The organism is Salinicola halophilus (genome assembly GCF_003206155.1).
Classification (GTDB): domain Bacteria; phylum Pseudomonadota; class Gammaproteobacteria; order Pseudomonadales; family Halomonadaceae; genus Salinicola; species Salinicola halophilus.
The window spans coordinates 742,612-973,297 of the sequence record NZ_PZJV01000001.1 but is presented as its reverse complement, the minus strand read 5'-3'; the positions used below and the strand labels follow the sequence as shown (position 1 = coordinate 973,297).

At 65.0% G+C, this 230,686-nt stretch carries 199 protein-coding genes, 7 tRNA genes and 1 riboswitch (2 of these 207 running past the window's edge); of the genes, 121 read left to right on the top strand and 85 right to left on the bottom strand.

Features of this window, described 5'->3' with window-relative positions; translation table 11 throughout:
• Together sucC and sucD are read left to right on the top strand one after the other, a co-directional pair.
• Window positions 1–39 carry the 3' end of an ADP-forming succinate--CoA ligase subunit beta gene (gene sucC, locus DOM33_RS04355; RefSeq protein ID WP_110666130.1) on the top strand. 1,128 nt of this gene lie to the left of the window's left edge, so 39 of the gene's 1,167 nt are visible here — the last part of the coding sequence; its start codon lies beyond the left edge, outside the window; the stop codon is at window positions 37–39.
• Entirely contained in the window at window positions 39–911 is an 873-nt protein-coding gene (sucD, locus tag DOM33_RS04350; RefSeq protein ID WP_110666128.1) for a succinate--CoA ligase subunit alpha, read from the top strand. Before sucC ends, sucD begins: the two co-directional genes overlap by 1 nt.
• Before the next feature lie 222 nt (window positions 912–1,133).
• Here sucD and DOM33_RS04345 read toward each other — a convergent pair whose 3' ends face one another.
• From DOM33_RS04345 to DOM33_RS04330, 4 genes are all read right to left on the bottom strand, one after another.
• Window positions 1,134–2,132 (bottom strand): glucosaminyl phosphatidylglycerol flippase, encoded by a 999-nt coding sequence (locus tag DOM33_RS04345; RefSeq protein WP_110666126.1) that lies wholly within the window; start codon window positions 2,130–2,132, stop codon window positions 1,134–1,136.
• Window positions 2,129–2,926 carry an N-acetylglucosaminyl phosphatidylglycerol deacetylase gene (locus DOM33_RS04340; RefSeq protein WP_110666124.1) on the bottom strand — a complete coding sequence of 266 codons (798 nt, stop codon included), beginning with the start codon at window positions 2,924–2,926 and terminating at the stop codon, window positions 2,129–2,131. The genes DOM33_RS04345 and DOM33_RS04340 overlap by 4 nt, the downstream gene beginning before the upstream one ends.
• Complete coding sequence (locus DOM33_RS04335) at window positions 2,919–4,052, bottom strand: N-acetylglucosaminyl phosphatidylglycerol synthase (RefSeq protein ID WP_110666122.1); 1,134 nt, start codon at window positions 4,050–4,052, stop codon at window positions 2,919–2,921. Before DOM33_RS04335 ends, DOM33_RS04340 begins: the two co-directional genes overlap by 8 nt.
• A gap of 199 nt (window positions 4,053–4,251) precedes the next feature.
• Window positions 4,252–6,192 carry an exoribonuclease II gene (locus tag DOM33_RS04330; RefSeq protein WP_110667526.1) on the bottom strand — a complete coding sequence of 647 codons (1,941 nt, stop codon included), beginning with the start codon at window positions 6,190–6,192 and terminating at the stop codon, window positions 4,252–4,254.
• Between the two features lie 348 nt (window positions 6,193–6,540).
• Here DOM33_RS04330 and DOM33_RS04325 point away from each other — a divergent pair, with 348 nt between their 5' ends.
• From DOM33_RS04325 to DOM33_RS04290, 8 genes are all read left to right on the top strand, one after another.
• On the top strand, window positions 6,541–7,269 hold the full coding sequence (locus DOM33_RS04325) for a GntR family transcriptional regulator (RefSeq protein WP_110666120.1): 729 nt from the start codon (window positions 6,541–6,543) through the stop codon (window positions 7,267–7,269).
• Window positions 7,270–7,354: 85 nt separating this feature from the next.
• Window positions 7,355–8,500, top strand: coding sequence for an N-acetylglucosamine-6-phosphate deacetylase (gene nagA, locus DOM33_RS04320; RefSeq protein WP_110666118.1), 1,146 nt, complete (start codon window positions 7,355–7,357; stop codon window positions 8,498–8,500).
• Complete coding sequence (locus DOM33_RS04315) at window positions 8,500–9,519, top strand: SIS domain-containing protein (RefSeq protein ID WP_110666115.1); 1,020 nt, start codon at window positions 8,500–8,502, stop codon at window positions 9,517–9,519. The genes nagA and DOM33_RS04315 overlap by 1 nt, the downstream gene beginning before the upstream one ends.
• 63 nt (window positions 9,520–9,582) lie before the next feature.
• Complete coding sequence (ptsP, locus tag DOM33_RS04310; RefSeq protein ID WP_110666113.1) at window positions 9,583–12,165, top strand: phosphoenolpyruvate--protein phosphotransferase; 2,583 nt, start codon at window positions 9,583–9,585, stop codon at window positions 12,163–12,165.
• 19 nt (window positions 12,166–12,184) lie between these two features.
• Window positions 12,185–13,882: an N-acetylglucosamine-specific PTS transporter subunit IIBC gene (gene nagE / locus DOM33_RS04305; RefSeq protein ID WP_110666111.1), complete on the top strand. Its 1,698-nt coding sequence runs from the start codon at window positions 12,185–12,187 to the stop codon at window positions 13,880–13,882.
• 223 nt (window positions 13,883–14,105) lie between these two features.
• Entirely contained in the window at window positions 14,106–15,440 is a 1,335-nt protein-coding gene (locus DOM33_RS04300; RefSeq protein WP_110666109.1) for an ATP-grasp domain-containing protein, read from the top strand.
• Window positions 15,441–15,464: 24 nt separating this feature from the next.
• Entirely contained in the window at window positions 15,465–17,492 is a 2,028-nt protein-coding gene (locus DOM33_RS04295) for a CocE/NonD family hydrolase (RefSeq protein WP_110666107.1), read from the top strand.
• Window positions 17,493–17,688: 196 nt separating this feature from the next.
• Window positions 17,689–18,492, top strand: a complete 804-nt coding sequence (locus tag DOM33_RS04290; RefSeq protein ID WP_110666105.1) for a Cof-type HAD-IIB family hydrolase — start codon at window positions 17,689–17,691, stop codon at window positions 18,490–18,492.
• Window positions 18,493–18,538: 46 nt separating this feature from the next.
• Here the strand turns inward: DOM33_RS04290 and DOM33_RS04285 are convergent, their stop codons facing one another.
• From DOM33_RS04285 to DOM33_RS04275, 3 genes are all read right to left on the bottom strand, one after another.
• A complete protein-coding gene (locus DOM33_RS04285) occupies window positions 18,539–19,579 on the bottom strand; it encodes a YcjF family protein (protein ID WP_110666103.1) in 1,041 nt (346 codons plus the stop codon).
• A complete protein-coding gene (locus DOM33_RS04280) occupies window positions 19,576–20,970 on the bottom strand; it encodes a YcjX family GTP-binding protein (RefSeq protein WP_110666101.1) in 1,395 nt (464 codons plus the stop codon). The genes DOM33_RS04285 and DOM33_RS04280 overlap by 4 nt, the downstream gene beginning before the upstream one ends.
• Window positions 20,971–21,148: 178 nt before the next feature.
• Window positions 21,149–22,744, bottom strand: coding sequence for a solute:sodium symporter family transporter (locus DOM33_RS04275; RefSeq protein WP_110666099.1), 1,596 nt, complete (start codon window positions 22,742–22,744; stop codon window positions 21,149–21,151).
• Window positions 22,745–23,702: 958 nt separating this feature from the next.
• On the opposite strand from DOM33_RS04275, the gene DOM33_RS04270 reads away from it, so the two are divergent.
• The 6 genes from DOM33_RS04270 to DOM33_RS04245 all read left to right on the top strand — a co-directional run bounded on the left by DOM33_RS04270 (window position 23,703) and on the right by DOM33_RS04245 (window position 32,989).
• Window positions 23,703–25,289, top strand: a complete 1,587-nt coding sequence (locus DOM33_RS04270; protein ID WP_239495262.1) for a glucan biosynthesis protein G — start codon at window positions 23,703–23,705, stop codon at window positions 25,287–25,289.
• On the top strand, window positions 25,282–27,777 hold the full coding sequence (gene mdoH / locus DOM33_RS04265; protein WP_110666095.1) for a glucans biosynthesis glucosyltransferase MdoH: 2,496 nt from the start codon (window positions 25,282–25,284) through the stop codon (window positions 27,775–27,777). The genes DOM33_RS04270 and mdoH overlap by 8 nt, the downstream gene beginning before the upstream one ends.
• A 128-nt stretch (window positions 27,778–27,905) precedes the next feature.
• Window positions 27,906–28,148, top strand: coding sequence for a GlsB/YeaQ/YmgE family stress response membrane protein (locus DOM33_RS04260; protein WP_110666093.1), 243 nt, complete (start codon window positions 27,906–27,908; stop codon window positions 28,146–28,148).
• 133 nt (window positions 28,149–28,281) lie between these two features.
• Complete coding sequence (locus DOM33_RS04255; protein ID WP_110666091.1) at window positions 28,282–29,574, top strand: acyltransferase family protein; 1,293 nt, start codon at window positions 28,282–28,284, stop codon at window positions 29,572–29,574.
• Window positions 29,575–29,683: 109 nt separating this feature from the next.
• The gene (locus DOM33_RS04250) at window positions 29,684–32,095 is read left to right on the top strand and encodes a DUF1266 domain-containing protein (RefSeq protein WP_239495261.1); all 2,412 of its coding nucleotides are present in this window, start codon (window positions 29,684–29,686) and stop codon (window positions 32,093–32,095) included.
• Window positions 32,096–32,503: 408 nt separating this feature from the next.
• Window positions 32,504–32,989: a C40 family peptidase gene (locus tag DOM33_RS04245; protein ID WP_338053822.1), complete on the top strand. Its 486-nt coding sequence runs from the start codon at window positions 32,504–32,506 to the stop codon at window positions 32,987–32,989.
• A 116-nt stretch (window positions 32,990–33,105) separates the two neighbouring features.
• Here the strand turns inward: DOM33_RS04245 and slyD are convergent, their stop codons facing one another.
• Window positions 33,106–33,588, bottom strand: a complete 483-nt coding sequence (slyD, locus tag DOM33_RS04240; RefSeq protein ID WP_110666085.1) for a peptidylprolyl isomerase — start codon at window positions 33,586–33,588, stop codon at window positions 33,106–33,108.
• Window positions 33,589–33,751: 163 nt separating this feature from the next.
• Between slyD and DOM33_RS04235 the strand changes: the two genes are divergently transcribed.
• Window positions 33,752–34,039: a hypothetical protein gene (locus DOM33_RS04235; RefSeq protein WP_110666083.1), complete on the top strand. Its 288-nt coding sequence runs from the start codon at window positions 33,752–33,754 to the stop codon at window positions 34,037–34,039.
• Window positions 34,040–34,154: 115 nt separating this feature from the next.
• On the opposite strand, the gene DOM33_RS04230 is transcribed toward DOM33_RS04235, so the two are convergent.
• From DOM33_RS04230 to DOM33_RS04195, 8 genes are all read right to left on the bottom strand, one after another.
• A complete protein-coding gene (locus tag DOM33_RS04230) occupies window positions 34,155–35,099 on the bottom strand; it encodes a lipid A deacylase LpxR family protein (RefSeq protein ID WP_239495260.1) in 945 nt (314 codons plus the stop codon).
• A 182-nt stretch (window positions 35,100–35,281) separates the two neighbouring features.
• Window positions 35,282–35,749 (bottom strand): outer membrane lipoprotein, encoded by a 468-nt coding sequence (locus DOM33_RS04225; RefSeq protein ID WP_110666082.1) that lies wholly within the window; start codon window positions 35,747–35,749, stop codon window positions 35,282–35,284.
• Window positions 35,750–35,956: 207 nt separating this feature from the next.
• Window positions 35,957–37,135, bottom strand: a complete 1,179-nt coding sequence (locus DOM33_RS04220) for a cupin domain-containing protein (RefSeq protein WP_110666080.1) — start codon at window positions 37,133–37,135, stop codon at window positions 35,957–35,959.
• Between the two features lie 68 nt (window positions 37,136–37,203).
• Window positions 37,204–38,568, bottom strand: coding sequence for an adenylosuccinate lyase (purB, locus tag DOM33_RS04215; RefSeq protein ID WP_110667522.1), 1,365 nt, complete (start codon window positions 38,566–38,568; stop codon window positions 37,204–37,206).
• 82 nt (window positions 38,569–38,650) lie between these two features.
• Window positions 38,651–39,295, bottom strand: a complete 645-nt coding sequence (hflD, locus tag DOM33_RS04210) for a high frequency lysogenization protein HflD (protein WP_110666078.1) — start codon at window positions 39,293–39,295, stop codon at window positions 38,651–38,653.
• A complete protein-coding gene (gene mnmA / locus DOM33_RS04205; protein ID WP_110666076.1) occupies window positions 39,292–40,464 on the bottom strand; it encodes a tRNA 2-thiouridine(34) synthase MnmA in 1,173 nt (390 codons plus the stop codon). Before mnmA ends, hflD begins: the two co-directional genes overlap by 4 nt.
• 144 nt (window positions 40,465–40,608) lie before the next feature.
• On the bottom strand, window positions 40,609–41,058 hold the full coding sequence (locus DOM33_RS04200) for an NUDIX domain-containing protein (protein ID WP_110666074.1): 450 nt from the start codon (window positions 41,056–41,058) through the stop codon (window positions 40,609–40,611).
• A gap of 120 nt (window positions 41,059–41,178) precedes the next feature.
• Window positions 41,179–41,775: a pseudouridine synthase gene (locus DOM33_RS04195; protein ID WP_110666072.1), complete on the bottom strand. Its 597-nt coding sequence runs from the start codon at window positions 41,773–41,775 to the stop codon at window positions 41,179–41,181.
• Between the two features lie 342 nt (window positions 41,776–42,117).
• On the opposite strand from DOM33_RS04195, the gene clpS reads away from it, so the two are divergent.
• A complete protein-coding gene (gene clpS / locus DOM33_RS04190) occupies window positions 42,118–42,447 on the top strand; it encodes an ATP-dependent Clp protease adapter ClpS (protein WP_110667520.1) in 330 nt (109 codons plus the stop codon).
• Between the two features lie 109 nt (window positions 42,448–42,556).
• Window positions 42,557–44,824: an ATP-dependent Clp protease ATP-binding subunit ClpA gene (clpA, locus tag DOM33_RS04185; RefSeq protein ID WP_110666070.1), complete on the top strand. Its 2,268-nt coding sequence runs from the start codon at window positions 42,557–42,559 to the stop codon at window positions 44,822–44,824.
• 148 nt (window positions 44,825–44,972) lie between these two features.
• On the opposite strand, the gene infA is transcribed toward clpA, so the two are convergent.
• The 3 genes from infA to aat form a co-directional block, all read right to left on the bottom strand.
• The gene (gene infA / locus DOM33_RS04180; RefSeq protein ID WP_013332816.1) at window positions 44,973–45,191 is read right to left on the bottom strand and encodes a translation initiation factor IF-1; all 219 of its coding nucleotides are present in this window, start codon (window positions 45,189–45,191) and stop codon (window positions 44,973–44,975) included.
• Window positions 45,192–45,363: 172 nt separating this feature from the next.
• On the bottom strand, window positions 45,364–46,086 hold the full coding sequence (locus DOM33_RS04175) for an arginyltransferase (RefSeq protein ID WP_110667518.1): 723 nt from the start codon (window positions 46,084–46,086) through the stop codon (window positions 45,364–45,366).
• Window positions 46,087–46,205: 119 nt separating this feature from the next.
• Window positions 46,206–46,895, bottom strand: a complete 690-nt coding sequence (gene aat, locus DOM33_RS04170) for a leucyl/phenylalanyl-tRNA--protein transferase (RefSeq protein ID WP_110666068.1) — start codon at window positions 46,893–46,895, stop codon at window positions 46,206–46,208.
• 159 nt (window positions 46,896–47,054) lie between these two features.
• On the opposite strand from aat, the gene DOM33_RS04165 reads away from it, so the two are divergent.
• The 3 genes from DOM33_RS04165 to lolA all read left to right on the top strand — a co-directional run bounded on the left by DOM33_RS04165 (window position 47,055) and on the right by lolA (window position 54,236).
• The gene (locus DOM33_RS04165; RefSeq protein ID WP_110666066.1) at window positions 47,055–49,076 is read left to right on the top strand and encodes a methyl-accepting chemotaxis protein; all 2,022 of its coding nucleotides are present in this window, start codon (window positions 47,055–47,057) and stop codon (window positions 49,074–49,076) included.
• A gap of 211 nt (window positions 49,077–49,287) precedes the next feature.
• Entirely contained in the window at window positions 49,288–53,457 is a 4,170-nt protein-coding gene (locus DOM33_RS16410) for a DNA translocase FtsK (RefSeq protein WP_275425791.1), read from the top strand.
• 131 nt (window positions 53,458–53,588) lie between these two features.
• Window positions 53,589–54,236, top strand: a complete 648-nt coding sequence (lolA, locus tag DOM33_RS04150) for an outer membrane lipoprotein periplasmic chaperone LolA (protein WP_110667513.1) — start codon at window positions 53,589–53,591, stop codon at window positions 54,234–54,236.
• Window positions 54,237–54,339: 103 nt separating this feature from the next.
• Here lolA and DOM33_RS04145 read toward each other — a convergent pair whose 3' ends face one another.
• Window positions 54,340–55,674, bottom strand: a complete 1,335-nt coding sequence (locus tag DOM33_RS04145; protein WP_110666064.1) for a replication-associated recombination protein A — start codon at window positions 55,672–55,674, stop codon at window positions 54,340–54,342.
• A 294-nt stretch (window positions 55,675–55,968) separates the two neighbouring features.
• Here DOM33_RS04145 and DOM33_RS04140 point away from each other — a divergent pair, with 294 nt between their 5' ends.
• The 7 genes from DOM33_RS04140 (at window position 55,969) to DOM33_RS04110 (ending at window position 67,360) form a co-directional block, all read left to right on the top strand.
• A complete protein-coding gene (locus DOM33_RS04140) occupies window positions 55,969–56,517 on the top strand; it encodes a hemerythrin domain-containing protein (protein WP_110667511.1) in 549 nt (182 codons plus the stop codon).
• 336 nt (window positions 56,518–56,853) lie between these two features.
• A complete protein-coding gene (locus DOM33_RS04135; protein ID WP_110666062.1) occupies window positions 56,854–57,807 on the top strand; it encodes a LysR family transcriptional regulator in 954 nt (317 codons plus the stop codon).
• A complete protein-coding gene (gene murI, locus DOM33_RS04130) occupies window positions 57,800–58,672 on the top strand; it encodes a glutamate racemase (RefSeq protein ID WP_110667509.1) in 873 nt (290 codons plus the stop codon). Before DOM33_RS04135 ends, murI begins: the two co-directional genes overlap by 8 nt.
• A gap of 1 nt (window position 58,673) precedes the next feature.
• Window positions 58,674–59,798 carry a tRNA (uridine(54)-C5)-methyltransferase TrmA gene (trmA, locus tag DOM33_RS04125; protein ID WP_110666060.1) on the top strand — a complete coding sequence of 375 codons (1,125 nt, stop codon included), beginning with the start codon at window positions 58,674–58,676 and terminating at the stop codon, window positions 59,796–59,798.
• Window positions 59,799–60,015: 217 nt separating this feature from the next.
• On the top strand, window positions 60,016–64,848 hold the full coding sequence (locus tag DOM33_RS04120; RefSeq protein WP_110666058.1) for an NAD-glutamate dehydrogenase: 4,833 nt from the start codon (window positions 60,016–60,018) through the stop codon (window positions 64,846–64,848).
• Window positions 64,849–65,010: 162 nt separating this feature from the next.
• Window positions 65,011–66,150 (top strand): hypothetical protein, encoded by a 1,140-nt coding sequence (locus DOM33_RS04115; protein WP_110666056.1) that lies wholly within the window; start codon window positions 65,011–65,013, stop codon window positions 66,148–66,150.
• Between the two features lie 169 nt (window positions 66,151–66,319).
• Entirely contained in the window at window positions 66,320–67,360 is a 1,041-nt protein-coding gene (locus tag DOM33_RS04110; protein ID WP_110666054.1) for a quinone-dependent dihydroorotate dehydrogenase, read from the top strand.
• Between the two features lie 235 nt (window positions 67,361–67,595).
• On the opposite strand, the gene rmf is transcribed toward DOM33_RS04110, so the two are convergent.
• Window positions 67,596–67,805: a ribosome modulation factor gene (gene rmf / locus DOM33_RS04105; protein ID WP_110666052.1), complete on the bottom strand. Its 210-nt coding sequence runs from the start codon at window positions 67,803–67,805 to the stop codon at window positions 67,596–67,598.
• 249 nt (window positions 67,806–68,054) lie between these two features.
• Between rmf and rlmKL the strand changes: the two genes are divergently transcribed.
• The gene (gene rlmKL, locus DOM33_RS04100; protein WP_110666050.1) at window positions 68,055–70,313 is read left to right on the top strand and encodes a bifunctional 23S rRNA (guanine(2069)-N(7))-methyltransferase RlmK/23S rRNA (guanine(2445)-N(2))-methyltransferase RlmL; all 2,259 of its coding nucleotides are present in this window, start codon (window positions 68,055–68,057) and stop codon (window positions 70,311–70,313) included.
• Window positions 70,314–70,334: 21 nt separating this feature from the next.
• On the opposite strand, the gene DOM33_RS04095 is transcribed toward rlmKL, so the two are convergent.
• Complete coding sequence (locus tag DOM33_RS04095) at window positions 70,335–70,610, bottom strand: hypothetical protein (protein WP_110666048.1); 276 nt, start codon at window positions 70,608–70,610, stop codon at window positions 70,335–70,337.
• Window positions 70,611–70,851: 241 nt separating this feature from the next.
• Between DOM33_RS04095 and pdxB the strand changes: the two genes are divergently transcribed.
• Window positions 70,852–71,997 carry a 4-phosphoerythronate dehydrogenase PdxB gene (gene pdxB / locus DOM33_RS04090; RefSeq protein WP_110666046.1) on the top strand — a complete coding sequence of 382 codons (1,146 nt, stop codon included), beginning with the start codon at window positions 70,852–70,854 and terminating at the stop codon, window positions 71,995–71,997.
• Window positions 71,998–72,065: 68 nt separating this feature from the next.
• Here pdxB and DOM33_RS04085 read toward each other — a convergent pair whose 3' ends face one another.
• The 10 genes from DOM33_RS04085 to msrB form a co-directional block, all read right to left on the bottom strand.
• Window positions 72,066–72,821, bottom strand: a complete 756-nt coding sequence (locus DOM33_RS04085) for a siderophore-interacting protein (protein WP_110666044.1) — start codon at window positions 72,819–72,821, stop codon at window positions 72,066–72,068.
• A gap of 12 nt (window positions 72,822–72,833) precedes the next feature.
• Entirely contained in the window at window positions 72,834–73,259 is a 426-nt protein-coding gene (locus tag DOM33_RS04080; RefSeq protein ID WP_110666042.1) for a MarR family winged helix-turn-helix transcriptional regulator, read from the bottom strand.
• Between the two features lie 131 nt (window positions 73,260–73,390).
• Window positions 73,391–74,155: an anti-sigma factor gene (locus tag DOM33_RS04075; RefSeq protein ID WP_110666040.1), complete on the bottom strand. Its 765-nt coding sequence runs from the start codon at window positions 74,153–74,155 to the stop codon at window positions 73,391–73,393.
• Window positions 74,152–74,715 (bottom strand): sigma-70 family RNA polymerase sigma factor, encoded by a 564-nt coding sequence (locus DOM33_RS04070; protein WP_239495258.1) that lies wholly within the window; start codon window positions 74,713–74,715, stop codon window positions 74,152–74,154. The genes DOM33_RS04075 and DOM33_RS04070 overlap by 4 nt, the downstream gene beginning before the upstream one ends.
• A 107-nt stretch (window positions 74,716–74,822) precedes the next feature.
• Entirely contained in the window at window positions 74,823–75,344 is a 522-nt protein-coding gene (locus DOM33_RS04065; RefSeq protein WP_110666036.1) for a DUF3455 domain-containing protein, read from the bottom strand.
• 156 nt (window positions 75,345–75,500) lie between these two features.
• Entirely contained in the window at window positions 75,501–76,802 is a 1,302-nt protein-coding gene (codB, locus tag DOM33_RS04060; RefSeq protein WP_110666034.1) for a cytosine permease, read from the bottom strand.
• Window positions 76,803–77,039: 237 nt separating this feature from the next.
• Window positions 77,040–77,942: a protease HtpX gene (gene htpX, locus DOM33_RS04055; protein ID WP_110666032.1), complete on the bottom strand. Its 903-nt coding sequence runs from the start codon at window positions 77,940–77,942 to the stop codon at window positions 77,040–77,042.
• A gap of 197 nt (window positions 77,943–78,139) precedes the next feature.
• The gene (locus DOM33_RS04050; protein ID WP_110666030.1) at window positions 78,140–79,366 is read right to left on the bottom strand and encodes a pyridoxal phosphate-dependent aminotransferase; all 1,227 of its coding nucleotides are present in this window, start codon (window positions 79,364–79,366) and stop codon (window positions 78,140–78,142) included.
• A gap of 120 nt (window positions 79,367–79,486) precedes the next feature.
• Window positions 79,487–80,467: a ribosome biogenesis GTPase YlqF gene (gene ylqF / locus DOM33_RS04045; RefSeq protein ID WP_110666028.1), complete on the bottom strand. Its 981-nt coding sequence runs from the start codon at window positions 80,465–80,467 to the stop codon at window positions 79,487–79,489.
• A gap of 160 nt (window positions 80,468–80,627) precedes the next feature.
• Window positions 80,628–81,026 (bottom strand): peptide-methionine (R)-S-oxide reductase MsrB, encoded by a 399-nt coding sequence (msrB, locus tag DOM33_RS04040; RefSeq protein ID WP_110666026.1) that lies wholly within the window; start codon window positions 81,024–81,026, stop codon window positions 80,628–80,630.
• 379 nt (window positions 81,027–81,405) lie between these two features.
• Here msrB and DOM33_RS04035 point away from each other — a divergent pair.
• The 10 genes from DOM33_RS04035 to DOM33_RS03990 all read left to right on the top strand — a co-directional run bounded on the left by DOM33_RS04035 (window position 81,406) and on the right by DOM33_RS03990 (window position 85,675).
• A tRNA-Glu gene (locus DOM33_RS04035) sits at window positions 81,406–81,481 on the top strand.
• Between the two features lie 49 nt (window positions 81,482–81,530).
• Window positions 81,531–81,605: transfer RNA gene (locus tag DOM33_RS04030), tRNA-Gly, on the top strand.
• Window positions 81,606–81,762: 157 nt separating this feature from the next.
• Window positions 81,763–81,838, top strand: a tRNA-Glu gene (locus tag DOM33_RS04025).
• Window positions 81,839–81,886: 48 nt separating this feature from the next.
• Window positions 81,887–81,961: transfer RNA gene (locus tag DOM33_RS04020), tRNA-Gly, on the top strand.
• A gap of 70 nt (window positions 81,962–82,031) precedes the next feature.
• Window positions 82,032–82,107, top strand: a tRNA-Glu gene (locus DOM33_RS04015).
• Between the two features lie 162 nt (window positions 82,108–82,269).
• A complete protein-coding gene (locus tag DOM33_RS04010) occupies window positions 82,270–83,247 on the top strand; it encodes an ABC transporter ATP-binding protein (RefSeq protein WP_110666024.1) in 978 nt (325 codons plus the stop codon).
• Window positions 83,244–84,017 (top strand): ABC transporter permease, encoded by a 774-nt coding sequence (locus DOM33_RS04005; RefSeq protein ID WP_110666022.1) that lies wholly within the window; start codon window positions 83,244–83,246, stop codon window positions 84,015–84,017. Before DOM33_RS04010 ends, DOM33_RS04005 begins: the two co-directional genes overlap by 4 nt.
• Window positions 84,014–84,853, top strand: a complete 840-nt coding sequence (gene queF / locus DOM33_RS04000; protein ID WP_110666020.1) for an NADPH-dependent 7-cyano-7-deazaguanine reductase QueF — start codon at window positions 84,014–84,016, stop codon at window positions 84,851–84,853. Before DOM33_RS04005 ends, queF begins: the two co-directional genes overlap by 4 nt.
• A 62-nt stretch (window positions 84,854–84,915) precedes the next feature.
• Window positions 84,916–85,479, top strand: a complete 564-nt coding sequence (locus tag DOM33_RS03995) for a nitroreductase family protein (protein WP_110666018.1) — start codon at window positions 84,916–84,918, stop codon at window positions 85,477–85,479.
• A 108-nt stretch (window positions 85,480–85,587) separates the two neighbouring features.
• Window positions 85,588–85,675 (top strand) — tRNA-Ser (locus tag DOM33_RS03990).
• Window positions 85,676–86,052: 377 nt separating this feature from the next.
• Here DOM33_RS03990 and DOM33_RS03985 read toward each other — a convergent pair.
• Complete coding sequence (locus tag DOM33_RS03985; protein ID WP_110666016.1) at window positions 86,053–86,439, bottom strand: carboxymuconolactone decarboxylase family protein; 387 nt, start codon at window positions 86,437–86,439, stop codon at window positions 86,053–86,055.
• The gene (locus tag DOM33_RS03980; RefSeq protein WP_110666013.1) at window positions 86,436–87,419 is read right to left on the bottom strand and encodes an aldo/keto reductase; all 984 of its coding nucleotides are present in this window, start codon (window positions 87,417–87,419) and stop codon (window positions 86,436–86,438) included. Before DOM33_RS03980 ends, DOM33_RS03985 begins: the two co-directional genes overlap by 4 nt.
• A gap of 110 nt (window positions 87,420–87,529) precedes the next feature.
• Here DOM33_RS03980 and DOM33_RS03975 point away from each other — a divergent pair, with 110 nt between their 5' ends.
• Complete coding sequence (locus DOM33_RS03975; protein ID WP_110666011.1) at window positions 87,530–88,438, top strand: LysR family transcriptional regulator; 909 nt, start codon at window positions 87,530–87,532, stop codon at window positions 88,436–88,438.
• Window positions 88,439–88,670: 232 nt separating this feature from the next.
• On the opposite strand, the gene DOM33_RS16445 is transcribed toward DOM33_RS03975, so the two are convergent.
• Window positions 88,671–88,880 carry a DUF4236 domain-containing protein gene (locus DOM33_RS16445; RefSeq protein WP_110666009.1) on the bottom strand — a complete coding sequence of 70 codons (210 nt, stop codon included), beginning with the start codon at window positions 88,878–88,880 and terminating at the stop codon, window positions 88,671–88,673.
• Window positions 88,881–89,673: 793 nt separating this feature from the next.
• Between DOM33_RS16445 and DOM33_RS03960 the strand changes: the two genes are divergently transcribed.
• From DOM33_RS03960 to DOM33_RS03950, 3 genes are all read left to right on the top strand, one after another.
• Window positions 89,674–89,747, top strand: a tRNA-Gly gene (locus DOM33_RS03960).
• A gap of 260 nt (window positions 89,748–90,007) precedes the next feature.
• Entirely contained in the window at window positions 90,008–90,538 is a 531-nt protein-coding gene (gene dps, locus DOM33_RS03955) for a DNA starvation/stationary phase protection protein Dps (protein ID WP_110666006.1), read from the top strand.
• A 149-nt stretch (window positions 90,539–90,687) separates the two neighbouring features.
• Window positions 90,688–91,017, top strand: coding sequence for a YnfA family protein (locus DOM33_RS03950; RefSeq protein ID WP_204352601.1), 330 nt, complete (start codon window positions 90,688–90,690; stop codon window positions 91,015–91,017).
• 620 nt (window positions 91,018–91,637) lie between these two features.
• On the opposite strand, the gene DOM33_RS16275 is transcribed toward DOM33_RS03950, so the two are convergent.
• The 3 genes from DOM33_RS16275 to DOM33_RS03935 all read right to left on the bottom strand — a co-directional run bounded on the left by DOM33_RS16275 (window position 91,638) and on the right by DOM33_RS03935 (window position 92,531).
• Window positions 91,638–91,784: a hypothetical protein gene (locus tag DOM33_RS16275; protein ID WP_204352600.1), complete on the bottom strand. Its 147-nt coding sequence runs from the start codon at window positions 91,782–91,784 to the stop codon at window positions 91,638–91,640.
• Between the two features lie 74 nt (window positions 91,785–91,858).
• The gene (locus DOM33_RS03940) at window positions 91,859–92,056 is read right to left on the bottom strand and encodes a hypothetical protein (protein WP_162617887.1); all 198 of its coding nucleotides are present in this window, start codon (window positions 92,054–92,056) and stop codon (window positions 91,859–91,861) included.
• Window positions 92,057–92,213: 157 nt separating this feature from the next.
• Window positions 92,214–92,531: a hypothetical protein gene (locus DOM33_RS03935; RefSeq protein WP_110666000.1), complete on the bottom strand. Its 318-nt coding sequence runs from the start codon at window positions 92,529–92,531 to the stop codon at window positions 92,214–92,216.
• A gap of 272 nt (window positions 92,532–92,803) precedes the next feature.
• Here DOM33_RS03935 and DOM33_RS03930 point away from each other — a divergent pair, with 272 nt between their 5' ends.
• Both DOM33_RS03930 and DOM33_RS03925 read left to right on the top strand, forming a co-directional pair.
• Window positions 92,804–93,052 carry a hypothetical protein gene (locus tag DOM33_RS03930; protein WP_110665998.1) on the top strand — a complete coding sequence of 83 codons (249 nt, stop codon included), beginning with the start codon at window positions 92,804–92,806 and terminating at the stop codon, window positions 93,050–93,052.
• A gap of 173 nt (window positions 93,053–93,225) precedes the next feature.
• Entirely contained in the window at window positions 93,226–93,384 is a 159-nt protein-coding gene (locus DOM33_RS03925) for a YqaE/Pmp3 family membrane protein (protein ID WP_110665996.1), read from the top strand.
• A gap of 160 nt (window positions 93,385–93,544) precedes the next feature.
• Here the strand turns inward: DOM33_RS03925 and DOM33_RS16440 are convergent, their stop codons facing one another.
• Window positions 93,545–93,997 carry a DUF6314 family protein gene (locus tag DOM33_RS16440; RefSeq protein ID WP_110665994.1) on the bottom strand — a complete coding sequence of 151 codons (453 nt, stop codon included), beginning with the start codon at window positions 93,995–93,997 and terminating at the stop codon, window positions 93,545–93,547.
• A gap of 28 nt (window positions 93,998–94,025) precedes the next feature.
• Here DOM33_RS16440 and DOM33_RS03915 point away from each other — a divergent pair, with 28 nt between their 5' ends.
• A complete protein-coding gene (locus DOM33_RS03915) occupies window positions 94,026–94,946 on the top strand; it encodes a DMT family transporter (protein ID WP_110665992.1) in 921 nt (306 codons plus the stop codon).
• Here the strand turns inward: DOM33_RS03915 and DOM33_RS03910 are convergent.
• The 3 genes from DOM33_RS03910 to hmuQ all read right to left on the bottom strand — a co-directional run bounded on the left by DOM33_RS03910 (window position 94,885) and on the right by hmuQ (window position 96,924).
• Window positions 94,885–95,916: a DUF1853 family protein gene (locus DOM33_RS03910; protein WP_162617886.1), complete on the bottom strand. Its 1,032-nt coding sequence runs from the start codon at window positions 95,914–95,916 to the stop codon at window positions 94,885–94,887. The genes DOM33_RS03915 and DOM33_RS03910 overlap by 62 nt on opposite strands.
• Before the next feature lie 34 nt (window positions 95,917–95,950).
• Window positions 95,951–96,523: a cell wall hydrolase gene (locus DOM33_RS03905; RefSeq protein WP_110667505.1), complete on the bottom strand. Its 573-nt coding sequence runs from the start codon at window positions 96,521–96,523 to the stop codon at window positions 95,951–95,953.
• 74 nt (window positions 96,524–96,597) lie between these two features.
• Window positions 96,598–96,924, bottom strand: coding sequence for a heme-degrading protein HmuQ (gene hmuQ / locus DOM33_RS03900; RefSeq protein ID WP_110665988.1), 327 nt, complete (start codon window positions 96,922–96,924; stop codon window positions 96,598–96,600).
• Window positions 96,925–97,090: 166 nt separating this feature from the next.
• Here hmuQ and DOM33_RS03895 point away from each other — a divergent pair, with 166 nt between their 5' ends.
• Window positions 97,091–98,008, top strand: coding sequence for a LysR family transcriptional regulator (locus tag DOM33_RS03895; protein ID WP_110665986.1), 918 nt, complete (start codon window positions 97,091–97,093; stop codon window positions 98,006–98,008).
• Window positions 98,009–98,025: 17 nt separating this feature from the next.
• On the opposite strand, the gene DOM33_RS03890 is transcribed toward DOM33_RS03895, so the two are convergent.
• From DOM33_RS03890 to DOM33_RS03860, 7 genes are all read right to left on the bottom strand, one after another.
• On the bottom strand, window positions 98,026–98,901 hold the full coding sequence (locus tag DOM33_RS03890; protein ID WP_110665984.1) for a VOC family protein: 876 nt from the start codon (window positions 98,899–98,901) through the stop codon (window positions 98,026–98,028).
• A 141-nt stretch (window positions 98,902–99,042) separates the two neighbouring features.
• Window positions 99,043–100,602 carry an aldehyde dehydrogenase family protein gene (locus DOM33_RS03885; RefSeq protein ID WP_110665981.1) on the bottom strand — a complete coding sequence of 520 codons (1,560 nt, stop codon included), beginning with the start codon at window positions 100,600–100,602 and terminating at the stop codon, window positions 99,043–99,045.
• Complete coding sequence (locus tag DOM33_RS03880; RefSeq protein ID WP_110665979.1) at window positions 100,599–101,510, bottom strand: NAD(P)-dependent oxidoreductase; 912 nt, start codon at window positions 101,508–101,510, stop codon at window positions 100,599–100,601. Before DOM33_RS03880 ends, DOM33_RS03885 begins: the two co-directional genes overlap by 4 nt.
• A gap of 84 nt (window positions 101,511–101,594) precedes the next feature.
• A complete protein-coding gene (locus DOM33_RS03875; RefSeq protein ID WP_110665977.1) occupies window positions 101,595–102,770 on the bottom strand; it encodes a M20 aminoacylase family protein in 1,176 nt (391 codons plus the stop codon).
• 115 nt (window positions 102,771–102,885) lie between these two features.
• Window positions 102,886–104,196, bottom strand: a complete 1,311-nt coding sequence (locus DOM33_RS16325) for a DUF3100 domain-containing protein (protein ID WP_110665975.1) — start codon at window positions 104,194–104,196, stop codon at window positions 102,886–102,888.
• A gap of 214 nt (window positions 104,197–104,410) precedes the next feature.
• The gene (locus tag DOM33_RS03865) at window positions 104,411–106,588 is read right to left on the bottom strand and encodes a pyrroloquinoline quinone-dependent dehydrogenase (RefSeq protein ID WP_239495257.1); all 2,178 of its coding nucleotides are present in this window, start codon (window positions 106,586–106,588) and stop codon (window positions 104,411–104,413) included.
• A 10-nt stretch (window positions 106,589–106,598) separates the two neighbouring features.
• A complete protein-coding gene (locus tag DOM33_RS03860; protein ID WP_110665971.1) occupies window positions 106,599–106,964 on the bottom strand; it encodes a hypothetical protein in 366 nt (121 codons plus the stop codon).
• Window positions 106,965–107,257: 293 nt separating this feature from the next.
• On the opposite strand from DOM33_RS03860, the gene DOM33_RS03855 reads away from it, so the two are divergent.
• The 5 genes from DOM33_RS03855 to DOM33_RS03835 all read left to right on the top strand — a co-directional run bounded on the left by DOM33_RS03855 (window position 107,258) and on the right by DOM33_RS03835 (window position 111,589).
• Complete coding sequence (locus DOM33_RS03855) at window positions 107,258–108,139, top strand: NAD(+) kinase (protein WP_110665969.1); 882 nt, start codon at window positions 107,258–107,260, stop codon at window positions 108,137–108,139.
• Window position 108,140: 1 nt separating this feature from the next.
• Window positions 108,141–109,094, top strand: coding sequence for a metallophosphoesterase (locus DOM33_RS03850; RefSeq protein ID WP_110665967.1), 954 nt, complete (start codon window positions 108,141–108,143; stop codon window positions 109,092–109,094).
• Between the two features lie 433 nt (window positions 109,095–109,527).
• A complete protein-coding gene (locus tag DOM33_RS03845; protein WP_110665965.1) occupies window positions 109,528–110,379 on the top strand; it encodes a rhomboid family intramembrane serine protease in 852 nt (283 codons plus the stop codon).
• An 81-nt stretch (window positions 110,380–110,460) separates the two neighbouring features.
• A complete protein-coding gene (locus DOM33_RS03840) occupies window positions 110,461–110,727 on the top strand; it encodes a YeaC family protein (RefSeq protein ID WP_110665963.1) in 267 nt (88 codons plus the stop codon).
• A 7-nt stretch (window positions 110,728–110,734) separates the two neighbouring features.
• Window positions 110,735–111,589, top strand: a complete 855-nt coding sequence (locus DOM33_RS03835; protein ID WP_110665961.1) for a DUF2797 domain-containing protein — start codon at window positions 110,735–110,737, stop codon at window positions 111,587–111,589.
• A 17-nt stretch (window positions 111,590–111,606) separates the two neighbouring features.
• Here DOM33_RS03835 and DOM33_RS03830 read toward each other — a convergent pair whose 3' ends face one another.
• Window positions 111,607–113,157: a RimK family protein gene (locus tag DOM33_RS03830; protein WP_110665959.1), complete on the bottom strand. Its 1,551-nt coding sequence runs from the start codon at window positions 113,155–113,157 to the stop codon at window positions 111,607–111,609.
• Between the two features lie 230 nt (window positions 113,158–113,387).
• Here DOM33_RS03830 and DOM33_RS03825 point away from each other — a divergent pair, with 230 nt between their 5' ends.
• Window positions 113,388–113,870: a GNAT family N-acetyltransferase gene (locus DOM33_RS03825; RefSeq protein WP_110665957.1), complete on the top strand. Its 483-nt coding sequence runs from the start codon at window positions 113,388–113,390 to the stop codon at window positions 113,868–113,870.
• A 43-nt stretch (window positions 113,871–113,913) separates the two neighbouring features.
• On the top strand, window positions 113,914–114,399 hold the full coding sequence (locus DOM33_RS03820) for a YajQ family cyclic di-GMP-binding protein (RefSeq protein WP_110665955.1): 486 nt from the start codon (window positions 113,914–113,916) through the stop codon (window positions 114,397–114,399).
• Window positions 114,400–114,539: 140 nt separating this feature from the next.
• On the opposite strand, the gene DOM33_RS03815 is transcribed toward DOM33_RS03820, so the two are convergent.
• Window positions 114,540–115,337 carry a DODA-type extradiol aromatic ring-opening family dioxygenase gene (locus DOM33_RS03815; RefSeq protein WP_110665953.1) on the bottom strand — a complete coding sequence of 266 codons (798 nt, stop codon included), beginning with the start codon at window positions 115,335–115,337 and terminating at the stop codon, window positions 114,540–114,542.
• A gap of 286 nt (window positions 115,338–115,623) precedes the next feature.
• Here DOM33_RS03815 and DOM33_RS03810 point away from each other — a divergent pair, with 286 nt between their 5' ends.
• The gene (locus DOM33_RS03810; protein WP_239495256.1) at window positions 115,624–116,037 is read left to right on the top strand and encodes a YbaN family protein; all 414 of its coding nucleotides are present in this window, start codon (window positions 115,624–115,626) and stop codon (window positions 116,035–116,037) included.
• A gap of 275 nt (window positions 116,038–116,312) precedes the next feature.
• Entirely contained in the window at window positions 116,313–118,964 is a 2,652-nt protein-coding gene (gene pepN / locus DOM33_RS03805) for an aminopeptidase N (RefSeq protein WP_110665950.1), read from the top strand.
• Between the two features lie 125 nt (window positions 118,965–119,089).
• Here the strand turns inward: pepN and aldA are convergent, their stop codons facing one another.
• The 3 genes from aldA to nfo form a co-directional block, all read right to left on the bottom strand.
• A complete protein-coding gene (gene aldA, locus DOM33_RS03800) occupies window positions 119,090–120,565 on the bottom strand; it encodes an aldehyde dehydrogenase (RefSeq protein ID WP_239495255.1) in 1,476 nt (491 codons plus the stop codon).
• A 385-nt stretch (window positions 120,566–120,950) separates the two neighbouring features.
• The gene (locus DOM33_RS03795; RefSeq protein ID WP_110665947.1) at window positions 120,951–121,238 is read right to left on the bottom strand and encodes a hypothetical protein; all 288 of its coding nucleotides are present in this window, start codon (window positions 121,236–121,238) and stop codon (window positions 120,951–120,953) included.
• Window positions 121,239–121,378: 140 nt separating this feature from the next.
• Complete coding sequence (gene nfo, locus DOM33_RS03790; protein ID WP_110665945.1) at window positions 121,379–122,233, bottom strand: deoxyribonuclease IV; 855 nt, start codon at window positions 122,231–122,233, stop codon at window positions 121,379–121,381.
• A gap of 198 nt (window positions 122,234–122,431) precedes the next feature.
• Between nfo and DOM33_RS03785 the strand changes: the two genes are divergently transcribed.
• The 3 genes from DOM33_RS03785 to DOM33_RS16115 all read left to right on the top strand — a co-directional run bounded on the left by DOM33_RS03785 (window position 122,432) and on the right by DOM33_RS16115 (window position 125,445).
• Window positions 122,432–124,015, top strand: coding sequence for a methyl-accepting chemotaxis protein (locus tag DOM33_RS03785; RefSeq protein ID WP_110665943.1), 1,584 nt, complete (start codon window positions 122,432–122,434; stop codon window positions 124,013–124,015).
• Between the two features lie 131 nt (window positions 124,016–124,146).
• Window positions 124,147–124,350, top strand: a complete 204-nt coding sequence (locus DOM33_RS03780) for a putative motility protein (protein WP_110665941.1) — start codon at window positions 124,147–124,149, stop codon at window positions 124,348–124,350.
• Between the two features lie 792 nt (window positions 124,351–125,142).
• Window positions 125,143–125,445: a hypothetical protein gene (locus DOM33_RS16115; protein ID WP_162617885.1), complete on the top strand. Its 303-nt coding sequence runs from the start codon at window positions 125,143–125,145 to the stop codon at window positions 125,443–125,445.
• A 108-nt stretch (window positions 125,446–125,553) separates the two neighbouring features.
• Here DOM33_RS16115 and DOM33_RS03775 read toward each other — a convergent pair whose 3' ends face one another.
• From DOM33_RS03775 to DOM33_RS03765, 3 genes are all read right to left on the bottom strand, one after another.
• The gene (locus DOM33_RS03775; protein ID WP_110667499.1) at window positions 125,554–126,354 is read right to left on the bottom strand and encodes an HpcH/HpaI aldolase family protein; all 801 of its coding nucleotides are present in this window, start codon (window positions 126,352–126,354) and stop codon (window positions 125,554–125,556) included.
• 71 nt (window positions 126,355–126,425) lie between these two features.
• Window positions 126,426–127,394 carry a tripartite tricarboxylate transporter substrate binding protein gene (locus DOM33_RS03770; protein WP_110665939.1) on the bottom strand — a complete coding sequence of 323 codons (969 nt, stop codon included), beginning with the start codon at window positions 127,392–127,394 and terminating at the stop codon, window positions 126,426–126,428.
• 155 nt (window positions 127,395–127,549) lie between these two features.
• The gene (locus tag DOM33_RS03765) at window positions 127,550–128,041 is read right to left on the bottom strand and encodes an Lrp/AsnC family transcriptional regulator (RefSeq protein ID WP_110667497.1); all 492 of its coding nucleotides are present in this window, start codon (window positions 128,039–128,041) and stop codon (window positions 127,550–127,552) included.
• A gap of 220 nt (window positions 128,042–128,261) precedes the next feature.
• On the opposite strand from DOM33_RS03765, the gene DOM33_RS03760 reads away from it, so the two are divergent.
• The gene (locus tag DOM33_RS03760; protein ID WP_110665937.1) at window positions 128,262–129,962 is read left to right on the top strand and encodes a 2-isopropylmalate synthase; all 1,701 of its coding nucleotides are present in this window, start codon (window positions 128,262–128,264) and stop codon (window positions 129,960–129,962) included.
• A gap of 183 nt (window positions 129,963–130,145) precedes the next feature.
• Here DOM33_RS03760 and DOM33_RS03755 read toward each other — a convergent pair whose 3' ends face one another.
• Complete coding sequence (locus DOM33_RS03755; RefSeq protein WP_239495254.1) at window positions 130,146–130,988, bottom strand: formate/nitrite transporter family protein; 843 nt, start codon at window positions 130,986–130,988, stop codon at window positions 130,146–130,148.
• Window positions 130,989–131,358: 370 nt separating this feature from the next.
• Here DOM33_RS03755 and DOM33_RS03750 point away from each other — a divergent pair, with 370 nt between their 5' ends.
• From DOM33_RS03750 to DOM33_RS03740, 3 genes are all read left to right on the top strand, one after another.
• A complete protein-coding gene (locus DOM33_RS03750) occupies window positions 131,359–132,543 on the top strand; it encodes a multidrug effflux MFS transporter (RefSeq protein ID WP_239495253.1) in 1,185 nt (394 codons plus the stop codon).
• A 224-nt stretch (window positions 132,544–132,767) separates the two neighbouring features.
• On the top strand, window positions 132,768–133,658 hold the full coding sequence (gene yegS / locus DOM33_RS03745; protein ID WP_338053817.1) for a lipid kinase YegS: 891 nt from the start codon (window positions 132,768–132,770) through the stop codon (window positions 133,656–133,658).
• A 33-nt stretch (window positions 133,659–133,691) separates the two neighbouring features.
• Complete coding sequence (locus DOM33_RS03740; protein ID WP_110665930.1) at window positions 133,692–134,132, top strand: nucleoside deaminase; 441 nt, start codon at window positions 133,692–133,694, stop codon at window positions 134,130–134,132.
• Window positions 134,133–134,309: 177 nt separating this feature from the next.
• Here DOM33_RS03740 and DOM33_RS03735 read toward each other — a convergent pair whose 3' ends face one another.
• A complete protein-coding gene (locus tag DOM33_RS03735; protein ID WP_110665928.1) occupies window positions 134,310–134,516 on the bottom strand; it encodes a cold-shock protein in 207 nt (68 codons plus the stop codon).
• Window positions 134,517–135,034: 518 nt separating this feature from the next.
• Here DOM33_RS03735 and DOM33_RS03730 point away from each other — a divergent pair.
• Together DOM33_RS03730 and DOM33_RS03725 are read left to right on the top strand one after the other, a co-directional pair.
• Window positions 135,035–135,451: an NINE protein gene (locus DOM33_RS03730; protein WP_110665926.1), complete on the top strand. Its 417-nt coding sequence runs from the start codon at window positions 135,035–135,037 to the stop codon at window positions 135,449–135,451.
• A 61-nt stretch (window positions 135,452–135,512) separates the two neighbouring features.
• Window positions 135,513–136,091 (top strand): exopolysaccharide biosynthesis protein, encoded by a 579-nt coding sequence (locus DOM33_RS03725; RefSeq protein ID WP_110665924.1) that lies wholly within the window; start codon window positions 135,513–135,515, stop codon window positions 136,089–136,091.
• Window positions 136,092–136,245: 154 nt separating this feature from the next.
• On the opposite strand, the gene DOM33_RS03720 is transcribed toward DOM33_RS03725, so the two are convergent.
• Window positions 136,246–138,231 carry a transglycosylase SLT domain-containing protein gene (locus DOM33_RS03720; RefSeq protein ID WP_239495252.1) on the bottom strand — a complete coding sequence of 662 codons (1,986 nt, stop codon included), beginning with the start codon at window positions 138,229–138,231 and terminating at the stop codon, window positions 136,246–136,248.
• 282 nt (window positions 138,232–138,513) lie between these two features.
• Between DOM33_RS03720 and DOM33_RS03715 the strand changes: the two genes are divergently transcribed.
• The 19 genes from DOM33_RS03715 to DOM33_RS03625 all read left to right on the top strand — a co-directional run bounded on the left by DOM33_RS03715 (window position 138,514) and on the right by DOM33_RS03625 (window position 160,649).
• Entirely contained in the window at window positions 138,514–138,864 is a 351-nt protein-coding gene (locus DOM33_RS03715) for a YkvA family protein (RefSeq protein WP_110665922.1), read from the top strand.
• Window positions 138,865–139,055: 191 nt separating this feature from the next.
• A complete protein-coding gene (gene htpG, locus DOM33_RS03710; RefSeq protein ID WP_110665920.1) occupies window positions 139,056–140,957 on the top strand; it encodes a molecular chaperone HtpG in 1,902 nt (633 codons plus the stop codon).
• Between the two features lie 182 nt (window positions 140,958–141,139).
• A complete protein-coding gene (locus tag DOM33_RS03705) occupies window positions 141,140–142,042 on the top strand; it encodes a glucosaminidase domain-containing protein (protein WP_110665918.1) in 903 nt (300 codons plus the stop codon).
• A 140-nt stretch (window positions 142,043–142,182) separates the two neighbouring features.
• Complete coding sequence (locus DOM33_RS03700) at window positions 142,183–143,643, top strand: protein adenylyltransferase SelO (RefSeq protein WP_110665916.1); 1,461 nt, start codon at window positions 142,183–142,185, stop codon at window positions 143,641–143,643.
• 459 nt (window positions 143,644–144,102) lie between these two features.
• A complete protein-coding gene (locus tag DOM33_RS03695; protein ID WP_110665914.1) occupies window positions 144,103–145,674 on the top strand; it encodes a Re/Si-specific NAD(P)(+) transhydrogenase subunit alpha in 1,572 nt (523 codons plus the stop codon).
• 16 nt (window positions 145,675–145,690) lie between these two features.
• Entirely contained in the window at window positions 145,691–147,133 is a 1,443-nt protein-coding gene (locus DOM33_RS03690; protein WP_110665912.1) for an NAD(P)(+) transhydrogenase (Re/Si-specific) subunit beta, read from the top strand.
• 189 nt (window positions 147,134–147,322) lie between these two features.
• The gene (locus tag DOM33_RS03685) at window positions 147,323–148,411 is read left to right on the top strand and encodes an NAD(P)H-dependent glycerol-3-phosphate dehydrogenase (RefSeq protein ID WP_239495251.1); all 1,089 of its coding nucleotides are present in this window, start codon (window positions 147,323–147,325) and stop codon (window positions 148,409–148,411) included.
• Window positions 148,408–148,902, top strand: a complete 495-nt coding sequence (gene sixA / locus DOM33_RS03680; RefSeq protein WP_110665908.1) for a phosphohistidine phosphatase SixA — start codon at window positions 148,408–148,410, stop codon at window positions 148,900–148,902. Before DOM33_RS03685 ends, sixA begins: the two co-directional genes overlap by 4 nt.
• The gene (locus DOM33_RS03675; RefSeq protein ID WP_204352598.1) at window positions 148,899–149,930 is read left to right on the top strand and encodes a LacI family DNA-binding transcriptional regulator; all 1,032 of its coding nucleotides are present in this window, start codon (window positions 148,899–148,901) and stop codon (window positions 149,928–149,930) included. The genes sixA and DOM33_RS03675 overlap by 4 nt, the downstream gene beginning before the upstream one ends.
• A gap of 243 nt (window positions 149,931–150,173) precedes the next feature.
• Complete coding sequence (locus tag DOM33_RS03670; protein WP_110665906.1) at window positions 150,174–151,304, top strand: L-talarate/galactarate dehydratase; 1,131 nt, start codon at window positions 150,174–150,176, stop codon at window positions 151,302–151,304.
• A gap of 36 nt (window positions 151,305–151,340) precedes the next feature.
• Complete coding sequence (locus tag DOM33_RS03665; RefSeq protein ID WP_110665904.1) at window positions 151,341–152,669, top strand: enolase C-terminal domain-like protein; 1,329 nt, start codon at window positions 151,341–151,343, stop codon at window positions 152,667–152,669.
• A gap of 206 nt (window positions 152,670–152,875) precedes the next feature.
• A complete protein-coding gene (locus DOM33_RS03660) occupies window positions 152,876–153,835 on the top strand; it encodes a Bug family tripartite tricarboxylate transporter substrate binding protein (protein WP_110665902.1) in 960 nt (319 codons plus the stop codon).
• Window positions 153,836–153,850: 15 nt separating this feature from the next.
• On the top strand, window positions 153,851–154,330 hold the full coding sequence (locus tag DOM33_RS03655; protein WP_110665900.1) for a tripartite tricarboxylate transporter TctB family protein: 480 nt from the start codon (window positions 153,851–153,853) through the stop codon (window positions 154,328–154,330).
• Between the two features lie 14 nt (window positions 154,331–154,344).
• Entirely contained in the window at window positions 154,345–155,820 is a 1,476-nt protein-coding gene (locus DOM33_RS03650; protein WP_110665898.1) for a tripartite tricarboxylate transporter permease, read from the top strand.
• 228 nt (window positions 155,821–156,048) lie between these two features.
• Entirely contained in the window at window positions 156,049–157,071 is a 1,023-nt protein-coding gene (locus DOM33_RS03645; RefSeq protein WP_110665896.1) for a TRAP transporter substrate-binding protein, read from the top strand.
• Window positions 157,072–157,135: 64 nt separating this feature from the next.
• The gene (locus DOM33_RS03640) at window positions 157,136–157,672 is read left to right on the top strand and encodes a TRAP transporter small permease (RefSeq protein ID WP_239495250.1); all 537 of its coding nucleotides are present in this window, start codon (window positions 157,136–157,138) and stop codon (window positions 157,670–157,672) included.
• 2 nt (window positions 157,673–157,674) lie between these two features.
• A complete protein-coding gene (locus DOM33_RS03635; protein WP_110665892.1) occupies window positions 157,675–158,958 on the top strand; it encodes a TRAP transporter large permease in 1,284 nt (427 codons plus the stop codon).
• Window positions 158,959–159,009: 51 nt separating this feature from the next.
• Window positions 159,010–159,810, top strand: coding sequence for an NAD-dependent epimerase/dehydratase family protein (locus tag DOM33_RS03630; protein ID WP_110665891.1), 801 nt, complete (start codon window positions 159,010–159,012; stop codon window positions 159,808–159,810).
• A 134-nt stretch (window positions 159,811–159,944) separates the two neighbouring features.
• A complete protein-coding gene (locus DOM33_RS03625; RefSeq protein ID WP_239495249.1) occupies window positions 159,945–160,649 on the top strand; it encodes a FadR/GntR family transcriptional regulator in 705 nt (234 codons plus the stop codon).
• Between the two features lie 43 nt (window positions 160,650–160,692).
• Here DOM33_RS03625 and DOM33_RS03620 read toward each other — a convergent pair whose 3' ends face one another.
• The gene (locus DOM33_RS03620; RefSeq protein ID WP_110665889.1) at window positions 160,693–161,640 is read right to left on the bottom strand and encodes an AEC family transporter; all 948 of its coding nucleotides are present in this window, start codon (window positions 161,638–161,640) and stop codon (window positions 160,693–160,695) included.
• A gap of 249 nt (window positions 161,641–161,889) precedes the next feature.
• Here DOM33_RS03620 and DOM33_RS03615 point away from each other — a divergent pair, with 249 nt between their 5' ends.
• Both DOM33_RS03615 and DOM33_RS03610 read left to right on the top strand, forming a co-directional pair.
• Complete coding sequence (locus DOM33_RS03615) at window positions 161,890–162,690, top strand: alpha/beta hydrolase (protein WP_110665886.1); 801 nt, start codon at window positions 161,890–161,892, stop codon at window positions 162,688–162,690.
• The gene (locus tag DOM33_RS03610) at window positions 162,680–163,549 is read left to right on the top strand and encodes an alpha/beta fold hydrolase (protein ID WP_110665884.1); all 870 of its coding nucleotides are present in this window, start codon (window positions 162,680–162,682) and stop codon (window positions 163,547–163,549) included. The genes DOM33_RS03615 and DOM33_RS03610 overlap by 11 nt, the downstream gene beginning before the upstream one ends.
• 66 nt (window positions 163,550–163,615) lie before the next feature.
• On the opposite strand, the gene DOM33_RS03605 is transcribed toward DOM33_RS03610, so the two are convergent.
• Window positions 163,616–164,194, bottom strand: a complete 579-nt coding sequence (locus DOM33_RS03605; RefSeq protein ID WP_110665882.1) for a Smr/MutS family protein — start codon at window positions 164,192–164,194, stop codon at window positions 163,616–163,618.
• A gap of 290 nt (window positions 164,195–164,484) precedes the next feature.
• On the opposite strand from DOM33_RS03605, the gene prmB reads away from it, so the two are divergent.
• Together prmB and aroC are read left to right on the top strand one after the other, a co-directional pair.
• Window positions 164,485–165,435: a 50S ribosomal protein L3 N(5)-glutamine methyltransferase gene (gene prmB, locus DOM33_RS03600; RefSeq protein WP_110665880.1), complete on the top strand. Its 951-nt coding sequence runs from the start codon at window positions 164,485–164,487 to the stop codon at window positions 165,433–165,435.
• An 87-nt stretch (window positions 165,436–165,522) separates the two neighbouring features.
• The gene (gene aroC, locus DOM33_RS03595; protein WP_110665878.1) at window positions 165,523–166,614 is read left to right on the top strand and encodes a chorismate synthase; all 1,092 of its coding nucleotides are present in this window, start codon (window positions 165,523–165,525) and stop codon (window positions 166,612–166,614) included.
• Between the two features lie 197 nt (window positions 166,615–166,811).
• Here the strand turns inward: aroC and DOM33_RS03590 are convergent, their stop codons facing one another.
• The gene (locus DOM33_RS03590) at window positions 166,812–167,693 is read right to left on the bottom strand and encodes a LysR family transcriptional regulator (protein WP_110665876.1); all 882 of its coding nucleotides are present in this window, start codon (window positions 167,691–167,693) and stop codon (window positions 166,812–166,814) included.
• Window positions 167,694–168,016: 323 nt separating this feature from the next.
• Here DOM33_RS03590 and leuC point away from each other — a divergent pair, with 323 nt between their 5' ends.
• The 5 genes from leuC to asd all read left to right on the top strand — a co-directional run bounded on the left by leuC (window position 168,017) and on the right by asd (window position 173,215).
• Window positions 168,017–169,465 (top strand): 3-isopropylmalate dehydratase large subunit, encoded by a 1,449-nt coding sequence (gene leuC / locus DOM33_RS03585; protein WP_110665874.1) that lies wholly within the window; start codon window positions 168,017–168,019, stop codon window positions 169,463–169,465.
• 11 nt (window positions 169,466–169,476) lie between these two features.
• The gene (gene leuD / locus DOM33_RS03580) at window positions 169,477–170,121 is read left to right on the top strand and encodes a 3-isopropylmalate dehydratase small subunit (RefSeq protein WP_110665872.1); all 645 of its coding nucleotides are present in this window, start codon (window positions 169,477–169,479) and stop codon (window positions 170,119–170,121) included.
• Complete coding sequence (locus tag DOM33_RS03575) at window positions 170,114–170,899, top strand: class I SAM-dependent methyltransferase (protein ID WP_110665870.1); 786 nt, start codon at window positions 170,114–170,116, stop codon at window positions 170,897–170,899. Before leuD ends, DOM33_RS03575 begins: the two co-directional genes overlap by 8 nt.
• A gap of 9 nt (window positions 170,900–170,908) precedes the next feature.
• The gene (gene leuB / locus DOM33_RS03570) at window positions 170,909–171,988 is read left to right on the top strand and encodes a 3-isopropylmalate dehydrogenase (protein ID WP_110665868.1); all 1,080 of its coding nucleotides are present in this window, start codon (window positions 170,909–170,911) and stop codon (window positions 171,986–171,988) included.
• A 111-nt stretch (window positions 171,989–172,099) separates the two neighbouring features.
• Complete coding sequence (gene asd, locus DOM33_RS03565) at window positions 172,100–173,215, top strand: aspartate-semialdehyde dehydrogenase (protein ID WP_110665866.1); 1,116 nt, start codon at window positions 172,100–172,102, stop codon at window positions 173,213–173,215.
• Window positions 173,216–173,393: 178 nt separating this feature from the next.
• On the opposite strand, the gene DOM33_RS03560 is transcribed toward asd, so the two are convergent.
• From DOM33_RS03560 to DOM33_RS03540, 5 genes are all read right to left on the bottom strand, one after another.
• A complete protein-coding gene (locus tag DOM33_RS03560) occupies window positions 173,394–174,323 on the bottom strand; it encodes an energy transducer TonB (RefSeq protein WP_162617884.1) in 930 nt (309 codons plus the stop codon).
• A 2-nt stretch (window positions 174,324–174,325) separates the two neighbouring features.
• Window positions 174,326–174,778 carry a protein TolR gene (tolR, locus tag DOM33_RS03555; protein WP_239495248.1) on the bottom strand — a complete coding sequence of 151 codons (453 nt, stop codon included), beginning with the start codon at window positions 174,776–174,778 and terminating at the stop codon, window positions 174,326–174,328.
• A gap of 1 nt (window position 174,779) precedes the next feature.
• Window positions 174,780–175,481 (bottom strand): protein TolQ, encoded by a 702-nt coding sequence (gene tolQ / locus DOM33_RS03550; protein WP_110665862.1) that lies wholly within the window; start codon window positions 175,479–175,481, stop codon window positions 174,780–174,782.
• Window positions 175,482–175,566: 85 nt separating this feature from the next.
• On the bottom strand, window positions 175,567–177,483 hold the full coding sequence (locus DOM33_RS03545) for a phytase (protein ID WP_110665860.1): 1,917 nt from the start codon (window positions 177,481–177,483) through the stop codon (window positions 175,567–175,569).
• Window positions 177,484–177,538: 55 nt separating this feature from the next.
• Window positions 177,539–180,031, bottom strand: coding sequence for a TonB-dependent receptor (locus tag DOM33_RS03540; RefSeq protein ID WP_110665859.1), 2,493 nt, complete (start codon window positions 180,029–180,031; stop codon window positions 177,539–177,541).
• A 335-nt stretch (window positions 180,032–180,366) separates the two neighbouring features.
• Between DOM33_RS03540 and DOM33_RS03535 the strand changes: the two genes are divergently transcribed.
• The 15 genes from DOM33_RS03535 to DOM33_RS03465 all read left to right on the top strand — a co-directional run bounded on the left by DOM33_RS03535 (window position 180,367) and on the right by DOM33_RS03465 (window position 196,723).
• Window positions 180,367–181,284, top strand: a complete 918-nt coding sequence (locus DOM33_RS03535) for a GGDEF domain-containing protein (protein ID WP_204352597.1) — start codon at window positions 180,367–180,369, stop codon at window positions 181,282–181,284.
• Between the two features lie 76 nt (window positions 181,285–181,360).
• Complete coding sequence (locus tag DOM33_RS03530; protein WP_204352596.1) at window positions 181,361–182,329, top strand: AraC family transcriptional regulator; 969 nt, start codon at window positions 181,361–181,363, stop codon at window positions 182,327–182,329.
• 89 nt (window positions 182,330–182,418) lie between these two features.
• Window positions 182,419–184,833 (top strand): type IV pilus assembly protein FimV, encoded by a 2,415-nt coding sequence (locus DOM33_RS03525; RefSeq protein ID WP_110665853.1) that lies wholly within the window; start codon window positions 182,419–182,421, stop codon window positions 184,831–184,833.
• Between the two features lie 41 nt (window positions 184,834–184,874).
• Window positions 184,875–185,843 (top strand): tRNA pseudouridine(38-40) synthase TruA, encoded by a 969-nt coding sequence (gene truA, locus DOM33_RS03520; protein WP_239495247.1) that lies wholly within the window; start codon window positions 184,875–184,877, stop codon window positions 185,841–185,843.
• On the top strand, window positions 185,840–186,499 hold the full coding sequence (locus DOM33_RS03515) for a phosphoribosylanthranilate isomerase (RefSeq protein ID WP_275425789.1): 660 nt from the start codon (window positions 185,840–185,842) through the stop codon (window positions 186,497–186,499). The genes truA and DOM33_RS03515 overlap by 4 nt, the downstream gene beginning before the upstream one ends.
• 10 nt (window positions 186,500–186,509) lie before the next feature.
• Window positions 186,510–187,724: a tryptophan synthase subunit beta gene (gene trpB / locus DOM33_RS03510; RefSeq protein WP_110665851.1), complete on the top strand. Its 1,215-nt coding sequence runs from the start codon at window positions 186,510–186,512 to the stop codon at window positions 187,722–187,724.
• Between the two features lie 13 nt (window positions 187,725–187,737).
• Window positions 187,738–188,562 carry a tryptophan synthase subunit alpha gene (trpA, locus tag DOM33_RS03505; RefSeq protein ID WP_110665848.1) on the top strand — a complete coding sequence of 275 codons (825 nt, stop codon included), beginning with the start codon at window positions 187,738–187,740 and terminating at the stop codon, window positions 188,560–188,562.
• Between the two features lie 223 nt (window positions 188,563–188,785).
• Entirely contained in the window at window positions 188,786–189,721 is a 936-nt protein-coding gene (gene accD, locus DOM33_RS03500) for an acetyl-CoA carboxylase, carboxyltransferase subunit beta (RefSeq protein WP_110665846.1), read from the top strand.
• Between the two features lie 23 nt (window positions 189,722–189,744).
• Window positions 189,745–191,070, top strand: a complete 1,326-nt coding sequence (locus tag DOM33_RS03495) for a bifunctional folylpolyglutamate synthase/dihydrofolate synthase (protein ID WP_110665844.1) — start codon at window positions 189,745–189,747, stop codon at window positions 191,068–191,070.
• Window positions 191,071–191,122: 52 nt separating this feature from the next.
• The gene (locus DOM33_RS03490; protein WP_110665841.1) at window positions 191,123–191,839 is read left to right on the top strand and encodes an SPOR domain-containing protein; all 717 of its coding nucleotides are present in this window, start codon (window positions 191,123–191,125) and stop codon (window positions 191,837–191,839) included.
• Window positions 191,839–192,441, top strand: a complete 603-nt coding sequence (locus tag DOM33_RS03485) for a CvpA family protein (RefSeq protein WP_110665839.1) — start codon at window positions 191,839–191,841, stop codon at window positions 192,439–192,441. Before DOM33_RS03490 ends, DOM33_RS03485 begins: the two co-directional genes overlap by 1 nt.
• A 28-nt stretch (window positions 192,442–192,469) precedes the next feature.
• Window positions 192,470–193,984, top strand: a complete 1,515-nt coding sequence (gene purF / locus DOM33_RS03480) for an amidophosphoribosyltransferase (RefSeq protein ID WP_110665836.1) — start codon at window positions 192,470–192,472, stop codon at window positions 193,982–193,984.
• A 66-nt stretch (window positions 193,985–194,050) separates the two neighbouring features.
• Window positions 194,051–195,259, top strand: a complete 1,209-nt coding sequence (locus tag DOM33_RS03475) for an O-succinylhomoserine sulfhydrylase (RefSeq protein WP_110665834.1) — start codon at window positions 194,051–194,053, stop codon at window positions 195,257–195,259.
• A gap of 260 nt (window positions 195,260–195,519) precedes the next feature.
• Window positions 195,520–196,074: a cytochrome b gene (locus tag DOM33_RS03470; RefSeq protein WP_110665832.1), complete on the top strand. Its 555-nt coding sequence runs from the start codon at window positions 195,520–195,522 to the stop codon at window positions 196,072–196,074.
• A gap of 67 nt (window positions 196,075–196,141) precedes the next feature.
• Window positions 196,142–196,723 carry a YceI family protein gene (locus DOM33_RS03465; RefSeq protein ID WP_110665830.1) on the top strand — a complete coding sequence of 194 codons (582 nt, stop codon included), beginning with the start codon at window positions 196,142–196,144 and terminating at the stop codon, window positions 196,721–196,723.
• Between the two features lie 164 nt (window positions 196,724–196,887).
• Here the strand turns inward: DOM33_RS03465 and DOM33_RS03460 are convergent, their stop codons facing one another.
• Window positions 196,888–198,024 (bottom strand): NAD(P)/FAD-dependent oxidoreductase, encoded by a 1,137-nt coding sequence (locus DOM33_RS03460; RefSeq protein ID WP_162617883.1) that lies wholly within the window; start codon window positions 198,022–198,024, stop codon window positions 196,888–196,890.
• A 122-nt stretch (window positions 198,025–198,146) separates the two neighbouring features.
• Between DOM33_RS03460 and dkgB the strand changes: the two genes are divergently transcribed.
• Window positions 198,147–198,959 (top strand): 2,5-didehydrogluconate reductase DkgB, encoded by an 813-nt coding sequence (dkgB, locus tag DOM33_RS03455; protein ID WP_110665826.1) that lies wholly within the window; start codon window positions 198,147–198,149, stop codon window positions 198,957–198,959.
• Between the two features lie 78 nt (window positions 198,960–199,037).
• Window positions 199,038–199,484, top strand: coding sequence for a hypothetical protein (locus DOM33_RS03450; RefSeq protein ID WP_110665824.1), 447 nt, complete (start codon window positions 199,038–199,040; stop codon window positions 199,482–199,484).
• Window positions 199,485–199,589: 105 nt separating this feature from the next.
• Here DOM33_RS03450 and DOM33_RS03445 read toward each other — a convergent pair whose 3' ends face one another.
• Genes DOM33_RS03445 through DOM33_RS03435 form a run of 3 tightly spaced genes read right to left on the bottom strand, consistent with a single transcriptional unit; the run spans window position 199,590 to window position 202,196 of the window.
• Complete coding sequence (locus tag DOM33_RS03445; protein ID WP_110665822.1) at window positions 199,590–200,780, bottom strand: amino acid aminotransferase; 1,191 nt, start codon at window positions 200,778–200,780, stop codon at window positions 199,590–199,592.
• 8 nt (window positions 200,781–200,788) lie between these two features.
• Window positions 200,789–201,172, bottom strand: coding sequence for a 4a-hydroxytetrahydrobiopterin dehydratase (locus DOM33_RS03440; RefSeq protein WP_110665820.1), 384 nt, complete (start codon window positions 201,170–201,172; stop codon window positions 200,789–200,791).
• A gap of 37 nt (window positions 201,173–201,209) precedes the next feature.
• Window positions 201,210–202,196: an aldo/keto reductase gene (locus tag DOM33_RS03435; protein ID WP_110665817.1), complete on the bottom strand. Its 987-nt coding sequence runs from the start codon at window positions 202,194–202,196 to the stop codon at window positions 201,210–201,212.
• 222 nt (window positions 202,197–202,418) lie between these two features.
• On the opposite strand from DOM33_RS03435, the gene DOM33_RS03430 reads away from it, so the two are divergent.
• Genes DOM33_RS03430 through DOM33_RS03420 form a run of 3 tightly spaced genes read left to right on the top strand, consistent with a single transcriptional unit; the run spans window position 202,419 to window position 209,838 of the window.
• Complete coding sequence (locus DOM33_RS03430) at window positions 202,419–203,846, top strand: hypothetical protein (RefSeq protein WP_110665815.1); 1,428 nt, start codon at window positions 202,419–202,421, stop codon at window positions 203,844–203,846.
• A complete protein-coding gene (locus DOM33_RS03425; protein WP_239495246.1) occupies window positions 203,843–204,868 on the top strand; it encodes a hypothetical protein in 1,026 nt (341 codons plus the stop codon). Before DOM33_RS03430 ends, DOM33_RS03425 begins: the two co-directional genes overlap by 4 nt.
• Window positions 204,865–209,838: a coiled-coil domain-containing protein gene (locus DOM33_RS03420; RefSeq protein ID WP_110665813.1), complete on the top strand. Its 4,974-nt coding sequence runs from the start codon at window positions 204,865–204,867 to the stop codon at window positions 209,836–209,838. The genes DOM33_RS03425 and DOM33_RS03420 overlap by 4 nt, the downstream gene beginning before the upstream one ends.
• Window positions 209,839–210,043: 205 nt before the next feature.
• Here DOM33_RS03420 and cfa read toward each other — a convergent pair whose 3' ends face one another.
• On the bottom strand, window positions 210,044–211,195 hold the full coding sequence (cfa, locus tag DOM33_RS03415; protein WP_110667480.1) for a cyclopropane fatty acyl phospholipid synthase: 1,152 nt from the start codon (window positions 211,193–211,195) through the stop codon (window positions 210,044–210,046).
• A gap of 326 nt (window positions 211,196–211,521) precedes the next feature.
• Between cfa and DOM33_RS03410 the strand changes: the two genes are divergently transcribed.
• Complete coding sequence (locus DOM33_RS03410) at window positions 211,522–211,824, top strand: MTH1187 family thiamine-binding protein (protein WP_110665811.1); 303 nt, start codon at window positions 211,522–211,524, stop codon at window positions 211,822–211,824.
• A 90-nt stretch (window positions 211,825–211,914) separates the two neighbouring features.
• Here the strand turns inward: DOM33_RS03410 and DOM33_RS03405 are convergent, their stop codons facing one another.
• A complete protein-coding gene (locus tag DOM33_RS03405; RefSeq protein WP_110665808.1) occupies window positions 211,915–212,292 on the bottom strand; it encodes a hypothetical protein in 378 nt (125 codons plus the stop codon).
• Between the two features lie 152 nt (window positions 212,293–212,444).
• On the bottom strand, window positions 212,445–213,338 hold the full coding sequence (locus tag DOM33_RS03400; RefSeq protein WP_110665806.1) for a LysR family transcriptional regulator ArgP: 894 nt from the start codon (window positions 213,336–213,338) through the stop codon (window positions 212,445–212,447).
• Between the two features lie 111 nt (window positions 213,339–213,449).
• On the opposite strand from DOM33_RS03400, the gene DOM33_RS03395 reads away from it, so the two are divergent.
• Window positions 213,450–214,049: a LysE/ArgO family amino acid transporter gene (locus DOM33_RS03395; RefSeq protein ID WP_204352595.1), complete on the top strand. Its 600-nt coding sequence runs from the start codon at window positions 213,450–213,452 to the stop codon at window positions 214,047–214,049.
• Between the two features lie 9 nt (window positions 214,050–214,058).
• Here DOM33_RS03395 and DOM33_RS03390 read toward each other — a convergent pair whose 3' ends face one another.
• Both DOM33_RS03390 and DOM33_RS03385 read right to left on the bottom strand, forming a co-directional pair.
• On the bottom strand, window positions 214,059–215,426 hold the full coding sequence (locus DOM33_RS03390) for a TrkH family potassium uptake protein (RefSeq protein WP_110665804.1): 1,368 nt from the start codon (window positions 215,424–215,426) through the stop codon (window positions 214,059–214,061).
• Window positions 215,427–215,493: 67 nt separating this feature from the next.
• Window positions 215,494–216,150 (bottom strand): potassium channel family protein, encoded by a 657-nt coding sequence (locus DOM33_RS03385; RefSeq protein ID WP_110665802.1) that lies wholly within the window; start codon window positions 216,148–216,150, stop codon window positions 215,494–215,496.
• Window positions 216,151–216,464: 314 nt separating this feature from the next.
• On the opposite strand from DOM33_RS03385, the gene DOM33_RS03380 reads away from it, so the two are divergent.
• Complete coding sequence (locus DOM33_RS03380) at window positions 216,465–217,925, top strand: sodium-dependent transporter (protein ID WP_110667476.1); 1,461 nt, start codon at window positions 216,465–216,467, stop codon at window positions 217,923–217,925.
• A 91-nt stretch (window positions 217,926–218,016) separates the two neighbouring features.
• Here the strand turns inward: DOM33_RS03380 and DOM33_RS03375 are convergent, their stop codons facing one another.
• Window positions 218,017–218,784, bottom strand: coding sequence for an SIMPL domain-containing protein (locus tag DOM33_RS03375; RefSeq protein ID WP_110665800.1), 768 nt, complete (start codon window positions 218,782–218,784; stop codon window positions 218,017–218,019).
• Window positions 218,785–218,924: 140 nt separating this feature from the next.
• On the opposite strand from DOM33_RS03375, the gene DOM33_RS03370 reads away from it, so the two are divergent.
• On the top strand, window positions 218,925–219,992 hold the full coding sequence (locus DOM33_RS03370; protein ID WP_162617882.1) for a cobalamin-binding protein: 1,068 nt from the start codon (window positions 218,925–218,927) through the stop codon (window positions 219,990–219,992).
• On the opposite strand, the gene cobO is transcribed toward DOM33_RS03370, so the two are convergent.
• Together cobO and DOM33_RS03360 are read right to left on the bottom strand one after the other, a co-directional pair.
• A complete protein-coding gene (gene cobO, locus DOM33_RS03365) occupies window positions 219,989–220,618 on the bottom strand; it encodes a cob(I)yrinic acid a,c-diamide adenosyltransferase (protein WP_275425788.1) in 630 nt (209 codons plus the stop codon). The two genes, DOM33_RS03370 and cobO, sit on opposite strands and share 4 nt — an antisense overlap.
• A 91-nt stretch (window positions 220,619–220,709) precedes the next feature.
• The gene (locus DOM33_RS03360; RefSeq protein WP_110665796.1) at window positions 220,710–221,027 is read right to left on the bottom strand and encodes a winged helix-turn-helix domain-containing protein; all 318 of its coding nucleotides are present in this window, start codon (window positions 221,025–221,027) and stop codon (window positions 220,710–220,712) included.
• A gap of 541 nt (window positions 221,028–221,568) precedes the next feature.
• On the opposite strand from DOM33_RS03360, the gene DOM33_RS03355 reads away from it, so the two are divergent.
• Entirely contained in the window at window positions 221,569–222,984 is a 1,416-nt protein-coding gene (locus tag DOM33_RS03355; protein WP_162617881.1) for a hypothetical protein, read from the top strand.
• 470 nt (window positions 222,985–223,454) lie between these two features.
• Here the strand turns inward: DOM33_RS03355 and DOM33_RS03350 are convergent, their stop codons facing one another.
• Window positions 223,455–224,522 (bottom strand): PA0069 family radical SAM protein, encoded by a 1,068-nt coding sequence (locus DOM33_RS03350; protein WP_110665792.1) that lies wholly within the window; start codon window positions 224,520–224,522, stop codon window positions 223,455–223,457.
• A 270-nt stretch (window positions 224,523–224,792) separates the two neighbouring features.
• Between DOM33_RS03350 and DOM33_RS03345 the strand changes: the two genes are divergently transcribed.
• Window positions 224,793–225,914, top strand: a complete 1,122-nt coding sequence (locus DOM33_RS03345; RefSeq protein ID WP_162617880.1) for a glycosyltransferase family 61 protein — start codon at window positions 224,793–224,795, stop codon at window positions 225,912–225,914.
• Window positions 225,915–225,974: 60 nt separating this feature from the next.
• Here DOM33_RS03345 and DOM33_RS03340 read toward each other — a convergent pair whose 3' ends face one another.
• The 4 genes from DOM33_RS03340 to DOM33_RS03325 all read right to left on the bottom strand — a co-directional run.
• On the bottom strand, window positions 225,975–227,900 hold the full coding sequence (locus DOM33_RS03340) for a TonB-dependent receptor domain-containing protein (protein WP_162617879.1): 1,926 nt from the start codon (window positions 227,898–227,900) through the stop codon (window positions 225,975–225,977).
• Between the two features lie 200 nt (window positions 227,901–228,100).
• Window positions 228,101–228,330: riboswitch (cobalamin riboswitch) on the bottom strand.
• A 42-nt stretch (window positions 228,331–228,372) separates the two neighbouring features.
• Window positions 228,373–229,320: an OmpA family protein gene (locus tag DOM33_RS03335; RefSeq protein WP_239495245.1), complete on the bottom strand. Its 948-nt coding sequence runs from the start codon at window positions 229,318–229,320 to the stop codon at window positions 228,373–228,375.
• Window positions 229,317–230,165, bottom strand: a complete 849-nt coding sequence (locus DOM33_RS03330; protein ID WP_110665786.1) for a motility protein A — start codon at window positions 230,163–230,165, stop codon at window positions 229,317–229,319. The genes DOM33_RS03335 and DOM33_RS03330 overlap by 4 nt, the downstream gene beginning before the upstream one ends.
• A 92-nt stretch (window positions 230,166–230,257) precedes the next feature.
• On the bottom strand, window positions 230,258–230,686 hold the 3' portion of the coding sequence (locus DOM33_RS03325; RefSeq protein ID WP_110667471.1) for a glycerophosphodiester phosphodiesterase family protein. 360 nt of this gene lie beyond the right edge of the window; 429 of the gene's 789 nt are visible here — the last part of the coding sequence; its start codon lies beyond the right edge, outside the window; it ends in the stop codon at window positions 230,258–230,260.

Here is a 230,686-nt window from a genome sequence, read left to right as displayed (position 1 = left end):
GCGGCTCAGCAGGTCGTCAAAGCGGCGGAGGGCAAGTAATGAGTATCCTGATCGACAAGAACACCAAGGTCATCTGCCAGGGTTTCACTGGCGGCCAGGGGACCTTCCACTCCGAGCAGGCAATCGCCTACGGCACCAACATGGTCGGCGGCGTGACGCCGGGCAAGGGTGGCCAGGAGCATCTGGGCCTGCCGGTGTTCGACACCGTCAAAGAAGCCGTGGAGAAGACAGGTGCCGAAGCGTCCGTCATCTACGTGCCCGCCGCGTTTTGCAAGGATTCCGTCCTTGAAGCCGCCAATGCCGGCATCAAGCTGATCGTCTGCATCACTGAAGGCATCCCGACGCTCGACATGCTCGACGTCAAGGTGAAGTGCGACGAGCTGGGTGTGCGTCTGATCGGTCCGAACTGCCCGGGTGTCATCACGCCGGGTGAGACCAAGATCGGCATCATGCCGGGGCACATCCACAAGCCGGGCCGCGTCGGTATCGTCTCGCGTTCGGGCACCCTGACCTATGAAGCGGTCAAGCAGACCACCGATCACGGCTTCGGCCAGTCCACCTGCGTGGGCATCGGCGGCGACCCGATCCCGGGATCCACCTTCATCGACATCCTCGAGATGTTCGAGAAGGACCCGCAGACCGAAGCGATCGTGATGATCGGTGAGATCGGCGGTACCGCCGAAGAAGAAGCGGCAGCCTACATCAAGGCCAACGTTTCCAAGCCGGTGGTCTCCTACATCGCGGGTGTCACCGCACCCCCGGGCAAGCGTATGGGCCACGCAGGCGCGATCATCGCCGGTGGCAAGGGTACGGCTGACGAGAAGTTCCAGGCGCTGGAAGACGCCGGCGTCAAGACCGTGCGTTCGCTGGCCGAAATCGGCGATGCGCTGAAGGCCGCTACCGGCTGGTAAGCGTCAGCCTCGCTGAGGCGAGGCTCAGGCCTCGAAAAACGCCCCGCCAGACACTGTCTGGCGGGGCGTTGTCGTTTCGACGCTGCCGCCTCGAGCTCAACGGCAAGCAGGGCGAACCGTTTGAGGAAGGGGCGGCCGGTTGCGAAATTGGACGGGACCATGAGCCCGTCTCGGCCGCCTGCTAAAAAGGCGGGGCGAGAGGGGGCGAGATCCTGACGGCACTCAGTTCTGGCTGCGTTTGCTCATCATGCGCAAAAACGTTCGTCCCGCCGTCGCCAGGAAGATCGGGAAACCGGCGAGCAGGTAGAAGTAGTAGGTGACGAAGCGCCAGATCAGCACCGCCGCCGCCGCGCTTTGAGCGCCGATCAGCGGCGTCAGCATCGCCGACGAAGTCAGCTCCGCACCGCCGGCGCCACCGGGGAGAAAGCTCAGCTGCCCGGCGGCCATCGAGACCATCTGCACCAGAAAGGTCCACGCCCAGTCGATGTGCTGACCGAGACCCTGCACCACGAGATACAGAATGCTGTAGCGGATCAGCCAGTGGGCGCAGCAGAGCAGGAATACCGTCAGCAAAAGCCAGCGTGGCAGTCGCAGGGTTTCGACCAGGGAGTTGCGAAAATGCAGCAGCCGTCGGGCCAGGCCAAAACGCGAGCGGCGTTTGACGTTGAGCTTTTCGAGCCAGCGACCGGTGATCTGCATGACGCGCGCGTAGTTCGTGAGGGTCAGCCAGAGCAACCCCAGAGCCGTCACCAGGAGCAGCGTGGGCAGCCCGACGAGCCAGCCGAGGTTGAGATCCACCGCCTCGATCAACACGTAGATCGCCACGCCAACGAGGCCGGAGAGGAAGAACAGTAGATCGGTCAGCTGATCGACGGCAAAGATCGCCGAGGCCTGCGCCGGGCGCACGCCTCGCCGCGACAGCAGGCCCAGTAGCGTCAGTGGCCCGCCGGTGCCGCCTGGCGTGGCGCAGATCGCGAACTCGGTCGCCATGATGATCGAGAACGCCCGCGTCTGGGATAGCCGTCCGGCGCGCCCCGCGAGCAGCAGGCGCAGGCGCAGCGCGTTGATGTTCCAGCAGACGAAGACCATGCCGAGCATGATCATCAGCTGCGACGTAGGAAAGCCTCGAAGCTCGGTGACGATGCCGCGACCGCCAACCAGCAGCGGTATCGCCAGCGCCGCGACGAGCCCCAGTGCCAGAAACCAGAGGATGCGTTTCATGCCGTCGAACGGCCCCCAGACACTGTGTCGGTCGTCGGCGCCACGGTATCGAGCCAGTCTCGTTTGGTGATGGGCCGGCGATCGCTTGCGAGCAGCTGCTCGACCAGATTCAGCCAGTAATCGCGAGACACGCGATGGCGCATGTCGACCGGATGCAGCGCTAGACGGATGAGGGGGGCCGATTCGGCGCGGCGATACTGCAGCGTGCTGACGACGCGTGACATACCACGGCGCCAGGCGCTACGTGCGCTCCAGACGATGCTCGGGGCATCGATCGCCGTGAAATCGGGGAGGCGATAGAGGCGCTTGGGATCGCTGGTGTAGTGAAAGGCCCGCTCGGCCAGCGCCTCGCGGGTACCCTGGCTCATCAGCCAGGCCGGCGCGACGAAACCGCCATGCGGCCAGCCGCACGCCTCGAACTGTGCCATGCCGCGATCGAGCAGATCGCCCGCGGCTGCCCGGTCGAGCGCATAGAACTCGCCCTCCCACGTGTAGAGGCGGCGCATGTAGAACTCCCGGGGCGTTCGCGGCGCGGGCGCATCGTCGCGGTGGTAATAGCCGTGCAGCACCAGCTCGTCATCGAGCGCTAGGCGAGAGTCGAGCACCTGGCGTAGCCTAGCGCTGGCGCGGCACTCACCCCGCCCGTGAAAGTCCGGCACGACCAGCCAGGTGATGGGGATGCGGCGACCGTGGCGTGCGCCCAACGCATCCACGGCGGCGACGAACGTGCGATAGTCATCCCACGTTTCCGGCGCGATGTCGTGCAGCACCAGGGAAAAATGACGCTCAGCCATGCTGCGGGCCCTGCTGTGCTTCCCGGGTGCCGACGCTCGAGTGGGTCAGGCGTCGATAGTGCGAGCACAGCCCGTCGATGACGATGTCCCAGTCATGATGGCGCTCGACGTAGCGACGCGCGTGTCGACCGGTGCTCGCGGCATCGTGATTGTCGAAAAGCTCGCGAATCGCGCGGGCCATGTCCGTCGGCGAGTGTGGCTCGCTGAGCAGCCCGCAGCCGAGCGGAACGTTTTCGGTCAGCGCGCCGGCACGGGCCGCGACCACCGGAATGCCGCAGGCCATCGCCTCCAGTGCCACCAGCCCGAAGGTCTCCTGCGTCCCCGCATGGACGAGCACGTCGCTGCTGGCGAGCCAGCCCGCCACTTCTTCGGTCGGCGTGTAACGATCGATGACGCTGACGTTATCGGGTACCTGATGCGGCATGTTGGGGCCGACCAGCAGCAGGTGGTATCCCTTGCCGAGCTGACGCGCCATCGTCAGCAGATCGTGCAGGTTCTTCTCCCGCGAACCGCGACCGACGAAGATCATCAGCCTGGTGTCATCGTCGAGGCCCAGACGCGTACGCAGCTCGGGGTCCCGGTAGCGGGGATGGAAGCTCTCGAGGTCGACCCCCAGCGGCTGCACGGCAACGCGCTCGACGCCGATTCGCGCCAGCCGCTCGGCCATCACACGGCTCGGCGCGAGCACCTGGTCGAACTGGCGATAGAGTCTTCGCACGTAGCGGCCCACCAGCCGGTCACTGCCGAGTCCGACACGGTTGCTGATGAGCCGAGGCAGATCGGAGTGGTAAAAACCGACCACCGGGACGTCGAGTCGGCGTCCGGCGTCGAGCGCCGCCCAGCCCGTCACGTAGGGGTCGCCCGCCTCGATGATATCGGGGGCAAGACGCACGAGTTCACGCTCCCAACCACGTTTTCGCAGGGGAAAGCGGTAGCCCTGGCTGAACGGCAGGGGTGGGGAGGGAACCTGGTAGATGCCTTCGTCGGTGAAGGGCTGTGGCCCGGGAATCAACAGGCTACAGGTCGTACCGGGCCGGTTGGCCAGACGCCGATGCTTGGCGTCGAGATAAGTGCGGACCCCGCCGCTAGCGGGGGCATAGAACATCGTAACGTCGGCAATATGCAACGAGCCGCTCCTCTTAGAAACCGTCCCTGTCGATACGGCGCATTCCGAAAATGGTGCAGAGCGTCAGCGTGTCGGATGACCGCGAACCCACGCGATACCCGCGCCGTATAGGTCGAGGAGTATATCGCGTCACTGTCACGGGGTGTTCACACCATGGTGGTAGCCGCCGCTCGAGACGAGAGCGGCGGCCAAGGGCTCTTCAATCGGCAGGCGTGGCGACCAGTGAACGCGTGGCTTCCCGCGCTTCCACCAGCTTCACCCGAATGGCGTCGCCGAGCTTGTAGCGGGGCTCGTCGGCAATCTGGATGCGTCCCTCTTTGTCGTCGATGACGACCTGATTGCGGTCGCTGTGGATCAGCGGCGCGGGGACGAAAGCCGTGGCGCCGTTGGCGGTCAGGCGTACGCGCATCCCGCCGCGGCGAATGTCCATGATCTCGGCATCGAAAACCGTGCCGTCATCGAGGGAGGCGCCGAGGTAGCGCACGTAGAGCCAATCCTTCACGTCGCGCTCGGCCAAGCGGTTGAGTCGTCGGCGTTCGGTCAACTGCTCGGTGAGCTTCTGGCTCGCTTCTTCCGGCGCGGTCTCGGACTTGAGCACGCGCTTGATCAAGCGGTGGTTGACCATGTCGCCGTACTTGCGGATCGGCGAGGTCCAGGTGGCGTACGCGGGGAGCCCCAGGCCGAAGTGCGGGCCGGGCTTGGCCGACATGTTGGTATAGCCCTGGAAGCGGCGTAGACGCACGTCGAGCCAGGCATCCTCACGCGCATCCAGCGCCCGGCGAAACTCGCGGTAGCGGGGCAGCTCCGAGAGCTGTTCGCGCTCCACCTCGATGTCCTGACCGGCAAGAAACTCCATCGCCTGATCGATCTTCTCCGGCTCGAAAGCGTAATGGACGTTGAAGATGCCGTGACCGACCTCGCTTGCGAGCAGATCCGCGCAGCAGGCGTTGGCGACGATCATCGACTCCTCGATCATGCGCTGGGCGATGCGACGCTCTTCGGTGCGGATCGCCAGCACGTTGCCGGCGTCGTCGAGATCGAAGACGTAGTCGGGACGATCCTTGAACACCAGGGTGTTCGCCTCGCGCCAGGCGGCGCGCGCCTGGGTGAGCGCTTCCAGTGTCTTGAGCTGCTCGGCGATCGGCTCGGCGGGCGCGGCGGCGCCGGAGGCGTCTTCCAGCCAGTCGGAGACAGCGTCGTAGACCAGCCGGGATTGGGAGCGGATGTTGGCGGCAAAGAAACGATACTCGCCCAGCGAGCCGTCGGCGTGAACGTGCAGCCGACAGGCCAGCACCGGGCGCTCGACGTCCGGCTTCAGCGAGCAGAGATCATCGGCCAGCGCTTCCGGCAGCATGGTGATGTTCTGTCCCGGCAGATAGACGGTGAAGGCGCGGGTGCGCGCTTCCAGATCCGCCGGGTGCGACTCGTCGACGTAGGCCGTCGGGTCGGCGATCGCTACCGTCAGCATCCAGCCATCGTCGGCGGCTTCGATGCGCAGAGCATCGTCCATGTCCCGCGTCTTCTCACCGTCGATGGTGAAGAAGGGCTCATGGGTCAGGTCTTCGCGAGTCAGGCCTTCGTCGGCCAGCGGCCAGGACTCCGCAGCGGGCGGGCACTCCTGCTCGAGTGCGTGACGAGCGAGGGTGACGCGCCACGGCACTGCCGGGTCGTCGCTCTTGACCACCAACTCGTCGATCTGAGCGAAGAAACCGCGATCGTCCGGGCGCAGCGGGTGGCGGATCAGACGCGCCACCACCCAGTCGCCGTCGGCAATGGCGTCTTCCTCGAGCGAGCGCTTGAGTCGCGCCTTGAGCGCCAGGTTGATCGACGGATGGTCGGGCACGACGGCGAGGCGGCCTTCGCGTTTCTGAACCCGGGCGACGAAGCGTTCGAGCGAGGCTTCGAGCAGCGTCTCGGGTTCGGCCTGTTTCTTGTCGCCGTCCTCCTTGATCGTCGCTTCGATACGATCGCCGTGAAGAACGCGCTTCATTGCGGGCGGTGGAATGAAGTAAGAGCTGCCATCTTCGGACTCGAGAAAGCCGAAACCCTTCTCTGTGGCCTTGATGGTGCCCTGAACGCGGGGCGTGTTGGCACGAATCTCTTGTTTGAGCTGAGCCAGAAGATCGTTGTTCTGCAGCATCGGATCGAATCGGTCGGTGGACGAGAGCGCCACTATACGGATTCCGTCAGGGCCACGCCAATGACCGTCCTTCCGCCAGTGAAAGGCGCGCGGGCCTGCGAGGGTCAGGGGGCGCCGACGCACGCGACCGGCGCGTGAAGCGCGAACGCCGTGAACGAGAAAGTGCATGACGACACGCCACCCATCGGATGAGAGGCACGGCGCAAGGGAGAGCACCGAACGAAGCCAGGCGAATAGAACGAAGGGTCAGCGACGGCAACTGGGAAATTGGTATGCAAGTGGTTATGTTGGTGGCTGTCGGTCGTTGCCCTCGATCCACCGGTTTACTGCTGAGAGCCCACTATCGTCATGAACGCTTTCGAACTTCCCCTCGACCCGAGTCACGCCACGCCGCTCTATCTGCAGCTGGCCGAGCGCCTCGTCGAGGCGATCGACAGCGGGCAGTGGCGAACGGGCCAGGCGCTGCCCTCCGAGCGCGCCCTCGCCGAACGGCTGGGCGTATCGCGCATTACCGCGCGCAAGGCGCTGGACCGATTGGTCGCGCGAGGGCAGGCACGACGCGCGCGCGGCTCGGGCACTTTCGTCGCGCCCCGCGTCGATCCTTCGCTGTCACGGCTGACCAGCTTCACGGAACTGCTGATTCAACGCGGCCACCGGCCCAGCTCCCGCTGGCTGGGCCGTGAGACAGGCTCGGCGAGTTCGGATGAGCGGGACCGGCTCGATCTTACCGCCGGGGCGACGGTCTGCCGACTCAAGCGCCTGCGCCTGGCCGACGACGTCGTGGTCGCAATGGAGGAGAGCTGCCTGCCATCCAGCGTGCTCGCCGAGCCACAGTCGGTGACGCACTCGCTCTATGCGACGCTTGCCGCGCTGGGTACGCCGATCGTCAGAGCGCGCCAGCACGTCTCCGCGATCAACGCCACGCCGGCGCTCGCCCGGCTCGCCGAGGTCGAGGCCGGGCAGGCGCTACTCATGATGACCCGCGTCGGCTACCTCGCCGACGGCCGCCCGGCGGAGCTGACGGTGACCTACTGCCGCACCGACTATTACGACTTCCAGGTAGTGCTGACCCCATGATGCCCTGTGCGAGCGTCGCCGACGGTCGCGCTAGATCGCCATTCAACACTGCCATTCAAGACCGTCATTCGAGACAGGAACGCCCATGCTCTACGGCAACATACTCACCCCCGACGGCTGGCGACTCGGCAGCCTGAACTGGCAGGCGGGGCGGATCAGCGTCATCGACGGCGAGGCCGTGGACCCCAAGACCAATGCCTATCCACGCATCCTGCCGGGCTTCGTCGATCTGCACGTTCACGGCGGCGGCGGGGCGGACGCGATGGAGGGGGGCGACGCCGCGACGACGCTGGCGCGAACCCACGCGCGCTTCGGCACCACCAGCCTGCTGGTGACCACCATGACCGCGCCGCTCGACGACATCCGCCGCGTTCTTGCCGAGACGGCGCAGGTAGTGAGCGCTGGCCCCGACCAGGGCGCACGCGTGCTCGGCGTGCATCTGGAGGGGCCCTACCTCAACCCGGACAAGCTCGGCGCCCAGCCGCCCCACGCCCGGCCGGGCACGATCGAGGCGATGGAGGCGCTGCTCGCGCTGGCGCCGATCCGGCTGGTCACGCTCGCCCCGGAGCTGCAGGGTCACGCCGCGCTGATCCGCCATCTCGCCGATCGCGGCGTGCGTGTGCAGCTCGGGCATACGCTCGCCAGCTACGAGGAGGGGGTCGCGGCCCTCGGCCACGGCGCCAGCGGTTTCACCCATCTGTTCAACGCCATGACCGGGCTGCATCACCGCGAGCCGGGCGTGGTAGGGGCGGCGCTGGCCCACGCCGAATATGCCGAGATCATCCCGGATCTGCTTCACGTCCACCCGGGGGCCATCCGTGCGGCGCTGCGGAGCATTCCGCGGCTCTATGCGGTGACCGACTCCACCTCGGCGGCGGGCATGCCGGACGGCGACTATCGTCTCGGCGAGCAGCACGTCGTCAAGTGTCTCGGTGGCGTCCGCCTCGCCGACGGCACTCTGGCCGGCAGTACGCTGACCATGGATCAGGCCCTGCGCAATTTCGTCGAGATCGGCCTCGATCTCGCCGAGGCCTCGGATCGGCTCTCCCGATTTCCCGCCGAGTTTCTGGGGGAGACCGACGTCGGCCGGCTGGCCCCCGGTGCCCACGCGGATATCGCGGTTTTCTCGCCGGCGCTCGAGCTCGAGGCGGTCTATGTCGGCGGCGAACGGCTCGACTCCGTCGCCGGCGATCACGCAACCCCATTACCCACCTCTGAGGAGTCGGTCTGATGTCACTCATGTTGCAGGAGGCGCAGAGCGCCCCGGCTCAGCTTGCCCGCCAGTGGTCCGCCAACGCCGAGCGCGTCGTCGAGATCGGCCATCGTCTACGCGAAGCCGACCCCCGCGGTGCGCTCACCGTGGCCCGGGGTAGCTCGGACCACGCTGCGGCCTACTTCGGCTATCTCGGGATGAAGCGCCTGGGACTGCCGGTGGCATCGATCCCGCCGTCGCTGGGGACCGTCTCGCCGGCACCGTGGCGGGTTCGGGGTCAGCTGGCAGTGGCCATCTCTCAGTCCGGCGCGAGCCCGGATCTGCTCGCCGCCCAGCGGGCGCTCGCCGACGGCGGCGCGCGCACGCTGGCGCTGGTCAATACGCCCGACTCGCCGCTCGGCGAGGCCAGCGACGAGACGCTGCTGCTGCACGCCGGCGCCGAGAAGAGCGTCGCGGCGACCAAGAGCTATCTGGCCACGCTCGCCGCCGGCGCGCATCTCGTCGGCGCCTGGCAAGCCGATGGTGAGCTGCTCGCCGCCCTCGAGCGACTCCCCGAGCGTCTCGAGCGAGCGGCCGCGTTCAGCTGGCAGCCGGCGATCGAGGCCCTGCAGGGCGTGGACCGCATGATGGTGATCGGCCGCGGCGTCGGGCTGGGGATCGCCCAGGAGGCGGCGCTCAAGTTCAAGGAGACCTGTGGCATTCAGGCCGAGGCGTTCAGCGCCGCCGAAGTGCGTCACGGACCGATGGCGCTGGTCGGTTCGGGCTATCCCGTGCTGGTGTTCGCGCCCCCCGGGCCGGAGCAGGCGGGACTGCTCGAACTGGCCGCCTGGCTCGAAAGCGTTGGGGCTCGGGTGCTGCTGGCGGCGGATGACGGCGTCGCTTCGCGTCAGCTCGATCTGGTCGATGCCGGTCACGACGACCTCCAGCCGCTGTCGACGATCCAGAGCTTCTACCCGATGGCGGCGGCGCTCGCCGTGGCGCGGGGTGGCGACCCCGACCGGCCGCCGCACCTCAAGAAGGTGACGCGTACCCTTTGACCATCCCAGGGCGCTGACCGCCCGGCGGTCAGCCATCCACCCGGTTCGAACGAGAGTCTTTGCATGCAAGCTTCAACACAGACACTGCTCGCCCCGATGCGGGGCGTCGTCGTCCCGCTCGACGAAGTCCCGGACCCCGTCTTCGCCGGCGCTGCCATGGGCCCCGGCATCGCCATCGATCCGCTCGATGACACCCTTCACGCCCCCTGCGAGGGGGAGATCGTCCACTGTGCGCGCACCCATCATGCGCTGACCCTTCGCGGCACTGACGGCAGCGAGTGGCTGATGCACATCGGCCTGGATACCGTCGATCTCAATGGCAAGGGCTTCGAGATGAGGGTGACGGAGGGCGATCGCGTCGCGGCCGGGCAGGCGCTGTGCCGTTTCGATGTGGACCGTCTGGCCCAGGACGCCACCGCGTTGATCACCCCGCTGGTGCTGACCAACGCCGACGGTCGCCAGATCGAGTGGCGCGCAGCGCCGGGCACGATCGTCGAACTCGGTGCCGAGCTGCTGGCGGTGACGCTCGCCGCCGATGCCAGCGAGGCGTCCCCCTCGGTCGACGCAGACACGACGGCTCCCGCCGCCGCTGATGCGTCGACCCGGGAGGCGAGGGTGGCGGCGAGCAGCGGTCTGCATGCCCGCCCCGCGGCGAGACTGCGAGCGCTGGCGGCCGAGTTCGCGGTGGAGATGACGCTGTCACACGGCGAGCGCGAAGCCAGCGTCGCCAGTCTCAGCGGGCTGCTCGGGCTCGGTCTGGTACAGCACGATCGTGTCAGTGTGGTCGTCCGGGGCGCGCGGGCCGAGGCCGCCGCCGAGGCGGCAGTCGAGCTGCTCGAGCGCGCGGAGCCCGGCGAGGCGGCCCGGCCGTCGACGGATGGCAGGGGAAGCGATCACCAGAACGAGACGGTACGGCAAACGGCGCCCGGTACGCTCAGTGGCCTGCCGGCGAGTCCGGGGCTGGCAGTGGGGCGGCTGCGTCATTTCCAACGCGCGTTGCCGACGGTCGCTAGGGACGCCGACGACGGCGCCGAGGAGCGTCGGGCGCTGGAGGCCGCGCTTCTGCAAGTCGCGGAGGCGCTGGACCAGTCGCAGCGCCGCGCCCGGGTGCGCCAGCAGAGCGCCGAGGCGGAGATATTCGAGGCGCACCGGGCGTGGCTGGACGATCCTGAGCTGAAAATCGCCGCCGAGGCGCGTATCGATGCCGGACGCAGTGCCGGGCGGGCCTGGTTCGAGGCGCTCGAGAGCGAGATCACGCGACTCGAGGCCTCGAAAAGCGCCGTGCTGGCGGCCCGCGCCTCGGATCTGCGCGATCTGCAGCGTCAGGTCATGCAGGCGCTGTCCGTCGACGGCGAGGCCGTGGATGAGGATGTGGTCGGGGCGATCCTGGTCGCCCGTGAACTGACGCCCTCCGAGTTCGTCGCCGTTGCCGAGCGCATCGCCGGGCTCTGTCTGGCCGCAGGCGGAACCACCTCCCACGTGGCGATTCTGGCCCGGGCCCGCGGCGTACCCTGCGTGGTGGCGCTGGGCGAGTCGCTGATGACCCTCGAGGCCGGCGAGGTGTGTCTCGATGCCGACCGCGCGACGCTGGAATTCACCCCGGACGCCGAGCGCCTGGCGGCCTTTCGCGCCGAGCGCACGCGGCGGGAGCAGACCGAGCGCGAGGCGCGGGAGAACGCCGATGCCCCGGCGATCACGCAAGACGGTCGCCACGTTCACGTGCTCGCCAACGTCGGCTCGGCCGCCGAGGCCGTCACCGCCGCCGAAGCCGGCGCCGAGGGCGTGGGGCTGATGCGCAGCGAGTTTCTGTTTCTCGCCGGCGACGAGGCGCCGAGCCAGCAAGCGCAGCGCGAGGTGTACGCGGCCACCGTCGAGGCCTTCGGCGGTCGCCCGGTCACCGTGCGGCTGCTGGATATCGGTGCCGACAAGCAGCTCGGCTACGTGACCTTGCCGTCGGTACCCAATCCGGCGCTCGGCGAGCGCGGCGTCAGGCTCTGGCACACATTACCCGCGCTCTTCGAGACTCAGCTCGACGCGCTGCTTGAAGCCGCCGAGGCGGGCGCCCGCAACGCCGAGGGCGTGCCGGCACTGCGGCTGATGGTGCCGATGGTGAGCGACGCCACCGAGCTGCGTTTCGTCCGCGAGCGCCTGCGCGAGCGTGCCGAGCGGCTGGGCATCACCCAGCTGCCGCTGCTGGGGGCGATGGTGGAGGTGCCGAGCGCGGCGCTCGGTGCGGCGAGCCTCGCCCGCGAGGCGGACTTTCTCTCCATCGGCACCAACGATCTCACCCAGTACGCGCTGGCGATGGACCGAGAGGCGACGGCGCTGGCGGCGCGCTGCGACGTTCTGCATCCCGGCGTGTTGAAGCTGATCGAGCTCTGCGTGCAGGGGGCGGCGGGGCAGTGCCCGGTCGGCGTCTGCGGCGCGGCGGCGGGGGATCCTCTCGCCGCTGCCGTGCTGGTCGCGCTGGGCGTCGACGAGCTGTCGGTGGAACCCGCCCGCGTTGCCGGCGTAAAGGCCGAGCTGCGCAAGCTCGACGTCGCCGGCGTGCGTGAGGCACTGCCGTCGCTGATGGCACGCGACGATGCCGCAGGCGTGCGCGCGACGCTGGCCGCGCTGGCGTCACAATCGACTGCCACTCCATAACAAGAATTCGGAGTTATCCATGATCAAGACCTTCGGTTCCCGACTGATGGGCGGGCTGCAAAAGCTCGGACGCTCGCTGATGCTGCCGATCGCGGTGCTGCCGGTGGCGGGGCTGCTGCTGCGACTCGGCCAGCCCGACCTGCTGGACATCGCCTTCATCGCCAACGCCGGCAACGCGATCTTTGCCAACCTGGCGCTGATCTTCGCCATCGGTGTCGCGGTGGGCTTCGCCGACGACGACAACGGTGCCGCGGGCATGGCAGGCGTCGTCGGCTATCTGGTCCTCAACGGCGTGCTGGAGACGCTCAACCCCGAGATCAACATGGGGGTGCTCTCCGGCATCATCATCGGCAGCGTGGCGGGGCTGCTCTACAACCGCTACAAGGCGATCAAGCTGCCGGACTATCTGGCGTTCTTCGGCGGGCGGCGCTTCATTCCCATCGCAACCGGCTTGGCGGCGGTGGCGCTCGGCGGGCTCTTCGGCATCATCTGGCCGCCGATCCAGCACGGTATCGACCAGCTCGGGCAGTGGCTGATCGATGCCGGCAATCTGGGGCTCTTCGTCTACGGCGTGCTCAACCGCGTGCTGATCGTCACCGGCCTGCACCACGTGCTCAACAGCTTCATCTGGTTCATCTTCGGCACCTTCGAGGGCGCCACCGGCGATCTCAACCGCTTCTTTGCTGGCGACCCCAGCGCGGGCAGTTTCATGGCGGGCTTCTTCCCGGTGATGATGTTCGGTCTGCCGGCGGCGGCGCTGGCGATGTACCACACGGCAGCGAAGTCGCGCCGGGCGCAGGTCGGCGGGCTACTGCTGTCGCTGGCACTGACGGCGTTCCTGACCGGGGTGACGGAGCCGATCGAGTTCTCCTTCATGTTCCTGGCGCCGGCCCTCTATGCGCTGCACGCGGTGCTCACCGGGGTGTCGATGGCGGTGATGAACCTGCTCGACGTCAAGCTTGGCTTCACCTTCTCCGCCGGCGCGTTCGACTACGCGCTCTCCTACGGGCTCTCGACCAATGGCTGGCTGATGATTCCCGTAGGGCTGGTCTATTTCGCGCTCTACTACGTCGTCTTTCGCTGGGCGATTCTGCGCTTCGATCTGCCGACACCGGGGCGGGAGCCGGAAACGGCAGGCAGTGTCGCGACGCCGAACGCCGAGGGCGATGCTCGCGGTGGCGCCTTCGTGACCGCGCTCGGCGGCGCGGGCAATCTCATCAGCGTGGGTGCCTGTACTACCCGGCTGCGGCTGGTGCTCGAGGATGACGAACGCATCGACGAGCCGGCACTCAAGGCGCTCGGCGCCCGCGGCGTGCTGCATCTGCGCGGCGGCGGACTGCAGGTGATACTCGGTCCCATCGCCGATGGCGTGGCCGACGAGATTCGCGTCAGCGTGCGCGAGCACGGCCAGACGTTGAAGACGGCACCGACGCCGGCAAGCGACGAAGGCCTGGCCCATGCAAGGCTCGACGACGCCTCCCGTGAGGCCTGGCTCGCGGCCTTGGGCGGTCGCGACAACTTGCGTGAGCTCTCGGCCGTCGCGACCACGCGGCTGCGTCTGACGCTCGCCGATGCGTCCCACCTCGACGAGAGGGCGCTCGAGTCACTGGGCACGCTCGGCATTCAGCGCCTCGAGGGCGGCCTGATCCATCTGGTGGTCGGGCGTCAGGCGGTGGCGATCGCCGAGTCGTTGGCGGCCCCCGCTCCCGGCGCGTGACGTCTTGAGCGATCTTGCCCGAGACCCGCACGATGCCGGTGCTCCAGACCGCCCGCCTCAGTGCGGGCGGTCTTCATCTCGCCGCACGCGGAGAAGCCGTGGTCTGCGGCAATAGTCCAATGGCGTGCGCCTGCCGGCAAAACGTCGCTAAGCTGAAACCGAAGTCGAATGGAAGGAGGTTGGCTGTCTCGACCCGCTTTTTCTAAGAAAAAGGGTAATAACGATGAAGAGTGCAAACGTTAGTTCCGATGCGCGCGACGGCAAGCGCAACGTTTTCGTCGTGGGGCTCAACGATTTCAATCGGGCTCGTCTGGCTCGGCTGAGAGGTGCCGAGCAGTGCCATTTTCTCGGCGTCATCGACCCCGCCGAGGTGTACGACACCGAGATCTTTCCCATCGAGGAGATGGTCGAGCGCGCCGGCGCCACGCTCGAGGCGTTCGATGAGCGTATCGATGCCATCGTCGGCTACATGGATTTTCCCGTCTCCACCATGCTGCCGCTACTCTGCGAGCGCTTCCATACCCGCACCACGAGCCTCGAGAGCCTGCTCAAGTGCGAGCACAAGTACTGGAGCCGGCTGCTCCAGCGTGAGGTGATCGGCAACTACATCCCGCGTTTCACCGCCTTCGACCCGTTCGACGATGACGCGCTGGCAACGATCGGTAGTGCCGGGCTCTACTTCCCGTTCTTCATCAAGCCGATCAAGTCGTCGGGGTCGCGGCTCGGGTTCCGTATCGATCAGCCCGAGGACTTCACCTCCGCCATCGCGCAGCTACGCGAGCAGATCGGCTCGATCTCGGCGCCGTTCAATTTCATCCTCGATCAGGCCGACGTCCCCGACGAAGTGCGAGCGGTGGACGGGGGGTTCTGCATGGCCGAGGAGATCATCGGCGGCTGGCAGTGCACGGTGGAGGGCTACGTTCACGAGGGGCGAGTCGAGCCCTACGGTATCGTCGACTCGCTGCGCTATCCCCACGTGCTCAGCTTCCTCTGCTACCACTACCCCTCGACGCTGCCCGAGCCGATCCAGGCAAAAATGCGCGAGCTGACCGTCACCGTTCTCGAGCACATCGGCTTCGACAACGCCGCCTTCAACGTCGAATTCTTCTGGGATGAAGTGCAGAACCGGATCTGGCTGCTCGAAATCAACACGCGTATCTCTCAGTCCCACTGCGACATTTTCGAGAAGGTCGACGGCGTCAGCCACCAGCAGGTGACCGTCGATCTCGCGCTCGGTCGATCGCCCGACATGCCGCACCGCGAGGGCGAATTCCCCGTGGCCGGCAAGTTCTTCTACCGCGTGTTCTTCGGCGATGCCGTGGTCAGCCAGGTGCCGAGCGAAGAGGCGCTGGCAGCGCTTTGCCAAGACTTTCCCGGCACCGTCATCGATCTGCAGGTCACTGCCGGGCAGCGCCTCTCCTCGCTGCCCGAGCAGGACAGCTACAGCTATGCGCTGGCCTACGTCTGGATGGGGGCGGCAGACAGCGAAACGCTGGCGGCGAACTACCGACGTCTCGCCGACCGGCTTCATTTCGAGTTCACCGATGTGACGAGCTGAGGGCTCGCCGTTCTGGGGGTAGGCATGCAGATCATCAACGATTTTCCCCATCCGGTCCTCGAAGAGGAGACCTGGATCGAATTGGCGGACGGCACCCGACTGGCGGCGCGCATCCGACGGCCGGCCGAGGGGCCGCCGGTGCCGGCGATTCTCGAGTACCTGCCGTATCGCAAGCGCGATCTCACCGCCCAGCGCGACGCCGGCATGCATCACTACTGGGCCGGGCACGGCTACGCCGGCGTGCGCGTGGATATCCGCGGCACCGGCGAGTCCGACGGCGTGCTCGAGGACGAGTACCTGCAGAGCGAGCTCGACGACGGCGTGGCGGTCATCGAATGGCTGGCGCGCCAGAGCTGGTGCGACGGCAGCGTCGGCATGGTGGGGATCTCCTGGGGCGGCTTCAACGGGCTGCAGATCGCCGCACTGCAGCCGCCGGCACTCAAGGCGGTCATTACCCTGTGCTCCACCGACGACCGCTACGCGGATGACGTCCACCACATGGGCGGCTGCCTGCTGGTGGACAATCTCTCCTGGGCCTCGACCATGCTCGACGGCAACGCCTGCCCGCCGGACCCGGCGCTGGTGGGGGAGCGCTGGCGCGAGATGTGGCACCAGCGGCTGGCGGGCAGCGGTCTGTGGCTCGAGAAATGGCTCCAGCATCAGCGCCGCGACGACTACTGGAAGCACGGCTCGGTGTGCGAGGACTTCAGCGCCATTCGCTGCCCGGTCTACGCCATCAGCGGCTGGGCCGACGGCTACTGCAACGCGGTCTTCCGGCTGCTGGCCGGGCTGTCGTCGCCCTGCAAGGGGCTGGTCGGGCCGTGGTCGCACAAGTATCCGCACCTTGGCGTACCCGGGCCGGCGATCGGTTTCCTGCAGGAATCGTTGCGCTGGTGGGACTACTGGCTCAAGGGGATCGACACCGGGATCATGCAGGAGCCGGCGCTCAGGGTCTGGATGCAGGAGTCCGCGCCGCCCTCGACCCGCTACGACGAGCGCCCTGGGCGCTGGGTCGCGGAGCCGAGCTGGCCCTCCGCCAACATCGAGATGCAGCACTTTCGGCTGACGCCGGGTCACGATCTGATACCCGAGGACGATCGCGCGCCGCCACCGCTGGACCGACCACTGACGCTGCGCTCCCCGCTATCGGTCGGGCTGCACTCCGGCAAGTGGTGCTCCTATAACGCGCCGCCGGATCTGCCCCACGATCAGCGCGAGGAGGACGGCGGGGCGCTGGTCTTCCAGACCGAATCGCTGGAGATGCCGCTGGAAATCTGCGGCCAGCCCTGGCTGGAACTCTCCCTGTCGGCCGATCAGCCGGTGGCAATGGTCGCGGTACGCCTGATCGACATTCATCCCGACGACAAGGCGACCCGCGTCTCCTGGGGCCTGCTCAACCTGACCCATCGTGACGGCCACGAGCACCCCGAGCCGCTCAAGCCCGGCGAGACCTATCGCGTCCGGGTGTCGCTCAAGCACATCGCCCAGCAGTTTCCCGCCGGCCATGCGATACGGATCTCCGTGTCGACCAGCTACTGGCCGCTGGCCTGGCCCGCGCCGGTACCGGTCCGCCTGACACTGCATCCGGCAGACTGCCGGCTGCATCTACCGGTGCGCGCCCCGCGTCCGGCGGAGGAGGCCGCACTGCTCGACTTCGGTCCGCCGCAGGCGGCGACGCCGCTCGCGACCACGGTACTCGAGCCGCCCACGGAAGCGTGGCGCGCGATTCGCGATCTCGCCTCTCACCTCAACACGCTGGAGGTGATCAACGACGAGGGGCGCTACCGCTTCGATGAGATCGATCTCGAGATCGCCGCCCGGGTCACCGAGCGCTACAGCTATGCCTATGGCGACTACGATAGCGTCGAGGGCACGACGCTGTGGGAGCGAGAATTTCGCCGCGGCGACTGGCACGTGCGCCTGGTCAGCCATACGCGCCTGACCTCGAATCGCGAAGCGTTTCGTATCCAGGCGACGCTCGACGCCTGGGAAGGGGAGTCGCGGGTGTATTCCCAGAGCTGGGACGATCACGTGCCACGAGACCTGGTTTAGGCACGCCAGACGCCTGCCTCGACAGGTTCCAATCGCAGGGCGGGAAGCGGCAGAAAACGCATCGAAAGGGGCGCGAGACGAGAGAGCCGTCTCGCCGCTGGCGCGCCCATGGCCTAAGGTCGGTTATCGAGCGTCAGAGAACGACCATGAGTCACCAACGAACACGCTCGTTTCCCCTTTCCGACAAGGAGTCTGCATGCGCCAGCATCTGATCGTCAGCGATCTCGACAGCACACTGCTCGATGGCGAGCATCGTATCGACGACCTCACCCGCGACACCCTGCGCGAACTCTCGGCCCAGGGCCATGTGATTGCGCTGGCTTCGGGGCGACACTACCGCGACATCGCGACGTTTCGCCGGCTGCTCGACATTCCCGCCTGGCTCATCAGCAGCAACGGCGCCTACGTCCACGATCCCGAAGACAACGTCGTCGGCGAGGCGCTGGTGCCGGCAGCGCGGGCCGAGGCGCTCACCCAGCTGCCGCGCCCCGACGACGTCCGGCTCAATCTCTACACCCGGGACCGCTGGCTGATCGACGCCGAGGCGCCCGCGCTCCTGAAACTTCACCAGACCACGGGGTTCACCTACGAGGTGACGGATCTCGCGGCCGCCGCGGTCGACGAGCCGGTGGGCAAGGTGCTCTACATCGGCGAGCCGGCGGCACTGTCGCCGATCGAAAGAACGCTACGGGAGCGTTTCGAGGCGTCGCTGCACGTGACCTACTCCGCCGCGGATTCGCTGGAGATCATGGGGCAGGGGGTCAACAAGGCATCGGCGCTCGAACGTGTGCTCGCCGCGCTCGACATGGACCCGTCGCAGACGCTTGCCTTCGGCGACAACTTCAACGACGTCGAGATGCTGACGCTGGCAGGCCACGCCTTCGTCGTCGACAACGCCCATCCAGAGGTCGTCGAGCGGTTGCCGCGAGCGACGCGTATCGGGTCGCATCGCGAGGCGGGCGTCGCACGCCGGCTGCGAGCGTTCTTCCGCCTCGACTGACGCGCGACGGTTTACCCCACGGCGCCAAGCATGCCGCCGAGGGTCGTTACGGCTTCTTTGACCCGTCCTCGAGCCGGCGCAGCCGATGCCAGACTTCGCGTCTCAGGTCGGCCAGGCGCGGGCGTTCGTCGGGCTCGAAGGCGATGGGGCGGGTCGTGGCGATGGCGCGAAGGCCGAGCCGCGCCGTCAGCAGGCCGGCGCCCAGGCCCTGACCGGCGCGCGCGGAGAGTTTGCCAGCGACGTTCATCGAGAGCATGTCCATGCCGGCGTCGGTAGCGATCTCGCTGGCCCCGGCGAAGGCCATGTTGCGCAGCACGTCACGAAAGAGCCGCAGCCGGCTGGCGTAGCCGAGCTGTAGCCCGTAGAGCGCGGCGATGCGATCGAGCATGGCGATGTTGCGCCACGCCATCAGTGACATGTCGATCAGCGTCAGCGGACTGATCGCGACCATGACCGCCGTTTCCCCGGACATCCGGGTCACCAGGCGTCGCGCTGCCCGATCCCGGGGGTGCAGCAGGTGATGGGCGATGAGCTCGCGGGTCTCGAAGGCGCTGTGGTGGGGCTGATGCGCCTGCACGAACGACTGCCAGTGCGGATGTGCCGTCGAGAGTCCCATCTGGCTGCGGAGCTCGTCGGCGAGCGCCATCGGGTCGTGCGCCGAGGTGTCGGCGTCGGGCTGCATCCATTCTTCGTCGAGGCGCGCGCGCAGCCGCGCGTGACGGCGCAGCTTGCGCAGTCGCCAGAGCTCGCCCAGCAGCGCCTTGCCGCCAAGGCCGAGGGCGAGAAGGCCGACCAGGCTCCAGGCGCCGGCGAGCCAGTCGCCGCCGAGGGTGGCGTAGTAGAGCGTCTCGCCGGCCTGGGCGATACCCAGCCCCAGCGTCGAGCCCAGCACGAGGAGAAGGCCCCAGCGGCGTTTGCGCGGGGGCGCGAGTGCGGCGTCCAGTGTCGGCGCCGCGGCGCTCTCTTCGTCACTGAGCGGCTCGGACGCCTGCGCGGGGAGATAGGTCCGGGCGCTTTCCAGGCTGTCGGCGAGATCCGGACTCGGTTCGTCCAGACGATAGTGGCGGCCGGGTCGAGGATCGCTCATCGCAGTTTGTCTCCCAACAGCCACTCGAGCGCGGCATCCATGCGGATGTGCGGCAGTGCACTGGCACCGTCACTGGCCGGTGGCCGAAAGCCGGTAAAGGTAAAGCCCTGGCGCTGCCAGAAATCTCGTGGGGGTAGCGTTGGCGGGACGTCACCCGGATAGATCAGCAGCGGCTGATCGTCGAGGCCGTGGCCCCGCAGCACCGGCTGGCGTCGGCCGTCGTCCTCGATCTCCCGCGCCTGGGTAGCGCGAATGGCGGCCAACGACAAAGCCCGGACCGGGACATCGGCGTAGCGCAGATCCTTGATCGGCTCGGCCAGCAGCGCCTCGAGCAGCGCGACCAGGTTGGCGTGCTGATCCGGGGTCACGTGATCGGCCTTGGTCGCGGCGATGGCGAGTCGATCGATGCGCGGCGCAAACAGCCGATTGATCAGGCTGCGCTTGCCGTAATCGAAGCTTCTCATCAGGGTCGACAGCGCCAGCGACAGATCCTCGAAGCGTTCGGGCCCGGCGTTGAGCGCGCCGAGCACGTCGACCAGCACGATCTGACGATCGAAACGACGAAAATGCTCGCGGTAGAAGGGTTTGACCACGTGCTGCTGGTAGTAGCGAAAGCGCCGGGCGAGGGTCTGGTAGAGACTCGTCGACGGTAGCGCCTCCAGCGTGGCGCGGTCGCTCTCCTGGACGCCGGGCAGCGGGAAGAACTGCAGCACCGGCGCGCCCTGCAGATCGCCCGGTAGCAGAAAGCGCCCCGGCTGGAGATGTGAAAATCCGGCTTCGCGCGCGTCGCTCAAGGAGGCGGCATAGCGCTCGGCGAGCGCGGCGAGCCGTGACTCATCGACGACGTCCTGGGGGGTGAGGGCCGACATGGCCGACTGCCAGTCGTGGGCGTAGCGCTGGCGCTCCGGGCCCATCGCCTTGAGCTGGGCTTCGCTCCAGCTGAGAAAATCGTGCTCCAGCAGTGGCAGGTCGAGCAGCCACTCGCCGGGGTAGTCGATCAGATCGAGGGTGAGGGTGGCGGTATCGCCGAGCAGCCCGTGGGCGCGCCGGGTTCGATAGCGCAGCGTCAGGCGCAGCTCGCTGATGCCGCGGGTGGGCTCCGGCCAGCGCGGCGGTGTCGTTGCCAGCGAATGCATCGCTTCATCGAAGGGAAAGCGAGGGATGCCGAGATCCGGCTGGGAGACGCGCTGCGCGCCGAGCAGGCGCTCCTCGCGCGCCGCCTTGAGCAGATCGAGCCGGGCATCGATGCCGGCGTGACGGAGCTGGTTGACCAGCGAGGTGAGAAAGGCCGTCTTGCCGGCGCGGGATAGCCCGGTCACGGCGAGACGGAGCTGACGATCGCGGCCGCGGTCGATCAGATTCTGGATTTCCTGCGTCAGTGCGCGGCGCATCGCCAATGTCTTGCGTCCTTGATCCTGGAGTTACCCGCAATGTGCGGGCAAACCGGCAGCGTGACAAGGCGTCAAGGGAGCGATGAAGACGAGAACGCCCCGCAGTGGCGGGGCGTTCGATGCTCGATGAAGACGGCGAAAGCGCCGAACGCTTTCGCCGGGGCCAGTCGGCCCAGCCTCAGCCGGCGAAGGCGAAGTAGATCGCGAACACCAGTACCAGCAGCACGATGCCGACGGGAACGGCGCCTTTCCACGGCGTGAGGTCGACGGCCTTGACGTCCTCGTGGACCCAGGCTTCGCGACGCGGCGCGATCTTGCCGATCAGCAGCATCCCCAGAATCAGCAGCACGAAGACGCCGGCGACGAAGTGGTACTGATTGGTGATCTCGAGGATGGCGTTGAACGGCGGCACGAAGTAGCCCAGCGCGATCAGCACGATACCGCCGACCAGGCCGAAAATGGCGGCGCTCTCGGGTACGCGCTTGGTCAGCAGACCCACGATCACCACCGCCAGAATGGGAATGAAGTAGATCGCATTCATCGTCTGGAGGTAGTCGAACAGGCTGTCCTGACCGGCCAGCAGCGGGGCGATCGCCATCGAGGCAACCGCCATGATCCAGCCGAATACCTTGCCGACGTTGACGACCTGCTGCTCGGTGGCGTCCTTGCGCATCACGCCCTTGTAGATCCCGAGGCTGAACAGGGTCGTGGTGCTGTTCAGCGCCGAGTTGAACGACGACAGGATGGCGCCGACCATCACCGCGGCGAAGAAGCCGGTGAGCCACGGCGGCAGCAGATTGAAGACCAGATGGCCGTAGGCCTGGTCGGGAGAGATGCCGTCGGCGGCGTAGAGCTGGTAGGCGATGATGCCGGGAAGCACCAGATAGAGCGGGCCGAGCAGTTTGAAGAAGCCGGTCAGCAGCACGCCTTTCTGGCCCTCGGAGAGGCTCTTGGCGGCAAAGGTACGCTGGATGATCTGCTGGTTCGTCGACCAGTAGAAGAGGTTGATCAGAAAGACACCGGTGAACAGCGTCGGCCAGGGCACCTGCTGGTCCGGGCCGCCCAGCGAGTTCATGCGCTCCGGCTGGGACTCCTGGATCGCCTGCCAGCCAGCGGCGACGCCGTTGTGGTCGCCGACCGCATCCAGACCCAGGTAGACGATGACGAAGCCGCCGATCAGCAGGCCCGCGGCGTTGAGGGTGTCGGAGACGGCAACGGTACGCAGGCCACCGAAGAGCGCGTAGATCGCCCCGATGATGCCGACGCCCCAGACAGTGAGCCACAGCAGCGTGGTGCTCGACTCGATCCCCGTCAGCACCGGGAGATCGAGCATGCCCTGCAGGCCTACCGCGCCTGAGTAGAGAATGATCGGCAGCAGGATGACGGCGTACGCAACCAGAAAGATGACGTTACAGATCAGCTGCGTGGTGGGGCCGAAACGCGCCTGCAACAGCTGCGGTACCGTGGCGATGCCGCTTCTGAGAAAGCGCGGCAGAAAGAACAGCGCCAGCAGGACCAGGGCGACCACGGCGACGACTTCCCACGCCATGACGCTCAGGCCGTCGGCGAAGGCGGAGCCATTGAGACCGACCATCTGCTCGGTCGAGAGGTTGGTCATTAGCAGCGAGCCCGCGATCAGCGGAAAGCTGAGGCTGCGTCCGGCGAGAAAGTAGCCTTGGGTGTTGCTGAGATCGTCGCGATGAGTGATGCGCCATGTGATCAGGGCGACCAATCCCGTGAAGAAGAGAAACGAGATCAGAGTCCAAGCATGCATGAGTGTGTCCTTGTCGAATGCATCCCGGTGGCGACGTGAAAAGCCCTTCGAACGGGTCTCGTGGCGTCGTCGCCACATTACCGGCGGCAGTGTTAGTCAACTAACGACAAACCGCCATTCTCCATTTGTCTGACATAGCTTATCGAATGTGTAGGCGTTTGTGCGCGTCAACGGTTCAATCGCCCTGCATCGGTCATGGCGGGAGCGCCTTGCGAGAGTCAGCGTGGCGGACGATGACGAGGCTGCGTCGGGGCGAGCGGCGGCGTGAACCCGGGGGCTGGTTCCGGCTCTGCCCGAGGTGACGACGTTTCAGCGAGTTGGCTATCGCGAGTTGGCTATCGCGAGTTGGCTATCGCGAGTTGGCCATCGAGAGTGCCATGAGCAGCGTGCCCCCCCGGGCTGAGCAGAAAACGGGGAAAAATCGCGTTCGAAAGTCGCGGCATGAGTCGGCACGAGAAGGGAGTTTTCCGGCTCTGCGAGGGGGCCGATTTTGACGCTAGGGATAGAAAAATTCAGTGGCGGGCGGCGGCGGCCGCTGATTCGGCAAGGCGATGTAGGGGTAGCTGAATACCCTCGAATACGCCATTATCTGCCGCCATCGGCGGTGCCGGAGAATCGCCGCGGGTCGGGAAGCCATCCACGAATAGGCACGACGCGTCGAATGATCCCAACGGCGCTTCGCTCGTTGTCGTGGGTGATAAATGTTGTAACGCAGCCTTACCTTTTTGCCGAGAACGCCTGTGCTAGACTGCCGCACTGCGGGGCACGGAAGCTTCGTTATCTCGTCACACCCGTCACGAATCACGATCGAGAGATCGTCCGGCGCCAGCCTCGTTCGCGTTTTTATTGGCATGAATCGCCGTTCTCGCGCGGCGCCCAAAGCTTCGAACGTTTTGAACTTGTCGACCGCGTCGCGCGCGTCGCCAGCGGCCAAGCTAGTCATGACAGGAGTAAGAGTGTGAGTGAATCGAATCGGCGAAGTCACTTCGAAAGACGTAAATCGCTGCTACCGATAGCGGCCCTGGCGGGCTTGCTACTCGGCGGCGTTGCGCAGAACGTGCTGGCCTTCAGTTTCGACGATGTCGCCGAGAAGGCGCGATCGCTGTCAGAGCAGGGCTACAGCGAGCCGGAGCACAATCTTCCCGAAGAGCTGCGCAATCTGGACTTCGGCCAGTACGAGCAGATCCAGTTCAAGCGCGATCGCGATGTCTGGAGTGGCGACGATGTGCCCTTCACGCTGAGTTTCTTCCATGAAGGCATGCACTACGACAGCGCCATCGATCTTCACAGTGTGGACGAGCAGGGCAACGTCCGGGACTTTGCCTTCAACTCCAACGACTACACCTACGGCGATCTGGATCTCTCGGACGACGTCAAGAACAGTGACGATCTAGGTATCGCCGGGTTCAAGATCAACTACGACTTGAACGACAGCGAGCGCAACGACGAGACCATGGTCTTTCTCGGCGCGAGCTACTTTCGCGTGGTGGGAGAAAATCAGGTCTACGGCGTTTCCGGACGCGGGCTCGCCGTCGATACCGGTCTGACCTCGGGTGAAGAGTTCCCCCGGTTTCGCGAATTCTGGGTCGTGAAACCCACCAAGAGCAGTCAATATCTGACCGTTTTCGCGCTGCTCGACTCCGCCAGCGTCACCGGTGCCTACCGTTTCGTGCTCCGGCCGGGCAGCGATACCGTCGTCGACGTGAAGTCCCGGCTCTTCCTGCGTCGGCCGATCGAGAAGCTCGGCGTGGCGCCGCTCACCAGCATGTATCTCTTCGGCGCGGCACAGCCGTCGTCCAGCACCAACTATCGCCCGGCGATTCATGACTCCAACGGTTTGCTGGTCAGCGACTCGCAGAACGGCTGGATCTGGCGTCCGCTATCCAACCCGTCGAAGCTGATGATCAACGAGCAGGCGACGCCGCGGCTACGGGGTTTCGGCCTGATGCAGCGTGGTCACCAGTTCGCGGACTATCAGGATATCGACAACCGTTACGATCTGCGCCCGAGCGCCTGGGTCGAGCCACAGAACGAATGGGGCGCGGGTAAGATCGAGCTGATCCAGATTCCGACGCCCAACGAGACCAACGACAACATCGTCTCGATGTGGCTGCCGGAGACATCGCCGGATCCCGAAACCCCCGTCGACTTCGATTACCGGTTCACCGTCACCAAGAACGAGAGCCGTTATTTCGATGCCTCTCTCGCTTGGGTCGAACAGACCCGTCGCTCGCAGGGCGAGGTGATGAAGGACAATCTGGTGCGGGAATCCGACGGCACGACCGCTTTCGTGGTGGATTTTCAGGGACCGTCGCTGGCGGGGCTGAATGCCGATGCCAACGTCGCCGTACAGGCGAGCGTCGGCGACAATGGCGAGCTGGTCTCCACGCGTGCGGTGCCCAACCCGGCGACCGGCGGCTGGCGGCTGTTCGTCAAGATCAACCGCAATGACGACAATGCGCCGCTCGATATCCGGGCGCATCTGAGTCAGAACAACAAGCGCCTGACCGAAACCTGGTACTACAGGCTCCCGGCGAATGGCTGAAGTGAAATCTCCCTCGTACAGCACCGCCGCCGACCTCTATCTCGAGCGTCTGGCGCTCGAGGCGCAGGATCGCGAGGAGCGTCGCCGGCTGTTGGCGAGCGATCTCGACGCCCACGACATGGCTTCACTCCACGCGGCACTCGGCGGCCACGAGCCGGACGCCGAGGATCCCGCGGGGCAGTCCGTGGGCCGGCGTCTCGCGTTGGCCTATGCCGAGCCGCCGCTGGCGCCGCCGGAGGTGTTGACCACCGACGATGACGGCGTCACGCGGCTCCAAACGGCGCCGCCCATGAAGCGAACGGCGCTGGCGCCCGAGGCGTGGTCGACCAACCCGTTCGTGCGTGGCGGGCAGCGATTCCGAAGCTGGATGGGGCGTGGCTTCCGGCGGCGCGAGCGCGAATCGCGTCCGACGCCGCGCTGGCAGTGGGTGGCATCGATACGCCGGTGGGTGTTGCTGGTACTGATCTTCGGTCAGAGCATCCTGGCGGCGAACCAGATGCGAACCGTGTTGCCGGGGCAGGGGCAGCAGTGGCTCGAACTGGCCATTCTGGGGCTCTTCGTGCTGCTGTTCTCCTGGGTGTCGGCGGGTTTCTGGACCGCGCTCATGGGGTTCTTCCAGCTGCTGCGCGGGCGGGATCGCTACGCCATCGATTCCGACGTCGGTGACGAGCCCATCGCCGAGGAGGCGCGAACCGCGCTGCTAGTGCCGATCTGTAACGAGGACGTTTCCCGCGTCTTTGCCGGCGTGCGGGCGACTCTCGAGTCGCTGCGCGAAAGCGGCAACGGTCAGCACTTCGATGTCTTCATCCTGAGCGATACCTACGACCCCGACGTCGCCATCGAAGAGACGCATGCCTGGCTTGCGCTCTGTCGCGATCTGGAAGCGTTCGGTCAGGTCTTCTACCGTCGCCGGCAGCGCCGGGTCAAACGCAAGAGCGGCAACCTGGATGACTTCTGCCGCCGCTGGGGCGCGCTCTACCGCTATATGTTGGTACTCGATGCCGACAGCGTCATGAGCGGGGCCTGTCTCACGCGTCTGGTACAGATGATGGAGGCGCATCCCGATGCAGGCATCGTGCAGACGGCGCCGCGGGCCTCGGGTCGTCTCAACCTCTACGCACGCATGCAGCAGTTCGCGACGAGGGTCTATGGACCGCTGTTCACCGCGGGCCTCCACTTCTGGCAGCTCGGCGAATCCCACTACTGGGGGCACAACGCCATCATTCGCATGGCGCCTTTCATGCGCCACTGCATGCTGGCGCCGCTCCCCGGCAAGGGCTCGATGTCGGGCGAGATCCTTTCGCACGACTTCGTCGAAGCGGCGCTGATGCGGCGCGCCGGCTGGGGTGTCTGGATCGCCTACGAGCTGGAAGGAAGTTACGAGGAGATGCCGCCCAATCTCCTCGAAGAGCTCGGTCGCGACCGTCGCTGGTGCCACGGCAACCTGATGAACTTCCGGCTGTTTCTCTCCAAGGGGATTCATCCGGTCCATCGGGCGGTCTTTCTCACCGGGCTGATGTCCTACATCTCCGCACCGCTGTGGTTCCTGTTCCTGGTGCTGTCGACGGCTTTGCTGGCGGTGCATACGCTGAGCACGCCCAACTATTTCCCTGAACCCGGCATGATGTTCCCGGTCTGGCCGCAGTGGGATCCCTCGCTGGCGGTAGGGCTTTTCGGGGCGACGGCCACGCTGCTGTTCTTGCCCAAGGTGCTCAGCGTCATTCTGATCTGGGTCCAGGGCAGTCGTCAGTTCGGCGGTCCGTTCAAGGTGCTGGTCAGCATGGTGCTGGAGTCGCTCTTTTCGATGGCGCTGGCGCCGGTGCGCATGCTCTTTCATACCCGCTTCGTGCTGACCTCGATCCTGGGGTGGGCGATTCAGTGGCGCTCCCCGTCTCGCGAGAACAGCGATACCACCTGGGGAGACGCCATTCGCAATCACTGGACCCAGGCCCTGCTGGGCGCGGTCTGGGCGGTAGGCGTCTACCTGATGGAACCGACGTTCCTGTGGTGGATGTCGCCGATCGTCGGCGCGATGATGCTGTCGATTCCGGTGTCGGCACTATCGAGTCGAGTGTCGCTAGGCAGCGCCTGTCTGCGCGCGCGGCTGTTTCGGATTCCGGAAGAGTCTCATCCGCCGCGGGTGCTTCGACGAATGGTTCGCCATCTCGGACGCATGAACGCTGCGGCACCGACGCCGAGTTTCGTCCAGGTCGTTGTCGATCCGGTCTCCAACGCACTGGCCACGGCGCTGGCGATCTCTCGTCACGCCAGCGCGGCGCCGCTACAGCGACGCCGCACGGAGCGGGTCGATGCGGCGGTCTCTCAGGGCCCGGATGCGATGAGCAACCTGGAACAGCTGGCCTTTCTGGACGACCCGGTCATGATGTCGCAGTTACACTTTCGGGTCTGGGAAGATCCGAAAGCGCATGCCAGCTGGCACGCGAAAGGGTTGCCGGCTCGCGAGTCGCTGCGGGTGCCCAGTTTCTAGTCCGGATTCAATGTCGTTAGCCTTCAGAGCTTCTAGCATGAAGAATCGGGCAATGATGACTATCCTCAAGGCTGTAACGTTGCTTGCCGAGAACGGTGAGTCCCCAATGAGAATCAAGGAGTGAATCGATGGGCTTTATTCTATGGCTGATAATCGGCGGTATCGCGGGCTGGATCGCGGGCAAGGTCATGCGCGGTGGCGGCTTCGGCATCCTGGGTAACATCGTGGTCGGTATCGTCGGTGCCGTACTCGGTGGCCTGCTCTTCAGTCTGCTGGGGCTTTCCTCCAATGGCTTCATCGGCTCGCTGGTCGTGGCGACCGTCGGTGCAATCCTGCTGCTGTGGATCGTGTCGAAGGTCAAAAAGGCCTGACGCGGTTCGCTTCGAGCACCGCGATAAACTCAGAAGCCGCGCGCCAGCGCGGCTTCTTTGCGTCCGGTAGTCGCTTTCATTCTCATCGAATCGGGTACACTAGCGGCCCTTTCGTTGGTTAGAGATCGTCAGAATGCCTGGTTCGACGCCCGTCGGGGGCAAGGAGCGATTCATTGGACTCGAGTGGTTACGCTTTCTACTCGGCCTTTACATCGTCATCTTTCATACCCTGCACAGCTACCCCTCGATCAGTGCCTGGTCACACTACGTCACCGATATCGGTTTCTTCTCGACCAGCGCTTTCTTCGTGCTTTCCGGATTTTTGCTGACGCACGTCTACCTGGACGAGCAGCATCGCATGCGCGAACCGGCCAAGAGTTTCTGGCTGAAGCGCTTCTCCAATCTCTATCCGATCCACATCGGCGCGCTGGTCCTGGCCATGAGCGTCTCGGCGCTGGTGGGGTATCTGATGATCGCCCCCGGGGATGGCGACATCTCGCTGCGCTTCGTGGTCTACGACGTGAATAACGATATCGGCCAGACGGACTGGGAGAGCCTCAATCACACCATGACGCCGGTCGAGACCGGGATCAATCTGGTGCTGAATTTCACGCTGCTTCATGCCTGGAATCCGCTGTATCTCACGTTCAACCCGCCTTCCTGGTCGATCTCGGCGCTATTCTTCTTCTACCTGACTTTCCCGTGGCTGGCACCGCGTCTGCGACGCGTGCTCAAGCCGCGTCGTGCGATTCTGCTGCTCAACCTGCTGTACCTCTTGCCGCCGTTGATCGTGATTGCGACGACCAACTACGGCGTTCCCGAGACGGGCATCCTGCATCGCAATCCGATCATCCGCCTGCCGGAGTTCGCCGCCGGGATTCTTCTGTATACCTTTTACGCTCGGCGTCGCGAGCAGCAGCGCAAATTCACGTTCGGGCAGTGTCTCGGCGCGCTTGCAGGAATCGCGCTGTGCGTCGCCGCCGCGCTGTATCTGCTGGGGCGCGGGCACGCCTGGTATTACCTGCTACACAACGGCTTGCTGCTGCCGGCACAGCTGATGCTGATCTATGCAGCGGCGCAGTGGGGCGAGCCGCGCAGTGAGCGCGTGAGGCGCTGGGCGGCGCGGCTGGGGGGCGCATCGCTACCCATGTTCGCCCTTCATGTCCCGCTTTTCGCCGTTTTCTCGCGCGTCGAGAGGGTGCTTTCGGGCGACCCGGCGCTCTGTCGGACCGATGTCTCCGGCTGTCTACAGGCAGCCGGTGAGCTTCATCTCTGGCTCTATCCGGTGTTCCTGATGATGACGGTCGCCTACTGCGTCGTGTTCCAGGAGCGCTTCGTGGTTCGCGTGCGCCGTTTTCTGCTGGCGCATCTACTGCACCGAACACCGCGCTCTCACACCGACAAGCTCGCTCAGCGCTCGCAGTAGCCGTTGCCTTGCCCCGTCGGCGACCGCGGGGCTTTAAGGTATACTGGCCCGCCGCGTCGGCGGGCCTTGCTGGTCCGCCAGACGTCGTTTTCGGTCCATGAGGTTTTTCTTGCACGACATCCTTCTCCAGTGGTGGGCGCAGCAGCTCAAGCTCTGCGGCTGGCCGCCCGTTGCCGATCCCCGAACCGGCTTATCCGCCGAGACCGCGAGAGACCGCCTCGCCGCGCTAAGCATCGAGGATGCCGACGAGTTCGCTTGGCGCCTTTGGGAAAGTGCCACCGATCCGCGTGATCCGGCGCTGGCCGGTCTGGCAGCGCTCGAGCTATTGGCGCTGGGGGAGCGTGCGGGCTGGGTCGCCCCGAGCATTGCCGCGAGCTGGTTCGTGCGTGTCGCCCACGGCATCGTCGCTGACAACCCGACATTACGCGCGTGGTGTCGGCGGCTAGGCGCGCTGGGGGATCCGGAAATCGACCGCCTCTCAGGTGAGATGCTGCGTCAGGAGCGGCAGGGTCGCGGGCCTCGCTGGGAGAACGTGGCGAGTCGGCTCGCGCAGCTTGAACCGGTTTTGCATCTGCCCTGGGCCGACGATCTCTGGCGCGCCAGGGCCGCGATAGCGCCGGCGCTCGCGTGGCCGTTCTCGACGCAACCCGAGGAGCGCCAGGCTCATCGCCAAAGGCTCAAGGCCGAGGACGCCGTGACCAACCGGGTACAGCTGCTCGAGACGATCGAGTGGCTGACCGTACAGGGCGACCGCTACGGCTGGGAGATGGATGGCTGGCGGCTGCAGCGCGAAGGCGCAGAGAGCGCTCAGGCCTGGCTCGCCTCACTCGGAGAACAGGGTGACTACGGTGCGACGCTGCTGACCTTCGTGAGGCGCGAGGAACCCCTCGAGTGGGCGGCGTGGGACTGGCTGCGCGCGCTGGATCAGGCTTGGACGGGGTTTGGTGCCGGCTGGCTCTCGCAGGCGGAATCGGAAACGATTGCGGCACGGGTCGTGGACCTGCTGCAGGCGCGCTATGACGATTGGGAAGCGGTGGCACGCGCCTACCAGCGCGGTCGCAGTCTCAGTGAGGGGCGCGATCTGCTCGGCGAGTTCGAGCGGGAATGGCACCAACTGCTCAACTCGACCGATAGCCCCTGGGTGATCGGGCTTCACGAGACGCTCGACGAGGCACGGCGGCAAGAATCCCGCCGCGAGCTCAAGGCGCGTCACGCCACGCCCGATGCTTGGATACTCGCTATTGCCAGTGTGCGAGAACCCGAGCTCGCCGCCCGCCAGCATCTGCAGCAGCCGGTTGACGAGGCGCGACAGCGTGACGCCGAACACTATCTCGCCAACGTCCTCGGCCTCGCCGCGGATGAGGGTATTGCCGGTCTTGCCCGTTTCTGGTTGCCGGCGCAGTCGCACCACCTCAATCAGCTGGCCGCGGATGCGCGTCACGGGGCGGCGTCGATGAAGCGCCAGACTCGCGTGCGCTTATCGGCCTGCGCCGACCACGCCGCCACGATCGCCATGGCGGAAAAATACGCCTTCTATCTGGTAATGGCTTCGGACAGCGGGCGCTACGCATCGTCTGACATTCAGGAGTTGGCGGCGTCGCTGACGCAGGTGCTGACGAGTTTCTACCTCGACGTATCGGCCTTGCTTGCGGCCTGGTCCGCTTGGAGTCCGCTATTGAGCGACGGCGAATCGGCGGAGGAAAGCGCACTGCGCGACGATCTGGCCTGGCATCGCCGCGATCCGGGCTCGCGTTTTCATTGGCTCGGCTCAATGACGGCGAGGGCCTGGCGAGAACCGGGGCCGCGTCCGCAACTCGCAAGTTTCACGGCGCTGTCGCTGGCCGGGCCTCTGAACGAAGCCGCCTGGCGCATGCCGCAATATGCCGGTCGCGATGAGCGTCGTTCGCTACGCGAATGGGTCGAGCAGCAGTACGGCTTTCAGAGCGCGGGCGATCTGACCGAGTTTCTCGATTTTCTTCTCGAAGCGGGAGATCGTCAGGAGTACGAGATCAACTACGCGCCCTATACGCTCAACCGTACTCGACTCGATTCCGAAATCGACACGCTCGCGTCCGGCGAGTGCAGCGAGGAGGATCGAGTCCATCTCGCGCGGCTGCGGCGTGTGCGGGACAACGCCTGCCACTGTAACGATGAGGACATGACCGCCTGGGATGTCGCCCAGCTGGTGGATCTGGCGACGACCGGACGCGAACTCGGCTGGGTCGATGATGCGAAGCTCGGCGACTGCCTGGACGCGGCGCTGCGCCTGGCGCGCGCACACTACGCTAGCTGGCGTGCGTACGCGGAAGGACTCTACAGCGGCTTTGGCTTCTTCATGGACGATACCCCCGAGAGGGCGTCGTTTCTCGAGAGCTTCAGAGAAGCGCTCAACGCCTGGTTGACCGCGGAACCGCTACTCGCCGGGCCCTGGGCGAGTCTGGATTTCACCGGTCGCGAAGGAGGGCGCTGGACGCCAACCCACGTCGACGTATTGATCGGCGAGCCGCAACGCATGCACTGAGTTTTTGTGCTACCGGGGTCGTCAAAGCCCATTCAATGACATATGATCCCGCCTGTGCTACGCCCCTTCGATGACGGGCGGCTTGGCGCTCTTGTACTTTCGCTTTCCATAAAACGATCGACGATTCGAGCCGAATGCAGGCCGTTTTGGCGGTGACACCCTGAATGCGAGTGTCACCACCACAGCGACTCAATTTGTCCGATGAGAGAGGCGATGTTTGCTCTTTCTCGCCGACGGAGTAGGGCGTCAGCGCCGGCTCGTAGGTGAATGAGGTTGCGCTGAATGTTCAAACGTATGACTGTGGGGCTGGCAGCTGCCTTGGTTCTGGCGGGCTGTTCCGCTTCACCACAACAACAACGCGTCAACGCGCAGTATTCGCTTCCGCTCGTCGCCCAGCAGACACAGTCGATGTCGCCCGTCTCTTCGCGACGTCCGACGAGCCAAGTGGTCCACAATTTCAAGCTTGCCCAGGTCTCTCCCGTCGTCATTCGTGAAGCGCTGCTCGACGAACACGAGCGCTGGATCGGTACGCCCTATACCTTGGGGGGAACGTCTCGTCACGGCGTCGACTGTTCATCGCTGATGCAGCATGTCTTCACCGAAGCCTTTTCGTTGAATCTGCCACGAACGACGGAAGAGCAGGTTCAGGAAGGCGACTGGGTATCCCGCAGTGATCTCAAGGCCGGGGATCTGGTTTTTTTCCAACCTCCCGGGCCCTACAGGCATGTAGGCGTCTATGTGGGGGACGGCTACTTCCTGCACGCTTCCTCGTCGCAGGGCGTCAAGCTTTCGCGTCTGGATAACGTCTACTGGGGTCGTTACTACTGGCAGGCACGCCGCCCGATGGAACGGACTCAGCTGGCCCAGCGTGTGACGCTGGCTCGCGAGGGCTGAGCGATCGCCCTGAAGCGCCTCTCGGGCGCGGTTGGGACATGAAAAAGGGGCNNGGCTGCCCCTTTTTCGATTCCGATTCGAACCGGAGGCTTTCGGCCCCCGGCAGGAAACCTGGCTCAGTGCTCGTGACCGCCTTCGCCATGCACGTGGCCGTGAGAGACTTCTTCTTCCGTGGCTTCACGAACTTCGGTGATTTCCACGTCGAAGTTGAGTTTCTCGCCCGCCAGCGGATGGTTGCCGTCGACGGTGACCGTGTCGCCTTCGACCTTGGTGACTGTGACCATCAGCGGGCCTTCCTGAGTCTGCGCCTGGAACTGCATGCCCGGCTGGACTTCGTCGACACCCTGGAAGGCATCGCGCGGCACTTCCTGAACGAGCGCCGGCTGGACTTCACCGTAACCTTCCGTCGGCTCGACGGCGACTTTCAGCTTGTCGCCGCTGTTGCAGCCTTCGAGCTCTTTCTCGAGACCCGGAATGATGTTGCCGGAACCATGCAGGTAGGTCAGCGGATCGCGACCATCGGAACTGTCCAGCACTTCGCCTGCATCGTTGGTCAGCGTGTAATGGAACGCAACCACGGAATTCTGTGCAATCTGCATCTGACAACCTTCATATTTGAGCGTGTTGCCTCATTTTAACGTGCCATCCGGGATCTGTCAGGTGCGTGCCCGCGAGCCGTTCGGCAGTTGCGCCGCCAGTGGGCGGTGAGTACCCTTCGAGTCAGTAAAGCTACCGTGGCTGTTGGCGTGAGGAGAGCGCGTAATGACCGTTTTGATAGTCTGGCTGATCGTATTCGTCGTCGTACTGGCGCTGGCGCTGAAAGGCTGGGAAGGCATGCTGGGGCGAGTGGCGACGCGATGGTTGCCGGCGCCGCTGCGAAGCGGTGACGACCAGGATCGCTGGGTCGTGTCACTGGCGCTGGCCGTGCTGGCGGCGACATTCATCGTCGCGCCCATATCCATGATACTGACGCTGATTCTCATTGCGCTGCTGATCTGGATCGCTCTGCGAGTGGGCCCCTGGGTGATGAAGAAGGTCAAGCTTCATTAAAGCCGGCATCGGCTGCCGGCCACTGGGATCCTGAACGTTCGACGCCGACGGGCGCTGTCATTGGCAGCGTCCGTCGGCTTGTCGAGGATGTGGATCCGTCTTGGCAGTACGTCGGCTAGAGCCAGGTGGAGAGGGTCACCGACCCGAAGCGGTCGGCGTTGTCCTGGCCATCGAATTCCCGCGTTCGCCACAGGGCGCTGTAGGTGACCTGCCAGCGGTCCCAGGAGAGGGCGACTCCGGCTTGGGCATCGCCTACCCAGTGACGTCGATCGACTGAGTGGCTGTCCTCGAAACTGTTGCCGTCGAGCAGCATGTTCTGAAACATGCGGCGGCCTTCGACATTGGCGAACAGGTACCAGTTGAAGCCGCTGTCCTTGTCGAAGAACACCCGGGTGCCTTGAGACGGGGCTACGGCCGGGATGCCGAAGCTTTCTTCTAGCCCCTCCCCCAGGCGTATGCCTAGCCCAGCAGCGGCATAGGTGTAGAGGTTGCCGGCGGCGAACCCGGCCGACGGCCCGTACTCCGTTTCCCACCCGTTCAGTCGAGCCTGCTTCCACCATGTCTTGCGAAAGGCGACATTGATGAAGGGCTCGTTGTTCAGCTGATTGTGCCAGCCTTCGGGCTCTTCACTACCGATGAGTTGGTGGAAATTCTTCTGCACGTCCTTGCCGCCGGCGCCCGGGCCCACGAGACCGGCATCCAGATAGAGGCCACTGGTATAGCGCCAGCCAGCCGCCTGCTCGTCGCTGAAGAGCGTCATGCCCGCGTAGAGTAAACCGGCATAGGGGCGGTCGTCTTCGATGCGGTCGGAAACATCGATGTCTTCGGGGGTGTATATCTGCTGGCCAAAGCGGTAGCTCGCCGCACTGAGCGAGTCCCGATCCCAGCCCGGGACGATGTCGGCGACGTTGCGCGTCCAGTGATCCCGAGCGGGTCGGAAAGTCCAGCTTGCCTCGAAGCCGTTGGTATAGTGGCCGTCGCCGCCACTGGCGAAAATGTCATTGTCGGACTTGAGGGTGAGAATGCCGTCGGCGCTCGCACTCCCAGCGATGAATGCCAACGCGAGCCCGAGACCTGCGCGCGATAAGCCGAGTCCTTTCATCATTTGGTAACGTTCCCTGTTGTGACCACGTCATGCGAACATACAATAGCGTATGTAAACGAGCGGGAATAGTCACAATTAGTATCGGGCTAACGAAAAACGGCGCCCGAGGGCGCCGTTTTCCATGTCGCTCGTCGGGCTCAGTAGGGCGCGACGCTGACACTCGAGCCGCTGGCGATCAGGCGGACCCGTTGACCCACTTGCCAGTCGCGGTCGGCCTTCTGTACGACGACGACGTTCTGGCCGCTGTCCTGGCGGATTTCCAGTTCGTAGCCGTCCACGCGGTCGGTCGCCTGCTCGACCTTGCTACCTGCGATCGTGCCTCCGATAGCGCCAGCGGCCGTTGCGATGGTGCGGCCCGAGCCGCCACCCACCTGGTTGCCCAGCAGGCCGCCGATCACGGCGCCGCCCAGACTCCCCAGGACGCCTTGACCTTCGCCACCCTGGATCTGAACGGGGCGAACCGACTGGATCGTGCCGTAAGTCACGGTCTGTGCCGTTCCTGCCTGATTGCCACGGTAGACGTCACCCGAATAGGTGGACGTGTTGGTGCAGCCCGCCAGCGCCAGAAAGCTCATGGTGAGGGCAGGTAGAAGAAGTCGTTTCATGTCGAGAGTCCTTGTGACAAGAGCGATGGCTTGATATCGAAATAGTAGAACAGTGTTTCGTAACGCGTCCAGTCCGACTTCCTTCAGCGGTGTTCCGGGCGCTTCGATTCTACGGCGCTGCCTGAGTGGCGTCGTTGGATACCAGTGTAGGAAACCGGGACACCGGGCGCTCGAAGATCGATATCCGCAATCGTCGATGAATCGCGCTCAGTGATCTTGCGTGTCCTCCCAGCCCAGGCTGCCTCGGTCGACCAGCGTTGCCAGCACTTCCGCAGCCTGGGAGAACGTGAGTAGCGAGGCATCCAGGCGAGTCGCATCGCAGAGCGCCCGTGCAAGCGCCGGATCACACTCGAGGGTGTCGCCATCGCTGAACAGCGTCGCTCGATCGTCGTCGAGCCGACGCCAGGCGAAGCGCGACCCCAGCGAGCGTTGAAGCTCGGCACCGTCCGTGAGCATCGTGCGAACCGCTTCCGGCGCCGTCGGCGTCTCTGCGGCGGCGAGCTGGTCGAGATACTTGGGCTGCGTCATGGCGCGCCCGAACCATTGAGCGATCTGCTCCGGTCGGTCGATCGCATCGAGCAGCAGTCTGCGAACCCGCTCGACGGCGACATCGTCCATCTCACTCGAATGCGCCGGCGGTGCCAGGTCGGCGTCGCCGTAGCGCTTCGTTTCGCCGATCTGCTCGCCGACGTAGTCCGCGAAGGCGGTCACGATCTCGTCTGCCGACGGGGCGCGAAAGCCGACGGAGTAGGTCAGGCAGTCGTCGGAAGCACTGACGCCATGGTGGGCGACCCCAGGCGGCAAATAGAGCATGTCGCCGGGCTCGAGCACCCAGTCCTGGTCCGATTCGACGGTGAAATCCTCGAGGATGCGCAGATCGATGCCGGGAATGAGCTTCGCCTCGCTGCCGAGGCTTCCGCCCAGTTGCCAGTGACGACGACCGCTTCCCTGGAGCAGGAAAACGTCGTACTGATCGACGTGCGGTCCGACGCTGCCGCCGGTGGGGGCGTAGCTGACCATGACGTCATCGAGGCGCCAGCGGGGGATGAAGTCGAAGGATTCGAGCAGCTCGCCGACCTCGGGCACGTAATGATCGACTGCCTGGACCAGCAGCGACCAGCCGTGCTGGGGAAGTCGCGCGAAGGTGGCTTCGTCGAAGGGGCCATGGCTCACCTGCCACGCCTTGTCAGGGCCCTTTTCTTCCACCAGGCGTGACTCGATCCCCTCCTCGCAGGCGAGGCCGGCAAGATCGTCCGGATCCAGCGGCGAGGCGAAACCGGGGAAGGCGCCGCGGATCAGCAGCGGCGACTTCTGCCAGTGCTGGCTCAGGAACTGCTCGGCCGTGAGGCCACCCAGCAAGGCGCGCGGCGTATTGGCGGACGTCATGACTCTCTCCTCAGGCGCCGCCGACGCCGAGAAAGGCGTCGGCGATCGAATTCTCGGTGCGTGTGGCCCTAGAGGGCTTTGGCTTGTGCCGCTGCGTTGCCGGTATAGGTCGCGGGCGTGAGCGCCTTCAGCTCGTCCTTGACGCTGTCGGGCAGCGCGAGGGTGTCGATAAAGGCGGCAAATCCGGCCTGATCGATCCGCTTGCCCCGAGTCAGGGTCTTGAGCTTTTCGTAGGGCTTTTCGATGCCGTAGCGACGCATGACGGTCTGGATCGGTTCGGCCAGGACCTCCCAGCTGTGATCGAGATCCTCCTCGAGGCGAGTCGGATTGGCCTCGAGCTTACCGATGCCCTTGAGCGCCGCTTCGTAGGCGATCAGGCCATAGGCGAGACCCACGCCGAGATTGCGCAGCACGGTGGAGTCCGTCAGATCCCGCTGCCAGCGAGAGATCGGCAGCTTGCGCGCGAGATGGTCGAGCAGGGCGTTGGCGAGGCCCAGGTTGCCCTCAGAGTTCTCGAAGTCGATCGGATTGATCTTGTGCGGCATGGTCGACGAGCCGATTTCGCCCTCGACCGTGCGCTGCTTGAAGTACCCCAGCGAGATGTAGCCCCATACGTCGCGGTCGAAGTCGATCAGGATGGTATTGAATCGGCTGATCGCATCGAACAGCTCCGCCACGTAGTCGTGGGGTTCGATCTGCGTGGTATAGGGGTTGAAGGTCAGTCCCAGTGATTCGACGAAGATGTAAGCGTTCTCGGCCCAGTCGATTTCGGGGTAGGTCGTCAGGTGGGCGTTGTAGTTGCCCACGGCACCGTTGATCTTGCCCATCAGTTCGACCGATTCGATCTGCTTGAGCTGGCGCGCCAGACGATAGGCGACGTTGGCCATCTCCTTGCCAAGGGTCGTCGGGCTCGCGGTCTGACCGTGGGTGCGCGACAGCATCGGCTGCTCGGCGTGGGCGTGGGCGAGTTCGGCGATCGCGTCATGCACTCGCTGCATCGTCGGCAGCAGGGCATTCAGTCCGTCCCGCATCATCAGCGCGTAGGAGAGGTTGTTGATGTCTTCAGAGGTGCAGGCGAAGTGAACGAATTCGGTAATCGCGTGCAGCTCTGCCTGGTCGGCGATCGCCTCCTTGATGAAGTACTCCACCGCCTTGACGTCATGATTGGTCGTGCGCTCGATCGTCTTGATTCGCGCTGCATCATCCAGCGAAAAGTCGGCGATCAGTCGGTCGAGAAAGGTCTGCGCCTCGGTCGACAGCGCCGGAACTTCCGGAATGCCGGGGTGAGCGGCCAACCGCTCCAGCCAGCGCACCTCGACGGTGACCCGGGCGCGAATGAGGCCGAATTCGCTGAAGTGTTCCCGAAGCGGTTCGGCCTTGGAAGCGTAGCGCCCGTCGACGGGGGAGAGGGCAGTCAGCGCGGAGAGTTCGATCATCGTGGAGTCCCGGAACGTCTTGCGCGAGCAGCGGCTCGCGCCTTGGCAGAGAAAAAGTGTCAGGTGTCGACGCTCGCGTTCAGCGAGCGTCCAGGTCGCGCAGAGCGCGCTTGATCGCGCCGCGCTGGAGTATCAGTCGCCAGCGTCGTCCGCCCTGCTGATGCCAGAGCAGAGCGAAACGCACGCCGCTGAGCAGGGCGGTACGGATGCGCTCCGGCATCATACGGCTTTGCAGCAGGCTCGGTTCGCCCTGAACCACGATGCGATAGCGAAACGTCGATAGCGTTTCCTGATAGAGCTCGCCCAGGCTCGCGACGACGTTTTCATGCGTTTCGCCGAAATGCTCGCCCTGGCCCTGCACGCGTTTGAGCCGCTCGCCGACGCTCTGCATCATCTCGCTGTTCTGTCGCAGCTTCTGCATCAATAGCACCATCGAGAAGCCGTAACGCATGACCTCGGGTTGAACCTGCTGGCGTGACATCACGCTGGTCAGCGTGTCGATGCCCAGGCGCAGGTTGTTGTGGTGGCCACCATAGACCGCCTCGAAGGTGGACGGATTGGTCTCGAGCGTGGCCCGCACCAGCGTGGTCCAGGCGCGCTCATCGCACTGGCCGGTGCGCCCGAGCTGGTCGACCACTGCGGCGGCTTGAAAGACGCCGGCCAGAGCGATGGCTTGGCGCGTCGTGGCGTCGCCGGGGGCAGATTGTATGGGGGTAGTGCTCATGCCGGTTGCGAACTCCCGCTCAGCGGCGCCGCGGCAGAGGCCGCGAGGGTGACGGCGTCGCGGATCACCGCGCCGCCCAGACAGACGTCGTCAGCGTAGAGCACCAGCGACTGACCCGGGGTCACGGCGCGCTGGGGCTCGTCGAAGCGCACCGTCAGGCCGCCGTCGTCCTGCACCTCGATCTCGCACGTCACGTCCTGCTGGCGGTAGCGGGTCTTGGCGTGAAGGCGACTCTCGGTCGGCGCCGTACCGGCAACCCAGCTCGCCGGTTCGCAGTAGACCGTTTCGCTGTAGAGCAGCGGGTGCTCACCCTGAGCGACAGTCAGCACGTTGCGCTCGAGATCCTTGGCGGCGACGAACCACGGGTCTTCGCTGTGATGCTTCAATCCGCCGATGCCCAGTCCGCGGCGCTGGCCGAGGGTGTAGTACATCAGCCCCATGTGTTCGCCGATGTCTTCGCCTTCGGGAGTCTCGATCCGCCCGGGCTGAGCCGGCAGATACTGCTTGAGAAAGTCGCTGAAACGGCGCTCACCGATGAAGCAGATCCCCGTGGAGTCCTTCTTGCGGGCTGTCGCCAGCCCGTGACGTTCGGCGATGGCGCGAACCTCGGGCTTGTCGAGTTCGCCGACGGGAAAGAGCGTGCGGGCGATGGCGTCCCCCGGCACGGCGTGCAGGAAGTAGCTCTGATCCTTATTGGTATCGAGACCCTTGAGCAGCTGCGCCTGGCCGTGTGAATCGATTCGTCGACGCACGTAGTGGCCAGTGGCGATCAAGTCGGCGCCGAGCATTTCGGCGTAGTCGAGAAAGACTTTGAACTTGATCTCGCGGTTGCAGAGGATATCCGGATTGGGTGTGCGCCCGGCCTGGTATTCGGCGAGAAAGTGCTCGAACACGTTGTCCCAGTACTCGGCGGCAAAGTTGGCCGTGTGGAGTTTGATGTTCAACGTGTCGGCGACCGCCTCGGCATCGGCCAGATCCGCCATGGCCGTGCAGTATTCGGTGCCGTCGTCTTCATCCCAGTTCTTCATGAACAGGCCTTCGACGCGATAGCCCTGCTCGATGAGCAGCAGGGCCGTCACGGAGGAGTCGACGCCGCCGGACATGCCGACGATCACTTTGGGCGCCTCGCTTGGAGAAGCGGCCCCGGGGGAGGCGTTAACGAGCGTCATGACGTTCTCTGCAGATAGAAGATGCGCCGGCCATGGTGGAATACCCACGGGCGCGAACTGCCTGGATAAATGACCGGCGATTATAGCCGAAACGCCGTGGCCGCATCGAGTCCGAGCCGTATCGCCGATACGTGAGCCTCGGGTTCAGCGTTCGCGGATCACGTCGAGCGGGTAGTGATGGCCGTCGCGAGCATCGCGCAGGCGTTGCATGACGACGGCGCTGCGCAAGCGGTCCATGCGGTCGAGATCGTCGATCTCATCGAAGGTCAGCCAGTGCGCAGCGCGTATGCCGCTATCCAGAGGGTTGCCCAGGTGCGCGAGCGCCAGACCGATGAAGCCATGGCTGTGAAAGACGATTCCCTCCGGCGTGCGGTGAACGTAAAGCCCGAGGTAATCGGTGATCGCGACCTGCCAGGCAGCCTCTTCGCGGGTCTCGCGCTCGGCGGCGGCGGTGAGTCGCTCGCCGCGCTCCAGGTGGCCGGCCGGCTGATTGAACAGGCTGAACGGCCCGCCGCGATCCTCTTCCACCATGAGATAGCGACCGGCGCGTTCGATAACGACGGCAACGGTCACGCGAGGCGTCCAGCGGTCCATGACATCTCTCTCCTGAAACGGGCCAGCGGCGTAGCCGAATCTCGGCTTGTACCACCGGCGAAGCTTGCGATCATACGCCCTTGCGCCGGCTTCGGCAGGCGGTGAAGCGGCGCTGACCCGCTAACGTCTGCGACGCCGTGAAGCGGCGTGCTTGGGCTTGGCGGGCGCTTTGGGCGCATTCAGCGTCTCCGATCGCCAGGCGCCGGAGGCGAGCGAGCTCAGCGTCCACGGGCCGATAGCGGCGCGAATCAGGCGAAGCGTGGGGTGGCCGATGTGGGCGGTCATGCGGCGGACCTGGCGGTTGCGCCCCTCGCGCAGTTCGATCTCGAGCCAAGTGGTGGGTATGGTCTCGCGGTGACGCACGGGCGGGTCGCGGGGCGTCGGTTCCGGTCCTTCCAGACGGCGTACCTTCGCCGGTGCCGTAGGGCCGTCGTTGAGCGTCACGCCATCCCGTAGCGCGCGCATCGCCGTAGCATCGGGTTCGCCTTCGACCTGTACCCAGTAAGTCTTGGCCAGTTTGTGGCGCGGATCGCTGATGCGGTGGATCAAGGCGCCGTCGTCGGTGAGCAGCAGCAGGCCCTCGGAGTCATAGTCGAGTCGGCCAGCGGCATAGACGTCAGGGATATCGAGATAGTCGGCGAGCGTCCGGCGCCCCCGGGGGTCGGTGAACTGACAAAGTACCCGGTACGGTTTGTGAAGAAGGTAAATCCGGCTCATGGCATGCATCCGGGGGTTGGGCGAAGGCGTAAGTCGAAGCAGACGGTGAAGAGGTGCCGCGTGCGCGCCGACGGGGGAGCGGGTCGTGGCGCGAGAGAGTAAAATGGTATCGGCATTGGCGAAACGCCTATGCCGAACTATTTTTAACCGAGGCTTGCATAGCGATCACCCCGACCGCATCTTCGGGATAAGCGAATAGCCCACGGTCACCGCGACCTCGTTTGTCGGCAGGTCCGAGTCAATCGATGTGTTCGCGTCGATGTATCCAGGAACTCATCCCCTATGTCTGAAATCGTAACCACCGTGTCGTCCGGTATCACCACCGAGATGACGCGACAGGGCATGACGCGCCCGCCCGAACCGGGACACGACGAGCAGGGTGACGTTGCCGAGCAGGCGGCGGACCCCCAGCTGGCGCCGCCGCCGATGTACAAGGTCGTGCTCTACAACGACGACTACACCCCGATGGAATTCGTCGTCGAAGTGCTCCAGGAGTTCTTCGCCATGGATAGTGAGAAGGCCGTGCAGATCATGCTGGCGGTTCATACCCAAGGCAAGGCCACGTGCGGGATCTTCACCCGGGACGTGGCGGAAACGAAGTGCCATCTCGTCAACGAATATGCCAAAGAGTGCGAGCATCCCCTGATGTGCGACGTGGATGCCGCCGAATAATGCGACGATTGGGCCGGACGCGCTCCGCGCGCCGGGGTTGCCAATCCTAAGATTGTGCCCGATTGTGAAAGTGCCGACCGACGCCTTCAAAGGCTAAAAGGGGACTGCCATGTTGAGTAAAGAACTTGAACTCACCCTGAACACGGCCTTCACCGTGGCGCGCTCCAAGCGACACGAGTTCATGACCGTGGAGCATCTGCTGCTGGCGCTTCTCGACAACGCCTCGGCAGCCGACGTGCTCAACGCCTGCGGTGCGAATCTGGACAAGCTGCGCGCCGACCTGCAGGACTTCATCAATTCCACGACACCGCTGATTCCCGACGATCACGAAGATCGCGAGACCCAGCCTACGCTGGGTTTCCAGCGCGTGCTGCAGCGGGCCGTCTTCCACGTTCAGTCCTCCGGCAAGAGCGAAGTGACCGGTGCCAACGTACTGGTCGCAATTTTCTCCGAGCAGGAGAGTCAGGCGGTCTATTTCCTCAAACAGCAGAGCGTTGCGCGCGTCGATGCGGTCAACTATATCGCTCATGGGATCTCCAAGGTCGCCGGTCATGGTCAAGCCCAGCAGCCTTCGCAGGACGCCGAGGAGAGCGAAGAGGGCGGCGGCGAAAACGGCCAGAGTCCGCTGACCAACTACGCCACCAACCTCAACGAGCAGGCGAGGCTCGGCAAGATCGACCCGCTGATCGGGCGCGATCACGAGCTCGAGCGCGTCGTGCAGATTCTCGCGCGGCGTCGCAAGAACAATCCGCTGCTGGTGGGCGAGGCGGGGGTCGGCAAGACCGCCATCGCCGAAGGGCTTGCCAAGCGCATCGTCGAAGAGGACGTCCCCGACGTTATCGCCGATGCGGTGGTCTACTCCCTCGACATGGGTGCGCTGCTCGCGGGCACCAAGTATCGCGGCGACTTCGAGAAGCGACTCAAGGGGCTGCTGGCGGAGCTGCGCAAGCAGGAGAACTCGGTGCTCTTCATCGACGAGATTCATACCGTGATCGGTGCCGGCGCGGCATCCGGCGGGGTGATGGATGCGTCCAACCTGCTCAAGCCGCTGCTCTCCTCGGGTGAGCTTCGCTGCATTGGCTCGACGACATTCCAGGAGTTCCGCGGCATTTTCGAAAAGGATCGGGCGCTGGCCCGCCGGTTCCAGAAAGTCGACGTGCCCGAGCCGACCGTCGAGGACACCATCCGCATCCTCAAGGGGCTGCGCGGCCGTTTCGAAGAGCATCATCAGTTGAAGTACACCGACAGTGCGCTGGAGAGTGCCGCGCGGCTCGCCGATCGCTACATCAACGACCGTCATTTGCCGGACAAGGCCATCGACGTCATCGACGAAGCCGGTGCTCATCAGCGACTGCTGCCGCCGGAGGCGCGCATCTCGACGATCGATACCGATCAAGTGGAAGCCGTGGTCGCCTCCATCGCACGGATTCCGCCGAAGAGCGTCTCGAGCTCGGATCGCAAGCTGCTCTCCAACCTCGAACGCGACCTCAAGATGCTGGTCTTCGGCCAGGACGAGGCCATCACCAGCCTGTCGGCCGCGATCAAGCTCTCTCGAGCCGGTCTCAAGTCGCCGGACAAGCCGGTGGGGAGTTTTCTCTTCTCCGGTCCGACCGGCGTGGGCAAGACCGAGGTCGCACGCCAGCTCTCGCATCTGATGGGGATCGAACTGGTTCGCTTCGACATGTCCGAGTACATGGAGCGTCATACCGTCTCGCGTCTGATCGGCGCGCCTCCGGGCTACGTCGGCTACGATCAGGGCGGGCTGCTGACGGAGGCGATCAACAAGCAGCCGCATTGCGTTCTTCTGCTCGATGAAATCGAAAAGGCGCATCCGGAGGTCTTCAACCTGCTGCTGCAGGTGATGGATCATGGCCGTCTGACCGACAACAATGGGCGCGAGGCGGATTTCCGCCACGTGATCTTGATCATGACGTCCAACGCCGGGGCCGAGCAGATCTCGCGTCGATCCATCGGCTTCCAGACGCAGGATCACTCCACCGACGGCATGGAAGTCATTCGTCGGACCTTCACGCCGGAATTTCGCAACCGGCTGGACGGCATCATCCAGTTCCACGGTCTCGAACCCTCCATCGTGCGCAACGTGGTCGACAAGTTCCTGGTCGAACTGCAGGCGCAGCTCGATGAGAAGCGGGTACAGCTGGACGTAGACGAAGAGGCTCGCGCCTGGTTGGCCGAGAAGGGCTACGATCCGGAAATGGGGGCGCGACCTATGGCCCGCGTGATTCAGGAGAAGCTCAAAAAGCCGATGGCGGAGATGATTCTCTTCGGCGAGCTGGCCGACAATGGCGGCATCGTTCACGTCAGAGTCGAGAACGACGAGCTGCAGCTGGAAACCGAAGCGGCAGAAGTGGCCTGACAGCAATCGGGCCGTTTCGCGAGACTCGGCCGCCAACCAAAACGCCTCGCCATNNATGGCGAGGCGTTTTCGATTCTGGCCGGGGGCGAAGCGATCGGTGCCGGACGGCGTGAACGCTAGAAGTCGGGCGGGATCGGGCTTGGCGGGCTCAGCGAGAGCGGTAGACGATACGGCCTTTCGACAGGTCGTAGGGCGTGAGCTCGACCTTGACCTTGTCGCCGGTCAGAATACGGATGTAGTTCTTGCGCATCTTGCCGGAGATGTGGGCGGTCACGACGTGGCCGTTTTCCAGCTCGACGCGGAACATGGTGTTAGGCAGCGTGTCGACGACCACGCCCTCCATTTCGATATGATCTTCTCGTGCCATATAGGCGATCCCTCTTCGAGTTTGGGTGTGGGCCAAGGCCGGCATTCAACGCAGTCTGCCGCGAACGGCGCCGATGCCATCCACGGTCACTGGTGAGCGAGCCCGGCTAGGACCCCTGAAGTGCGCGATATTATGGGCTATCTCGTCGCGGAAGGCAAAAACGCGTCGCGAATCACGCCGATGCGTGGACGGGGATCAATCGTTGCCAACGACCGCCGTCGAGATACTCGAGCGGCTGATACGCCTGTTTGTAACGCATCTTCTGACACTGCTGTATCCAATAGCCGAGATAGACGTGGGGGAGGTTTCGCGCCCTGGCGAGCTCGATCTGCTTGAGAACGGCAAAGACGCCCAACGAGCGTCGCTCGAAAATCGGGTCGGGATCGAAGAAGGTGTAGATGGCGGAAAGGCCATGCCCCAGCCAGTCCGTTGCCGCCACCGCCATCAAATGCTCGCCGAGCCGAAATTCGATCAGACTGGCGAATGAGCGGGGGCGGGCCAGAAACTGGCGGTACTGATCCTGACTGGGAGGGTACATGTCGCCGTCGGTGTGCCGCTGCGCAATGTAGCGCGCATACAGCGCGTAGTGCTCGTCGCGGAACTCGGCGGGCCGGACGCTGACTTCGAGATCCGCATTACGGTTGATGAGCTTGCGCTGCGTTCTCGTGGGCGCAAAGTCGCGCACCGGGATGCGCACCGAAATGCAGGCGCGGCACTCGTCGCAGTGCGGTCGGTAGAGATTGCTGCCGCTACGCCGAAACCCGAGGAGCGTCAACGCGTCATAGATGTCGGCGGTAGGGCGAGTTTGCGGGTCCAAAAATAGCGTGGTCGCCTCCCGTCCCGGCAAATAGCTGCAGGGGTGCGGAACGGTCAGAAAGAAGCGCAGGTCATGCACGGGGTCTTGTCGGTGCGCTCGATCCGGCGCGTCATGCCCGCCGTCAACGTCAGGGCGCGAAGACGGCGAATCGTCCGGCGTATCGCGGTGAGCGTCACCGCCTTGCGTATCGTCGCGGCTCACGGCGTCTCCCTCGGCCAGATCGGGGCCGGATGGACTCGATCCACACTGCGTTCAAGATAGTCGATGAACGTTTCCCGGGCGATGTCACGCGCGCCGAGACTCGCCAGATGCGGGGTATGCATCTGACAGTCGATCATCGTGTAGTCGTGGGTCTCGAGGTGTCGTGCCAGGTGGACGAGCGCGATCTTCGACGCGTCGGGGCGCCGGCTGAACATCGACTCGCCGAAGAACACTCCGCCCAGCGAAAGCCCGTAGAGGCCGCCCACGAGCGACTCGCCTTCCCAGACTTCGACGCTGTGCGCATGCCCCAGTTCATGCAGACGACAGTAGGCTTCATGCATGGCGTCGTCGATCCAGGTGCCGTCGTCGTCGCGAGCGGCCGCGCAGGCGCCGATCACACTGTCGAATGCTCGGTCGAAAGTCACGCTAAAGCCAGCGTTGCGAAGCCGCTTGGCCAGGCTCCGGCGTATGCGAATCTCAGCCGGGAAGAGCACCATACGCGGGTCGGGGGACCACCAGAGAATCGGCTGGTCCTCGGCATACCACGGAAAGATACCTCGCCGATAGGCGCTCAATAGCCATTCCGGGCTTAGCCCGCCGCCTGCGGCGAGCAGGCCGTTCGGCTCGTCCAGTGCGGATTCGACGGGCGGAAAACGGATCGGTTGCGGATCAAGCCAGGGCAGCATTCGGTCATCCGGTGGCGAAATAAACGATTAGCTTAACAAGCCACTCCCCAGGATGTCCGGGGCCAAGGCGTACCCGGGCGGGTAAGGTCGGGGTTGGCGTGCTCAAGTTCCGACAGGGGATGCCGATAGAGCGCGCTCTATCTTTCGAGGAATTGCGTCATGGGAATCGGGGAGCGCCTGAAGAGTGCCGGCATTGGTACCAAACTGGCGGTAGTGGTCGGTGTTCTGCAGCTTATCGTGCTTTTCGGTCTGGCCATGGTCATGGCGCAGTCGAGTGCGACACAGCTCCACCGCGCGACCGAACACGAACTGCAGACGCAGCAGGCCGCGATTCACGACATGATCTCGCTGTTCGACTACAGCCTGGGTCAGCAGGCCGACCGCTACGAGCGTCTCTTGAGCGATCTTTACTCCGGGCGCTTCGAGCTCGACCCGAACGAGCGAGTCTCCGTAGCGGGGCGCGAGACGCCCAGGCTGCGAGACGGTCTGGAAGTGCTCAACGACAATACCTACAAGCTCGACCGCTTCACCGCGCAGACCGACACCGTGGCGACGGTCTTCGCCCGCGACGGCGACGATTTCGTCCGCATCTCCACATCGTTGAAGAATGAACAGGGCGAGCGGGCGATGGGTACCCTGCTCGATCGCGGGTCGCGAAGCTATGCCGCCCTCGCCAAACAGGAGTCCTTCGTTGGTCTGGCCCGTCTCTTCGGCGGCGCCTACATCACCAAGTATCGTCCGATCACCGATGCCGACGGCGCCGTCGTCGGCGCGCTTTTCGTCGGCGTCAACGTCGACGACGAGATGGCGCAGGTCCAGGACCGCATACGCGACATGGGCATCGGCGCGCGCGGCTACACCATGCTCGTCAAGGCGGCGGACGATGATCGCGGTTATGTGCTGGCGGGGGGGCCATACGAAGGCGAGAACCTGCTCGAGGGTGAGACGGCCAACGATTTCGCCCCGCTATTCGCCAGTGACGACGGCAGGGTCGAATATATCGCCGCGGACGGCGATCATCGTCTGGTGGCGTTTTCCCGCTATCCGAATTGGCAGTGGGTCATCGCCGGCGCCGTCTCTCGTGACGAGACCGAGGCGGCGGTCATGGCCACGCGAAATCACTTCCTGCTGGCGGCAGTAGGCCTGGCAATCCTGCTGGCTGTGCTGATCTACGGGCTGTTCCGGCGCATGGTGACGCGGCCGATGAACCGTGCGCTGGGGCTCGCCACCGCGCTCTCGGAGGGAGACCTGTCCCAGCGCGTCGACACGCGACGCCGTGACGAGATCGGCCAGCTGATGCTGGCGATGAACGGGGTGGGCGACGGGCTCGAACGGATCGTTCAACAGGTGCGATCCGTAATCGGCGAGACCGAAGTCCACGCTCGCGAACTGAGTGCCGGCAATGCCGATCTCGCGCAGCGCACCGAATCGCAGGCGGCCAGTCTCGAGGAGACCGCCGCGAGCACCGAGCAGCTCAATGCTACCGTACGCCAGAACGCCGAGCGGGCACGGCAGAGCGATGCCCAGGCCAGCCAGACTGCGCAGGCGGCAGGCGATGCCCGCTCGACCGTCGATGCTACCGTCGAGGCAATGGGGCGTATCGACGACATGGCCAAGAAGATTGCGGACGTCGTGGGTGTGATCGATGGCATCGCCTTTCAGACCAATCTGCTGGCTTTGAATGCCTCGGTCGAGGCGGCTCGAGCCGGGGAGCAGGGCCGCGGTTTCGCCGTGGTCGCCCATGAGGTGCGCAATCTCGCCGAGCGGTGCGCCGCCTCCGCGCAGGAGATAAAAGGCCTGGTCGCGCGCACGACGACCGAAGTGGAAAACGGCAATCTGCGGGCCGCCGAAGCAGGAGAACGGGTCGGTGAAATCGTTTCGCAGGTGCAGGGGATCAGCACGCTGCTCTCGGAGATCCGTCTCGCCTCCGAAGAGCAGTCCCACGGCATCGAGCAGATCAATGTCGCCGTCTCCCAGATCGACGAAACCACTCAGAGCAACGCCGCGCTGGTGCGCCAGTCGAGTCAGGCGATGCAGCGCCTCGACGAGCAGACGCGACAGTTGGGGCAGACCGTTGCCGTATTTCGCCTGCGAACGGGTGGCGTTGCCGGCCAAGAGCCGGCGTCCCTAGCGGCGCCGGAATCGACCGCGCGACGGCCCGAGCGACTCACCCCCGCCTGACGCCGACAAGCGACACTCGGCCCGCGCCGGTAGGGCCGTCATGCCCCCTGTGATGTCGGCGCGGCCCCCGGTATGATGGCGGGTCGAAGAGGCTGGCTCGCCATCGGCGGGCCAGGCGTTGATTGTCGTCAGCGGGTGGAATGGAAAGCCATCGGTTCACGGCAGTCGATTGGGCTACACCACGCCCGAGCGGGCCGAGGGGGTTGACCGTTTGAGTGCCAAGAGTCCGGCCAAGAAGAGCCGTCGTTCGTCCGTACAGGCCAAGGAGCAGGCGCGACGTGTCGTCATGCGTCTGCAGGGTGTCACCCGCGAGGGCGTCGTCATCGCGCTGCTCGCCGTCTGCGTTTTCCTGTTGCTGGCGCTGTTCAGCTACAGCCCGGTCGACCCCGGCTGGTCCCACAGCGGGCCCGATCAATCCGTCTCCAACTGGATGGGGCGAATCGGGGCCTGGCTATCCGATGTCCTCTATTCTCTCTTCGGGGCGAGCGCCCTGTGGTGGCCGGGGATGTTCGGTCTCGGCGCCTGGCGGATCATGCGTCAGCATCAGGTACAGATCGCCTGGGATCCGGTAGCGCTTGCCGTTCACTCCGGGGGACTCGTGCTGCTGCTGATGAGCACCACCACCCTCGGCGATCTGCATTTCTACAATCCGGCCAGCGATCTACCCAATCAGGCCGGCGGCATTCTAGGTAAAGGCATAGCCGGCGCGCTGAGTGGACTGGTGGGCGTTCGCGGGGCGACCTTGATCGCCATCGCCGCTTTCATGTCGGGCTTCACGCTCTTCACCGGGATGTCCTGGCTTACCGTGATGGATGAGCTCGGCCGCTCGATGAACCGGCTTTTCCGCTGGTCTCGCGACACGCTCTCCTCCCAGCGCGATGCGCGGGATCAACGCCGCGCCGAGCGCGAGGCCAGTGCTGTCGACGCGACTGGCGTCGACGAAGAGATCGATGATGACTCGGGTACCGATGAGGCGGTCACTGCCACCCACCGTTCCCGCTGGTGGTCACGCTTCCTGCCGTGGAACCGGGCGCCCGATCTCGAACAGTGGGATACCCAAGCGCCGCGTCGCGAGCCGGGTCTCGACGCTAGTGAGGACGACACCGCTGAAGAGACTTCGGCCTGGCGCCATGACCATCGCACGGACATACCCTGGGATGAACCGGCGCGGACGCCATCCGCCAAACGTCCAGAGGCGTCCTACGCCAGCCGTCAGCGGCGCGATGAAGCCCGCGAACCGACGCTGGGCGGTTTCTCCGATCCAACATCGAACGACGCCGACGAAACACCGGTGTCCCGCGATGCCGTCGATCTCCCAACGGCAAACGATGCGGCCCAGCCCCTGACGTCTCGCGACCCGGCCGACGCTTCGCCGTCTCGCGATACCGTCGAGCCGCCGAGGCCTTTTCATCCGGAACCGGCGCCGGTCGCCGAGCGGCATCCCGCCGATCGGGGCGAGCCGCAATCGCCACCGCGGGAAGCGGTGCGTGATACGGCGCCGTTCCAGCCGGGTGTCGTCCAGCCGAGTGATCCCGAACTCGGCGTGCCTGAACCCGACATGCACGAACCCGACGCGCACGAGCGTGATGCCTTTCGCGCGGACGTCACGCGCCGGCGCATTCCGGATGCGTTCCAGGCGTCGGGTGTCGCTGCCGCTGACGAGAGCAAGACTGCTGATACGTCGCTACATGCCGAAAACAGGGCGCCCGAGACGATGGCGCCCTGGCAGATCCGCGCCGACCGAGACGACGTCGAGCAGGATGGTGCCGTGCATGGGGGTGGCGAACGTGATGCGCTCGAGCGCCAGGCTTTTGAGCATCAGGCGTCGGAGCATGCTGCTGGCCAGACTGCCTCTAGCGGGCGGCACGGCGCGCCGCACGACCAGGCGCCCTTCGAAGCGGAGCGTCGATCGTCCCGGGCCGAGCCTTTCTTGGGGGAGACCGAATCCGTGACAGACGCGTCCGCGGACGAAACCTTCGCTGGCAGGGCCCCGCGGCGCGAGCCTCGTGCCGATTGGCAGCCGGTGCCTCCCGGCTATGACGAGGGTGAACGGGACGCCCCGCGACGTGAGTACGACTCGCCGGCTTCATCGGTCGCCCCTCGACCCGACACGGCCGACGACACTGCGATGACGGCGAGCTCGGCTCGGCCGGAAGCGGAAGATTCGTCGGCGGATCATCCGCCCGTCATTCGCTGGGACGATGCCGAAATCGTCGAGCCGACCCGGCCTGTATCGCCCACGGCCGCGGCTGCCGGCACCGGGGCGGTGGCAGCGTCACGGCGCGAGCCGCTGCTGAGCGACGCCGATGAAGGCGAGCGTCGTTCGTCGCCGGCCGCGCGTCGCGAACCGATGCTCGGGCAGTCCGAGACGTCATTCGATGCGGCGGCATCCGCAGACCCCGATCACGATCTCCCGGCCGCTGATCGCGAATCCTCAATCGGTGATCGCGAACCCTCAATCGGTGATCGCGAACCCTCGTTCGGCGATAGGGCAGCGCCCCAGGCGCCCGAGCCGATGATCGACGATCGCGACGAGCGTGAGACGGTAAAGCCGCGGGACGAGGTCGCCCCCGCTCCCCGGTTCAGCGAACCCGAGCCGGATGCACCCGGTGTCGAGCCGCCTCACACCGAGCCGACCGTGGCCGACGATGGCCGGCAGGCGATGTCGAGTCGCGAATTCGTCGAGCCGGCACCCCTGCCCGAACGCCCGAGCGATGCCGAGCTCGCGCCTCGTGTCGAGCCGCCGGAGGCGCCGTCGCCCTCGGTGGCAAGCGCGGCGCAGGCTCGCGCCGCCGTCGAAGACCAGCCGACGCTCTGGACCGTCGAGCACCTGCAGAGCCAGCGTCCGGTGATGGACGACATGCCGGAACCCAGCGGTGAGCTACCCTCCGTGCGCCTGACGACGCCGGCCGACCCCGAACAGCCCAACTACACCCCGGAACAGCTCTCCGACATGGCAGAGCTGCTGGAGATGCGCCTGCGCGAATACGGGGTGAAGGCGGAAGTCGTCGACACCTGGCCAGGCCCGGTCATCACACGCTTCGAGATCAAGCCCGCGGCCGGCGTGAAGGTCTCCAAGATCAGCAACCTGGCGAAGGATCTGGCGCGCTCGCTGATGGTCAAGAGCGTGCGCGTGGTCGAGATCATTCCCGGCAAGCCGACGGTCGGCATCGAGATTCCCAATCCCAATCGAGCGATGATCCGCATCCGTCAGGTCCTCGAGTCCAGCGTCTATCAGGACGCCGAATCTCCGGTCACCCTGGCGCTGGGGCAGGACATCGGCGGCAAGCCGGTGGTGGCGAATCTCAACAAGATGCCGCACCTGCTGGTGGCGGGCACCACCGGCTCGGGCAAGTCGGTGGGCATCAACACGATGCTGGTGTCGATGCTGCTCAAGGCGACGCCCGACGAAGTGCGCATGATCATGGTCGACCCGAAAATGCTCGAGCTGTCGGTTTACGACGGCATCCCGCATCTGCTGGCACCGGTCGTCACCGACATGAAAGAGGCGGCCAACGCGCTGCGCTGGTGCGTCGCGGAGATGGAGCGGCGCTACAAGCTGATGGCGGCGATGGGGGTGCGTAATCTCGCCGGCTTCAACGCCAAGCTCGAGGAAGCCGAGCGACACGGTGCCCAGGTGCAGGACCCGCTGTGGGAGCCGCAGCCCTGGGAGATGCACGAGCAGCCGCCGACGCTGACCAAGCTGCCCTACATCGTGGTGGTGATCGACGAGTTCGCCGACATGTTCATGATCGTCGGCAAGAAGGTCGAGGAGCTGATCGCACGACTGGCCCAGAAGGCGCGCGCCGCGGGGATTCATCTGATTCTTGCGACCCAGCGCCCCTCGGTCGACGTCGTCACCGGCCTGATCAAGGCCAACATCCCGACACGGATGGCCTTCCAGGTCTCCTCGAAGATCGATTCCCGGACCATTCTCGATCAGGGCGGCGCGGAGAACCTGCTGGGCCATGGCGACATGCTCTACCTGCCCTCGGGCGAGGGCATGCCGCAGCGCGTGCATGGCGCTTTCGTCGACGACGATGAGGTGCATCGCATCGTCGAGGACTGGAAGCGTCGCGGCGAGCCCGAGTACATCGAGGAGATCCTCTCGGGTGGCGTCTCCGCGGACGCGCTGGCGGGGCTGGAAGCCGAGGGCGGCGGCGATGGCGACGACGCCGAGCAGGATGCGCTCTACGACGAGGCGGTTCAGTTCGTTACCGAATCGCGTCGGGCTTCGATTTCCGCGGTGCAGCGACGCTTCAAGATCGGCTACAACCGCGCGGCCCGACTGGTCGAGGCGATGGAGCAGGCTGGCGTCGTCTCGTCGATGGGCAACAACGGCTCCCGCGAGGTGCTGGCGCCACCGCCTGTCGGCAATTGAGCGCGATTGCAACGGCCGTCGGGGTAAACCCGGTGGCCGTTTTGCTGTCCAAGGTCGAAGACGTCATGCGCCAGGTATTGGCGAGACAGCTTTCACGCACGGGATCACCACAAGGAAGAGACAGGCGGATGATGAAAAAACTCGCAACGCTCGGCGCCATCGCGCTCGCCCCTTTGGCTGTCGCCTCCGCGGCGCAGGCGGATCAGGCCTCCGTGGACCGCTTGACCCATCTGCTGGAGCCGCTGGAGAGCTATTCGGCGGACTTCGAGCAGCAGATTCTCGATGCCTCCGGCTCGAGCCTGCAGGACACCAGCGGCCACATGTGGCTCTCGCGGCCGGGGCATTTTCGCTGGGAGGTCAACGAGCCCTATCGTCAGCTGGTCGTGTCCGACGGTGATGATGTGACGCTGTACGACCCCGATCTCGAGCAGGTCACCATCCAGCCCCTCGACGAGCGCGTCACCCACACGCCGGCGCTGCTGCTCTCGGGCAGCGCTTCCGAGCTCGCCCAGAACTACGACGTCTCGCGCCAGCAGCAGGGCGCCAGCGAAACGTTCACCCTCGCGCCGAGGGCCAACGACACGCTGTTCGAGCAGTTGAAGCTCACTTTCTTCAGCGAGTCTCTTGATACGCTGCAGATGACCGACAGCACCGGCCAGCGTACGGCGATCGACTTCGACAACGCCGAAACCAACGTGACGATCGATCCCGCGCAGTTCGAGTTCGAGATTCCCGAAGGTGCCGACGTGATTCGCGAGCAGTCCCCCGCCAGGCCGTAAGCCCCCTCGCATTGGTGCCACGCAGCCTGATTCGCCCGACCCCGTCTTGATGGCGGGGTCGGGCGTTTGGATTTGGGCCGATGGGTTTTTGACGGGAAGAAGATCAGCTCGCGTCGTCGGCCCGGCGGTCCAGCTCGTCACGCCACGCCTTGATCTCGCGAAAGCGCTTCTCCTGGCCGAATTCGCTCGGTTCGAAGAAAGCGGCCTTGGGAAGGTCGGCGGGCCAGCAGTCGTGACGACTGCCGGCGGGGTAGCCCTCGGGTTCGGCGTGGGCGTAGCGGTAGCCTTCGCCATAGCCGAGCGACGCCATGAGTTTGGTGGGGGCATTTCGCAGATAGACCGGCACTTCGAGGTCGGGGTGTGCGGCCACGAACGCCTTGGCCTGGCTCCAGGCCTGATCGATACGGTTGCTCTTGGGGGCGGTTGCGAGATGGATCGCGGCGTGGGCGATGGCGCGCTGACCTTCGTAGTCGCCGAGGCGCAGGTAGGCGTCCCAGGCGGCGATCACCAGCGGCAGCGCTCGCGGGTCGGCGTTGCCGACGTCCTCGGAGGCGATCGCGGCCAGGCGTCGAACGACGTCCAGCGGATCGCCACCGCCGCTGACGAACTGCGCGATGTAGAGCAGCGCGGCATCGGTTCGCGATGAGCGAATCGACTTGTGAATGGCAGAAAGCAGGTCGTAGTAGTGCTCTCCCTGCTTGTCGAAAGCCGCCCCCTGATGGCCGATCACCTCGGCCACGGCGTCTTGCTCCAGCCGCTCGCCGTCACCCTCGACGACGGCGAAGTCGCACGCGGTCTCCAGCAGTCCCAGTGCCCGACGGGCGTCACCCGAGGCGGCCCGGGCGAGCGTCGAGAGCGCCTCGGCACTGGCATGAATGCGGCGCTTGCCGAGACCGTTGGCCTCGTCGCTCAGCGCCCGCTCCAGCACGGTGATCAGTTCCGCTTCGTCGAGGGATTTCAGCACGTAGACCCGCGCCCGCGAGAGCAGGGCCGAGTTGACCTCGAACGAGGGGTTTTCGGTCGTCGCGCCGATCAGCGTGAGCAGCCCGGACTCGACGTGGGGCAGCAGAGCGTCCTGCTGGCTCTTGTTGAGGCGATGGATCTCGTCGAGGAAAAGCAGCGTCTGGCGTTCGCGAGAGTGCGCTTCGCGAGCGCGTTCGACCACCGCGCGGATCTCCTTGACCCCGGCCATCACCGCCGAGAGCTGCTCGAGTCGCGCCCCGGAGGTCGCGGCGAGAATCTCGGCAAGTGTGGTCTTGCCAACGCCCGGCGGCCCCCAGAGGATCATCGAGCGGACGCTGGCGGTCTCGGCCATGCGCCGCAGCGGCTTGTCGGGGCCGACCAGCGCCTGCTGGCCGATATAGTCGTCGAGCCGTCGCGGACGCATGCGAAAGGCGAGCGGGGCGGTATCGTTCGAGGGTGCGGCGAAAAGATCCATGAATATCTTCCAGGCGGGCAGTCGGCGGTGAAGCGGGTACATTTCGCTACAGCGAATCAGACATTAGCCGTAGAGCGTTTGGCGAAAAAACCGCTAGGGTATGAAATTCTAGCGGCTGACCCGAGGCGCGCCCAATGCGTGTCAGGTGTCGCAGGCGTCGACGGGAAGCACTTCCCAGTCGCGCGGCACCGACTAGACTAGGCCAAGGGGTGGAGGTAGCTGTCGCGCCCTGCGCGAACCCCGCGACGATGCCCGCTGGCATCGCCACTGCACGGACAGGAGAATCCCATGCCCATGCTCACCCAACTGCGCCAGGATCATGCCAACATGGCACGCCTGCTGCACGTGCTTCAGTTGAAGCACAAGACGCTGTCCGACGGCGAGCGCCCGAACTTCCGCCTGATTCGGGAAGTCGTGGACTACATCCTCGATTACATGAACGGGTTCACGGTGCCGCTCGAGCGGATCTGCAGCGAGCAGCTCGCCAGCAAGGTGCCGCAGGCCGAGGCACTGAGTGAACGCCTGACCCAGGACTACCAGCATCTCCACGAGCAGCTCATGCGTCTCTCCCAGGACATCGACATGATCTTGATGGATGGTGTCATGCCGATGGACAAGTTCGCCGACGATCTCAAACGCTACCTCGAATCGCACCGCGCCTACCTGCGGGCCGAACGCGAGGAGCTCTTTCCCCTGATTCGCGAGCACTTCGACGAAGCCGCGCTGGCGAAGCTCGCCAGTGAACTGCCGGATCATGCCGAAGCGGAGCTGGCGCGACTCCAGGAAGCCTATCCTGAGCTCTACACGGAGTTTCGCGACGCCCCCTCGCCGCTGGCCTCCTGACGGTCGTCGGCGACGGCGCCTCCAAGGGCTCGCTTTCGCCGACGTTTCTCTCCCGCCCGCACTCTTTCTCGTTCGGATTCTTTCTCGCCCGGATTCTGTCTCGCCAGAACGCCTTCTCGGCTGAGCTCCCTCTCGCCAAAGTTCGCTCTCGTTGCCGTCGTCTACGCGACGACGTGCCGCCAGGCGCGAGACATTCGCCGTGTCCAGGGTTGGCTTTCGCTTTACCCAGGAATGGCTCCCGGGGGCGTTCAAGCGATGCGCCGGGCAGTCAGCGATCGCCTCTGCGCGATCGCGGCCCTTTGCGTAGAATGGCGCCGATCAGCGCGAGGAGAGAGCATGGATCGGCTGCAGGCAATGCAGATTTTCCGCACGGTGGTGGAGGCGGGCAGCCTTGCCGCGGGCGCACGGCGACTGGGGGTCTCCAACGCCATGGTCAGCAAGCAGATCGCGCGGCTCGAGCAGACCTTGGGCGTGCGCCTGCTGGTGCGAACCACGCGGCGGCTCCAGCTCACGGCGGAAGGCGAGCACTTTCTCGCCGCCGGCGGGCGGCTGTTGGATGAGTGGCAGGAACTCGAAGCGGGGCTCGGCGAGCGTCGCGGCGAGATCCGCGGGCGACTGCGTCTCTCCGCGCCGCTGGATTTTGGCGTCCGGGCACTGATGGGGGCGCTGCAGGCGTTCGAACAGGCCCATCCGGCGGTGACGCTCGATCTCGTACTCGAGGACAGACACGTCGACCCACAGGCGGAGGATTTCGATCTGGTGGTGCGTATCGGCGAGCGCAAGGACTCGAACCTGATCGCGCGTCCCTTGATGCAGATGCCGGTCCACGTCTACGCCTCGCCCGACTACCTGCGCCGACACGGCACGCCGCGGCACCCGTTCGAACTCAAGCAGCATCGCTGCCTCACCTATACGCTCTCGCCCCAGGGCTCGCACTGGGGATTTCTCATCGACGGCCGGGTCGAGCGCCTGCGTCTACCCATCACGTTGTCCTGTAACAATGGAGGCGCGCTGATCGAAGCGGCGGTGCTCGGCATGGGACTCACTCGAAAGCCCGAGTTCCTGGGGGAGCCCGAAGTAGCGGCGAGGCGTCTGGTGCGGGTGCTCGAACCCTTCGAACTGCCACCACTGGAAGTGCATCTGCTCTACGCCGAGCGTGCCTACATGCCCGCTCGGCTCCGGGCGCTGATCGACTCGCTGCTCGCGTATTTCGACGGTCGCGGGGGCGTATCCCCGCCTCGAGAGTCGGTCATCGATGCCCCCGTTCGGCCGGAAGAGCGGCATGACTGACGCCCTCGTCTTCGACTCCGGCGTCGGCGGGCTTTCGGTCTACGCCGAGATCCGTCGCCGCCAGGCGCATCTGTCGCTCGATTACGTCTGCGACAACGCGGCACTGCCCTACGGTACCAAGCCGGATGCCTGGCTAACCGCGCGCATCGTGGCGGTCTGTCTCGCCGCCTGCGAGCGCGTTCGCCCGCGCGCGCTGGTGGTCGCTTGCAACACGGCGAGCACGCTGGCGCTCGAGGCGCTGCGCGAGGCGTTGTCGATCCCTGTCATCGGTACCGTACCGGCGGTCAAGACAGCGGCCGCACTGAGTCGCTCGCGCTGCATCGGACTGCTCGCCACCAGCGCGACACTCAAGCGTGGCTACCTCGATCGGCTGATCGTCGATTTCGCCGGCGACTGTCGCGTCATGCGGGTGGCGGCGGATGCCCTGGTACTGGAGGCCGAGCGTCGTCTGGCGGGGGAAAAGGCACGTCACGAGGTGCTGATCGAAGCGCTGGCGCCGCTGTCGGCGGCGATCGAGCTCGATGCCGTGGTGCTCGGCTGCACCCATTTTCCGCTGCTTCGCGAGGCGCTGGCCGCCGTGCTGCCGGTCGGGGTCCGCTGGATCGACTCCGGTGCCGCCATCGCTCAGCGTCTCGCGACGATTCTCGGCGCGACCGTCGAACCGTCTTCGATCACGCCGCGGGACCGCAAACTCGCCAGGAGCTTCGCGACTCGACCGGACGCCCCGGGACTCGCGACGGCGCTGGGCCGCTTCGGCCTCGGCGCCCCCGAACGCCTTGCGCTCGCTCCGGTGCCGACAGGCTCACCGTCGACGCCGTCGAACGCATCGTCCGTACCTGTATTACCGTTTTCTCAAGGAGAATAGTGTGGTCATCACCACTATCGAGGCGTCGCGCTATCCGGCCCAGCTCGAGGCCAAGCGTCAGCGGATCGAAGCACAGTTCGCGGCCTTCGAGCCGCCCGCGCTCGAAGTCTTCGCCTCGCCTGCCGAGCACTATCGCATGCGTGCCGAGTTTCGCCTCTGGCACGAGGGCGACGACCTTTTCTATGCCATGTTCGAGCCCGACCATGACAAACCGCGTCATCGCGGCAAGGTCGCCCAGCGCATCGTGCGACTCGAGACGTTTCCCGTCGCCAGTGAGCGAATCAACGCGCTGATGCCGGCGCTGCTCGACGCCATTCGCGACGAGCCGCTGATGCGCCACAAGCTCTTTCAGGTCGAATTCCTGACCACGCTGAGCGGGGAGGCGCTGGTGACGCTGATCTACCACAAGCCGCTGGACGAGGCGTGGGAGGCCCGAGCTTGCGAGCTGCAGGCGTCGCTCGGCGTCTCGCTGATCGGTCGCTCCCGCAAGCAGCGCCTGGTGCTTTCCCGCGATCACGTCTGGGAACGGCTGGAGGTCGACGGTCGCGAGTTCGTCTATCAGCAGGTCGAGAACAGCTTCACTCAGCCCAATGCCGAGATCTGCCGGTCGATGCTCGAGTGGGCGCGGGACGCGACCCGCGAAAGCCACGGCGATCTGGTCGAGCTCTACTGCGGCAACGGCAACTTCACCGTGGCGCTCGCCGAGAATTTCCGGCGGGTCGTTGCCACCGAAATCTCGCGCACCTCGGTCGCTTCGGCACAGGCCAACGTCGAGGCCAACGGGCTGGATAACGTGCACGTGGCACGAATGTCCGCCGAGGAGTTCACCCAGGCGTTGGCGGGAGAGAAAACCGGTCGCCGCGTTGCGGCAATGGCGCTCGACGAGTGCGAGTTCTCGACGGTGCTGGTGGACCCGCCGAGAGCGGGGCTCGATCGCGAGAGCTGCGAGCCGCTGAAACAGTACGAACGCATCGTCTATATTTCCTGCAATCCGGCGTCGCTGGCGGTCAATCTGGCCCAGCTCGACGAGACGCATCGCATTACACGCATGGCGCTGTTTGACCAGTTCCCCTGGACCGACCACTGTGAGTGCGGGGTGCTGCTGGAACGCCGGCACTCGCGCTGACGTTGTCAATCATTGCCTGGGCCGAACGACGCCCCGGGCGATGCGCAACCGACATGTGTCATGACGAAGCCATTAGTTGAATGGGGCGCTTGTCGGCGCTGGCGTAATCTTCGCGCATGCGAGTCGCGACCCGAGGGCATTAAGTGTCTGTCGAGCGCCGACTCGCCAATAATCTGGTGGCCGCCACGATGACGGCCGGTGTCAGCCGAGGTGATAGATGCAACATGTCGCGATCGAGGGAAAAACGGAGTTTCTTGAGCAGCTGCGGGAAAAGCTGGCTCAGCGACTGCCCGAGGAGAAGGTCAACCGCATCACGGCGTTCGCGGAGGATCTCTACGCGACGGCGCCATTCGAGGAGGCCGCGGAGCGACAGCTCGAGGATGTCTACGGTGCGACGTTGGCAGCCTGGCACTTTATGCGCACCTTCGATCCCACCGATGCCAAGGTGCGCATCTTCAACCCCAATTTCGAAGAGCACGGCTGGCAGTCGCCGCACACCGTCGTGGCGGTCCTTCACGAGGACATGCCGTTTCTGGTCGACTCTGTGCGCATGGAGCTCAACCGGCGCGGGCTGACGCTGCATGCCATCCACAATGCGGTGCTCGCGGTGGCGCGGGACGCCCGCCATCATGTCGAACGCATTACCGGCATCCGCGCCAGCGACGCGCCCGAGTCGCGAGAGTCGATCATCCTCATCGAGGTCGATCGCCATACCGATCAGGCCATGCTCGCCGACCTGGAGCAGAACCTGCACGACGTCCTGCGTGACGTGCGCACTGCCGTGACCGACTTCGAACCGATGTGCGAGCGCATGCGGGGCGTCATCGGCGAGCTGCGCGAGCAGGTGACGCAAGGCGTCTCGGCTGCCGATCAGGACGAGACCGTTGCCTTTCTGGAGTGGCTGCTCGACGAGCACTTCACTTATCTGGGCTACGTGGAAAGCCGGTTCGTCGGCGAGGGCAGCGACGTCCGCCGCGAGGTCGTCGAGGGGAGTGAACTCGGCGTGCTCAAGCTCGACGAGCCGCGCTACGCCGAGGCCGTACCGTTCGAGGCTGGCGAGACCGCCGATACTCAGCCGGCGCTGCTGCGTTTCGCCAAGAGCGCCTGGCATTCGCGGGTGCACCGGCCCACTTATCCCGATCACATCGCCGTGGTGCGCTACGACGCCCAGGGCCGTGCGGTCGGCGAGTGGCGTTTCTTCGGACTCTTCACCTCGCTGGTCTACAACGAATCGCCGCGCAGCGTGCCGGTGCTTCGACGCAAGGTCGAAGCCGTGATCGACATTGCCGGCGTCAACCCCAAGGGCCATAACGGCAAGCTGTTGCTGCAGATTCTCGAGGTGCATCCCCGCGACGATCTGTTCCAGAGCACGACCGAGGAGCTGGCCGAGACGGCGTTCGGCATTCTCAACATCCGAGAACGTCGTCGCGTGCGGCTGTTCGTGCGTACCGATCACGCCGGACAGTTCTACTCCTGTCTCGTGTTCGTACCGCGGGACATCTTCTCCACCGACCTGCGCCTGCGCATTCAGAACTTGCTGTGCCAGGAGCTCGACGCCAACTTCGCCGACTTCAACCCGTACCTGTCGGAGTCGGTGCTGGCGCGAATCCAGTTCACGCTGCGCTTCAAGGGCGAGGCGCCGGTGGAGTTCGATCGCCGTGCGCTGGAGAAGAAGGTCATCGGGCTGACGCGCAACTGGCGCGAGGATCTTCACGGCGCGCTGATCGAGGCGCTGGGCGAGGAGGCGGGGAACCGACAGCTGCAGGTCTTCCGCGACGCCTTTCCCGGCGGCTATCGCGATGACTTCTCGGCGCGCACCGGCGCGAACGATATCCGCTACCTGCAGGCGCTGGACGAGGGCGCGCCGATCGGCGTCAGCCTTTACCACATGGCCGAGCGTGCGGCGGGCAGCGTCAATCTCAAGCTCTATCATCTCGACACGCCCATCCCGCTCTCCGACATGCTGCCGGTGCTGGAGAATCTGGGGCTGCGGGTGATCAGCGAACGGCCGTATCGCATCGCTACCGCCGAGCAAGCGTACTGGATCCACGACTTCACCTTCGAGTATCGCGGGGTCGAAGAGGTCGATCTGGGCGAGATGCGCGAGAACTTCATCGATGCCTTTACCCGGATCTGGGTCGGTGATGCGGAAAACGACGCCTACAACCGGCTGATCATCGGCGCCGGTCTCGACTGGCGCCAGGTCGCGGTGCTGCGCGCCTATGCCCGCTACCTCAAACAGCTGCGCATCGGTCTCTCGCAGGCCTATATCGCCAATACGCTGGCCACCTACACCGACATCACCCGCGGGCTGACCGAGCTGTTCGAACAGCGCTTCACCCCCGACGGCGAAAGCGACCGGGATGCCGCCTGCGAGCGCATCATCGAGTCGGTCAACGGCCAGCTCGATCAGGTCGCGAGCCTCAACGACGACCTGCTGCTGCGCCGCTACGTCGACCTGATCCAGGCGACGGTGCGTACCAACTTCTTCCAACCCCAGGCCGACGGCGGCGCCAAGGCGTACATCTCGTTCAAGCTCGAGCCCAGCAAGGTGCCGGGCATGCCCAAGCCGCGGCCGATATTCGAGGTGTTCGTCTACTCGCCGCGCATGGAAGGTGTGCATCTGCGCGGTGGCAAGGTGGCCCGCGGCGGATTGCGCTGGTCGGATCGCAACGAGGATTTTCGCACCGAGATCCTGGGATTGATGAAGGCCCAGCAGGTGAAGAACTCGGTCATCGTGCCGGTGGGGGCGAAGGGCGGTTTCATCTGCAAGCGCATGCCGGAGAACGCGGATCGGGATGCGATCCAGGCCGAGGGCATCGAGTGCTATCGCATTCTGATTCGCGGACTGCTCGACATCAGCGACAATCTCGATGGCACCACCGTGGTCGCGCCGACGGCGGTGGTTCGTCACGACCCGGACGACCCCTATCTGGTCGTCGCCGCCGACAAGGGCACCGCGACCTTCTCCGATTACGCCAACGCCATTTCGCTGGAGTACGGGTTCTGGCTGCGCGACGCCTTCGCCTCCGGCGGGGCGCAGGGCTATGACCACAAGGGCATGGCGATCACCGCCCGCGGTGCCTGGGAGTCGGTGAAGCGCCACTTCCGCGAAATGGGCATCAATACCCAGAAAGACGAGTTCACGGCACTGGGCGTCGGCGATATGGCGGGTGACGTCTTCGGCAACGGCATGCTGCTCTCCGACAAGATTCGTCTGCTCGGGGCGTTCAATCACCGCCATATCTTCGTCGATCCGACCCCCGATGCGGCGGCCTCGTTCACCGAGCGCCAGCGTCTGTTCGAGCAGCCCCGCTCGAGCTGGTCGGACTACGACGAGAGCGTGATCTCCGAAGGCGGCGGCATCTTCGATCGCAACGCCAAGTCGATCGCGATCTCGCCGGCGATGAAGGAAGTCTTCGACATCGAAGCGGACAAGCTCGCGCCCAACGATTTGATCAACGCGATGCTCAAGTCACGCTTCGATCTGCTCTGGAACGGCGGCATCGGCACCTACGTCAAGGCCTCCACCGAGAGCCACGCCGATGTCGGCGATAAGGCCAACGACGGACTGCGCATCGATGGTCGCGAGCTCAAGTGCCGCGTCGTCGGCGAAGGCGGCAACCTGGGCCTGACACAGCGCGGCCGAATGGAGGCCGCGGCCCGTGGCGTCCGCGTGAATACGGACTTCATCGACAATGCCGGCGGGGTGAACTGCTCCGACCACGAGGTCAACATCAAGATCCTGCTGGATGACATCGTCCAGCGCGGTGACATGACCGAGAAGCAGCGCAACGAGCTGCTCGGCGAAATGACCGACGAGGTCGGCGACCTCGTGGTGCGTGACAACTACCGTCAGACCCAGGCGCTCTCGCTCGCCGAACTGCAGTCCCAGGAAGGGCTGGGGCCGTACCGACGTTTCATCAACGAGCTCGAGGCCGCCGGCAGTCTCGACCGTGAACTCGAGTTCCTCCCCAGCGACGAGCAGCTGATCGAGCGCAGCAACAACGACGGCGGCCTGACGCTGCCCGAGCTCTGCGTGCTGATCTCGTATGCCAAAAGTACGCTCAAGAGCGATCTCATCGCCGCCGAACTCCCGGACGACCCGCAGCTGCAACAGCACGTGACCCGGGCATTCCCGGGAACGCTTGCCGAGCGGTATCCGCAGGATCTCTACCAGCACCGGCTCAAGCAGGAGATCGTGGCAACGCAGCTGGCCAACAATCTGGTCGACCACATGGGCGTGACCTTCATTCGCCAGCTGCGCGACGCCACCGGCGCCAGCCGCGTGGAGATCGCTCAGGCCTACGTCATCGCTCGGGACAGCTTCGGCCTGGAGCGGCTGTGGGAGCGTATCGAGGCGCTGGACTACAAGGTCGAGAGCCAGGTGCAGTACCGAATGATGCTCGATCTGATGCGGCTGCTGCGCCGGGCGACCCGCTGGTTCGTGCGTCACCGCGGCTCGCTCAGCGTCAAGGAGTGCGTCGACCAGTTCGCCCCGCAGCTGGCACAGATCCAGGAGGATATCGGCAACCGTCTGCAGGGCGACGAGCGTGACGCCTGGATCGAGCGACGCGATGCGCTCGTCGAGGCGGGCGTGCCGCAGGCCACCGCGGCGGTCGTGGCGGCGGCCCCCAGCCTTTATGCCGGCCTCGGGATCATCCAGGCGGCGCGCGCCAGCGATGAAAAGCTCCAGCGTGTCGCCGAGGTGTACTACACCGTGGGCGAACGGCTCGATCTGCCGTGGATGATGCAGCAGCTCAACGGCCTCGAAGTGCGGGACGGCTGGCAGGCGCAGGCACGGGAAACCTTCCGTGACGATCTCGATCGCCAGCAGCTGGCGTTGACGGTCAAGGTGCTGGGCATGGCCGAGGCCCCGCGAGACGTGGAGAAACGGGTCGAGCGCTGGGAGCAGCAGCATGCGGCGCTGTTCGAGCGCTGGAACGCGCTGCTCGCCGAAATCAACACCGGCACGCAGGTCAGCTTCGCGCTGGCCGCGGTGGCGATTCGGGAGCTGGTCGATCTTGCCGAAAGCGAGAGTGACGGATAAGGTTGCCCGAGCCGGGCGAGGCGTGCGTGCCTCGTCCACTCCGAGCGCGTCGACGCGGTCGCGCTCCCTTTTGATCGACGCGTGCCGTTACCCCGTCGGGTATCGGCAGGCGTCCTCGTTACGCGGGAAGCGACGTGACCGTCGCCAATGCAGAGAGGCCCCATGAAGCATCGCGTATTCACTACTCTCGTCGTGGGCTTGAGCCTTGCCGGCGTCAGCTCGCAGACGCTCGCCCAGAGCGAAGCGCTCAAGGACGCTCAGGAAGCGGCCAGCCAGGTCGACCTTACCAAGTTCTTCAAGTCGAGCAGCGACGCTCGTAGCCAGAGCTTCTTCTTCGGCGGTATGTATCAACATCCCTTCACCGTGGAAGAGGCGGGCCGCTATCGTTTCGCGAGCTCGACCCTGCCGGGTGAGTCGGAGGACTACAAGATCCTTGCCACGCTCGTCGATGCCGACGGCAATGTCGTAGCCAAGGACAGCGGCATGGGTTACTCCGGCGGTCTGGTCATGGAAGAGGCGCTGGAGCCGGGCACCTACACCATTCAAGTGTCGGGTCAGAAATTCGGGACCACCAAGACCGGTGGCAACAGCTACAACATCAGCGTCGCCGAACTCGATGCCCAGGGCCGCGTGCTGGATAACGGCCAGAGCGGTATCGACGACGGCGGCGGTATCATGTTCGGCGGCGCCGCACCTTCCGGGCGGACGACCGCTTTCGTTGACGAGAGCGATCAGGTCGCGACGCTCAGCGCCCCCAGCCGACGCGGCGAGGATGCCCAGGCCGGCGGTAACGGTGAGCGGGACGCGGGAGATGGCGACGCCACGCACGCGCCTTCCAACACCGGTGTCGCGGCAACACCGCCGGCGACGCCGGATACGGATGCGGCCGCCATCGACGAGCCGCTGGCGGAGAAGGCCGTCGAATCGGCTTCCACACCCAACCCTGGCCCTCGTGAAGCGCCGGCGATGCCCGACGGTTTCGACGAGATCGTCGCCGATATCCTGATTCGGGAGCAGGGCGTCGTGCTGAGCTTCAACGTCGCTACGGCGGGGACGGTTTCGGTGGCAAGCTCGACCTTCCCGGGCAACGAAGGGACTTACCGGCTCGAGGTGCGGATACTCGACGAGAACGGTCAGGTCGTTGCCAGCGATGAGGGTTCCATGGCCGATGGCGATTTCGATATCGAAACCGTGCTCCCGTCGGGCCAGTATCAGGTCTGGGTGAACGGTCAGCGGTTCGGTTCGGCCATGAACGGCGCCAACAACTACACGCTGCGTGTGCAGCAGCTGGATACACAGTAGTGCGCTGAGTTCTCTTCGACGGATGCTAGCGACCCGGCGCCATTGGCGCCGGGTCTTTCGTCTACGGTCGGACGTGGCGATTCGTGCCCGGAAGAGGCGTTGAGGTATACTCGCACGCCGCCGAATCTCGACCCTTTCGCCATTTCAACCGCCGCCGACGAGAATTCCCATGTACCCCGTCGTTCGCTCGCTGCTGTTTCGTCTCGACCCCGAGACCGCCCATCGCCTGACGCTCACCGGCCTCGATACCGCGCACCGGCTGCATGTCGCCGGGCGGCTTGGCAGTCGTTCCGACGACGCCACGCCGGTTGACGTCATGGGGCTGTCGTTCGCCAATCGCGTGGGGCTGGCGGCAGGGCTCGACAAGAACGCCGATCATCTCGACGCGCTGGGCGCGCTCGGTTTCGGCTTCGTCGAGGTCGGTACGGTGACGCCCAAGGCGCAGCAGGGCAATCCGCGGCCGCGGCTTTTCCGGCTCACCGGCCCCCAGGCCATCATCAATCGGATGGGGTTCAATAACGCAGGCGTCGATCATCTGGTCGCCAACGTGCGTCGGAGCCGCTATGCCGGCGTCATCGGTATCAACATCGGCAAGAATCTCTCGACGCCGGTCGAGCGCGCGGTCGACGATTACGTCACCTGTCTGCAGCGGGCGCATGCGGCGGCGCACTACATCAGTGTCAATGTCTCCTCGCCCAACACGCCGGGGCTTCGGAGCCTGCAGTTCGGCGAGCATCTGGATTCGCTGCTGGGTGCGCTCAAGCAGGAGGCGACCCGGCTCGACGCGGTCAACGGCCGACGCGTCCCGCTGGCGGTGAAGATCGCCCCGGACATGACGCGCGACGAGATCGGCCTGGTCGCCACCGCATTGAAGGCCAACGCCATCGACGGCGTCATCGCCACCAACACCACCGTTGCGCGGGAAAACGTAGTGGGCACGCCCCACGCGCACGAGGCCGGTGGACTGTCGGGCGCGCCGCTGTTCGCGACCTCCACCGCGGTGGTTCGAGAACTGCGGCGACGCCTGCCCGATATGCCGATCATCGGTGCAGGGGGGATCGACAGCGGCGTTCGCGCCAGCGAGAAATGTCAGGCCGGCGCCGACCTGGTCCAGCTCTACACGGGGTTCATTTACCGCGGGCCGGAGCTGATCGGCGAATGCATCGAAGCGACTCGCCGGACCGACGAATTCGATAGCGCCGCGCTCTGATCGCTGAGGAATTGGCAAACGTAGTGGTTGTTGCGCGGTCTCGGGAGTCAGAGAGGCCCGCGGTCGAGGGCAGGGATAGGTTATCGCGGTTTGGCAGACGTGCCGTCAGACACGAAAAAGCCCGCCGTGAGGGCGGGCCTTGATTGGGCCTCGGCCCGACGTGGCAGCAGGGCCACTGTTCGGGTCGTTGCCGGTGTCGAATTCGAAGACAGTGTGTGAAGTTCCGAGAACGAGGTCAGGTCATGACCGCTGGATTTTTGTGAATGCCCGAAATGCCCGTCATGCCCGCCCACTGATCGCCGCGGCCTTCGCGCCAGCCGCTCATCCAGTTTTCGCGCAGATTGACCTCTTGGCTAGGGCATTCGTCGCGTGAGCGACCGGCCACCCCCGCTTTATAGCCGTGCAGATATGCCCGCTGAGTGCGATCACGTTTCTGTCGTTTCATCGTATGGCCTCTTGTCAAAACCACTACATCTGCGTTGGGACAGCACGGTCCATTGGGTGCCCGAGAGCCTCCAGGATTGGACCGTCCGCGGAACGTCCGGACAAGCGTTACACATGCGTTTTACCGTAGCTACGAGTGTTAGCTTTAGCCGAAATGATAACCAGTGTCGATAAGCGTTTTGGCATAAAGCCGGCCCCAATTTGTCATCACAGGAATATGACCGTCCGACGACGGTTTTAAGACGCCACCATGAAAGACGATAACTCGCTGTTGAGTCTCTATATCACCTGCCCCTGGAGCGTCGAAGCGCTGCTGGCGGACGAGGTCGCCGAACTCGGGGCTCAGATACAAAAAACTACCGTCGCCGGCGTTCACGTCACGGCGGACCGGGCGACGGCGTATCGCATCTGCCTCTGGTCGCGTCTGGCCAACCGGGTCGTGATGACGCTTGGCCGCAGCGCCGGCTGCGACGAGCCACCGGCGATCGTCGAGGCCGTCCGAGGGCTCGACTGGCCGGGCCTGTTGCGCGACGGTCAGACCATTGCCGTCGATTTTCACGGGCAGTCCGCTGCCATCCGCCATACCCGGTTCGGCGCGCAGGTGGTCAAGGACGGTGTGGTCGAGGCGATGCAGCTGTCAGGGCGCAAGCGGCCCTCGGTGGCGCCCAAGGACGCCGACGTTCGCCTCTATGCGCATCTGCACCGCGGACAGCTGCTGGTGGGGATCGACCTGGTCGGAGCGAGCCTGCACCAGCGCGGCTATCGTCGCGATGCGGGCCATGCGCCGCTCAAGGAAAACCTGGCGGCGGCGATCCTGGTGCGTGCCGGCTGGCCCGCGCGTGCCCGGCGCGGCGACTCGCTGGTGGACCCGATGTGCGGCGCGGGGACGCTGGTGATCGAGGCGGCGATGATGGCTACCGACACGGCGCCGCAGCTCGCTCGTGAGCAGTTCGATTTCGAACGCCTGACGGACTTCGATGCCGAGTGCTGGCGAGAACTCATGCAGGAAGCGCGGGCGCGCGCCTCGCTCGGTCGGCGGCGAGTTCAGTCGCGCCTCTTCGGATTCGACCAGAGCCCGCAGGCGATCGCGGCGGCCAAGAGCAATGCCATGCGCGCCGGCATACCGGCGGTCATCAACTTCGAGGGGGGCGCGGTCCACGCCCTCGAGCGTCCGGCGGCGGCGGCCGATACCGGCTTGGTCGTCACCAACCCCCCCTACGGTGAGCGCCTGGGCGAACTGCCGGAGCTCGTTGCGCTCTACGGCAAGCTCGGCGAGCGATTGAAGCACGGGTTCGGCGGCTGGACACTGGCGATGTTCACCGGTAACCCGGATCTCGGGCACCGGCTCGGTCTGCGCGCCCACCGGCAGTACGCCTTCAAGAATGGGCCGCTGGACTGCAAGCTGTTGCTCGCCGACGTTGCCGTCCGTTCGGCCGCGCCGGCAGTCGAGGCCGCAACGCTATCGGAAAATGATGGGCTAACAAAGGCGGCGCCGGAAACAGCGTCCACGGCGGGCGACGGGGCCTCTTCCCGCGCCACCTCGGCCGCCGAGTCTGATGACGCCCTCAGTGAAGGCGCGCGAATGTTCGCCAACCGGTTGCAGAAGAACCGCAAGCGGCTCGCCAAGTGGCTCAAGCGCTCTGGGGAGAGCTGCTATCGGCTGTACGATGCCGACATGCCGGAGTACGCCCTGGCCATCGACGTCTACGGTCACCAGATCCACGTTCAGGAGTACGCGCCACCCAAGTCCGTCGACGCCAGCCGGGCACAACGCCGGCTGCACGATGCGCTGAGTGCGATCCCGGTGGCGCTGGGCGTACGCCCCGAGCAGATTCACTACAAGCAGCGCGAGCGTCAGAGCGGCAAGGCGCAGTACGAAAAGCAGGGCGATAGCCATCAGCGCTTCGTGGTGAAGGAGGGAGCAGCATCGCTATGGGTCAACCTGGTCGACTATCTCGATACCGGGCTCTTTCTGGATCACCGCCCGGTGCGTCGGCTGCTCGGCGAGAAGGCGCGCGGCAGGCGCTTTCTCAACCTGTTCTGCTACACCGGAACGGCGACGGTTCACGCCGCACTCGGTGGCGCGAGCGAGAGCGTCAGTGTGGATCTCTCCAATACCTATCTGGAATGGGCGCGAGACAACTTCACGCTCAATCAGCTGGAGCCGAGCCGACACCGGGTGGTGCGTGACGACTGTTTTCGCTGGCTCGAGACGGCCAGCGCGACCTTCGATCTGATCTTTCTCGATCCGCCGACGTTTTCCAACTCGAAGAAGATGGCCGGTACGCTCGACGTCCAGCGCGATCACGCACGACTGATCGAGCTCGCCATGGCGCGTCTGGCGCCGGGCGGCGAGCTGATCTTCTCCAACAACCAGCAGCGTTTTCGCCTCGACCCGTCACTGTCGGCGACGTTCGTGGTAGAGGAGATCACCCAGCAGACGTTCGATCCCGATTTCACGCGGCGCACCAATCTTCACCACTGCTTTCGCATTCGCCATCGCGACTGACCCGAGAAGGGCGTCGCCGACTCAGTCGAGCAGCGACAGCTGCGCCATCGCGCGGCGCCCTTCGGGGCTTTCGTCCTCGGCTTCGAGCACCTTGCGCAATCCACGCGCGAGCTGGATATGGGCAAGGCTCTCGAGCCAGAGTTGCGCCTGTTCGTAACTGTCGGCGACGGCGTGCTTGAGGCCGCCGTACTGCGTGCCGATCTGGCCCCAGGCGCGGCTGAAGATCCAGTCGCCGAACATGTCCTGATGCAGATGAACGAGCACGTAGTCGTGCTCACTTTCCCAACGAACGATCACGCGAACTCCTGTCGTGCTGGGCCCCACGGCTTGTTCACGCCGGGTGGCCGGCCTAAGATGGCTGCGCCGAATCGGCTTGCCCGATGCGCTTGTCGAAGCGACATTGTAAAGCACGCGATGAATAAATCGACGCGCGTGGTCAGCGTCGGAAACGGCCAGTTGATTGCCGGTAAAAGACAGTCGACAAAAAAGCCGTCGTGCAAGAACCGTCCAGAAAGAACCGTCGAGGAAGAGAGGTCCCATGCGCATCCTGGTGGATGAAAACGTGCCGCTGGCGGAAGAGTTCTTCGGCGAACTCGGCGAGGTGTCGCGGCAGTCCGGCCGCGAGATGACGCCAGAAAGCGTGCGCGATGCCGATGTGCTGATCGTGCGTTCGGTGACCCCGGTAACGGCCGAGATGGTCGAGGGGTCATCGATCAAGTTCGTCGGCACCTGCACCATCGGTACCGATCACATTGACCAGCAGGCGCTCGCCGACCGCGGCATCGGCTTCGCGAGTGCCCCCGGCAGCAACGCTGATTCGGTGGTGGACTACGTCCTCTCGAGCCTGCTGCTGCTTGCCGAAGAGGAGGGGGTGTCGCTCTCCGGCAAGACGGTAGGGGTGGTCGGCGCCGGCGAAGTCGGTGCAAGGCTGGCCTCGCGGCTGGACGATCTCGACGTGGACTGTCTGATCTGCGACCCGCCCCGCGCCGCCGCGGAAGGGCGAGACGATTTCCTCGATCTCGATACGCTGATCGAGCGCGCCGACATCCTCTCGCTGCACACGCCGCTCGTCGAAGCGGGCGAGCACGCGACCCGCCACCTGCTGGATCGTCGTCGCATCGAGGCGCTCAAACCCGGTACGGTGCTGATCAGTGCCGGTCGCGGCGACTGCCTCGACGGCGACGCCCTGCGCGAGCGTCTGTCCCGGGCGCAGGATCTGCGCACCGTCATCGACGTCTGGGAGCACGAACCCGCCATCGACGAAGCGCTCTACTCGCTGGTGGACATCGCCACGCCGCACATCGCCGGCTACAGCGTGGACGGCAAGATGCGGGGTACCGAGATGATCTATCAGGCGGCGATGCGCCACTTCGGTCTCCCGGCGCGGCGCAAGCTGGGGCAGCTGAGACCGGATCCGTGGCTGAGCAAGATCGTCCTGCACGGCTGGACGCCGCCGCTGGATGCGCTGTCGCTCTGCGCGCGAGCCTGTTACGACGTCCGCCGCGACGTGCTTGCCTTCGATCGCTACCGCCGCCGCCTGGGCATGGCGGCAGGCTTCGATAGCTACCGTCGTGAATATCCGCCGCGTCGGGAGTTCCAGACGCTGCGGGTCGAGCTCAAGAAGAACAAGGGTGAGCTTCGCGATGCTCTCGAAGGCGTCGGATTCAGCGTCAAACTGAAGTGATCCGCGCGCTGTAAGCGCCTCCGCCCCACCGTTGCCCCTCCTCGAGACGCGACCGAGCCGCATGCCGCCTAACCGGCGGTTGCGGTTTCGATCGCGGCATCCTCCTGTTTGACCACACGATGGCCGTCCTCGTTGCTGCCGCGCTTCCAGTAGCTCGAGAGGTAGATGGCGCGCCTATCCACGCCGCGCTCGTCGATCAGATGTCGGCGCAGCTTGCGCATGCCAGAAAACTCGCAGGCCACCCAGATGCCGAGTCGGCCGGCGGGCCACGCCAGTGCCTTGACCGCGTTCACCAGTAGATCGCTGTCGCTGCCCGGGTGCGGATTGATCAGATACTCGATCGTCATGCCGGCGGGCAGGTCGAACGTCTGCTCGTCCGCCTCGTCCGATACTTCGACGATGACGTGTCCTCGGGCGTACGGGGGCAGGCGCTCCAGGTTGGCACCGATCGCGGGTAGCGAGGTCATGTCGCCGACCAGCAGGTTCCATTCGGCGTCTTCCGGCAGGCGTTTCACCGGCCCCGGCCCGGCGATGAGGATGTCGTCGCCGGGCTGGGCGCCGGCTGCCCAGCTCGAGGCGGGGCCGCCGTCCTCGTGAAGCACGAAGTCGACGTCGATCTCATCGCCGCGCTGCGCGCGAACGGTGTAGGTGCGCATGCGGTCGCGGCCCTCACCGTCGGTCGGAAACACGAGCTTGATGTGGGCGCTCGGCTGATCGGCGGGGAAATCCGTCATGCCGTCGCCGCCGAGCGTGAGGCGCAGCATGTGCGGTGTGACTTGCTGACGCGCGAGTACCGTGAAGGGGCGGGGAGGTGTCTTGGCCATGGGGGCTCCGTGTCAGTCGAGGTTATGGATCATGCGCTGGCTCAGGCGGGTGAAGGCGTTCAGGTCGTCGCGGTCCAGCTCGGCGGCGAGTCGTCCATGAACGTGGCGTTCGCTCTTGTCGACGCGAGTCAGCAGCGCCTGGCCCTCGACGGAGAGCGCCAGTATCTGGCGGCGGCCGTCCGCCGGATCGGGACGTTTGACGACGCTGCCGGTATCGATCAGCTCGCGTAGCAGCCGGGTGATCTGTGCCTTGTCGCGCTGCAGGTAGGCCGCGATACCCTGCGCCGTGGTCGGTGCAAGGGCGCGGATCGACTTCAACGCCCGAATCTGAGCCACCGTCAGCGACAGTCCGGCGTCGTCGTAGGCGCGTCTGAGCGCGCGCCGGTAAGCGTGCAGGAGGTGATGAAGGGTCTCACCCGCAGGAACATCCGTCGTCATGGCTTGGCGTATCAAGTTGATAATATCAACCAATTAAACGCTTCGGCGAACGGTAATGTCAACCATTCTCATATGGGGCGCTCATTTGAGAGCACCCGCACGCCCCACGACGGCGTCGGCTACCGCTACATCTACAGCGAGACGGCGCGGCCGATGAACTGAATCGGGCCGGTCGGGCGATCCAGCGGCGATCCACCGGCGTTTTCCAGGGTGAGTTCGAAGAGCTGGTTCTCTTCGAGCGGTGGGAGATCGTCGAGCGTCAGACGGCGCGTCCGGTTGGCTTCGACCAGGCCAAGGGATACCGGGCCGCTCCAGTCGTCGGCCTTGGTCCAGAACTCCAGCGTCTTGCCCGCGGGCACCTGAAAATCGTCGAGCGGAATCAGTTCGATGTCGCGCTGCGATCCGGCTTGGACCATCCAGCCGGCCTGAGTGTGTTGCGGTGTCGATAGCACGACCATATAACGCGGGCCGCGCTCTGCGGGATTGAGGGCCAGCAGCAGGGCCAGGCCGATGGCGGTAACGATGCTCGCCAGGCTCACACCGCGCCATAGTGTCAGGCTCTGCCACAGCGCTCCCCAGCTCGATCCGCGCGGCGAGTCGCTCATCTTGGCGGTATGGCTGGCGGCGGTGGTCTCGGCATCGGCAGGTCGCTCGGCGACGCTGCGCTCGATGCGTGACCATAGCGCAGGCGGCGGCGTCAGCGGCTCGACCATGCTGGCGTAGGGGGCGAGTCGCGACTCCCAGCGGACGACGGCTTCCCGCAGTGCGGGTTCCTGTGGCAGGCGCCGCTCGACGTCTCGACGCGCAGTGGCGTCGAGCGTGCCCAGCACGTATTCGCCGGCCAGCTCGTCCAACGTCTCGGCACTCATCGAGGAGTTTGGCGCGTCATCGGTCATGAGAGGCACTCGCGCAGTGACTGTAGGCTGCGTTTAATCCAGGCTTTGACGGTTCCCAGCGGACGGTCGAGCCGTTCGGCGATCTCCGAATGGCTGTACCCGTCGACGTAGGCGTGGAACAGGCAGTTGCGACGCTCGGGCTCGAGAGCCTTCAGACAGCGATCGAGATCGCCGCGCCCCTGCCAGTCGAAGGTGTCTTCGATCTCGGCACTGGCGGTGAGCGAGCGCTCGGCGTCGAGCTGCTCTGCGGTCGTGTCATCCACGGTGACCTCTCGATACTGTCGGCGCACGTGATTCAGTGCCAGATGACGCGCAACGCTGAAGATCCAGGTCTTGCCGGAGCCTCGTTCGGCGTCGAAGGTGTGCGCCTTGGTCCAGATGTTGACGAAAGCGTCGTGAATGATGTCTTCGGCGAGGGCACGGTCCTGGACGATACGCTGGACAACGCCGAGCAGACGCGCGCCTTCCAGTCGATAGAGCGTCTGCAGTGCGCCGTGATCCCCTGCGGCGCAGGCTTCGAGCAGGCGGCCGTGCTCTTCGTTCGGATTGTTGTGAGTCACTCGAGCATCCCTTGCGTCGAACCCGCAGGCGGGGTCCTCGAGGATCAGTCTACGAAAAGCGGGCCCGCCGTGGCGAGCCCGCATCCCTGCGATCTTCCTCTCGGCGATCAGCTCGCTTTGAAGAAGTTGTAATCCGCCTGATATTCGACGATCTCGGTGTCGCCTTCGTTATCGGCACTGCACGCCATGTCGGGCGCCACGCCGCCCTGGGTGTTGAGGCGCTGGACGTAGGTGACGTCGGTCATGTGCCCCTCACCGTCGGCCGGGTTGGCCTCGACGAGCTGCAGCGGGATGTTGCCGTCACCGCCCGGTGCCTTGCCGATCTCGGTGCCGGTGATCTTGGAGCCGTCGCTGGCTTCCCAGGTCGCCGGGGGACCGTAGTAGCTGCCGACCTGGTTGCCGTCAGCGTCGTTGAGCTTGGCGTCCGGGCCCTTGAAGACCCAGGCGTAGTCGCCGTCTTTCATTTCGCAGGCGTAGGTGATCTCACCGACGCCGACCGTCTCCATGGCGATCTCGTTGCCTTCCGGGACCTGGACTTCCTCGGGTGTCATATCGGCCAGCGCGGCGACACTGAGTCCGCTGAACAGGGCGGCGGTGATCGTTGCGCTTGCGAGTTTCCGGGTTGTCATGGGTTCTCTCCTGGCTGAAGTCGTTGACTGCATAAGGGGCAAGACGCATCGCCTTGCCATTGGATTACCGCCGACGCCCGCCAGCGGATGCAGCCGCGTGAACTTTTTTTCGAGACGGATTTCGACGACCCTTTCTGCGGCCCCGCGATTCCGTCGTCACTGCGGGATATCGCGAGCCGCGCCTGCCGCAGGGGCGAGATGGCCGTGGCGAGCGCTCGAGGCAGTCAGCAATCGGGCGCAGAGCGGGTAGAGCGCCAGTGCCAGTGCGATTCCCACCAGCGGCGGCAGCCAGGGCGAGAGCCAGGCGCCAACGGTGGCCAGCGCGTAGGTCACCAGCCCAGGTAGCGCGAAGGCCGGCAGGGCGATGTCCGCAAGCCTTGGATAGCGAGCGCGTCGGGCGAAGAGAAAGTCGGCGATGATGACACCACCGAGCGGCGGAATGCAGGTGCCCAGCGCAATCAGGAACGGCACCAACAGCGTGTCCATTCCGGCCAGCGCCAGCAGCGTACCGACGGCTGCACCGGCGATCGTGACGCGCCCGCGACGCCGGGTGCGCAGCAGGTTGCAGCCGGCGGCGGCGAAGTTGTAGATGGTGTTGTCCTGCGTCGTCCAGAGATTGAGAAACAGCATGATGAGCCCGACGACGGTGAGCCCTTGGAGCGTCAGCACTTCGACGACGTCGGGCGCGCCGTAGACGAAAGCGCCCACGGCGCCGATCAGTATCATCAACCCGTTGCCGATGAAAAACGCCAGCAGCGTTGCGACGACGGCCTGGCGCGGCGTTCGGGCGAATCGACTCCAGTTGCTCGCCTGCGTTGCACCGGAGACGAAGGTTCCGAAAATCAGCGTGATGCCTGCCGTCCAGCCCAGACCGCCGTCCGGCGTCATGTCAGCGAGACCTTGCCAGCCACCGCCGTCGCGCCAGGCGATGACCATGCTCGTCGCGATCAGGATCGTCATTGCCGGCACCGCCAGGTTCGAAAGCCAGGCCAGGCCGCGATAACCGATCACGGCCGTGAGGCAGAACCCGAAGCCGAACAGGAGCATCAGCGCGGTCGTCCAGCCCGGCGCCAGCCCCAGTGTCGATACCAGTACTTTGGCGATCGTCGCTACACCCCACGCATACCAGCCCACCTGGGTGATACCCAGCAGCAGATCGGACAGCGCACTGCCGCGTGTACCCAGCGCGAACCGTGCCATCAGGGCGGTGCTCAGCCCCGAGCGCGCGGCCATGAAAGCAATGACTGCCGCGTAGGCACCGAGCAGCAGGTTGCCGACGACGATGAGCGTGATCAGTTCGGACAGCGCGAAGGCCTCGCCCAGTTGGCCGCCGGCGAACATCGTCGCGGTGAAGAAAGTGAAACCGAGCAGCACCATGACGAGCGAGGCGAACGGCTTGCGCGCACTCTCTGGCACTTCGCTGAGGGGATAGTCGGTGTCGGTATGGGTTGCAGTCATGGCTCGTGATCTCGACGGGGGATCCCGTTTCACTGCAAAGAGCGTGCCGTCGGACGTCTAACCGGCGTTATCGGCGTGATGCGTCGGTGTGAGCGCGTCAGAGACGGCGACAGATGCACTATCGAGGTGCAGCTCGAGGGTGAGTAAGGCTGAATGGAAAACGCCCTGCACCAAGGCAGGGCGTGAAGTAGGTGTCGAGTCGCCGCCGGCAAACCGGAACGTTCGCCGCGCTCGGGATCAATCCCGGTAGGCGGATTCCTTGAGCGCGCGGATTCGCTCGTCGAGCGGCGGGTGACTCGCGAAGAGCTTTTCCATGACCTTGCGCGTCTGGCCGGTGGTAATGGCGAAGGCGGTCAGCGAATCCGGCATCTGGTCGGGCTGATCGGTTTCCGCCTTGAGTCGCGAAAGCGCGTTGATCATTGCGCCGGCACCGGCAAACTTGGCCCCCGCCGCATCGGCGCGGTATTCGCGAAAGCGGGAGAACCAGGCGACGATGATCGACGCGACCAGTCCGAAAACGATCTCGGCGACGATGACCACCGCGAAGTAGCCCATGAAGCCCAAGCCGCCACCGCTGTCGCGGCCGCGCAGGAAGCTGTCCACCAGCTGGGCGACGATGCGGGCGAAGAACATCACGAAGGTGTTGAGCACGCCCTGGATCAGCGCCAGCGTGACCATGTCGCCATTGGCGACGTGGCCGATTTCGTGGGCGAGGACGGCTCGAACCTCTTCCGGGCGCATGCGCTCGAGTAGTCCCTGGGAGACCGCGACCAAGGCATCGTTCTTGTTCCAGCCGGTGGCGAAGGCGTTGGACTGCTGCGCCGGGAAGATCGCGACTTCCGGCGTCTTGATGCCGGCCTGCTGAGCGAGCTCGCGCACCGTCTCCAGGAGCCACTGCTCGTTCGAATTGCCGGGTTGTTCGATGACGCGGGCCTTGGTGCTCATCTTCGCCATCCATTTCGAGATGAACAGCGACACCAAAGAGCCGGCCATGCCGAAAACGAAGCAGAAGATCAGCAGGCCGTTCATGTTCAGCCCGTTGGCGTTCAGATACGGCTCGACGCCGAGCAGTCGCAGCGTGATGCTCGCAACGAGCACCACCGCGAGGTTGGTTGCCAGAAACAGGATGATGCGCATCATCGGTCGTTACCCTCAGTCATGGTAGGCCTCCGCAATGGTGCGGACGCGTTGGTTAGCCTGTTTATTGTTTTTGCGACGAATCAGTCGTTTATGAAAGCGTTAGATACGTCTTTCCGGTAAGGGTTTCAAGCGCACGACGTTTCGCCATCGTCGCAAAGGGGGCTGGGGCACGAGGCAACCCGCGACCCTCTGGCATCTCACTGACGATAGCGCGAGAGGAAGCGGGCGAAGCGGTCGATGGCGTCACCGAGCTGATCCGCCCACGGCAGCGTGACGATCCGCACGTGGTCGGTATCCGGCCAGTTGAAGGCGCTTCCCTGGACGAGAAGAATGCGCTCCTGCAGTAGCAGGTCGAGCACCATCTGGGCGTCGTCGTGTATGGGGTACATCTCCGGGTCGAGTCGCGGAAAGGCGTAGAGCGCCCCTTTGGGCTTGACGCAGGAAACGCCCGGAATGGCGTTGAGTTTCTCGTGGACCACGTCGCGCTGCGCCAGCAGTCGTCCGCCGGGCAGGATCAGATCGTTGATTGACTGATAGCCACCGAGCGCCGTCTGGATGGCGTGCTGGGCGGGAACGTTGGCGCAAAGCCGCATCGAGGCGAGCATGTTGAGCCCTTGAATGAAGTCTTCGGCGTTGTGCTTGCCGAGCCCGCCCGAGAGGATCATCCAGCCGGAGCGGAATCCGGCGCAGCGGTAGCTCTTGGAGAGGCCGTTCATGGTCACCACGAGCTGGTCGTCGGCGGCGAGCGCGCCGGTCGAGACGTGCTCGACACCGTCGTAGAGGATCTTGTCGTAGATCTCGTCGGAAAACACCACCAGGCCGTGCTGGCGAGCGATGGCAAGGATCTCCTTGACCACGGCAGGGGGGTAGACGGCGCCGGTCGGATTGTTGGGATTGATCAGCACGATGGCGCGGGTGCGCGAGGTGATCTTGTCGCGGATGTCGGCGATGTCCGGCGACCAGTCGGCGGCCTCGTCACACAGATAGTGTACCGGACGGCCGCCGGAGAGATTCGCGGCGGCGGTCCAGAGCGGATAGTCCGGCGCGGGAATGAGCACCTCGTCGCCGTCGTCGAGCAGCGCCTGCATCGCGATGGTGATGAGCTCGGAGACGCCGTTGCCGATGAAGATGTCCTCGACGCCGACACCCGGAATGCCTTTGCGTTGACACTCTTGCATGATCGCCTTGCGCGCCGAATAGAGCCCCTTGGAGTCACAGTAGCCCTGGGCGGTCGGCAGATTGCGCATCACGTCCTGAAGGATCTCTTCGGGTGCTTCGAAGCCGAAGGTGGCCGGGTTGCCGATGTTCAGTTTAAGGATGCGGTGGCCTTCGTCCTCGAGGCGTTTGGCATGCTCGAGAACGGGGCCGCGAATGTCGTAGCTGACGTTGTCGAGCTTTTGCGATTTCCGAATGGGGCTGTTCATCGTGATTCCATGTGCGCACGGCAGGTAGGGCTGCCGGGTGAGTCGTGATCGGGGCGCAGCGCGCCGGGGAAAGCATAGCGCAGCGGCGCGGGGGACAAAATCGGCTTGCGGGCGATGGCGTCAGTCGATGGCCGGCTCGTCGTTCGCGGGTGCTTCGACACTCGGCTCGTCGTCGGGAAGGGCGGGCGGGGGAGGCGGAATGTCCGTCGGCAGCTCCAGCGTCACGCGGCCGAGCTTGCCGTCGCGGAGTTCGTGAAGCAGCACTTCGGCACCGCGATGCAAGTTGACGACGCCACCGGCCTTGAGCCCGCCGCGCTTGCGCGCGATTTCGGTAAGAATGGCGTGGCCGTCGAAGCCGGCGCTGGCCTGAAGATCGACGAGCCGCGGCCCATCGGCGTCTACCGCGTCGGCATCGGTGGGGGTGGCGTAGGCCGGCAGTTCACCGAGCTTGTAGCGCTCTCGAAGGGCATCCGGATAGCGCTTGGCGAGTTCCGCGGCGCAAACGATGGCGACGTCGACGTACTCGATGGCGGTATCGCGAATCGCGCCGCTGGCGGCCAACCGATGGGCGCTCGCCTGGTCTTCGATCTTCGGCCACAGCACGCCGGGGGTGTCGGTGAGGGCGACGCGACCGTCGATGCGAATCTTCTGCTGGCGCTTGGTGACGGCGGGCTCGTTGCCGGTCTTGGCGATCTTGCGCTTGGCCAGGCCGTTGATGAGGGTGGATTTTCCCACGTTGGGAATGCCCATCACCATGACGCGAACGTCACGGTCGGCGCGCACCTGGCCCGCCAGCTCATGGCACAGCGCCGGGATCGGCTTGAGTTCGCGGCCCTGGGTCGTCGTCACCGCGATCGCGCGGCTGTCGGGCTGGGCGTCGAAATGCGCGATCCACGCCTGCGTGGCGTCCGGGTCGGCGAGATCCGCCCGCGAGAGGATCTTGAGGACCGGCTTGTGTTCGGTCAGCTCGGCGAGCATCGGGTTGCCGCTGGAGTAGGGCAGGCGAGCATCGAGCACTTCGATCACGACGTCGATTTCCGGCAGCGCTTCCCGAATCTCGCGCCGCGCCTTGTTCATGTGTCCGGGGTACCAGCCGAGCATGGGGTTCTCCTGCGTCATCCTGGGTAGCTGGCGTCAGGGCGTCTCTCGCCCCACCAAAAAGGGCGGCCATTCTACCAGAACGGCCGCCCTCGGGAGCGGGTGGGACGACGTCGTCGCCCTTCAGTGATGCTAGGTCGTGCGGGTGGTCAAGACGCGACGATCACTCGCCGGCGTGAAAGGTGATGGCCACCGAGTTGATGCAGTAGCGCTGGCCAGTGGTCTCCGCCGGGCCGTCGGGGAAGACGTGGCCCAGATGAGCGTCGCAGCGGCGGCAGGTCACTTCGATGCGACGCATGCCATGAGTGGTGTCGTCATGCTCTTCGACAGAAGCGGCCGCCAGTGGTCGGTCGAAGCTTGGCCAGCCGCAGTGCGCCTCGAACTTGTGCTCGTTCTCGAACAGCGGCGCGCCGCAGCAGATGCAGTGATAGATGCCCTGCACCGGCTCGACCTGATAGTCGCCGGTGAAGGGGCGCTCAGTGCCTTTTTCGCGAGTCACGTGATACTGCTCCGGCGTGAGCTGCTCTCGCCACTCGGCTTCGGTCTTCTCGATCTTGCTCATCGTCGTTCTCCTGACCTGAGTCGTGTTGCTCGCCACGAGCTTATGGCTCGCCGAGCGCGTTGCTTTCATTACAGGTTATTTGGTGTCGACTGACCAGTACCGATGCGCCACCAACCGGACTGCATTGCGATGGCGCCCCACCGAGTCGACCGGTCGCTCTGCCGATGGGGGCTGCCTCTACTTGCCGAGTATTTTTCGGCAATCATTTCTCGGCGTTAGGGCAATCGTTTCCCGGCGTTAGATAGAGGGGTAAAGCGCTGCCCTATTGGCCGCATCGATGCTCGATAACGTCAGGGCGAAAATCGGTTGAATCAATGGCTTGACACTCAAAAAGGCGCTGAGTAATATACGCGCCACCTCGACGGAGCCGAGACATCACGTCCCATTCGTCTAGTGGTCCAGGACACCGCCCTTTCACGGCGGTAACAGGGGTTCGAACCCCCTATGGGACGCCACTCGACTCTTTCAAGGTTCGCTCGAATGCATGGCTTTCGGCGATCGGATGCGGGAATAGCTCAGTGGTAGAGCATCGCCTTGCCAAGGCGAGGGTCGGGAGTTCGAATCTCCTTTCCCGCTCCAGTTTTGGGTAGCGTAGATAGGTCGCATTGGGTCGTGAGCTGGATCGCCAGCCCGGTCGAATCTCCTTTCCCGCTCCATTTTGTAGTACTTGAAGTGCGATCGAAGGTCGTGAACCGGAACGCCGGTCCGATCGATCTCCTTTCTCGCTCCAATTTGCGTCCCATTCGTCTAGTGGTCCAGGACACCGCCCTTTCACGGCGGTAACAGGGGTTCGAACCCCCTATGGGACGCCACTTCGATGATCATTGGGTCATCTCGTCGAAGCTTGCTTCGACCGACAAGCGGGAATAGCTCAGTGGTAGAGCATCGCCTTGCCAAGGCGAGGGTCGGGAGTTCGAATCTCCTTTCCCGCTCCAGTTTCATAATGCCGACGCGCCAGTGTCGGTATGCAGTAACCCGAAACGCCTCCGCCGTTTCGGTGTTTGCGTCCCATTCGTCTAGTGGTCCAGGACACCGCCCTTTCACGGCGGTAACAGGGGTTCGAACCCCCTATGGGACGCCACTTTTTTCCTGCCTCGCGTTAGTTTCATCGATCGATTCGTCGTCGCTGCACGTGACCCAGCGTTATAACGATAGTGGCAATTCGTCTGCTCAATATTGATTCGCGAAGAATCGACCCCATATTGGCGGGCAATCCAACTCGTGAACCCACAAGGACACCCTGATGGCAGAACCTGCACTGTCCATCCGCGGGCTGACCAAAGTCTACGGTAATGGTTTCGAAGCGCTGAAAGGCATCGATCTCGATGTCGGTCAGGGCGATTTCTTCGCGCTGCTCGGTCCCAACGGCGCCGGCAAGTCCACCACGCTCGGCATCGTCTGCTCGCTGGTCCAGAAGACGGCGGGGCAGGTAAAGATCTTCGGGATCGATATCGACAAGGACTTCGCCAAGGCTAAGTATCATCTCGGCGTGGTGCCGCAGGAGTTCAACTTCAGCCAGTTCGAGAAGGTCGAAGATATCATTCTGACGCAGGCCGGCTACTACGGCATGTCGATGAAAGAAGCGAAGCCGCGCAGCGATCGGCTGCTCAAGGATCTCGGCCTCTGGGACAAGCGAAGCGGCGCCGCGCGGATGCTCTCCGGTGGCATGAAGCGCCGACTGATGATCGCCCGTGCCCTCATCCATCGCCCCAAGCTACTGATTCTCGACGAGCCGACGGCGGGCGTGGATATCGAACTGCGCCGCAGCATGTGGGAGTACATGCGCCGTATCAATCGAGAGGAGGGCACCTCGATCATCCTCACTACCCATTACCTCGAGGAGGCCGAGAGCCTGTGTCGCAACATCGCGATCATCAACCGAGGTGAGATCGTCAAGAACACCTCCATCCGCGAACTGCTCACCGAGCTCGATACCGAAACCTTCCTGCTGGATCTCGCGGCACCGGTCGAGACGCTGCCAGTGCTCGATGGTTTCGAGCTCGAACGTGTGGATGCCCAGCAGCTTTCACTGTCGGTTCGCAAGGGGACCAGTCTCAACGACGCCTTCGAGCAGCTCTCCGCGCAGGGAATCAAGGTGCTGTCCATGCGTAATCGCGCCAATCGCCTTGAAGAGCTCTTCGTCTCGATGACCTCTCAGCCTGACGCCTCGAGCGACATCGACGGCGCGCCATCCACGTCGGCCAAGGAGACGGCGTCTTGAATAATCGACAACTGCTGATCTCTCTCTGGACCATGGTGGTCAAGGAGATTCGTCGCTTTTTGCGCATCTGGCCGCAGACGCTAGTGCCGCCCTCCATCACCATGACGATGTACTTCATCATCTTCGGCAATCTGATCGGCTCACGGGTGGGCGAGATGCACGGCATCTCCTACATGTCCTACATCGTGCCGGGCCTGATCATGATGTCGGTGATCACCAACAGCTACTCCAACGTCGCCTCGTCGTTCTTCTCCAACAAGTTCCAGCGCAGCGTGGAGGAGATGATGGTGTCGCCGATGCCCAACTGGGTCATTCTGGGCGGTTTCGTCATTGGCGGCGCGGCGCGCGGGCTCGGCGTGGGCCTGATCGTCACGCTGGTCTCGTTCTTCTTTACCGACTTCAGTCTGCACCACCCGCTGCTCACCTTAAGCGTGGTGATCATGACGGCGCTGCTGTTCTCCATCGCGGGATTCATCAATGCGCTACTGGCGAAGAAGTTCGACGATATCTCGATCATTCCGATCTTTGTGCTGACGCCGCTGACCTATCTGGGGGGCGTCTTCTATTCGATCGATCTGCTGCCGGACGTCTGGCAGAACATCGCCATGATCAATCCGATCCTCTATATGGTGAATGCCTTTCGCTACGGCATTCTCGGTATCTCCGATATCCCCGTGACCGGGGCGCTGATCGCCATCGCCGTCTTTATCGTCGTGTTCTGGAGCCTGGCGCTGTGGATGCTCAATCGCGGCAAGGGGATTCGCTCGTGAGCCTCTATCGTCCCGAGACGCTGACCGATGCACCGCTGGGCCAGGCCTCGGCCTATCCCGAGCGTTACGACCCGGCGCTGCTGTTCCCCATTGATCGAGCGGCGAATCGTGAGCCGTTGGGGATCAAGGATACGGCGCTGCCGTTCGTCGGTGGCGACGAGTGGTGGGCCTTCGAGCTCTCCTGGCTCGACCCTCGCGGCAAGCCGGTGGTGGCCGTGGCACGGTTTCGGCTACCGGCGGACTCGCCACGCTTGATCGAGTCCAAGTCCTGGAAGCTCTACCTCAACGGCTTCAACCAGACGACTTTCGACGATCGAGACAGCGTGATCGATACGCTGCACCGCGATCTGACCGCTACCGCCGGCGTGGATGTCGCCGTCGAACTCTTCTCGCCGGATGCACCCGAACTCGCCCCGGCGCCGCTACCGGGCGAGAGCCTCGATGAGCTGGACGTGGATATCGACCGCTACGCGCCGGCGCCGGAACTGCTCGTCTGTGATGAGGAGACAGTCGTCGAGCAGACCCTGCACTCGCATCTGCTCAAGTCCAACTGTCCGGTCACCGGTCAACCGGACTGGGGTAGCGTGGTGATCCAGTACCGCGGCCCACGCATCGAGCCGGCATCGCTACTGCGCTATATCGTCTCCTACCGGCAGCATCAGGATTTTCACGAGCACTGCGTCGAGCATCTGTTCGTGGACCTGATGGCGCGATGCCGTCCCGAGCGGTTGATGGTGATGGCGCGCTACGTACGCCGCGGTGGTCTCGACATCAACCCGTGGCGAGCCACGCCCGGTTGGGCGCCGACGTTACCCGCGAGGCTGCTGCGCCAGTGAGCCGGATCGCCTAAAGTGAGTCGAAATCGATTCTCGATCAGTGACTTGCTAAGGAGTCAGACATGGATGCCTTGGAACTGCTTCATCAGCGCCGTTCGGCGGGTAAGCTGGCAGATCCCGCCCCGTCGGCGGTACAGCTCGACGCGCTCTATCGTGCCGCACTTCGCGCGCCAGACCACAAGGAGATGAAGCCTTACCGCTTCATCGAGTTCAGCGGGGCGGGGCTCGACCGGCTGGGGGATATCTTCGCCGAGTCCGACCGCCAGTCCGAGCCCGATATCAGCGACAAGCATCTCGCCTCGGCGCGCAAGAAGGCTAAACGTGCCCCGATGATCATTGCCGTGATTGCCGACATCACGCCCGACAGCAAGAAAGTGCCGCCAGTCGAGCAGATCATCACCGCCGGCTGCGCCGCTCATGCCATGCTTTATGCGGCCTATGCGCAAGGCCTGGGCGCCATGTGGCGCACGGGCACCTATGCCCATGACCGTCGGGTGTGGAAAGCGCTGGGTCTTGGCAAAAACGAAGAATTGCTCGGCTACCTTTATCTGGGGCAACCCGCAGGGAAGCTCCGGGGCGCGCCCAAGGAGGCCTACGACAAGTTCGTCGAGCGCTGGAACGGGTAAGAAAAGTCCGGTGAGTCAAAAAATGGCTTGCGATCACGGGTTTAGCTCGATATTATGTGCGCCGTTCTGAAGGAGGCGTTACACACGCCGAAAGCGGAATGACAATGCGGAGGGGTGTCCGAGTGGTCGAAGGAGCACGCCTGGAAAGTGTGTAAGTCGAAAGGCTTCGAGGGTTCGAATCCCTCCCCCTCCGCCACGAATTGAAAAGAACCGGCTCTCAGTGGCCGGTTTTTTCATGCCTGGAATTAGGCATCAGTTAAGGGGAGTGGATGAGAACCCTCCGGTTCGACCCGAGGCGCTCGCGGTTTTGGTGTTCGAGCGCCGACAAACGGCCTCGCGAAGCGAGCCGATAATCCCTCCCCCTCCGCCACGAATTGAAAAGAACCGGCTCTCGGTGGCCGGTTTTTTCATGCCTGGAGGAAAGGTCTGGCCGGCGTAACGGGATGGCGGCAGGTAAGCGGCGTGAGCCGGCGAACGACGCCGGCTTCGGAGTGACAGCGTTCTGTTCCAGACCAGAGGAAGCGGGTAACGCTGCCCGGCCGAGCCCGATCGATGGGGTTCGTGGCGCTAGCGTTACGTGGCATGGGCCGCGAATGCGCGCTTGGCGGCGGCGATGGCGTTGATCGCCGCGGGGACGCCCGCGTAGACGGCAACCTGCAGCAGCGTTTCGACGATCTCTTCACGCGACACACCGACGTTCAGCGCGCCGCGAACGTGAAATTCGAGCTGACCCGAAGCCGTGCCCATGGCGGCGAGCATCGCGACAGTGAGCAGCTCGCGTGTCGGGAGGGCCAGCCCTTGTCGTGAGACGACGTCGGTAAAGCCGAAGCCGAGCAGAATCTCCAGCGCCTCGGCATCGAAGTCATCGAGATTGGCGGCGACTTTCTCAGGGGCCGTCGCCTCCAGGCGAGCCAGCAGCGCCAGCGCCTGGCGGCGGCGGGAGGTTTCAGTGTCACTCATGCATCGACCCCCTTCATGCCTTCAGCGCTATACCGCGCCCCCTCGACGCGCGTGGCCGAGACGGCCTCTTCGAGCGCACGGCATTCGGTATCGCTCAAGCGGATATCCAGCGACGCGGCATTCTCCTCCAGATAGGTGAGACGTTTGGTGCCAGGAATCGGCAGGATGTCAGTCCCCTGCGCCAGTAGCCAGGCCAGCGAAAGCTGAGCTGCGCTGCATTCTTTGTCAGCCGCTATTCTTTCGACCGTTTCCGCGATGGGCCGGTTGGCCGCCAACGCGCTCGGCGTGAACCGGGGTAGGTTGGGACGGAAATCGTCGGCATCGAAAGCGCTCTCGTCGGTGAAGCGTCCGGCAAGAAAACCGCGTCCGAGCGGCGAGTAGGGCACGACCCCGACCCCCAGCTCACGACAGGTCGGTAAAACCTCTCGTTCCACCTCACGGCTCCAGAGTGAGTACTCGGTCTGCACTGCCGTAATGGGGTGAACGGCGTGCGCGCGTCTCAGGGTCGCTGCACTAACCTCACACAGACCGATGCCGCCGATCTTGCCGGCGCGAACCAGGGCCGCAAGCCCGTCGATCGTCTCCTCGATCGGCTGATCGCGATCGAGGCGATGAACGTAGTAGAGATCGATCCGCTCCACGCCGAGCCGTCTTAGCGATGCCTCGCAAGCCTCTCTGGCGTATTCCGGACGATTGTCGATGTGGCGCGCATATTCGCCGGGTTGACGCACGATGCCGAATTTCGACGCGATGCGAATCGGGGCTCGCGTCTCGGCGAGAAATCGACCGATGAGTGTCTCGTTGTGAAGAGGACCGTACATATCGGCGGTATCGAAGAAATCGATGCCTCGCTCGACGGCTCGAGACATCACCCGGAGCGAGTCGGCGTCATGTCGGGCGCCGTAGAACTCGCTCATGCCCATGCAGCCAAGCCCTAGCGCGGAAACCGTGAGGGACTGTCCCAGCGTTCGTCGTTCCATAGTCTTCTCTCTGTGGTGGGGCGCGAAACGGGAGCCAGGGTGGCATGATTCGAAATCGGTAAGTAGCTACGAAAATAGCAACCCGATTTTCAAAAATGGAAAACCGCCTGATGAACTGGGACGATACGCGTGACTTCTTGGCAGTGGCGAGACGGGGCACTCTGAGCGGCGCAGCGGGGGATCTCGAGACAAGTATCGCGACGCTGTCACGCCGGATCGAACGCCTCGAAAGATCGCTGAAGCTTACGCTTTTCGTGCGGCACCAAACGGGATACCGCCTGACCCGGGAGGGTATCGATTTAGTGGAGAAGGCCGAGGTATTGGAACGCGCCGCGCTCGCACTGATCGACGAGGCTGACAGGCACGCCCGGGTCGAAGGACGAGTGAGGCTGGCGACGGCGGAAAACTTCGCCACGGCATTACTGCTACCCGAGCTACCCGTATTACGCACGCGCTATCCGTCTCTCGAGCTGGAGCTGGTCACGGATATCGCGACCACGAACTTGCACCGTCGTGACGCGGATCTTGCCCTGCGGGTGGTCAGGCCCGAGCGCGGCAACGTGACTCTTCGCCGCGTGGGAACGTTGGGTTACGGGGTGTACGCCAGCCCAGCGTATATGGCACAACGAGAGACAGCTCGTCAGCCGGGCGTAAGCGTATCGGCTGAGGCTGCGCGTGAAGGCGCGGAGTGGTTTATTGGTTGGGACGAATCCTATGCGCATCTGCCGGCGTCACGGTGGCTATCGCAGCGCCAAGGAGGCGGTTCGCTCGCCCTCACGACGACCTCTCTCTCAGCGCAGGTGTCGGCGGCGAAGGCCGGGCTAGGGCTCGCAGTGCTGCCGCATTTTCTGGCGCGCGAGTCAGGATTGGTCTGTCGGGAGGATGCGCCGACGCTCGATCAGCCCATCTACTTGGTCATTCACGCCGATCTCGTCAGTGCCCCACGGATTCGCGCCGTTGCCGACTTTCTCCTCGAACTCGTGACGAGGAACGCGACACGTCTCGAGCGGGGTGAGTGAGGGTGCTTTCGCGACCGGATGCGAGGCGTCGACGGCCCCAACTCCTACAGATTGACCAGGCAATTCAGCCCGTGACCAGGCGACCGAAGATCGATAATGACGCGGGGACAACCCCTGCGTACTTACCCGGCCTTCGGGCCGGGGTTTTTTACCTACCACTCGCTCTCACTGATGGCAGACTTTCGGGAAGGCGCTCGTCATGCGCGCTTGCTCTGCCTCTCGAGCTCGTATGTCACCGTTTCTTGCCGGTCTGTTTCCGTTTCCAAAGCGCTTGTCGGTGATAAATTCCGGTCCCCGGCGGGCCAGCATGGCTGTGTATGCCCCGGCGACTCATCACCAGATTGGCGCCACGTGGACCGATCGATAGAGCGGGCCCGCCTTTCCCCATGCGAAGTCTCAAGCCGGGGGCGAGGCGCCACGTACGTCGGAAGTGAAGTCCCATCTGCTTTTCCTCGTGAAGTATCGATCCGTTGACCCGAGACGTACCACCGGGTTCCAGTCAGCCCAGGTTGAGCCTGGGTTTCTTATCGCCGTCGCTGTCCCGGGCGATGCGACAGGCGGGGAGCGAGAATTCGCCAGGCCGGGCCGCCGGGCGCCAGAAACGCGAGTAGCGTGCAAGCCAAGGCTGGCGAGGCGACATCGAGTATCGAGTCGGGGGACCAGTGGTGAAACAGGCCGTAGAAATAGTCGACCTGCTTGGGGCCGCCGCCAGCGTACTCGTGTTGCGCAATTTCGCGCCCGAGAAAAACCGCAACGATCAGAGAGCCCGCGACCCAACGACCCACTAACGGCCAGAGTAGGCATTGAATACCGATCGCGATGACGATGTGCTCGAGGTGAGAGGCGTTCATTCGCAACCGGCCGATTGGAAAGGAGAGGGTAGGGTAGAGGGGCGCACGTGTAGGCAATATCCTACAACAAGTGAGGGTCATGACCTCTAGTGACGGATTGCCCTGTCTTTTATCTTGATCGCTCGTTGTAGATCCTTATTTCCCCGTGCCTCGTGCCGGGGATTTTTTTGCCTCAAATACGCTGTCGATACACCAGTGCATCGTCGATACGCGGGAGAGGAGGGCAACGAGGCACCGCCTCGGGCGAGGGTCTCGGAGTAGAGCCAACGGTGGCAGGCCGATGTAGCGAGAAGGCGAACTGCCGCAAAAACGCCACGTCGTACGTCGTCGACATCGTGCTGGTTGCCAAACCTCGGTAGCCGGCTTTACCATGCCTGCGGCCTTGCGGGTGTAGCTCAATGGTAGAGCAGAAGCTTCCCAAGCTTAAGACGAGGGTTCGATTCCCTTCACCCGCTCCAATGGCCCCTACCTTCAACCGTCTGACGTACCCGCATCAGGCGCGCTCATCACGCTCAGGCACCGCCTAACCATCGGTCACCGAATACGATTCGTACGACTCTTGAGCCGCCGATGAACGGCGCTCTTGAATGCCGCGGTAAACTGGGACGATTCCGACCTTGATATCTGACGCTGGCGTACCAAGATTGAGGGTGTGACACAAGGGCGCCGAGAGGATTCAACGGCGCGTTTCACTGAGCAGTGACGAAGGACATGACACATGAGCAGTGCAAAGACTCGTAACATCAAAGATGCCAAGGCGACGACGGGCAATCTCTATCCGACCCGCATCGATCTTCCCGAAGAGCAGCGGGCCAAGATCGTCGCGTTGATGAATCAGCGTCTGGCCGAGACCATCGACCTGTCATTGGCCATCAAGCAAGCCCACTGGAACCTCAAGGGGCTGCAGTTCATCGGCGTCCACGAGATGCTCGACGGATTTCGCACCGCCGTCGATGGTCATGTCGATGAGATTGCCGAGCGTCTGGTCCAGCTGGGCGGCACGGCCCACGGGACGGCTCAGGACGTCAGCAATACGACGAGCCTGAAGGCCTACCCGACCGATATTCACAAGGTTCCCGATCACCTCAAGGCGTTGGCAGATCACTACGGCAGCGTCGCCAATGCCGTTCGTCAGTCTATCGACGAAACCAGCGAGCTCGGGGATGAGGATACATCGGATCTTCTTACCGGCGTGTCGCGCACGCTCGACAGCAACCTCTGGTTCATCGAGGCACATCTGCAGGAGTAATCTGCTTCGCTGTAGAAGACGTCTCACGGCGGCGATACCCTCGCCGCCGTTTTTTTTGTTTTTGTCGAAGAGGCTACCGGGTTCGCGGCGAGCAGTCGGGGCGCTCTCGATGAGACAAGCGACGCGAATCCGGCAGGTAAAAACGAGCGATGACGTTGATCAACACACTGCTGCTCTTCATGGCGACCGCTGTCGCGGAGATCGTCGGTTGCTACCTGCCTTACCTTTGGCTCAAGCAGGGCAAATCGGCTTGGCTGCTGATTCCTGCAGCGGCGAGCCTGACGCTGTTCGTTTGGTTGCTCACTCTTCACCCGATGCCGGCGGGGCGCACCTATGCCGCTTATGGCGGGGTCTACGTCCTGGTTGCCATCGGTTGGTTATGGGCAGTCGACGGTATCATGCCCTCTCACTGGGATATCGTCGGCGTTCTCGTGGCGCTACTCGGTATGGCGATTATCGTTCTCGCCCCCGGTCATTGATGATCGGATGGCGATCTCGACCCGTGGTTGCGGTTCGGACCTGACAGTCTGGATGGCGACGTATTCATACCCTCCAAGATCGCCAGCGAGCCGATAAAAGAAAGTCTCGGCGAGTCGATGTCGATGCACTGAGGGCGGTCGAGCGGCGTGACAGTGAGCCGCACTTAAGAAGCGGTTCGGGAGGCGTGATGACGCCAACTCAACAGCGCGTGGCTTTGACTGATCTGAATCACGCGAATGTCCCTGTGGCCCTCGAGATGCTCGAGCGCCGCTGTCCAATCTTCCGGTGACTCCTGATGAGCGCGCTCGACCACCAGCTGGGAGCGGCACTGGTTTTCCGCGCGAAGAATATACGAGCCTAGCTTGCGACTGAGGCGAGTATAAGAGGAAGGAAAGGGGAGGATCATCGTTGCTCCACGAGCCGAGTGGCGTACTACTGTCTATGCATACAGTATGCGCTCGGTGATCGGTACGGCGCAACACGAGCGTGGTATCCCCGCCACACCCGCGCGTCTCCTGAGCGTCTACCTCTCACAATTGTCACGCGACCCGCCATATTACCCCTGCCGAATCCCGTGAAGCCAATTCACTGTTTGGACTCGATCAGGAAAGGGCGACGATTAGCGCTTGGGCGGTGCTTTCGTGTTGGTCGTGGAGCGGCGGCGCTGAAAGCCATCGTAGGCCTTCTGCGCCGTCTGCTTGGCCTTTTCACGATTCTCTGGCTTTCGAAACCAGTTGGCGATGGCTGCGCCGAGGATCTTTTTCATGATTGGCTCCTGGTCGTATGGATTCGTGATCGTTCAGGTAGGCGTTTCCGGTGGGGCTTGTGGCCTGGAATGTCTCAGTCGGCGCTACCGATAGGCGCACTATCGTCGCCGTTGAGCCGCTCGGCCTCCATTTCGGCCTCTTCCTCGAACGCATGCCGAGACATGATCCAGCGATCATCTGGCGTCTCGTCGTAATGCTCGTCTACAACAAGCCATTCCGGTGCCTGCTGCGATGCGTTGGCGGTCGAATGTCTTACGCTGAAGTGACTCATGATGTCATTCCACTGAAATTTCAGTATCAGCATAGTCACTAACCGGATTCGACTCGAATCGGAGACGATTTCGACTTCGCTTCACCGCCATGAAAACGGGGCCGTCAGGCCCCGTGGTGGGAGGAGTCGATCGCGGCGCTATCCCGGCATCGACACCTTACTGGGTCTTGAGGGCGTCACCGGCCTGCACGCTTTGGCCCTGTGCGTTGAGCTCGTCCAATGCCGGTGCGTTAGCTATCCCAGTGGCTTCGTCGGTTTCGGCTTGAACGGCATCGAGCGCTTCGTTGGTGGCATCGCTATGGCCGCTATGACTGCTCTCGCTCGAGTCGCCACTGGCGGTAATGCCTGACCCTGCCGCCAAGGGCTCGTCATTGGCGTCGTAGGCCTCCTGCATGGCGGCGCTTTGGGCGAAAGCACTCCCGGCACTGAAGGCCAGTAGGGTGGCCAATGAAGCCGCGGCAATGACTGTTTTCATTTTGATATCCTCATACGCAAACGCGTTGTAAAAAGAATGTAACCAAGATCGAATCTAGCCGGTTAGCCGAATTTTACTGAGAGATTTCGATCGAGTTCGGACCTTTAGGCGCCAAGTCAGGAGTATTGGGCGTGTGGGCTATGCTGACTGGGTGCCGAGATGCCCAACGCGGCGCGGGGACTCGTTATTCGGATTGAATTCGTCACGATCGACTCCATATAGAGAGCTGCGACCGCGTGGACTCGCGGTTCGCCGAACGCTGGAGGTTACTGATGAACGCAAGAGACTATCTCGCCAAGCAGGGCATATCGCTCGATAGAGACGAAGCCAAGCCTCAGTCGCTCGAGGAGAAAGCCTGGGCGCGAGCTCAGGCAGCCGCCGAGCATGGCCCACGAAGCGGGACCCCTCACGACTGGGAGGATTGGGAGCGACATCACGAGGCGCTCGCATCGAATTCCGAGTCGCTCGTGACCAAGAAGCGAAAGCGTCACGAGAGCGATGACGAATCCGAAACGCCTTGAATTCAAGACGTTGTCGGTGGATCGAGCAATTCACGTCTATGCTGGGTGAGGGCCGAAGCGAGATCGGTACCGAATTCGGGGTGAGCGCGAGTCAATAACTCGCGACGTTATCAAGATAAGGCAGCGCAACGGACTGTTCTCCAAGCGGTGTCAAATAGAGCAATGGAGGCTACATGGACATTATTCGCATCATCTTCGCCGTTATCCTGCCGCCGGTCGGCGTCTTCCTGCAGGTCGGTCTGGGTCTGCAGTTCTGGATCAACATCGTGCTGACGCTGCTGGGCTACATTCCCGGTATCATCCACGCTATCTGGATCATTGCCCGGCGCTGAATCGACGCGAGTGGACGAACGGCTTCCCAAGGGAAGCCGTTTTCGTTTTCGGGTCGAAACCTCTCGGTGGGTTGCCGACCGTCGACGCGCCGGCTGGGTCTCGGGCGGTGACAAGACCGAACGTCTTCGACGCTACCCGCCCTGACCCGACCCAGTCAGCCTATCGGTAGCGATAGTGCAGGCGCTCGTCTTTTCTGGGCCCTGCGATATGCCAGTGCAAGTCGAACCCCGCATTGTCCAGCAGGACTTCCGCGCTGTAGGCGTCAGCCCCACACTGATGTGCCGTCTCGCTGACCAAGCGAGTATCCCCGACGGCCACGAGGTCGAACAGAGCGACCGCTGCCTCTACTCCCCGGCGTTCGTGAGAGAGCGAGATCCGCCGCTCGCCGATTCGCCAACGATAGACGTTACCCATGGTGACCGGGCAGGACTGCCCCCTGAGCAAGAAACTTCCCGATTCGATGAAATGGATCGCGTCGCCTCGTCGCGAGGCGGTAACGGTTCCGTACCCGTCACCGATCCAGCCGGTTTTCGAGTGTTCCCCGGGGGTCGCTGAGAATTCGAACCTCTCGATACTGGTCAGTATCTCAGTCAGACGTATAATGGCAGTCAACTTTAAAATCCTGGAATGTTAACAGCGTATGGTTTATCTCACTGGCGTCACGCTGCTGTGGGCGTTTTCCTACAGTCTGATCGGAGTCTATCTTTCCGGGCAAGTCGACAGCTACTTTGCGGTATTGACGCGTATTGCGCTGGCGAGCCTGGTCTTCTTGCCGTTGCTGAGACCTCGATCGATTCCCTGGGCCGTGCGTCTAGGGCTAATGGCGATCGGTGCGATCCAGCTCGGCGTCATGTACCTCTTCTTCTACCAGTCGTTTTTACTGCTCAGCGTGCCGGAAGTATTGCTGTTCACGATCTTCACGCCTCTCTACATCACGCTGATCGATGACGGTCTCGCCAAGCGTTTTTCGCCGCGCTATCTGGTCGTGGCGGGGCTCGCCGTCGCGGGCGCAGCGGTGATTCGCTTCGAGGGCATCACGGCCGATTTCTGGCTCGGCTTTCTGGTCGTGCAGGGTGCCAACATCGCTTTCGCTTTCGGCCAGGTGGGTTATCGCCACCTATCGGCGCGTCTGCCGAGCGACATCGCGAGTCGTCATCTCTTCGGCTGGTTCTATCTCGGTGCGCTCTGCGTCGCCCTGCCGGCGTTCTGGCTACTGGGCGATGCGACTCGGTTGCCGACTCTCACGGTACAGTGGGTCGTTCTGACCTGGCTTGGCGTCGTCGCTTCCGGGCTCGGCTACTTTCTCTGGAATAGCGGCGCCTGCCGCGTCGATGCGGGCACGCTCGCCGTCATGAACAACGCGCTCATTCCGGCCGGGCTGGTGGTCAATCTGCTGATCTGGAATCGGGATGCGGATCTCGTGCGTCTGACGCTCGGTGCCCTCATCATCGGGGCTTCGCTCTGGCTCAATGCGTGTTGGGCTCGACGTCGGCGGCAGTCTATCGCTTCGCCTCAAGGTGATCCGGTGTCAGCGGGATCATCGGTGGCCAGGCGTTCTTGACCACGAACAGCCGTGCACTACGTTCGTCGGGGAGCGTCAGGCGGCAGTGCACCGGCGCCAGCTGCCGTGCGAAGTGCGCGGCAAGCGCTTCGCCCAGCGTGTCGAGCGTGAGCTGGGGTTCGAACTGTGTCGCCAGCCAGTGCGGTTTTTGCAGGATCGCCGCGCGAGTCCCCGTCGGTAGTGCTGCGGCCAGCCGGGGCCACTCGGCGTGGCGACACCAGAGCCCCTGAAGCACGCTCTCGTCACTGCCGTTCGGCAACGCCAGCCGCTGGTTCCACGGGTGATAGAGACAGCCTGGCATGATGACGTGCTGCTGCAGGGGTGGGGTCGAAGCCTTCGACGCCGGGGCGGGCATCAGCGCTGCCAGATGAGCACGCGCCGGCGTCGAGTGTCCCATGGGCAACTGATGCTGCCTCAGACGGTGCGTCTTGATCGCCAATGAGTCGAAACTGCCGATGCCGATCCAGCGGCCCTTTGCTCGGCTGTCACCGGGGCCCGTCGCGAGCCCCAGGAAGAACTTGATCGCAAGCTCGGCGTGATGGGGCACCGGTGGCAGCGCCACCGTGTGAGGCAGGCGATGAGCGAAGAGCAGATCGAGCTCGCCCCGAGTCTGCGATCCCTCTCTCAGGGCGACGTTGTGTCCGAGCAGACGCGTCCGCGGGGCATGGCTCAGGATCCACTGCCATAGCGCTTCGTGATAGAAGCCCAGGCGGGCGCGGCCACGCTGGCCGAGGCGAGCCTGGAACGTCGCCTCCATAGGCTCCTGTGCGGCGAGCCAGGCTCGGCGCCGGCCGTCGTCGCCGAGTCCCAGCGTCTCGAGCGTCGGTTTGCCGGCGTAACGTTCGGCCGGGGGCGAGCGGTCGACGGACGTCATGTCCGCGGCATGCAACAGCCAGGCGATATCCCGAACCCAGGGGCGATGAAGCCCGGCGAGATCCTCGCGCAACGCGCTGGGTTGGTGTCGGAACACGCCGAGCGGAGCGGTCAGCTCGGCGGGTTTGGCGTCATCCGGGGAGACGATAGAAACGAAACTCCTGCGTCTGCGTGGTCATCGGCAGCTCGGAAAACCAGCCCGGCGAGATGTGGCGGTCGTGGAAGAAGAGCGCCCCCCGGGTGCGGTCCGGCAAGGTGCCGTTGAGTGCCTGGCGGGCGACGTCGAGGGCCAGCGTGTATTCGTCGAGCTCTGAGGCGTCGTCGGGGCGGCCGTCGCACCACCAGGAGAACTGGCACTGGCCGCTCTCGGAGCCCTGCTGGACCACGTCACACAGCGTCGACGGGAAGAGTCTGTTGCTCAGCCGGTTCATGATGACGTTGGCGACCGCCTCCATCTCCTCGCGCGGGGTACCCTTGGCTTCCCAGTAGATCGACCGCGCCAGGCACGAGATGGCATCGTCGAGCGGCGCGGTACCGTCAGGATCGACGGCGATGACCCCGGTCAGCGTCAGGCGGGCGTCGGGTGCGGCCGGCGGTATCTCGGCCGCCGTCGCTGCGCGCTTCTCCAGCGCATCGGCCTTCTCCAGGGCAACGTCCGCGGGGGCATCGGCATGGGCGGTCGGCAGTAACAGCGCCGAAGTCATCAGCACCCCGGCCAACGCCGCCCTCAATCGCTCTCGAACGCGCCGCCAGCGCTCATGCCCGTTTGCCGCCCGCATTACGCATCTGCACTCAGTGTCTGAATGACCTCGAAACCTTCGAACTTGGGCGGGCCGAGATAGAGACCTTCGCGCCGGCTTTGACCGGCGTTGGTGTGTGCGGCGCGAAACGCCTCGGAGTGGGTCCAGGCCTCGAAGTCCTCACGCGAGCGCCAGATCGTGTGCGATGCGTAGAGAACGTGATCCTCCTCTTGCGGACCGCGCAGCATATGAAACTCGACGAATCCCGCCAGCCCTTGGAGATGGCTCTCCCGTTCTAGCCAGATGGCTTCGAATTCGTCGGTGCGTTCCGGGGTGACACGAAAGCGGTTCATCGCGATGAACATGAGACGGCTCCTGGTAAGGGTCCTGGTGGCGAGTAGCGCGACGCAGCAAAGATCCTAACCTAACACGCCGACACCGGGTCGATCTCGATCCGGGCGATCGGGCGTGTTGACCTCGTCTGGCGTCAGTGGGCTAATTCCGTCAACACGCACAACGCGACGCTCTCCTATGGATATTCCGCATCAGCGCCTGGTCTACTTTCGCGTGACGATCGAGTCGGGTTCGCTGCGCAAGGCCGCGGCAAGACTCGACATCGCGCCGTCGGCCGTCAGTCGTCAGATCTCCCTACTGGAAACCGCCTTCGGCGCCAGCCTGCTCGAGCGTACCTCTCGCGGCATCCGGCCGACGCCGACCGGCGAGATGGTGCTGGAGTACTGTCACCGCCGCGGCGCGCTGGACGACGACTTCATCGCCCGCCTCGAGGCACATCAGCGGCTCGAAACGGGCACCATCTCGCTGGTCGTCGGAGAAGGCTTCATCGGCGATCTCATCGACGCGCCGCTCAAGGCGTTCGCCGAGCGCTACCGGGGCATTCGCCTGGACATCGAGCAGGCGGGTACCGACGAGATCATCGACGCCGTGGTGGATGACCGCGCGCACATCGGGCTGATGTTCCATGAGCGCGTGCATCCGCAGGTGCGGTTCTGGGCCTCCAGCGGCCAGCCGCTGATGGCGATCGTGCCCGCAGGGCATACGCTGGCGGCCTCGACCGAGCCGCTCACGCTGACGACGCTCTGTGAGGCCCCGATGGCGCTGTGGCGAGTGGGCCATGGCGTGCGGCGACTGGTCGACGACGCCTTTGCCAGCGCCCATCTGCATCCGCGAGTCGCGCTCGAGACGAACTCGATAGCGGTGCTTCGCCGGGCCGTGGTGGCGGGAATCGCCGTAACCCTGCTCCCCCGCTTTGCCGTGGCGCAAGAGCTCGCCGAAGGGAGCGTGGTGGCGATGCCGGTCGCCTGCCGGGCTTTCCAGAGCTCGCAGTCGCACATGATCACGCGGGTGGGGCGGCGTCAGCCGCAGGCGAGCCTCAAACTCCTGCGCCATCTGAGCGGCTGGATGCAGGCCTTCCGTCAGTACCGTGACTAGGGGCGTCGCGTGACCGATCACCACTGTTCGAAGGAGAGCAGCGTGCCGAGAACGCCGGGCGCAATGTCTGCCCGGTCTTCGTCCTCGCGCCGATAGGCAATGCCGTGCGCTTCCCAGTGAGCGATGGCCGCTTCCAGATCGCGGCAGGTGAGGGTCAGTGCCACGGCGCGCGGCGGCTCGGCCTCCAAGTCGCCCAATCCTTCGAAACGCGCCTTTATGGCCGCGGCCGACAGTAAATGGCAGTCGCCCTTGAGGGTATGGATGGTGACGCTTTCGTCCCCGCCGCGGCGCACCACGCTATCGCCGTGAATGCGCCGGAAGTGCGCCGCGTCGTAGGCCGGATCGTCGCTGACATACCAGATGTCCGCGATCGACGTGGCCGTATTGGCGTGAGCTTCCTGGGTGGGGTCGACACGAAACAGCGGCGGTCGCAGCTGCTGAAAGAGAAACTGGGTCAAGAAGGGGCGCTCGGCGTCGTGAAAGACGTCCAGCGCCACGCTGATCGCCTCTTCGCTGCCGTCGGCTCGACGAGCCATTCGGCGGAACACGATCGGGCGGGACTCCGCGAAGCCGCGAGCGGCGGCGAGGGCGTGATCGCGCTGAATGCTGTCGCTGTCGAGCGCGACCGTGGCAATACCATCGCCGAGACGGCTCAGGCGCCCCTCGATCAGCCGGCCGAATTGAAAGCCGTTGTCGTCCTGATGGTCGAGGCACTCGGGACGGTCGATGCCGATCAGCTCGATGAAGTTGTTGCTGAACAGCAGCTGATGATTGGCGGTGCCCCAGGGGTGCTGATGCCCCGGATTGACGGTGAATCCGAGAGTCCGGGCCGCATCGGTGGCCCGGGCGAGATCGTGGACGGCCAGCAGGGGATGATCGATACCGAAGCTCATGAGAGGTCACGCCGGTGTCTGCGTCCTCTGCAGTGTATGCGCAATCCCGGCTCGCGTCAGAGCCGGTGGTTGAGATCGGGGAGGAGCGCCGCGAACCGTGCCTCGATCGGCAACGGTTCGCGCACACCAGAGGATCGAGTCTCAGGCTCTGCCGTCACCGTAGCCCATGGCAACGCTCGCCTCGGCGCCGGTCTCGACCCACACGCTCTGCGGCACGGTGTACTCGCGCAGGCCGTCGAGGCCGCTGGAGCGACCGAAGCCGCTGTCGCCGAAGCCGCCGAAGGGCGACATCACATTGATCGCCTTGTAGCTGTTGATCCAGACGGTGCCGGCGCGCAGCTGCCCGGCGACACGGTGCGCCCGGGCCGGGTCCTGGGTCCAGACGGCGCCGGCGAGGCCGAAGCGCGTCGCGTTGGCGAGCCGAACGGCGTCGGCTTCATCGTCGAACGGCATCGCGACCACCACCGGCCCGAAGATCTCCTCGCAGGCGATCTCCATCGACGCGTCGACATCGGCAATCACGGTGGGCGCGAGATAGTAGCCGTCGGCGCCCGCCGGCAGCCCGTCGGGACGTCCGCCACCGGTAACGACACGGGCGCCGGCCGCGCGGGCGCGCTCGATCATGCCCGTGACTCGGGCGAACTGACCGGCGTTCTGCAGCGGGCCCATGCGCGTGGCATCGTCCGCCGGCAAGCCGACGGCGATCCGGCTGGCGGCGCGGCCGACACGCTCGACCACGACATCGAAGATGTCACGCTGGATCAGCAGGCGAGAGCCGGCCACGCAGCTCTGGCCGGCGGCGGCGAAGATCGCCGCCTGCGCCCCGGCGACCGCATCGTCGATCCTGGCGTCATCGAACACGATGTTGGCGGACTTGCCGCCGAGCTCCAGCACGCTGGGGATCAATCGGCGCGCGCCGGCCTCGGCGATCAGACGGCCGCTGTCCGGCGAGCCGACGAATACCAGCTTGGCGATGGCGTCGTGGTCGGTCAGCGCGGCGCCAGTGGTGGGGCCGAGACCGTTGACGATGTTGATCAGGCCTTTCGGCAGGCCGCCGCCCTCGAGCAGGCGAGCGATGACCACCGAGGAGAAAGGCGTCAGCTCCGAGGGTTTGAGTACGACGCCGTTACCCGCGGCAATCGCCGGCGCCAGCTGCCAGGCACAGGTGAACATCGGCGCGTTCCAGGGCGTGATCTGACCGACCACGCCGAAGGGCACGTGACGCACGTAGTTGAGATGCGACGTGGGCACCGGGATGACCTCACCGTGCTGTTTGTCACACCAGCCGGCGTAGTATTCGAACATCTCGCGCACCTTGCCCACTTCGCCCCGGCAGTCGCGGATCGGCTTGCCGGCAACGATGCTCTCTAGCTGGGCGAGATCTTCCTCGTGCCCCTCGAGTCGACGTACAGCGGCATTCATGCGCCGCCCCCGCTCGCTGGCCGTCAGCGCCATCCATTCGACTTGCGCCCGGGTTGCCGCCTCCACGGCCTGGCCGAGCAGCGCGGGGCCAGCGTCGCGATAGTCGATCAGCGATTCACCGGTCGCCGGGTTGGTCAGCTCGACGGTGTCGCCGTCGCCGGCCACCAGGTCGCCATCGATCCAGTTGGAGAGCGGCGTCCGTTCGGCGTCGGTTCTCAGGCCGAACGACGCCATCAGCTGCTGCAGTTTCTGCTGGGCTTCGGCGTTGAGTGTGCTCATGCGGAACTCTCCTGATCGGTGCGGCCGGTGGCGGCGAAATCGACTCCGGCCTGGGCCAGAATCGCTGAGGTGATGTGGTTGAAATCATCGGCATCCGTCGGATGCTCGGCGTCGGCGTGCCAGCCGGCGACGACCTGCTGCAACAGGCCGAGATCGAGGGACAGACCCTCGGCGGCATCCCGCGCCAGCCGCAGGTCCTTGCGCATCAGGCCGCTGGTGAAGCCGGAGTCGAAACGCCCCGAGAGTATCCACTCGGGGAAATTCACCTCGCTGACGGCACTGCGACCCGAGCCGCCATTCAACCCGGCGAGACAGGCCGCCGGGTCGACGCCGGCCTTGGCGGCCAGCGTCACCGCCTCGGCGGTGGCGATCAGGTTGGTGGCGCAGAGATAGTTGTTCGCAAGCTTCACCACGTGGCCGCTACCCGGGCCGCCGACGTGAGTCCGTCTGGCTGACATGGCTTCGAGCATCGGCATGACGCGATCGAGCGTGGCGGTCTCGCCGCCGAGCAGCATGCCGAGCTTGCCCAGCGCCGCGCCATTGGGGCCGCCGCTGACCGGCGCATCGAGCCACTCGAGACCGGCATCGATCACCTTGGCGGCGAGCTCGCGGCTCACGCTCGGGTCGCTGGTGGAGGTGTCGACGATGACGCTGCCGGGCGATGCTGATGTCAGCAGGCCGGGCGAGCCCTCGATCACCTCGCGGACGTGAGCGGAGGTCGGCAACGACAGCAGGTAGACGTCGCCGTCGGGCAGCGCATCCGGGGCGGCGGTGGTCACGCCCTGCGCGGCCAGGCGGTCTCTGGCGGTTTCGAAGACGTCGCTGCCGACCACGTCGAAACCGGCGCGCTTTAGCGTGACGGCCATGTTGCCACCCATCTGGCCCAGGCCGATGACGATGATCTTCATATCACTCTCCCGATGCGTTGTATTTATAGAGATGTCGTCTGTGTAGAGGCGCCGTCGTCAAAGAGATGTCGATGAAACGGGGTTTCAGGTACTCAGCAAACGGCGCACCAGCGCCTGCCAGTACTCGACGCCGAGCGGGGCGATGGCGTCGTTGAAGTCGTAGGCCGGGTTGTGCAGGGCGGCACTGTCGCCGTTGCCCAGCCAGACGTAGGCGCCGGGGCGCTGCTCGAGCATGAAGGCGAAATCCTCCGACCCCATGCTGGGGGCCAGATCGCGATGGACTTTCCGAATCTTAGACATCGCCGTCAGAACGTCGGCGCAGCGTGTGGCGTGGGCAGGGTCATTGATCGTCGCTGGATAGCGCGCCTGATAGTCGAAGTCGACAGTCAAGCCGTGGAAGCGGGCGGTGGCATCGATGGCGTCGCGGAAACGTCGCTCCAGTCGCGCTTTGAGATCGGCGTCGAAGGTGCGCACGGTGCCCCGCAATTCCACCGTTTCCGGCAGTACGTTGTAGGCGTCGCCGGCATGGAACTGGGTGACGCTGAGGACCGCCGGCTGATGCGGCGGTGTTTCCCGGCTGACCAGGCCCTGCAGCTGGTTGACCAGCTGACAGGCGGCGAGCACGACATCGGTACCCAGGTGGGGCATGGCGGCGTGGCAGCCGTCGCCGGTCAGCTTGAGCGTGAACACGTCGAAGGCCGCCATCACGGGGCCATCGTGGACGGCCGCCTCGCCGACGGCGAGCCCCGGCCAGTTGTGCAGACCGTAGACGGCATCCATCGTAAAGCGTTCGAACAAGCCCTCTTCGACCATCACCCGACCGCCACCTTCGCTCTCCTCCGCAGGCTGGAAGATGAGATGGACGGTGCCGGCGAAATCGGGGTCGCGAGACAGCGCACACGCCGCCCCCAGCAGCATGGTGGTGTGGCCGTCGTGGCCGCAGGCATGCATGCGCCCCGGGATCTGCGAGCGATAGTCGACGTCGTTGAGCTCGTCGATGGGTAGCGCGTCGATGTCCGCGCGCAGACCGATGCTTGGCCCGGGGCCTTGGCGGCCTTCGATCGTCGCGACCACGCCGGTGCCGCCGCCGAGCCCGGCGACGTGTTCGATCCCGTGTTCGCTCAGGATCTCGACGATGCGCGCGCTGGTGCGGTGCTCGTCGAAGGCGATCTCCGGGTGGCGGTGGAAGTCCCGTCGCCATTTGGTGAGCGTGGCTGGATCGGGATAGGTCGTGTTGGAGTCGGTAGAAGTGGTTGTCACGTTGCCTCCTGGTGTGAAGAGCCGCGAGCGGATCGAGGCCGAGGGGAGGGCGCGCCCGCTGGGGCGCGTCGTCGAGAACGTCGTGAAAGGCGTCGACGAAACCGTCGACGCCGCCTTACAGCAGCATTTGTGCGACGAACGCCGAGCCGATGTACGTGCCGGTGAAGACCAGCAAGGAGACGACGATCAGCTTCCAGCCGGTGCGACGGAACATGATGAATTCGCGCTGGCTCAAGGCCAAGCCGGCGTAGGCCAGTACCGGGGTCACGATCGCCAGGAAGTTGACCGCGGCGAGCTGCTCGACCATCCAGGCGCTACCGGGGAAGAAGGGCAGCGTCATCACGATGCTGATCAGTGACACCCAGGCGACGCCCGGCAGATAGAAGGGGGCGAGCCGGGTCACCACGAGACCGAGCAGGGTCATGGCGTAGAGGATGAGCATCCCCGGGAGGGCATCGATCAGCGAGGCACCGTTGATGGTGTTGACGACCCAGCCCACCGCGCAGGCGATCGCCAGTACGGCGGCGGTCTTGCCGAGGTTCGCCTCCGGGCGCTCCTCGGTGGTGAGTTCGGCGCCGTCCTCGACCAGCGTCTCGTCGCTCGCCGCGCCGTCATGGCCGGTGCTCCGACGCTTCCCACGGCCGCTCAGCCGGCGGTAGAGCCATTCGGCAACGGGCAGCGCGATGAACAGGGAGACATAGAGACCGGTCGCGTAGGTGAGCAAGTTGCTGGCGCCGGCGAACGCGAGCAGGTCATCGGCCAGCTCCGGCACCACACCGGCGAGCGCGCCCGAGCAAGCCGCAACCATACTGCCGCTGCCCACACCGCAGGCCATCGCCAGCGCCCGCGGGTCGAACCAGCCGAGCGAGGCGAGGTAGCCCGCCATCAGCGCGAACCAGAGCGTGCCGAACATGGTGCCGACGACGTACACGCCCATCACCCCGATACCTTCCGGGCCCTTGAGGCCGTACTTGTCGGAGATGATCGCGATGTTGGGTTCGCGGGCGATCGAATAGGTCGCACCGATCGCCTCGCGGCCCATCTTCAACACGACCACGGCGACCGGCAGTGCCACCAGCATGGTGCCGAGGTTGCCCAGTTCCTGAAGAATCAGCGCAGGGCCGGCGCTGATGATCTGGTCGATCGCCGGGCCAATGGTCGAGCCGAAGCGCGCGATGAACGGCATGATCGAGATCAGGATCAGCGGGGTTGCGGCGTCGCTTATCCGCTCCGGCAGGAAGCGCTGGGTGCCGGAGAAGAGATGCGGATTGAGCAGTACGCCGAGAATGAAGGCGTAGAACAGCGGTAGCAGCAACAGCGTGCCGGGGCCGAGCGGGATCTTGATGATGCCGATCGCCTCACTCACGAGCGAGACGATCACGACCAGCAGATGCAAACGCCAGGCGAGCAGGTGGGAGAGTTTCATCCGATGAGACCTCTTTGTTGTTGGGGGAGAGGTTGTTCATCGAGTATCGAGACAGAGCGCGATCGAATAAAAGACGTCAGGTGTTCTATTAATTGCACCGCGCCGGAAGGCGTCTCGCCGGTGGCGATGGCCGTGTCACGACGAAAAACGGGGCGAGCCCTGAGGCCCGCCCCGTCATCGTCTTACGACTTGGCGTTGCTATGTGCTGCGACGCTTACTCGTCGTCGTCTTCCGGCAGCGCATAGACGACCAGCTGGTCACCGACTTGGTCCTTGAGGATGGTGTTGCCGCCCGACACGAAGGCTACGTACTGACGCCCTTCGTATTCGTAGACCGACGGGTTGGCCACGACCGGGGCCATGGTCTGGTCGGACCACAGCTCGTCGCCGCTCTCCAGCGAGAAGGCGCGAACCTTGGCATCCATCGAGGCGCCGATGAAGACGACACCGCCGGCGGTGACTGCCGGGCCGCCGATGGTGGGCGAGCCCCAGCGCTCCGGCATGAAGAAGCCGAACTGCTGAGAGGCGCCGACCGGCTTGCGCCACTTGACGTCGCCGGTGTGCATGTCGAGGGCGACGATCTCACCGAACGGCGGCTCCCAGCACGGCATGCCGAGCCAGTTGGAGGCGACTTCCAGACGCATGCCGTAAGGGGCGCCTTCCTGCGGCGCGAAACCGCTTTCATTACCGGAGCCGTTGTTGGCTTCCTCGTAGTCTTCGCGGTTGTAGAGCTTGAGCGTCTGCACGATGTGAGAGACGTTGACGATCGCGGTCTGGCTCTCGGGATCGAACGCCACGCCGCCCCACTGGACGCCACCGGCGCTGTCCGGGAAGGTTAGCGTGCCCTCGCCCTGGGTCGTCGGCGGGGTGTACATCCCTTCGTACCAGAGATCGTCCCACAGCGCCGAGCACTGGCCGCCGCCGACGGCATCGGCCAGAGCCCAGATCTTCGGCTTCTCGGACTGGTCGAGCAGCGGTGCCGGCTTGGTCGGGAAGGGCTGGGTCGGCGCGTAGTATTCGCCTTCGACGCTGCCGTCGCCGCCCGGTACCGGGCGCTCCTCGATCGGCCAGACGTCTTCGCCGGTCAGGCGGTTGACCACGAACAGAAAGCCCATCTTGGTTGCCTGAATCAGCGCCGGCACTTCTTCGCCGTCAACGGTGATGTCCATCAGCGTGGGCGCAGCGTTGATGTCGTAGTCCCAGATATCGTGGTGAACCCACTGGCGTGACCAGACGACTTCACCGGTATCGACGTCGAGCGCCGTGGTGGAAGTTCCCAGCGGTACTTCTTCCTTGCGGTTGCCGCCCCAGTAGTTGGGCGACGGCGAGGAGACCGGCAGATAGATCAGGTTGTTCTCTTCATCGGCCGACATGTGCGTCCAGACGTTGGCCGTGCCGCTCTGCTCGCGGATGCCGTCGGGAATGGCCTCGAAGGTCCATTCGCGCTCGCCGGTGCGGGCATTGATCGAGAACACGGTACCCGGGGGCGCTTCCTGATAGGCCCAGTCCTTACCGGCCCAGCCGAAGATCACGTGGTCGCCCACGATGGTCGGCGGCTGCAGCAGCGACAGCGGGTACTTGGGATTGACGGTGTTCCACTGATCGACGTTGAGCACGCCGTTGTCGGCGAAGTCCTTGCAGAGTTCACCGCTGTCGGCGTCGAGGGCGAAGAGCTGCGCGTCCATGGTGCCCATGTAGACGATCTTCTGGCACGACTCGCCTTCGACCGGCTCATCGGCTTCCCAGTAGGCGACGCCACGGTTCTTGAGCACCGGCTGCGTCAGCGCTTCCTTGCTGGACTGGGTATCGAAGCTCCACTTCTCTTCGCCGGTCGCCGGGTTGTAGGCGATCAGCCGATAGAAGGGCGTGCCGATGTAGAGCGTGTCGTTGGCGAATACCGGAGTGGAGGACCATACCGTCGCGGGGAGATCGCCCGACCCGTCGGAAAGATCGCCGGTGTGGACTTCCCAGACCTTCTCCAGATCACCCACGTTATCGACGTTGATCTGATCCAGCGGGCTGTATTTCTGGGCGTTCAACTGACCGTGAAAGCTGGTCCAGTCGGTGGAGTTCGGCACCAGAGGAATCGGCGGCTCGTTCGACGACGCCGTGTCGCGATCTTGCGGGTCGGACGTGTCGTCGTTGGCATCGTCCTGATCGGTGTCACCCTGGCTGGCATCACCCTGACCGGCATCGCTTTGCGCATCGTCAACGCGAGCGGTATCGGCGACCTGCGTCCCGCGATTCGATGACTCGGCGGAAGACTGCGCCGGCTGGGCGGCGTCGTCGGTATCGGTGGACTGTGCTTGGGCATGGACCACGCCCGGTGTCAGGCATAGCGCGAGCGCGGCGGCGGTGCCGAGGCGCTGGGCGGTTGATATCGGTGTCGGCATGAAGAGTTCCTTATGAATGCGCATGACGATGCGAGGCGGTCGGACGATTCATGTCGATGACGAGTCCGATCAGGCCGACGATCATGGCGACGGTGATCCACCACTGGTGAAGGAGCAGAGCGGCAAAGCCGGTGCCGGCGAGTCCGGCAAGAATCAGCACGCGGCAGACGACGCGGCCGCCGCGACCCTTGGCGGCGGCGAGTACCAGCGCCAGCAGCGCGAGCAGCAAACAGGCGAGCGTGACGACAAGCGCCCCGAGCGAACCGTTGACGCCGGTCAGCGGGGTCAGATAGGCGTAGAGTGCGATGGCGAATCCGACGAGCGAGGCGACGAACAGTACGATCGCTCCCAGTCGGCGCGATGGGGTTTGCGACATGGCCCTGTAATCTCCCTAGGTAAAGCGGTTTTGAGTGCGTGGCGGTTCTGATTCGTTTTCAGCGACAGCCGATGACCGGCGTCGAGGTATGCCCTCCATGACGACGACGCACGCGGGTGAGCGCCCAACCCAGGGCGCTCACCCGAAATGACTCTGCTGTTCACTCAAAAGCGTAGGTGATTCTAACACTTTCGACGAACCGTTAGCACGCTGTGGGCCACCGCTGCCGGGTTTGCCGCACCCGCGCCCGACGCCCATAATCATCCGTCGTCACGCGGCCAGAGAGTCCTTGCATGGAAGTCTTCAATACCGTCGGTCTCATCGGCCGGTTGGGCAGCGATAAAGCGGTCGAAACGCTCACGCGTGTGGTCACGTTTCTCACACGGCGCGGTCTGGCAGTGGTGATCGAGGATCGCACCGCGGCGCTGATGGGGGAGCATGGCTTTCGCGAAGCCAAGCGCAAGGAGCTCGGTACGCTCTGCGATCTCGTCGTCGTCGTCGGTGGCGACGGCAGCCTGCTGGGCGCGGCGCGAACGCTGTGTCATAGCGCGACGCCGGTTCTGGGTATCAACCGCGGCCGGCTGGGCTTTCTCACCGACATCGCCCCGGATGAAGTCGAGCAGAAAGTCGGCGAAGTGCTGGATGGCGAATACGATTCCGAGCGACGCTTTCTGCTCGACGCCGAACTCTACCGCGGCGAGCGTCTGATCGGCTCCGGCTCGGGGCTCAACGACGTGGTGGTCCATCCCGGCAAGGCCGCGCGAATGATCGAGTTCGAACTCTTCATCGACGACCGCTTCGTCTACTCCCAGCGCTCCGACGGGCTGATCATGTCGACCCCCACCGGCTCCACTGCCTATGCGCTCTCCGGGGGCGGGCCGATCGTCCATCCCGGGCTCGAGGCGATCACGCTGGTGCCGATCTTCCCGCATACCCTGTCGAGCCGCCCCATCGTCATCGATGCGGCAAGCGAAATTCGTGTCCACATCGGGGACATCAATCAGGCCTACCCCCATGTCAGCTGCGACGGACAGACTCGCGTCGTCTGCAAGCCCGGTGACATTCTCCACGTTCGGCGCAAGGCGCAACGACTCACACTGATCCATCCCCGCGGCCACAGTTTCTTCGAGGCGTGCCGCTCCAAGCTCGGCTGGAGCAGCAGGCTGGGAGACTGACATGAGCATGCCGACGGGGCTCGAAGGCTACGATCTGATCGGTGACGTCCACGGCTGCGGTCGAACGCTTGCCGCGCTGCTCGACAAGCTCGGCTATGCCGAGGTGCATGGCGTCTACCGTCATCCGCGACGGCGGGTGATCTTTCTGGGGGATCTCATCGATCGCGGGCCGAGCATCCGTCTGGCGGTCTCGATCGCTCGCCGCATGGTGGATGCCGGCGAAGCGCACATCGTCATGGGCAACCACGAGGTCAACGCCATCGTCAGCGCCGAGCGAGCCCCTGGCTCGCCTCCGAGCCGGATCATGCGGCGTACGCACGAGCAGTTTCGTGACCACCCCCGGGAGTGGCGGGAGACGCTTGCCTGGTTCCGGGAGCTGCCGCTGTGCCTGGAGCTCGATGGACTCCGGGTAGTCCACGCCTGCTGGGACGAGTCGCTGATCGATGCCTTTCGTCGACGCTGTCCGAACGGCCGTATCGATGCGGCGTTTCTCGCCGAAGCCAGCGTGCGGGGCAGTTTCGAGCATCGGGTGCTCGACGTGCTCACGCGTGGGGTGCAGCTGGCACTGCCCGACGGCATGACCATTCGCTCGGCGAACGGTGTCGATCGGCGCGCCTTTCGTACGCACTTCTGGTGTGAACGTCCGCATACCTATGGGGACGTCGTCTTTCAACCCGATTCGCTTCCCGACGTGCTGGAAGGACGAGTGCTGGACGCAGCCGAGCGCGAGCGTCTGGTCTGGTATCCGGAGGAGGCACCGCCGCTGTTCGTTGGCCACTACTGGTGCCGCGGCGTGCCGGCGGTGGTTCGCGACAATATCGCCTGTCTCGACTACAGCGCGATCGATGCCGGTCGGCTGGTGGCGTATCGCTGGTCGGGGGAAACGTCGTTGACCGCGGATCGGTTCGTCTGGACCCGGGTGGAGCCGCAAACGATCGCTGCGGGTGGTGCCTGATCGCTCCATGGAATCCGCATCGGTCGGCGGTTAAGCTTCTGTCTGCCAAGGCAATGTCGGTTCACGGAAAAATAATCCCGATTTTTTTGCCGCCCAGCGGAACTCTCGCAGCGTCAGGCCATCAGATTAAGTGTTCCCTTGAATGATCCCTTGCTCTTATCCGGCGGCCCTCCCGCCGGATTTTTCTTTTCTACGTCACCTGCGACGGATTTCTCCCTCGTCCGGATCGCTCGTGGACGCGATGGGCGATGCGTTTCTCGATCGAATGTCATCAACGCCCGGGCCGAACGTCATCAACGCCAGGACCGAACGGGGCGGCGTCAAACCGTCGGCCGCTCGGCGCGACGTCCTGAGTCGCTCATGTAGAATGTTCGCGCTGGCCGATGCGTGAATCGTCGACCGGCCGTCATCGAGTCAACGGGCCGTCTTCACTATGTACAAGCTTCTCGCCGTGCCGAAGGATCTCGACACGCATACCCTGCGCCAGACGCTCTGGGCGCATCGGATCGGCCACCGCGTGACGCAGCAGGACGATCAGCAGATCGTCTGGCTGGCCGATCCTGAGCAGCGCGACGCGGCGGCTCGCTTGATCGAGCTGTGGCATCGCGGCGAGCTCGAGACCGCGGCACCCGCCAAGCCTCGACGAGGTAAAGGTGTCACGGGGCATGCCTTCGCGCAGGCGCCGCTGACGGCCTCGCTCATCGCGGTGTGCACGCTGATATTCTTTGCCATGGGAGCGCTCGACGACGCGATCGTTCGGGCCTTGAGCATCGTGCCGCTCGAGATCGTCGGCGACCGCCTGATGGCGGGCAATCTCGAACACACGCTCGCCAGCGGGCAGCTGTGGCGGCTGGTGACGCCGGTACTGCTGCACTTTGGCTGGATGCACATCGTATTCAACATGCTCTGGCTCTGGTACTTCGGTCGTCAGATCGAGGCGATCCAGGGGCGGCGCTGGCTGGCACCGATCGTGCTGGTCGCGGCAATCGGGTCCAATCTGGCGCAGTACGCCACCGGCACGGTGCTTTTCGGCGGCATGTCCGGCGTCGACTACGCGCTTCTCGGCTATGTCTGGCTACTCTCTCGGCTGCGGCCGGGGAGCGGTTACTTCGTGCCGCAGATGCTGGTGGTCTTCATGCTGATCTGGATGGTCTTCACGATGACGGACATGGCGGGATCGGTCGGTTTCGGCAACGTCGCCAACGAGGCGCATCTGGGCGGTCTGCTGGTGGGCCTGGTCATCGCCGCGATCGCCAGCCGTTGCGTGACCGACCGACAGCGCTGAGCCGACGAGCGACGAGTCCAATCGCCGAGTGGCGACGTTGCGGGCGCATCGGTGCCCGAAGAGACGAAGAGGAGAACGGCAATGAACGAGAAGAGTTTCGACCAGATGGTCGCGCAGATGACCGCTGAGATGTATACGAGCTTCAAGCAGGCGATCCAGCTGCGCAAGTGGCCCGACGGACGGCGGCTGAGCGACGAGCAGACCGAGCTCTGCATGGAAGCCGTGATCAAGTACGAGATGATTCACGACGTGCCGGCCGAGGAGCGGGTGGGGTATCTCGAGCGCAACGAGTGTGCCTCGGGTGATGCGTCGTCCGCCGAGGAAGCCGCCATCAAATGGATCAACTGAGCTCTCCATGGCGGACTTGATCTCGTCCGACACAGCAGCGATCGAAGGCTCGCTGCGTAAGCTGGATATCCATCTGCCGCCCGCCGGCGTGGCGGAGTATCGCCTCAGGGCGGGTGACGCGACGCTTTCGCTCAATGCTCGCCTGGGCGAACGTCTGCGACTTCGCCACCTGGGCGAGATCCACTGTGTCCACTGCGGCCGCAAGACGCGCAAGAGTTTCGCCCAGGGGCACTGTTACCCCTGCTTCACCCGGTTGGCCAGCTGCGATCTGTGTATCGTGCGCCCGGAAACCTGTCACTACTTCCAGGGCACCTGCCGCGAACCCGAGTGGGGCGAGCGCCACTGCTTTCGACCGCATATCGTCTATCTGGCCAACGCCTCGGGGCTCAAGGTCGGCATCACTCGCGGCACCAACACCCCCGGGCGCTGGCTCGACCAGGGCGCGATCCAGGCGCTGCCCATTCTGGAGGTAGCGACGCGTCAGCAGTCGGGCTTGGTGGAGACCCTGTTCAAACCCCACGTGTCCGATCGCACCAACTGGCGCGCGATGCTCAAGCACGAGGTGACACCGCTGGCGCTTCACGCCGAGCGCGACCGGCTACTGACGGCGGTCGGCGATGAACTCGACGGCTTGCGGCAGCGCTTCGGTGATGATGCCATCCAGGCGTTGGACGCCGCGGCGGTATCGATCGACTACCCGTCGCTCGCCTGGCCGCGCAAGATCGTCTCGTTCAACTTCGACAAGCAGCCGCTCGTCGAGGGCACGCTGATGGCGATCAAGGGCCAGTACCTGATCCTCGATACCGGCGTGATCAACCTGCGCAAGTTCGCCGGCTACCGAGTCGAGGTCGACGCCGCCTAGCGCCGACCCAGGCTCTCCTAACGCTCGATGCCGGGCGCGGTTCTTTCCAGGGCGCGTGCCGGTACCGGGTTCTGCCCGGTCTCGCCGCGTCCCGGTTCGAGCTGGCGCTCCATGCGCTTGAGAAAGACGCTCATCACTCGCGTGTAGAGCGCATCGCGCAATACCAGATCCTCCACTCCCGCATCGAGATTGGGGTTGTCGTTGACCTCGATGACCACCACGCGCTCGCCGATCTGCTTGAGATCGACCCCGTAAAGGCCGTTGCCGATGAGCCGGGTGGCCCGCAGCGCCGCCTTGACCACTGCCGGCGGTACATCGGCGGGATCATGGGTGGTGAATCCTCCGCTGCGAGTCTTGCCGCTGGAGTGATCGTAGATCTGCCAGTGACCGCGAGCCATGAAGTAGCGGCTGGCGAAGAGCACCTCGCCGTCGAGCACGCCGATGCGCCAGTCGAAGTCGGTGGGCAGCCACTCCTGCAGCAGCAGCAGCGCGGAAGATTCGAACAGCTTCGGCGCCTCGGCCTCGAGCTCCTCGCGGGAGCGTATCTTGACCACCCCCTTGGAGAAGGCGCCATCCGGCACCTTGAGTACCAGCGGATAGTCGAGGGTGGCGAGTCGCGCATCGAGATTCGCCATGTCTCGGCGATGCAGGAGCTGGCCTCGCGGCGCGGGTATTCGGTGAGAGCCGAGCAGGGCGTGCAGGTAGATCTTGTTGGTGCAGCGCAGGATCGACTGCGGGTCGTCGATGACCACCAGCCCCTCGTGCTCCGCCTGTTTCGCCATGCGGTAGGTGTGATGGTCGAGCCGCGTGGTTTCGCGGATGAACAGGGCGTCGAACTCTGCCAGACGGCCGGCGTCGCGGTGGGTGATCAGGTTGACGTCGATGCCCAGCCGGCGACCGGCGCGAATGAACTGTCGCAGTGCGACCTTGTTGCTCGGGGGCAGCGCCTCTTCGTGATCGACCAGAATCGCCAGATCGAAGCGATAGCGCCGCCGGGCACGAGGCGTCCGCCACACCTTGGTCGAGTGCCGGTTGAGCGCGGTGGCAAAGAGATCCTGCTCGCTCTCGGCGAGCGCGCCGATTCCCAGCGGCGCCAGGGCGGTGAGATGCCAGCTGCCGTGTCGCTTTTCCAATGTCGCTTCGAGCACCGGGTGCGGCAGGCGCTCGAACAGCCGGCGAGCGAGCCTCGCCAGCGCCGGGTCGCGGCACTCGCCGAACACGGCTCGGAACGTCAGCGTCTCGCCGGGTAACGCCCCGCGGCGATCCAGCTCCTGCAGCAACGGCTCGATCGCCGCCAGCTGCAGGTCGATCAAGGCCTGGCGCGAGAGCTGGTTGAGCGTCTCCACGCTGGGCAGGGCGCGCTGGCGGCGGGCCTCGGCCAGCAGCGAGACGTAGTAGCCCGTCTCGAGATAGGCCAGATCGGCGCAGAGATTGATGACGTGGGTGGCATCGATTGGCGCCGCCGCGCCATCGAGGGCGAGAAAATCCTCGGCGGTGATGAGATCGTCCGACGGATAGTAGGGCGCCCAGTCGGACAGCCGGTCGACCACGATGCACAAACGGGACATGTTGCGGTGACTCCTTTTCGAATTCGGACGACCTCGACGCGGCCGTTGAGACAAGGCGCAAGAATGCGACGACTGACGAAGAGCGACAAGTCGCCTTCTGCGTGAAATAATTTCATCCCGCCTCGGGTCGAGCCGAGGGCCGCCAGGGCGCATTGAGATTGCGCGCCGCGGCCCGTCTCTAGCCGGCGCCGATGCCGTGGCTTCATCATCGATCAGTCCAGCGAGTTCCCATGTCCTTCACCTTGCGACAAGGTCTGTCCACCGATCGCGATGCACTGCTTGCGCTGGAATCGCGCGCCTTCGAGGGTGACCGGTTCAACCGGCGCCAGCTGGGCCACCTGCTGACGCGAGCCAACGCGGCCACGCTGGTCGCCATCGACGAGCATGAGGCGGTGATCGGCTACGCCACGCTGCTGTTTCGGCGCAACAGCGCCACGGCACGGCTCTACTCGTTCTGCGTCGATCCGGCGCGCCGCGGCATGGGACTGGGGCGGCGGCTCTTGGAAGCGATCGAGCAGACGGCGATCGCGCACGGCGCGGGCCGTCTACTGCTCGAGGTCCGCGCCGACAATCGCGTCGCCATGGGCCTCTACCGCCGCACCGGCTACGTGGCGCACCGCTGGCTCGACGACTACTACGAAGACGGCTGTGCGGCGTGGCGCATGGACAAGCTGCTCGACGACACGCCGGACGAATCCGTTACCCCATCCTGATACGTCGTCCCCGCGCGTCGGCGCGGGCGACGGGAGACTGCCAATGCCCTCTTTCGATATCGTTTCCGAATTCGACCGCCACGAAGCGACCAATGCGGTCGACCAGGCCAACCGCGAGATCCAGACGCGCTTCGACTTTCGCGGCGTGGATGCCAGCTTCACCCTCGAAGGCGACACCGTCTCGCTGCAGGCGGACGCTGAGTTCCAGCTTCAGCAGATGATCGACGTGCTGCGTGCCAAGCTCATCTCACGCGGTATCGATGCGCGCTGCATGGAGATCGAAGACGCCGAGACCTCGGGTGTGAAGGCGCGCCAGCAGGTCAAGCTCAAGCAGGGCCTCGATCAGGCCGACGCCAAGGCGATCGTCAAGCAGCTCAAGGACGCCAAGCTCAAGGTCCAGCCGGCGATCCAGGGCGACAAGGTGCGAGTGAGCGGCAAGAAGCGGGACGACCTGCAGCAGGCCATCGCGCTGCTGAAGGGCGAGTCCGGGCCCAACCTGGCGCTACAGTACGACAACTTTCGCGACTGAAACGGCTGAGGAGCGATCCGGGGCGTTCGTGAAGCGCTCCGGCACTGACGGGAAGCGACCCGACACGGACGTGACGTAAGCCGCGGCCACCGCGACGTCCGGCCGAGACGATACCGTCGCGCCCTCGTCCCGGCAGCGCATCAGGCGACGTCGATCTCCAGTGCCTCGCTGCCCAGCGCCAGCATGCTCAGATTGCCGTACATGAAGCTCTCGTGAAGGGCGATGAGCGGCGCGCCGGCCATGGCCCCCACGCTCATCAGCAGCGGCAGAAAGTGTTCGGGGGTGGGGTGGGCGTAGCGTGCGCGGGGGGCCATCTGCTCCCAGTGGCGCATCGAGTCGAGATCGCCCCGGGCGGCGACGTCGATCGTCCAGGCGTGGAAGTCTTGCGCCCATTCATCCGGGGCATCATGTGCCGCGTGCCGGTCGCCGAGGTTGTGGGTCGCCGCGCCGGAGCCGATCAGCATCATGTCGTGAGACTCGGCCCAGCGCCCGAGGGCGTCGGCGATGTCGAGACGTCTGGCATTGTCGAGCCGCATGGGAACGCTGACCGGTATCAGCGGCACGTCGGCCTCGGGCCAGAGCAGCGACAGGGGCGACCAGATGCCGTGATCCAGCGGCCGTTCGGGATCGAGGCGCGTGTCAACGTCGTTGGCGGCAAGATCGTCTGCAAGCTCACGGGCCAGGCCGGACAATCCCGGCGCCGGATACTGCAGCGCGTAGAGAGCGTTTGGGAAGCCATGGAAGTCGTGCCAGGTCCGAGGCCGCTCGGCGCTGCCGAGCGTCAGACCGGCGGTTTCGTAGTGCGCCGAGATCACCAGCGCGCCACGCGGCCTGGGCAGGCGCTGGCCCAGCGTCTGCAGAAACGCTCTGGCGGGATGCTCGCTCAGCGTGAGGTCGGGCGAGCCGTGTGAGAGATAGAGAACCTTGCGTGAAGGCATGTCGCGCTCCTCGGCGTATCGATGGGCGCCAGTCTACGCCTCGCCGGGCCTGGCACCAGCGAGCGCACGGCGAATGGACCTTTTCCGAATGGGAGACGATGTCTGTCGCTCTCGTCGTCCGCCGAGTGTCTTCGCTCGACGGCGGGCACCGGCGGGATTGGAGCGCACGCCTCGCGGTGGTTTACACTCACAGACCAAATGCTTCACCCCTTTCCGTTTCACCTCTTTCATGAAGCGGTGGCTCTTTCATGAAGCAGTGGCAACGTCACTCGTCCGGGAGATCGGCATGCGCAATGCCATGTATGTCACATTGGCCGGCATCAGCTTTGCCCTGGGGTTCATCGGTCTGTTTCTGCCGGTGATGCCGACGACGTGCTTCATGCTCGCGGCGGTGTGGCTCGCCTCGCGGGGCTCGCCCCGGTTTGCCAGCTGGATTCGCAACCATCCGCGCTTCGGCCCGCCGATCCAGTCCTGGGAGCGCGAACGCGCGATCCCCAAACATGCCAAGATCATGGCGGTCTGCATGCTCAGCGTCTCCTGTCTGATCATCGCGTTCACCGTCTCTCTACTCGTACTGAAGATCGCCCTGATCGTCGGACTTTCGCTGCTGGCGGTCTGGATCGTGACCCGTCCGCTGCCCAGCCTGAACTGCCCCGTACGCCAACTCTGGTCCGACGACTCCTCCGCCGAGCGCCGCTGACTCGCGGCGCCGTCAGCGTTCTACGACCCGCCGAGGCGTACCGTGGCGCCTGCTGCCACGACAATCGTGACCCGACGCTCACGCGCCTTGCCGCCGGCATCCTGCCTTGCCCGGCATCCTGATCTCGAGTCGATAGCGCGGCGATGGCGCAGTCAGCCAAGCGGTGCGTCGCGCGCACGTTCGATATCGATCCCGCCGGGCGGGTAGAATGAGTGACGATCGAGAACCCGACGTCATCTCACGGGTTCGACTCTCATTCCACAAGGAGCGTCTTCATGTCGGCAATGCAAGCGACCTACCTCGAGAACTATCGGCCGCCGGCCTTTCGCGTGAGTCACACCGAGCTCACGTTCGATCTTCATCCCTCGGCGACTCGGGTCAAGGCGCGACTGCACATGGAGCGTCACCCCGAAGCCAGCGCCGATGCGCCGCTGGAGCTCGACGGCGACGGGCTGCGACTGCTCGCCATCGCCATCGACGGCCAGGCGCTCTCGCCGGACGAGTACACCACCAGCGACAGGGGGCTCAGCGTGACGACGGTGCCCGAGCGCTTCCGGCTGGATACCGAGGTCGAGATCGACCCCGACGCCAATACCGCGCTCGAAGGGCTCTACCGTTCCAACGGCATGTTCTGCACCCAATGCGAGCCCGAGGGGTTCCGGCGCATCACCTTCTATCCCGATCGCCCCGACGTCATGGCGACGTTTTCGACCACCGTGATCGGTGATCAAGAGACGCTTCCGGTGCTGCTCTCCAACGGCAATCCGGTCGAGCGGGGCGAGCTGCCCAATGAACGCCATTTCGTGACCTGGGAAGATCCGCACCCCAAACCCAGCTATCTGTTCGCGCTGGTCGCCGGTTCGTTGGAGAAGGTCGAAGACCACTACACCACGACGAGCGGACGCGAGGTGCTGCTGCAGATCTGGGTCGAGCGGGAGAATCTCGACAAGACCGAGCACGCCATGGCCTCGCTCAAGCGCTCGATGGCGTGGGACGAAGAGACCTACGGCCGGGAATACGATCTCGACCGCTTCATGATCGTCGCCGTCAACGACTTCAACATGGGGGCGATGGAGAACAAGGGGCTCAACATCTTCAACTCGGCGGCGGTGCTGACCCACCCGCAGACCGCCACCGACGCCGCCTTCCAGCGCGTCGAAGGGATCGTCGCCCACGAGTACTTCCACAACTGGTCCGGCAACCGCGTCACCTGTCGCGATTGGTTCCAGCTCTCGCTGAAAGAGGGCTTCACCGTCTTTCGCGACCAGACCTTCTCCGCCGACGTCAATTCGGCCCCGGTCAAACGGATCGAGGACGTTGCCCTCTTCCGCACGGCGCAGTTCGCCGAAGATGCCGGCCCGACCGCCCACCCGATTCGGCCCGATCACTACATCGAGATCTCGAATTTCTACACTCTGACCATCTATGAGAAGGGCGCGGAAGTCGTGCGCATGCTGCGCCACCTGCTCGGCTGGGAAGAGTTCCGTCGCGGCAGCGATCTCTACTTCTCCCGGTTCGATGGCCAGGCGGTGACCATCGAGGACTTCGTCGACTGCATGGCGGAAGTCTCGGGGCTGGATCTGACCCAGTTCCTGCGCTGGTACTCGCAGGCGGGGACGCCGGAGATCGACGCGCACGGCGAGTACGACTACGTCACCGGGGAGTATCGACTGCGACTGGCCCAGCGCACCCCGGCCACCCCCGGACAGAGCGAGAAGCAGGCGCTGCACATCCCGATACGTCTGGGGCTGGTCGGCACCAAATCCGGTCACGACCTGACGCTGAAACTGCAAAACGAGGAGGGCGAGAGCGAAACGCTGGGCAAGGATGCGGTGATCCATCTGCGTAAGGCCGAGCAGACCTTCGTCTTCAGCGACGTCGAGGAGGCGCCGGTGCCGTCGCTACTGCGGGGTTTCTCTGCGCCGGTGAAGCTGCGCTACCCGTACTCCCGCGAAGAGCTCGCCTTCCTGCTGACCCACGACAGCGACGGCTTCAATCGCTGGGATGCCGGTCAGCGATTGACCCTGCTGGCGCTGGACGATCTCATCGCCGCGCACCGCAACGGGGTCGAGAAGGTGATGGATGCGCGGCTCGTCGACGCCTACCGTAGCCTGCTCAACGAGCCTACCGACGACAAGGCGGTGCTGGCGGAGATGCTCACCTTGCCCTCGGAGGCCTACATCGCCGAGCAGCAGCCGGTGGTGGACGTCGATGCGATCCACGCCGCGCGAGAGTTCGTGCGTCAATCGCTCGCCTGGCAGCTGCGCGAGGAGTTCCTCAAGATCTATCGCGACAATCAGTCCGACGAAGCCTACGCCCCTACGCCTGAGCAGATTGCGCAGCGCAAGCTCAAGAACACGGCGCTCGCCTATCTGATGAGCATTGCCGACGACGAGGCCACGGCACTCGCCGAGACGCAGTTCGAGCAGGGCGGCAACATGACGGATGTGCGGGCGGCGCTGACGCTACTGGCGCACAGCGACCGCACCGAACTCGCCGAGCCGGCGCTCAAGCGCTTCGGCGAGAAGTGGGCGCACGACCCGCTGGTGATGGATCAGTGGTTCTCGATCCAGGTCACGCGACCGCAGGCGGACGTGCTCGAGCGCGTGCGTTTCCTAATGCAGCATCCGCTGTTCTCGTTGAAGAATCCCAACAAGGTGCGTGCGCTGATCGGCGCTTTCGCCCAGAACCGGGTCAACTTCCATCGCCCGGACGGTGCCGGCTACAAACTGCTGGCGGACGTGGTGATCGAACTCAACCGGCTCAATCCGGAAATCGCCGCGCGTATCATCACGCCGCTCACCCGCTGGCAGCGCTTCGATGACGAGCGTCAGGCGCTGATGAAGGCCGAGCTCGAGCGCATTCGCGCCGAGGACCTTTCGCCCAACGTCTACGAGATGGTGGAGCGCGCGCTGGCGGATGCCTGAGCGACGAGCGACCGCACACGAAAAGCCGCCCCTCGGGGCGGCTTTTTTATTGCCGTTTTGCCGATGACCACGGCCCGGCGTCGGGACGGCGGGCCAATGGACGCCATCGGGCAGTGGCGACAGGATCAGCCGTGATGCACGTACATCGTCTTGCTCTTGACGTAGGCTTCGAGCCCGTACTTGCCGTCTTCACCGCCGAGACCGCTGTTGCGATAGCCCTTGTGGAAGCCCTGCACGGACTCGCCGCCGCCGCGGTTGACGTAGATCTCGCCGAAGTCGAGCTCGCGAGTCAGCGCCATCAGCCGCTTGACGTTCTGGGTGAAGACGTAGGCGGAGAGGCCGTATTCGGAGGCGTTGGCGTACTCCATCGCCTGCTCGAAGCTCTCGACTTTCATCACCGGCGCCACCGGTCCGAAGATCTCTTCCTTCATGATGTCCATGTCGTTGTTCACGCCGGTGAGAATCGTCGGGGCGTAATAGTTGCCCTTGTCGTACTCGCCGCCGGTCAGACGCTCGCCGCCGGTGAGCAGCTCGGCGCCCTGGCTTTGCGCGTGCTGGACCATGTCGTGAATCTTGTCGAGCTCGGCACGGTTGATCTTCGGCCCCATATCGACGTCGCTGTCGGTCAGCGGGTTGCCGACCTTGAGCGCCTCGACGCGCTGCTGGAAGCGCTCGAGGAACTTATCGAAGATGCCGGACTGAACGTACATGCGTTCGTTGCAGGTGCAGACCTGACCGCAGTTGTTGAAGCGCGAGGCGATGGCGGCATCCACGGCCGGGTCGAGCTCGGCATCGTCCATGACGATGAACGGCGCCTTGCCGCCGAGTTCCAGCCGCACGATCTTCAGATGCTCGGCGGCGGCCTTGTTGATCTCGCGGCCGCCGCGCACGCTGCCGGTCATCGACACGAGCTGGGTAATGGGACTGGTGACGAGATGGTTGCCGACGTCGCGACCGCGACCGTTGATCAGGTTGATCACCCCCTTGGGAATGCCGGCCTGGCGCGCCAGCTCGACGAGCTCCAGCGCCGTCAGCGGCGTCTCCTCGGAGGGCTTGAGCACGATGGTGTTGCCCGCGGCCAGCGCCGGGCCGAGCTTGCGGCCGACCAGCGCCGCCGGAAAGTTCCAGGCGGTGATGCCGACCACGACGCCGTGGGGCACCTTCTGTATCCAGATCTGCTCGTCGGGGTCGTCGGCGGGGATGATGTCGCCCTCGAGACGGCGCGTGTTTTCCGCGGCGAAGCGGATCAGGTCGCAGCACATGCCCACATCGGCGTCGGATTCAACGAGCGGCTTACCCTGTTCGGTCGTGATCAGGCGTGCCAGCCGGTCGCGGTTCTCCTGGATCAGTTCCACCAGCTTGTAGAGGTGATCGGCGCGCTCGACGGCGGTCTTGCGCGACCAGGCGGGAAAGGCGGCCTGTGCGGCCTTCAGCGCGCGGTCCGCCATCGCCTCGTCGGCGAGTGACACCCGGGCGACGGTCTCGCCGGTGGCGGGATTGTGCACGTCCAGTGGCTCACCGCCGCCGGTGATCCATTCACCGTCGATGAACTGGTTGTAGAGATCGACGCCTTCCTGTTGGGATTTCATCGATTCAGCCATGGGTGGCCTCCTTGCGGTCTCTGGCGCCTCGCCTGGCGTCGACGACGGCGCCGGTGGTTGATCGACGTTTCGAACCTCACGATCCGATCGACGATCGATGACCCCACAAAGGTGGTAGAGCATGGCGTTGCTGGCAAGTGAGTGGGTCGTCGATTGTCGGCCGGAACGTCTTGAAAACGAGGGAATATCCTCTCGAGTGGCGATGCCTCGCGTGCCTGGCGAGGAGCCGTTCGACGCGAGGAGAGGGGTAGGAGCGAACGGGCGGCGGGGAAGGTGGTAGGCGTGGGACGGTATAGGCATGTGAGGGGACAGGCGAGGGTGTCTCTCGCCGAGGGCTTCGTCGCGGCGGGCGTTCCGCGACGGAGCCGATCGTGCTCAGCTCAGCTCAGCGCATCAGCCAGCTCAGCACCAGCAGGCCGAGCAGTAAGCCGATGACACCGCCGACCACGCCGCCGCGCACCAGGGCGCGGATGCCGTTGATCAGCAGCAGTACGCCGACGACCAGCACGGCGATACTGAAAAGCGAGTCACTGATGCCGAGGGCGCCGGTCAGACCATCGACGAAGCCGTCCATGGAGTCCCACAGTCCGCCGAAAAGGCCGTTGAGCGTCTCGACGATCGTGCGGATGACGTTGCCGATCGCTTCGCCGAGCCAGTTGAAAAAGTCGTTCATGGTTTGCGTTCCTGTCGCTTTGCATTCATCGGATTCGGTGGCCACCGCGTCCTGGCGGTGGCCGCTATCGCTCTCGTTTCAGACTCGGTCGATCGCCCGTCGGCGAGATCGCCCGGGCGCCAAGCCCTTTTCGAACCGAGCTAAGGTGCCTCGGCGTGCTGCTGGTCGCGCAGCCACTGAATCTCGTCGGCCCAGATGGCGGGGTCGACGGTTTCGAGAATCAGCGGGATGTCGTCGGTGCGCTCGTCGCGCATCAGGGCGGCGAAGCCCGCAAGGCCGATATTGCCCTGACCCAGGCTGTGGTGTCGGTCGACGCGGCTGGCGAATTCGCTCTTGGCGTCGTTGAGGTGCATGCCGCGCAGGTAGCGTCGACCCACGATCGACTCGAAACCGTCGAGCATGGCCACGGCGTCCTCGGCGGTGCGCAGGTCGTAGCCGGCGGCGAAGGCGTGGCAGGTATCGATGCAGGCACCCACGCGGTCCTTGTTCTCCACCTGCTCGATGATTGCCGCAAGCTGCTCGAAACGAAACCCCAGGTTCGACCCCTGACCGGCGGTGTTCTCGATCACCGCCACGACGCTGCGGGTCGCCGCGTGGGTCTCGTTGATCGACTCGGCGATTCGCGCCAGGCAGTCGCGCTCGCTGATCTTGCGCAGGTGGCTGCCCGGATGGAAGTTGAGCAGCTCCAGCCCAAGCTGCTCGCAGCGCTGGCACTCGTCGAGGAAGGCGGCACGGGATTTCTCCAGCCCTTCGCGCTCCGGATGCCCCAGATTGATCAGGTAGCTGTCGTGGGGAAGGATCTGCCCCGGGCCGAAGCCGTGCTCGCGGCAGGCGGCCTTGAAGGCGGCGATGGTCGCCTCTTCGAGCGGCTTGGCGTTCCACTGACGCTGGTTCTTCGTGAACAGGGCGAAGGCGTTGGCGCCGATCTCCACGGCTCGGCCGATGGCCCGGTCGACGCCCCCTGCGGCGCTGACGTGCGCTCCGATGGTTTTCATCTGACGATCCACTTGTAAAGGCGGCGCTCAGTCTAGCAGCCGGCGCTCTCTTGCGTCGTAACGTGCCGGCCTCGCGCGCTCAAGGATCGAAAAGTCCGTGCCGATGTAAACTTAGGGGGCGCACTTACCTCGTCCGCTAGGGTTCTCGATCTCAAAACAACAAGCCGCCGAACGCGGCATCGGCACGAGAGGAACATCATGGTTTCGCTTTCATTCCGGCGCGAGCTGCTCGGCGACGTCTATCTCAAGGCCAATCGCGTCATGCGGTGGCTCTTGGGGGCGCTGTTCGTGACCACGCTGGGCATGGCCGGGGTTCACAGCTTGTGGGCGGCGGCGCTGATCGTCGGCCTGCCGGCGACGCTAGGGCCCGTGTTACTGATGCGATGGCTGCCGACGCACCTGTTCACGCGACTGGCGGTCGCCTTCGGACTCATGGTGCATGCGGGACTACAGATCCATCTGCTGCTGGGAATGATCGAAGGGCACTTCGTCATCTTCGCGCTGCTCTCGGCGCTGCTGGCCTACCGGGATTGGCGTCCCCTGGTCGCCGCGGCCGTGACCATCAGCGTCCATCACCTGCTCTTCTGCTATCTGCAGAGCCAGGGGCTGGCTGTCTACGTGATGCCGGGGTCGCATCTGCACGCCTATCTACCGATGGTGTTGATTCACGCCGCTTACGTCGTCGCGCAAACCGCCATTCTCGTACTGCTGGCCAGGCAGAGTGAGCGCGACGCCATCAGCGGCGAGGAGCTCGCGCGATTGAGCCAGCACATCGGGCGGCGCGAAGGGACGTTCGATCTGGGTTTCGACGATGTCTCGATGCAAAGCCGCGTGGGCAACGACTTCAAGCGCACCATGCAGGCCGTGCGCGTAACGCTGAGAGGCGTCGGCGGAACGCTGCGCGAAGTCACGCGAATCAGCGATACGCTTCGCCAGGGCAATGACGAACTCGCCGGTCGCAATCGGCGCCAGGAGTCGGCGCTCGAGCGTACCCAGGAAAAGCTCGACACGCTGGGGCGCTCTGTCCACGACACCAGCGAGCGAAGCGGTCGTGCCAGCGCGCTAGCCGCCGAGTCGGGGCAGGCCGCGGAGGCGGGGGAGGCGCTCTCGACGGCGCTCACCCAGGCCATGCAGCGACTCGAGGAGGGGTCGCTGCGTATCTCGGAGATCACCGAGGTGATCGACGGCATCGCCTTTCAGACCAACATTCTGGCGCTGAACGCGTCGGTGGAAGCGGCCAGAGCCGGCGAAAGCGGGCGTGGTTTCGCCGTGGTCGCCGGCGAGGTCCAGGATCTGGCGAACCGCAGCGCCAGCGCGTCCCGGGAGATTCGCGAGCAGACCGAAATGTCGCGACGCCAGATTCTCGACGGCACCGACAGAGCCGGAGAGGTCGCGCGGAGCATGAGCGATAGCCTCCACAGAGCGCGTACGTTGGCGACACTCGTCGACGAGATCACGATCGCCAGCCGCGAGCAGCGCCAGGATCTCGACGGCGTGAGCGGCGATGTCGCCAGCATCGGGGAGGACACGCAGCACAACGGGGCGCTCGTCGAGTGCGTCTCGCAGACGGCGGCGCAGCTTCAACAGCACTCGCAGGTTCTGCGGGCCAAGCTCGCGGTCTTCGAACTGGGCTTCGAGCGGGATCGCGCGCAGGCATCAAATGACGGGGCTGGCCGCGCCTCTCTTGCGACGCCGAGCGCTGCCAGCGAGCGCCCGGCGAACGCGGGCCTGGGCAACGAGAGCGAAGCGTCGGCTGCGCGCACCCCCTGCGCGGCTGTCTGATCGCGGGTGCGTCATGTCGCGGCGGGGCCTGGGCGTTACCGCGGATTCAAGTCGGCCGTGTCGGCGGCCGATGATTCGAGAGCGGGATCCCAAGATCCCGATACCTCTTCCATCGAAACGAGGATTTCGCCATGGATACTGCGGTGAATGCGGTAGTCGGTAACGCGCTGGCGCTACAGAGTTTCAATCAAGGTCAGGAGGTGCAGAATAACCTGTTGAAACAGTCCTTGGACGGCCAGGCCGCCCACATGGATCAGCTGCTCTCCTCCATCGATCTGGAGCCCGCACTGGCATCGTCCGGGTCGCTCGGCACGCAGATCAATACCTTCGCCTGACCCTTTCGCTCCCTCGGGTAGTCTGCCCGCTGGGGGCCTCTCGGCTCGCTGTCACCCAGCGGTGGGCTCGATCACCCGCGACGGCTTCCCTCATCCGCGACGGCCTTCATTGTCCATTGCCAGTCTTGAGGCAGGACGGCCGACGTGATGATCGCCGGTCGGGAGAGATGAAGTCTTCCGGTGCCGAGGCATCGCATGGCGTGATTCCCAACGTTCAGACTCGCCAGCTGACAAGTTCCGGGCAGTGGGGGCTCGAGAACAGGATTATGGGCGCGGCAGTAACGAGTTGCATACTCATGAGCCGCCGTTTCTTTCTTTCAGTGTGAAAGTCACATTGTCCGAGTTGACGCTCCAACGGCGATCCCTTTTAATCAAAGTGTCGGTGTAATAATCGGTCAATACTGCGATTTGGCGTTTAAATGGACGCAAAATCGCGCGGCGATGAGCCGATACGATTTCGATTCATCGAGCGCGATTCGTCGAAAAGCGACTTGTCAGTTATTGGTTATACCGACGGTCGTTGACCGTCAGCTCGACGGTCCAAGCCCAGTCCAACTTCCGCCAGTTGGCGGCTCGATACATTTTAGGAAATTCGATGCGATTCCAGCGTTCGACGTCACTACAGCTCGCCAATACCGCGAATCATCGCGGTATGCGAGTTCGTGGATCGTCGCGCGTCAGGGATTGAATCGACACCTCGGCCGCGACACCCTTCGCGGCCGAGACCCGAACGTCATTTCCTGTTTTCTTCCGCGATGCGTGTCCGGCCTCCTTTTCAAGGAGATCGGTATCATGATTTTAAAAGCCCTTCTGACTCGACTCGCGTCGATCGGCAAGACAATCCGCAAACGTAACGGGAGTCGTTACCCCGTTTCCGAATTCAGCGATTACACGCTTCGCGATATCGGGCTGCGCCGTGAAGAGGGCAAGATCGTTTCGCGTTTCGAAGCCGAATGGGAAAACCCCGAGCCCGGCAATGCCGGGACGTCAACGACGCCCATTTGCCGCGAGACGACTGAGGCGGGAGCTGCGCGCGCATTCCCCGCAGGCCAGCCCAGCATACGGTGTCCACGGTGCGGAGCCGCCGTGACTTAGCCAGGCCCCGGCCACAAAAAGTGGTCGGGGCTTTTGCGTATGGCTTCGGGCGTCAAGCTTCGCGGGGGAAAATCGCCGTCGTGAAATGCTGACGCCGGGCCCGCCGGGTCAGTACCCCGGGCCGGATTTGGCGGCCTGGGGAAGATCGTGCTTGTAACGCGCGATCGTTTCTCGCGCCGCCTGACAGAGCAGCGAGACGTCGATGCCCACGGCGATGAAGTCGAAACCCCAACCGGCATAGCGCCTGGCATCGGCCTCCGCCGGTGCGAGAATGCCGGCGCGCTTGCCTGCGTCCTTCGTCGCTTTGAGCACACGACGAATCATGGCCTGCACGTCCGGGTGCGAGGGGTTGCCGAGGTGCCCCGCGTCGGTCGAAAGATCCATCGGCCCCACGAAGACGGCATCGATGCCCGGTGTCGCGGCGATCGCTTCTGCATTTTCGACGCCGTTGCGCGATTCGATCTGCGGTATCAGGCAGAGCGCCTCGTGGGCGTGGGTCATGTAGTCGTCCACGCTGTCCCATCGGGTGGCGCGGGTGAGCCCGCCACCGACGCCGCGAATGCCGTTTGGCGGATAGCGCGTCGCGGCCACGAGGCGAGCGGCCTGTTCGGCGTTGTCGACCATGGGAATCATCAGGGACTGGGCGCCGATGTCGAGCAGTCGCTTGATCAGGGCTGGGTCTTGGCTCACGGCACGAACGACCGGCGCGCAGGGGTAGGGCGCGACGGCTTGAAGCTGCGCCAGAATGCTCTGCACCGTATTTGGCGCATGCTCGCCGTCGATGAGCAGCCAGTCGAAGCCGGTGGTGGCGAGAATCTCCGTGGCGTAGCCAGTGGCGAAGCCGGCCCAGCAGCCATAGCGAGTCTCGTCCCCGAGCGATGCCGCGAAAGGATTGGTAGGAAGTTGCACGTGGATGTCGTCCTCGATGACGTGAGGGAGAAAACCCGGCGACATCGACCCGCCGGGCATGATGGCGACGTTCAGCGAGCGAGGTTCATTTCGCCCATGATCTTGCCGAACTTGGCGTCGTCCTCGGCCATCAACGAGGCGAAGTCATCCGCGTCGCGCCAGACCACACCGTAACCCTGTTTGGCCATGAAGTCCTGATAGGCATCGCTGTCGTAGGCCGTTTTCAGCGCGCTCTCGAGCTTGGCGACGACCTCGTCGTCCATGCCTTGCGGGCCGACGATGCCGCGCCAGGCGCCCAGGGTGAAGTCGCTGTCGAGCTGCTCGGCCATCGTCGGGACGTCGGGAAAGTTTTCGAGCCGCTCGGGGGTCATTACGCCCAGGCTGCGAAGCTCTCCGGCGTCGATCATGGCCCGTGCTTCCGGCAGTGACGAGCCCACCAGGTCGACGCTGCCGGAGGCGAGTTCGGTCATCGCCGGGGCCGAACCCTGGCTGGGGATCCAGGTGATCTTGCCCGCTTCGATACCCTGTTCCATCAGAAAACCGTTGAGCGCCACGTGCCAGATACCCCCGAGCCCGGTACCCGACGCGTTGAAGGTGCCCGGCGGGGACTCGCGCACCGCATCGAGAAGGGCGGTCACGCCGTCGTACTCGGCATCCTTTTCGACGGAGAGGCTGGCGGAGTCGAAGTTGATCTGGGCGATCGGCGTGAATGCCTCGTAGGTGAGATCGGTCAGTCCCTGCCAGTGCATCATGGCCACTTCGACCGTCGCCAGGCCAAGGGTGTAACCGTCGGGTCGGGCGTTGGCGATGGCAGTGTGGCCGACCACGCCACTGCCGCCGGTGCGGTTGACGACGTTGATGGTCTGGCCGAGCTCGGCCTCGAGAGACGAGGCGATGATGCGCGCCGTGGCGTCGGTACCGCCGCCCGCGGACCACGGCACGATCAGCGTGATCGGTTTTTCGGGATAGTCTGCCCAGGCGGGCAGCGAGAGCCCGCAGGCGGCGAGCAGCAACAGCGGTGTCAGGCGTTTGGCTGGCATGGAGTCACGACCTCGAGGGCAGCGTCGGCGCGGCGCGTGGTCGACCGCTACCGTATGGATGGGCTAGCCATCCATCTCTTACCAACTGCCGATGCGCGCCACAATTGCGCCATCGTCTAACGCCTCGGGCTAATACACCGGGCTAATATATCGGCCTAGCGCGCGGGGTCGGTGGGAACGCCGCGATGTTCGAAGACGCGTCGCAGTACGAAACTGGTATGGGCGCCGGTCACACCCTCGATCCGATTGATCACGTGCAGCAGCAGGTGCTGGTAGTCGTCCATGTCGCGCACCAGGATCTTGAGCTGAAAGTCCGCCGCTTGTCCGGTGATAATCAGACACTCGACGATCGCCGGGATGTCACGCACCTGACGCTCGAAGTTATCGAAACGTTCCGCCGTGTGCAGATCCATCGAGATGTGCAGCAGCGCCATGAGGTGATAGCCCAACGGGCGTGAATCGACCACGGCACGGTAGCCGAGTATCAGCCCGTTCTCCTCGAGGGCCTTGACTCGCCGCAGGCAGGGGGATGGCGAGAGTCCGATACGCTCGGCCAGCGTCTGGTTGCTGATGCGCCCGTCGCGCTGAAGAATGTCCAAGATGGCGCGGTCATAGCGATCGAGCGACAGCGGTTGAGGCGTCGTCATGAGCAGAATCTGCCTTTTCATTGAATCCAGTGGCTATTCTATGCCAAAAAAGCTCCTCGTGGCGCCGAGATCGCAATATCCTGGCGCCACGAAAGCGATACACTGAACGGGCTGTCACGAGCAGCGCCGGGTTCGGTCGGCATACCCTGTCGCCGATCTCCTTCGCTCGCCGTTACCCACGGCGCTGGAATCGCATTCTCTACTCTCAGGAATTGTCACCATGTCTGCCTTCGACCATCGCGCCTTCGATCACACGAAATATCGTCCGGCTCCCCGCGTGCCTGCTTTCGACCGCCAGTGGCCCGATCGCGATCTCGATCACGCGCCCGTCTGGGTGAGCGAGGATCTGCGCGACGGTAACCAGGCGCTACTCGAGCCGATGAGCGTCGAGCAGAAGAAACGCTTCTGGCATCAGATCGTCAAGGTGGGCATCAAGGAGGTGATGGTCGGCTTTCCCTCGGCGAGCCAGCCGGATTTCGATTTCGTGCGCTGGCTGATCGAGGAAGACCAGATTCCCGACGACGTTACCATCGCCGCGCTGGTGCAGTGTCGCGAGCATCTCATCGAGAAGACCTTCGAATCTCTGGTCGGGGCCAAGCGGGCCATCGTCCACCTCTACAACTCGACCTCCACCACCCAGCGCGAGCGGGTGTTCGAGATGGATCGCGGCGGCATCGTCGACATTGCCGTACAGGGCGCGACCTGGGTCAAGACCTACTCGGAACGCTACCCGGAGGTCGAGTGGCGCTTCGAGTACACCCCGGAGAGTTTTTCCAGCACCGAGATCGACTTCTCGCTGGCGATCTGTGAAGCGGTCATGGACGTCTGGCAGCCGACGCCGGCCAGCAAGTGCATCCTCAATCTGCCGACCACGGTCGAGGTGGCGGGGCCGCATCACCATGCCGATCAGATCGAGTATTTCTGTCAGAACATCAGCCGACGCGACAGCGTGATCATCTCGGTGCATACGCACAACGACCGCGGCGGCGCGGCGGCCTCCGCGGAGCTTGCGCTGCTGGCCGGCGCCGAGCGCGTCGAGGGGACCTTGCTGGGTAACGGCGAGCGCACCGGCAACATGGACATCGTGACGTTGGCGATGAACCTCTACAGTCAGGGCATCGATCCCGAGCTCGATCTCTCCAACCCCGACGAGATCATCCAGGTGGTGCAGGAGTGCACGGGCATCGCCATGCACCCGCGCCACCCCTGGGTCGGCGAAATGGTCTACACCGCCTTCTCCGGCAGCCACCAGGACGCGATTCGCAAGTCGCTCAAGAAACAGCAGCCCGACGAGCCGTGGCAGGTGGCCTACCTGCCGATCGATCCTCGCGATATCGGCCGCGACTATCAGGCGGTGATTCGGGTCAACAGTCAGTCCGGCAAGGGCGGCATGGCGTTCTTGCTCGAACGGGACTACGGCATCAGCCTACCGCGCTGGATGATGCTGGCGCTGGCCCCCTACGTTCAGCAGGAGAGCGAGGCGCGCGCCAGCGAACTCTCCAGCGAGATCGTTCGCCAGGTGATGTTCGACACCTTTCAGCGCGAAGCACCGCTGTCGCTGGCGGACTACCGCATCTCCAAGGGGCGCGAAGAGGGGATCGAAGTCACCCTCTGGCAGGGTACCGAGACGCTGCGGCTCTCCGGAACCGGCAACGGTGCGATGTCATCCTTCACCGATGCCTGGCAGAAGCACTCCGGTGACAGCGTCGGCATCGTCGACTACAGCGAGCACTCGCTCGGCGGCGACAGCGAGGCCAACGCGATCGCCTTCGTGCAGCTCAACGTGGCCGGCCAGCGCATCTGTGCCGTGGCGGAGGACAGCGATACCGTCAGCGCCTCGTTGAAGGCGGTCATTTCGGGGATCAACCTGGCCCGCGCGCAGACGTCGAGCGCCATGCGCGAACTCGAGGCGAGCGAGTAGCGTTACCCAGCGAGGAGGGCGTTACCCAGCGAGGAGGGCGTTACCCAGCGAGAAGAGCGTTATCCAGCGAGTAGGGCGTTACCCGGCGAATCGCGTGCTGCGCGAGTCGATCGCCACGCCAGAACGAGAAACGGCGCCCCGCGGGGCGCCGTTTCTCGTTCTCCTGTCGCTAGGTCGTGCGCCTCAATTCTCGCTTCGTATCTGCGCGTGGCTGATCAGCGCGAAGATGAAGGTGCCGCCCACCACGTTGCCGGCAAGCGTTGGGAAGCCGAACTTCAGGAAGTAGTCCGCCCAGTTCGCCTGGCCCGCAAAGACCATGTAGAGAACCTCGGTGGAGCCGACGATGATGTGGGTGAACTCGCCGATGGCGACGAGGTAGGTGACGATCAGTATCACCCAGATCTTGGCGTGGCCGGCGGATGGCAGTAGCCATACCATGGTCGCGATCATCCATCCGGCGATGATGCCCTTGGCGAACATCTCGGTGGGCGTGTTCTCGAGTACGTGCTCGCCGAGGGTGATGAACGCCTCGTGCGTCGGCGTCGAGAAGATCGGCAGGGCCAGGATCGCCCAGGCGGAGACGGCGACGCCCACCAGATTGCCGATCAGTACCACCCCCCAGAGTCGCAGGAGCTGCATCAGTCGAATGATTCGCGGCTGGCTCATCACCGGGATCACCGCGGTGACGGTGTTCTCGGTGAAGAGCTGCTGGCGGGCCATGATGACCACCAGAAAGCCGACGGTATAACCCAGCGATTCGACGAGAAAGCCAATGTCGCTGTCCGGCAGGTGGGCATGCAGGATGCCTTTCGCGAGCATCGAAAAGCTCATCGACAGGCCGGCAGCCATGGCCGACCAGAACAGCGCCGATACCGTTCGTTCGAGCTCTTTTTCGCCCTCTTCACGAATCGACTTGTGGACTGCGGCGGCGTGGGAGGGAAGCTCCTCCTCGTCCTGCTGGAGGTCGTGTTCGTCGTTTTCGTCTTCCACCCGGCTGGGCGGCGTGAGGTTATCGATTGCTGACAAGCGAGAGTCCTTTTTCGAGGGCGTTGCGAAGGCGGGGGCGTGTCGATTCATCGAGGGTGGGCGCACCGTTTCAACGCGCCGCCGGAGTGTCGTCCACGAGACGATGACGCCTGGCCCACGCGGATCATGTGAACATAGACCGAAAACCGTACGCTTGATAGGGGAGTGATACGTCGCGTCCCTGTGCCGTCGACGAGTATTGGAAGTCATCGGGGTACGCTCGAGGCAGGCGTGCCCGGGCATCGTCGTCCCGATGGGCGCCGCGGCGCAAGCCACCGTTCTCGGCCGCGGGCGAATGGCTTCGACAACGCTTGTCATCGCTGTGCCAGGCGCTAGAGTGGGCGCTCCTTACAGGGTCGTCGAGGTTGTGATGCAGGTCGGAAAACGCCCGCCATTCTGGATATTGATGGGGGCGATCATGCTCTCGCCGCTGGCCATCGATATCTACTTGCCTGCCTTGACTGCCATGGCTCGGGAGTTCGAGCGCTCCTTCGCCGCCCTTCAAGTGACGATCACCCTGTTCCTCCTGAGCGTGGGGCTGGGTCAGATACTCGTGGGACCGCTGGCGGATCGCTACGGGCGACGGCCGGTACTGCTGACCGGGGCGTTGCTCTACGGCACCGGGGCGCTCGCGGGTCTACTGGCAGGCAGTATCGAGGTGCTCTACGCCGCCCGCGTGCTCCAGGGGTTCGGGGCCTGTGCCGCGATCACCGTCGCTTTCGCCGCCATCCGCGACAGCTATTCGCCGGAGGAGGGCGCGCGGCTCTACAGCTATCTCAACGGTTCGCTGACGCTCATTCCCTCGGTCGCGCCGATCCTGGGGGGAGCGTTGACAGTGGCTTTCGGCTGGCGGAGCAATTTTCTGTTCATGATGGCTTTCGCCGCGCTGCTGGCGTTCGGCGCCTGGCGGGTCTTCGGCGAAACGCGGCCAGGCGATACGCCTGCTCGACCCCGGCTCTACGAGTGGCAGCGCTATCGGCCGGTACTTTTCGATGCCGGGTTTCTCTATCACGCGATCATGGTGAGCGTGATGATGGCGGCGATTCTGGTCTATGTATCGGCCGCCCCGGTCATCGTCATGGATCGGCTCGGCCATCCCGAGTGGGTGTTCAGCCTCTGGTTCGGCGCCAACGCCCTGGTCAGCACGATCGCCTTTTTCATCGTGCCGCGCCTCATGGCGCGCTGGGGGCGCGAACGAACCATCCGGCGAGGCCTGTTGGTGGTGAGTGTGGGCGGGGCGCTCATCGCTGCGCTCTACTTCACGCTACCGCTTTCCGTTGCCGTCTTCATGGGGCCGGTGGCACTGCTTTCCGTCGGGTTTTCGATGGTGCTGGGGGCGGCGGCGAGTCTGGCGCTCGAGTCGTTCGCGGACCGGGCGGGCACGGCGGCGGCACTGCTGGGCGCGATTCAGCTCGGCGGCGGTGCGAGCGCGGCGACGCTGATGCTGACCACCCCGCTACCGCCCCAGCTGGGCTTGACGCTGATCTGTACCGGTGGCGGCCTGTTGCTGTGGGCGTTGCGAACGCGCTATCAGGGCGAGATCACCCGCCGCTGACCCGAACCCGCGGCGGGTGCCGGCGGGCCAAGGAATCACGTGCAATCGAGGAGTCGCCATGCTGTCTCAGGCGAGGACGACTCTGAACTAGACTGGAGATAGCCGAACCGCGGCGCCGGCTTCAGTGGAAAGCAACGAGCAGGAAAGCACCCTTGGCTCGGCCAGAGTCAGGGTCCCAGAAGGAATCGATCGATATGGCCACTCATGGCACGGAAAGCACATGGTTGATACTCAATGGAAAGTCGGCACAGCAACCGCAGATTCGCGAGGCCGTGGAATCGCTTCGCAAGGCAGGGCATGCGCTTACGGTTCGTGTGACCTGGGAGGGCGGTGACGGCCTGTGGCTGGTCGAGGAAGCGGTCAAGATGGGGGCGACGCGAGTCATCGCCGGCGGCGGTGATGGCTCCATTAACGAAGTCGGTGCCGGCATCATGCGTCTGGACCCCGCTCGGCGTCCGGCGCTAGCCATCCTTCCGCTTGGCAGCGCGAACGATTTCGCCACCGGCCTGGAACTGCCGATGGAGCCCTATGCCGCGCTCGAGCTGGCCTTGACCGGCAAGTCGCGAGCCATCGATGTCGGAATGCTCGATGACGACCCGTTCGTCAACGTCGCTTCCGGGGGGTTCGGCGCCGAGATCACCACGTCCACCCCGGTAGGGCTCAAGCGACTCCTCGGCGGCGGGGCGTACTCGCTGATGGGAATGCTCAAGGCATGGAACTATCAGCCTTACGAAGGGCATCTGCGCTGGCCTGACGGCGAAACGCGCGTGCCGCTGTTCATGCTGGCGATCGGTAACGGGTGTCAGGCCGGCGGCGGCCAGCGGCTGGCGCCGTCGGCGAAGCTGGACGACGGCCTGCTGGAGCTGCTCTTCGTGCGTCATTTCAATTCGATCGGCGAGCTCAAGCAGATCATCGACGAGCTGGAGAACCTGCCGGAGGACGGCGAGTTCGTGCGCTATCTGCGCGTGCCCTGGATCGAGTTCGAAAGCAACGGGGCCTTCCCGCTCAATCTCGATGGCGAGCCGCGGCGCTACGAACGGTTTCGCGCCTCGCTCGACCGCGACGCGATCGCGCTGGTCGCACCTGCGGAGTGCGAGCTCTTCAGCCGCACGTGACGCCACCCCTTCACTCAACGGAGAACAAAGACGATGGATCCATTCATGCAGGCGGCAATCGACGAAGCGAGCACCGGTCTCGCCGAGGGCGGCGTACCCATTGGTTCAGTGCTGGTGCATCGCGGTGAGATCATCGGTCGCGGACACAATCGTCGTCAGCAGCAGTCCAGCGCCATCCTGCACGGCGAGATGGATGCCCTGGAGAATGCCGGGCGCCTGCCGGCGTCGGTGTATCGCGAGTCGGTGCTCTATACCACGCTGTCACCGTGCTGCATGTGCAGCGGCGCCATTCTGCTCTACGGCATTCCCAAGGTCGTGGTCGGCGAGAATCGAACCTTTCAGGGGGAAGAAGCGCATCTGCGCGACCGCGGCGTCGAAGTGGAAGTGCTGGACGACGAGACGTGTCAGAAGCTGATGACGACCTTCATCGAGGCCCATCCCGAGATCTGGAACGAAGACATCGGCGAGCCCTGAAAGGGCTATCGCGCGTTCATGGGTCTTTGAGTCCTGCGTGCACGCGCCATGTGCGGCAGGGCGGGGCGACTGGCAGCGAAAAGCTGGCGCGCGGGAATTCTGGTTAGGTCACGCCGACGTATCAGGCATTAAAAAGCCCACCGTGATGGTGGGCTTTGCTCAAGGGTGTCAGACGTATCAGCCGGTAACCTTGATGTTTGCGGCCTGAAGGCCTTTTTTGCCCTGAGTGACGTCGAAGGAGACCTTCTGGCCGTCTTGCAGAGTTTTGAAGCCTTCCGCCTGAATTTCGGAGAAGTGCGCGAACAGGTCATCACCGCCGTCGTCCGGAGAGATGAAGCCGTAGCCTTTAGTGTCGTTGAACCATTTGACAGTGCCAGTTGCCATTGTCGATTTCCTTAACTTGCCTATTGATGTAGCTGAGCGATTCGAGGAAACGCCCGAATTGCGCGGTAAGGCGAGGAAGGGAATGCGCTAGAGAAGTTCGACGAGATCGACTACCAACTGACGCCATTCTACCTGCAAACCTACGCAGCGATGGTGCATGTCACGTTCGGAAATCGTCAAGCCGTGTCGACCTGGCGTAACCCGGTGCGTCATCACACATCGCTTTGAAACCTTAGATGGAAATTCGAGCGCCGTCTACACGACGTCAGCGCCTTTTTTTCGGGGGGATCGCGACGCCGAGTATGGTTTTATTCACCCTTTTCGAGAAGGTGGCCGAAGTGTGTGCAATCTCTCTCGCTACTCATCGATCGACGGAATTTTCGACCACCGGATCGATCGATGACGGTAAACGTTCTCGTGGCGCTTCACTGGCGTAGAATACTCGCGCTCGGCGCGTCGCTCGACGCCGCCGGTCGGCATGCAACTTCGACAATCATGGCAGCTCGGGAGCCACAGGCGTGACGCATCAGGAAGTCGTCCTCAACGACACTCACAGCAAGATCATCGGCTACATCCTTTGGGTGTTCGGTTTCACCGGCGCTCACCGTTTCTACTACGGTAAGCCCGTTACCGGCACCATCTGGTTTCTTACCCTGGGTCTGTTCGGCATCGGCTGGCTGATCGACGTGTTCTTGATCCCCGCCATGGATCGCCAGGCGGACCTGCGTTTTCGCGGCGGGCCGGTGAGCTACACGCTCGCCTGGGTTCTGCTGACATTCCTGGGAGTGTTCGGGGTTCATCGGCTCTATATGGGCAAATGGATCACCGGGATCATCTATCTGTTCACCGGCGGCCTGTTTCTCGTCGGCGTTCTCTACGATTTCTGGACGCTCAACGACCAGATCTCGCTCAAACACGCCCGCCGCGGCCTTTGATCGGTATCGCTGAATTGATACCGCCACCGCGATCTCAACCTGCGTCACACGGAGGTGACACTTGGCAGACACGCTCAAACTGACCGACATACTCGAAACGCTCGACGATCGCGTCAAAGACGAAACCATCACCCTTGGCGATATCGTCGAAACGTTCGACTCACGGGGCTTCGGCCCCGTCTTTCTGCTGCCGGCGCTGATCGCCGCGCTGCCGACCGGTGGCGTACCGGGGGTACCGAGTCTATGCGGCATCTTCATTGCACTGATGGCGATTCAGCTGGTCTTCGGGCGACGCAGTCCGTGGCTACCCCGCATGCTTCGCGAGCGGGGCATCAGTCACGACCGCTGGCATCGGGTCACCGAGCGCATCAAACCCTGGACGCGACGCATCGACAAGCTGCTCAAGCCGCGGTTGCAGTGGCTAATGGGGGAGATGGCGCAGCGCCTGCTTGCCGTTCTGCTGACGGTGCTGGGGCTGGGGATGATCCCGCTCGAACTGTTGCCGTTCGCGGCGGCGGTTCCGGCAATCGCCATCGTCAGCATGGCGCTCGGGCTGACCGCAGGTGACGGGCTACTGATGCTGATCGGGCTGTTGGTGACGCTGGGCGGCGGTGTCGGGATCGCCTTCGGCGTGCTGTAATCCCACTCGGCACTCGAGACGTGAAAACGACGACGCCACGCTGATCCGATCAGCGTGGCGTCGTCTTTCAAGGCCCCGCGAGCACGCTGCTCGCGGTTGAGCGTTCTTCGTCACGCCGGCCCGCGACGGCGGCGAGTCGCGCCGCGCCCGACGCTCAGTTACGCGCGATCAAGGTGGCATCGTAGCGGCCTTGGCGCTCCGTCGGCGAGAGCATGGCGACACCCTGGGTGTCACCCTGCTTGGCGAGGCTCTCGAAAATGACCCTATAGGCGAGAACCGCCTGGACGTAGTCTCGTGTCTCGCGAAACGGAATGCTTTCGACGAAACGGTCGAACTCGCTCGGCGCGCTGGCCAGCCAGCGATCCACACGGCCGGGCCCGGCGTTGTAGGCAGCTGTCGCGGCGATGCGATTGCCGCGGTAGCGCTCCAGCATCGACTGGATGTAGCGGCTGCCCAGTCGAATGTTGAGCTGCGGGTCGAATAGTGCTGCGGTCGCCGGTGCGCTGATGCCGAGATCCCGCGCGACGTGATCCGCAGTACCGGGCATCAGCTGCATCAGCCCGCGGGCGCCGACCGGCGACATCGCTGCCGGGTTGAAGGCGCTCTCGCGGCGGGCGATGCCCATCAGCAGATAAGGATCGACCTGGTTGCGCTCGCCCCACTGAAGGAACGAGTCCCGGTACGCGGCGGGGAAGCGCCAGGGTAGAGCATCCCACTGTTTGGCGGCGATCGTCGTCTGGACCGCCATGGCGTACCAGCCCTGACGGATGGCGTAGTCGGCAAGGGCTTCGGCCTGCTCCTCGCTGTCTCTGGCGGCAGCGGTATACCACTCGCTACGCGCCAGCCCCTCTTCACCGATCCGCATCAGTGCCTCGGTTCGCTGCACGACCGGCAGCATCGCCGTCAGCTCCTGCTGCAGCGGTGTGATCCGGGTATCGGCCATCTGCAGGCGATACGGTTGGCCGACACGGTCAGCGGCCGCGAAGCCGAAGAAGTTGCGTTCGTTGGCAGCCAGCGCGTAGGCCTGGCGAGCGGCGTCGTCATCGCCCATCGCCTCGCGGGCACGACCGAGCCAGTACCGCCAGTGCGCGTCCTGACGCGCCTCGGGGGAGAGTGCCTGCACCCAGTGCACGACGTTCGGCCAGTTGCCCGAGGTCACGGCGTTACGAATCCGCAGTTCGATGAGATCCGTATCCGCGAGCCGCGGTAACGTCTCGTCGACCCAGCCCTGATTGTTGCCGACATCGCGGACCATGGAGTAGAAGGCCAGGTCGTGCTCGACCTCGTGGCGTTGTGCCGGGGCGAGATTCACGTGGGGCGACATCTTGCGCCAGGCCTCCAGGGCGGCTTCGGTGTCGGCGCGGGTAAAGGCGTGGAAGGTGGCGGCGATCAGCGCGCCGCTGGCTTCGCCGTCCGGGCCGAGATTCAACGGTACGCCAGTCACGCCCGCATAGTTGCCGCGCATACGTTCGTAGCTCGCGATAGCGGGCTGCCAGCTTGGCGGCAGCTGGTCCGCGAGGTAGTCAGCGAGTCCGCTCTGGCCGTTCTGCCAGGCGAGCATCGTTCGCTCCCAGGTATCCTCGTCGGTGAGCACGCCGCGACGCTTGAGTGTCTCGAAGAGCGTGTCGCAGGCGTCGGGCTGCGAGCTGCCCACGTGCCAGAGCGCTTCGCCCCCTTGCGCCGCCTGGCCGGGGTCGCGGTCGAGTAGCGCCGTGTAGTAGTAGCACTGGCGAATCGTGCTCGACGGTTCGCCGTCGCTGATCGCGAGCAGGTCGTCGAAACGCCCGAGCTGACCGAGGCGCGTCTGCGCGACGCCGCGCATCCAGTCGGCCAGCGGCGAATCGCCGTAGCGTACGAGAAAGTCGTTGATCTCGGCTGCCGACGCGGTGGACAGCCGCGCTTTGAGGCGGTGGTATTCGACGTAGCCGGCGAGAACGTGATCCTGGATCGCGCCCTGATCGATGGCGGAGAAGCGCTGATCGCGGGCGGCATCCAGCGCTCGCTTCATGACGCGATCGCTGTCATCGGTACCGGGCATCGTCGCGGCCGGTAGCGTCAGACTCGTGCCGACCGCGCCGAGACTCAAGGCGCCGGCAAGACACCAGCGCAACCAGCGTGGACGCGAAAACATCGGGGGCATGGCTCTACTCTCTGTCGTCGTCTTGTATCTTGGCTTTCGTTCGCCACCGTCACTGCCAAGCGGGGATGCGCCGTCTATTCTGATAGTCGTCGCGGTGCGTTCTGGTCCGCGTCCGTTACCTGGCGGGTTGCCGATAGCGGAGCGCACGGGTTCGAGCGACGCGAGACGTGGCGTAGTGTGGCATGTTCGTCGCGAGATTGAATCCGGGCGTTGTCGCAACCATATCCTGTCCACCCCGCGGCGATGAAGCGCCGAGCGTGCCTATCACTGGAGTTGCCCATCATGAATCCCTTGCGCCTGTTCTCGCAGTTCTCGCGACTCAAGCAGCGTGGCGGTGCGCTGACGCGAATCGGCCGTGCGTTTCGAATCTTCGGCCCCATGACCGTCGATGTCGCCAAAGGTCGTTATCGCCCCGTCCCCTGGTCGGCGTTCGCGTGGATGGCCCTCGCCCTGGTGTATCTGGTCTCGCCGTTCGATCTGATCCCGGATTTTCTGATGATCATCGGTGTCGTCGACGATATCTTCATCGTCGGCTGGCTGCTTACCCGAGTGGATCGCGCCCTGGCGGACTATCGACGCTGGAAGGGCGTCGAGGAGGACTTCGAAGAGGAGAAGTCCGACGTCGCCGAGTGAGCGAAGCGGGCGGTAGTGGTATCCGGCCGTCAGCGTCGAGCTCACGCGCCCTGCGACGCAGCCTCGGCTGCGTCGTTGTCTTTGAGGGGACCATGCGCCGTGGATGGTTGAAATCCAACCGCCGAGCCCCATATTCACTGGCGTCTTCATTTCGTTCGCTTTATTTCGAAATCGCGTCAAGAGGCTCGTCAATGACTACCGCCACCCATCAAGAAGAAACGCTCGGCTTCCAGACCGAGGTCAAGCAGCTTTTGCATCTGATGATTCACTCCCTGTACTCCAACCGGGAGATCTTTCTACGCGAGTTGATTTCCAACTCGGCGGATGCCTGCGACAAGCTGCGCTACGAAGCGTTGGAAAACGACGCGCTCTACGGCAGCGATGCCGAGCTGCGTATCGAGATCGAACACGATGCCGAGGCCGGCACGGTGACGGTTCGTGATACCGGTATCGGCATGAGCCGAGACGAAGTGATCCAGAATCTCGGCACCATCGCCAAGAGCGGTACGGCAGACTTCCTCAAGCAGCTTTCCGGCGAAAAGCAGAAGGACGCCAAGCTCATCGGCCAGTTCGGTGTCGGTTTCTACTCGGGCTTCATCGTCGCCGATGAAATGGTCGTGCGCACCCGCCGCGCGGATGCGGAGCAGGGCGTGGAGTGGCGCTCCAAGGGCGAGGGCGAATTCACCATCGCCGAAATCGAGCGTCCCGAGCGCGGCACCGAGATCGTGCTGCACCTGAAAGAGGACGCCAAGGAGTTCGCCGACGAGTTCCGCCTCAAGAATCTGGTCCGCAAGTACTCCGATCACATCGATGTGCCGGTGCGCATGCCCAAGGTCGAGAAGGCCCAGGATGACGAGGGCAACGAGATCGAAGGCAGCGAGACCGTCAGTTGGGAGACCGTCAACGAAGCGACTGCGCTCTGGGTGCGTCCGAAAGCGGAGATCAGCGACGACGAGTACAAGACTTTCTACAAGCACATCTCGCACGACTTCAACGACCCGCTCACCTGGAGCCACAACAAGGTCGAGGGCAAGCTCGAGTACACCAGCCTGCTGTATCTGCCGGCCCAGGCGCCGTTCGATCTATACCAGCGTGACGGCGTGCGCGGCCTGAAGCTCTACGTCCAGCGCGTCTTCATCATGGACGACGCCGAAGCGTTCCTGCCGCTCTACCTGCGCTTCGTCAAAGGGGTGCTCGACTCCAAGGATCTGCCGCTCAACGTCTCCCGCGAGCTGCTGCAGAAGTCGCCCCAGGTCGACTCCATGAAGTCCGCGCTGACCAAGCGCGCACTCGACATGCTCAAGAAGCTCGCCAAGGACCCGGACGCCTACCAGACGTTCTGGAACACCTTCGGCAGCGTGCTCAAGGAAGGCCCGGCGGAAGACCACGCCAACCGTGACAAGATCGCAGAACTGCTGCGCTTCTCCACGACCCATACCGACAGCACGACGCAGGACCAGTCGCTCGCCGACTATGTGTCGCGCATGAAGGAAGGCCAGCAGAAGATCTACTACATCGTCGCCGACAGCTTCAACGCGGCGAGCCACAGCCCGCATCTCGAGATCTTCCGCAAGAAGGGCATCGAAGTGGTGCTACTCCACGACCGTATCGACGAGTGGCTGACGAGCCATCTCACCGAGTTCGACGGCAAGGCGCTCGCCGATGTCGCCAAGGGGGATCTCGACCTCGACGACATGGCCGACGAGCAGGAGAAACAGGCGCAGGAAGAGACTGCCAAGGCGAAGGAAGACCTGGTCCAGCGCGTCAAGCAGGCGCTCGGCGACGACGTTCAGGAAGTGCGCGTCACGCACCGCCTGACCGACTCTCCGGCCTGCGTGGTGTTGCCGGAGCACGAGATGGGCTTCCAGATGCGCCGACTGATGGAAGCGGCCGGTCAGGCGTTGCCCGAGGTGAAGCCGATCCTCGAGCTCAACCCCGAGCATGCGCTGGTCAATCGCCTCGAGACGACCGGTAGCGAGACTTTCGACGATCTGGCGCGCATTCTGCTCGACCAGGCCGTGATTGCCGAGGGCGGCCATCTCGACGATCCGGCGGCCTACGTCAAGCGACTGAACACGCTGCTCAGCGCCTGACGCCCGTCAGATCTCGAGCGTCGATCTCCGGTCGACTCGATCGCCGGCCGGCCCGAAAGGGTCGGCCGGCTCCTTTTTGAGGGGTAGGCGCTTGCACGGTTTTTCCTCAAGCGCACGCCCGATTGCTGTTAGTCTTCTTGTCTATTCGCAAAGAGGGAGCGGAAATGTCGCGATCCTCCTCCATGTTCTTTCTAAATCGCCGAATCTTCGAGCGTCTGTCTTCGCGTTGGACGTCGCTGGCACCCACTGTCGCGACTCGCCGCCGTACGCTGGCGTTGACGCTCGGGCTTGCGCTCACCTGGGGCGGCGCATCGCTGTCGCCGGTGGTGCAGGCAGCGCCGACGTCTCAGCTGGCGCCCACGCTACATGGCGAGGTTCAGCCTCCGGCGCTCGATCCGGTCGACGAGCTGCCCGATCTGCGCAAGGTCAAGGCCGGGCCCAAACGCAAGGCGGCGTTTCTGGAACTCGTCGTCCCCCTGGTTCAGGCCGAGAATGCGCGGGTTCAGGCGGATCGCAACTGGCTGGTGGGTATCGAGACTCGCGTCAATCCGCTGCGTGAGGACGAGCGACGTCGACTCGCCGCGCTCTGTGACGACTACGGGGTCGCCTATGACGGCGGCGAGGTCCCTCGCGAACTGCTCGCCCGCGTCAATACCGTGCCGCTGGAGATGGTCGTCATTCAGGCCGTCGAGGAGTCCGGTTGGGGAACGTCGCGTATCGCCCGCCAGAGTAACAACGTCTTCGGCATGCGCTGCTTCAGCGACGGCTGCGGCATCGCCCAGCAGGGCACGTCGCGTCGGTTTCAAGTCTTCGACACGGTGCGCGACGGCGTACACGCCTATCTGCACAACCTCAATACCCACCGCGCCTATGCGCAGCTCCGTCGCGAGCGCAATACGCTGGCGCTTCAGGGTAAGTCGATCTCCGCCGAGCGCCTGATCGGTACGCTGCACAATTACTCCACGTCGCCGGACTATCAGAGCCAGCTGCTCGGCCTGCTGCAGACCAATGGCGATCTCATTCGCCGCCACGGCATCGAAGGCGGGGAAGGGCTGGTCGTGGCTTCGCGCCACCGTCGGGTCTGACGCCGGCGCGCCGCGTGCCTGCTCCGGCACTCGCTCGAGGCCGGGTCCGTTCGGCCGCCGATGCTCGGCTCGCGGATTTTACGACCCCGCCCGCCTTTACGTTAGACTCAAGGTCTTATACGCCAGTCCAGGAGATCGCCATGGCTCGTGACTCGTCTCTCGAGACGTTGACCTTCGATAACGTCTGGTCCCGTTTCCCCGAAGACTTCTTCACGCGCGTCGCGCCCACGCCAAGGGTCGATACGCAGCTTCTCGACGTCAGCCCTACCGGTGCCCGGGCGCTCGGGCTCGACGCCGATACCCTGGATCGCGACTCGCTGACCGCGCTGCTCGGCGGCGAGCGAGTGCTGCCGGGCATGGATCCGCTGGCACAGAAATACACGGGGCACCAGTTCGGTACCTACAATCCGGCGCTCGGCGACGGTCGAGGGCTGCTGCTGGGCGAGGCGATCACGCCCAACGGCCCGATGGATCTGCATTTGAAAGGGGCCGGGGAGACGCCGTACTCGCGCTTTGGCGACGGTCGAGCAGTGCTGCGCTCGTCGATCCGCGAATATCTCGCCGGCGAAGCGATGGCGGGGCTGAAGATTCCCACCACGCTGGCGCTCGCCGTGGCCGTCAATGGCGAGAAGGTGATGCGGGAGCGCGTCGAGCCCGGCGCGACGCTGCTGCGGCTGGCGCAGAGTCACGTTCGCTTCGGCCATTTCGAATGGCTCTACCAGCAGCAGCGCACCGAGGATCTCGAGCGGCTGCTGCGCCACGTGATCGACCGCCATCGGCCCGATCTCGCCCAGCAGGAGGCGCCGCTGGAGGCCATGTTTCGGGACGTGGTGACGCGCACCGCCGAACTGATCGCCCGCTGGCAGGCCTACGGCTTCGTTCATGCGGTGATGAATACCGATAACATGTCGATCCTCGGGTTGACGCTGGACTACGGCCCCTACGCGTTCATGGATCGTTTCGAGCGCGATCTGACGCCGAATCACACCGACGCCACCGGGCGTTACGCCTTCGATCAGCAGCCCGGAGTGGCGCTCTGGAACCTGAGCGTTCTCGGTCAGTCGCTGACGCCGCTGATCGCGACCGAGCGACTGCGCGAGATTCTCGACAGCTACGAGCCGACGCTTCAGTCCGCCTACGCCATTCTGATGCGCGCTCGTCTGGGACTCGAGACCGCCCGGGAGGACGACGGCGAGCTGATCGACGGCTGGCTTGCGCTACTCGAGACAAGCCGTGCGGATTTTCACCGCAGCTTTCGTGCCCTGAGCGATCAGGACGTCGTCGGCGGCCTGTCGCTGACCGACGAAATCGATCATCCCGACCGGGATGCCTGGCTCGAGCGATACCGCGCGCGGCTCGCTTCGGAAACTCGGAGCGATACCGAACGCCTCGCCGCCATGCGCCGGGTCAACCCGCTCTACGTGCTGCGTACCCATCTCGCGCAGCAGGTCATCGAAGCGGCGGCGCAGGGTGATGTCGAGCCGCTGCGCACGTTTCGAACGCTGCTGGCGTCGCCCTTCGAGGCGCAGCCGGGGATGGAGGCCTGGGCCGAGGCGCCGGCGCCGAGCGCCCCGCCGGTGGTGCTCTCCTGCTCCTCGTAAGTGCCGCTTCCCGATGTCGCGTGGACGCACCCTGCCGAATATCTCCGGCGGGGATGCGGCGCAGCCGGTGCGAGTGCCCCGGTGGGGCGCCCCTGAATCGATGAAGGGTACCGGCCGAAAAACCGTGGAATAAGCCATTCGTTATGGCATCGATAACCGGACCGAGAGGTCCGGTTTTTCTTTTTTTATTCATCACGTTATCTGTGAATCAAGACATAACGATTGGCTTATGCAAGCCATAAAATATTGATCAGGTTGGTTTTTCTCCCTGCCGCTTGATCCGCTGCCGCGCTTTGCGAAAGATGGCATCCACTAACCGTCATCACGACACGTCGGTCACGAGCCACAGGAGCCCGAGGGCATGACTCAGCGCGAGCGAGTGAACACGAGCGTCGGCGATTCCGCGTCGACCGGGAGAGAACTGACATTGGCCGTCGCCCGCCAGGCGGGGGGTTCCGCATGAAGGTCGGGGCTGTGAAAGAGCGCGCCAGGGGCGAGGCGCGGGTGGCGCTGACGCCCGAAAGCGCGCGTCAGATGCAGAAGCTCGGCCACGACTGTTTGATCGAGAGTGGCGCCGGCGTGCTCGCCGGCTTCACCGACGACGCCTACCGGGAAGCGGGCGTCGAGGTGGTCGAGAGTGCCGAGGCGCTCTGGACGCGCGCCGAGGTAGTGATCAAGGTGCGCGAGCCCCTGGACGACGAGGTCGGTCGGCTGCGCCCGGGGCAGACGCTGATCGCTTTCTTCTGGCCGGCGCAGAACGAGGCGCGTCTCGAGGCATGCCGCGCCACTGGCGCCACCGTTCTCGCCATGGATATGGTGCCGCGCATCTCGCGCGCTCAGAAGATGGACGCGCTCTCGAGCACCGCCAACATTGCCGGCTATCGCGCGGTGATCGAGGCGGGGAACCAGTTCGGTCGCTTCTTCACCGGTCAGGTGACCGCCGCCGGCAAGGTGCCGCCAGCGAAGGTGCTGGTGATCGGTGCAGGGGTCGCGGGGCTTGCCGCCATCGGTACCGCGACCAGCCTCGGCGCCGTGGTGCGTGCCTTCGACGTGCGTCCCGAAGTCGCCGAGCAGATCGAATCGATGGGCGCAGAGTTCCTGTTTCTGGATTTCGACGAGGGGCAGGACGGTGCCGGCAGCGGCGGCTATGCCGCCCCCTCGAGCCCGGAGTTTCGCGAAAAGCAGTTGGCACTGTTCCGCGAGCAGGCCGCCGAGGTCGACATCGTCATCACCACGGCGCTGATTCCCGGTCGAGAGGCGCCCAAGCTCTGGCTCGACGATATGGTCGCGGCGATGAAACCGGGCTCGGTGATCGTCGATCTCGCCGCGGAAAAGGGCGGTAACTGCGATGCCACCGTGATGGACAAGCGGGTCGTTACCGACAACGGGGTCATCGTCGTCGGCTATACCGACTTCCCCTCGCGCATGGCGACCCAGGCCTCCTTGCTCTATGCCACCAACGTGCGTCATCTGCTGACCGACCTCACCCCGGAAAAGGACGGGCAGATCGTCCACGACATGGAGGACGATGTGATTCGCGGGACGACCGTGGTCCACGAGTCGCAGGTGACCTTTCCGCCGCCGCCGCCCAAGGTGAAGGCGATCGGGGCGGCCAAGCCGAAGGCGCGGGTCAAGGAGCCGACACCGGAAGAGAAGCGCGCCGCCGCTCACGCAGGTTTCGTGGCCCAGACCCAGCGGCAGGTCGGTCTGCTCGCCGCCGGTGCGGTAACCATGTGGCTGCTGGGGATGGTGGCGCCGGCGTCGTTCATGCAGCACTTCATCGTCTTCGTGCTGGCCTGTTTCATCGGCTTCCAGGTGATCTGGAGTGTGAGTCACTCGCTGCATACGCCATTGATGGCGGTCACCAATGCGATCTCGGGCATCGTCATCCTGGGGGCGATCCTCCAGATAGGCTCCGGGAGCTCGCTGGTGGCGCTGCTGGCGGGACTCTCGGTGCTCATCGCGTCGATCAATATCGTGGGTGGCTTCCTGGTTACCCGACGCATGCTCGCCATGTTCCAGAAATCCTGACCCGCGGAGAGAAATGATGTTGCAACATGAGTTCGTTTCCGCCGCGGCGATCGCGGCGAGTGTCCTGTTCATCCTGTCGCTGGGCGGGTTGAGCAATCAGGAGAAGGCCAAGCGGGCGGTGTGGTACGGCATCGTCGGCATGGGCATCGCCGTCGTTTCCACCATGTTCGGGCCGCGGATCGGCGGTTTCGGCTGGCTGCTGCCGATGATGCTGATCGGTGGCGTCATCGGCGCCTGGCTGGCGCGACGCGTCGAGATGACGGAGATGCCGCAGCTGGTGGCGGCGCTGCACAGCTTCGTCGGGCTGGCGGCAGTCTTCATCGGCTGGAACGCCGAGATGGAGCGCGCCCGAGTGGTAGGCATGCAGGGCGCCGGCGTGATGCGCGACGATCTCTCCGCCTTTGCCGCGACGCTCGCGACCAAGACCCCGCTGGAGCTGACGTTTCTGCAGGTCGAGGTCGTGCTCGGCGTGTTCATCGGCGCGGTGACCTTCACCGGCTCGGTGGTGGCGTTCGCCAAGCTCGCCGGCAAGATCGGCGGCAAGCCGCACAAGCTGCCGGGCGGTCATGCGCTCAACGCCGGCGCCGCGCTTGCGTGTCTGATCCTCGCGGTCGCCTACTTCAACGGCGCCGGCATGTGGACGCTGGTAGTGCTGGCGGGGCTTGCGTTCTTCATCGGCTGGCATCTGATCATGGGCATCGGCGGGGCGGACATGCCGGTGGTCGTCTCCATGCTCAACAGCTACTCCGGCTGGGCGGCAGCGGCGATCGGCTTCACGCTCGGAAGCGATCTGCTGATCGTCACCGGGGCGCTGGTCGGCTCCTCCGGGGCGATTCTCTCCTACATCATGTGCAAGGCGATGAATCGTCAGTTCGTCAGCGTGATCCTCGGCGGGTTCGGCACGACCCAGAGCGAAGCGGCGGCGATCGAGGGCGAACAGGTCGCGATCGATACCGGCGGTGTCGCAAGCGCTCTCAACGATGCCGACAGCGTGATCATCGTGCCCGGTTACGGCATGGCGGTGGCGCAGGCGCAGAGCGCGGTGAGCGACCTGGTACGCAAGCTGCGTGGCGCCGGCAAGAACGTTCGCTTCGGCATCCATCCGGTCGCCGGGCGACTGCCGGGACACATGAACGTGCTGCTGGCCGAGGCGCGCGTACCCTACGATATCGTGCTGGAGATGGACGAGATCAACGACGACTTCGCCGGCACCGACGTGGTGATCGTCATCGGCTCCAACGACATCGTCAATCCCGCCGCCCAGGAGGACCCGGGCAGCCCGATCGCCGGCATGCCGGTGCTCAAGGTATGGGAAGCCAAGCAGGTCGTCGTCTGCAAGCGGGGGCAGGGCACGGGATATTCGGGCATCGAGAATCCGCTGTTCTTCAAGGAGAACACCCGCATGCTCTACGGCGACGCCAAGTCCAGCATCGACGCCCTGGTGCCGATGATCGACTGACCAGCGTAAGCAACGCCGGCACCCTCACGAGCAGCACACCCCGTCGCCCACTCGCGTCGGGGTGTTTTCGTTCCCGGGTCGATCGACGATTCTCGACCGCGACGATGCTCACGAGCGATGCGGATCGACGATGCTCGAACGCGATGTTTCGCTACAATGGGCACATCCTTCACTGAGCGCGGGTAGACAATGTCAGAGCAAGGTTCGCAGGACTCCATCGATAGCGCGATGCAGGTCGCCGTTCTCGGCGGCGGCAGCTTCGGCACCGCCATCGCCAGCATCGCCGCGGACAACGGCGCGACGGTTCGCCAGTGGCTGCGCGACGAAGCGCTGGTCGATCAGATCAATCGGGAGCATCGCAACGGCCGCTATCTGCCGGACTACCCGATCAACGAGAGCGTCGTTGCCTCTACGGACCTGGCCGCGACGATCGACGGTGCGGCCGTGATCTTCATCGCCATTCCCTCCAAGGCATTTCGCGACGTGCTGCGACAGGCCCGCGCCCATCTGCGTCCCGAGCAGATTCTGGTGAGCACCACCAAGGGCATTCAGGCCGAAGGCTTCAAGCTGATGAGCCAGCTGATCGAGGAGGAGACCGGCTCGTCGCACATCGGCGTGCTGTCGGGGCCGAACCTCGCCGCCGAGATCGCCCAGAAGCAGCTCACCGCGACCGTGATCGCAAGCAGCGATCCGGTGACGCGGGCCTACGTGCAGGCGGCGCTCGGATGTCGCTATTTCCGCGTCTATGCGGGTAACGATCGCTACGGCGCCGAGCTCGGCGGCTCGCTCAAGAACATCTATGCCATCGCCTCGGGGATGGCGGCGGCGCTCGGGATGGGCGAGAACACCCGTGCCATGCTGATGACGCGTGCGCTGGCGGAGATGGGGCGCTTTGCCGAGGCCCTCGGCGCCAACCCGATGACCTTTCTGGGGCTCTCCGGCGTGGGCGATCTGATCGTCACCTGCTCCTCCGAGCTCTCGCGTAACTATCGCATCGGCTATGCCCTCGGCGAGGGGCGCGATCTGGATCAGGCGATCGAGGCGCTGGGCCAGGTCGCCGAGGGGGTGAACACGGTCAAGCTGGTCTGCGAGAAAGCCCGGGACGAGGGCATCTACATGCCGCTGGCGCAGGGCCTCAACCAGGTCATGTTCGAGAACGTGCCGGTACGCGACATGGCCAAGGCACTGATGGAAAGCGAGCAGAGCAGCGACGTGGAGTTCATGCTCTCCCGCGAGGCGGTCTCCGAAGCCCATCGCCTGGGCCCGGAGGCGGTATGAGACATCTGGCGATCGTGCGGCACGGCGAAGCGGCACCGGGCGCCCCCGACGCCGAACGCACGCTGACGTCCCGCGGACATGACGAGGCGAGTGGCGCAGCCGCCTGGATCGGCGAGCGCCCCGAACTCGCTGGCGCCCGGGTCTGGGCGAGCCCGTTGCATCGCGCTCAGCAGACGGCGGGCGTTATCGCGGCGGCGCTCGGCGTCACGGTCGAGACGGTCGCTGGGCTGACCCCGGAAGACGACCCGCAGACGTTGGTCGAACGGTTTCTCATCGACGAGCCGGCTCAGCCCGTGATCCTGATTAGTCACATGCCGTTCGTGGGCGAGCTTACCGGGCGTCTGGTCGAGGGGCGTTCGAGCGGAATCGCGTTTCCCACCGCGGGTGTGGCGCTGCTCGACGCCGACGTCTGGGCTGCCGGCTGTGCCACGCTCAACGCCTTCGTCGGCCCGCCGTACGACCCCGCTTCGAGACACGACGCATCGCCTTGAGTGACGACAACGACAGAACCCGCCCCAGACGCGCCAGCGGTAGCGCGAGGCTGACCGATGTGGCCCGCGTCGCCGGCGTGGCGCCGATGACAGTATCTCGGGCGCTCAATCGCCCGGAGCTCGTGACCGAGAGCACCCGCCAGAAAGTACAGAAGGCGGTACTCGAGACCGGCTACGTGCCCAATCGTGTCGCCGGTGCCTTGGCGACCAGCCGCAGCGGGCTCGTCGCGTTGCTCGTTCCCACGGTGGCACATGCGCTCTTCGCCGAGGTCGTGCAGGCGGTGATGGGGGAGCTCACGCCCCGGGGCTACCAGGTGATGCTCGGCCTCGTCGGGTACACCCCGGCACAGGAAGAGGCGGTGATCGAGACCGTGCTCAGCCGTCGCCCCGATGCCATCGTGCTGACCGGGTGCCGACATTCGCCACTGACCCGCGAGCGGCTGACCCGCGCCCAGGTACCGCTGGTCGAGATCTGGGACATGAGCGACGACCCGCTCGACATGCTGATCGGCTTTTCGCATCCCGCCGTCGGGTTAGCGGTGGCCGAGCATCTGCTGGCACGGGGCTATCGCCGGTTCGGGGTCATCACCGCCGACGACTCGCGGGCGGCTCGGCGGGTCGAAGGCTTCATGGCGGGCATCGGTGAGATCGCCGGCAGCGAATGCCTCGTCCGCGAAGTCGGTACGCCCTCGAGCATGCCTTGGGGGCGAGAGAAGGGGGCCGAGCTGCTGGACAGCGCGCCGCTCGATGCCATCGTCTGCAGCTCCGACATACTCGCGCTCGGCGTGATCGCGGAAGCCCAGAGTCGCGGGCTCGCGATCCCTGATGAACTGGCGATCATGGGATTCGGCGACAGCAGCTATGCCGGGGCGAGTTTTCCCGCACTCAGCACCGTGCGCATCGACGGCGCTGCCATCGGTCGGGCCGCCGCAACGCATCTGCTCTCACGACTGGGGCAAAGCGGCTTCTCGCGCTCCGGTGACATCCTCGACGTCGGCTTCACGCTGATTGATCGCGACACGACCTGAGCCACGAACCCGCGCTGCGCGCTTTCCCGCCGGCTGCCCCGACCGTCCATTCCCGGCGAATCCCGGCTCTCGCCGCTCTCATCCTTTCGTCGTAATCGGCGTCTCGTCTGTTTGTCATACAAGTCGACCGGGCTAGTATCGCTCTCAGACGCCGTCGGCGGTCACCGAATGATAGCGCAATCATTTTGAAGATCGATCGCTTGCAGGCATTTGCCCGTGCGCTTGAATCAGACGAGGACATTCATGAACAACGACGCCATCAGCTGGATCCGTTTCTCCCACGTCCTGTTGCCGTTAGCGACGCCGATCAGCGATGCCAAGGTACTTACCGGCCGGCAGAAACCGATGACCGAAGTCTCGTTTCTGTTCACCGAGATCGAGACCAAGGATGGCCACAAGGGCATCGGTTTCAGCTACTCCAAGCGCGCCGGCGGCTATGCTCAGTACGCCCACGCCTGCGAGATCGCGCCGGCCATTCTGGGTGAAGACCCCAATGACACCGCCAAGCTGTGGCAGAAGCTGGTCTGGGCCGGTGCGTCCGTCGGCCGCAGCGGCGTCTCGACCCAAGCGATCGCCTCTGTCGACGTCGGCCTCTGGGATCTCAAGGCCAAGCGGGCAGGGCTGCCGCTGGCCAAGCTGATCGGCGCTCATCGCGACTCGGTCCAGTGCTACAACACGTCCGGCGGCTTTCTGCATACGCCGATCGAAGAGGTGAAGGAGAACGCGACCCGCTCGCTGGAGAACGGCATCAAGGGCGTGAAGATCAAGGTCGGTCAGCCGGACATGAAGGTCGATCTGGCTCGCGTCGACGCGGTGCGCAAGCATCTCGGCGATGACGTACCGCTGATGATCGACGCGAACCAGCAGTGGGATCGGGCCACCGCGCTGCGCTTCGGCCGCGCCATGGAGCCGTACAACCTGGTCTGGATCGAAGAGCCGCTGGATGCCTACGACGCCGAAGGTCACGCCGCCCTGGCCGCCGCGCTGGACACGCCCATCGCCACCGGCGAGATGCTGGCGAGCGTCGGCGAGCACATGGAGCTGATCAAGCACCGCAGTGCCGACATCATCCAGCCGGACGCGCCGCGCATCGGCGGTATCACGCAGTTCCTGAAGCTGGCCGCCGCGGCCGATGCCGCGGGCCTGCAGCTGGCGCCGCATTTCGCCATGGAGATTCACCTGCACCTGGCCGCCGCTTATCCCTCCGAGCCGTGGGTCGAGCACTTCGACTGGCTGGAGCCGCTGTTCAACGAGCGCCTCGAGACCCGCGACGGCCGCATGCTGGTTCCGGACCGCCCGGGCCTCGGCATCACGCTGACCGAGCAGGCACGTCAGTGGACCGTCAACTCCGCGGAATTCGGCCAGCGCGGCTGAACTCGTTCCCCCATTCGATCGGACAAGGACTTTGCCATGAGCTTTCCGAAAGTCACCAAGATGACCGTCATGCCGGTGGCCGGCTACGACAGCTTTCTGCTCAATCTGAGCGGCGGTCACGCCCCCTGGTTCATCCGCTGCCTGCTGATTCTTGAAGACGATGCCGGGAATCAGGGCGTCGGCGAGATTCCCTCCAGCGAGGGGATCATCAAGGGGCTCGAGCAGTGCCGTTCACTCGTCGAAGGCGCGCCGGTCAACGAGGTCAAGCAGACGCTCAATCGCTCGCGCCTGCTGCTGGCGAGCAACGGCCGCGAGGAGCGGGGACGCCAGACGTTCGACCTGCGCGTCGCGGTTCACGTGCTCACCGCGATCGAATCCGCGCTCTTCGACCTCTACGGGCAGGCGCTCGGCCAGCCGGTCGCCGATCTGCTGGGCCGCTACGGTCGCCAGCGTGACGAAGTCGAAGCACTCGGCTACCTCTTTTTGCTCGGCGATCCGGCGAAGACCGATCTGCCCTATCCCAAGGCCGAGAACCCGGTCGACGCCTGGGACGAGGTCCGTCGTCGCGAAGCGCTGACGCCGGACGCCGTGGCCAATCTCGCCAAGGCCGCCTACGACCGCTACGGCTTCAAGGACTTCAAGCTGAAGGGCGGCGTGCTGCGTGGCGAAGAGGAGGCCGATTGCATCCGTGCGCTGCACGAAGCGTTCCCCGAGGCCCGCCTGACGCTCGACCCCAACGGCGCCTGGAAACTCGACGAAGCGGTGCGGGTGCTGGAACCGATCAAGGATATCCTGAGCTACGCCGAGGACCCCTGCGGTCAGGAGGAGAGCTGGTCGGGACGCGAGACGATGGCCGAGTTCAAGAAGCGTACCGGTCTGCGGACCGCTACCAACATGATCGCCACCGACTTCAAGCAGCTCCAGTACGCGGTGGCGCTCAACGCCGTGGACATCCCGCTGGCGGACTGTCACTTCTGGACCATGCAGGGTGCGGTCATGGTGGGCGAGCTTTGCGACGAGTGGGGCATGACCTGGGGCTCGCACTCCAACAACCACTTCGACGTCTCGCTCGCGATGATGACCCACGTCGCCGCGGCGTGCCCTGGCGACATCACCGCCATCGACACGCACTGGATCTGGCAGGACGGTCAGCGCCTGACCGAGCAGCCGTACCCGATTCGCGACGGCAAGCTCAGCGTGCCCCAAACGCCGGGGCTCGGCGTCAAGCTGGACATGGCCCAGGTCGAAAAGGCCCACGCGCTCTACAAGTCCCTCGACGTACGTAGCCGCAACGACGCCATGGCGATGCAGTATCTGGTCGATGGCTGGTCCTTCGATCCCAAGCGCCCTGCGCTGGTGCGCTGAACCTAGCCGGCACACGCGGCTTTCGATTGCCGTGACGTCGTCTTGCGACAATGCGAGGCGGCGTCACGGTAATTGTCTTTCTATCCCCGCCTTTTCGCCTTTCTCATCCGCGTCATTGCCGGTTTATCCGACCAACGTCGACTTCAAAAAAGCCGGTGATCCTTTAGTTTGTATGATGTAAGACATAACTAGAGGCGGAGCAGACAATGGCCATCATTAAATCTCGCATCATTGGCGCACTACTCGTCGGCGCAGTGCCATTCATTGGCATGAATCAGGCAGTCGCCGATTTCCCCGAGGGTGACATCGACTTCATTGCACCGGCCTCGGTCGGTGGCGGTTCCGACTATCTCATTCGTTCACTGCAGCCGGCACTCGAGGACAACCTCGACGTCAGCATCGTGCCGCGATATCTCTCCGGCGGTGGCGGGGCGATCGGCTTCATGAAAGCGGCCAATGCCAAGGCCGATGGGCAAACGGTCGTTGCCATCGACAACAAGATATTTACGCAGCAGGGGCTGGGTAACGTGCCTCTGAAGTACAAGGATTTCGACTATCTCGCGAGCCTCTACTCGGTGCCTTATGTGCTGGCGTTGAGCAGCGATCTGGATATCGACGATCTCGAATCCTTCCTGGCAGACGAGAACAACGAAGACCTGCGCATCGCCTATGCGGGTACGGGATCGTCGACCAACATCATGGCGGTTCTCATTTCCCAGAAACTCGGCGTCGACTACCAGAAAGTCTCCTATCCCGGGGCACCGGAAGCGGTGGCGGCAGTCATGGGCGGGCATATCGACGGCATGGTCATGGACCCCATGGATCTCAGGGGGGCGCTCGAGTCAGGCGACGTCACGCCGATTCTCGTGACGTCCGGCGAGCGTAGCGATGCGCTGCCGGACGTGCCGACGATGAAGGAGAAGGGCTACGACGTCGATATCAGCAACTGGCGTGGCGTTGCGGCGCCGGCAGGGCTCGACGAGGACACCAAAGCGCGCTGGGTGGAAGCGCTGCAGGTCGCCGCCGAAGACCCGCGCTTCGTCAAGCGCATCGAGGATCTCGGTCTCGAAGTCGACTTCCAATCGGGTCCCTCCTTCGACGACTACGTCGATAGCCTCTCCGAAACGGTCATTCCCGTGGCCGAGTCCGTCGGCAATAACGGCTGAGGCCAGGAGCGAGAGATGTCCAGCTATTTTCAAGAGATGATCTTCAGCGTTTGTCTGGTGGCATTGAGCCTGTTCCTGGGCTCGATGGCGACACAGATCGGTGGCGGGGCGAACGGGTCCATCGCGCCGTCGACGTTTCCCAGTGTCATCGCTTTTGCCATAGCTGGGCTGTCGCTGATCAATGCCGTCAAGTGCGGCTGGAGCCTGCGTCGACGGGAGGAATCCGCACACGCCCGAATCGAGGGCATGGCGGCCCTCGCCGTCGTTGGCTTTCTGGCCATCGCGACGCTCTATGTTCTGGGTATCGCGTACGTAGGCTTCGAACTCTCCACCGTCGCTTTCCTGCTCGTCACGACGCTCTATCTGCAGATGCTTCGCCAGCATACCGCACAGCGTTCGGCCATCAAGGTCGTCGCAATATCTGCAGTTTTCGCGCTCGTCGCCGCGTTGATCATCTACCTCGTCTTCGTCGAGTTCCTGCGCGTCAGATTCTGAAAAGGAGATAACCCATGCAGACGCTCGTCGAAGCCTTTGCCCAGTTTGGCCCGCTATCGCTTCTTGCCATTCTCATCGGAACGTTCCTGGGTATCATCCTCGGGGCACTGCCCGGCCTCTCGGCGGCCATGGCGATCGCGCTGTTGCTGCCTTTGACCTATGGGCTCGATACGATCTCGGGAATCGGGCTACTGCTGGGCGCGTTCTGCGGTGCCGTTGCCGGCGGCTCCGTCCCCGCCATATTGCTCAACATGCCGGGGACACCCGGCTCCATCGCCACGACGTTCGATGCCTACCCGATGGCCCGCGGCGGGCGAGCCGGCAAGGCGCTGGGGCTCTCCGTCGCCGCGTCGGTATTCGGCGGGCTGATCAGTGGCGTCATTCTGATTCTCGTCTCGCCGCTGATCGCCGCGGTAGCGCTCAAGTTCGGCCCGGCGGAGTATTTCTCTCTCAGCGTGCTGGGGTTGATGATCATCGTCTCGGTTTCCGGTAACTCGGTGATCAAGGGGTTGATCGTCGGGCTCTTTGGCATGCTGATCTCGACCATCGGTGCCGACCAGGTGACCGGCGTGCTGCGTTTGACCTTTGGCCAGATGTCGCTGCTGACCGGCGTCAATCTCCTGGCGGTCATCGTGGGGATCTTCGCGGTGTCGCAGCTACTGATCGACGTCGAGAAGATGCGTGGCCCGAAGCGCGACATGCAGAGCAGCCAGAGTCTGGAGCGGGCTTTTCCGCGCGTCAGAGAGACGCTCTCTCGCTATCGGCTGCTTATCTCGTCATCGCTGATCGGCGTTGGCGTCGGGGCGGTGCCGGGAGCGGGGGGGAGTGTGGCGTCGATCCTCGCCTATGACCAAGCGAAACGCTTCTCCAAGAACCGCAAGGATTTCGGCTCGGGCTGCCCCGATGGGGTGGTGGCGTCGGAGTCGGCCAACAATGCGATGGTCGGCGGAGCGCTCATTCCGATGCTGACGCTCGGTATACCGGGGGAGGGCGCCACGGCGGTTCTCGTCGGCGGCCTGATGATCCAGGGCATCCAACCCGGGCCGACGCTGTTCGATTCGCAGCCGGCCCTGATCTACGGCATTTTCGCCGCCTTTCTACTGGCGAACGTCGCCATGTTCTTCATTCAGTGGCTGGGCATTCGGCTGTTCGTCAAGATTCTGAAGATTCCGCAGAGCTATCTGATTCCGCTGATCTTCGTCTTCTGCGCCGTAGGCGTTTACAGCATCAATAGCGATCTCTTCGACGTCTATCTGATGCTGGGGATCGGCGTGATGGGCTATCTGTTCTCGCGCTTCGGCTTCGGCGTCGCGCCGGTGGTGATCGGGCTCATTCTGGGTGGGGTGGCCGAGACGAACCTGCGGCGGGGGCTGCAGACCTTCGGGGGCGATTGGGAGCCGTTCGTGACGCGTCCCATTAGCCTGGGGTTACTGCTGCTGGCGGCCGTTTTCCTGATCTATTCGCTGAGGGCGGCGCTGAAGAAGCCGTGAGGCGGTGACCGTCGATGGATGCACTTCGAGTCGAAAGCGATGCCCACGGGCGTCGCTTTTTCGTTCGTCACGCCGTGTGGCGCGGCTGCCGGCTTTGGCTGCAGCCCTCGGATTACAGGCCACTCGGTCTGCCATGACCCTCCAAAGTCTAATGTTGTCCTAAATATGATGTATGGCAACCTTGCTCGCGATAACAAGCAAGCGTCCTCAAACATCAAGGAGCGCCACATGTCCAAGGTTTCCGTTTTCGACAACAAGAAAGGCAACACTGCAGTCAACGCGCGCTGGGTCTCGCTCGCCGCTGCCGGCCTGCTGCTCGGCAGCAGTCTCGCGGCTCAGGCCGACACCTGGCGGGGCTGGAACGTCCATCCCGACGGCTATCCCAATTCGCTGGCGTTGAAATCCTTCGCCGACGAGGTCGCCGAGAAGACCGAAGGGCGGGTCGAGCCACGGGTCTACAACAACGCCGTGCTGGGCGATCAGCCGGATGCGATCGACCAGACCCGTAACGGGGCGCTGGACTTCGGCAACTTCAACATGGGACCGATGGGCCCGATCGTGCCCGAGACCGACGTGCTGTCGCTGCCGTTCCTGTTCAACGGCGTCGATCAGATGTATCGCGTGATGGATGGCGAGATCGGTGAGCGCTTCGCGGATGCGCTGGCGGAGCAGAATCTGGTGGTTCTCTCCTGGTTTGGCTCCGGTGCGCGCAGCTTCTACGACACCGATCATCCGATCGAGACGCCGGACGACGTGCGGGGGCTCAAGCTTCGCGTGATGAACAACGATCTCTACGTCCAGATGGTCGACGCGCTCGGCGGCAACGCCACCCCGATGTCCTACGGCGAGGTGTTCCAGTCGCTCAAGACGGGGGTCATCGACGGCGCTGAGAACAACTTCCCCTCCTTTGAATCCAGCAACCACTACGAAGTGGCCAAGTACTTCTCCGAGACCGAGCACCTGATCATCCCCGAGTGCCTGTGCGTTGCCTCTTCCAGCTGGGATGCGCTCTCCGACGAGGACCAGGAGATCGTGCGTGCCGCGGCACAGAGTGCCGCCGAAGAGCAGCGTCGGCTGTGGGACGAGCGAGTCGAGGAGAGCCGCAAGGTCGTCGAGGCGGCGGGTGTCGAGATCAATGGCATCGAAGACAAGCAGGCGTTCCAGGATCGCATGGAGCCGATCTATCAGGCCTTCATCGACGATCACCCGGAAATGGAAAGCCTGATCGACGACATTCGCAATACCCCCTGAGACTGACCCGGCCGGCCCTGCCTAGGGCCGGTCGACCCTTCATCGTTCATCGCAGGAATGCATCGTGAACAAGAGTACTGACTCGACGGTCACCGGCACCCGCTTGGACGAGGTGCTGGATTGGCTGGCCCGCGCCTGTCTGATCGTGGCCGGGATCTTACTGGTGTTTCTGATTCTGTCGTTCGGCTGGCTGGTCTTCGGCCGCTACATCCTCAACGACACGCCTACCTGGATCGAGCAGTCTTCGCTGCTGATCGTGGTCTATATCACCTGCCTCGGCACGGCAGCCGGGGTGCGTTTCAATTCGCACTTGAGCATCGACTTTCTGCGTGAAGGGGCGCCGCCCGCGCTGCGCGTCGTCATGCATGCGCTCTCCGATCTGTTCGTGCTCGGCTTCGGCGGAATCATGGCCTGGCAGGGTTGGCTGATGATGATGAACAACGTCGGCCGGCCGATTCCGATGATCGGGCTGTCCGAAAGCTGGCGCGCCGCGCCCTTGGTGGCGTGCGGGATCCTGCTGGTGGTGTTCACCCTCGCCAGCGCCTTTCAACGCCTGACCGCCAGTCGACGCACACCCGTTACACGACGCACGGAGAACTGATCATGGGCCTTGCCATTCTATTCGGCGTCTTCCTACTCGGATTGATCGTCGGCGCGCCGATCGCCTTTGCCGTGGGTCTGGCGGCGATCGTCACGTTTCTTTACGAAGGGCTGCCGCTGTTCGTCGGCTTCCAGCGCATCGTGTCGGGCATTTCGGTGTTCTCGCTGCTGGCGATCCCCTTTTTCATCTTCGCCGGCGAGCTGATGCTGCACGGCGGTATCTCGCGGCGTCTGGTGAAGTTTGCCTCCGCCGCGGTGGGGCGAGTTCGTGGCGGCCTGGGGATGGTCAACGTCTTCTCGTCGATGCTCTTCGGCGGGATCTCAGGGTCCGCCGTGGCCGACACCTCGGCGCTCGGTTCGATCCTGATTCCGGTCATGAAGGAGAAGGGCTACGACACCGACTACGCGGTCAACGTCACGGTGACCTCGTCGATCGCCGGCGTGGTGATTCCGCCGAGCCACAACATGATTCTCTACGCGGTCGCCGCCGGCGGCGGTATCTCGGTCACCCAGCTCTTCGTCGCCGGCATCGTTCCGGGAGTCCTGATGTGTCTGTCGCTCGCGCTCGCCGCCTACCTGGTGGCGGTCAAGCGCGGCTACGGCGGCGAGGCATTTCCGGGATGGGAGGCGCTGGTCATCAGCTTCTTCGCCTCGCTGCCGGGTCTGCTGACGGCGGTGATTATCGTTGGCGGCGTGCTCTCGGGCATTCTGACCGTAACCGAGTCCGGTGCCTTCGGGGCGATCTACGCCATCGTCATCACCGGGCTCGTCTATCGCGAGCTACGCTGGGAGCCGTTCAAGAAGGCGGTCTATCAGTCGGTCAAGACGACGGCGCTGGTGATGATTCTGGTCGGCTGCGCATCGGCGTTCTCCTACCTGCTGGCGCTCTACAACGTGCCCGAGCTGCTGGTGAACGCACTGACGTCCATCTCCGACAATCCCATCGTCGTGCTGCTCATGCTCAATCTGCTGCTGCTCGGACTGGGGATGATCATGGACATGGCGCCGCTGATCCTGATCTGCACGCCGATCTTCCTACCGGTCGCCCAGCAGTTCGGCCTGGACCCGACGCAGTTCGGCATCATGATGATGATGAATCTGGGGATCGGGCTCTGCACGCCCCCGGTCGGCGGTTGCCTGTTCGTGGGCAGCGCCATCGGCGGCATCAAGATCGAGCAGACGGTGAAGACGATCTGGCCGTTCTACATCGCGCTGTTCGCGGTGCTGATGCTGGTCACCTACGTACCGGCGGTCTCGCTGGCGCTGCCCACCTGGCTCGGCAGCTGACGCGGCGAGCGCCGTACGGTCTTTCATGACAACCATTCAAAGGAGCAGGCAATGCTGAATCGACTACTGGTCACCGGCGCCGCGGGGGGCGTCGGGCGCGCCATTCGCCCACATCTCTCGAAGCTGGCGCGACAGGTGCGCCTGTCGGACATCAGCGATATCGGCGATGCGGCCGACCACGAAGAGATCGTGCCCTGCGAGCTTTCCGATGCCGCGGCGGTTCGCCGGCTGGTCGCCGGCTGCGACGGCGTGCTGCACCTCGGTGGCATCTCGGTCGAGAAGCCCTGGGAAGGCATCCTCCAGGCCAACATCATCGGCGCCTACAATCTGTACGAAGCGGCGCGGCACGAAGGCAGGCCGCGCGTCGTCTTCGCCAGCTCCAATCACACCATTGGCTACCATCCGCGCACCACCCGTATCGACACGCAGGTACCGCGCCGGCCGGATTCGCTCTACGGGGTTTCCAAGTGCTTCGGGGAAGACCTGGCGAGTCTCTACTACGACAAGTTTGGCGTCGAAACGCTGAGCGTGCGCATCGGTTCCTGCTTTCCCGAGCCGCAGGATACCCGGATGCTCGCGACCTGGCTGGGCCTTGAAGACTTCGTCGCCCTGCTGGAACGCGGATTTCAGGCGCCCAAGCTGGGTTATACCGTTATCTATGGCGTCTCCGACAACGACGAAGTGTGGTGGGACAACCGCCATGCTGGCTTTCTCGGCTGGCGCCCGACGCAGAGCTCTGCGCCTTGGCGTGAAGCACTCGAATCGGCAGCGGGGCCGCTCGATCCCAACGACCCCGCCGTGGTGTTCCAGGGCGGCAAGTTCACGGCGATAGGCCATCCCGACGACGCCTAGTGCTGCAGGTGGCGGCCAAACTGTTAGGCTTGGCCGCCTCATGTCACATCTGTCGTGGCTCGGGAATCGAGTCGACGTGTCACGGCATCGCCAGCGAGGTAGTCGATACGATGGAGCCGATTCAGGCATGGAGCGTGAAACGCATTTCGATGCAGGAGAGCCTGTCACGGCAGATCGCCCAGCAGCTCGAGGCATTGATCACCCAGGGCAAGATCGCCGTCGGTGACAAGCTGCCGACGGAAGGCCAGCTCTGCGAGATGTTCGGGGTCAGTCGAACCGCGGTACGCGAGGCGATCGCGCATCTCAAGTCGATGGGCCTGGTCGAGACCCGACGCGGTATCGGCACCCGGGTACTGCGCTCCTCGCCGGGAAGCCAGTTTCCGGCAAAACGGATCAATGCGACCACGGTGGAGGACATTCTTCACGTGCTGGAGCTGCGCCTGACGCTCGACTCCCAGGCCGCCGGGCTTGCGGCGAAGCGCCATACCCCGGCGGACGTCGCGGCCCTGAAGGCCGCCCACGCCGAGTTCTGCGCCGCCTGCGAGGGGGATAGCCAGGCCCGGCACGAAGACTATGTCTTTCACCGCGCCATCGTCGATGCCACGCACAACCCGTTCTTCGTCGCTCTGTATGACCAGCTACACGAGGGCGCGATTCCGCGGGCCAAGCTGCTTGCGGTGGAACTCGACAGCGCGGCGGTCGATGCCTATCTCTCCCGGGTCGCCCAGGAGCATGGCGAGATTCTGGCGGCGATCATCGCCGGTGACGGCGAGGCCGCCCACGACACCATGTATCGCCACCTCAAGCGCGCTTACGACAACTATTCGGGGTATCAGTAGCGTCCGCGCAGGACCTCACCTGACTGGTGGCGCCGAGCGGGAATCAGTTCAGGCCCAGCCACTTGAGTGCGATCATCCCCAGGCTCAGCGTGAGCATCGAACCAAAGGTGGTGATCACGATGATGTTGGCCGCGAGCTTGTCGTTGGCATGAAACGCTTTGGCCATGACGAAGCTCGCGGCCGCCCCCGGCGAGCCGAGAAACAGCAGCAGTACCCCCAGCGCCGGGCCGCGGATGCCCACGACGAGTGCACCGAGCACGCCGAAAAGCGGTACCCACACCAGTTTCCACAGGCTCGCATCGAGCGCGATGGTGCTGCTGCGCTTGAACGCCGAGATCGATAGCGTCCCGCCGATACAGATCAGACCCAGCGGGAGCGACATCGCCCCGAGGTAGCCGCCGGAGGTTCTCAGCCAGCCCGGCAGATCGATATCGAATAGCGCCACCGGAATCGCGAACACTACGCTCAGGATCAGCGGGTTCTTGGCGAGATTGCGCAGCAGCGAGCGCATGTCCGTCGCCGCCTTCTCGCTGTAGATCGACAGCACGATGACCGAGAGCACGTTGTAGATCACGATCACCGCGCCGGCGAAGATGCCGCCCACCGACAGGCCGTATTCGCCGTACTGGCTGGCGGCCAGCGCCAGCCCGACGATGCCGTTGTTGGCTCGAAACGCGCCCTGAGTGAAGATGCCGCGCTCCACGCGGGGATGGCGCCAGATCGCCCAGCCCCAGGCGAGGAAGAAGCTGACTACGGTGTAGCCGAGAAAATAGCCGATCAGCGTGGGCTGCAGGGCGCGTTCGAGATCGGCGTTGACGATGCTCAGAAAGAGCAGCGCCGGCATGGTTACCTTGAACACCAGCATCGAGGCGGTGGTGATGAAGTGCGAATCGATCCAGCCGATGCGCTTCAGGCCGAGCCCGAGAAAGACCATCAGAAAAACGGGCAGGGTGATTTCGAGGGTGTGCGTGAACGCGGCGAGCAGCCCCATGAATCAGTCTGCTCCCACGAACCAGAAGCCGACGGCGAGCGCGACGACGATGACGGTCCAGAAAAGGCGGTTACGTAGGCGCGTATCGCGATGGGAACCTTGGCGAGGCACGGTACAATCCTTCAATCAGCTAGCGAGTGGATACCCTTGGCCCGGGTCCGTCGGTGAGACGAAAGGGGCGTCCTGGTGAGACGTCGGGCCGGTGGGGTATTCGACGAAAGGCGACAGTTTACGGGAATCTGCCTACCGATGCGTCCATCTCTGGTCTTCGCCCACGCCAACGGTTTTACCGGCGCGAGCTACCAAACCCTGCTCGGCCCGCTCGCCGAGACGTTCTTGCTGCACCCGCTGGATCGTCTGGCGCACGATGCCGACTTTCCCATCGACCGCAACTGGTCCTCGCTCTGCGATGAATATCTCGACAAGACCCGAGACGTGCCGGGGCCGTTCGTGGCCGTCGGCCACTCCATGGGCGGGGTGCTGTCGATCATGGCGGCGGCGCGAGCGCCGTCGCGGTTGCGCGCCGTCGTGGCGCTCGACCCGCCGCTGCTGCTGGGGCGGGACGCACTCGCGCTCAAGCTTGCCAAGATGACGGGCTTCGTCGACCGCATGACGCCGGCGAGAAAAGCACTCCGGCGCCGCGAACAGTGGCCGAGCGGTGAGGTCATGCGCCGCTCGCTGCGCCGCCGGGCGCTCTTTCGTGACTTCACCGACGAGGCGATGGCGGATTACGTCACCGGCGCCACCGAGCCGGCAGCGGCGGGGGCCGTGCGGCTGCGTTTCACGCCGAGGGCGGAAGCGGCCGTGTTCCGCAACCTGCCGGACCACCTCGGAGGCGTACTCAAACGCCTGGAGGTGCCCTTGATCGTGCTTGCCGGCGACCGCTCGGCGCTGCTCACCCCACCCAGACGCCGCGCCCTCGAGGGGCTTGGCATCGGCGTACGCGAGGTGCCGGGCGGCCACATGTTCCCGTTCGAGCACCCCGAAGCCACGCGCGAGGGGATTTGGGCGGCGCTGAATTCGCTCGAGGCGACGTCGAATGTCGGCTGAGACGCTAACGCTGAACGACGGGCGCTACGCGGCGCTCAGTTGGGGGCGGTCCGATGCGCCGCTGTGGCTGGCGCTACATGGCTGGCTCGACAATGCGGCGAGCTTCAGCCGGTTGGCGCCGCTGCTGGTCCGTGAACTCGACGTTCGGCTGGTCGCGCTGGATCTGCCGGGCCACGGCCATTCCGCGCACCGCGGCGAAGGCGCGGACTATCCGCTGCTCGGCTACCTGCCGGACGTGGTCGAGGCGCTGGAGGCGCTGACGCCGGACTCGACTGCGGTGACGCTGCTCGGGCATTCGCTCGGCGCCAGCATCGCGACACTGCTCGCCGCGGCGCTACCGGAACGGGTCGAGCGGCTGGTGCTGATCGACGGGCTGGTCGGTACCACCGTCGAGGCCGAGGAGAGCGTAGAGCAGCTGCGCCTGGCGCTGCAGGCGCGGCGCCGGGGGCAGAGCGCCAGTCGCGGCTTCGAGAGTCTCGATGCGGCCGTCGCGGCCCGCGTTCGCGGTGGCGTGACAAGGTTGGATGGCGATACGGTGAAACCCATCGTCGAGCGTAACCTGGCCCGCGGCAGTGATGGGCGCTGGTACTGGCGCACCGACCGCCGACTCGTCTGGCCATCGTTATCGCGGCTGACGCCCGCGCAGGCACTGGAGGCCGTCGAGCGAGTGACGGCCCCCGCACTGCTGGTGCAGGCGACTCAGGGCGTGCTGGGAGAACGGGCGCTGGTCGCGACGGCGCGACAGCGAATGCCGCGGCTGGCTCGTCGTGTGCTCGGCGGCGGTCACCACCTGCATCTGGAGCGACTTCAGGTGGCGGCGGTGGTCGAGGCGATCGTCGCCTGGTCGCGACGCGCCTAGCGCGCGGACGTAGCGCGGCGTCGAGAGGGTCGATGGGGTGCACGTCTCGTGGGCCTGCGATCGATCTCAGCGGTCGTCGAGGTCGCGAGTGCGCAGCAGCACATAGACCGCGCCGGTGCCGCCGTCGATCTCACTTGCCGAGCAGAAGGCCATGACGTGGGACCAGTGCCGAAGCCAGGCGTTGACGTGGCTCTTGATCACCGGATAGTCGACGCCGCTGCCGCGCGCGCCGCGTGCCTTGCCGTGAACCACCAGCACGCAGCGCAGGCGGTTGGCAATGGCGTCGTCGATGAAGGTTTCCAGCTCCAGCCGCGCCTCGTCGACGGTATAGCCGTGCAGATCGAGGCCGCCGGCCCAGCCGGTCTGACCGCGCTTGAGCTTGGCGAAGGTGCGCGCGGGCAGATCGGGGATCGCGAACTCGAGCCGCTGGTGCGGCGTGACGGCCTCGACCCCGCCGTCGGAGAGCCGCGAGCGCGCGGCGGTCGGCGCCTGCGTCGCCGCTTTCCGTCGCGCCGCGGCGTCAGGCGGCGTCTTTCGAGGGCGGCCGACGTCGGCGCGGTTGGTCTTCAGCTTGCGCACGCCGGCGGCTTCCAGCGCCTGACGAAAGGCGTTGTGGTCGTCATCGTCGTCGGAAAACTGGGTCATCGCCGCCTGCCTCTTGCCTGCCGTATGAGTTGCTCGAAACGTATCCGTGGGCCGGTCGGCGAGACCCGCCACGGTCTTGTTTTCATCTCGCCGTCCTGTCGCGCCGTCCTATCGAACCATCATGGCGCGTCTCGACGTCGCGAGCGCCTAGGGTAATCGGTTCGGAGCGGATTTGCCTCGTCCTCGACGGTCACCAGCGTCATCGGTCGCAGGCGACGGCGCCCCGGTGCCATGTCGGTACACATGCAGGTACAATCGTGCTCCGTTTTTTGCCCGTGAGCCGTGTCCCTATGCCTTCGATGCCGTCGAGCCTTTCGCTCAGTGACGATGCCCTAGCCGCCGATCTGATCAGCATCCGCGACTGTCTGCGCTGGACCACCAGCGAGTTTCACGCGCATCGTCTGCATTTCGGCCATGGCACCGACAGCGCCTGGGACGAGGCGGTGGCGCTGGTACTCGGCGCGCTGCACCTGCCGTGGGACAGCGATCCGGCGATACTCGACGCGCGGCTGTTGATCAGCGAGCGCCAACGCATCGTCTCGCTGGTGAAAAAGCGTGCCGGATCCCGTCTGCCGCTGCCGTATCTGCTCGGCGAAGCGTTCTTCGCAGGCTTCCCGTTCGAGGTCGACGAGCGCGTACTCATCCCGCGCTCACCCATCGCTGAGCTGATCGAGCAGGGTTTCGAGCCGTGGTTCGAGATGCCGCCGGCCCGCGTGCTCGATCTCTGCACCGGCTCGGGGTGTATCGGCATCGCCACCGCCCTCTATCTACCCACCGCCGAAGTGGATCTGGTCGATTTGAGCGTGGAAGCGCTCGACGTCGCCAAGGCCAATATCGTGCGTCACGACGTCGGTCAACGGGTCCGTGCCGTGACCTCCGATCTCTTCGCAGGGGTGGCCGGGCAGCGCTACGACCTGATCGTCAGCAACCCGCCCTACGTCGACCGGCGGGATCTCGCCGCGATGCCGGCAGAGTATCGCCACGAGCCGGACCTGGCCCTCGGCGCCGGCAGCGATGGCCTGGACATCGTGCGGCGGATCCTGCGCGAGGCGCGCGCCTATCTCAACGACGGCGGCGTGCTGATCGTCGAGGTGGGTAACTCCCAGCGCCATCTCGAGGCCGCCTTTCCCGAGGTCGAATTCCTGTGGCTGGAGTTCGAACGCGGCGGCGAGGGCGTCTTCGCTCTCAGCGCCGAGGCGCTCGACTTGCATGCCGACACCTTCGCCGCCGAGCCGGTCTGACGCCCGGCGCTTGCCACCCACGCATTCGACGCATCGAACGGCCGCTCACGCGCGGCCGACAGTCACTTCACTCATCGAGGATCGCGCATGTCCGGCAACACCTTCGGCAAGCTGTTCACCGTCACGACGTTCGGCGAGAGCCACGGCCCGGCGCTCGGCGCCATCGTCGATGGCTGCCCGCCGGGGCTGGCGTTGGACGAGACGATCCTGCAGCGTGATCTCGACCGCCGCCGCCCGGGGTCGTCGCGGCACACCACCCAGCGCCGCGAGCCGGACACGGTGCGCATTCTCTCCGGCGTCTTCGAGGGCCGAACCACCGGCACACCGATCGGGCTGCTGATCGAGAACACCGATCAGCGCTCCAAGGACTACTCGAAGATCAAGGATCAGTTCCGCCCGGCGCACGCAGACTACACCTACCATCACAAGTACGGCGTTCGCGACTACCGCGGCGGTGGGCGCTCCAGCGCCCGCGAAACGGCCATGCGCGTGGCCGCCGGCGCCATCGCCAAGGCGTGGCTGGCCGCCCGGGGGGTGAGCGTGCGCGGCTACATGAGCCAGCTCGGTCCGATCGAGATCGACTTCAAGAGCTGGGAGGGCGTCGACGACAATCCCTTCTTCTGCCCGGACCCGGAGAAGCTGCCCGAACTCGAGGCGTACATGGATCAGCTGCGTCGCGACCAGGATAGCGTTGGCGCCAGGATCACCGTGGTCGCCGAGGGGGTACCGGTGGGGCTCGGCGAGCCGGTGTTCGATCGCCTCGACGCGGATCTGGCCCACGGTCTGATGGGCATCAACGCGGTCAAGGGCGTGGAGATCGGCGACGGCTTCGCCACGGTCTCCCAGCGCGGCAGCGAGCATCGCGACGAGATGACGCCAGAGGGCTTTCTCTCCAACCATGCCGGCGGCGTACTGGGCGGGCTCTCCAGCGGCCAGCCGATCGTCGCCCGGCTGGCACTCAAGCCGACCTCGAGCATTACCCAGCCCGGGCGCTCCATCGACGTCGACGGTCAAGCGACGGAAGTCGTCACCAAGGGCCGCCACGACCCCTGCGTCGGGATTCGCGCTACGCCCATCGCCGAGGCAATGATGGCACTCACGCTGATGGATCACTGGCTGCGCCATCGGGGCCAGAACGCCGACGTTCACGTCGATACGCCCCAACTCGGCCAGCGTTGAGGCGACTCAGCGTTGAGGCGACTCAGCGTTGAGGCGACTCAGCGTTGAGGCGAACCAGCGTCGAGGCGACTCAGCGTCGAGGCGAACCAGCGTCGAGGCGAATCGGCCGAATCCGTGTTGCGCGTACCGACGAAGGGCTCCGAGAGGGGCCTTTCGTCGTTAACGACGGGGCAGCGGGGCTGGCGACGCGGACGCGCTCAGTCGAGCGACACCCGCGCCGCTTCCAGCTCGGCGATCATCGCGCGTCCGGCGTTGGAGAGCGTGCGCTCGGTATGCACGAGGTAGCCCAGTCGACGTTCGATGGGCGGGTGAACGACCTCGAGAGTCACGACGTCGGCATCGATCATGCTCTCCGGCAGCACGCTCCAGCCCAGCCCGATGCTCGCCATCATCTTGAGCGTCTCCAGGTAGTTGGTCGACAGCGCCACGTCGACGGCGAGCCCCGCCCGGTCGAAGGCGTCGACGACGATGTCCCGTGTGAAGGTGAGCGGCCCCGGCAGTACCGCCGGATGACCCACCAGGTCGACGAGCTCGAGCGGGCCGCGCCCGGCGAGCGGATGCTCCGGGGCGCAGACGAAACGCAGGCGGTCGACCCATACCGGAATCGACTCGACCTGCGGGTTCGGCTGCGGGGAGAGGGTCACCACCGCGAGTTCGATCTCCCCGGAGAGCACCCCGTGATAGGCCTGCTCGGAGTCGAGAAAGCGCAGATTGAGATCGACCTCGGGATACGCCTGCGTGAACGCCTTGAGCACCGGCGGCAGCCGGTGCAGCCCGACGTGGTGACTGGTGGCCAGCGTCAGGCTGCCGCGCACCTCGCCGCTCAGATTGGTGAGCTGGCGCCGGCTATCCTCGACCAGCTGCAGAATCTGGCGTGCCCGGGGTAGCAGTAGCCGGCCCGCCTCGGTGAGCCCGACGCGGCGGTTGATCCGATCGAAGAGCTTGGCCCCGGTCTGCGACTCCAGCGTGGCGATGCGCTTACTGATCGCCGGCTGGGTCAGGTGAAGCTGCTCGCCGGCGAGCGAGAACGACTTGAGATCCGCTACCGCAATGAAGGCCTGAAGGCTCTGGGTATCCATGGGCGTTTCCCTGTGCGCCGGTCGAGCGCGACATGCCTGACGCGGGGCGCGTCGCGATTGCCGCTCTCGGATTGCGTTTTTGACCCCGATTTTCGCCTTCGGCTATCGACCTGGGCTCTCGAGTTCCGCTTATGAATTCCTTTATGGAATCCAAAGCATGATAAAGATGAATTGTCTTTATGGAAGCGAAAACCGTAAGCTGGCTTCACGATTCCGAGCGCGCCAGTGAACGCGCCGACTACGGGAGGCGTCGCGCTGACGCCTTCCCTCGAGAACCCGGTCGACGACGCCGCGCAGACGGTGAGCGACGGAGGAGAGAACCGATGGCAGGCCAGACCCTTTACGACAAGCTGTGGACGCAGCACCTGGTGACCAGCCGCGACGACGGCTCGGCACTGATCTATATCGATCGCCACCTGCTGCACGAAGTCACCTCGCCGCAGGCCTTCGAGGGGCTGCGGCTGGCCGGGCGCAAGCCGTGGCGGCGTGATGCCAACCTGGCAACGCCGGATCACAACGTGCCCACCACGCTCAAGGAGCGCTCGGCGGGCAATGCCGGCATTCTCGACGACGTCTCGCGGATTCAGGTCGAGACCTTGGACTCGAACTGCGAAAGCTTCGATATCGAAGAGTTTCGCATCAACGACGAACGTCAGGGCATCGTCCATGTGGTCGGCCCGGAGCAGGGCGCCACGCTGCCCGGGATGACCGTCGTCTGCGGCGACTCCCACACCGCCACCCATGGCGCCTTCGCCGCGCTTTCTCACGGTATCGGCACCTCCGAGGTCGAGCACGTGCTGGCGACCCAGTGCCTGATCGCGCAGAAGATGAAGAACATGCAGGTGCGCGTCGAGGGTGAGCTCGGCCTCGGCGTCACGGCCAAGGACATCGTGCTGGCGGTGATCGGGCGTATCGGCACCGCCGGCGGCACCGGCTACGCCATCGAGTTCGCCGGCAGCGCGATTCGCGATCTCTCCATGGAGGGACGCATGACCATCTGCAACATGGCGATCGAGGCCGGCGCCCGCGTCGGCCTGGTGGCAGTGGACGACAACACCATCGAGTACCTGCGCGGCCGTCCCTACGCGCCGAGCGACGCGCAGTGGCCGGCGGCGGTAGAGGCGTGGCGTGAGCTGGTCTCCGATGCCGATGCGCCCTTCGACAAGGTGGTCGAGCTCGACGCCGCCGACATCGAACCGCAGGTGACCTGGGGTACCAGTCCGGAGATGGTGGTCAACGTCTCCGCCAACGTGCCGGACCCGGCCGCTGCCGAGGACGAGACGGTCGGCCGCGGCATGACCCGCGCACTGGAGTACATGGGCCTCGAGGCCGGGCAGAAGATCACCGACATCACCCTCGACAAGATCTTCATCGGCTCCTGCACTAACTCGCGCATCGAGGATCTGCGCGAAGCGGCCAAGGTTGCCCGTGGGCGCAAGGTTGCCGACGGCATCCAGCTCGCCATGGTGGTGCCGGGCTCGGGGCTGGTGAAGCGCCTCGCCGAGGCCGAAGGGCTCGACAAGATCTTCATCGAAGCCGGCTTCGAATGGCGCGAGCCGGGCTGCTCGATGTGTCTGGCGATGAACGCCGACAAGCTGGGCGCCGGCGAGCGCTGCGCCTCCACGTCGAATCGTAACTTCGAAGGTCGGCAGGGTTATGGCGGACGCACGCACCTGGTGAGCCCGGCGATGGCCGCGGCCGCGGCCATCGAGGGTCACTTCGTCGACGTGCGTGACTACGACTACGCCCCGAGCGATGCGCTGAGCGCCTGAGGAGACCCGTCATGAAGAAATTCGAACGCCTGCAGGGCTTGGTCGCGCCGCTGGATCGCGCCAACGTCGATACCGACCTGATCATTCCCAAGCAGTTTCTGAAATCGATCAAGCGTACCGGCTTCGGCCCGAACCTGTTCGACGAGCTCCGCTATCTCGACGAAGGCTATCCCGGCCAGGACGCCTCCCAGCGACCACTCAATCCGGAGTTCGTGCTCAACCGTCCGCGCTACCAGGGTGCCGAGGTGCTGCTGGCTCGGCGTAACTTCGGCTGCGGCAGCTCCCGCGAGCACGCCCCCTGGGCCCTGGACGACTTCGGCTTCCGCGCGGTAATCGCCCCGAGCTTTGCCGATATCTTCTACAACAACTCGTTCAAGAACGGCATTCTGCTGATTCCCCTGGCCGAAGAGACCGTCGAACGGCTGTTCCAGGAGACCGAGGCCAACGAGGGATACCGGCTGGATATCGATCTCGCCAAGCAGCGCGTCATCACCTCGAGCGGTGAGGAGATCCCGTTCGATGTCGACCCGTTTCGTAAACACTGTCTGCTCGAGGGGCTCGACGACATCGGCCTGACGCTGGAGCAGGGTGGTGCGATCGCCGAGTTCGAATCGCGCCATCGCGCCGCTCAGCCCTGGCTGTTTCGAGATGTCTGAGGTCCCTGCGAAGAACGATCACGATGCGGTGGTCGAGCGCCAGTTTGGCGCTCAGGCGGGTGCCTACATCAGCAGTAGCGTCCACGCCCAAGGTCAGGAGTTCGCGCCGCTGCGTGAGCGGGTCGGGGCGATCGCCGAGGCGCGCGTGCTAGATCTCGGCTGTGGCGCCGGTCACGTCAGTTTCCAGGTGGCCGACCTGGCTCAGCATGTCGTCGCCTACGACCTGTCGCCCCGGATGCTCGAGGTGGTGGCCGGCGCCGCCGCCGAACGGGGCATGAACACGATTGAAACCGTGCAGGGCATTGCCGAGTCGTTGCCGTTCGCGGACAACAGCTTCGATGTGGTGTGCAGCCGCTTCTCTGCGCATCACTGGCGTGACGTTGGGCTGGCGCTGCGTGAAGCGCGGCGAGTCCTGAAGCCGGGCGGACTGGCCGCATTCATTGACGTGACAGCATCGGAACAGCCGCTTTTCGATAGCTTCCTGCAAAGCGTCGAGATGCTGCGGGACACCAGCCATGTGCGCGATTACGCCCCCAGTGAGTGGGCACAGATGATCGGTGAAGCCGGACTGGTGATGACCGCCAGTTCGCGCCAGCGCCTTCGCCTGGATTTCGACACGTGGATTGCTCGGATGCGCACGCCGGATGTAATGCGCGACGCGATTCGCCATTTACAGAGCCAGGTCGGTCAGGAGGTGCGCGACGCCTTCGAGATCGCCGACGACGGTTCCTTCACGACCGATATGCTGGTGTTGTGGGCGACCAAAGAACACGCTTGAGGAAAACGCATGAGCAAGAAAATTCTGGTGCTGCCGGGTGACGGCATCGGCCCGGAAATCACCGCCGAGGCGGTCAAGATTCTGAACGCCTGTCGTGATGCCGGTCTCGATGTCGAACTCGAGGAAGCGCTGGTGGGCGGCGCCGGCTATGACGCAGCCGGCGATCCGCTGCCGGCGGCGACGCTTGCGAAGGCGAAGTCGGCCGATGCCATCCTGCTCGGCGCCGTCGGCGGGCCGCAGTGGGATACGCTGGAAGATCTCTCCAAGCGGCCAGAAAAGGGGCTGCTGGGGCTTCGCAAGAATCTGAATCTGTTCGCCAACCTGCGCCCGGCGCTGCTCTATCCGCAGCTCGCCGAGGCGTCGACGCTGAAGCCGGAGGTGGTCGCCGGGCTCGACATCATGATCGTGCGCGAGCTGACCGGCGGGATCTACTTCGGCCAGCCCCGGGGAATCGAAGAGCGCGACGGTGAGCGCGTCGGCTACAACACCTACGTCTACTCGGAGTCGGAGATCGAGCGTATCGGTCGCGTCGCCTTCGAGATGGCGCAAAAGCGCGGCGGCAAGCTCTGCTCGGTGGACAAGGCCAACGTGCTCGAGGTGACCATCCTCTGGCGCGAAGTGATGAACCGTCTCGCGCCGGAGTATCCGGACGTCGAGCTTACGCACATGTACGTCGACAACGCCGCCATGCAGCTGGTGCGCGCGCCCAAGCAGTTCGACGTGGTGGTGACCGGTAACATGTTCGGCGACATCCTCTCCGATGCCGCGGCGATGCTGACAGGCTCCATCGGCATGCTGCCCTCGGCATCGCTCAACGAGCGCCAGCAGGGCATGTACGAGCCGTGCCACGGCAGCGCGCCGGACATCGCCGGCCAGGGCCTGGCCAATCCGCTGGCGACGATACTCTCGGTGGCGATGATGCTGCGCTACTCGCTGGGCCAGGCCGAGCTTGCCGCGCGCATCGAGCGCGCCGTCGGTCAGGTGCTCGACGACGGCCTGCGCACGGCGGACATCGCCTATCCGGGGACGCGTCAGGTGTCCACCGGCGAAATGGGCGACGCCGTGCTGGCCGCTTTTAACCAGGCATGAACCGGCACGCGAGCCGAGGCGAGCGCCGAGGTGCGCTAGACTGACATCGCCGGCCGCCGCGAGCGGCCTCGAGTTTCATTCAATTCCAACGTATCGCGGGGTAGTTCAACGATGCTGAAAGTCGGATTCGTGGGCTGGCGCGGAATGGTCGGTTCCGTGCTGATGCAGCGCATGCTGGACGACAACGATTTCGCCGGGATCGAGCCGATCTTCTTTTCCACCTCCCAGACCGGCCAGCCCGGCCCGGACGTCGGCGTCGACGTGCCACCGCTCAAGGACGCCAACGACATCGATCAACTGCGAGCGATGGACGTGATCGTCACCTGCCAGGGCGGCGACTATACCGGCGCGGTCTATCAGAATCTGCGCGAAGCCGGCTGGCAGGGCTACTGGATCGATGCGGCAAGCACGCTGCGCATGGCCGACGAGGCGACCATTGTCCTCGACCCGGTCAACCGCGGCGTCATCGACGCGCAGCTCGACCGTGGGGCAAAGACATTCGTGGGCGGCAACTGCACCGTCAGCCTGATGCTGATGGGGCTCGGCGGTCTGTTCGAAGCGGACATGGTCGAGTGGATGACCTCCATGACCTATCAGGCCGCCTCCGGCTCCGGCGCCAAGCACATGCGCGAGCTGCTCAATCAGATGGGGGCGCTGCATGCCTCGGTGGCCGGCGACCTGGCCACGCCGTCGAGCGCGATTCTGGATATCGATCGCGACGTCACCGCCAACATGCGTGGCGGTGATTTCCCGGTCGACAACTTCGGCGCGCCGCTGGCCGGCAGCCTGCTGCCGTGGATCGACAAGGCGATGGACAACGGCCAGAGCAAGGAGGAGTGGAAAGGCGGCGTCGAGACCAACAAGATTCTCGCCACCGGCGACAGCCCCATTCCCATCGACGGCCTCTGCGTGCGTATCGGCGCGATGCGCTCCCATAGCCAGGCGTTCACCATCAAGCTGAAGCAGGACGTGCCGCTCGACGAGATCGAGGATCGTCTGGCGCACCACAATCCCTGGGTCAAGGTCGTCCCCAACACCCAGGAGGCGACGGTGCAGCAGCTCACGCCGTCGGCGGTGAGTGGCACGATGGACGTGCCCGTCGGCCGCCTGCGCAAGCTGGCGATGGGCGGCGAGTACCTGACCGCTTTCAGTGTCGGCGATCAGCTCCTCTGGGGCGCGGCAGAGCCGCTCAAACGCATGCTCGGTATCCTGCGCGAGCGAGCTTGATTGCTTCCCGCACCCTCTCGTGCCTTGATCTCCTCTCGTATCGTCACAAGCCCCGGGTCGCGACTCGGGGCGTTTTTATAGCGAGTTCGATCCGTCGATGCGCGGCGATCTGTTCTAGCGCTGATCGCCGACAGGGCACGAGCCGCCGTGAGCCGATGTGCTCTAACAGCACCGCTCGTCATTCGATCCGGTAGTGGAAGGTGTTCTTCACCTCGGGTACGACGACTCTTTGGCCGCTGACGACCCGGGGTTCGTAACGAAACTGGCGGGCGGCTTCCAGCGACGGCCGAACGAACATGGGATGGCAGTCGCCGACGACATGCGGATTCTCCACCCGACCCTGCGTATTGACCCGGTAGGCTACGGTGCATTCCCCCTCGATGCGACGATTCAGTGCGTTTTGAGGGTAGTCGGGAGCCTGCTTGTTGATCGGCCGGTACTGGCTGGTATCGGCGGCCGCTGAAGCGGCGGCTCTTTGCGCCGCTTCGGCGCGGCCCTGTTCGCGTTGCGCAGCCTCGCGCTGCTGCTCGAGAACTGCCTCTCGTTGGATCTGTTCCTGTAGCGCCGCTTCCCGAGCCTGTGCCTCCCGCGCTTGCTGTCGTCGCTCCTGTTCGAGACGCTCTTGTTCGAGACGCTCTTGTTCGAGACGCTCCTGCTCGAGGCGCTCCTGTTCGAGGCGCTCCTGTTCGAGGCGCTCCTGTTCGAGGCGCTCCTGTTCGAGGCGCTTCTGCTCGAGGCGCTCCTGTTCGATGCGCTCCTCGGCAAGTTCCGCTTCCTCGAGGAGCGCGCGCGCCGGCTCCGGAGGCGGGGGTTCGCTCTCGTCGGGTACGCTTGGCGGGCTAGGGTTGGATACGTGCTGCGGCTCAGGCGGCGCCGTTTCCGCCTCCGGCGAGGCCTCGGTTGGCTCTGGCGATGCCGGGCTCGGTAATTTCAGCATCTCGGTGCTCAGCGTGCGCGACGGCGGGGATGGCGGTGTCTGCGACCAGGCCATCGAAACAAGCAACAGCGCCCCTCCGTGAAGCGCCAGCGTCGCTAGCAGCGGCACTGCTCTCTCGTGCCAGCGCGAGGCAGAGGCGGGTGGCTTGGTGACATCGGCAGTGTCTGACATGGTCACTCCGGGGCCTCGGTGATCAGTCCCAAGCGCGTGATGCCCTCGCGCTGCAAACCGGCGATGCCCGACACGACGCGCCCGTAGTCGGCGTTTTCGTCGGCCCGCACATAGATCTGCGTCTCTGGGTCGGCTTCCACCAAAGCTCCCACGCGCTCGATCATTGCCGCCCGATCGGCGGCCGTTTCCGAGCGCGTTTCGGTATCGACTTCGCTGCCGAGGTGCCAGTAATAGCTGCCATCGGCCTTGACCGAGAGAGTGACGATGCGCCGTTCACCCGGCGTCGGTAGCGCTTGTGCGGCGACCTTCGGAAGCTCGAGCGCGACGCCCTGAGTCAGCATCGGTGCGGTGACCATGAAGATGACCAGCAGCACCAGCATTACATCGATATAGGGCACCACATTCATCTCGGCCTTGGGTTTATGGCGCGTGGCGGGCTTTTTCAACGCAGCCATGTCAGGCGGCCTCCGGCAACGGCTGTCTGTCGCTGTGAGCGGCGCAGTGGAGTCGTGCTTGTAGTTCGTTGGCGAAAGCGTAGTAGCGCGACACCAGGCTGTGATTGCGTGCCGAGAATCGGTTGTAGGCGATGACCGCGGGAATGGCAGCGAAAAGACCTATCGCGGTGGCGATCAGCGCCTCGGCGATACCAGGCGCGACGGTGGCCAACGTGACCTGCTCTACCTGAGACAGGCCAAGAAAGGAGTTCATGATTCCCCATACGGTTCCGAACAAGCCGATATAGGGTGACACCGAGCCGATGGTAGCCAACATCGGCAGGCCCTTCTCGAGTCGCTCTTCCTGCTCGGCGACCGCGACGGCGAGCGTTCTGTCGACGCCTTCGATCAGCGAGTCCGGTGCGATGCCGGGTGTCGCGTTCAGCGCCGTGTAGGCCGCGTAGCCTGACTGGAAGATGCGGCCCATGCCGGCGTCGCGGCTGATCTCCTTCTCCATGAGCGGCGTTAGTTGGCGCGAATCGCGAAAGGTTCGTTGGAACCGGTGGAATTCACGCTCGCTACGCCGCATGACACCGCTTCGGCGGATGATGAGATACCAACTGACGATCGATGCCAGCAGTAGGATGAGCATGACGCCTTGCACGAGGGGGCTGGCGTCAGTGATCAGACTCCAGACGGTGATCTGTTCGACGGCGGATTGCATGTCCAGACTCTCCTGAACCGCCGGCCCATGCCGACGGTGGTTACATTGGCTGAAGCCGACCGCGGATCGCGGTCGGCCGGGGCGATCAATCCAGCTGCAAAGCTTGAGCGATATCCGCCCAGGCAGCGTATTTGTAGTTCTGGTTCTGTTCGGGCAGCCGATTCCGGCCGTCTTGAGCAACCATCAATCCGCGGGAGTAGGCACCGCCAAGATTGGCCGAGGTGACTTCGATGCCATCTGTCTCGGAGGCGCCGTCGATGCCGGCCTCGGCGTTCAGGCCCAAGCGGAAGGCGCCGCGAAGTGCGTAGGGCGGTTCGGCATCGACGACGACATAGCTGTCGTTGCCCTGACTGGAGATGACGAGATAGCTTCTTGCCTCACCCTGGTAGAGCGCCAGGCCTTCTATGTCGGCTTCGATGGGCTCGTCTGCGTCGATGACTTTCTGCAGGGCGCTTGAGGCATCCGCACGCGCCTCGAGCGTCCAGACCGCACGATTCTCCTCGCCGATGAAGAGTCGCTCGCGGCGATCATCAGCCACGCAGCCCTCCGGCTGGGTCGCTACGGCAAACCGGCGAGTGGCCTCGGCCGTGATCCGATCGCCATGAGCGCCCAGGCGGTACTGCACGAAGCGCCCATCCTTGTCGTTGACGATGGCGCTGATCGCACCGTCGCTATTCTTGAAAAGGCACAGCCCGTAGATTTCGTTGAGTTCGGTCGCGGCGTTACCGGCCGCTTCGACGTGACCGTTGGTAGGGTCGATCGAGAAGAACTGCAGGCCGTTGTCATCGCGATGGCTGGCGACGGCGATATCGATCTGACGATCGCCGAGAGTGAAGCCTGCGCGAACATCGACGTTGTTGACCCGACCTACAGGCAGGTACTGAAGCTCGCGCCCCGAGAGATCGTAGACGCCCAGTCCGCCCTGCTTGTCCGTACCCAGCACGCGGCTCTGCTCGGGCTGAGCGGAGAGCCAGATAGCGGGGTCGTCGGCGGCATCGCCCAAGCTCGGTACCGGGTCGGTCTGCACGCGGACCGGAATGCTGACCGGTGAGGAGGGGACGGAAACCGGCGCTGCCTGCCATGCCAGATGCGCATCATGAGTCCGGTCGTCGCCCACGATCAGCAGCCGAAGGCCGTCCTCCTGCATGACCGCGCTGATCTGTTCCGGCTCCTGCACCGATTCGATGGGCAGCGGCGAGAGGGGCTGCCAGCCGTCACCGTCGCGTTGGAAGCGATGCAGTTGCCGGGCGGCGGGGTCGACCATCAGCATCCCACCCGGAATCAACGCCAGGCCCGCGGCGCTCTTCTCCAATTCACCGAAAGGCCGCCGCAGCGCGACCGGCTGACGCGCGAGATCGGCTTCGGGGGAGGCGTCATAGCGCCACAGACCGACATTCTCCTCGTTGATCAGGAGATCGGCATTGGCGTCGTCCACTTGGCAGTGTTCGCTGGCGGGTGGAAAACTCAATTGGCGAACCCGACGCAGGGTGACATCGCGATCCGCATGATCGACGAGCCACTGCTCACCGCGACCCTCCTCACCGATGAGGAAGACGAAAGTATTTCGGGCCGGGTCGCGATAGAGGCAGAGCCCGTCGATCTTGAAATCGGAGCGTTCGAGATAGATGGGCTTTGAGAATTCCTCGTCGCGAAAGCGTATCAGGGCCGCTTGTTGACGATTTTCGTCGAGGGCGGCAACCAGCAGACCCTGGCGGTCGAGTCGGGTATCCAGCGCACCAAAGTGGCCGTCGAGACTAGCGACGGTGGCCCCCGTCGCGTCGAGCAGACGCAACCCGTCGGCGCCGCTCAGCAGTCGTTCTGCGCTCAGGTCCGAGTTTCGTGTATCCAGTAGGCGCGCGGCCTCGACGGTTTCGCCGGCATCAGCGACCTCAAGCGTTGGGTTGGCGCAGAGAGCCGTGCCGGCGTGGGTCAGTCCGCCGAGGGTAACCAGCCCGACGACCAGCGAGCGCTTGCAAGCGACGCGCAGTGAATATCCAGTCATTTAACGAATTCCATCGTGAAAAAGAGGCTTCATTCGTCGAATGAAGCCTTTTGGGTTAGAAGTTGGTCAGCGTCAGACCGAGCTTGTAGGTCGGACCGTATTGCTCGTACTGCGCGTTGTAGTCGTGCGAGCCGGTGTATACGTAGTACGCCTCGTCGGTGACGTTGGCGACATCGAACGACAGGCGCAGGTAGGGCGTCAGGAAGTAACGCGCGCCGAGATCGAGGAAGAGCTGGTCGTCGGTATAGAGGTCGTGATCGGCATCGCCGATCGCGCCCACTTCGGCCAGATAATCGGACTTGTAGTTGGCGGAGGCGCGTAGGCTGAGACGCTCGTTTTCCCATCCCAGCGTGAGATTGGCGACACGATCGGACTGATTGGGGAGATCGACGTCGCGGCTCAGCGTCTGTCCGCTGTCGACGTCGGATCCGGTAATCGTGGCGTCCGAGCGGCTGAAGGTGGCGTTGGCGCTAACGATCAGACCGCCCCAGATGCCCGGCAGCCAGTCGAGTTTCTGCGAGTAAGCCAGTTCGAGCCCGTAAACCTTGGCGCTGTCACCGTTGGCGAAGGTCGCTGCTTCGTAGAAATCCGTCCACTCACCCGTGCCCGCCAGGTCGGTCTGGTAGATGAAGTTGTCGATGTCTTTGTAGAAAGTGAACGCTGAAACGACGCCGCTGCGGCCCATGTAGTGCTCGATGCCGACATCGAAGTTCGACGACTCCAGCGCTTCGAGATCGGGATTACCGAAGCTGGCTTCGTCACCGTCGATGGCATAGCCAGGGGCCATCTGGCCGAACGTCGGACGGACCACGGTGTTGGTCCAGGCGGCGCGCAGCTGGGTTTCGTCGGTCAGCTGATAGCGCGCGTGTAGCCCGGGGAGCCAGTGATCGTAACGTTGGCTCGCCTCGACCGATTCGAATTCACCATCGCGCAGCCCGGTTCCTTCGGATTCCAGGTGGGTACCTTCGTAGCGCACGCCGGCAATGAAGCGCCAGTCCTCCACATCCACACTCTGCATGAGGTAGGCGGCGTCGATGTCTTCCTGGATATCGAAGTCGTTGATGCGCGACTCCTCTTCGTCATAGAAGAGGTCCCGATCCAGATCGACGAGCAGCGAGTCGATGGCGCCGGCGCCGCCGACATTGGCCTGGCTCAACTGATCGGCGCTGTAATAGTCGCCGAGACCCTCGTAGATCCACGTCTCCTGGTCGTTGTCCTTGTCGCGGCGGCTGAGTTTGCCGCCGAACTTAACCTCGCCCCAGAAGCCGCCGATGCTGTTCTCCCGCGCCAGATCCAGACGAACGTTCTTCTCGGTATCGGTCGTTTTCGCATCTTCCCGCTCCACTTCATCGAGGGCGTAGCTGCTCGCGTCTTGAAAGTCCGAATCGATATGGAGCCTGGGGTCGCGCGTGTTGCTGAAGCTGACATCGTCATAGCTGTCGTGACCGGCATAGACGGCCCCGGAGAGGGCGTCGGGCGTCTCTTCGCTAGCGCGGCTATAGCCCACCTGTCCGCTGAGCGTCCACAACCCCATCATGCGCTCGCCGCCAAGCACGTAGGACTGGACTTCCTGGGTCTCCTCGCGGTCCTTGAGCTCGCGTGCCACTTCCGCGCTGCCGGTTTCGCCGGGGCGCAACGGTTCCTCGAATTCGATGATGCTGGCGTTACGCGTCTCGTCGTCCTCGAAACGGCTATACAGCGTACGCAGGTAGTAGTTGGAGTAATCGTCCGGGCGAAAATCGAAGTTCAGCCCCAGTCCGCTACGCTCGCGGGTGATGTCGTAATCGCGGTCTTCTAGCTCCTCCAGGCGCGCGCCATCCTCGAAGTCCCAGGCGCCACCGGTCTCGACATCATCGGAGGCGAAGTTGCGCCGCTGCCAGTTGAAGGCTGCGGCCACTGCCAAATTGTCTTCACCCCCACCCACGCTGAAACGGTCGCTGACGGCACCGGAAAACTTGGGGCTGGATTCGCCGCTGTTGTCGTCGACGCTGCCCTCGCTCGTGACGGTGTAAAACAACCCCTCGTGATCGAAACCGGAGAGGCCCTCGACCTCGATGGTGCCGCCCAGCGAGTTGGCGTCCATATCGGGTGTGGGTGACTTGACCACCGACAGCGACTGCACCAGCTCCGCCGGTATCACGTCCAGAGCGACGGCGCGCCTGTCGCTCTCCGGAGCGGGCAGCAGGGTGCCATTGATGGTAACGGCGTTGAGATCGGGCGCCAGGCCGCGAACGCTAACGAATCGGCCCTCGCCCTGATCGCGCTCCACGGAGATTCCCGGCAGGCGCTGGACCGCCTCGGCCGCGTTCTGATCCGGCAACTGCGCGATGCCGTCGGCGTGCACCACGTTCTGAATGTTGTCCGACTGACGCTGTTCGCGGATCGCCTCGTTGAGACTCGCCGCTTGCCCGACCACGACCACCGTTTCGAGGTTCGATTCGGTCGCGGCGTCTTCATCGGCGGCAAGAAGGGGCGTGCTGGCCAGGATCAGTGCCAGGGCGCTGACGTTGAGACCCGTGAGCGGCGGTGTGCATTTTTTCGTTTTCATCTCGTTTCCCTTGTGATCGATGTTTCGCACGGCTTGCGGTGCGATGGCAGCGAAACCTAGGCAAACCAGATGACGGAGCGGTGACAGTGATCTATGTAATATCAGGAAAACGTTGAATATTTGCGCTTTCCGAGAACGGAATGGGCCGATTTGACCTGCCCTTCAGAACGCCGGAAGCGGGGCGCAGTGGCGATGACCTCCAAAGGCGCGCGGCGAGACGCCCTTTTACTGCCTGACGATCCAAATAGGCTGAGCTGAATTGACCCTTTCACCCATCATCCAACTGTCATCGGGCTCTGTTTCGCTTGCGTAGTCCCGAATGCAGGAATCCCCATGTGAAAACATTGTTCGCGCTACATCGTGTCAAATTGGCTGGGCTGGCGGTGGCGGCCAATCTGGGCTTGATCGCCTACCTCGTGGCTGGCGAGATCAAGCCGGTGGCGATCTGGAGCTGGATGGATGTCTTCGGCGAGGGTGGGTCGGCGCTACTGGTCTTGTGCTGGATCGTGCTGCTGCTCAAGAGCCGCCCCGGCGGGCGTGTCACCGCTTTACTGTTTGCCGGCCTGGCCTGTCTCTTCTTCTCGCTCTGGATGGACACACTGGATGAGTTCATCAAAGTGCCAGTGAGCATTACCTGGGACAAATGGCTGGAATCCGGACCCATGCCGATCGGCTTCATTCTGATCACGCTGGGTATCTATCATTGGCATCGCGAACAGCTGGCGATCAGCCAGCAGATGGAAAAGCGGGAGGGGGCTTTCAGGGAGCATCGCCTGTTCGACCGTCTCACCCCGCTGAGCGGGGCCGACTATCTACGTCTTGAGCTGCAACAGGCGTTGAAGACAGCGCAGGAGGATGGCTGGCCGCTATCGCTGGTCGTCATCGATCTCGATGAATTTGGTCACTTCAACCGGACGCACGGTTATGCGGAAGGGGATAGGGTGCTGCAGACGCTGAGCCAATACCTGCTGCTCAATTTGCGTCGCCACGATCTTCTCTGCCGATTGGCGGGTGATCGCTTCGTCATTCTGCTACCCAATACCGGCGAGTTCCAGGCGCGGCAACTGGCCGAAGCGCTGAAACAAGCCGTGGCGGCCTGGGCCTACCACCGTGATCAGGATGGTGAACGGCTGAGATTATCGGCTAGCGCCGCCAGCGTCACCGCCCGGGAAGAGGATGCCGAATCGGTGCTGCAACGCCTCAATCGAGTGCTGGCGAGCACCCGCGAGCCGATACGGGCGCGTCGTGCCTAGTCCCGCGGCTGGCGATCACGCCTTGCCGTCCTGGCGAGAGAACGACGAGCGTTTCATCCCGGCGCATTATCAGCCCGTGATACTCATCGACATGCTGCTGGGGTGCGGGATCGACAGTCACAAGCTGCTGCGTGGCACGGGTCTGTTCCATGAGGACCTTCTCACGGGTGAGGTCTGTGTCAGCCCCCGTCAGTTCCTCGGTCTGATCGGCAATGCGCGGCAGTTGTTGAAAGCCGATGACTTGAGTTTCCTCTATGGCCAGCGACTATTGCCGGGGCATTACGGGGCTGCGAGTCACGCGCTATGCCAGGTAGGCAATCTGGAAGAGGCGCTGACGCTCTTCTCGGAGCTTCGCAACCTACTAACGCCCTTGGTCGCGCCACGTCTGATCGTCGAGAAGCACACGGCATCGCTTTACTGGGTCGACGCCTATGGGTGTGGCGATCAGTGGCGATTTCTGCTGGAGGCCGGGATGGTTTCCGTGACCTCGGCGTGTCGCTGGCTGGCGAGCAGCCATTTACCCTGGCGATTCGAATTTGCTCACTCGCAGCCCGCCGCCGTGGAGCAGTACTGGGTTCATCTCGATGAGAACGTCCACTTCGACTGCCAGGTGGATCGGCTCTCGATTCCGATCGAATTTCTTCATCAGGCGTGGCCGGGGGGGACTTCGATCGCCGCCAGTGTGGCGCGTCAACAAAGTGAACGGCAGGTGATCGAGCTGGGTGCGCGAGACGGTCTATTAGGGGCCTTGCAGATACATTTCGAAAAGCACATCCGCGAGCCGCTGAATCTCCACGGCGTAGCCGAAGCCTTTGGCTGCAGCCCTACCACCTTCAAGCGCAAGCTCAAGAAACACGGTACGCATTTTCAGCAGCAGTTGGACCTCTCACGAAAGCGCATCGCGCTTCACCTCTATCGTGAACGCGGCTACGCCAACGAGCAGGTCGCGGCTTATTTACGGTTCAACGACGCCACCAATTTTCGGCGCTCCTTCAAACGCTGGACTGGCGTCTCGCCACATGTACTCAAGCAAGACCTTGGCTAGCGTCGAGGCCACGTTTAGCCATTCAAGTTCAATCAGCCTTTGCCGATGAGTGATCACAGACTCATACCAACGCGTAGGCGAGGCACTCCATGCGTCACTGGCTCCCCCTATCTGCTGGCGTGCTCTGGCTTGCGTTCTCGCTGCCGGCGCAGGCGCTTGGGCTCGACGCCCCGAGCGAGACCTCGGCGCTCAACCGGCCGCTCCACGTCGTACTCCCTCTAACGGACAGTCGCGGACTGGACGCGAGGGATGTCACGGTTCGCGTCGCCGATGCCGACGCCTACCGCCGCGTCGGCCTCGTTCCCTCGGCGCTTGGTGACACGCTCGATGCGCGGATCGAGACGACCGGGAGTCGACTGTCGATCGTGCTCGAGAGCCACAGACGCGTCCGCGAGCCCTTCGTCGATCTACTGCTGATCGTCACCTGGCCCGGCGGTGAATGGCAGCGCCAGGTGTCGCTGCTCTTCGATCCTGCCGATTACGTCGGCGCGCCATCGCTGTTGGGAGGCAGCGATGCCGTCGATCCGGGCGGCTACGTCAGCGCGCCGGCGATGGCGGGGCGCTCCGGAGCCGTCGACTCGATCGAAACGGGCCAGCGCCGAACGACAGCGTCCGACGGGCGAGGCGATGCCTGGCCCGCAACGCTGCGCGTTCGACCTGGCAGTACACTCTCGAGTCTCGCCGATGGGCTTGCCAGTCATGGCGTGGCGCGGCGCTCGGCGATGCTCGCGCTCTACCGGACCAACCCCGATGCCTTCGTCGACGGTGACGCCAACCGGCTCCGCGCCGGTGTCACCCTTGAGGTGCCGGCAAGAGCCGAAATCCTAGCGATCGACATGACGGAGGCGCTCGTGACGCTGGCACCGGCGAACGCACCCGGCGTCGATCGTGACGCGCCGAGGGAGTCGCCACCGTCGGAGGTCGTCGCACTGCGCCAGCGCCTGGCGGCGCTCGTCGACACGTCGGAGCGACAGCGCGAGACCATCGATGCGCTTACCCAAGAGCGCGACCGTCTGTTGGCGCGGGCTCCGTCCGATGTCGTGCCGGACGAGACGCCGAGCCCCGAGCCAGCGGCGATCGACGCCGCGCGCGCCGTTGCGACGAGCGAGAGAGCGCGTGACGTTGCGTCGGATGATGGCGAAATAGCCTCGGCGGCGCCCCGAGACGCGGCGGCAGAATCGACCGACGAGGCACCACCGGCGGCGACCCCCGCGATAGCGCCGCCGGCGGTCGCCAGTGAGGGGGCGGCGGGCGAGGTGACGCTGATGGCGTTTCTGAGCGAGCAGGCGCCCTGGCTGGGCGCGGCGCTGCTGGCGCCGCTGCTACTGGTGGGCTGGCGTCAACGCCGTCGCCGCGCGGGTTCGGACGAGACGATTGCCGACACACCGCCGCGATCCCCGAAGAAACCGACGGCCGATGCCGAGGGCGCCTCGATCAGCCAGGCGGATATCCTGATCGCCTACGGCCGGCACGCCGAAGCGCGAGAGTGGCTCGAGCAGCGCCTCGCCAAGGGAGAGGCGCCCAAGCAGCGACTCGGGCTGATTCGCGCGCTCGGCGAGCTCCGAGACATGGAGGCGATGGAGCAGGCGTTTCGGGAGATGCCCGACGACACCCCGCGCCAACGACGCCAGGAGGCGCAGTCGCTAGTCGATCACTATCGGGCACGTTACGTCGACGAGAGCTGGGCGGAGGCGACCGGCGACGAGGCCGAACCTGACGGCGATTCCCAGGAATCGCCAGCGAGCGGACTCGCGGTCGAGGATGACTCGGTGCCAAACGATAAGGGCGAGGACCTTGAGCGGGTCGAACGGGTCGATCGAGAAGAACAGCTCGAGAGAGAAGAGCGAGTCAGGCAAGAGTGGCGATCCGAGCTGGAAGAGCGGACAGAGTCGGATGAACGGGGCGAGTCGGATGTGCGCATTGAGCGGGGCGAAGTCGCGCCGCCTTTGGCAACCGACGACGACGCGGCGAGCGCATCGAAGGGTTCGCGGCTCGACGCCGCCGTAAGGGCCGAAACAAGCGACACCGCCGCGCGCGAGCCTTTCGCCGCCTGGCAAGGGGCGTCAGACGGGATGGCGAATTCGCCCGCCTCGGCGACCATCGACTACGTGCCGCCCACGCTCGAACTCGACGCCGCCTCGAGTCGGGTAGAGGCGGCCGCGGACAACGAGAACGCCATGCCGGTCGTGACCTTCCCGCCGCTATCGGGCAGCGTTCTTGCCGCTGGCACGCCCGGCGAGGTCTCGGCGGGTAGCGATGTCGGAACGCTCGCGCATCGTGAGGAGGAGCTGCGCAGGGTCGACGAGCGCCTGTCCGAGGAGCGTGAGGCCGATGAGCGTGATGCCGATGTGCGTGGGGCATCCGCCGCCGGTGATGGGTCGTTTGATTCGACCGCTCGGAGCGCTGGGGCATCGACCAGCGGCCGGCGCGATACGATCCCCGTCGGTTGGGAGGTCGAGGAGGTGGAATTCGAGCCGTCGCATCGGGATAATGATCGGTCCTAACTCACTCTCCCGACGCAAGTCTCGACTCGACGCAGGTTCCGATGGCGTTTTTCACTCGGCAGGACGACAACCGGCCTCTCAGCGGTCGGCTGGCCATGGGAATCGAGTACGACGGTACTCGCTACTGTGGCTGGCAGCGCCTGAGTCATGCCGACTCCGTACAGGGCGCGCTGGAGAAGGCGCTGACGACCATTGCCGCTGCGCCGGTAAAGGTGCTCTGCAGTGGGCGTACCGACAGCGGCGTTCATGCGACCCGCCAGATCGTTCACTTCGATGCCCCGGTCGAGCGCACGCAGAAAGCGTGGGTTCTCGGCACCAATGCCAAACTCCCGCGCGATATCGCCATCCGCTGGCTCAAGCCCGTGCCCGACGATTTTCACTCGCGTTTCTCCGCGCTCGCGCGGCGCTATCGCTACGTCATCCTCAATCAGCCGACCCGGCCCGTGCTCGAGCGCCATCAGGCGACCTGGTGTCGTGATCCGCTGGACGCCGAGCGCATGCATCGTGCCGCTCAGGTACTGATCGGCGAGCACGATTTCTCGAGCTACCGCGCCGCCGGCTGTCAGTCGAACACACCGATCCGTCACCTCCACTTCATCGAAGTGCGACGCGTCGGGGCGCTGGTGGTGATCGACGTTCAGGCCAATGCCTTCCTGCACCACATGATCCGCAACATTGCCGGTGTCCTGATCGCGGTCGGGCAGGGCAGAGAGAACGAAGCCTACCCGGCGACATTGCTGGCGCAGCGGGATCGCCGGCTTGGCAACGTCACGGCGCCCGCCTGCGGACTGCATTTCGTCGACGTGCGTTTCGATGAGCGTTTCGCGCTGCCGGAGGAGCCGCTCGGGCCGCAGCTACTGGGTTTTCTGGGCGACTGGACCGGCGATCGGGATTGCATCCCGGATACGCCGCTGATGCGACGGCGTCGAGTGTGGCCGCGCTGGATCGATGCCGATGGCAACGTGGTCGACCACAATCCCCATGTTCCGCTCGAGGAGGCCTCGATTTGAGCCGCGCGCGCATCAAGATCTGCGGCATGACGCGAGAGAGTGACGTCGCCGCGGCGGTAGACGCCGGCGCGGACGCCCTCGGCTTCGTGCTCTGGGCCGGTAGCTCGCGGGCGATTACGTCGGCGACGCTGGCCGAGCTCGCCGTTGCCGCCACGCCCTTCGTCACCCGCGTGGGGTTGTTCGTCGACCCGAGCGCGACGGAGGTCGAAGCGGCTCTTGCGCATCTCGATCTGCTGCAGTTCCACGGCGACGAGTCGCCCGAGTTCTGCGCTAGCTTCGCCCGGCCCTGGATCAAGGCGCTGCGCATGCGCGAGGGCATCGATCTCCGCCGCGCCGCCGAGCGCTATGCCGATGCCGGGGCGCTGCTGCTCGATGCCTATCGGCCGGGGGTGCCGGGGGGCACCGGCGAGACCTTCGACTGGGCGCGCATTCCCGGCGATCTGGCAAAACCTGTTATTCTGGCGGGAGGTCTGACGCCGGCCAATGTCGCCGAGGCCGTCGCGCAGGTGCGACCCTACGCGGTAGACGTCTCCGGCGGCGTCGAGGCGCCCGGCAACCGTCGCGGCATCAAGGATCCCGCCGCCGTTCGCGCTTTCTGCGAGCAGGTTCGCATCGCCAACGCCGAGCGCTCGCCGCACCACTTACCGATATCATGAGGGTCCCCACGTGAGCCGATTCTTCGATCTGACGCAACTGCCGGACGCTCGCGGCCATTTCGGCCCCTACGGTGGCCGTTTCGTCTCCGAGACGCTGAGCTTCGCCCTCGAGGAACTCGAGTCAATCTACGCCGAGCTCAAGAACGATCCCGCCTTTCAGGCGGAGTTCGACCGCGACCTGACCCACTACGTGGGGCGGCCGTCGCCGCTCTATCACGCCGAGCGCTGGTCGCGTGAGATCGGTGGGGCGCAGATCTGGCTCAAGCGCGAAGATCTCAATCACACCGGCGCCCACAAGGTGAACAACACCATCGGTCAGGCGCTGCTGGCGAAGAAGGCCGGCAAGCCGCGCGTCATCGCCGAGACCGGGGCCGGTCAGCACGGCGTGGCCACCGCTACCGTCGCCGCCCGCCTGGGGCTCGAGTGCGAGGTCTACATGGGCGCGGAGGACGTCGAGCGTCAAAAGCTCAACGTCTACCGCATGCGTCTGCTGGGGGCGAAAGTGGTGCCGGTGGAATCCGGCTCGCGCACGCTCAAGGATGCGATGAACGAAGCGCTGCGCGACTGGGTCACCAACGTCGACAACACCTTTTACATCATCGGCACCGTGGCGGGCCCGCATCCCTATCCGATGATCGTGCGCGATTTCAGCGCGGTGGTCGGCCGTGAAGCGCGTCGCCAGTCGCTGGAGCAGATCGGGCGGTTGCCGGATGCGCTGGTCGCCTGCGTCGGCGGCGGCTCCAACGCCATGGGCCTGTTCTACCCGTTCGTGCAGGACGACGACGTTCGCATGGTCGGCGTCGAAGCCGGCGGCGAGGGAGTCGCGAGCGGCCGTCACGCCGCTCCGCTGACCGCCAACGCCCCCCGCGGCGTGCTGCACGGCAACCGCACCTACCTGATGTCCGACGAGGGCGGTCAGATCGCCGATACGCACTCCGTCTCCGCAGGCCTCGACTATCCCGGCGTGGGGCCGGAGCACGCCCTGTGGAAAGACGTCGGGCGCGTCGACTACGTGGCGGCCGACGATCATGACGTGCTGGCGGCGTTTCGGGAGCTGACCTGCGTCGAGGGGATCATGCCCGCGCTCGAGACCGCCCACGCGCTGGCCCATGCCAAGAAGATGGCCGCCGAGATGCGCCCCGACCAGCACATCATCGTCAATCTCTCCGGTCGTGGCGACAAGGATATCCACACCGTCGCCAAGATCGACGGCATCGAATTTTGAATCAGAGGCCGACATGAACAGCAGTGACACCAATCGCATCGATCGGCGTTTTGCCGCGCTCAAGTCCCAGGGGCGCACGGCACTGATTCCCTATATCACCGCCGGGGACCCGGGGCCGAGTCACACCGTCGGCTTCATGCACGCCTGCGTCGAAGCCGGTGCGGATCTGATCGAACTCGGCGTACCGTTCTCCGACCCGATGGCCGACGGTCCGGTGATCCAGAAAGCCTGCGAACGGGCGCTGGTCCACGGGACGCGTCTCACGCACGTGCTGGAGATGGTCGCCGAATTTCGCCAGCAGGATACCGAAACGCCGGTGGTGCTGATGGGCTATCTCAACCCCGTCGAGCGCATGGGGTACGACAACTTCGCGCGCCAGGCCAAACAGTGCGGCGTCGACGGGTTTCTCGCCGTCGACATGCCGCCGGAGGAGATCGACGAGAACGCCGCGCTCTTCGCCGAGCACGGGCTGCAGTCGATCTTTCTGCTGGCGCCGACGACCTCGGAGGCGCGGGCGCGCACGATCTGCCATCACGGCCAAGGCTATCTCTACTATGTCTCGCTCAAGGGCGTGACCGGCGCCGCCACGCTCGACGCGGACGCGGTCGGCGAACAGCTCGCCAAGCTTCGTGAGCTGACGACGCTGCCGCTTTGCGTGGGCTTTGGCATTCGCGACGGCGAGAGCGCTGCAGCCGTGGGCCGGGTCGCCGACGGCGTGATCGTCGGTAGCGCCCTGGTGGGGCGCATCGCCGAGCGCGCCGAGACGCCCGAGACCATTCCCGAGGCGCTCAAGGCGATCCTCGGCGAGATGCGCGAGGCGCTGGATCGCAGTGCCTAGGCGCTAGCCGAAAAGCCTGGACCTGATCCCCGAAGGCGGCTTTGCTATCATCGCCGCCTTCACGCGTGATGCGCAGCGTCTCTCACCGCGTCGCGTCACGCCTGTAACGTAACCACGTCTTTGATGACCACGACCTAGATAACCACGTCCTAGATAACCACGTCCTAGGTAACCACGTTCTAGGTAACCACGTTCTAGGTAACTACAGGGAAGCGTTTTTGACATGAGCTGGCTAGACAAGATCGTCCCGTCGATGAGCCGCACCCAGCGCAACGACCGTCGTGCCAGCGTGCCCGATGGCCTCTGGCGCAAGTGTCCGAGTTGTGAAGCGGTTCTCTATCTTCCCGAGCTCGAGAAGCATCAGAACGTCTGCCCCAAGTGCGAACATCACCTGCGGCTGACCGCGCGCAAGCGCCTCAACTGGTTCCTCGACGCCGAAGGGCGAGAGGAGATCGCTGCCGACCTGCAGCCGACCGATCGTCTCAAGTTCCGCGACTCCAAGAAGTACAAGGATCGCCTCGCCGCCGCACAAAAAGCGACCGACGAGAACGATGCGCTGATCGGCATGCGCGGCACGCTCGACGGCCTCCCGGTGGTCGCGGTCGCCTTCGAGTTCTCCTTCATGGGGGGCTCGATGGGCGCGATCGTCGGCGAGAAGTTCGTCCGCGCGGCGACGCTGGCCCGCGAGGAGCGAATCCCGCTGATCTGCTTTGCCGCTTCCGGCGGGGCGCGCATGCAGGAGGCGCTCTTCTCGCTGATGCAGATGGCGAAGACCTCGGCGGCATTGGAAAAGCTCAAGCAGGAAGGCGTGCCTTACATTTCCGTGCTCACCGATCCGGTGTTCGGCGGGGTGTCCGCGTCGCTGGCGATGCTCGGCGATCTCAATGTGGCCGAGCCCAACGCCCTGATCGGCTTCGCTGGCCCGCGAGTCATCGAGCAGACGGTGCGCGAGACACTGCCCGAAGGCTTCCAGCGCAGCGAGTTTCTGCTCGAGCACGGCACGGTCGACATGATCATCGCCCGCCCTGAAATGCGCGAACGTCTGGGCCGCGTGCTGCGTCAGCTGACGCATCAGCCGTCGCTCTCCGATGGGGGTGCGGCGATGGGGGACTACTCGCCGCTGCGTGACGAATCCGACCTCAGCGCGACGCCGCGCTGAATGGGCGGGGCGGAACGTACCGAATGATCCACGACGACAGCGAGACATCGACCCTCGACGACTGGCTCTCTCGTTTGGAGCACCAGCATCCCGTAGCCATCGAACTGGGGCTCGAGCGGGTGGCGCGCGTCGCCGAGCGCCTGGGATTGACGGCTTCGGCGCTCGGCGGCCGGGTGGTCACCGTCGCGGGCACCAATGGCAAGGGTTCGACGGTGGCGATGATCGAACGCCTCGCACGCACGCACGGGCTGTCGACGGCGGCTTATACCTCGCCTCATCTGATTCGCTACAACGAACGGCTGCGCTTCGATGGGGAGTCTGCGGACGACGCCACCCTGATCGATGGCTTCGCGCGAGTCGAAGCGGCGCGACTCGACGGTGAGCCGGTGAGTCTCACTTACTTCGAAGCGGGAACGCTGGCGGCGATGGTGGGCATGGCCCAGCGCCGTGCGGACATCGCGATTCTCGAGGTCGGCCTCGGCGGTCGTCTCGATGCGGTCAACGTGATCGATACCGATGTCGCCGTGATTACCACCATCGCGCATGACCACGCCGATTTCCTGGGTGACGACCTCGACGGCATCGGCCACGAGAAAGCGGGTATCCTGCGGGCGGCGCGGCCGGCGGTATTGGGCTCGCGTGTGCTGCCGGCGAGCGTCGGCGAACGACTCGAAGCGCTCGCGTGCTCGAGCTACTGGCTGGGTCGGTCATTCGATCATCGTCTCGGCGACGACGGCCGCTGGTCCTGGTGGGGCGCTAACGCATCTGGAATGGAGGAGCGGGCGAATCCTGTCGAGACGGGGGGCTCTCGCTACGAGTTCGATAGTTTGCCCGATCCAGGCTTGCCACTGGACAATGCCGCGGCGGCGCTGCAGGCACTGGCTCTGTGCGGTGTGGCACTCGACCCGGCGGCGGCGGTGACCGCGTTTGCCAGCGTCTCGCTGACGGGACGTCTGCAGTGGCGGGGTCAGTGGTGTCTCGATGTGGCGCACAATCACCACGCGGCGAGCTACGTCGCCGATCGCCTCGCGTCGCGGCCGCACCCGCCACGTCGCATCGCACTGATCGGCGTGCTCGCGGACAAGGACGCCGATGCGCTCGTGACCGCTTTGATGCCGGTCGTGGATGCCTGGGTCGCCGTGGGGCTCACCGGGCCGCGCGGGCGGTCGGGCGAAGCACTCGCCGAATGTCTTGGCGAGCGGGGCATCACGCCGGAAGCGGTCTGCGATTCGCCCGCGGCTGGCGTGCAGTGGCTGTTGCCGCGGCTTACCGACGGCGAGGAAGTTCTGGTTTGCGGCTCGTTTCACACCGTCGGCGAGGCGCTCGTCGGTCTCGGCGATGCATCATGAAAAGCTGGCATGCGGCGTCCGCCGCCGGGTATGGCTCGATCAAGGAGGTTGTATGAAGTACGGATGGCGTGAACGTATCATCGGCGCGGTCATTCTCGTCGCGCTCGGCGCAATCTTTCTGCCTATGCTGTTCGACGATCCGGCACCCCGGGAGCAGGAACCCGAGCCGGTGATGGTCATCGAGCAGCCGGTCGACGGCGGCGAGACTCGCCAGCGCATCATCGAATCTCCCCAGCCGCCGGCATCGGTGGCCGACAGCGGCGCCGGGCAGTCGAACCAGCCGAGTACCGCGGTGCCGGAGCCGGATACGTCCGGTCAGCTCAGTGGCGGCGGTAGCGGCTTCGGCCAGCCGAGTGAAGGCGACGGTGCGCCCGCCGAGAGCGCCCCGACCGGTTCTCAGGCGACCGAGCCGCGCACCGATCCGATCGCCGAGATCGCCGAGTCGGAGTCGGCGCCGAGCCAGGGGCAGAGCGCGACGACCTCGAGCGAGAGCCCGGCGCCGGCCGCGACCCCTTCACGCACGCCGGCGGCGAGCGGCGGCGGCTGGGTCGTCCAGGTCGGCAGCTTCGGCCAGAGCGGCAACGCCGAGCGGCTGACCGCAGATCTCAAGTCGCAGGGCTTCCCGGCCTACTCGAAGCCGCGTGACAACAATCTGACCACGGTCTACGTCGGTCCCTACGACTCTTCCGACGCGGGCGAGTCGGCGCGTGGCGAACTCAAGCAGGCAGCCAATATCCAGGGGCTCTTGATCCGCAACCCGAGTAACTGATGCCCCTGACGTGGCTGGACTACGCCTTTCTGCTGGCGTTGACGATCTCGATGCTGGCAGGTTTCATGCGCGGGCTGGTGAGAGAGGCACTGGGGCTTGGCGCCTGGATTGCCGCACTGCTGGCCGCGCGGGTCTTCGCCCAGCCCGTTGGCGACATGCTCGAACCCTACATCGATCATCCGGACGCTCGGCTGGTGCTGGGGTTCGTGATCGTGATCCTGGTCGTCGTCATCGCCTGTGGCGTGGTCATTCGCGTGCTGACGGCGGCGATCGAGTGGGTCGGCCTGGGATTTTTCAACCGTCTGGCGGGGGCGGCGTTCGGCTTGGCGCGAGGCGCGGCGATTCTGATCATCGCCACGGTCATCATCGGGCTGACGCCGCTCTCTCAGATGCAGGCGTGGCGGGACGCACAGCTGCGGCCCTCCTTCGAATCGCTGCGAGACTGGGCGGTGGTTCAGCTGCAGAGCTGGGACCTCGATCCTTCCCGGGCGGAGAAGGCGATGCGGCAACTGCCGCTGGGGCTCCCCGGCGACCCAACATCTTCATACCAACGGGAGGAGAAGGCGGCGTCCGAGCCTTCGAACTCCCGTCCGGCCCCTTGAGCGGGTGCAACAAGCGAGGTAAGGCGGAATGTGCGGTATCGTAGGCCTCATGGCCAATGAAGCGGTCAATCAGTCGATCTATGACGCGCTGACGGTTTTGCAACACCGCGGACAGGACGCCGCCGGCATGATGACCTGGGACGACGGTCGCTTCCTGCTGCGCAAGAACAACGGTCTGGTGCGCGACGTGTTCCATACGCGTCACATGAAACGGCTCAAGGGCGGGCTTGGCATCGGGCACGTTCGCTACCCGACCGCGGGTACCGCGAGCGAGGCCGAATCGCAGCCGTTCTACGTCAATTCGCCCTACGGGATCACGCTGGCGCACAACGGCAACCTGACCAACTCCGACCAGCTCAAGCAGGAACTCTTCTCCTCGGATCTGCGTCACATCAACACCAGCTCGGACTCCGAGGTCCTGCTCAATGTCTTCGCCCACGAGCTCGGCAAGCAGGGGCTGCATCTCACGCCGGAAGACGTCTTCGACGCCGTTCGCCGCGTCCATCGCCGCTGCCGCGGCGGCTATGCGGCCGTGGCGATCATCAACGGTTTCGGACTGGTAGCGTTTCGCGACCCGCACGGCATTCGCCCGGTGGTCTACGGCACGCGTGACGAAGGCGGCAAGCCGGACGTGATGATCGCCTCCGAGTCGGTGGCCCTCGACGTCGGCGGGTTCGAGCTCGAGCGGGATCTGTCACCGGGCGAGGCGATCTTCGTCGACATGGACAAGACCGTGCACACCCAGGTCTGCACCGATCGCCCCAGCCTCACGCCGTGCATCTTCGAGCACGTCTATCTGGCGCGTCCGGACTCGATGCTCGACGGCGCCTACGTCTACGGCACGCGGATGCAGATGGGCCGCAAGCTGGGCGACCGCATTCAGCGCGAGTGGCCGGATCACGACATCGACGTGGTCATTCCGATCCCCGACACCTCGCGGACCACGGCGCTCGAGCTTGCCCAGCACATCGGTGTCACCTTCCGTGAAGGCTTCATGAAGAACCGCTACATCGGTCGGACCTTCATCATGCCGGGGCAGACCCAGCGCAAGAAGTCGGTGCGCCAGAAGCTCAATGCCATCGCCAGCGAGTTCGCCGGCAAGAACGTGATGCTGGTGGACGACTCCATCGTGCGCGGAACCACCTGCAGCCAGATCATCCAGATGGCGCGCGACGCCGGCGCCAACAAGGTCTATTTCGCCTCCGCGGCACCGGCGGTGCGCTATCCCAACGTCTACGGCATCGACATGCCGGTGGCCAGCGAGCTGGTGGCCCACGGCCGCAGTGACGCAGAGGTGGGCGAGCTGATCGGTGCCGACCGCCTGATCTATCAGGATCTCGAGGATCTCAAGGCCGCCTGCCGTGAGGTCAATCCGGCGCTGGACGACTTCGACTGCTCCGTCTTCGACGGCCAGTACGTCACCGGCGACGTCGACGAAGCCTATCTCGCGGCACTCGAAGCCGCACGCAACGATGCCGCCAAGTCGGAGAGCGACAGCCTCAACGCCGTCGTCGATCTGCACAACGACAGCGAAGACGACTGACCCGAACGGATTCCAGTGCCGGTCGTGAGCGACCGGCCGTCCCAGCCGAGGACCAGGAGAGCAGCAATGACAGACGAGACCCGCCAGGGCGAGCCCTTCGACGAATCCACGCTGGCTCTCGAGACGCTGGCACTGCGCGCAGGCCACGAGCGCACCCACGAGCAGGAGCACGGCGAGCCGATCTTCCCGACGTCGAGTTTCGTCTACGCCAACGCGGCGGAAGCCGCACGCAAGTTCAAGGGCGAGGAGCCGGGCAATGTCTACTCGCGTTTCACCAACCCCACCGTGCGCAACTTCGAGCAGCGCCTGGCGGTGATGGAGGGCGGCGAGCGCTGCGTGGCGACCAGCTCCGGCATGGCGGCGATTCTCTCTACCGTGCTGGCGCTGCTCGAGGCCGGTGACGAGGTGGTGGTGTCCCGCTCGGTCTTCGGCTCCACCGTCGCGCTGTTCGACAAGTACCTCTCCAAGTTCGGTGTCACGCCGCGCTACGTCGAGCTCGACGATCTCGCGGCGTGGGAGGCGGCAATCACCCCGAACACGAAGCTGCTGTTCGCCGAGACGCCGTCGAACCCGCTCAACGGTCTGGTCGACATCGCCGCACTCGCCGAACTGGCCCATCGCCACGGCGCGTGGCTGGCGATCGACAACTGCTTTTTGACGCCGGCGCTACAGCGCCCGCTCGCGCTCGGCGCCGATCTGGTCATCCACTCGGCGACCAAGTACCTCGACGGGCAGGGGCGGGCGATCGGCGGTGCCGTCGTCGGCCGCGACGCCGAACTCGAGAAGCTCTACGGCGTCGTGAGAACCTGCGGCCCGTGCATGAGCCCGTTCAACGCCTGGATCTTCCTGAAAGGCCTGGAAACGCTCGACCTGCGCATGCAGGCCCACAGCCGTAACGCACGGGCGCTGGCCGAATGGCTCGAAGCACAGCCGGCGGTGGCCCGGGTGCACTATTCGGGTCTCGAGAGCCATCCGCAGCATGCCCTGGCCAAGCGTCAACAGCGCGATTTCGGGGCGGTGATGGGCGTCGAGATCGAAGGCGGTCAGCCCGCCGCGTGGCACGTGATCGACAGCACGCGTGTGATGTCGATCACCGGCAACCTGGGCGACGTCAAGACCACCATTACGCATCCCGCCACCACCACCCACGGTCGTCTCAGCGACGCGCAGCGCGCCGATGCCGGCATCAGCGAGGGCCTGGTACGCATCGCTGTCGGACTCGAGTCGCTCGAGGATCTCAAGGCGGATCTGCTGCGCGGCTTGAGTACCCTCTGACGCCGAACAGGAAGCTCCGCGAAAGACTGCCGCGCACTCGCGTCGTCGATCGAAACCCGCCATTGGCGGGTTTTTCCGTTGTTGCCAGTCGGTCATCGCATTGGCGTGCCGTCGGCGTAGCGTGTCCGATGGGTCATCGATGCGACATGGTGAGGCGGCTATCGTTTCCCTTTCGTGAATGATCGATTGACGCACCCACCGCTAGCGGCGGGGCGGGGAGTCCGTATGCTTGAGACTCGAGAGCCACCGGAGACGATGTCATGTGGGCCAATTCCAGAACAGGGTGGGGAGGCATCAGCATCGGCGTGCACTGGCTGAGTGCGTTGGCCGTCTTTGGCCTGTTCGCGCTGGGCTGGTGGATGACCGGTCTCGGCTACTACGACGCCTGGTACAAGATCGCGCCGTGGTGGCACAAATCGATCGGTATCGTACTGCTGGGCCTGAGCCTGTTTCGCGTGGTCTGGCGTCTCTCTCACGCCACGCCCGAGGCCCACGGCAGCGCCTACGAACGCGCTGCGGCCCATCTGGGTCACGGCCTGATCTACCTGACGCTGTTCGTCGTGATGATCTCCGGCTACCTGATCTCGACCGCCGAGGGAGAAGGGATCGACGTTTTCGGTCTTTTCCGCGTACCGGCCCTGGTGACCGGCCTACCCCATCAGGCGGTCGTCGCCGGCGACGTTCACTGGTATGCCGCCTGGGCGCTGGTCGTGCTCTCCGTCGGTCACGGGCTGGCAGCGTTGAAGCACCATGTCGTCGATCGTACCGATACCCTCACGCGAATGCTCTCGACCCGCGCGGCGAGACGACGCTGATGGCGAACCCACGGTTTTCGCCGCGCAGACCGCAACACCCAGATCCAGTCACTCGAGGAACTCGACCATGTTGAAAAAGACCGCTTTCGCCACACTGCTCGCCGCCGCGCTGCCGCTTTCGCCGGCCCAGGCCGCCGACTATCAGGTCGACGCGGAAGGTCAGCACGCCTTTGTGCAGTTCAAGATCAGCCATCTCGGCTACTCCTACATCCTGGGAGATTTCACGCAGTTCGACGGCCGCTTCAGCTACGATCCGGATGCACCGGAGGCCTCCAGCGTCAGCATGACCGTCGATGTGGATAGCCTGGAAACCCATCACGCCGAGCGCAACAAGCACCTGTTGAGCGCGGACTTCCTCGATGCCGGCGAGTACCCGCAGGCGACGTTCGAGTCCACCGGCTTCGACCTCGAGGACGACGGTGAAGAGGGCGAAATGACCGGCGACCTGACGATCCACGGCGTTACCCGGTCCGTCACGTTCGATGTCGACCACATCGGTGGCGGAGACGACCCCTGGGGCGGCTACCGTCAGGGCTTCGAAGCGGAAACCACGCTGGATCTCGCCGACTTCGACATCGACATGAGCGACTTCCCCGAAGCCATGCACAGCGTCGATCTCTACATCGTGCTCGAAGGCATTCGTCAGTAACGCTTCGATGTATCGACGTATCGACGTATCGACGTATCGACCGATCGACGCGCGGTAAGGCGTCAGCGTCTCCCGATCCCGGCCACAGGCCGGGATCGGCGTTTCTGGAGGAGGGAGACGGAAAAACGCGCGAGTCGAACGGACGAAGGGGCGCGGGCTAACGTTCAGTCTTCACCGCAGAAACGCGCCACCTCGGCACGGTCGCGACGATGCTTGAGCCGGCGCACCCAGCGCCCACGGCACCAGAGATTGCCGCGCCAGGCGATATCGCGCAGATCGCCCAGGTTGAGCGCCTGCCAGCGCGTCAGCGAAGGGGGCGTCGCAGGGTTCGGATCGCCCTTGGCGATGGCGCGTTCCAGGCGTCGAATCAGCGCCTCGGCCCGCTCGCGCGCGGGGAGCGTCGCCTCCGGGTCGCGGGCCAGAATGCGCTCGACCCCTGGGCTCAGGCCATCGGGTTCGGCGGGCCCCCGATCGGGTGACGTGGGTAGACCTGCAAGCCCCGGCGGCGACTGCCGACGTGGGTCGACGATCAACAGACGGTCGGCGGCGACGTGACTGCCGTCATCGAGTGTCAGTCGGCCCTGCTCGTAGCGGGTAGCAGTGGCAACCAGTTCGAGCTGCAGGCCACGGCGGTCGAGGCGGCGCGCCAACCAGCGGTTCGCCCGGCGGCAGGCGCCGGGCAGTGCTCGCCGGTGGGAGTCGATCAGCGACACCGGAAGCCGTCGCCCGTAGCGCTCGCCGAGCGCCAGCAGGTTGGCGGCGAATTCGATCCCCCGAGGGCCGCCGCCGAGCACGGCGACGTTGCCAAGCGTCGATTCGGCGTCGGCGAGGCTCGTCTCCAGCGTCTGGCGCAGCGACCAGAGCGACTCGGCCCGGCCGTCGTGAATCGCTCGCGCGGTATAGAATCCCGGCACGCTGTCGGGGTCGGCGCTCGGCGGGCAATCCAGCGAGAGCCAGTCGTAGTCCAGCGTGGTGCCGTCATCGAGCGTCAGCCGACGATTCGCCGGGTCGACTCGCACGGCATCGACAGGGCGGTAGGCGCCGCCGTGGCGCGCGATGTGGGCGGGATCGATCAGGAGATCGTCGCGCTGCCACTCGCCGCCCAGCATGCCGCCAAGCCAGTCCGGAAAGGCGAAGGCCTCACGGGTGACGAGCGTGACGCGAAAGCCGGCGCGACGCAGCCGGGCACACTGGCCGGCGACGTAGAAATGGGTGTCGCCGCTGCCGACGAGTACCACGTGAGCGGTTGCCGCCGGACTCGGCGTCGTAGTGGTGGGCGAGACGTCTTGATCCTGGGACATGTCGCGATCCGGGCGAGAATTCACGCTGAAGTCTAGCATGGGGGAAGCGCGAGGCCGTTTGTCGGTCGGAGCGGGGTTCGCCGTCGTCGCGCGCTCGCTTTGCCATCCATCAGGAGCCACCCATGACAGATCACCTTTTACCCCAGCCGGGCCTGGGAACGTATCGCCTCAAGGAACAGGCAGTCATCGATTCGGTCACCTCGGCGCTCGAGCTCGGCTACCGCCATCTCGACAGCGCCCAGATGTACGGCAACGAAACCGCCGTGGGCAAGGCGATACGGCAAAGCGGCATCGATCGCGGCGAACTCTTCATCACCACCAAGATCTGGTGGGACCAGCTCGAACCGGAGGCGCTCACGGCGAGCGTCGAGCAGAGCCTGGCGAACTTCGGTATCGAGTGGCTCGATCTCGTCCTCATTCACTGGCCGTCGCCCGGTGACGAGGTAGCGATGGCGACGTATCTCGAGGCACTGGTCCAGTGCCGCCGCCGGGGGCTGACGCGCCACATCGGGGTTTCCAACTTCACCATCGCACAGATCGACGAGGCGCTGGCGCTGCCCGGCGGCGATCAGATCGTCACCAACCAGATCGAGGTGCACCCGTTTCTCGCCAACCGCAAGCTGGTCGAGCACTGTCAGGCAAAGGGCATCGAAGTCACCGCCTACATGCCGCTGGCGGTGGGGCGCGTGATGGAAGACGCGACCCTCAAGCGCATCGCCGAGACCCACGACGCCACCCCGGCGCAGATCGCGCTTGCGTGGATCGCTGCGCGAGACATCATCGTGATTCCCTCGTCGACGAAACGCGAGCACCAGCAATCGAACCTCGAGGCACTGGATATCCGCCTCAGCGATGAGGAGATACGCGAAATCGATGGGCTCGATCGCGGCGAACGCGTCGCCAACCCGGACTTCGCCCCGGTCTGGGATCAGTAAGACGACAAGACGCGATAGATCGGTGGAATGTTTGTTTCAAGTCTCGGTCAAAGCGATGACCGACCTTGGAGATTCCGCATGACGCATCGCATTGCACTTCGTCTGACACTCTGCGCACTCGGCCTGGCGCTGATGCCGCCGGCGTTCGCCCAGCCGTCCGATGCCCCGTCAGCCGGTGCCCCGACGACCAACGACTCCTCGCTCGAGATCCAGGAGGACAGCGGCGAGGTTCAGGCGCCGGCCAACGCCTCGCAGGTCGATCGCGACTCCATCGAGCGCTCGGGTGGGGTAGGCCGCGAGAACGCCGGCTTTACCGATGGTGGCGCGCAGACGCCGGTGGACCAGCGACCCAACGCGCTGAGTTTCGATCAGCTCGACGTCGACGGCGACGGGGTGATCGACGAGCAGGAGGCGGTGAGCGCCCAGAAGGAGAGCCTCTACCGTCAGCTCAGTGACGAAGCGGCCGGCGGCGTGACCCGGTCACGCTTCGAGCAGGCCGTAGGGTCGGATACGCTGTCGCCCTGACCGCCCGGGTCCCCCTCTTTCGGCGGGTACCGACGTCAAAAAGCCCCGCCTAGGCGGGGCTTTTCGTTGCCGCGTGCCGAGCGTGTCGGCAGGCAAAGCGCGGCGTCAGTCGACCACGGCGGCGATCGCCTTGGCGACGTAGGGCAGGTTCTCGCGGGTGAAGCCCGCGACATTGGCCCGTCCGGAACCGACCATGTAGATGCTGTATTCGTCGCGCAGGCGCTTGACCTGGGCGGCGGTCAGGCCGGTGTAGGAGAACATGCCGCGCTGCTCGGCGACGTGGGCGAAGCGCTGCTCCAGCCCGTAGGGCTTGAGCGACTCGACCAGATCGGTGCGCAAGCCGTTGATACGGCCGCACATCTCGGTGAGCTCCTCGTGCCAGACGTCGGCGAGCTCGGCCGATTCGAGAATCTCGGTCACTATAGCGGCGCCGTGAGAGGGCGGATTGGAGTAGTTCTCGCGGGCGACGATCGCCATCTGCGAACGGACGTTCTCCATCTGCTCGGCGGTCTTGGCGATCACGATCAGCCCACCGGTACGCTCGCGGTAGAGGCCGAAGTTCTTCGAGCAGGAGCTGGTGATCAGTACCTCGTCGAGATTCTCCGCCATCAGCCGGGCGCCGAACGCATCGGGTTCGAGACCGTCGCCAAACCCCTGGTAGGCGAAGTCGACCAGCGGCAGCAGGCCACGAGCTTTGACCACTTCCAGCACCTGATGCCACTGATCCCGGTTCAGGTCGAAGCCGGAAGGGTTGTGACAGCAGGCGTGGAGCAGCACCACGTCCCCTTCGGGGATCGTCTTCAGCGTCGCCAGCATGCCGTCGAAATCGAGCTGGTTGTCGGCGCTGACGTAGGGGTAGCGATGCATCGCGATGCCCGCCGCTTCGAAGATCCCCAGGTGGTTCGGCCAGGTCGGATCGGAGAGCCAGAGGCTCTTGCCCGGCAGGTTGGCCTTGATGAAGTCCGCTGCCAGACGCAGCGCGCCGGTGCCGCCGGGGGCCTGAGTGACGCTGGCGCGATTGGCCGCGATGACCGGCGAACCCGTGCCGAGTACCAGATCGGCGACGACGCGGCCGTAGCGCGGGTCGCCATGAGAGCCGATGTAGCTCTTGGTCTGCTCGTTCTTCAGCAGTAGCGCCTCGGCCTGCTTCACCGCGCGCATGATCGGCGTATTGCCCTGGGGATCTCGATAGACGCCGACGCCGAGGTCGACCTTCTGCGGGTTGGGATCCTGATTGTAGGCCTCGATCAGGCCCAGGATGGCGTCTCCCGGGACGCGCTCGATCTTCTCAAACATGGGGTTCCTTAAACCTGGCTCGCCGGTAGCGACGTGGAGTCGTCATCTCGTTCGGACGGAAGGGCCTCGTCGGTTCGGGCGGCCATGATGAAATCGTTGGCGTGGAGTCCTCGAATACGATGCGTCCACCAGCTCACCGTCGTCCGCCCCCACTCGGTGACGATCTGGGGATGGTGCCCCTCGTACTCGGCGAGTTCGCCGACGGTGATCGTGAAAGCGAGCGCCTGCGCGAAGTCGGAAAAGCCGAACGTGCGCTCCAGGCGCATGATGCCATCGCGCTCCTCGATCCGCCACTTGGGCACTTCCCGGGCGAATTCGGCAATCGCGACGTCGTCGAGTCGGGGCGAGTCGCCCCGGCAAGGGGTGCAGTGGCGCTGGGTCAGTGTCGCCATGGCGGGCGTCTCCGGTCGGTCGGGTAGTGGCGCGCGTTTAGGCGTGGCCCACTACCTCGTGGGGAACGTAGGGCGCTTCGAGCGCCGCGACCTCGGCGTCGTCCAGCGTCAGTTCGAGCGCGGCAAGCGCTTCGTCGAGGTGTCGGGGCTTGCTGGCCCCCACGATCGGCGCGGTGATGCCGGGCTTCTGCAGCAGCCAGGCCAGCGCGATCTGGGCCGGGGAGACGCCGCGCGCCTCGGCGACGCCGTGCAGCGCCTCGATCACGGGGGCGTCGCGCTCGAGGCCGAGCTTCCAGTTGCGCATCTGCTCGTCGCTCTTCGCGCGCGTCGTGCTGCCTTCCTCGCCTACCGGCTTGCTGCCGGCGAGAATGCCGCGGGCGAGCGGGCTCCAGGGAATCACCCCCACCCCCTGATCGAGGCACTGGGGAATCATCTCCCGCTCCTCTTCGCGATAGATCAGGTTGACCATCGGCTGCATGGTGGCAAACGTCGTCCAGCCGTTTTCCTTGGCGACGTGCTGCGCCTTGGCGAACTGCCAGGCGTACATGCTGGAGGCGCCGATATAGCGCGCCTTGCCGGCTTTCACGACCTCGTGGAGTGCCTCCATCGTCTCTTCGATGGGGGTGTCGTAGTCCCAGCGATGGGTCTGGTAGAGGTCGACGTAGTCCATGTCGAGACGAGTGAGCGAGGCGTCGATGGCGTGGTGGACATGCTTGCGCGAGAGACCGCGCTCGTTGGGGGACTTTGCCCCGGTCGGGTTGTAGACCTTGGTCGCCACGACTACCTCCTCGCGACGCGCAAAGTCGCGGAGCGCGCGGCCGACGACCTCCTCGGAGGCGCCGTCGGAGTACATGTCGGCGGTATCGAAGAAATTGATACCGGCCTCCAGCGCGCGCTGGATGAACGGCCGGCTCTGGGATTCGTCGAGCACCCAGTCCCGCCAAGCCGGGGTGCCGTAGGTCATGGTGCCGAGGCAGAGCGGAGAGACCTTGAGGCCGGTGCGGCCGAGACGCCGATAGTCCATGTCGAGCTCCTGATGACGAAGGGTGAAAGGAACGTCTTCACCATAGCAGTCGGCGCGCGAGATGGCCGTCGGTGGCTCACCATGACCCGGCGCGGCAACCTTGGCATAATGCCCGGCTTCGAAAAATGCCCATCGAGGCGAACGGGCCACCGATGCGGATCGGTCGCCACGCGCCCGTCTCTGTGAGCTTTCCGTGTCTTCACGTCGTCTTCCGGAGCCGCCATGACCGCCTGGAACAAGCTGCTCACCGCAACGACCCGGCTGCTCGACCTGCACGACAGCGCCCACGAACCCGGCTCGCCCTTCGTCCAGGTCACCCAGGAGCAGCGCCGAGGTCTCCGCGATGGCTACTGGCTCGATCTGGGGTGTCTGCTGCTGGACTACCTGCTCGAGGTGGATTTCGCCACCAACAGTGCTTTCGTCACCCAGCGGCGCTGCCTCGCCCAGCTTCGCAGCGACTATCCCGAGCTGCCCGCCGACGACTTGAGCTTCGTCGTCAATCTGCTCGCCACCCCCAGCGAGGTGCACTATCGCGAGCGCAACGCGGCGGACCCGGTGCCGGAGGGCGACGACACGCAGCGCGTCAGCCGCGGCGGGCGCAGCACCAAACGCACCGCGCTGATCGAGAAGCAGGGGCAGACCGGGCAGGTGCGTCTGACGCCGAGCGGGCGCCAGGCGGTCACGCTGGCAAGCCAGGTCGAGGATCTTCTCTACTCGGAGTACGACGCCGCCAAGGTCGTCGCCGCGCTCTCCCGGGGCGACTACGCCCGCGTGCCGGACATCACCCAGCAGATTCTGATGGCGATCCGCGCCTTGACCCAGGAGCTGCGGCGGGTACGCGAGAACCCCACCCACGAGGGCAAGCTGGCCGCGCTGCTCGACAACGAGCGTCACTACCACAACGCCCTGAGCACGATTCAGAGCACGCTGCTCAGCGCTCGCGCTCAGCTCGCAACGCCCACCCTGATCGATCACTTCGAGCAGTGGGCCGAGCGTCAGGCGGACGAGGAGTGGGATCTGCGCATGCTCTCCGGCGCGATTGGCCGCGTCCTCAACGCCATCGAGAACCTGTCGCGCCGACTCTCCGAACTGCTCTCCGACATCGCCGAGGGACGCATCCAGTCGATGGGGGTGATCGATTTCGCCGGGCTCGCCCACCGGCTTTTGATCTCGCCGCCGCCGACGCGGCTGCGCGATGCCGTGGTGGCGAGGATGATGCCGCTATCGCCCGAGGTCAGCATGCCGCGCACCGAGACGCTGGCGCCGCTGGTCGAAACGCGCCGCGCCGAGCGCAGTGGCGCCGCGCTGGTATTCGACGAAGCGCGCGACCGGCCCGCCGCCGACCCGCTGCTGGCGCGCTATCTCCGTGCCCGCGGCCCCTCGCTGCGCAAGCGCCTGCATCGCGCCCCGATGTCGCTGCCCGAGGCCCTCACCGAAGGGTGGCACGATTTCGACTCGCAGGACTGCCTCGCCCAACTGCTCAACACCTTCGTCGACACCCAGCTGCTCGGTACCGAGTTGAGCGTGGGCATCGACGAGACTCCGTTTGCAATCGAACTACCCGACGGCCGCCGCATCGAGGGCGCCGTGACCCCATCGCTGCGGCTACACGCCGCCGCCGCGGTCGAGACACAGGACGTTGACTCATGAACATGATGGAAATGGGCGAAGTCGTCGCCTATCTGCTGCGCTATCGCACCGCCGAGCGCGTACCCAGCGGTGGCCGCAAGCGCCGCGCGGCGCGGGAAGGCCAGCTCTCGGAGCGCGACGTCTGTGCGCTGATCGACGACGCCCAGGAGAGCGAGCGCGAGGCGCTGCGCGACTTTCTCGCCGGCCAGGGGCTGCGGCTGAAAGCTTTCGAGGCCGGGGACTATCCCGGCATCGCGCCCGGCTCGCGATTCTTCGCCCTGCTGCCGGACCCCGAGCTCGAGCAGCCGCCGCTGTATACCCGCGAGCCGGTCTTCGAGGCGCTCAAGCTGCGCCAGGAGAGCCGTACCGAGCTGGCACTCTGGTACCTGCAGCTGTGGCTGCTGCTGCATACGCTGATCTACACCCGCCTCAATCGCGCGCTCTCCGACGTCAGCCGCTATCAGGAGGCGACCTTCGTCACCCGCGAGCTGGTCGATCTGGTGCGTGACCAGCTGGAGACGCTGCGCGGTCTCGGCGATCGCGCCCCCGAGAACAGCCGGGTGCTGCTCGACGAGCGCGGCGAGGACATCCCGCGTCGCGTTCGCGCCTTCATCGATCTGCTGGGCCGCGCGGGTCATCTGGAAACGGTACGCGACACCGGCGATGAGGAGGTCTGGCAGCAGACCCTGCTGGGGGCGCTCGAAGCCGAGCAGATCGGCGTCCACCACCTGACGCACCTGATCGAACTCACCGCCGGCGAACACGACGAGACGGCCGAGACCCCGGCCTCGATCGCGGAAGAGAATACGTCGGCAGAAGACGTCTTGCCGCCGGGCGAGGCAGTGGCAGACGGCTCCACTGCGGATGACACCGTCGAGGACGGCGCGACGGACGAGGCGCCTGCCGGATCATCGGCAGCCGAATCCCACGAACGGACGACAGCGACGCCGACAGAGACGTCCGGTCACGACACGCAGGCGCCCGGCGAGACGCAAGCTGACGCTCCCGGCGAGACGCACGACGACGGAGACGCACGGCGATGAGTGTCATCAACCGAATCGAGATCGCCAATCTGCTCAACAAGCACGGCGACATCGCCTCCCCCTGGGAGGCGAAGATGCGTCATCTGCTGCTCGATCTGCGCGGGCAGTCCAGCGCCATCAGCATGGAGAACGGCTTCGGCAAGACCACGCTGGCGGAAGCGCTGATCGGCATGCTCTCCCGCGACCGGCAGCTTTTGACGCGGACCCGACGCAAGTGCTCGCCGTCGAAGGTCAACGGCGAGAGTCGCAGCTGGACCCATCTGCGCGTCGAGTTCCGTACTCGCACCGATGCCGCGCAGGAGGACATGCTCGCCGCCGCCGGCGACGAGGTCGCGGGGGATACCTTCGTCTTCGGCATGTACGGCTATAGCGACGGCAGCGGTCTGGTGTTCTACCACTACGCCGGAAAGCTCGCCGACGTGCCGGTGCACCACGTCACCCGCGACGGCAAGCTGGCACTCTACGCCAACGCCGACGTGCAGAGCTGGATGCGCGACAAGGGCGTGACCCGGGCGCACAACCGCGAAGAGTGGCTCGAAGCGGTGGGTGCCCACATCTCGCGCCGCGAGCTTGCCCAGCTCGCGGCGTTCCAGAAGGAGGGCGGTGCCGACAAGAGTCAGATCTTCAACGCGATTCGCCCGCGAGCCGGCGAAAAGGCGGATCAGGCGTTCTTCTACGAGGTGCTCGCCCCGCAGATCCTTTCCGGCGCGACCCGCGGCGAGACCGACGAGGAAGAGGAGCTGATCGAGGACGTCATCCTCAACTCCGGTACGCGCATCACCGAGCTGCGTCATCGACTGGCAGAGGCGGAGGGCGACCAGCAGCGCGCCGACGACAAGGTATCGCGTCTGGCCACGCTCGATGCCGAGGGCGAGAGCCTGCTCGCCTCCCGCGAGGCGCTTGCGACGCTCGACGCGACGCTGCTCGACGCCGAGCGCCTGCTCGGCGGACGGGCTCTGGCACCGCTGCCCGGGCTGCCCGGTCGAGACGCGTCGGCACCCGTCGGCGGCGATGACCAAGCCGACGGTGTGAAAGCTGACGACGTCGACGGTGGGAAAGGGCAGGCGGGCAGCGACGGCGATGCCGCCGGCCTGGCCTGGGTACCCGGCGAGTCCGAGCGCCCGCGGGTCTCTACCTGGCTGCTGGCAACGCTCACCGGCCAGCGCGAGCGCAACGTGAGGCTGGCGCTCTCCGAGCGAGGCGCGCGGGTCGACACCCATCGACGCATCGTGCATCTGCCGCGGGCGGGCTGGGTGAGCGCGCGAGACATCGGTCATGTCGCCTTCGAACAGGCCCGCGCCTGGCTCGCCGACAGCCAGGCCTTCGCCGATGACACCGCGCGCTACCGGGCGCTGAGTCGCCTCGACGACGCGGCGGAGACGTTCGAGTCTCTCGACGGCAACCGCTTCCGCGAGGAAGTGATCGCCGACCGCGAGTACCGTCGCTCGTTGAAGCACGACGCCGAAGGCCTCGACGACGAGATCGAACGTCTCGAGCACGAGCGCGAGCAGCTCGAGTCCCGCCAGCGTGATTTCATCGACAATCAGAGCGTCTACACCCAGGCGCTGGGTGACGGGCTATTCACCGAGGCCGAGCTGGAATCGCCGGAGGCGACCCGGGAGCGCGCCGTCGAGGCGCTCGAGGCCGCGCGGCGTGCCCACGCCGAGCATCTCGGCCGCATGGGCGAGTTCAAGCAGCCCGCCGAAGCGTTCGACGCGTTCACACGCGAGCACCCCGACAGCGACCCGGCGACGCTGCTGGCGGAGAAGCAGGCGCGTTTCGAGACGCTCGGCGAGCAGCTCGGCGAGTGGGACGACGAGGCACAGGCGCTCCAGGCGCAGCTTTCCAGCGTGCGGGAATCCCTCCAGAGCCGACGCGAGCGTCGTCAGCGACTGGAGGGCGAGCTCGCCCCGTTGGCCGCCGGGCGCGAGGCGTGGCAGCAGTTCGCCGACGGCTGGCCCGAGCGCTCGCCGGTCGGCTTCTGGCGCGAGCGGCAGAACGCAATCTCCGCGCTCGAGCAGTCGCTCTCCCAGGGACAGCGGGAGCGCGACGACATCGACGCTCAGCTTTCACGCCTCGCGCCGCTGGAGGATGCGCCGTCGCGCTATCGGGGTTTCCACGGTGAGGCGTCGCCGGTCCATCTGCGCGACACCCTCTACCGCGAGTTTCGCGAGCAGCAGGATCGTCTACGCGAACTCGAGCAGCAGCGTGAACGGCTCGGCGAGATGACCGCGGCGCTCGATGCGTTCCGGGCGCTCGGCAGCGAGTCGCCGTCGAACTGGCTCAAGGATGCGAAGTCCCGCTACCCCCGCCTGCTGCGCGAGCGTGACGCGCTGCTCGAGGCGATCGAGGCCCGCCAGCGCTACCTGGACAGTCTCGCCGGCGACCCGCTGGCCCGACTGGAAGCCGAGACGCAGGCGCAGCGTCTGCTCGAGGCCGACGACATCGCCTTCCTTGCGCTGCACGAAGTGCTCTCCGGCGTCGATACCGACAGCGAACGTCGCCGGGAATGGCTGGCTCAGGCCGCGGGTCAGCTCTTCGCGCCGGTGGTGACCGGGGAGGCGCAGGCGGTACGTGCGGCACAGTGCCTGATCGATGCCGGCTGCGGTGTCCCCGTGCTCGAAGCCGAGCGACTGCAGGCGGCGCTCGCGCGGGGCGAGGCGCCTCTCGGCGCGATACAGGGGGTCGAGACGCTGGCGGTGAAGGCGGCGCTCGACCCCGCGCATCTTGCCGCGCTGCGCGAGGAGACCCAGCGGCGCCTGGAGATCGATCGCGAGCGCGAAGGCGCGCTCGGTGAAGAGCTTGCGCGGCTCGACCCGCACGGCGAGCGCTTCGCCCTGGCGCTCAAGGCCGAAGAAGCGGTCGAGAGCGAGGCCGACAAGCGCATCGCGACCCTCGAGACCGAGCGCGAACGCCTTACGGTCGCCATCGAGGCGCTGTCGCCGCGTCTCGGCGAGGCGTCGCTGAAGGCGATCGACGACTACCAGCGCTATCTCGAGGCCGGCGGTGACGAGGCGCTGAAGACCGCTCGCACCCGGCGCGCCACGCTCGAGTCCCAGCTCGGCGAATGGCAGGGCGAGCGCGACACTGCCGCCGACGAGCTCGAGCGTCACGGCGATCTCTGGCTGGCAGCGGAGCGCTTCGCCGCCGCCGGCGGTGTCGAGCGGCTCACGGCCATCGATGCCGACATCGCGACCCTTGCCGAGGAGAGTGCAGAGCTCGACGAGCGCGCCGCCGAGATCGAACTCGGACGGGAGAGCCTCGACGAGCGCCGCGAACAGGTTCGCGGGCAGATGAACGCGCTCTTCGCCGATGGCGAGCGCGCCCGGCTGCAGCAGCTGAGCGAGTTCGTCGCGGCCGGTGGGCCCGAGTTCATGCGCGATGCCGCCACGCGCGAGGCGACGCTCGAGGCCGCGGTGGGCGAGGCGAGTCGCCGCGCCGACTTCGATTTCGACCGCATCCGGGCCTATCTGCAGATGCGTGACGAGAAGGGCGGCAAACGGACCCTCGAGCGCGATCTGGGACGGCTGAAGCAGTCCCTGCGGGAGGCTCGCGAGCGGCGCAAGACCAACGCCAGCGAACAGGGCGAGGTCGATACCCGCCTGACTCGCCATCAGCAGGCGCTGGACCGAGTGGATCAACTGGCGGTGGCCTGGCTCGAGGTGCTGCGACAGCTGCCCGAAGGGTGGTCGACGCGAACCGCCCCCGATCCCGACGCGCCCTGGCCGCGGGATCACGACGATGCCTCGTCGCTCGACGCCGCGCTCACCGCCTGGTGCGACTGGCTGGCCGCGCCGCTCGGCGAGGTTCAGGAAGGCGATGACAGGACGACCGGTGACCGGTCGGCGTTCGACCTCGCCGTCTTCGAGACCTGCCAGCAGACGCTGCTCGAGGGGCTGGGCGAGCTCAATCTCGGTGAGCGCGCGCGCAACCGCGAGCGTCAGGCGAAGGACGTGGTCGCGCGGGAAAAGGCACTCGGCGAGTCGCTGGCGGCGGCCAGCGACAGCCGACTCTTCAACGACACCGAGCGCGCGCGTCTCGGCACGCTCGAGGGGGTGAGCCAAGCGACACTGGATTCGCTGCGCGGGCTGCATCGTCAGCTGGCGAGCCAGCTCGAAGAGCATCGCAGTCGCGTGTCGCGTCTGCACGCCTCCCGCGAGCAGATCGAGGACACGCTGGTCGAGCGACTGAGCTCGATCATCATCGACGCCGCCGGCAATCTCGGCGTGCTCAAGCGCGTTGCCGGTCGCGCCAGCGAAGGCGGGGCCTACTTCGAGGTCAAGGCGGAGCTGATCGGTGACGACGCGGTGCGGGATCTCATCCAGCAGTTGCTCGGCGATATCGATGCGCACCTGGCGGTGCAGCAGCGCCGCCTCGAACAGTCCGGCGAGTCGCCGAAAGGCAAGCGCGCCGACGACGAGCTGACGCGGCAGATCCGCCGACGCATCTATCGCGGCCTCTTCCGCGACGTGGTCATCCGCCTGCGCCACGACGCCATCCGTCCCCACGGGCGGCTCTTCTCGCTCAACGAGGATATGTCCGAAGGTCAGCGCGAGGCGGTGTCGCTGATGTGGCTGGTGAAGCTCTCCGAATTCGCCATCGAGCGCGAACTCCGGGAGCTGCCGAGCCAGCACCGGCGTCGTGCCCGCGCCAGTCGCGAGAGCGTCATCCTGCTTGACGGGCTCTTCTCCAAGCTCTCGCACCGGCGCCTGATCCAGGATTCGCTGGAGTCGCTGCGCAACACCCGCGGTCGTTTCCAGATGATCGGGCTGATCCACAACCCGAACTACGAAAACGACCCGAGCATCTTCCCCACCTACCTCGTCGGCAGCGTCATCGGCGGCCACCAGGGGCAGGGCGGTCACGTCATGGTGCGCGAAGGGAAACTCGTCGCCCCGGAAGAGACCGGGCGCGGCAGCGGTGAGGCGAGCCTGTTCGGCATTCACGTGACGCCGGCGACGGCGGAGTAGCTCGCCTCGGCCGTCGCGAACGCGGCAGGCGGTACGCGCGACGAGAAAAAGGCCCGCTTCGGCGGGCCTTCTGCGTGAAGCCGCTTCTATCGGTGGCGTCGTGCCCGCGAGACCTCTGCGTGAGTGCCACGATCTGCGTCAGGGTCCAGGTCTGCGCGAGGGTCCAGGTCTGCGCGAGGGTCCAGGTCTGCGCGAGGGCGCGGCCTCACCGCGGCGAATCGTAGCGGCCGCGGCGGGCGTCGGAGAAGACCACCTGCCAGAGCTGGACGCTACGCGCCCGAAAGGCGCCGGCGCAGGAGCCCAGGTAGTACAGGAACATCCGCTTGACTCGCTCGTCGTAGCGATCGCTGATCTCGTCCCAGTGGGCGAGCAGGTTCGCCTGCCACGCCATCAGGGTGGTGTCGTAGTCGGCGCCGAAGTTCTGCCAGTCCTCCATCACGAGCTTCCCTTCGTAGCCGTCGGCGATCTGCTGAACCGATGGCAGTACGCCGTTGGGAAAGATGTACTTGTTGAGCCACGGGTCGGCGCTGACCTCGTTGCGGCTCTTGCCGATGGTGTGCAGCAAGAAGAGGCCTTCGGAGGCGAGCAGCCGTTTGACGGTGTCGAAATAGACGGCGTAGTTGCGCGGGCCGACGTGCTCGAACATGCCGATGGAGACGATGCGATCGAACTGCCCTTCGAGATCGCGGTAGTCCTCGAGCTTGATCTCCACCGGCAAGCCCTGGCATCGCTTGCGGCCGAACGTCGCCTGCGCTTCGGAGATGGTGATGCCGGTCACCTCGACGCCGTAGTGACGCGCCGCGTACTCGGCGAAACTGCCCCAGCCACAGCCGATATCGAGCACCGTCATGCCGGGCTCGAGTCCCAGTTTGCGACAGGCGAGGTCGAGCTTGGCGATCTGTGCGTCGTGCAGGGTGTCGGCCTGCTTCCAGTAGCCGCAGGAGTAGCACATCGTCTCGTCGAGCATGCGGGTGAAGAGATCGTTGCCCAGGTCGTAGTGCTCGCGGCCGACGATGTAGGCCCGCGCCCGGCTCTGCAGGTTGATGACGTTGGAATGGAGCTTGTAGAGAATGCGCTCGGTGGGCGTATGGGCGGCGTCACCGAGTCCGTTTCGCAAGAGGCGATGAAGCGTCTCGTCGAGCCGGTCGCTCTCCCACCAGCCGTCCATGTAGGCTTCGCCGAAGCCGATGGATCCCTGCTTGAGGACGCGCGCGAAGAGGTCGGGATGATGAATGCGAATGTCCCAGGGACGATCGCCGTTGAGTACGACATCGGCGCCCTGGAGCCACTGTTCGATGGTCTGGCGGGCGCGGGTATTCGGCAGCGCCACCGGTGCGAGAGGAGCGTTGTGAGTCATGATCTGTCCTGTCGAAGGGCAGCGCGACGTGAGGCTCTCCGGCCAAACGACGACGGCGGACGATCGATAACCGGCGGCGCAGGCCACCTGACGCATTGACGGATCGTCTTCCTGGCATCGAGGACGGTTGAAGGTTGTCACGATCGGGCGACGCCGAACTGCCACGGTCCCTGTTCCCTGTCGAGGGGCTTGAATCGTCGAAACGGTTCTGGGCTACCGTTGGTCCGAGTTAGGTCGCGTGCTAACGGATTGCCCGTCAACAAGCCTAGCGCGATCGAGATGATAGTCTAGTGTCGTTACCATCAACGTCAGCCGGGGGAGAGATCATGCATGTCATCGTCGATCTATGTGTCGTACCGCTGGGTGTCGGCGTCTCTGTGTCCGAGTACGTGACCGAGTGCCAGCGCATCATCGAGGCCTCGAACCTCGACTACGCCATGCACGCTTACGGCACCAACATCGAAGGGCCGTGGGACGAGGTCATGGCGGTAGTCAAGGCTTGCCACGAGCGAGTGCACGAGTGCGGGGCGCCGCGCATCACCACGACACTGAAGATGGGGACGCGAACCGATCGGGCGCAGTCCATGGCGGACAAGGTCGCAAGCGTCGAGAAGCGTCTGGGCACGTAAGCGCAGCGGCAAACGATGACGCCCCGCCGCGGCGAACCGGGGCGAGGCGTTGTCGTTCTGGGCCGTGAGCGTTGCGCTCGACGACATCGCTCAGCGGCAGCGAATCGTCCAGGTCGCCTTGTAGCCGTCGCCTTCCTGGGTGGCGGCCTGCAGCTCGGTGTCCTCGTTGACGGTCGCGCCCTCGAGCTGTTCGTTGACGCCGACGCTCTTCTGCCTGTCGTCGTTCGGCCCCATCATGCGCTGCTCGACGATGACGAACTCCTCGCGATCCTGCTCTTCACACTGCTCCAGCGAGCGCTCCTTGGCGTTGTCGATCGCCTCGTCGCGGTCGTCACCCAGGCCGGTGATGACGTAGTCGCTGGCGTCCTTTTCCATCGAGCTGCTGTCGCTGGCACAGCCGGCAAGCGCGGTCAGGGCGAGCGCGCCGGTGAGGGCGAGCCAGAGAGAGCGGCGGCGTGGATCGATCATGGGGGCAATCTCCCGGTTGGCGGATAACGGTGGACGGGGGCGGCGGTGCCGTTCCCGATCGTATGTGACTCGGAGTCTAGAACGCACCGGCGATTTCGCAAGGCGCTGTCGACGCTCGAAAAAGTCGTCGAATCGCGACACGCCGGCCGCGTTCAGGCCGCATCGGTCGGCAACAGCCACTCGTCGCTTGCGCTCAGCAGATGTACCGTCAGCGCATCGAGCAGTTCGCCGCCGTGGCGCCAGTAGTGCCAGTAGAGTGGCACGTCGATCGGTCGCTCCGGGTCGAGGTCGATCAGGCGGCCCGTTTCGAGCGGCTCGCGCGCCTGGCACTCGGGGATCAGCGCATAGCCGATGCCGGCGAGCGTCATGTGCAGGACCCCCTCGGAGGAGGGGCAGAGATGATGCGGGAAGGGTTCGCGAAAGCCGCGGACATCCATGTAGCGCTGGTGCAGCCGGTCGTCGACGCCGTAGAGCACCGCGGGGGCGGCGCCGAGACCGCGTTCGGTAATGCCTTCGCTGAAGTAGTGCTCGGCAAAGCCCGGGCTTGCCAACAGGCGATAGCGCATCGCGCCGAGCGGGCGGGCGCGACCGCCCTGGACCGGTCGCGACGTGGCGCAGATGCAGCCGGCGACCTCGCCATCGCGCATCCGGCGCAGGGCGATCTCCTGATCGTCGACCACCAGGTCGAGCAGGACGCCGCGGCGATAGCAGAAATCCCCGATGGTCGGCGCCCACCAGGTGGCCAGGCTATCGGCGTTGATCGCCAGACGCAGCCGCTGCGTCCCTTCACCGAGCGCGGGAATCTGGTCGAGCAGGTCGTGCTCGAGCAGGCGCACCTGCTGGGCGTGATTGAGCAGTCGCTGACCCAGCGGCGTGGGCAGCAGGCGCGGCGTACGCACGACCACCGGCTGGCCGAGCCGCGCCTCCAGCAGCTTGATGCGCTGGGAGACGGCGGACTGGGTCAGATTGAGCTGCTGGGCGCCGCGCTCGAATCCGCCCTGATCGACGATGGCCGCGAGGGCTTCGAGTAGCTTGTAGTCGAGCATCACAATCTCTAATGAGCGATTAGGGTATTTATCTTTAGCTAATGGAGCGTAGCACGGCACTCTACGAATTCATCGGGTGGGAATCGTGGAATTCGCCAAGGGACGACGCGCATGATGCTATCGGGTCTACAGGGGTTCGGGGTCGGTCTCGGACTGATCGTCGCCATCGGGGCGCAGAATGCCTTCGTGCTGCGCCAGGGGCTGCGGCGGGAACACGCCTGGCGGGTGGCGAGCCTCTGCGTGCTCTGCGACGCGACGCTCATCATTGCCGGCATCGGCGGGCTCGCGCCGTTGCTGCGCTCGAGCGCGCTGGCGCTGGAGCTCGCCCGCTGGGGCGGCGCCGCCTGGCTGCTATGGCAGGCGGGGGCCAGCCTGCGGCGGGCGTTGCGCCCCGGGTCGCTCGACGTCGAATCCGGTCAGCGGAGCGCCGGCAGCGTTGCGGTAGCGACGCTTGCGGTGACGCTGCTCAACCCCCACGTGTATCTCGATACCGTCGTCATGCTGGGAGCCATCGGCGCGCAGCAGCCCGATCGCTGGGCCTTCGCAGCGGGCGCGGTGCTCGCCTCGATCCTGTGGTTCTACGCCCTGGTCGCTGCCGCCGGCTGGCTCGCGCCGCGGCTTCGTGACCCGCGCTGGTGGCGGGGCATCGATGTCCTGGTCGCCGGTGTGCTCACGCTGGTGGCGCTGCGGCTGATACTGATGCCGCTGTGAGCCGACACGTCAGCCGATCTGGATCTCCCCCTTGGCGTAGCGCAGTCCCCGGTGCTGCCGCGTGGCCAGGAAATAGCCGACCGAGAGCGGTCCGACGCGACCGAGCAGCATGGTGACTCCCAGCAAGAGCTGGCCGGGGAGCGAGAGGTCACCGGTGACGCCGCGGGAGAGCCCCACGGTGCCGAAGGCGGAGACGGTCTCGAAGGCGAGATCCAGAAATGGCTCGTCACGCTCGGTGATGGTCAGACCGAACAACGCCAGGAACACCAGCAGCACGCCGGCGAGCGCCACGGTGATCGCCTTGATCACCGTCTCCTGCGGGATCGCCCGGCCGAAGGCGACGGGGTGCTCGGTCGAGCGATAGAAGGCGCGAGCGGTCAACAACAGCACCACGAACGTCGTGATCTTGATGCCGCTGGCGGTGGAGCTCGAGCCGCCGCCGATGAACATCAGCAGCATGGTGAAAAGCGTCGAGGGGTCGGTCAGCGACGCCGTATCCAGCGTGTTGAAGCCCGCCGTACGGGGTGTCACCGCCTGGAACCAGGCGGCCTGAAGTCGGCCGGGAATGTCCGCCATGCCGCCGAGGGTATTCGGGTTGTGCCACTCGAGCGCGAGGAGCAGCGCCATCGCCACCAGGTTCAGCCAGAAGGTGGCGAGCAGTACCACCTTGGTCTGCATCATCAGTCGCGACCAGCGCCTGCGTCGGTAGAGATCGTTGACGATGACGAAACCCAGGCCGCCGACGATGAACAGCACGCTGACGGTGACGTTGACCAGCGGGTCGTCGGCCTCGTTCATGAGGCTGTTCGAAAAGGTCGAGAAGCCGGCGTTGTTGAACGCCGAGACCGCGTGGAAGAGGGCGTGCCACAACCCCTGTCGCCCGCCGTACTCCGGCACCCAGTGAAAGGCGAGGATCAGCGTGCCCAGGCTCTCCACGACCAGCGCGAAGGCGATCACCAGTTTGACCAGGTGGCGAACGTCGCTGAAGGCGATTTCTCCCAGCGCCTCGCGGACCAGATTCTGCTGACTGAGCGGCAGGCGTACGCCGAGCAGCAGCACGGTGAGGGCGGCAAAGGTCATGAAGCCGAGCCCGCCGATCTGGATCAGCAGCGTCACCACCAGCTGGCCGACGAACGTCAGATCCTGGCTCACGTCGATCACCGAAAGCCCGGTGACCGTTACCGCCGAGGTGGCGGTGAACAGCGCCTCGTGCCAGGCGAGCGGCCGCGTGGCGCTGCCGGGAAGCCATAGCGCCAGCGCGCCGAGGGCGCACAGCAGCGTGAAACCGATGAGCAGCAGTTCCGGCGGCGAGAGTCGGATGACGGGGCCGTGGGGCGAGCGGCGAAGCGGTCGTTTGAAGCGCTGCCAGCGTCTCATGGGTGATTGCGCCGACGCAGGCAGGCCGGCGCGGTCGCCCGTGGCGCCGCGGATCGATACGTTCGGCTCATAGCTGTCTGCCGATTTCGCGCAGTGCCTCGAGATCCCCCATCAGCACCAGATTGTCGCCGGCTTCGAGCGTCGTATCGTCCTGCGGGTTGTGAATGACCTTCTCGCCGCGCTTGATCGCCACCAGCGTCAATGCGTCCTGGTCGATCGCCAGTTTCGACACGCTGGCGCACTTTCCAACCAGGCGCTCGGTGGTCTCGATCTCGACGATGAACTGACGCTCGCCCAGGCGAATGAAATCGACCATGGCGTGATAGTTGAGGCTCTCGGCGACGCGGATGCCGGCATCGTACTCGGGATAGATGACGCGGTCCGCGCCGAGGCGGCGAAGCAGCTTGAAGTGGGCGTCGCTGTGCGCCTTCGCCCAGACCTCCTTGGCGCCGAGCTCCTTGACGTGCAGCGTGCAGATCACGCTGGACTCGAGATCGCCGTCGACGTCGATCACCACCGCGTCATACGCCTCGAGGGAGAGCTCCGCCAGCGCTTTTTCGTCGGTGAGGTCGGCGATGACGGCGTGATCGAGCACGTTGGAGAGCGCATCGACCCGGCTCTCGTCGCGATCCACGCCGAGGATCTGGTTGCCGTGGCGCTTGAGCTCGCGAGCGACGGTGGTGCCGAAATAGCCAAGTCCGAGTATGGCGAACTGCCGGGACATCGAAGACTCCTTGCAAGGGGACGCGCGGGCGCGGTTGAACGCGCCAAGCTTTGCACAACCTCGCCTCTGTCACCAACGCCTGCAGCGTCCGTTTTCCTGTCGCCCGCTGCCGTGGTCGCCACCCGTTGTGGGCGAAGGTACAATCCCCGCCCGGCGCTCGCCGGGCGATCCTTCGCTCCGACGATCGCGTCGAATTCACCCAGCGGCTTCTTGCCGCCCCATGCAGAAGCGCCTCCGCGATCGTGCATCGCGAGACGGGCTTCTATCGGTTTCGATCCGGCGCCGCCGCGCCGGTGTTGAGTGTCAGAGGCAACATGACCGCATCCGCTAGACCCCAAACCCTTTGGCTCGGCCGCTGGGGCTTCGTTCTCGCCGCCACCGGCTCCTCCGTCGGCCTCGGCAATATCTGGAAATTCCCCTACATGACCGGCGAATACGGCGGCGGCGCCTTCGTGCTGGTCTATCTGCTGTGTATCGCGCTCATCGGCGTACCGATCATGATGGCGGAGATCGCCGTGGGCCGGCGCGGGCGAGCCAACCCGGTAGAAGCGGTGCGGCGAGTCGCGCGGGAGTCGGGCTGCCGCGGGCTATGGTCCGGGTTGGGCTGGATGTCGATGATCTGCGGTTTCATGATCCTCTCCTTCTACGTGGTGGTGGCGGGGTGGTCGATCTCCTATCTCTGGAAAGCCTTGAGCGGGGGGCTGCAGGCCGAGAGCGTCGACGGCATGGCGGCGATTTTCGCCGCCAACAACGCCAATCCTTGGAACCTGGGCTTCTGGAGCACGCTGGTGACGATCGTCACCATGCTGATCGTGGGCAAGGGCGTCCAGGCGGGCATCGAGCGTAGCGTGCGCTGGATGATGCCGGGGCTAGTGGTGATGCTCGCGCTGATGATCGGCTACGCCGTCGTCAGCGCCGATTTCAGTGCCGGCGTCCACTTTCTGTTCGACTTCAACGTCGGTGAGCTCACCGGCGAGGCGGTGCTGGCGGCGATGGGGCATGCGTTCTTCACGCTGTCGCTCGCGGCGGGGGCGATCATCGCCTACGGCGCCTATCTGCCGGCGAACCAGTCCATCGTTCGCACCACGCTCACCGTCGCCATCTGCGACACCCTGGTGGCGCTGATGGCGGGGCTGGCGATCTTCCCGGTGATCTTCGCCAATGGCATGGACCCGGCCTCCGGCCCGGGGCTGATCTTCATGAGTCTGCCGCTGGCGTTTCAGGCGATGCCGTTCGGCGGCGTGATGGAGGTCGTGTTCTTCTTGATGCTGACGGTGGCGGCGCTGACCTCGTCGATCTCGATGATCGAGGCGACGGTGGCGTGGCTCAACCAGAGCCACGGGTTGACGCGGCGGCGCGCGGCCTGGGGCGTGGGAATCGTCCTGTGGGTGATCAGCACGCTGGCGATGCTCTCGTTCAACGTCGGCGCGGAGTGGAAGCTCGCCGGCAAGCACTTCTTCGACTGGCTCGACTTTCTGACGTCGCGGCTGATGATGCCGCTCGGTGGCCTCGGCATGGCGCTGCTGACGGGCTTCTTTCTGCGGCGTCGGGCCATACGTGAGGAGCTGGCGATGCCGAGCTGGCTCTTCGGCCTGTGGCAGTTCGCGGTGCGCTACGTCAGCCCGATCGCGATCGTGGTGGTCTTTCTCGATGCGCTCGGCTGGCTGGGAACCGGCTTCGACTGGCGCTGGCTCGCAGCCATCCTGGTGGTGGGGCTGGCAGTGGAGACCGGGCTGCGCAAGCGGGCGTCCCGCGCCGACGAAGCGGTGGGCTGAGCGAACGGCAGACGACAGCGGTGACCGCGGGCGGCCTTGGCCGCCCGCGGTCGTTCGGAGGATCGCCTGGCGCGGTGGGCCCGAAGCGAGATCAGTCGTCGATCTCCCAGGTCACGTTGACCCCCGCCTCGATGGAGATCTCGCCGCTGCGATATTCAGGCGCGCTACCCTCGTCCATCTTTGCGGCCCGCATCATCATCGGCTGGTAGCGCGGGGCGGTGGTCTCTTCGACGTTGACCACATCGCCGAGCTCGACGCCCAGGGTCCTTGCCATCAACCGGGCCTTGTCATGGGCTCGCTCGAGCGCCTTCTGGAGCGCTTCGTCGTCGGCGGCATCGCTGGTCTGGAGGCCATAGCTGACGCCGTCGAGGGAGTCGACGCCGGCGGCCGTCAGCGCATCCAGCACCTGGGGCAGGCGGTCGAGCTGGTCGACGGTCAACGAGACCGGGCGTTCGACCTGAGTGCGGACCTGGTCGGGCCGATCATCGTCGCGCCCCGACGAGATGACGTCGGGGCGGACGCTGAGCGAGCCGGCGCGGATCTTCGCCGCGGGTACGCCGGCGTCTTCGAGGGCCCGGATGAGCTCACCCACGCGTGCTTCCAGCCGCTGTCGCGCGTCGCTCACCGCGTCGCTGTCGCCGCTTGGGGCCTCGCCCTGGGGGCGGGTCGGGGTGCGCTCCCAGAGTCGGGCGTTCAGCGTCGCCGTGTCGGGCGCTTTCTCGAGTGTGGCGCTGGCCTGGACGCGAATCTGCGGCGGCGTCGGCTCGGCCAGCGCCGGCGCGCTCATCAGCGCCCCGGAAAGCATGGCGCCAGATAGGGTCAGGGTGGCAAGCGTTTTCGCGAGCGGGCGTGTCGTCATGGAAACTCCTTGGGAGCGAAGTACCGACTGCAGGATCGCCCCGAAACGGGACGCGGACGGCGGCGCGCTGGCACTGGCCGAGGCGCCGAGCCCTCATGCTATGCTCCCGCCACGTCGTCTCCCAAGCGTTCGAGTCTCAGATGCGTCATCTTTCCCTATTGCCGAAGCAGTACCGCCCGGCGCCGACCCGCGTGCCGCGCGTTTCGCCCGCGCTGATACTGGTGGCCGGGCTCGGTCTCGTCACAACGGCTGCCACCGCCGAGGATCGAACGGCGACCCGCCCCGTGCTCGTCGCCGGCGACCACGCGACGTCGGTCGAACGCAAGACATCGGTCGAACGCAAGGCATCGATCGAACGCAAGACATCGGTCGAGCCCGAGGCATCTAACCACCCTGAAACGTCAGCGCGCTATCGGGCGGTGGACGACAGCGGCGAGACCGTGGCGCTGTCACAGCCGGCGCGGCGTATCGTGGCGCTGTCGCCGCATCTGGTGGAGATCGCCTTCGCGGCAGGGGCGGGATCGGCCGTGGTCGGAGTGGTGGAGGGAAGCGACGCCCCGGCTGCTGCCCGGACGCTGCCGCGAGTCGGCAGCTATCGGGGACTCTCGGTGGAGGCGATCGTCGCCCTCGAACCGGACCTGGTGCTCGCCTGGGGCAGCGGTACGCCGCCGGAGACGTTGGATCGTCTCGCGTCGCTGAACATCCCCGTCTATCGCAGCGAGCCGCGCGCGCTCGACGACATCGCCGCGACGCTCGAGGCCGTGGGGCGGTTGAGCGGTCACGCGCAAGCGGGGCAGCGCGCGGCTGATCGGTTCGAGCGCGGTCTCGCCCAGACCGCTCAGACACTCGACCCCGCGCCGCGGGTCTTCTACCAGCTCGGCCAGGAGCCGCTGACAACGCTCGCCGGCGGACAGATCGTCACTCAGGTGATTCGCCACTGTGGCGGGGAGCCGCTATTCGACGACGCGCCGGTCGTGGTGGCAGAGATCGATCGCGAATCGCTGTTGCTGGCGGCTCCACAGGTGATCCTCGCCGCCGGCGAGAACGATGCCTGGCAAGCGCAGTGGCAGGGCCAGACCGCGCTGCCGGCGGTGCGCAACGACCGCCTCTATACGCTCTCGCCGGACGCCATCAGTCGCCCGGGGCCACGCATGATCGAGGCCGTGCGCCAGGTGTGCCGGGCGCTGCGGGCCGATCCCCCCTCCTAGAAGTCGATACCGCGCCGGGCCTGAATCCCCACGTCGAAGGCGTGCTTGACGACGTCCATCTCGGTGACGGTATCCGCCATCTCGATCAGCGTGCGGTGGGCGTTGCGCCCGGTGACGATCACGCTCTGTTCCGGCGGGCGCTCATCGATGGCGCGGGCGACCTCGTCGATGTCGAGATAGCCGAACTTGAGCATGTAGGTGATCTCGTCGAGCACGACCAGATAGACATCGGGGTCGGCCAGCAGGCGCTTGGCCTCCTGCCACACCTCGACGCAGGCGGCGGTGTCGCTCTCTCGGTTCTGGGTTTCCCAGGTGAAGCCGGTCGCCATCACGTGGACCGCCAGATTGGCGTCTTCGCTCAGACGCTCGCGCTCGCCGCACTCCCACAGCCCCTTGATGAACTGGATCACCCCGACCCGATAGCCGTAGCCCAGGGCCCGGGTGACCGTGCCCCAGGCGGCGGTGGTCTTGCCCTTGCCGTTGCCGGTGAACACCAGCAGTAGACCGCGCTGTTCGCTGGCGGCGGCAACCTTGTCATCGACATGACGCTTGAGTTTCTGCATCGCGCGCTGGTGACGGGCGTTTCTGTCGCTGGGGGCACTGTCGTGGGGGGCGTCGTCGCTCACGCTGGGGCTCCGGTAGTTCGTTGAAGTCACTCGCTGAAGTGATTCGCTGAAGTCGTTCGCTGAATAAAGAAGGGGGTTCGAGACGTTGGGTCTAGGGCGATGCGTCGTCGGGCCGGGGGTAGCCGAGAGCGGTGGCCAGACTCGTCGCGTTGGCCGCGACCCATTGGGCGTCGATCGGGCCCCAGTCGCGGATGACGTAGCGACCGATGTGGTGGCGCTCGCCCTGTGTCTGCTCGAAGGCACAGAGGATATCCAGCTCTGCCAGTGCGGTCAGTGTGTCCTGCGCGGTACGTCGCGGCATCCCGGTCGCCTCGACGACGGCCGGCACGCTCGTCGCCCGGCCGCTATCGATGAGATACGCGACGAAGAGCCGGCGGTAGAAGCTGGTGCGGGTCTTGCTGAGAGTCATGGCGCGCTCGTGACGGGGCTTTGGCGCCATCCTACGGGATGGGGCGAGCCCACACGAGCGTTCGCCAGCGGATGAGCGTTCGCCAGCGGATGAGCGTTCGCCAGCGGATGAGCGTTCGCCAGCGGATGAGCGTTCGCCAGCGGATGAGCGCTCGCCGGCGGATGAGCTTGGCGTTTCGGGCTACCGACCCTAGGCGGCCAAGGCCTCTTCCCATGCCTCGGTCCCGATGACTCCAGCGCGTTGAGCCACGACGCCACGTCCTGAACGCCTCTGGCAGCGTCAGGATTGTCTGACAAACCGATGAAAACACGAAGTTCGCTTAGTTTCGGCGAAGATTGATGTCATTAAATGTCAACTCACCACTTTATTGTGCCATTGTGCATCGACTTACCGGGCTTTCTACTTTCCAATTAACTAGGCGCGATCAATGACATAGCGTCGGTCACGACGCGCAATGTCATGACTCTCGGCTCAAACGCCTCCCTGCTTGGGGGCGGCATCACGACAATACGTCTTTAAGGGAAAGAGAATGACACCAACCGTGTACCGCACGGCCGGCACAGTCGTCACTGTTACGGTAGGCATCCTTTTGGGGTGGACGGCCGCGTATCAGTTGCCAGGTAGCCAAAAGGCTGACGATGCCAAATCACCGTCGCAACCGCGCCCGGTCGGTGACACGCTGACAGGCGAGCTGACTTCCACGAGCCAGCTCAACGCCAACGACGGCAGCCGATACGTGCGGCTGCCAGTGAAGTTCGATGCCGACACCTTCGTGCGGTTCGAGCTCGAAGGGGCGCTCGGCGGCACCCTGACGCTATTCGACGACAACGACAACCTGTTGGCCCATTCGTCGGCCCCGGCCAGATCCGCCGAACCTGCCAGCGACTCACCAGCCGTCAGCTTGGGCGCCGAGATCGAGAGGACGGGCACCTACTGGTTGGCCGTCAGCGGCGTCGATAGCGATAGCTACGGTCCCTTCGAGGTCAGTAGTGGGACGCTCGACGTCCGCAACGGAGGGGACCTGGCGACCGAAGACGAACTCACCGGTTTTTTCACCGGCGACCCTAACGCCTACTCGCTCGACGTCGAAAAAGCCGGGTTGTACCGCGTCACCATGCGCAGTGACGTGGTGGACGCCTATCTTCGCCTTGCCGGTCAGAACGTCGAGGTCAGCGATGACGACTCCGGCGAAGGCGTTACCGGACGTGATGCCCAGCTGACCACCTATCTGGCGTCTGGCGATTATCGGGTCGAGGCGAGCGCCTACGGTGACACGACGACCGGCGAGTACACCTTGAGCGTCGAACCCCAACCGCTTCCGGCCGGAGACGCGCTACGCAACGAGGGGGACGTTTCCCCCAGTGACGAGTTGACGGGGTACTTCAATGGCGACCCTCGCAAGTACACCCTCAACGTCGACGACGTGGCCACCTATACGATCGACATGCGTTCGGAGACGCTGGATGCCTATCTCGTATTGACGGGAGAAGGCGTGAACCTCGTCGACGACGACAGCGGTGACGGCTACGACGCTCGCTTGAAAGGCATTCTACAACCCGGCACGTACACCCTGAGTGCGTCGGGCTACGAGGCTGGCACTGCCGGGATGTTCACGTTGGCGGTGGCAACGTCGTCAGCCGATGCGCTGTCCGATGAAGCGCGTCGCATCGAGGGCGTCGGGCGGCTCGAGGACGCCTTGATGTCCGATGGCGCCAAGGACTACGTCTGGCATATTGACGAAGCGGGTCGCTACGCCGTGACCATGCGTTCCAGCGAACTGGACGCCTTCCTGAAGCTAACCGGCGAGTCCGGCGTCGCGCTTTCCGATGACGATAGCGGTGGAGGCTATGACGCGCGTATCGAGACGAACCTGACGCCGGGTGATTATACGATCAACGCGAGCGGCTACGAGGACGGAACGGGTCGCTTCCGGCTACAGACCGAAAAACTCGACTGACGCGCCCTCGCGCCGCCGAGTGCTCACGACGCCTTGCAGCTCGGCTGCGAGGCGTCGTCGTTTCCCGATCCTCGACCGGGATGCTTTCGCATCGACTGTCACGGCTGGCCGACCGTTTGCCGGGTCAGTGACGACATCGCCCGCCTGGGAGGCCCCCGACGGCGTGGGTCTGGTAGGAGAAAAAGTGGCCGAGCCAGATACCGACGGCGACCCCAAGATCCGGCTGGTCGAGTCGCAGCCGATGCCGTCAGACGCGGGGGGATGCCACCAGCGCCACATCGCCCCGGCGCGCCCGTTCGGATAGCGCGGCAGGATGCCGGCCGCGTCTTTGACTGGAACGAGGACCGAGAGCGTGGGCGGTGGCAGCGAAGCGAAGCCCCGGGCGAAGAAAATGGCAGTAACCGATTCGCCAATGATCCTGTTCCGACCTCGAACGACGTTCAACCGCCCGCTTGTTGCCCCGGGTGCCCTCAGCCGAAGAGATCCTGTTGACGATGGGGTGGGCGGAAGCCGGCGGTCTCGAGGCCCATCTCGGCGCGACGGCCGAGGCCGAGTTTTCTCGCGCTGCGCGCGAAGCGCTGATCGATCATGTCGACGAACAGCCCCTCGCCGTGCATCCGCTGGCCGAAGCGGCTGTCGTTGGTGGCGCCGCCTCGGGACTGGCGGATCAGGCTCATCACCTTGCCGGCACGCTCGGGGTAGTGCGCCGCGAGCCACGCTTCGAACAGCGGCGAGACCTCCCGCGGCAGACGCAGCAGCGTCCAGCTCGCACTCGCCGCGCCCGCCTCGGCGGCGCGGGCGAGAATCGACTCGATCTCACAATCGTTGATCGCCGGAATCACCGGGGCGACCAGCACACCGACGGGAACGCCCGCCTCGTGCAACTCGCGAATCACCCTCAGACGCGCCGCCGGGGAGGCGGTGCGCGGCTCCAGCGTGCGCTTCAGGTCGTTGTCGAGCGTGGTGAGACTCACGAACACGCGAACCAGGCGGTGCCGCGCCATCTCGGCGAGCAGCGCGGTGTCGCGCAGGATCAGCGCGCTCTTGGTCACCAGCGTCACCGGGTGGCGACACTCGAGCAGCAGTTCGAGCAGCGAACGGGTGCTGGCGTAGTCCGCCTCGATGGGCTGGTAGGCGTCGGTATTGCCCGAGAGATTGATCGGCCGACAGACGTAGCCAGGCTTGCAGAGCTCCTCGCGCAGCCGCTCGACCATGCCGGTCTTGGCGATCAGGCGGGTCTCGAAGTCCAGCCCCGGCGAGTAGTCCCAGTAGGCGTGGCTGGGGCGAGCGTAGCAGTAGACGCAGCCGTGCTCGCAGCCGCGATAGGGATTGAGCGAGCGGTCGAAACCCAGGTCCGGTGAGTGATTCCAGGAGAGTGCGCTCCTGGGGGCTTCCTCGATCACCTGAGTATCGATGCGCTCGGCGGCCTGTTCCCACCACCAGCCGTCGGACTCAGACTCGATGCGGCTCGGCTGGAAGCGGTTGTCCGGGTTGTAGGTGGCACCGCGGCCTTTGCGTGGACCGGAATCGGGATGCATGGTTTGGCGCTCTAGAGGCTGTATCTAAATACAGTATTCGCCTTCGCGGCGGCTCGCAATGGGCCGCCGACGTTAACGGCAGGAGGTATCTCAGCTTTCTCGCGATACCCGGCGCCGGGAAACGTCAGCCTTTTTCGCCACGCCCATTTTCGTATGGGCGGTGAGTGGCGAGCTGCGTATACCTGGGGGCATGGAAGAGCCCGACGACGGTCGTCGCACGGGTGCCACGTCCCCAGTTGCCGGTCCAGCGATCGGTCTAAGAGAGCCTGCATGAAAACCATCGAAGTCGCCGCGCAGTGGTACGGCGAAGAAGCGAGTGTGCCCGGCCCGATCGAGTACCTCGAGTTCGAAACGCCCTATCGTGAAGCGTACGACGAGCGTGTCATCACCGCCGATACGGATGCCGACTTCCAGAGCGCCTACTTCAGCCGCGTGGCGGCCAGTGCCGACGGGCTCTGGTCCCGACGTGTGGCCCGGGTCACTGACGCCCTGATCTTCGGGCAGGCCTGCGTGGTCTATCTGCCCCGGGTGAGCGCCTATCTCAACGGCCACGGCGTCAACTGGTCGCGGCAACGCCTGGAAGCGGCGGTGCGCGAGAACCGGCTCGAATCGCCGGACGCATTCGACGTGCGCGACGAGGCGATCCTGCTCCACGGCCCCGGTATCCACGTCTACGGTCACTGGATCATCGACTACGTCTCGCGGTTGCTGAGCATCCGTCTGGTCGAGCAAAAGACCGGTGTGCGCCGGCCGATTCTGATCAAGAACATGCCGGGCTGGGCGTTCGCCTTCATCGAGGCGGCGGGGCTCGCCGATCGCGTCGTGCGCTACGACAAGTCGCACTACGTGATGGTCAAGTCGCTCTGGGTGCCGGTCATCGGCAAGAACGGGCTGACGCTCTGTACGCGGCAGATGCGCGAGAGCTTCGACTTCCTGCGTGACTGCTACGCCAAGGACAGCCCGAGGGACCGGCGTCTGCCGCACAGGCTGGTGTTGCTGCGACGCAAGACGCCGCGGGTCACGGATCAGGAGACGCTGGAGGCGTACTTCACGCGGCGCGGATTCGTCGCGTTCTACCCCGAAGATCATTCCCTGGCCGATCAGATCGCCTACTTCGAGGCGGCCGAGTGGATCGCCGGGGAGGATGGCTCGGCGCTGCACAACATCGGCTTCTGCCGTCCCGGGGCGCGAGTGCTGATCTGGTCCCGCGGGCCGCGCAACAACTTCTGGCACGCCTCGGTGGCGATGGCTGCCCAGGCTCGGATCACCTATCTGCGAACGAGCGGCACTGATCAGGACTATCGCTTCGACCTCGACGAGAATGCCGCCGCCATCGAGACGTTTCTGGCAACGGCCGTGGCCGACAGGGCGGTCGTCCCTCAGCACGCCTGACCGATCTTCTCGCCGCCGTCAGGAGAGCGCCGGCGATGCCGCGGTTCAAACGTGGCGAGCTCAATAGGTGAGCCTGACGCCGGCTTCGAAGTAGCGACCCTGGGTGTTGTAGCCGTCGACCAGCTGATAGTCACGATCGAAGGCGTTTTCGAGCTTGGCCAGCAGCGTCACTTCCGGCGTCACCGCCCACGAGGTGCGCAGATCGACCACCCCGTAACCGGCGGTGTGAGTCTCGCCGAAGGAGACGACATCGGTATCGCGGCGATTACCGGCGCTTCGCAGCGTCGCGCCGACGTTGTAGCCGGCGAAAGCGTAATCGGCGTCGAGCCGGCCGTAGGTGCGAGCGCGGCGCAGCAGCCGCTCGTCGGTCGAACGATCTTCCGGATTCTGGTGCGTCAGCGAGGCATCCAGGCTCAGGCCGCCAGTCTGCCAGCCGGTAGAAAGCTCCACGCCGCGAATACGCGCCCGGTCGACGTTGATCGGGGCGAAGTCCGGCCCGGTGTAGCTGATCAGATCGTCGATGCGGGTATCGAAGGCGGTGACGCCGAGATGCCAGCGCTCGGCGGTCAGTCGCCAGAACACTTCGGTGGTCTCCGATTCCTCCGCGTCGAGCTCCGGGTTGTTGCCGTAGGGGCCGTAGAGCTCGAGAAAGCTCGGCGCCCTGAAAGCCGTGGCGTAGCTCGCGCCGAGCTGCTGGCGCGCGGTGAGGTCGAAGGCGTAGGCGACGTTGCCGGTGGTGGCATCGCCGAAGCGCTGATCGTCGTCGAAGCGGGCACCCGCGGAGAGCGAGTGGCGGCCCAGCTGGCGATGGGCGTTGGCGTAGAGGCCGTAATTCTCGCGCGCATCATGCGCGTAGCTCGAGGCGCCGTCGGTGAGTTCTTCCTGACGATAGTCGACGCCGAGGGCCGCACCGCCATCGTCGAGATGGAAGCGGTGGGCGATCCCGAAGTCGTTGCGCCGGGTGGCGGTTCGCCCGTTGCTGTCGCTGTCGATGATCTGACGCCGCGACTCCCGTGCCTGCCCGGCCGTGAGCACCATGTCCCAACTGTCGGAAAGGTGACTGGTGAGCGCCGCGTTGGCGAGAAACTGCTCGCCCTTGCCGCGGCAGTCGTCGGAGCCGGCGCAGTCGTCGTAGTCGTAGCGGGTGGTCGAGCGCAGCAGCGACACGTCGAGATCGGCCGACTCGCCGAACGCGTGAGAGAGCGAGAGCTGGCCGGTGTTCTGGGCGAAACCGTCGTCGTCGCTTGCGTCGTCGCGGGCGGAGAAACCGTCGCTTTTCGCATGATCGAGCAGCGCCGATAGACGCGTGTCGCCCTGAACGGTGGAGAACCAGCCGCTCTGCTGCTGGCTATCCTGCTCGCCGGCGCGTAGCTCGAGCGTGGCGTGCTGGCCGGGTGCATCGGCGCTACGGGTGAAGATGTTGATCACCCCGCCGATGGCGTCGGCCCCGAAGGCCGAAGCGCGCGGGCCGCGCACGATCTCGATACGCTCGATGGCGGCGACCGGCAGAAATTCCCAGTTGACTGAGCCGTCGGTGGGGGAGGCGATGCGCTGGCCGTCGACCAACACCAGGGTGTGATCGGAGTTGGTACCGCGCATGAATAGACTGGTCGTATTGCCGCGCCCACCGTTGCGGGCGAGCTCGATGCCGGCCCGGCCCTGGAGCAGCTCGACCAGGCTCGATGCCTGACTGCGCTCGATCTCGGCGCGCTCGATGACGGTGGTGCTCGCCAGCACGTCGCTCTGGGTCTGGACGAGCCGGTTGGCGGTCACCTGCAGGTCGTCCAGGCGTGCCTGATCATCGACGGTCTGGGCATGGGCGGTGGTGCTCGTCGCCGCCAGCAGGAAAAGCCCCCCGGCGACGAGCCGCTGGCCGGCGGATGGCGAAGCCGTCAGTCGTGAAGCGGTCGGCGGCGCGGCAGTGGCGGGGCGTCTTGCGTGACGGCCGGGCGCGGGCGTCTCGTTGAGAGTGTGGTGCTGCGTCATGATTGAAGTGATCCCCAGGCGCGATGGGGCGCCGCTCGTGGGCGAGGGCGACCGCTGATCGAAATCGCGATGGGAGGACGGGGTGACGTGAACGTCGCGCGGGCACACGCCTGCGAATGTCGCGCAGGCGTGCGCCACGACGATGGTGGGCATCGTCGCGCCGAGAGACGTGTCGCCACTGGATGAAGCCCTCCGCACCAACCAGTGCAGAGAGCGACGCCGGTCTCCGGACTCTCGCGTGAACGTCTCGATCGCGGGCAGAACCCGCGAGACGTTGCCCACCGGCGCCTTCCCATGATGCCGGCGCGTTCCCTAGACGCCTTCTCACAGTGGCTGGATGCGATCCCTGCCGGTGTCATCACGATTACCGTTGCGGGGGCAGTACGGGGGTTTCACCCGTTTCCCGAACACGTCGCTCTCGACGCGCCGGATTGTCGCAGCTTGCCGGTAAAAGGCAAACGCGATGGTCGGCTCACGGTGCGCTCGTCGGCTGTGGATTCTGCAGCACGATCTCCACCCGTCGATTGCGGGCGCGGCCCTCGGCGGTGGCGTTGTCCGCCAGCGGTTCCACGTCGGCGTAGCCCGTCGCCCGCAGTCGCTCAGCGGGAATGCCGGCCTGACGCAGCGCGCGTACCACGGCCGAAGCGCGCGCCGCCGAGAGTTCCCAGTTGGATGGGAAGCGCAAGGTGGCGATGGGCACGCTATCGGTATGACCCTCCACCGAGAGCGTACCGTCGAACTGCTCGATCAGCGGCAGCAGTCGCTCGACGAGACGCTGGCCGCCGTCGCTGACGTCGACGGCGCTGCTGTCGAATAGCAGATGATCCTCGATGCGCAGGTTGTAGCCCCGTGGTATCGCCGTGACTTCGACCCCGTCGATTTTCGGCAGTGACGCCGGCGGCGGAGCGACATCGAACAGCGGCACCGAGTAGACCATGTCGAGACGGGGCGGCACGACCGACGGCCGGGCGGGGCGTTCGCCGACTGCATAGAAACCGGTATCGCTGGCGACCGGGGCGGCGGCCAGGTGCTTGGGCGGTCGATAGAAGGCCATCGCCGCCGAGGGTCGCGGCGTCGGTTTGGCGTTCTCGTTCGAGGTTGGCGGCGGCGGGCCGGCGCTGTCGTTCGAGACGTTCGAGGCGTTGGAGACGTTCGGCGGCGCAGGCGGTGCGGTGACCATCGCCACGGCAGGCGGCATCGCGGGGGCACCGCTGGCGAAGAGCGACGGCTCGACGACGGCCGGGCGGCCGGCGTAGAGCGCGAGCATCAGCACGAAGAAGGTGACGAGCAGCATCAGTAGATCGAGATAGCTCATCAGCCAGGAGTCGCTCTCCGAGCCCTCATCGAGCACGTCGAAGAGCGGGTCGTCGAGGCTGTCGCCGAACGGGCTGCCGGCTGTCGAGGTCGCAAGGGCACTCATGCGGTACGCGACGTCTCGGGCGCGGCGGTGGCCGCAGGCGAGGGTGCAGCGCTCGAGGTCGGCGCGGGCGTGTCACGCATCTCGTCGCGGTACTCCGCGCGATAGGTGCCGAGCGCCTCTTCGATGAAGGCCGGCAGTCGACGCTTGCTGACCATGGTGACGCCCTCCAGCAGCAGGGTCATCGCGATCAGGCGCGCTTCGGTGCGACGCTCGAGCTTCACCGCCACCGGCTTGAACGCCAGATTGGCGAGCAGAATGCCGTAGAAGGTCGACATCAATGCGATCGCAAGCCTGGGGCCGATGATCGCGATGTCGCCGGCCTGAATCACCTCGAGCATGTTGATCAGCCCCACCAGCGTACCGAGCATGCCGAATGCCGGCGCGTAGACCGCCATGGTGCGCAGGATCTGTGCGTCGGCGCGCTCGCGGGTCTTCAGCCGCATCATCCGCCAGCGCAGCATCTCTCGGATCTCCTCCTCGCGGCTGTTGGCGATCACCATCTGCATGCCGGTGCGCAGAAAGGGGCTGGTGGTATTGGCCAGCACGCTCTCGACGGCGCGGATGTTGCCCCGGTTCCAGTGGCGGGCCATCTCGATGAGCTGATCCAGGTCGGCGTCGAGTTCGCGCCGCGGGGTCTCGCGGTGGAAGACCACGCGAACCTGATGGAGAAGCCGGCGCAGCTCGTCGAGCGGATAGCTGATGAAGCTGGCGGCGAGGGTGCCGGTGATCACGATCGCAAGCCCCGGCAGGTTGAGGAAGCTGTCGGGCGCGTGGGCGGTGAAGAGCACGACGGTCGCCAGGAGAACGGCACTGGTGATCACGCCGATAAGCGTCGAGGGATTCATGGACGGCTCGCTGCGTGGGAGGCGGTGAAGGCCACCCATGGTAACGGCGGACCGCGTGAGCCAAAGAGGCTATTTGGCGACGGTTGTGGGCGCTATTCGCCGGCTTTGGCGGCGTCGGACGCGTGGGTGACGAAGCGGGCGGGGTCGTCGCTGATCACGCCGTCGACGCCCCAGCCCCAGAGTTTGTCGAAGGCGACGGGGTCGTTGGCGGTATAGCAGAAGAGCTTCACCGCCTCGTCGGCGATCTCATGGGCACGCTTGATCTTCAGCTTGCGCCAGTCCAGATGCAGGCTGTAGGCCGCCAGCCGCTCCGTCTCCCGCCACCACTGCTTGGGCGCCTTGTCATCGAGTACCCCCAGGCGCAGCCGCTCGGCGTCGGGCTCCAGCGCGCGTGCCGCGGTGAGCGCGTGACGGTCGAAGGAGGAGACGATGAGCCGCTCCGCCGGCAGCACTTCCAGCACTGGAGGGAGCGCGGTGCGCGCAAGCTCGATGGCGTTGCGCCCGCGGCAGACCTTGAGTTC

Coding starts and splice junctions, on each gene's coding strand:
- DOM33_RS03420 (WP_110665813.1), top strand. CDS start 204,865: ATGAGTGTCATCAACCGAATCGAGATCGCCAATCTGCTCAACAAGCAC.
- DOM33_RS03815 (WP_110665953.1), bottom strand. CDS start 115,337: ATGCCTTCACGCAAGGTTCTCTATCTCTCACACGGCTCGCCCGACCTC.
- DOM33_RS04065 (WP_110666036.1), bottom strand. CDS start 75,344: ATGACAACCCGGAAACTCGCAAGCGCAACGATCACCGCCGCCCTGTTC.
- DOM33_RS03830 (WP_110665959.1), bottom strand. CDS start 113,157: ATGTCCCGTTTGTGCATCGTGGTCGACCGGCTGTCCGACTGGGCGCCC.
- DOM33_RS04165 (WP_110666066.1), top strand. CDS start 47,055: ATGGGAATCGGGGAGCGCCTGAAGAGTGCCGGCATTGGTACCAAACTG.
- DOM33_RS04145 (WP_110666064.1), bottom strand. CDS start 55,674: ATGGATCTTTTCGCCGCACCCTCGAACGATACCGCCCCGCTCGCCTTT.
- DOM33_RS04115 (WP_110666056.1), top strand. CDS start 65,011: ATGAAGCATCGCGTATTCACTACTCTCGTCGTGGGCTTGAGCCTTGCC.
- DOM33_RS03385 (WP_110665802.1), bottom strand. CDS start 216,150: ATGTCCCGGCAGTTCGCCATACTCGGACTTGGCTATTTCGGCACCACC.
- DOM33_RS03330 (WP_110665786.1), bottom strand. CDS start 230,165: ATGAATCCCTCGACGCTTATCGGCGTGATCACCAGTGCCGTTCTCCTG.
- DOM33_RS03715 (WP_110665922.1), top strand. CDS start 138,514: ATGAATCCCTTGCGCCTGTTCTCGCAGTTCTCGCGACTCAAGCAGCGT.
- DOM33_RS04080 (WP_110666042.1), bottom strand. CDS start 73,259: ATGACGACGGATGTTCCTGCGGGTGAGACCCTTCATCACCTCCTGCAC.
- DOM33_RS03845 (WP_110665965.1), top strand. CDS start 109,528: ATGTACAAGCTTCTCGCCGTGCCGAAGGATCTCGACACGCATACCCTG.
- tolQ (WP_110665862.1), bottom strand. CDS start 175,481: ATGCAATCCGCCGTCGAACAGATCACCGTCTGGAGTCTGATCACTGAC.
- DOM33_RS03655 (WP_110665900.1), top strand. CDS start 153,851: ATGTCCAGCTATTTTCAAGAGATGATCTTCAGCGTTTGTCTGGTGGCA.
- DOM33_RS04340 (WP_110666124.1), bottom strand. CDS start 2,926: ATGGCTGAGCGTCATTTTTCCCTGGTGCTGCACGACATCGCGCCGGAA.
- DOM33_RS03360 (WP_110665796.1), bottom strand. CDS start 221,027: ATGACTCTCAGCAAGACCCGCACCAGCTTCTACCGCCGGCTCTTCGTC.
- DOM33_RS03560 (WP_162617884.1), bottom strand. CDS start 174,323: ATGTCAGACACTGCCGATGTCACCAAGCCACCCGCCTCTGCCTCGCGC.
- infA (WP_013332816.1), bottom strand. CDS start 45,191: ATGGCACGAGAAGATCATATCGAAATGGAGGGCGTGGTCGTCGACACG.
- DOM33_RS04075 (WP_110666040.1), bottom strand. CDS start 74,155: ATGACCGATGACGCGCCAAACTCCTCGATGAGTGCCGAGACGTTGGAC.
- DOM33_RS03540 (WP_110665859.1), bottom strand. CDS start 180,031: ATGAAAACGAAAAAATGCACACCGCCGCTCACGGGTCTCAACGTCAGC.
- DOM33_RS03350 (WP_110665792.1), bottom strand. CDS start 224,522: ATGCATCCCGATTCCGGTCCACGCAAAGGCCGCGGTGCCACCTACAAC.
- aroC (WP_110665878.1), top strand. CDS start 165,523: ATGTCCGGCAACACCTTCGGCAAGCTGTTCACCGTCACGACGTTCGGC.
- DOM33_RS03810 (WP_239495256.1), top strand. CDS start 115,624: ATGCGCAATGCCATGTATGTCACATTGGCCGGCATCAGCTTTGCCCTG.
- DOM33_RS03850 (WP_110665967.1), top strand. CDS start 108,141: ATGAGCATGCCGACGGGGCTCGAAGGCTACGATCTGATCGGTGACGTC.
- DOM33_RS03400 (WP_110665806.1), bottom strand. CDS start 213,338: ATGCTCGACTACAAGCTACTCGAAGCCCTCGCGGCCATCGTCGATCAG.
- ylqF (WP_110666028.1), bottom strand. CDS start 80,467: ATGCTCGGCTGGTACCCCGGACACATGAACAAGGCGCGGCGCGAGATT.
- DOM33_RS03760 (WP_110665937.1), top strand. CDS start 128,262: ATGTCTGCCTTCGACCATCGCGCCTTCGATCACACGAAATATCGTCCG.
- aldA (WP_239495255.1), bottom strand. CDS start 120,565: ATGGCTGAATCGATGAAATCCCAACAGGAAGGCGTCGATCTCTACAAC.
- DOM33_RS04300 (WP_110666109.1), top strand. CDS start 14,106: ATGAAGAGTGCAAACGTTAGTTCCGATGCGCGCGACGGCAAGCGCAAC.
- DOM33_RS03630 (WP_110665891.1), top strand. CDS start 159,010: ATGCTGAATCGACTACTGGTCACCGGCGCCGCGGGGGGCGTCGGGCGC.
- dps (WP_110666006.1), top strand. CDS start 90,008: ATGAGCAGTGCAAAGACTCGTAACATCAAAGATGCCAAGGCGACGACG.
- DOM33_RS03610 (WP_110665884.1), top strand. CDS start 162,680: ATGTCGGCTGAGACGCTAACGCTGAACGACGGGCGCTACGCGGCGCTC.
- nfo (WP_110665945.1), bottom strand. CDS start 122,233: ATGAAAACCATCGGAGCGCACGTCAGCGCCGCAGGGGGCGTCGACCGG.
- DOM33_RS03370 (WP_162617882.1), top strand. CDS start 218,925: ATGCGTCATCTTTCCCTATTGCCGAAGCAGTACCGCCCGGCGCCGACC.
- clpS (WP_110667520.1), top strand. CDS start 42,118: ATGACGCGCCCGCCCGAACCGGGACACGACGAGCAGGGTGACGTTGCC.
- DOM33_RS03460 (WP_162617883.1), bottom strand. CDS start 198,024: ATGTCCCAGGATCAAGACGTCTCGCCCACCACTACGACGCCGAGTCCG.
- nagA (WP_110666118.1), top strand. CDS start 7,355: ATGCTCTACGGCAACATACTCACCCCCGACGGCTGGCGACTCGGCAGC.
- hmuQ (WP_110665988.1), bottom strand. CDS start 96,924: ATGTTCATCGCGATGAACCGCTTTCGTGTCACCCCGGAACGCACCGAC.
- DOM33_RS03605 (WP_110665882.1), bottom strand. CDS start 164,194: ATGACCCAGTTTTCCGACGACGATGACGACCACAACGCCTTTCGTCAG.
- DOM33_RS03880 (WP_110665979.1), bottom strand. CDS start 101,510: ATGAAGATCATCGTCATCGGCCTGGGCCAGATGGGTGGCAACATGGCC.
- clpA (WP_110666070.1), top strand. CDS start 42,557: ATGTTGAGTAAAGAACTTGAACTCACCCTGAACACGGCCTTCACCGTG.
- DOM33_RS03430 (WP_110665815.1), top strand. CDS start 202,419: ATGACCGCCTGGAACAAGCTGCTCACCGCAACGACCCGGCTGCTCGAC.
- leuD (WP_110665872.1), top strand. CDS start 169,477: ATGAAGAAATTCGAACGCCTGCAGGGCTTGGTCGCGCCGCTGGATCGC.
- DOM33_RS04345 (WP_110666126.1), bottom strand. CDS start 2,132: ATGAAACGCATCCTCTGGTTTCTGGCACTGGGGCTCGTCGCGGCGCTG.
- DOM33_RS04120 (WP_110666058.1), top strand. CDS start 60,016: ATGCAACATGTCGCGATCGAGGGAAAAACGGAGTTTCTTGAGCAGCTG.
- rmf (WP_110666052.1), bottom strand. CDS start 67,805: ATGAAACGACAGAAACGTGATCGCACTCAGCGGGCATATCTGCACGGC.
- DOM33_RS03345 (WP_162617880.1), top strand. CDS start 224,793: ATGAAAACCATCGAAGTCGCCGCGCAGTGGTACGGCGAAGAAGCGAGT.
- DOM33_RS03940 (WP_162617887.1), bottom strand. CDS start 92,056: ATGAGTCACTTCAGCGTAAGACATTCGACCGCCAACGCATCGCAGCAG.
- DOM33_RS03545 (WP_110665860.1), bottom strand. CDS start 177,483: ATGACTGGATATTCACTGCGCGTCGCTTGCAAGCGCTCGCTGGTCGTC.
- DOM33_RS03615 (WP_110665886.1), top strand. CDS start 161,890: ATGCGTCCATCTCTGGTCTTCGCCCACGCCAACGGTTTTACCGGCGCG.
- aat (WP_110666068.1), bottom strand. CDS start 46,895: ATGCTGCCCTGGCTTGATCCGCAACCGATCCGTTTTCCGCCCGTCGAA.
- DOM33_RS03750 (WP_239495253.1), top strand. CDS start 131,359: ATGCAGGTCGGAAAACGCCCGCCATTCTGGATATTGATGGGGGCGATC.
- DOM33_RS16275 (WP_204352600.1), bottom strand. CDS start 91,784: ATGAAAAAGATCCTCGGCGCAGCCATCGCCAACTGGTTTCGAAAGCCA.
- DOM33_RS03395 (WP_204352595.1), top strand. CDS start 213,450: ATGATGCTATCGGGTCTACAGGGGTTCGGGGTCGGTCTCGGACTGATC.
- mdoH (WP_110666095.1), top strand. CDS start 25,282: ATGGCTGAAGTGAAATCTCCCTCGTACAGCACCGCCGCCGACCTCTAT.
- DOM33_RS03980 (WP_110666013.1), bottom strand. CDS start 87,419: ATGGAACGACGAACGCTGGGACAGTCCCTCACGGTTTCCGCGCTAGGG.
- rlmKL (WP_110666050.1), top strand. CDS start 68,055: ATGAAAGACGATAACTCGCTGTTGAGTCTCTATATCACCTGCCCCTGG.
- mnmA (WP_110666076.1), bottom strand. CDS start 40,464: ATGACGCTCGTTAACGCCTCCCCCGGGGCCGCTTCTCCAAGCGAGGCG.
- leuC (WP_110665874.1), top strand. CDS start 168,017: ATGGCAGGCCAGACCCTTTACGACAAGCTGTGGACGCAGCACCTGGTG.
- DOM33_RS04245 (WP_338053822.1), top strand. CDS start 32,504: ATGTCGCCCGTCTCTTCGCGACGTCCGACGAGCCAAGTGGTCCACAAT.
- DOM33_RS03930 (WP_110665998.1), top strand. CDS start 92,804: ATGAACGCAAGAGACTATCTCGCCAAGCAGGGCATATCGCTCGATAGA.
- DOM33_RS03470 (WP_110665832.1), top strand. CDS start 195,520: ATGTGGGCCAATTCCAGAACAGGGTGGGGAGGCATCAGCATCGGCGTG.
- DOM33_RS16115 (WP_162617885.1), top strand. CDS start 125,143: ATGATTTTAAAAGCCCTTCTGACTCGACTCGCGTCGATCGGCAAGACA.
- htpG (WP_110665920.1), top strand. CDS start 139,056: ATGACTACCGCCACCCATCAAGAAGAAACGCTCGGCTTCCAGACCGAG.
- DOM33_RS04285 (WP_110666103.1), bottom strand. CDS start 19,579: ATGAGCGATCCTCGACCCGGCCGCCACTATCGTCTGGACGAACCGAGT.
- DOM33_RS04085 (WP_110666044.1), bottom strand. CDS start 72,821: ATGGCCAAGACACCTCCCCGCCCCTTCACGGTACTCGCGCGTCAGCAA.
- htpX (WP_110666032.1), bottom strand. CDS start 77,942: ATGATGCGCATCATCCTGTTTCTGGCAACCAACCTCGCGGTGGTGCTC.
- DOM33_RS03440 (WP_110665820.1), bottom strand. CDS start 201,172: ATGGCGACACTGACCCAGCGCCACTGCACCCCTTGCCGGGGCGACTCG.
- DOM33_RS04010 (WP_110666024.1), top strand. CDS start 82,270: ATGGCAGAACCTGCACTGTCCATCCGCGGGCTGACCAAAGTCTACGGT.
- cfa (WP_110667480.1), bottom strand. CDS start 211,195: ATGACTCACAACGCTCCTCTCGCACCGGTGGCGCTGCCGAATACCCGC.
- DOM33_RS03985 (WP_110666016.1), bottom strand. CDS start 86,439: ATGAGTGACACTGAAACCTCCCGCCGCCGCCAGGCGCTGGCGCTGCTG.
- DOM33_RS03840 (WP_110665963.1), top strand. CDS start 110,461: ATGAACGAGAAGAGTTTCGACCAGATGGTCGCGCAGATGACCGCTGAG.
- DOM33_RS03935 (WP_110666000.1), bottom strand. CDS start 92,531: ATGAAAACAGTCATTGCCGCGGCTTCATTGGCCACCCTACTGGCCTTC.
- DOM33_RS03670 (WP_110665906.1), top strand. CDS start 150,174: ATGAACAACGACGCCATCAGCTGGATCCGTTTCTCCCACGTCCTGTTG.
- DOM33_RS03490 (WP_110665841.1), top strand. CDS start 191,123: ATGAAGTACGGATGGCGTGAACGTATCATCGGCGCGGTCATTCTCGTC.
- DOM33_RS03620 (WP_110665889.1), bottom strand. CDS start 161,640: ATGGGGCTGCTCGCCGCGTTCACGCACACCCTCGAAATCACCCTGCCC.
- DOM33_RS03475 (WP_110665834.1), top strand. CDS start 194,051: ATGACAGACGAGACCCGCCAGGGCGAGCCCTTCGACGAATCCACGCTG.
- slyD (WP_110666085.1), bottom strand. CDS start 33,588: ATGCAGATTGCACAGAATTCCGTGGTTGCGTTCCATTACACGCTGACC.
- DOM33_RS04255 (WP_110666091.1), top strand. CDS start 28,282: ATGCCTGGTTCGACGCCCGTCGGGGGCAAGGAGCGATTCATTGGACTC.
- DOM33_RS03685 (WP_239495251.1), top strand. CDS start 147,323: ATGTCAGAGCAAGGTTCGCAGGACTCCATCGATAGCGCGATGCAGGTC.
- DOM33_RS03450 (WP_110665824.1), top strand. CDS start 199,038: ATGACGCATCGCATTGCACTTCGTCTGACACTCTGCGCACTCGGCCTG.
- pdxB (WP_110666046.1), top strand. CDS start 70,852: ATGCGCATCCTGGTGGATGAAAACGTGCCGCTGGCGGAAGAGTTCTTC.
- DOM33_RS03665 (WP_110665904.1), top strand. CDS start 151,341: ATGAGCTTTCCGAAAGTCACCAAGATGACCGTCATGCCGGTGGCCGGC.
- DOM33_RS03425 (WP_239495246.1), top strand. CDS start 203,843: ATGAACATGATGGAAATGGGCGAAGTCGTCGCCTATCTGCTGCGCTAT.
- lolA (WP_110667513.1), top strand. CDS start 53,589: ATGAAAAAACTCGCAACGCTCGGCGCCATCGCGCTCGCCCCTTTGGCT.
- DOM33_RS03835 (WP_110665961.1), top strand. CDS start 110,735: ATGGCGGACTTGATCTCGTCCGACACAGCAGCGATCGAAGGCTCGCTG.
- DOM33_RS03865 (WP_239495257.1), bottom strand. CDS start 106,588: ATGCCGACACCGATATCAACCGCCCAGCGCCTCGGCACCGCCGCCGCG.
- DOM33_RS03335 (WP_239495245.1), bottom strand. CDS start 229,320: ATGAGTGCCCTTGCGACCTCGACAGCCGGCAGCCCGTTCGGCGACAGC.
- DOM33_RS03645 (WP_110665896.1), top strand. CDS start 156,049: ATGTCCAAGGTTTCCGTTTTCGACAACAAGAAAGGCAACACTGCAGTC.
- DOM33_RS03695 (WP_110665914.1), top strand. CDS start 144,103: ATGAAGGTCGGGGCTGTGAAAGAGCGCGCCAGGGGCGAGGCGCGGGTG.
- DOM33_RS04235 (WP_110666083.1), top strand. CDS start 33,752: ATGACCGTTTTGATAGTCTGGCTGATCGTATTCGTCGTCGTACTGGCG.
- purF (WP_110665836.1), top strand. CDS start 192,470: ATGTGCGGTATCGTAGGCCTCATGGCCAATGAAGCGGTCAATCAGTCG.
- DOM33_RS04135 (WP_110666062.1), top strand. CDS start 56,854: ATGGATCGGCTGCAGGCAATGCAGATTTTCCGCACGGTGGTGGAGGCG.
- DOM33_RS03590 (WP_110665876.1), bottom strand. CDS start 167,693: ATGGATACCCAGAGCCTTCAGGCCTTCATTGCGGTAGCGGATCTCAAG.
- DOM33_RS03390 (WP_110665804.1), bottom strand. CDS start 215,426: ATGAGACGCTGGCAGCGCTTCAAACGACCGCTTCGCCGCTCGCCCCAC.
- DOM33_RS04050 (WP_110666030.1), bottom strand. CDS start 79,366: ATGAACAGCCCCATTCGGAAATCGCAAAAGCTCGACAACGTCAGCTAC.
- dkgB (WP_110665826.1), top strand. CDS start 198,147: ATGACAGATCACCTTTTACCCCAGCCGGGCCTGGGAACGTATCGCCTC.
- prmB (WP_110665880.1), top strand. CDS start 164,485: ATGCCTTCGATGCCGTCGAGCCTTTCGCTCAGTGACGATGCCCTAGCC.
- DOM33_RS03780 (WP_110665941.1), top strand. CDS start 124,147: ATGGATACTGCGGTGAATGCGGTAGTCGGTAACGCGCTGGCGCTACAG.
- DOM33_RS03465 (WP_110665830.1), top strand. CDS start 196,142: ATGTTGAAAAAGACCGCTTTCGCCACACTGCTCGCCGCCGCGCTGCCG.
- DOM33_RS03705 (WP_110665918.1), top strand. CDS start 141,140: ATGTTCTTTCTAAATCGCCGAATCTTCGAGCGTCTGTCTTCGCGTTGG.
- trpA (WP_110665848.1), top strand. CDS start 187,738: ATGAACAGCAGTGACACCAATCGCATCGATCGGCGTTTTGCCGCGCTC.
- DOM33_RS03575 (WP_110665870.1), top strand. CDS start 170,114: ATGTCTGAGGTCCCTGCGAAGAACGATCACGATGCGGTGGTCGAGCGC.
- DOM33_RS03525 (WP_110665853.1), top strand. CDS start 182,419: ATGCGTCACTGGCTCCCCCTATCTGCTGGCGTGCTCTGGCTTGCGTTC.
- DOM33_RS04290 (WP_110666105.1), top strand. CDS start 17,689: ATGCGCCAGCATCTGATCGTCAGCGATCTCGACAGCACACTGCTCGAT.
- pepN (WP_110665950.1), top strand. CDS start 116,313: ATGTCGGCAATGCAAGCGACCTACCTCGAGAACTATCGGCCGCCGGCC.
- murI (WP_110667509.1), top strand. CDS start 57,800: ATGACTGACGCCCTCGTCTTCGACTCCGGCGTCGGCGGGCTTTCGGTC.
- msrB (WP_110666026.1), bottom strand. CDS start 81,026: ATGAGCAAGATCGAGAAGACCGAAGCCGAGTGGCGAGAGCAGCTCACG.
- truA (WP_239495247.1), top strand. CDS start 184,875: ATGGCGTTTTTCACTCGGCAGGACGACAACCGGCCTCTCAGCGGTCGG.
- codB (WP_110666034.1), bottom strand. CDS start 76,802: ATGACTGCAACCCATACCGACACCGACTATCCCCTCAGCGAAGTGCCA.
- DOM33_RS03765 (WP_110667497.1), bottom strand. CDS start 128,041: ATGACGACGCCTCAACCGCTGTCGCTCGATCGCTATGACCGCGCCATC.
- DOM33_RS03890 (WP_110665984.1), bottom strand. CDS start 98,901: ATGAGCTTCGGTATCGATCATCCCCTGCTGGCCGTCCACGATCTCGCC.
- DOM33_RS04315 (WP_110666115.1), top strand. CDS start 8,500: ATGTCACTCATGTTGCAGGAGGCGCAGAGCGCCCCGGCTCAGCTTGCC.
- leuB (WP_110665868.1), top strand. CDS start 170,909: ATGAGCAAGAAAATTCTGGTGCTGCCGGGTGACGGCATCGGCCCGGAA.
- DOM33_RS03410 (WP_110665811.1), top strand. CDS start 211,522: ATGCATGTCATCGTCGATCTATGTGTCGTACCGCTGGGTGTCGGCGTC.
- DOM33_RS04260 (WP_110666093.1), top strand. CDS start 27,906: ATGGGCTTTATTCTATGGCTGATAATCGGCGGTATCGCGGGCTGGATC.
- DOM33_RS03735 (WP_110665928.1), bottom strand. CDS start 134,516: ATGGCAACTGGCACTGTCAAATGGTTCAACGACACTAAAGGCTACGGC.
- DOM33_RS04220 (WP_110666080.1), bottom strand. CDS start 37,135: ATGACGTCCGCCAATACGCCGCGCGCCTTGCTGGGTGGCCTCACGGCC.
- DOM33_RS03820 (WP_110665955.1), top strand. CDS start 113,914: ATGCCCTCTTTCGATATCGTTTCCGAATTCGACCGCCACGAAGCGACC.
- DOM33_RS03660 (WP_110665902.1), top strand. CDS start 152,876: ATGGCCATCATTAAATCTCGCATCATTGGCGCACTACTCGTCGGCGCA.
- DOM33_RS03435 (WP_110665817.1), bottom strand. CDS start 202,196: ATGGACTATCGGCGTCTCGGCCGCACCGGCCTCAAGGTCTCTCCGCTC.
- DOM33_RS03895 (WP_110665986.1), top strand. CDS start 97,091: ATGGATATTCCGCATCAGCGCCTGGTCTACTTTCGCGTGACGATCGAG.
- DOM33_RS04275 (WP_110666099.1), bottom strand. CDS start 22,744: ATGCATGCTTGGACTCTGATCTCGTTTCTCTTCTTCACGGGATTGGTC.
- DOM33_RS04140 (WP_110667511.1), top strand. CDS start 55,969: ATGCTCACCCAACTGCGCCAGGATCATGCCAACATGGCACGCCTGCTG.
- DOM33_RS03975 (WP_110666011.1), top strand. CDS start 87,530: ATGAACTGGGACGATACGCGTGACTTCTTGGCAGTGGCGAGACGGGGC.
- DOM33_RS03885 (WP_110665981.1), bottom strand. CDS start 100,602: ATGAGCACACTCAACGCCGAAGCCCAGCAGAAACTGCAGCAGCTGATG.
- DOM33_RS04295 (WP_110666107.1), top strand. CDS start 15,465: ATGCAGATCATCAACGATTTTCCCCATCCGGTCCTCGAAGAGGAGACC.
- tolR (WP_239495248.1), bottom strand. CDS start 174,778: ATGGCTGCGTTGAAAAAGCCCGCCACGCGCCATAAACCCAAGGCCGAG.
- DOM33_RS04325 (WP_110666120.1), top strand. CDS start 6,541: ATGAACGCTTTCGAACTTCCCCTCGACCCGAGTCACGCCACGCCGCTC.
- DOM33_RS16445 (WP_110666009.1), bottom strand. CDS start 88,880: ATGGGACTTCACTTCCGACGTACGTGGCGCCTCGCCCCCGGCTTGAGA.
- hflD (WP_110666078.1), bottom strand. CDS start 39,295: ATGAGCACTACCCCCATACAATCTGCCCCCGGCGACGCCACGACGCGC.
- DOM33_RS04200 (WP_110666074.1), bottom strand. CDS start 41,058: ATGGACCGCTGGACGCCTCGCGTGACCGTTGCCGTCGTTATCGAACGC.
- asd (WP_110665866.1), top strand. CDS start 172,100: ATGCTGAAAGTCGGATTCGTGGGCTGGCGCGGAATGGTCGGTTCCGTG.
- DOM33_RS03740 (WP_110665930.1), top strand. CDS start 133,692: ATGGATCCATTCATGCAGGCGGCAATCGACGAAGCGAGCACCGGTCTC.
- DOM33_RS03650 (WP_110665898.1), top strand. CDS start 154,345: ATGCAGACGCTCGTCGAAGCCTTTGCCCAGTTTGGCCCGCTATCGCTT.
- DOM33_RS03995 (WP_110666018.1), top strand. CDS start 84,916: ATGGATGCCTTGGAACTGCTTCATCAGCGCCGTTCGGCGGGTAAGCTG.
- DOM33_RS03855 (WP_110665969.1), top strand. CDS start 107,258: ATGGAAGTCTTCAATACCGTCGGTCTCATCGGCCGGTTGGGCAGCGAT.
- accD (WP_110665846.1), top strand. CDS start 188,786: ATGAGCTGGCTAGACAAGATCGTCCCGTCGATGAGCCGCACCCAGCGC.
- DOM33_RS03380 (WP_110667476.1), top strand. CDS start 216,465: ATGACCGCATCCGCTAGACCCCAAACCCTTTGGCTCGGCCGCTGGGGC.
- DOM33_RS03495 (WP_110665844.1), top strand. CDS start 189,745: ATGATCCACGACGACAGCGAGACATCGACCCTCGACGACTGGCTCTCT.
- DOM33_RS03825 (WP_110665957.1), top strand. CDS start 113,388: ATGTCCTTCACCTTGCGACAAGGTCTGTCCACCGATCGCGATGCACTG.
- DOM33_RS04280 (WP_110666101.1), bottom strand. CDS start 20,970: ATGCGCCGCGCACTGACGCAGGAAATCCAGAATCTGATCGACCGCGGC.
- DOM33_RS03700 (WP_110665916.1), top strand. CDS start 142,183: ATGGCTCGTGACTCGTCTCTCGAGACGTTGACCTTCGATAACGTCTGG.
- DOM33_RS04225 (WP_110666082.1), bottom strand. CDS start 35,749: ATGAAACGACTTCTTCTACCTGCCCTCACCATGAGCTTTCTGGCGCTG.
- nagE (WP_110666111.1), top strand. CDS start 12,185: ATGATCAAGACCTTCGGTTCCCGACTGATGGGCGGGCTGCAAAAGCTC.
- DOM33_RS03925 (WP_110665996.1), top strand. CDS start 93,226: ATGGACATTATTCGCATCATCTTCGCCGTTATCCTGCCGCCGGTCGGC.
- DOM33_RS03770 (WP_110665939.1), bottom strand. CDS start 127,394: ATGCCAGCCAAACGCCTGACACCGCTGTTGCTGCTCGCCGCCTGCGGG.
- DOM33_RS03405 (WP_110665808.1), bottom strand. CDS start 212,292: ATGATCGATCCACGCCGCCGCTCTCTCTGGCTCGCCCTCACCGGCGCG.
- DOM33_RS03915 (WP_110665992.1), top strand. CDS start 94,026: ATGGTTTATCTCACTGGCGTCACGCTGCTGTGGGCGTTTTCCTACAGT.
- DOM33_RS03690 (WP_110665912.1), top strand. CDS start 145,691: ATGTTGCAACATGAGTTCGTTTCCGCCGCGGCGATCGCGGCGAGTGTC.
- DOM33_RS03950 (WP_204352601.1), top strand. CDS start 90,688: ATGACGTTGATCAACACACTGCTGCTCTTCATGGCGACCGCTGTCGCG.
- DOM33_RS03860 (WP_110665971.1), bottom strand. CDS start 106,964: ATGTCGCAAACCCCATCGCGCCGACTGGGAGCGATCGTACTGTTCGTC.
- DOM33_RS04195 (WP_110666072.1), bottom strand. CDS start 41,775: ATGAGCCGGATTTACCTTCTTCACAAACCGTACCGGGTACTTTGTCAG.
- sixA (WP_110665908.1), top strand. CDS start 148,408: ATGAGACATCTGGCGATCGTGCGGCACGGCGAAGCGGCACCGGGCGCC.
- DOM33_RS03720 (WP_239495252.1), bottom strand. CDS start 138,231: ATGCCCCCGATGTTTTCGCGTCCACGCTGGTTGCGCTGGTGTCTTGCC.
- DOM33_RS03635 (WP_110665892.1), top strand. CDS start 157,675: ATGGGCCTTGCCATTCTATTCGGCGTCTTCCTACTCGGATTGATCGTC.
- DOM33_RS04110 (WP_110666054.1), top strand. CDS start 66,320: ATGTACCCCGTCGTTCGCTCGCTGCTGTTTCGTCTCGACCCCGAGACC.
- DOM33_RS04330 (WP_110667526.1), bottom strand. CDS start 6,192: ATGCTGCAGAACAACGATCTTCTGGCTCAGCTCAAACAAGAGATTCGT.
- DOM33_RS03785 (WP_110665943.1), top strand. CDS start 122,432: ATGGTTTCGCTTTCATTCCGGCGCGAGCTGCTCGGCGACGTCTATCTC.
- DOM33_RS16325 (WP_110665975.1), bottom strand. CDS start 104,196: ATGAAACTCTCCCACCTGCTCGCCTGGCGTTTGCATCTGCTGGTCGTG.
- sucD (WP_110666128.1), top strand. CDS start 39: ATGAGTATCCTGATCGACAAGAACACCAAGGTCATCTGCCAGGGTTTC.
- DOM33_RS03485 (WP_110665839.1), top strand. CDS start 191,839: ATGCCCCTGACGTGGCTGGACTACGCCTTTCTGCTGGCGTTGACGATC.
- DOM33_RS03375 (WP_110665800.1), bottom strand. CDS start 218,784: ATGACGACACGCCCGCTCGCGAAAACGCTTGCCACCCTGACCCTATCT.
- DOM33_RS03795 (WP_110665947.1), bottom strand. CDS start 121,238: ATGAACGACTTTTTCAACTGGCTCGGCGAAGCGATCGGCAACGTCATC.
- ptsP (WP_110666113.1), top strand. CDS start 9,583: ATGCAAGCTTCAACACAGACACTGCTCGCCCCGATGCGGGGCGTCGTC.
- DOM33_RS03905 (WP_110667505.1), bottom strand. CDS start 96,523: ATGACTTCGGCGCTGTTACTGCCGACCGCCCATGCCGATGCCCCCGCG.
- DOM33_RS03445 (WP_110665822.1), bottom strand. CDS start 200,780: ATGTTTGAGAAGATCGAGCGCGTCCCGGGAGACGCCATCCTGGGCCTG.
- DOM33_RS03340 (WP_162617879.1), bottom strand. CDS start 227,900: ATGACGCAGCACCACACTCTCAACGAGACGCCCGCGCCCGGCCGTCAC.